This is a genomic window from Streptomyces sp. NPDC013157, from assembly GCF_042899865.1.
Classification (GTDB): domain Bacteria; phylum Actinomycetota; class Actinomycetes; order Streptomycetales; family Streptomycetaceae; genus Streptomyces.
In genome coordinates this window covers 112,665-296,924 of sequence record NZ_JBIBAK010000018.1, presented here as the reverse complement: position 1 = coordinate 296,924, position 184,260 = coordinate 112,665, and the positions used below count along the sequence as shown (strand labels likewise).

Below are 184,260 nucleotides of genomic sequence, written 5' to 3'. Positions count from 1 at the left end.
GTCCGGCGTTTGAGGACGAGGCCGTTCAGGCCGAAGCGGGGGTCCGGGGGCGGCAGCCCCCGAAACGGGCGGTCGAAGGGGGCCCACCCCCTGGAAGGACGGGACGGGTAGGGGCGGCGGGGGCGAGAACCCGCCCTCAGATCCGCCGCCGAGCCTTCCGCGCCCGCCGCACCACAGCCGCCGCCCCCAGCAACGCCACCGTCGCCCCCGCCGCACCCGCGGCCGTCGCATCCTTCCGCCCCAGCCGCCGCCCCACCACCGTGTGCCGCCCGGCCACCTCCTCCAGCAACTCGGCCAGCACCTCCTCGTTCGTCCACCCCGGCCGCCACCCGGCGTCATGCAGCCGGCTCCCGCTCACCACCCACGGATACATCGTGTACGCGAGATCCCCGGCCGGCGACGGCGTGAGGCCGATCCGGTGCAGCCGGGCCGCCGCCCCCAGCGCCACCGCCGACGGCAGCTCCATCCGACGGATCCCGCTGAGCTCCTCGACCTCCTCCTGCTCCAGCCACCCGTCGCACCCGACGGCGAGTTCCCCCTCGACCTTCTCCAGGACGGCGTACTCCAGCGCACTGCACAGATCCTCGACGTGACAGAACTGCCAGGCAGGCCGCGACCCCGCGACGACAAGCAGCCGAGGAGACTCGAAATACCTGGTCAGCGCGGTATCGGTACCCCCGACCAGCACCGCGGGGCGCACGACGGTGACGTTGAGTCCCGGATGCGCCCGGGGCGCCCGGCGCGCGAGCCGCTCGATCTCCAGCAGGTCGCCGACCCCGGTGGCCTCCGCGGTGGCGCGCAACTCCGCGTCCTCCGACAGCGGCAGCTCGTTGTCCGGCAGCGCGCCGTAGACCATCGCGGAGGTGCACAGCACCACGCGGTGCACTCCGGCCGCGGCCGCCGCGGTCAGCACGGTCTGCGTCCCGCGCACGTTGTAGGCCGTACGAGCGGCCGGGTCGGTCTCCAGGTCCAGGTCGAGCGCGAGGTGCACCACCACGTCGGCCCCGCGCAGCTTGTCCGCGATGGCCGGATCCCGTACGTCGAGGATGTGCCACTGGGCGGCCGCGCACTCCCCGCGCCGCTCGTCGATGGCGATGACCTGCCTGACCTCCTCGGACGCGGCCAGCCGCTCGGTGAGCAGCGCGCCGACCCCGGTCGCGGCGCCGGTGACGGCGACGACGGGCCCGCGCACCGCGGGAGGGGTTGAGTGGTTTCGCGCTGCGCGAACCTGCGGATCTGGGGAACTCACCGGGCGTCTCCAGCGGTTGTCTTCAGTACGAGCGTGAGTGACGCGTACGTACCAGGTGGCAACCATCCTGCCGCAGGCCGACTGTCGGCGAAGCACCGAGGCCCGATCGGGTCGGGGTGTCTACGCTGGGTGGTGTTGTCGGGCAGCCGCGCCGCCGGAGAGAACCGGTGGCCTTACCAGCCGAGGATTCCCGTGAGTGACACCCCATTCGGTTTCGGCCTTCCGCCGGAGGAGCCGGAAGACGGCGACGAGGGCAAGAAGAAGGACCAGCAGAGCGGCGGTGGGCAGGGACCGGCCAACCCGTTCGGTTTCGGCACACCCGGAGCCGGCGGCTTCGGCGGCCCCGGCGCCGACAATCCGTTCGCTGCCATGTTCGGTTCGCTGAACCCCACCGACCTGGGCGCGGCCTTCCAGCAGCTGGGCCAGATGCTCTCGTACGAGGGCGGCCCGGTGAACTGGGACATGGCCAAGCAGATCGCCCGCCAGACGGTCTCCCAGGGCACCTCGGACGGCGTCAAGGACGCGAGCGTCGGCCCCGCAGAGCGCACCGCGGTCCAGGAGGCCGTCCGGCTGGCCGACCTGTGGCTGGACGACGCGACGTCGCTGCCGTCCGGTTCCGGTTCGGCCGTGGCGTGGTCGCGTGCGGAGTGGGTCGAGGCGACGCTGCCGGCCTGGCAGGAGCTTGTCGACCCGGTCGCCGAGCGGGTCGGCGCCGCGATGGGCGACGTCCTGCCGGAGGAGATGCAGGCCATGGCGGGCCCGCTGATCGGGATGATGCGCTCGATGGGCGGCGCCATGTTCGGCACCCAGATCGGGCAGGCCGTGGGCGTGCTCGCGGGCGAGGTCGTCGGTTCGACCGACATCGGCCTGCCGCTGAGCCCGGCCGGCAAGGCCGCGCTGCTGCCGGCGAACATCGAGGCGTTCGGCAAGGACCTCGGTGTGCCGAAGGAGGAGGTGCGGCTGTATCTCGCGCTGCGCGAGGCGGCCCACCAGCGCCTGTTCGCGCACGTGCCGTGGCTGCGCTCGCACCTGTTCGGCGCGGTCGACGGGTACGCGCGCGGCATCAAGGTCGACACGGCCAAGCTGGAGGACGTGGTCGGCCAGTTCGACCCGCAGAACCCCGAGCAGCTCCAGGACGCGCTCCAGCAGGGCATGTTCCAGCCGGAGGACACGCCCGAGCAGAAGGCCGCCCTGGCCCGTCTGGAGACGGCTCTGGCCCTGGTCGAGGGCTGGGTCGACGCGGTGGTCCACGCGGCCGCGAAGCCGCGTCTGTCGTCGGCGGACGCGCTGCGCGAGACCCTGCGCCGCCGCCGTGCCACGGGCGGCCCCGCGGAGCAGACCTTCGCCACCCTGATCGGCCTGGAGCTGCGTCCGCGCCGGCTGCGCGACGCCTCCCGGCTGTGGGCCTCGCTCACGGACGCGCGCGGTGTCGACGGCCGGGACGCCCTCTGGGCGCACCCGGACATGCTGCCGACGGCGTCCGACCTGGACGACCCGGACGGCTTCGTGCACCGCGAGCAGCTGGACTTCTCCGAGCTGGACAAGATGCTCGGAGAGGCCGCGCAGAAGCCCGACCTGCGCAAGAAGGACGCCCAGGAGCAGGGCGACCAGGACAAGGGCGAGCAGGACAGGGGCGACGACACCGAGTGAGCCTGTACGACGACGCGGTCCTCGTCCTCAAGGGGTACGAGGGCCAGGACGAGCTGCGCCAGGCCTACCTGGACCACCTCGCGGCACACCCGGACGGCATGTGGAAGGCGTGTCACGCCGGCCATGTCACGGCGAGTGCGCTGGTCGTCGACCCCGAGCAGGGGCGGGTGCTGCTGACCCTGCACAGGAAGCTGCGGATGTGGCTGCAGATGGGTGGCCACTGCGAGCCGGGCGACGCCACGCTGGCGGCCGCGGCCCTGCGGGAGGCGACCGAGGAGTCCGGCATCCCCGGGCTGACACTGCTGCCGGGCGGCCCGGTCCGCCTGGACCGGCACCCGATCCCGGCGCCGTGCCACTGGCACTTCGACGTCCAGTACGCGGCCCTCGCCCCGCGGGGTGCCGCCCACACGATCAGCGACGAGTCCCTCGACCTGCGCTGGTTCGCCTACGACGAGGTGCCGGACGTCGCCGACGACTCGGTCGTACGGCTGCTGGAAAGGACCCGCGCGCGGCTCTGACCCGGGATTTCAGAGAGTTCGACGCAGATGTAAGGGGCGCCCGCCATGGCGGGCGCCCCTTACTTTGCGAGTCTGCGCGGCCCTCAGCTCCAGACGTTGCCCTGGTTCATCCCGCGCGCTCCCTGCTGGCCCATGCCGAACTGGGCGGCGACGCCCTGGCCGATCTGCGCGTGCTGCGGCGGCAGCAGTTCACTCGGCTGGACCAACGCGAAGCCACTTCCCATGAAGCTCAGCTCCCAGCCCTCCCCGGTGTTGCCGCGGCGCCGCCACACGCCCGAGGAATGCGTCTGGGCCTGCATCTGGACGCGCAGCCCGGTGGACCAGGCGACGATCGCGTCGGCGTCGCAGTTGACGTACTTGTCGGGCGTGACCTGCATCAGCAGCGGCGCGCCCGAGGTCATCAGGGCGACCTTGCCGCGTCCGGTGATGTTGAGCTGGTACTTCCCGGACCCGGAGATGCCGTAGAGGCTGTCGACGGCGACGACCTCGTAGTGCAGCGAGGAGTCCATGGCGAGGACGTAGCCGCTGTCCACGGTCAGACCGTCCTGCTCGACGTCCAGGACGTGGATGTGCTGGGCGAGGTTGGCGAAGTAGACGGTGCCCTGCCCGTGGCAGCGCATCAGGTCCAGGCCCTCGCCGGTGTACGCACGCGCGCGTGCCTGGTTGTGGCCCTGGTACTCGGCGTCGAACTCCACGAGCCCCTGGTAGGCGACCATGGTGCCCTTGCGGGCGAGGATGTCGTCGTGGCCCTCCAGGACGACCCGCAGCATCTGCTTGTTCTGCAGGCTGTAGCGGTCCCGGGCCTGGGAGTCGTTGAAGGCGAAAAGCGGGCTCTGCATGGTTTCCTGACTCCCCCTCAGCCCCGGAACCGGAGGCGGTCGGTGCTGTCCTCGCTGGGCTGGACGACGACGATGCCCTGGCCGGAGAAGGCCATCTGGTAGGCCTCGCCGCTGCCCCGGCCGATCAGCGACTGCGCCTTGAAGCTGCGCTTGCCCTTCACCTTGAGGTTCGGGGACCAGGCGACCAGTGCGTCCGGGTCGACGTACGTCTCGTCCTCGCCGCCGCCGCAGTCGACGACGATCGGCTTGCCCCGGGAGGTCAGCGCGACCCAGCCCTGCCCGGAGATCTTGGTGTTCCACAGCCCCTGACCGGCGAACTTCGCGAGCCCCTTGACCCGCTCCACGCCCCACGTCAGATGGGCGTCGAAGGCGAGCAGGTTGGTGGCGTTGACGGAGATGCCGTCGCCGTTGAGGTTGATGACGACGACGTTCGCGCCGTAGTCGGCGAGGTAGAGCAGGCCGTCGCCGGAGCACTTCATCAGGGGCGCGCCTTCGCCGGTCATCCAGTCCCGGGCGATCTGGCGCACGGCCGGCGGGTTGGGCTCGTACTGGACGAAGCCCTCGTAGGCGACCATCGACCCCACGCGCGCGAGGAGGTCGTTGCCGGTCTGCATGGCGACCTTGAGCATGTGGTCGCCGTGGTTCTCCATGCGGGCGGTGACGGGTGCGGGGGCGTAGCCCGCGAGCGGCTGGTTCATGACGGGCTCCCTCAGACCTCGTACGGCTGGACGACGATGAAGTTCCCGGGCGCGCCCCGGAACTGCAGGTTGACGCTCTCCCCGGTGTCGCCCGGATAGGCGTTGCGGCGCATCCGGACCTGGCTGGAGACGATCACCTGCGACGCCGCCGACCAGGCGACGATCGCGTTGCAGTCGGCGAAGGTCGTCGGCGTGACGGGCAGCACGACGGGCGTGCCGTGCGTCTTGACGACGATCGTGCCGGTGCCCTGGAACTGCATCGTGAACAGCGCGCCGCCGGGGATGCCGTGTCCCTCGATGCGGCGGACCTCGTACTGGAGGCTCTCGTCGAAGGCGAGGACGCTCTCGGCGGAGACGCAGATGGCGTCGCCCTGGAGCTCGATCGGGTGCAGATGGGCTGAGTTCTCGGCGAAGAACACCTGGCCGTTGCCGGTGCAGCGCATCAGCTGCATCTCCTGGCCGGTGGCGTTGCCGACGATCCGGCCGGCGAACCCGGCGCCCTTGTAGCTGAAGTCGACCTTGCCCTGGTACAGCACCATGCTGCCCTGCCGGGCCAGCACCGGCTGCCCGCCCATCCCGAGGTCGGCGCGGATGAGCTTGCTGTTCTGCGGGGTCCAGCGCTGCCCGGTGGGCGTCTCCTTGAACTTCTGGAGCGCGGCACCGACACCGGCACCGCCCTGGGGAGCGCCCTGCGGGACCGCGTAGCTCTGCTGCCCGGGGACCTGGCCGAACGGCGGCTGCTGTCCGTAGCCCGGGGGCGGGGTCGGAGCCTGGGGCGCCTGCGGGTAACCGGGCGGCGGGCCAGGAGTCTGCGGGGGCGCCGGGGGCTGGCCGTAGCCGGGCGGGGCGGGCGGCTGGCCGTAGGGCGCGGGCGCCGGGGGCGGGGGCGGCACCGTGCCGGGCGCCGGCGGGGTCAACGGGGCGATAACGGTGGGCGCATGGTGCACATTCGAAGCCGGCGCCGGACCGGGGGCCGGCGGCGGGGTGAAGCCCTGGGGGGCGGGCGCGGGCGGCGGGGTGGGCGCGGGGGCCGGCGCGGGCGCGGAGGGAACCCCGAACGCGGGCGGCGCGAAGCCGGGCGCGGATCCGGTCTGCGGCTGCTGCGGCTCCGGCGCGGCGGGCGCCTCCTCCTCCAGCACCTCGCCGCCGAAGTTCTTCAGCAGCGCCTCCAGACCGCCGTCGAAGCCCTGGCCGACGGCGGCGAACCGCCACACGTCCTTCAGGTAGAAGTCGCCGAGCATCACAGCGCGCTCGGTGGAGAACTCCGAGCCGTTGAAGGAGTACCGGGCCACTTCCTCGCCGCCCGCGACGATCCGGATGTACCCGGGGGCGACCTGCGACATCTGCCCGGCGCCGTCGATGGTCGCCGTGAACGCCAGCTTCTGGATCTGCGGCGGGATCCGGTCCAGCGTGACCCGGAAGGACTCCGTGTCGCCCGCCTGCGTGCCGAGCAGCTGGATGGACTCCTCGGGCGACTTCGGCTGGTTGAAGAAGACGAAGTAGCGGTCGTCCGACAGCCGTTCGTCGGCGTCGAGGCCGAAGCAGCTGATGTCGAAGGTCAGCCCGGGGCCGGAGATCTGCACGCCTACGTACAGATCCGTGCCGGCCGTGAGGTCACTGATCCTGGCCTTGTGGCCGCGTTGGAATTCCCTGGCCATGCGTTACGACCGTCCCCCATCCCGAATGTGAGTGCGTCGCGCCAGGCTAACGGCTAACTCGGACATCGGAAGAAGTCGGTACAGACCCGGTACACAACCGCGCTCAGCGGCCCCGAAGGGAGCGCTCCCGGGGTGCGTCACTCATCGCGCGCGCCGGGCACGTGGGGCAGCCGGTCGGCCGCGACCACCCCTTCGAGGTAGCCGCGGGCACGCTCGGTCCGCGGATACGCCTCGAGCAGCCGCCAGAACCGGGGGCCGTGACCCGGCACCAGCAGATGCGCCAGTTCATGGCAGAGCACGTAGTCGACAACGTATTCGGGCATGCCCTGGAGCCGGTGCGAGAGGCGGATACTGCCCTCGGAGGGGGTGCACGAGCCCCAGCGGGTGTTCTGGTTGGTGACCCAGCGCACCGAGGCCGGGCGGGCCCGGCCGCCGAAGTACTGCGCCGACAGCCGCGCGGCGCGCTCGGCCAGTTCGGCGTCGCCCAGCACTCGCTTGCTCTCCTGGGCAGCGAGTTTGTTGAGCATGACGGTCACCCAGCGTTTCTCCTCCGCCTCGGACATCCGGGCGGGGATCAGCACGACGGTGCGATCGCCCTCGCGGTACGCAGAAACGGTCCGGCGGCGCCGGGTGCTCCTGCGAACCTCGATCGCGCTCGCCCCCAAGCCGCTGGGCGGCTGGCTCGTCGTGCTGCGCTGTGGCTTTCCGGCGCGGTGCAGTGGGTCGGCGGGCACGCCCCGACGTTACCCGCTGCATACGGGGGAAGTCCCGGGTCCGGGACGGTTCGGTGCCGATCCCCCACCATGCGTCTGATTTGTACGACGAATACCCACCGCCTGTGGACAACTTTCGGCGCCCGCCGGGCGGCCGGGGCATGCTGGCACTCGTCGGCGGAGCAGGACCGGCTCCACCGGCACACGGGGACGTTCTGTGACTTTTCGACGGCTACGGGGGCCTGTCATGCATCCGTTGGTGAAGCCCGCGCTGCGGCGCGGCTGGCGCGACCTCAACACCGTGCAGTTCGGGATGACTCCCGCGCACGCGATGACACTGGGGCCGATGGACACGGCGACCGGGAGCTTCCTGGACCTGCTCAACGGCGCCCGGGGACTTGAGCTGCTGCGCGAGGAGGGGCGCCGCATGGACATGCCGGACGGCCATGTCGACGCGCTGGTGGACCGGCTGTCGCGGGCCGGACTGGTCGACGACGCACAGGGCGGCGGGCCCGCGGCACAAGCGTTGCGTGAGAAGCAGGAGGTGCTGGAGCGGCTGCGCCCCGATCTCGCCTCGCTCTCCCTGACCACCCCGGAGCCGGGCGGCGCGATCGGCCGGCTGGCGGCCCGGCGGGCGCTGCGGGTGCGGGTGGACGGCGCGGGCCGGGTCGGTGTGACGCTGGCCGCGCTGCTGTCGGGCGCGGGTGTCGGCGAGGTCGATGTGCGGGACGTGGGCCGGGTCCAGCCGTGGGACGTGGCGCCGGGCGGACTGCCGGCGGAGGCGGTCGGCGAGCGCCGTGCCGAGGCCGCACGCAGAGTGGTCCGCCGGTCCGCCCCGGACCGCCCGCCGCGCCGCCCGGACCCGGCCGTGGAGGAGCCCGGCCTGGCACTGGTGATCATCGCCCCGCGCGACGACGTCCTGGTGCACGCCCCGGACGCCCGCGCCGCCGAGCCGCTCATGGCCTCGGGGACCCCTCATCTCTACACGGGTGTCGTGGAGGGCACGGGTGTGGTCGGCCCCCTCGTCCTGCCCGGTGGTTCGGGCTGCGCGCGCTGTCTGCACGAGCACCGCACGGACCGGGATCCGGCCTGGCCGCGCCTGGTCGCCCAGTGGCGGTCCGGGCGGGCCCGCCGGGTGGGCGCCTGCGATCTGACACTGGCGGCGGCCGTGGCCGGGCTGGCCGCCGCACACGCCCTGGCCTTCCTCGACGGGGAGCCGCCGGTCGGCGCGGGGGCCCGATGGGAGGCCTCCGTGCCGGTTCTGCACTGGCACGCACGGCCGGTCTGGCCGCACCCCGCATGCCCGTGCGGAGCGGCGGAGAAAGCTAAGGGGGAACACTCCTCAACCAACGGGGATCCACACGCGACAATGGTGGTGCAACGGCCGTCGGCGAAGCGACGAGAGCACGCGGACGCGGCACGGCCGACTGGGACTTGGAGGGCGCATGTCTGATCTTCCTCGGAAGGCGGTCACCCGGACCGCCAAGCTCGCCGCGCTCCCGCTCGGCTTCGCCGGCCGGGCGACCTGGGGTCTGGGCAAGCGCATCGTGGGCGAGTCCGCGGAGATCGTCGGGCGGGAGCTCCAGCAGCGCACCGCGGAGCAACTGTTCAAGGTTCTGGGCGAGTTGAAGGGAGGGGCGATGAAGTTCGGGCAGGCGCTGTCCGTCTTCGAGTCGGCCCTCCCGGAGGAGGTCGCCGGCCCCTACCGGGCGGCCCTCACCAAACTCCAGGACGCCGCGCCGCCGATGCCGACCCGCACCGTGCACGCGGTGCTCACCGAACGCCTCGGGGAGGACTGGCGCGAGTTGTTCCTGGAGTTCGAGGACAAGCCCTCTGCGGCGGCCTCGATCGGCCAGGTGCACCGGGCCGTGTGGCAGGACGGCCGGGCGGTGGCGGTCAAGGTGCAGTACCCGGGAGCCGGTGAGGCCCTCCTCTCCGACCTGGGACAACTGAGCCGGTTCGCCCGCCTGTTGGGGCCGCTGATCCCAGGTATGGACATCAAGCCGCTGATCGCGGAGCTGCGCGACCGGGTCTCCGAGGAACTGGACTACTCCCTGGAGGCACAGGCCCAGGCCGCGCACGCGGAGGAGTTCGCGGGCGACACCGACGTGGTGGTGCCGGCGGTGGTGCACCAGTGCGACCAGGTGCTGGTCACGGAGTGGATCGACGGGATACCGCTCTCCGAGATCATCTCTCAGGGTACGCAGGAGCAGCGCGACCGGGCCGGTCAGCTTCTGGCCCGCTTCCTGTTCTCGGGCCCGGCCCGCACCGGCCTGCTGCACGCCGACCCGCACCCCGGCAACTTCCGCCTGCTGCCCGGTGCGCCGGAGGACGAGGAGGAGTGGCGCCTCGGCGTGCTGGACTTCGGCACCGTCGACCGTCTCTCCGGCGGCCTGCCCAGCCCGATCGGCGACTCCCTGCGGATGACGCTGGACGGTGACGCCGAGGCGGTCTACGAGCTGCTGTGCGCGGAGGGGTTCGTCAAGGAGTCCATAGAGCTGGACCCCGACGCCGTCCTGGACTATCTGCTGCCGATCATCGAACCGGCCCAGGTCGACGAGTTCACCTTCACCCGCAACTGGATGCGCAGCCAGGCGGCCCGGATCGCGGACCCTCGCAACCCGGCCCACCAGTTGGGCAAGCAGCTCAACCTGCCGCCGGCCTACCTCCTGATACACCGGGTGACCCTGAGCACCATCGGCGTGCTGTGCCAGCTGGGCGCGACGGTGCGGCTGCGGGAGGAACTGCAGGCATGGCTGCCCGGGTTCGTACCCGAGGAACTCGAAGGGGCCGAGGAACTCGAAGGGGCCGAGGAAGCGGGGGAAGCCGAAGTGGCCGAGGCAGCCGTGGAGGCGCAGTAGGGGGCCCGGTTCACCACCAGGACGAGTCGAGCCGGCCCTCGATCGCTCTGAGGTTGTCCCTGGAGCAGGCGTCGCAGAAGAACTGGCGGACGCCGTTCTCCACGGAGCAGGTCCAGGTGACGGGCGGGGGGCCGTCGGCCGGGGTGCCGCAGCGGGCGCACACGAGAGGGTGGGGCTCCGTGGCGGAGCCGCCGTGATCACTGCCTCCGGGAAGACTCGTCACCCGCTGACGATAACTCCGCCGTGGGTGGATCAGCGGGCACAACGCACCGCGGGGGCCGGTCCGTTCGGCCGGACCGGCCCCCGCGGGGAGCTTTCGCCTCCCGGGGTCGGGAGGCAACCGCTTCAGGTGTACTGGGTTACTGCATCACGGCGATGGCGAGCGCACGGCGGGCACGCATCGAGGCGCGCTCGGCCCGGCGCTGCATCCGGCGAGCGGTCGCCAGGCGCACGGCCCGGCGTTCCTGCTCGGCCTCGTGCAGTCGCTCGTGCATATGCGCACGAGCCAGAGCTTCTGGGATGAGTTGCATCTCTCGGGTCCTGTTCTGACGCGAGCCGGTGTCGGTACCGGCAGTGGTGAAGTCTGGGGTCGCGGAGCCTGCGGGCTCGCTGGTGGACGGCTTCATCGGGGCCTGCTTCTTGGGATCGTGCGTGAGGGGACGGTCGATCGTTCCGTGGATGTTCATGCCGTGACCGGGTTCTTGCGCGGGCGGCCACGCGGCCGCTTCCGGGCGACGACGACACCCTGGACGAACAGCTCGCCACCCCAGACGCCCCAGGGCTCACGCCGCTCCTTGGCCCCGGCGAGGCAGGCCTCGATCAGCGGGCAGGTGCGGCAGAGGGACTTGGCGTACTCGACGTCCGCCGGCGACTCGGCGAAGAAGACCTCCGGGTCGTAGGAGCGGCAGGGGACGGGTACGCCGAGGTTCTCGATGGCGTCGTCGAGCGCGGTGAGCGCGGTGAGCGGGATCAAGGTGGAGTCCTCCGTGAGGCCGGGCGGGGGGATCGTTTCGGAAGGCGGTACGGACGGGGCGTGCGCTTCGAGTTGCACGGCTGTTCTTCCTCGTCTGGTCGTGCCGGTCGGGTTCGACCGGTTGGCGGCTGGTACCGGGTTCTGCTCTTGCCCCGAGGCCCCTTCGGTCCGCTCTCCCCGTTCGGGGAAAACAGAAGGGCCGCGGATCCCGGATGGGGTTCCGCGGCCCTGAAGGCGCCGGCCTGATCGATCAGGCTGGATCACTCCAGGGTTCTGGCCCACGGAAGGCCCACATCAGGTGGTGCTGCGTCGTCTGCTTCCGGCTACCGGCACCGGCCGCCGTAAAGGCATAGGCCTTCGCCTGTGCCGCTACTGCTTCCAGTGCCTTCGTCGGTCGCTCATTGCGCTCACGGACGGGAAGACCCGCGAGAGAAACGGAGGACGCCGGACGCACGGCAGGAATGCCGGACAGACCGGTGCCCAGGTTCGAGACGCCGAGCATGCACACGGAGACGGCCGAGAGATCGGTCATTTTGGCCGCGCTGATGATGCTGGTCTTGATGCTGATCACTGGACTCGCCTCCTCTCGGCGTCTAGGGGACCGGTGTTGAGCCGATCCGCTCGGATATGCAAGTACAACACGGAACCGGGCCTTCGAGAAGGCCGCCGTTTCCGTGCCTAGAACCTATGGGGATTGCCGGGGCATGCGCAAACTATTTTTTCGACGAGTTCGCATCAGTCCCCCACTTCTTCTCCCTCGGGCTCCTGGCCTGCGCAGATGGCCAGAACATCGGCGCCGTAACGGTTGAGCTTGCGCATGCCGACACCGGGGATGCGGGCCAGCTCGCGGTCGTCGTCCGGAGCGCTCTCGGCGATGGCCATCAGCGTCCTGTCGGTGAAGACGCAGAAGGCGGGCTGGCCGCTGAGCCGGGCCTGGTCGGCACGCCATTCGCGCAGCCGCTCGTAGAGGCCCTCGTCCATGTCGGACGGGCAGCCGTCGCAGCGCATCAGTTTCATCTCGCCGGCATCGGTCAGCGTGCGTCCGCAGACCCGGCACCGGGCGGGACTGCGCTGGGTGCGCCGGGGCGTGGCCGCGGGGCCGCCGGTGAAGCCGCGTTCGACACCGGCGCCACCGGCGCCGCCCGCGCGGCCGACGGTGCCGGTGGAGCCGGGGCGCAGACCGTCCAGGAAGTGACTGGGCCTGCGGCCGGGTCTGCCGCCGGGGGTCCGGGAGAGGGACCAGGAGACATGGAGCCGTTCCCTGGCGCGGGTCACGCCGACGTAGAGGAGGCGGCGTTCCTCCTCGATCTGTTCGTCGGTCTTCGCATAGGTGATCGGCATCATGCCCTCGGCGACGCCGACCAGGAAGACGACGTCCCACTCCAGGCCCTTCGCCGAGTGCAGGGAGGCGAGGGTGACGCCCTGGACGGTCGGGGCGTGCTGGGCACCCGCGCGCTCGTCGAGTTCGGCGACGAAGTCGGCGAGGGTGGCTCCGGGCCGGGCGGCGGCGACGTCGTGGGCGAGGTTGACCAGGGCGGCCAGCGACTCCCAGCGCTCCCGGACCGCGCCGGAGCCGGCCGGGGGCTCGGTGGTCCAGCCCTCCCCGGACAGAACGGCACGCACCTGGGAAGGCAGGTCGACGGTGTCGTCGAGCAGCGCGTCGTTACCGCCGAAGCGGGCCGCGGCGCGCAGGGCCACGCCCGCCTTGCGCACCTCGGGCCGGTCGAAGAACCGCTCGGCACCGCGCAGCTGGTAGGGCACTCCGGCGTCGGCGAGAGCCTGCTCGTAGGTCTCGGACTGGGAGTTCGTCCGGAAGAGGATGGCGATCTCGGCGGCCGGGACGCCGGCGTCGACGAGTTCCCGGATGCGGCGGGCGGCCCCCTCGGCCTCGGCCGGCTCGTCGGTGTACTCGGTGTAGACGGGCTCGGGTCCGGCGGGGCGCTGCGAGATCAGCTCCAGGCGGTGGTCGGCGGCCCGGCCGCGGGCCTGGGCCAGCAGGCCGTTGGCGAGGTGGACGACCTGGGGTGTGGAGCGGTAGTCACGGACCAGCTTGACGACGGTCGCCCCGGGGTGGCGGGTGCGGAAGTCGAGCAGGTGGTCGGGGGTTGCTCCCGTGAACGAGTAGATGGTCTGGCTGGCGTCGCCGACGACGCACAGGCTGTCGCGGTCGCCGAGCCACAGTTCCAGCAGCCGCTGCTGGAGCGGGCTGACGTCCTGGTACTCGTCGACGACGAAGTGCTGGTACTGGGCGCGGACCTGGTCTGCGATGTCGTGCCGGTCCTGCAGGATGCCGACGGTCAGCAGCAGGACGTCCTCGAAGTCGATGACCGTGCGGTCGCGCTTGAGGTCCTCGTAGACCGAGTAGACCTGGGCGATCTCGGCGGGGTCGCGGGGGGCCTCCCGGCCGGCCTTCACGGCTGCAAGGGCGTAGTCGGCGGGGACGGTCTGGGTGACCTTGGACCACTCGATCTCGGCGGTGACGTCCCGCAGCTCACCCCGGTCCAGGCGGATGCGGCAGGCGGCGGCCGCGTCGGCGACGAGCTGGATCTTGCGGTCGACGAGCCGGGGCAGGGAGCCACCGATCACTTTCGGCCAGAAGAACTGGAGCTGGCGCAGCGCGGCCGAGTGGAAGGTGCGGGCCTGCACTCCCTGGGCGCCGAGCTGGCGCAGCCGGCCGCGCATCTCCCCGGCGGCGCGGTTGGTGAAGGTGACGGCGAGCACGCTGGACGGCTGGAGGATGCCGGCCCGCACCCCGTAGGCGATCCGGTGGGTGATCGCCCGGGTCTTGCCGGTACCGGCCCCGGCCAGCACGCACACCGGACCGTGCAGGGCGGTCGCCACCGCGCGCTGCTCGGGGTCGAGCCCGTCGAGCACCGCGTCGGCAGAGTCCGGTACCGGCGGGAAGAGGGAGGAGTGCGTTGCTGCTGTCACATGGCCATGCTGCCAGGTCGCCGGAGACGGCAGTGCCGGTTGTCCACAGGCAGCCCCGCGCAGTCGTACTAATGCGGCAGGCGTCACTCACGCCCTTGCGGCAGGCGTCGCTCGGCGCCCGTGTCACGGGAATGGCGGGCGGGTCGCGTACGTTCCCTCCCTGGACGACCTTCCCCGACCTGCCGAAGGAGTGCGAGCGAGATGCAGGGCACTGTGACGATGTACAGCACCACGTGGTGCGGCTACTGCCGCCGGCTGAAGAGCCAGCTGGACCGCGAGGGCATCGCGTACACCGAGATCAACATCGAGCAGGACCCGGAGTCGGCCGCGTTCGTGGAGAAGGCGAATGGCGGAAACCAGACGGTCCCCACGGTGCTCTTCGCGGACGGCTCGACGCTGACGAACCCGTCGCTGGCCCAGGTGAAGCAGAAGATCAGCGCGTAGCTCTCCCGGTACGTCGCCGCACGAAGCGGCCCCTGACTCGCTTCAGGGGCCGCTTTCGTATGTTCAGACCGGCTTGTCCCACACCAGCGTGTAGCGCCACAGCAAGCGGCGCCGGAAGCGGCGCCCGGGAAGCAGATGTGCGGTGGACCGCCGGACTTCTCGCCAGGTCATGATCGGGTCCTCGACGGGCATGCCGGCGGGGCCCCGTTTGCCGCCGCGCCGGCGCGCGGTCAGCAGGCTGGCGGGGGCCCCGCAGCCGCTGATGACCCGGTCCAGCAGGGTGTGGTCGTGCGCCAGGCCGACGACGACCAGGCGGCCACCGGGCGCGAGCAGCCCCACCAGCCGTTCGATCGCGTCGTCGAAGGGGGCGTGGTGGATGACGGCGACCGCGCTGACGAAGTCGTAGCCCTCCTCGTCGAGAGCGGCGGCGCCGAGGTAGTCGCCTTCCAGGAAGGTGACGTTCCCGGCCTCCCGCTTGCGTGCCTGGCTGATCATCTCCGCCGACCGGTCCACGCCGGTCACCGACTCCGCCCTGGTCGCGAGCCTGGCGGCGAGCAGACCGTCGCCGCAGCCGACGTCCAGGGCGGCTCGGCAGCCGTCCGGCACCGCGTCCAGCACCACGGGGTGGTAGTGGACGTTGTGGTTCCAGTACTCCTCTGCGGTCATGACGGCCGTCTCAGACGAAGCTCCTCGTCGGCAGCGGCTTGCCGTACCACATCTCGATCAGGCGGGCCGCGATCGAGATGCCGTACGGCGGCAGGACGTCGCCGGAGTCGAAGGCGGCGCCCAGTTCGTCGCGGGAGAACCAGCGGGCCTCGTGGATCTCGTCGCCGTCGACGTTGATCTCGGTCGAGGTCGCCCGGGCCATGAAGCCGAGCATGAGGCTGGACGGGAACGGCCAGGGCTGGCTGGCGACGTACTCGACCGGGCCGACGGTGACGCCGACCTCCTCGAAGACCTCGCGGCGCACCGCCTGCTCGATGGACTCGCCGGGCTCCACGAAGCCGGCGAGCGTGGAGAAGCGGCCCTCGGGCCAGTGGACCTGGCGGCCGAGCAGGATGCGGTCCTCCTCGTCGGTGACGGCCATGATCACGGCGGGGTCGGTGCGCGGGTAGTGCTCGGCGCCGCAGGCGGGGCAGCGGCGGATGTGACCGGCGGCGGCGATGACCGTGCGCTCGCCGCAGCGGGAGCAGAAGCGGTGGGTTCGCTGCCAGTTCTCCAGGCCGACCGCGTGCACCATCAGGCCGGTGTCCCGGGGGGACAGCAGCAGTCCGGCCTCGCGCAGGCCGGCGGGGCGTGCGGACTGGTCGATACGGCCGGGCAGGGCGTCCTTCTGGAGGGCGAAGTAGCTGACGCCGTCCTCGTCGGTGCCCAGGAAGTAGCGGTGTGCCTCGGTGAGGGGGGCCTCGAAGGAGGGTGTCATGACGAGTTCGGTGCGGCCGTCGGGCGTCTCGTCGATGAGGACCTGGCCGCCGGAGACCACGAAACAGCGGGTGTCGGGGTGGCTCCACGCCGCCGCGAGCCAGGCTTCGTCGAGCCGGTGGTGGGCGGCGCGGTCGATGCCGCTCGGGGCGGTGAGCGAGATGGGTCGGTCGGCGGTGTGGTCGGTCCAGGTGGTCACGGGTGCTTCCAACTCCCCCAGTGCAACGGATGTTTCAGCGGGCGGTTCAGCGGGACGAAGGTCGGGAGGAGAACAGGTGGGGCGGGGGCGGGGCGGGCGGGGCGGCCCTTCCAGTGTGCCCCGCCCGCGGTGCCGCTCCGGACGGCGTCGGTGGCTCAGGGGGCATGGCGCCAGTTATCGGCGAGGTCGCCCCACAGGTAGGCACTGGTCTCGACGCCCTTGAGGAGGAGGTCCAGCTCGACCTTCTCGTTCGGGGCGTGCCAGCCGTCGGAGGGGACGGAGATGCCCAGGAAGAGGACGGGTGCGCCGAGCACGTCCTGAAGGTCCGCGGCCGGTCCCGAGCCACCCGATCGGGTGAACCGGATCGGTCCCTCGAAGGCCCGGCCCATGGCGCGGGCGAGTGACTGGAGGCCGGGGTGGTCGAGCGGCGTCAGGCACGGGCGTGTGGCCGGCAGGAAGGTGATCTCGGCGCGGATCCCGGCGGGGATCCGCTCGGTGGCCCAGGCCCGGACGATCTTCTCGATGTGCTCGGGTTCCTGTCCGGCGACCAGCCGGAACGAGAGCTTCAGCAGGGCCGAGGACGGGATGATCGTCTTGCTGCCGGGGCCCTGGTAACCGCCGCCGATGCCGTTGACCTCGGCGGTGGGCCGGGCCCAGACGCGCTCCAGGGTGGTGTGCCCGGCCTCGCCCTCGGTGGCGTACGAATGCGCCTCGCGCAGCCAGCTCTCCTCGTCGAACGGCAGCTCGGCCCAGAGCTGCCGTTCGCGGTCGCTGAGCTCGACGATGCCGTCGTAGAAGCCGGGGATCGCCACGCGCGCGTGCTCGTCGTGCAGGGCGGCGACCAGGCGGCCCGCGACGGTGGCGGGGTTGGGGACGGCGCCGCCGAAGGCGCCGGAGTGGATGTCCTGGTCGGGGCCGTGCAGGACGATCTGGCACTCGGCGAGCCCACGCATGCCCGTGCACACGGTGGGGGTGTCCTCGGACCACATGCCGGTGTCGGAGACGATCACGGCGTCGGCGGCGAGCCGCTCGGCGTGCTGCTCGACCAGGGCCCGGAAGTGCGGCGAGCCGGACTCCTCCTCGCCCTCGATCAGCAGCTTGAGGTGCACGGCGGGTGCGGTGCGGCCGGTGGCGGCGAGGTGGGCGCGGACGCCGAGTGTGTGGAAGAACACCTGGCCCTTGTCGTCGGCCGCCCCGCGCGCGTAGAGCCGGTCGTCCCGGACGACCGGCTCGAAGGGATCGCTGTCCCAGCCGTCCTCGCGGGCGGCGGGCTGGACGTCGTGGTGGCCGTAGACCAGGACCGTGGGCGCCGCCGGGTCGCCGGCGGGCCACTCGGCGAAGACCGCCGGGGCGCCCGGTGTCTCCCAGACCTCGGCGGTCGGGAAGCCGGTCTCCGTCAGTCTGGCGGCGAGCCAGTCGGCGCTGCGGCGTACATCGGGGGCGTGGTCGGGCTGGGCCGACACGGAGGGGATGCGCAGCCATTCGGCGAGGTCGGCGAGGAAGGCGGCGCGGTGCTCCTCGATGTACGTGCGGACGGCGCTGTCCGGGGTCTGGCTCATGGTCACGAGCCTATCGGCCCGGACCGACATCCTCGGCGGGCGGTTCGTCACACTCAGCTTGCCCGATGATCAGTCTTTCCAGGGCGGCCCGGTCCGGCAGACCTTCCGGTCGTTCGACCTCGCCGGTGCGTACGTGCACGAACGCGGCCGTGACCGACTCGGGCGGCACACCCTGCTGCTCGGCCCAGCCGATCCGGTAGATCGCCAGCTGGAGCGGGTCGGCGGGGCGGGTACGGCTGGTCTTCCAGTCGACGATCTCGTACGTCGTCCCGTACGCCGCGCCGTCGGCGTGGTCCGTCCGGTAGACGGCGTCGATGCGGCCCCTGACGACCCGGCCCGCGAGGGAGAGCTGGAAAGGGGCTTCGACTCGGTACGGCGTTCGGTGCGCGTACTCGGTGCGTTCGAAGGCCTCCTTGAGGGCTTCGAGGTCGCGTTCGTCGGCGATCTCGGCGTCGCTGCCGGGCAGCTCGTCGGGCTCCAGCATGGGCAGCGTGAGCTCCTCGAAGCGCGCCTCGACCCAGGCGTGGAACCGGGTGCCCCGGCGTGCGGCCGGCTGCGGGGGGCGCGGCATGGGGCGCGCGAGTTCCTGTGCGAGCCCGTCCGGGTCCTCGGCCAGCCGCATCAGCTGGGTCGCGGAGAGAGCGGCGGGGAGGGGAACGTCGGTGACGTTCCGCCGGGCGCGCAGCAGCTCTCCGGTGAGCGCGTCGAGGTCACGGTCCCAGGATGCGATGGTGCGGGCTTCCTCGGGGGTGAGGAGGGCTTCCTCCGCAGCGGGGAGGGTGCGCGCGGGTTCCAGGGTGCTGTCAGGTGCCGGCGTGCGCCCGGCGGGCCCGGCCTGGTGCGGGACCGTGGGGCGGTCGGTGCTCCAGGAGTCCCAGTCGGCGGAGTCCGCATCCGGGAGGTCGTCCTCGTAGGGGTCGGGTTCCTCGTCCTCGGGCGGCGGGGGCCAGTCCGGGTCCTCGACGGCGGCCGCAACGTGGTCGGCGGGAGCGCCTCCGCCGGTTTCGGCCGTGAGGGCGTCCAGGTGGGCGAGGACGGTCTCGGCGGCCGCGCGGCGGCGGGCCAGGGCGGCCGTGTCCAGCGGCAGCGGCCAGACCTGGTCGGCGCTCGCCGTGTGCAGGGCGGGGTTCTCCTCGTCCTCCTCGGGTTCGTCGGCCCAGGCCTCGATCTCGCCGTGCCCGGTGGCGCAGTGGTCGTGGAGGGCCCGGAGGAAGTCGGAGGGGCCGCGCGGCTTCTTCTGGCTGGGGCCCCACCAGTGGCCGGAGCCGAGGAGCAGGGAGCGGGGGCGGGTGAAGGTGACGTAGCCGAGGCGCAGTTCCTCGGTGTGCTGGTGCTCCTTCATGGCCTCGTGGAAGGCCTTCATGCCCCGCGAGTCCCAGGCCTCGACGTCGGGCAGGGTGGCGGTGTCGCCGCGCAGGGCGTGCGGGAGCACCTTGGCCTGGGCGGTCCACTTCTCGCGGCCCTGGCTGCTCGGGAAGGTGCCCTTGACCAGTCCGGGGACGGCGACGACGTCCCACTCCAGGCCCTTGGACTTGTGCGCGGTGAGCACCTTGACGGTGTTCTCGCCGCCGGGCAGGGCGTTGTCGAGGCCCTTCTCGTACTGGGCGGCGGTGCGCAGGAAGCCGAGGAAGGCGAGCAGGGTCGCCTCCTGGTCGCCGGCCGCGAAGGAGGCGGCGACGTCCAGGAAGTTGGAGAGCGTCTCGCGGCGGCGGGCGGCCAGCGCGTGCGGGGACGCGGACAGCTCCACCTCCAGGCCGGTGACGGCGAGGACGCGGTGCAGGACGTCCATCAGCGGGTCGGACAGGGAGCGGCGCAGCTCGCGCAGCTCGGTGGCGAGCCGGGCGAAACGCACGCGCGCGTCCGGTGAGAACGGCAGCCCGTCGTCCCCCTGCCCGGCCCGGTCGCCGTCGAACGGCAGCTCCAGGAACGTGTCCAGGGCATCCGCGAGGGATATCACCTCGGCGGGGTCGACCCCCTCGACGGCCTCGGCGAGCCTGCGGTCCGGGTCGTCGGCATCGCCCACGCGCGCGTGGGTCACGAGCAGCCGGGCGCGTCGGCCGAGGAGGGCCAGGTCGCGGGGGCCGATGCGCCAGCGCGGGCCGGTCAGCAGCCGGACCAGGGAGGCGTTGGCTGCCGGGTCCTGGAGCACCTCGCAGACGGCGACGAGGTCGGCCACCTCGGGCAGGTGCAGCAGCCCGGAGAGGCCGACGACCTCGACGGGGACGTCACGGGCGACGAGGGCGCCCTGGATCTCCGCGAAGTCGGTCGCGGTGCGGCACAGGACCGCGATCTCGCCGGGTGCGGTACCGGTGCGGACGAGGTGGGCGACCGAGTCGGCGATCCAGTTCATCTCCTCGGCGTGGGTGCGCAGCAGGGCGCAGCGGACCGTGCCGTCCCGCTCGGCACCCGGGGCGGGGCGCAGGGCCTCCACGCCCGCGTGCAGGGCGCGCAGCGGCTCGGCGAGGCCGTTGGCGAGGTCGAGGAGGCGGCCGCCGCTGCGGCGGTTCTCGCTGAGCGCCTGGCGGGTGGCGGGGCGGCCGTCGGCGTGCGCGAAGTGCTCGGGGAAGTCGTCCAGGTTGGCGACGGAGGCGCCGCGCCAGCCGTAGATGGCCTGGCAGGGGTCGCCGACCGCGGTCACGGGGTGGCCGGTGCCGCCGCCGAACAGGCCCGCCAGCAGGACGCGTTGGGCGACCGAGGTGTCCTGGTACTCGTCGAGGAGGACGACCCGGAACTCGTCGCGCAGCAGTCGGCCCACCTCGGCGATGCCGGACAGCGCCGCGGACAGCGCGATCTGGTCGCCGAAGTCGAGCAGGTCCCGCTCCCGCTTTGCGGCCCGGTAGCGGACGACCAGCTCGGCCAGTTCGCGGCGTGCGGCGGCCGCATCGGGGACCTTGCGCAGGTCGGCGTTGCCGAGCTTCACGCCTGCCAGGGTGTTCAGCAGTCCGGCGTCCCAGGCCCGCAGGTCCTCGGGGCGTACCAGGTGTTCGGCGAGCTCGGAGTCGAGGGTGAGCAGGTCGCTGACCAGGTCGGCGAAGGAGCGGGTGAGGGCGGGGTAGGGGCCGGGGGCCTCGCGCAGGACGCGTGCGGCGAGCTGGTAGCGGGTGGCGTCGGCGAGCAGCCGGGAGCTCGGCTCCAGGCCGATGCGCAGGCCGTGGTCGGTCAGCAGCCGTCCCGCGAAGGCGTGGTACGTGGAGATGACCGGCTCGCCCGGCGGGTGGTCGGGGTCGATGACGTCGGGGTCGGTGACGCCGGCCCTGACGAGTGCCTTGCGGACGCGTTCGGCGAGCTCGCCGGCCGCCTTGTTGGTGAAGGTCAGACCGAGGACCTGCTCCGGGGCCACCTGTCCGGTGCCGACCAGCCAGACCACCCGGGCCGCCATCACCGTCGTCTTGCCCGACCCGGCCCCGGCCACGATCACCTGCGGGGCGGGCGGCGCGGTGATGCAGGCCGTCTGCTCCGGGGTGAACGGGATGCCGAGGAGCTCCTTGAGCTGCTCGGGGTCGGTGATACGGGCGGGCATGAGGAAAGAGGCTAGCGGCGGGCACTGACAATCGGTAAATGCACTGACACTCGGTGAAACAGCGCCATCGATGGCACACCGCTCACTCCACCACGTGCCGCCCCTCCGGCCGCGCGCTGCACGAGGCGCGGAACGCGCAGTGGGTGCAGTACTGGCCGGTGGTCGGCGCGAACCGTTCGTCGAGGACCTTGCCGGCGGCGGAGGCCAGCAGTTCTCCGACCCACTCCCCCTCCAGCGGTTCCTGCGCCTGCACCTTGGGCAGGCTCTCGCCGCCGTCGCGCTGGGCGGCACCCTGTCTGAGGTGGACCAGTTCGGCGCCGCCGGGCTCAGGCCGTACGCCGTCGAAGACGTCGTCGACGGCGCCCTCGCGGACCGCGAGCTGGTAGACGGCGAGCTGCGGGTGCCGGGCCACCTCGGCCGCGCTGGGCGCCTGTTTGCCGGTCTTGAAGTCGACGACGTACGCGCGTCCCTCGCCGTCCGCCTCCACCCGGTCCATCTGGCCGCGGATGCGCACCTCGTAGTCGCCCGCTCCGAGGGTGACGTCGAAGTCCTGCTCACTGGCGACCGGGGTGCGTGCGGTGCGGTCCAGGACGTGCCACTTCAGGAAGCGTTCGAGCGCCACGCGCGCGTTGTCCTTCTCCTGCGCCGACTTCCAGGGCGCGTCGAAGGCGAGCGCGTTCCACACCGAGTCCAGCCGCTCCATGAGGACGGCGAGGTCGGCGGGGGTGCGTCCGGAGGCGACCTCGTCGGCGAGGACGTGCACGACGTTGCCGAAGCCCTGGGCGGTGGTGGCGGGCGCGTCGGCCTTCACCTCGCGGCCCAGGAACCACTGGAGGGAGCAGGTGTTGGCGAGCTGGTCGAGGGCGCTGCCGGAGAGCACCACGGGCTGGTCGCGGTCGCGCAGCGGCACCTTGCTCTCGGTCGGCTCGAACATGCCCCACCAGCGGTAGGGGTGTGCGGACGGCACCAGGGGGCGGCCGTCCTCGTCGGCGAGGGCGGCCAGGCGGGCCAGGCGGCGGGCGGCGGCCTCTCGCAGGGTGTCGGACGCGCGCGGGTCGACGGTGGTCGCGCGCAGTTCGGCGACCAGGGCGGCCACGGCGAGCGGGCGACGGGGGCGTCCGGTGACGTCCTGGGGTTCGGCGCCCAGTTCGGTGAGGAACCGGGAGGGCTGGTCACCGTCGTCCGCGGGGGCCTTCACGGCGGTGACGACGAGGCGTTCACGCGCGCGCGTGGCGGCCACGTAGAACAGGCGGCGCTCCTCGGCGAGCAGCGCGCCCGGGGTGAGCGGTTCGGCGAGTCCGTCGCGGCCGATGCGGTCGGCCTCCAGGAGCGAGCCGCGGCGGCGCAGGTCCGGCCACAGGCCCTCCTGGACGCCGGCCACCACGACCAGGCGCCACTCCAGGCCCTTGGCGCGGTGCGCGGTCATCAAGCGTACGGCGTCGGGGCGTACCGCGCGGCCGGCGAGGGTGTCGGCGGCGATGTCCTCGGCCTCGATCTCCGCGAGGAAGTTCAGCGCGCCCCGGCCGCCGCTGCGCTCCTCCGCGCGGGCGGCGGTGGCGAACAGGGCGCACACGGCGTCCAGGTCACGGTCGGCGTTGCGGCCGGCCGCGCCGCCGCGCCGGGCGGAGCGCTCCAGGCGGGAGGGCCAGGGCGTGCCGTTCCACAGGACCCACAGCGCCTCCTCGGCCGTACCGCCGCTCGTCAGGCGCTCCCTGGCCCGGCTGAGCAGCGCACCGAGCCGCTGCGCCCCACGCGCGTACCCGGGATCGTGCACGGCCAGGCGCTCGGGCTCGGCGAGCGCCCGTGCGAGCAGTTCGTCCGACGGGGGCGGGAACGCGTTGCCGGCCGCCCGCTCCTCGTCGCGCAGGGCACGGCCGAGGCGCCGCAGGTCGGCCGCGTCCATGCCGGCGAGGGGGGAGGTGAGCAGGGTGAGCGCGGTCTCGGTGTCGAGCCAGCAGGGGGGCGCTTCCTCCTGAGTGCTCGCGGCCCCCTCCCGGTCGCTCCCGACCTCCTCGCGGGCGCTCGCGGCATCCGCGGCCGCCACCGCCCGCAGCGCCGTCAGCAGGGGCGCCACCGCCGGTTCGTGGCGCAGCGGGACGTCGTCGCCGTCGATGTCCAGGGGCACGCCGGCCGCGGTGAGGGCGCGGCGGACCGTCGGGATGGTGTGGGACCCGGCGCGCACCAGGACGGCCATGTCGCTCCAGCGCACGCCGTCCTCCAGGTGCGCCCGGCGCAGGATGTCGGCGATGTTGTCCAGCTCGGTCCCGGACGTCGGGTACGTGTAGACCTCGACACGGCCGCCGTCCCGCGCGGCGGTCAGCTCGCGGTGCGCGCGCACCTTGTCGGCGGGCAGCCGGGTCAGCGGCATCCGCTGGGTCAGCAGCCGGGTCGCGGCCAGCAGACCGGCCCCGGAGCGGCGGGACGTGCGCAGCACCTGCACCGGGGCGGGGCGGCCGTCCACGCGTGCGAAGGCCGACGGGAAGTCCAGGATGCCGTTCACGTCGCCGCCGCGGAACGTGTAGATCGACTGGTCCGGGTCGCCGAACGCGACCAGGGTGCGGCCGCCGCCGGCCAGGGCGTGCAGCAGGCGCACCTGGGCCGGGTCGGTGTCCTGGTACTCGTCGACGTACACGGCGTCGTAACGCCCTGCGAGGTCCAGGGCGACCTCGGGGCGGTGGGCGATCAGCACCGCGCGGTGGACGAGTTCGGCGTAGTCGAGGACGCCCTGGAGGTCGAGGACGTCGAGGTACTCGGCGAGGAAGGCGGCCGCGGCCCGCCAGTCGGGGCGCCCGATTCGGCGGGCGAAGGCGTCCAGGGCGGCCGGGTCCAGGCCCAGTTCGCGGCTGCGGGCGAGGACCGCGCGGACCTCGTCGGCGAAGCCCCGGGTGGTGAGGCAGGCGCGCAGTTCGTCGGGCCAGCGCACATGGTCCAGCCCGAGCCGCTCCAGGTCGGGCTGGCCGGCGAGCAGTTCACGGACGGCGACATCCTGCTCGGGGCCGGACAGCAGCCGCAGCGGGTCCGCGAACAGACCGCTGTCCTGGTGGGCGCGGACCAGGGCGTAGCAGTACGAGTGGAAGGTGGTCGCCCGGGGCGCGCGGGCCGCGCCCACCCGCAGGGCCATGCGGTCGCGCAGCTCGACGGCGGCCTTGCGGCTGAACGTCAGCACCAGGATCCGCTCGGGGTCCGCGCCGCGGGCGATGCGCGCGGCCACGGACTCCACCAGGGTCGTGGTCTTGCCGGTGCCGGGACCGGCGAGGACGAGCAGCGGACCGGACCCGTGGTCAACCACGGCGCGCTGTGCGGCGTCCAGACGAGGGGGATCCACGTCGGCCGGCGGGGTACGGACCAGTCGGTAAGCGCCACGGTTCCCCTGCCGCACCTGGAGGTGCGGCAGGCGCCTGGTGGAGGAAGAGGAGCTCACGTGGTTCGCCGGTCCTGGTGGGTGTGCTGGTCGGTTCGCGGTCGCGCGTGCGCAGGGGTGGCCGCGGGGTGAGCGGGACACGCGCAGCCGACGCTACGCCGACGAACCGGACGGAAGCAGAGCTTCCGCTTCTTCCCATCCGCCTCGGGCGACACTCACGGCACGCGCGCCCCACATCTCACGAACGTACGTCATGCCACGGACGTCCCCCGCGTCCCCCGCAAGGGTCACGCATTCCCCCCGAAGGCCTCCGATGGCGGAAGCTGTCAGGTGTGAGCCCCCGCGTCCGCGCCGCCGTCCCACCGCGCCCGCTTCATGTCGAGCCGTGGCAGATGGCCCTCCGCGGCCCTGTTCGCCTCCTTCAGCGGAGTGCCCTCGGCGCGGTAGTGGTCCAGCGCGCCCAGCTCGTGCCCCGGGAGCAGGACCCCGTCGGCGCGCACCACCCGCCACCAGGGGACGGCACCTCCGTAGAGGGACATCACCCGCCCGACCTGGCGCGGCCCGCCCTCGTCCAGCCATTCCGCGACGTCGCCGTACGTCATCACGCGCCCGGGCGGGATCCGCTCGGCGACCTCCAGGACCCGCTCGGCGTACTCGGGCAGCTCGCCCGCGTACCCCTCTCGGGTGTCCTCGGGAAGGCTCTGCTCGCTCATTCGCCCCATCCTGCCGCACCCCACCGACAACCGGTGCGGTCCGCGGCGGGGCTTCGTCTCGCCCTCTCGCGGCGCTTGGGGCAGACTGTGCGCCCCCGCATCTGCACCCTGATGCCCCCGGGTGTCGGTGGAGCATGCCACCATCGTGCGGGCGGTGACTGGTGATACGAGACCAAGAAGAGACGACCGAGCAGCAGGGTGTGCCTCCCGAGGGCGGGGCGAGCACCTCTGACGCTGCCGCACGCCCGGACGCGCCCGGATCCGACACCGCGCACCCGGACACCGCTCGGCCGGGCACCGTGGACCAGGACGCCTCGGGCCCGGACGCCGCCGAGGCGGAACACGGGTGCGACGAGGCACACGCCGACGAGGTGGAGGGCGACGAACCGCTGCTCCCCGCGCGCGTGCACCGCCCCTCCGACCTCATGCGGCTCCTGGTCGGCGTGCTCGCCATCGCCGTGCTGCTCGGCATCGCCGCGTTCGCGCACGGCACCACCTCCGGGCTCGAACAGGACATCAACAAGGGCACCGGACAGGCCCCGGACCTGCTGATCAGGTTCGCGGGGCTGGCCTCCAGCATCGCGATCCTGCTGGTGCCGGTCGCGTTCGCGATCGAGCGGCTGATCAAGCGGGACGGGCTGCGCATCGCCGACGGCGTGCTCGCGGCCGTCCTCGCCCACGGCGTGACTCTCGCCACGGACCTGTGGGTGGCCAGGGCCGCCCCGGACTCCATCCAGGAGGCGCTCACCCAGCCCTCCCCCGGTGACATCCACGCCCTCACCGACCCGGTGCACGGCTATCTCGCGCCCGTCATCGCCTACATGACGGCCGTCGGCATGTCCCGGCGGCCGAGATGGCGCGCGGTGCTGTGGATCGTGCTGCTGCTCGACGCGTTCTCCATGCTCGTCACCGGCTACACGACACCGTTCTCGATCATCCTCACGGTGCTGATCGGCTGGACCGTCGCCTACGGCACGCTGTACGCCGTCGGCTCCCCCAACGTCCGCCCCACCGGACGGACCCTGCTGGCGGGCCTCAGGCACGTCGGCTTCCACCCGGTCGGCGCGGCCCGCGAGGAGGCCCTGGACACCGAGAACGGCGACCGGGGCCGGCGCTACTTCGTCACCCTGGAGGACGGCCCGCCGCTGGACGTCACGGTCGTCGACCGGGAGCAGCAGGCCCAGGGCTTCTTCTACCGCGCCTGGCGCAACCTGACCCTGCGCGGCTTCGCCACCCGCTCCAGCCTCCAGTCACTGCGCCAGGCCCTGGAGCAGGAGGCCCTCCTGGCGTACGCGGCGATCGCGGCCGGCGCCAACGCGCCCAAGCTGATCGCCACCTCCGAGCTGGGGCCCGACGCCGTGATGCTCGTCTACGAGCACACCGGCGGCCGCACCCTCGACTCGCTGGCCGACGAGGAGATCACCGACGAACTCCTGCGTCACACCTGGCACCAGGTGCAGGCTTTGCAGTCGCGCCGGATCGCGCACCGCAGGCTCGCGGGCGACGCCATCCTGGTGGATCGTTCCGGCACGGTGATCCTCACCGACCTGCGCGGCGGCGAGATCGCCGCCGGCGAACTGCTGCTGCGCATGGACGTCGCCCAGCTGGTCACCACGCTCGGGCTGCGGGTGGGTGCCGAGCGGGCGGTGGCCTCGGCGGTCGGCGTGCTCGGCCCCGACGCCGTCGCCGACTGCCTGCCGATGCTCCAGCCGATCGCGCTGACGCGCTCCACGCGCGCGACGCTGCGCAGACTTGCCAGGGAGCGCGCCCAGCGCGAACGGGACGCGGTCCTGGAGGCGTCCCGGCAGGCCAAGCAGGCCCGCGCCGAGGAGGCCGAGAAACCCGACAAGAAGACGGTGCGTGCCGAGCAGCGGGCCGAGAAGCGGGCCCTGGACGACGCGCTGGAAGAGGCCCGCGAGGAGGACCTGCTCACCCAGATCCGGCATCAGGTGCTGAAGATCCGGCCGCAGGCACCCGTGGAGCCGGCCCGCCTGGAGCGGGTAAGGCCGCGCACGCTGATCAGCGTCATCGCCGGCGCGATCGGCGGGTACTACCTGCTGACCCAGCTCACCCACATCGAGTTCGGCCCCCTGGTCGCGAACGCCCAGTGGGGCTGGGTGATCGCCGCCGTGCTGTTCTCGGCGCTCAGCTACGTCGCCGCCGCGATGTCGCTGCTCGGGTTCGTGCCGGAGCGGGTGCCGTTCGTGCGGACCGTGGCGGCACAGGTCGCCGGGTCGTTCGTGAAGATCGTCGCGCCCGCCGCGGTCGGCGGGGTCGCCCTCAACACGCGCTTCCTGCAGCGCGCGGGCGTGCGCCCCGGGGGCGCGGTGGCGAGCGTCGGCGCCTCGCAGCTGTTCGGGCTGGGCTGTCACATCCTGATGCTGCTGTCCTTCGGTTATCTGACCGGCACCGAGAAGACCCCTTCGCTCTCCCCGTCCCGCACGGTCATCGCGGGCCTGCTGACCGTCGCGGTGCTGGTCCTCGTGGTGACCTCGGTGCCGTTCCTGCGGAAGTTCGTCAGCACGCGCGTGCGGTCGCTCTTCGCGGGTGTCGTGCCGCGCATGCTGGACGTGCTGCAGCGGCCGCAGAAGCTCGTCACCGGCATCGGCGGCATGCTGCTGCTGACCGCCTGCTTCGTGATGTGCCTGGACGCCTCCATCCGCGCGTTCGGCGACGACTCGACCTCGCTGAGCATCGCCAGCGTCGCCGTCGTCTTCCTCGCCGGCAACGCGCTCGGCTCGGCGGCGCCGACCCCGGGCGGTGTCGGCGCGGTCGAGGCGACCCTGACCGTCGGCCTGATCGCCGTCGGCCTGCCCAAGGAGGTCGCGGCGCCCGCCGTCCTGCTGTACCGGCTGCTGACCCTGTGGCTGCCGGTCCTGCCGGGCTGGCTGGCCTTCAACCACCTCTCCCGCAAGGGCGCGCTCTAGGGGCGTACCTCGGACGGCTCGCGCCCCGCGCGCGTGGCCGTGCGCGACCCCAGGATGGGAGCATGCCCAACCCCTTCCGGATCCGTGTCACCGCCCTGACTGCCGCCCTGGTCCTGGCCTGCCTGCCGACCGGGTGCAGCGACGGTTCCAAGGACGGGGATCTGGCGGCGCAGAAACTGGACTGGAAGAACTGCCCCGCGCCCGACGAGGCCGAGGGCGGCGGCGACGCGCCGTCACCGCTGCCCGGCGGCGGCACCTGGCAGTGCGCCACCATGAAGGCGCCCCTGGACTGGTCGAAACCGAAGGGCGCCACCATCGGCCTCGCGCTGATCCGGGCCAGGGCCAGCGGCGACGCAAGCAAGCGGATCGGCTCCCTGATCTTCAACTTCGGCGGGCCCGGCGGCAGCGGCGTCACCACGCTTCCCGCGTTCGGCACGGACTACGCCGCCCTGCGCACCCGCTACGACCTCGTCAGCTTCGACCCGCGCGGAGTCGGCCGCAGCGACCCCGTCGAGTGCGAGAACGACGCCCAGCTCGACAACTACTTCCAGCAGGACGCGACGCCCGACACCAGCGCCGAGCGCACCCAGCTGATCAACCGCACCAAGCAGTTCAACGCCGCCTGCGAGAAGAACTCCAGGGCGATCCTGCCGCACGTCCGCACCACCGACGCGGCCCGCGACATGGACCTGATGCGCCAGGTCCTCGGCGACACGAAGATGCACTACTTCGGCATCTCCTACGGCACCGAACTCGGCGGCGTCTACGCCCACCTGTTCCCGAAGAACGTGGGCCGGGCCGTCTTCGACGGCGTCGTCGACCCCACCCAGGACCCGGAGCAGAGCTCGCTCGGGCAGGCGAAGGGCTTCCAGCTCGCGCTCGACAACTTCGCCGCGGACTGCACGTCGAAGCAGACGGAGTGCCCGATCGGCGACACCCCGCAGGACGTGAAGGACCGTATCGCCAAGCTCCTCGCGGACCTCGACAGGAAGCCGATCCCCGGCATCCTGCCCCGCGAGCTCACCCAGTCCGCCGCCACCAACGGCATCGCGCAGTCCCTGTACTCCAAGGATTTCTGGGAGTACCTCACCGAGGGGCTCGAAGAGGCCTACGACGGCGACGGGAAGATCCTGATGCTGCTGTCCGACTCGATGAACGGCCGCAGCGAGAACGGCGAGTACAGCAACATCACGGCGGCGAACATCGCCATCAACTGCGCCGACGAGAAGCAGCGGTACACCGCCGACTACGTCCAGCAGAAACTGCCCGAGTTCCGCGCCGCCTCCCCGCTGTTCGGCGACTACCTCGCCTGGGGCATGGTCAGCTGCACCGACTGGGCGGTGCCGGGGGCCGCCGACCACCCCGACGTCAGTGCGCCCGGGGCCGCGCCGATCCTGGTCGTGGGCAACACGGGGGATCCGGCGACGCCGTACGAGGGCGCGCAGAAGATGGTGGACGCGCTCGGGAAGGGCGTCGGGGTCGAGCTGACCTACCGGGGGCAGGGGCACGGGGCGTACGACAGCAAGGACAAGTGCGTGCAGGGGGCCGTGAACGGCTATCTGCTGGAGGGGACGGTACCGAAGGCCGGAACGGTCTGCACCTAGCAGAACCGCAGGTCAGACGGCTATCCACAGGTTTCAACGGCCTTCGTCTGCGCCGCCTACTATGGCCTGACCGCTCTCCCGCAACGAATGCGCGGAGAGCCTGTGTGGGGGGTGTGCGCGCATGTTGCGATATGTACGGTGGGCGGCCGCTGTCGCCGCGGGGCTGCTCGTGGCCGGGTGCAGCGGCGGGGCGTCCGGCGGGGGCGGGGACGAAGGGAAGGCCGCGTCCCGGCAGCCGTCGGCCTCCGCCGGCGGCTCGGCCGCCCTGCCGGCTTCCCTCACCTCCCAGAAGCTCGACTGGAGCCGCTGCAAGGCCACTTCGGACTCGGCCGCGCCCGGGGACGAATGGCGGTGTGCGACGCTCAAGGTGCCGTTGGACTGGGCGAAGCCGGACGGGGAGACGATCGGGCTGGCGCTGATCCGGGAGCAGGCGAGCGGGGGCTCCGGGAAGCGGATCGGCTCGCTGCTGTTCAACTTCGGCGGACCGGGCGGCTCCGGCGTCTCGACGATGACGTACTACGCCTCCACCGTCTCCGCGCTGCGCGAGCGGTACGACCTGGTGAGCTGGGACCCGCGCGGGGTGGGGGCCAGTGAGGGGATCCGCTGCCGCAGCGACAAGGACATCCAGAGCGCCGAGTCGATCGACGCGACACCGGACACCGCGGCGGAGGAGACGGCGTACTTCCAGGACGCCGCCGACTTCGGCAAGGGATGCGAGAAGGCCGCCGGCAAGCTGATCGCGCATGTCTCGACGACCGACACGGCCCGCGACATGGACCTGATGCGCCAGGTCCTCGGCGACGCGAAGATGCACTACTTCGGCATCTCCTACGGCACCGAGCTGGGTGGTGTGTACGCCCACCTGTTCCCGAAGAACGTGGGACGGCTGATCCTGGACGCGGTGGTGGACCCGACGGCCGACTCGGTCGGCCAGGAGAAGAACCAGGCCGCCGGCTTCCAGCGGGCCCTGGACGACTACCTCAAGTCCACCGGCCAGGACCCGGCCGAGGGCTCCCAGAAGATCGCCGATCTGCTGAAGCGGCTGGACGCCGCACCACTGCCCACGTCCTCCGGGCGGAAGCTGACCCAGAGCCTCGCGGTCACCGGCATCGTGCTGCCGCTGTACAGCCAGGACAGCTGGCCGACGCTGACCAGCGCACTCAAGGCGGCCGAGGAGGGCGACGGCTCGGAGCTGCTGTCGCTCGCGGACCAGTACAACGAGCGTGACTCCTCGGGGCACTACGGCACGACCACGCACTCGCAACGGGTCATATCGTGCCTGGACGACAAGGAGCGGCCGACGCTCGCCGAGACGAAGAAGCGGCTGGCGGAGTTCGAGAAGGTGTCACCCGTCTTCGGGGACTTCCTCGGTTGGGACTCGGCAGGCTGGTGCCACGACTGGCCGGTGGCGGGCCAGTGGGACACACCGGAGGTGAGCGCACCGGGCGCGGCGCCGATCCTGCTGGTCGGCAACACCGGCGACCCGGCCACCCCGTACGAGGGCGCCCGGAGGATGGCCGACGAGCTGGGCAAGGGTGTCGGGGTCGAGCTGACCTGGAAGGGCGGCGAGGGCCACGGCGCGTACGGCAGTGGCAGCGACTGCGTGGACTCGGCGGTGAACGCCTACCTGGTCAGCGGCACGGTTCCGAAGGACGGCACGGTCTGCTCATGACGAAGGCGGGGGCTCCGGGCACCTGTCGTGCCCGGAGCCCCCGCCCACCGCGGAGCCTGTGCTCAGTAGACCGGCTTCGACGGCTCGATCTGGTTGACCCAGCCGATCACGCCGCCGCCGACGTGGACGGCGTCCGCGAAGCCCGCGGACTTCAGGACGGCGAGCACCTCCGCACTGCGGACACCCGTCTTGCAGTGCAGGACGATCTTCTTGTCCTGGGGCAGGCCCTCCAGGGCGGTGCCGAGGAGGAACTCGTTCTTCGGGATCAGCTTGGCGCCCGGGATGGAGACGATCTCGTACTCGTTCGGCTCGCGGACGTCGATGATCTCGATGTTCTCGCCGTCGTCGATCCACTCCTTGAGCTGCTTCGGAGTGATCGTCGAGCCGGCGGCCGCCTGCTGGGCCTCCTCGGAGACGACGCCGCAGAAGGCCTCGTAGTCGATGAGCTCGGTGACGGTGGGGTTCTCGCCGCAGACCGCGCAGTTCGGGTCCTTGCGGACCTTGACCTGGCGGTACTGCATCTCCAGGGCGTCGTAGATCATCAGGCGGCCGACGAGGGGCTCACCGGTGCCGGTGAGGACCTTGATGGCCTCGGTGACCTGGATGGAGCCGATGGACGCGCAGAGCACGCCCAGGACGCCGCCCTCGGCGCAGGACGGGACCATGCCCGGCGGCGGGGGCTCCGGGTAGAGGCAGCGGTAGCAGGGGCCGTACTCGGACCAGAAGACCGAGGCCTGGCCGTCGAAGCGGTAGATGGAGCCCCAGACGTACGGCTTGTTCAGCAGCACGCAGGCGTCGTTCACCAGGTAGCGGGTGGCGAAGTTGTCGGTGCCGTCGACGATCAGGTCGTACTGGCTGAAGATGTCCATCACGTTCTCGGCCTCGAGCCGCTCTTCGTGAAGGATCACGTCCACGTACGGGTTGATGCCCTTGACCGTGTCACGGGCGGACTCCGCCTTGGAGCGGCCGATGTCGGCCTGGCTGTGGATGATCTGGCGCTGCAGGTTCGACTCGTCGACCTCGTCGAACTCCACGATGCCCAGAGTGCCGACGCCCGCGGCGGCCAGGTACATCAGCGCCGGCGAGCCCAGGCCGCCGGCGCCCACACAGAGCACCTTGGCGTTCTTCAGCCGCTTCTGCCCGTCCATCCCCACGTCCGGGATGATCAGGTGGCGGGAGTACCTGCGGACCTCGTCTACGGTGAGCTCAGAGGCTGGCTCGACCAGGGGTGGCAGCGACACGGGGACTCCGTTGATCGGTCAATCACTACAGTTGTTCTCCCTGTAACACTGCCACGGGCTTCTTCATTCCGAGACACCCGTTCCGATCCGCGAGACGAATTCGTCCCAGTAGCCGGGCATGGCCTCCCAGGGATCGGCCCGGCCCCAGCGATCGGTCCGGTCGGTGAAGTAGATCGTGGCGGCGCCTTGCCAGCGGGCTATGCGCAGCGCCTCGTCGAGGTGGCCGAGGGGCACTCCGTGCACGAAGTGGCAGAAGCGGTCGGGTGGGTAGTCGGCGGTCCACTCGGCGACCTGGGACCAGCGGTAGTCGCTCCAGGGCCCGGCGAAGGTCACCAGCTGGTCGGCGTTCTCGGCGTAGCCCGGGTGGGGGTGGGTGCCGTGGCCGAGGACTATGTGGGGGCCGTCACCGGTGGTGCGGAGCGCGGCGACCGCGCGGCGGATCTCGGGGAGCGCGGTGCGCTCGGTGGGGCAGCGGTCGAGCAGGAAGCCGTCGACGCGGTACCAGTCGTGGAAGTGGCGGGCGTCGGTGAGCAGGTCGCCGTGGGAGCGGGCGCCGTAGGTGGTGTCCAGGTGGCCGAGGACGCGGACGCCCGCGTTGCGGAGCCGACCGGCCGCCTCCAGGCAGTGCGGGTCGGGGCGGCTGCCGGGGCCGTTCGCCACGTCGAGGACGACCCAGTGCAGGGGTGTGCCCGGGCGGGTGAGTTCGGCCCACTGGGCGGGGGCGAGGAGCGGGTGGGCGTAGCCGGGGACGCCGACGGCGGTGCGGACGCCGGTGGTCGCGGCGCCCGCCCTGGTGCTGCTCAGATGCGGCACGCCGCCTCCATCCAGATGTCCGCGAGGGACTCCTCGAGGTTGATGCGGGGGCGCCAGCCGAGGCGGTCGCGGGCGCAGCGCACGTCGGCCTGCTGCCAGCTGCCGCAGCCGTCCGGGTACGGGTACGCGACCGGGCCCGTGTGCTCGCCGTCCATCCGGGGGTGGCCGATGGCACCGCGCAGCGGGCCGGGCGGGCCGTCCAGTTCGTGCAGGGCGCCGCCGTATCCGGCCACCCGGGCGAGGACGGCGGCGGCGTCGCGGAGCCGGACGGCGCGGCCGGAGCCGATGTTGATGACGCCCTGGGCGGCGGAGAGCGAGGCCGCGTGGACGGCGCGGGCGACGTCGCGTACGTCGACGAAGTCGCGCTGGGCGCCGAGGCCGCCGAGTTTGAGCTCGCCGTCGCCGGACTGCATGGCGCGGCGCATCGCCTCGGCGAGGCGGCCGAGTGGTGAGCCGGCCGGCGTGCCGGGTCCGGCAGGCGAGAAGACGCGCAGGACGACGGCGTCGAGGCCGGAGCCGAGGACGAGTTCGGTGGCGGCGAGCTTGCTGACGCCGTACGGGCCGCCGGGGCGCGGCACGGCGTCCTCGGCGGTGGAGGAGCCGGGCTGGCTCGGGCCGTACTCGGAGCTGCAGCCGACCTGCACCAGGCGGGCGCCGCAGCCGCTGCGGCGCAGGGCCTCGCAGACGGTGGCGACGGCGACGGTGTTGTGCCGGGTGAGTTCCCGGGCACCGCCGCGGGTGGCGCCGGCGCAGTTCACGATGACGCCCGGGTGGACCGCGTCGAGGAAGCGGGTGAGCGCGCCGGGGCTGCCGGTGGCGAGGTCGAAGCGGACGTCGGCGTCGTCGCCGCGGCCGAGCGCGGTGAGCTGGACGGCCGGGTCGGCGAGCAGCCGGTCGGCGACGAAGCGGCCGAGGTATCCGTTGGCTCCGATCAGCAGAACCCTCATCGCGCGGCTCCCGGGGTGTGCGCTCCGGCGACTCCGGTGGTTCCGGACGCTCCGGGTCCGGGTCGGGAGGTGGTCATCTGGTGGTCTCCTTCAAGAGGTGGTGCGGTTGCCTCCGGCGGGATGCCGGGCACCGGCCGCCGGGACGGCTCGGCGAGGCGTGCGAGGTCATCGGCGGCTCTGCTCACTCCGGGTCTCCCGTCGGCGCGTGGGCCGAGGCCCGGGTGAGGGTGCCGGTCGCCCGGAACAGCAACGCCAGGGCGGCGGCGCCGCAGACGAGTGCCGGGACGCTGCCCGCTCCCCAGGCGTCGACCAGGGTGTCGACGGGGGCGGCCAGGAAGGCGCAGCCGGGCAGTCGGCCGGCCAGGACGAGGGCCACGGCCGCCGCTTCCGTGGCGGCCGCGACGGCGAGGGTGGGCCCCTGCGGGACGTTGTGGACGGCGAGGAGGCGGGCGAGCAGGAGGAGGGCGCCGAGGGTGAGGGCCGCCGCATAGCCGGCGGGTTCGCCGAGGGCGGCGCCGCACAGGGCGAGCAGGGCGGTGAGGACGCCGAGGAAGAGGGCGAAGACGCCCAGCAGCAACGGCCGTACGGCCCCGGTGAACTCCTCCAGGCCCCGGCTGGCCGCGAGCCTGCGGCGGGCGCCCGCCGTGAAGAGGTGGGCGCTCCAGGCCGCCGGTGCGCAGGCCAGGGTGAGGGCCAGGACGGGGGCCGTGGTCACTGGCCAGGGGCCGTCGGCCGCGCCGGTCGGGAGGCCGTCGGGGCCGCCGTCCAGGACCGCCCGGAGCAGGCCGTCGCCGAGCAGGGCGTAGGCGAGCAGCCAGCAGGTCCAGGCGCGGGTGCCGGTGACGGTGCGCCAGGCGGGGGTTCGGGCCGGTGCGGCCAGGGGGCCGCGGCGCAGGGCCGGGCGTACGGCCAGGGCGACGGCGAGCACGCCGACGGCTGCCGCGAGGAGGCGGGGACGGCCCTCGGTGAGCCGTACGCCGGTCACGGCCGCCGCGCACACGGCGCCCGGGAGGAGCGTGAGCAGCGCCCAGTCGGCGCGCACGCGGGGCGCGGGTGCCGGTTCGGGGTACGGGCGCGGGCCGTCGTCGCGGGGCACGCGCGCGTAGAGCTCTTCCGCGAGGGAGAAGACGTCACGGTGCCGGAAGCGGGCGGCGGTGCGGTCGGTGACGCCGTGCGCTTCGAGGCCGGCCGCGATCTCCAGCGGGTCCACGGCCCGCTCGCAGAGTGCGCGGTGCCGGTGCATCAGCGCCTTCACCGGGTCTGCGGCGGCGCCTCGGCGGCGTGTGGTCCTGCGGCTGCCGACGGTGCCCTCGGCAGCAGCCGGGCCGCCCGGGGGGACCCCGCCGGACGCCGGCGTCCCGCCCATGGGGAAGGCGTGCTCCGGGCCCGCCTCGTCCGCTCCCAGCAGCCACCCTTCCGATCGCGCGTCCCAGGCGTCGGCCGCGCCGGGCCGCCCGGGCCGGTCCAGCTCTCCTGGACCGCCGTTCAGCGGGCCGCCTTCGTCGCCGTTCACAGCGCCCCCTCGGTGGCCGTGCGCGGGGCGGCCCGTACCGGGGTGGGCCGCAGTGCGGTGCCCAGGGCCCAGCCCGGTACGGCGCGATGTGCGACGCGGGCCGTGGGGCGGGTCCAGCGGCCCGGCACGTGGGCCTCGGCCGGGACGGCGAACGGCAGGGGCTCGCCCGCCTGGCCCAGGACGACCCGGCGTACCGGGCAGTGCGAGACGATCTCCAGGTAAATGCTGTGAAATGCCGCGATGTTCTGCTCGACGGTGAACAGTTCGAGCGCACGGGCGCGGGCGGCGGCCCCGAGGCGCTCACGGCGCTCGGGGTCGCGCAGCAGGGCCACGCACGCCTCGGCGAGCGCCCGCGGATTGCGTGGGGGTACGACCAGCCCGGTGCCGCCGATGGCCTCCACCACGGCGCCGACGTCCGTGGAGACGGTCGCCCGGCCGCAGAACATCGCTTCGACGAGTCCCACCGGGAAGCCCTCGACGACGCTGGACAGGACGACGACCGCGGCGGACGCGTAGGCGTCGGCGAGGGTCGGTGCCTCCGGTCCGCCTACCTCCTCGAAGGAGACCGGGTTGTCGCCGACGGCGTGCACGCCCTCGGCCTCGTCGGGGAAGAGCTGTGCGGCGAGCGCCCTGCAGTGCCCCAGGTAGGCCTCTCCCTCCGGCCCCGCCGGGGCGCCCACGACGCGCAGCCGCGCCTTGGGCTCCTCCTTGCGGACCTCGGCGAAGGCGTGCAGCAGTGACACCAGGTCCTTGGCCGGCTCGATCCGGCCGACCCACACGAGCGTGTCCGGTTCCGCGCGGTCCGGGGCCTCGCCCACCTCGGTGAAGCGGGCGGCCTCCATGCCGGGATGCACGGTTCGGATGCGGGCGCGCTCGGCGCCGCAGCGCTCCTGCCAGCGGCGGGCGTGCGCGTTGCCCGGGGTGATGATCGCGGCGCGGCGGTAGACCTCGGCGGCGAGCCGGCCGTGGAAGGCGGCGAGCAGCGCGCGTACGGCGGGGGCGGCGGCGTCGGGGCCGGTGGCGAGGTAGTGCGAGCGCAGCTGCACGCCGTACTCGGTGACCAGCAGCGGCACCCCGGAGAAGTGCCCGGCGAGCAGGCCGGCCAGGGCGGCCGGGCCGCCGGCGGTGGCGTGGCAGAGGTCGGCCGCGCCGAGGCCGTCGTCGCCGTACCAGTCCAGGGAGAGGGGGCGCAGGGCGCGTTCGAGGTGTGCGGCGACGGCGAGCAGGTCGGGCACGCGTGCCTCGCGCGCCGTACCGAGGGCGCCGGGCGCGCGGCAGGCGCGCTCCAGTGCGCGCAGGGCGGTGTCGGAGCGGAGCGCCCCGGCCAGACCGCCCTCGTCACGGGCGAGTTCGGCGAGTCCGCGGAGCGCGTTGCCGAAACGGTCCGCCAGAGAGTCGGGCACGACCCGGGGGCCGCCCGCGTCGCCCGGCCCGGTCGCGCCGTCCCCGCCGTACGTGCCGCCTGCGCCATCCGTGCCGTCCGCGGCCGTACCGGCGCACAGCACCCCCACGAACTCGCCGTAGCTCTCGGCGAAGCGCCGGCGCGCGCGCCGTCCGTACGTGACGCCGTCCTCGTCGGCGGTCCACAGAGGAGCCGTCCGGACCCGGCTGACGTGCGGGGGCAGCGGCAGCCAGCCCTCGTCCTCCTGGTGCCGGGTGCGGCTGAGCGCGTAGAGGTCGAACTCGTGCCGCCCGAGCCCGCGCACGAGCCGGTCGCACCAGAGTCTGGCGTCACCGCTCACATACGGATAGCCACCCTCCGTAATCAGTCCGATGCGCACGCGTGCACCCCCGATCGATCTCCCGTATGGGGAGCCACCGTGGCTCGGCGGCTCGCAGCGGGACGAAGGTATGCGGACAAGACGGTGGCGCGACGGACGGTTGTCCATCGCGCCACCAAAAGGGGTGAACGGTCGTAACTTTCCCGTGCGGGTCGCGTTTGGTCGCGCTAGGCGACCGATCTGCGGCGGAACGTCACGTTCGGGTTCACGTCCAGATCTGCGGAAACGTCACGCCGCCGCCAGTTCCCGGCGCGCCGCCCGCCGCCGGGCCGCGGCCTCGGGGTCGAGGGCGGGCACGGCGGCCAGCAGCTGCCTTGTGTACGGGTCCTGGGGGTTGTCGTAGACCTCGTCGGCGGGCCCGGTCTCGACGATCCGGCCGCGGCGCATGACCGCGACCCGGTCGCTGACCTGGCGCACGACGGCGAGGTCGTGGGCGACGAAGACGAGCGCGAGTCCGAGTTCGCGCTGGAGTTCGCCGAGCAGGGCGACGACCTGGGCCTGGGTGGTGACGTCCAGCGCGGAGACCGGCTCGTCGCAGACGATGACCCGCGGGTCGGCCGCGAGCGCCCGCGCGATGCCCACGCGCTGGCGCTGACCGCCGCTAAACTCGTGCGGATAACGCTGGTAGTGCGCCCCTTCGAGCCCCACACGCTCCAGCAGTTCGATCACCCGCCCCCGGATGCGCCCCTCGTCCCGTTCGCCCCGCGCCCGCAGCGGGTCGGCGATGGACTCGCCGACGCTGCGCCGCGGGTTGAGGGAGGACACCGGGTCCTGGAAGACCATCTGGACGGCCGGGTTCACGCCCACGCGCGCGTGCCCGTCGTAACGGACCTCCCCCGCCGTCGGCTCCAGCAGCCCGACCAGCATCCGGCCGAGGGTGGTCTTGCCGCTGCCGCTCTCGCCGACGACGCCGAGGGTCTCGCCCCGGTGCACGGTCAGGTTGACGTCGTCCACGGCGGCGAACGCCCGCTTCCCGCGCCCGAACTCGCGGCGCAGACCTGCTGCCTCCAGGACGACCTCCTCGGACGCCTGTGAGGGCGCGCGCACCGCGTCCACGCGCGGGACGGCGGAGAGCAGTTCCCGGGTGTACGGCTCGGCGGGCGAGCCGAGCACGGCGGCGACCGGACCCTGCTCGACCATGCGCCCGTGCCGCATGACGAGCACCTGGTCGACGCTCTCGGCGGCGACGCCCACGTCGTGGGTGACGAGCAGCAGGCCCATGCCGGTCTCCTCGCGCAGGGTGTGCAGCAGGTCGAGGATCTGGGCCTGGACGGTCACGTCGAGAGCGGTGGTGGGCTCGTCCGCGATGAGCAGCTCGGGCTCGCAGGCGAGCGCCATGGCGATCAGCGCGCGCTGGCGCATGCCGCCGCTGAACTCGTGCGGGCGGGACCGGGACCGGCGCGGGGCGTCCGGGATGCCGACCCGGTCGAGCACCTCCACCGCACGCGCGCGTGCGGATCGCCGTGACGCGCGCGTGTGCACGCGGTACACCTCGGCGATCTGGTCGCCTATCGCGTAGTACGGGTCGAGGGACGACAGCGGGTCCTGGAAGACCATCGCCGCCTTCGCACCGCGCAGCTTGCGCAGTTCGCCGTCGGAGGCGGCCTGTACGTCGGTACCGGCGACCTCGATCGAGCCGCCGAGCCGCGCTCCCGTGCCGTGGTGCAGGCCCAGCAGGGCCGAAGCGACCGTGGACTTGCCGGAGCCGGACTCGCCGACCAGGGCGAGGGCGGCGCCGCGCTCCAGGGTGAACGACAGCCCGTCCACGGCCCGCAGGTCGCCGAACTCGACGGTCAGATCAGTGACTTGGACGAGACTCACGTCAGTACCACCCGTCGGTCGGCCACCGCGTACAGCACGTCCGCGACGGCGTTGGCGAGCACCACGAAGAAGCCGACGACGAGGACCATGCCGACGACGACGGGCAGGTCGACCACGCTGACGGCGTGGACGAGCTCCTGGCCGAGGCCGGGCAGGCCGAACAGCGTCTCGGTGAGCACGGCTCCGCCGACGGCCGAGCCGAAGTTGTTGGCGTTCAGCGCGATGACCGGCGCGAGCGCCCCGCGCAGGGCGTGCCGCCCGACGATCGACCGCTCACCGACGCCGTACGCGCGGAAGGTGCGGATGTGGTCCTCGGCGAGGGTCTCCAGCATCGACGCCCGGGTCATCCGGGCGAACGCGGCGGACTCGATGAGGGCGAGGGAGAGCCAGGGCAGCAGCAGGTTCCACGCCCACTGTTCGGGGTCGTCGGTGAACTTCACGTACTGCGGGAAGGGCAGCAGCTGCAGTTCGCCGCAGACGACGATCATCAGGACCAGGCCGATGACGAAAACCGGCGTGGCCCAGCCCGCGAGCGTCAGGCCGGTCAGCACCCGCTCGGTGAGCCGGCCGCGCCGCCAGACGGAGAGCACGCCCGTGCCGACGCCCAGGAGCAGCCACAGCACCATCGCGCCGAACACCAGCGAGAGGCTGACCGGGAGCCTGGTCAGGATGATGCTCAGGACCTGCTGGTCGGTCTGGTAGGAGAGGCCGAGGCAGGGCGCGGAGCAGTGTTCCACGGAGGTGCCGGTGGAGTAGTCCTGGCCGACGGCCAGGCCCTCCAGGAAGTGCCAGTAGCGCACGTACAGGGGGTCGTCGAGGTGCAGTTGCTGGGCCACCTGGTGCACCTGCTCCGGGGAGCAGCGCGGGCCGCAGGTGATCTGGGCGACGTTGCCCGGGGTGACGTAGAAGACGACGTAGACGATCACCGAGATGGCGAGCAGGGTCGCCAGGGTGCCGATGGTGCGGCGGAGCAGGAAGCCGCCGAAGCCGTTCACGCGGACTCCTCCTTCGCCGACGCCGTCGCCGTCGCCGTCGCCGTCGCGTTCGCCGTCGTCCCGGCCGCGCGCCTGCGACCGGTGCCGACGCCGAGCCGGGAGGCGGCGCGCGGGTCCAGGGCGGTGCGGACGCCGTCGCCGAGGACGGTCATCGCGAGGACGGTCACGAACAGCGCGCCGGCCGGCAGCAGCAGGTACTGCGGGGCCGCCTGGTACCAGACGTCGGCGGCGGTGAGCATCTGGCCCCAGGAGGGCGTCGGCGGCTTCACGCCGACGCCGAGGAAGGACAGGGCCGCCTCGGCGCTGATGTTGACCGGGATGAGGATCGAGGCGTACGTGATGACCGGCGCGGCCAGGCCGGGCAGCAGCTCGCGGCGGGCGATGCGCCAGGCACCCCAGCCGCTGAGCCGTGCGGCGGCGACGTAGTCGAGCCCCTTCAGGGTGAGCGTCTGGGCGCGCACGATCTTCGCGATGGTGCCCCAGGAGATGAGCCCGATGACGAGGGTGACCAGGACGGGCCGGGGGAAGCTCTGCGGCACGATCGCGAGCAGCGCCAGCGACATGACCATCAGGGGCAGCGCGACGAAGATGTCCGTGATCCGGCTCAGCAGTTGATCAACCCATCCACCGCCGAGCGCGGCCGCCACGCCGACGACCAGCCCGAGGAGGACCTGGATCACGGTCGCCGCGAACGCGACGCCCAGGGACACCCGCGCCCCGTACACCAGCCGTGCGAACAGGTCCCGCCCGGTCTGCGGCTCCACGCCCAGCCAGTGGTCGGCGGAGATGCCGCCGAGGGAGCCGATCGGCACGCCGCCGCGCGCGGAGTCGATGAGGGAGGGGTGGTAGGTGGTCGGGTCCTGGCCCTCCAGTGCGGTGAGCAGCGGCGCGGCGAGCGCGACCAGGACGAGCAGCGCGACGACGCCCGCCGCGACCGCGGCGGCCCGCTGCGTACGCAGCCGCCGCCAGAACTGACGAGCCCCCGAAGCCCCCGAAGCGGACGCCTCGGGGGCCTGGGTGGCGACAAGTGCCTCGCTCACGGTGCTACTTCACCGCGACCTGGGAGATGTCCAGGACGCCGGTCCAGTCGCTGATCACGACGTTCTTGATGTCCTTGCCGACGAGCCGCTTGTAGACGGGGTGGAACAGCGGGACGGTCAGCGCCTGCGTGCCGATCTTCTTGTCCAGTGCACCCCACCGCTTGGCGGCCGCGTCAAGATCGGTCAACTTGTTGATCGCGTCAATCTCGGCGTTGACCGAAGCATCGTTGAGCTGGGAAGCGTTGAAGTTCGCGCCGTCCTTGACGATCTGCCGGCCGTCGAAGATCGGGGCGAGGAAGGGACCGCCGGAGGGCCAGTCGGCACCCCACGCGGCGAGGAAGAAGCCCGGCTCGGTCTTCACGCTGTGGACCGTGTCGGAGTAGTTGTTGTCCTCCAGGCCCTGGAGCTTGACCGTGATGCCGGCCTTCTTGAGGGCGTCCTGGATCGCGGTCGCGATCTCGGGGCTCGTCTTGAAGTTGTCGGCGTTGTCGTGGGTCAGCGTGACGGTGAGCCCGTTCGGATAACCCGCCTCCTTCAGCAGCTCCTTGGCCTTGGCCGCGTTGCCGGTGTCGCCCGCCGGGAAGAGGTCGTACGGCGTGTAGCCGAAGGACTTCTGGTCGGGGAGGAAGGTGGTCGCGGGCTCGGCGAGGGCGCTGCCGCCCGCCGCGTTGATCACGGACGACCGGTCGACGGCGTACGAGATCGCCTGCCGCACCTTGGGGTTGTCGAACGGCTTGACCTTCGGGTTGAACGCTATGTAGTTCGTGTAGCCGAAGTGCCCGGTGCCGACGCGAGCGGCGAGTTCCTTGTCCCCGGTGACCTTGGCGAGTTCGGCCGGACCGAGGTTGGTGTCCGTCGTCACGGCGGCCGCGTCCGTCCCCTGGGACGCCGACAGCCGCTGGTTGATCACGGACGAGTCGAGCCCGGACTGCACGTCGATCTTGTCCGGGTACGCCTTGCGCTGGTCGTCGACGGCCGCGGACCAGTACGTGTTCCGCTCAAGCACCAGGTGCTCGCCGTCGTTCTCGTTCTTCACGACCTTGTAGGGGCCGGACGAGACCGGGTGCTCCTCGTACTTGGTGCCCGTGTCCTTGGCCTGCGGGACCGGCGTGAACTGCGTCTGCGTGGCCAGGAACGGGAACTCGCCCTCGGGCTTGTTCAGGTGGAAGACGATCGTCCGGCTGTCCGGCGTCTCGATCGCCGAGAGTCCCTTCTTGTCCTTGTACGGCCCCTGGTAGTCGGCCGCGCCGACCAGCCAGTCCCGCAGGTAGGGCGCACCGCCGGAGAGCTCGGGGGCGAAGGAGCGCTCGATGCCGTACTTGATGTCGGCGGACGTGATCGCGGTGCCGTCCTCGTACTTGAGGCCCGTCTTCAGCGTGTACGTCCACACGGTCGCGTTCTTGCTGGGGCGTCCGGTGTCGGTGGCCAGGTCGGGGACGACCTTGGTGCCGGCGGCGCCGTCCGCGCGGTTGCGGGTGGTGAGCGTACGGAAGACCAGGGAGGGCACGTTGCCGCCGCCGGAGGTGTACAGGCGGGCCGGGTCGAAGTCCGTCTGGGGGTCGGAGTTCAGGACGGTCAGCGTGCCGCCCTTGTGCGGCGTGGAGTCGCCACTGGAGCCGTTGGCATCGTTGTCCTTCGGCCCGCAGGCGGCGGCGCCCGCTGCCACGACCAGGGCAAGCGAAACGTACGCCGCACGGGCGCTGGTTAGGGACGGATGACGCATCGGAATGACGACCTCTCGGAAGGCGAGTCTCGATGGGCGAGACAGATTGACGAGGAGTGAGACGAAAGTGAACAGACGTCTGCCCGGGCGTCAGGTCGTCGAAAGAGCCGTGACCCAGGTCACGGCAAGAGCGAAAAGTCGCGACGCGAACGCCAGAAGGCAGGCGTCAGCGACAGTGGATGTCGGCCACGCAGAGCGCGGTCACGCCGATGAGCGCCAGCTCGATGGCGGCGCGCGCGGAGGCGTGAAGGGACGACATGCCCAGAAATATGTACGAACTTTCTGCGCATGTCAATGTGATGTATGAGCCACCTGTCAACTCTTGGGATAGGGCCAGGGGTTGGGCAGGCAGTGGATTCCGTCGTGGTCGAGGAACTTGGTCTGCTGCTGCATGACCGGCGCCAGCTCACCGTCCTTGTCGCAGGTCACATGGCCGTAGCCAAGCCGGTGGCCGACCTCGTGGTTGATCAGCATCTGCCGGTAGGCGTGGATCTTGTCGCCGTACGTCTTGCTGCCCTGGGCCCACCTGTACGCGTTGATCATGACGCGTTCTGTGGAGGCCGAGTCGCAGGACACGTTGTCCTCGGTCGTGTCGAGGCCGGACTTGGCGCACCACTTGGCGGTGGTGCCGGGGCTGGCGAGCGTGATCACGAAGTCGGGCTTGCCGGTGGACACGCGCGCGAAGGTTCGGGCGCCGTCGTGGGCCCAGCTCCGGTCGTCGTTGAGCGTCTTCTGCACGGCCTCGGCGAACAGTTTCCCGTCCAGGCCCAGGCCCTGCTCCACGTCGACGCGGTAGGTGTACTTCCGCCCCTGGCCCGGCGCCTTCGCGCTCCCGGGCACGGTGCTGAACTTCCCGGACCCGGCCAGTTCGGCGCTGAGCGGGTACTTCTCGCCCATCGCCTGCTCGTACGACAGCGTCACCACGCCCGGCGAGGCGGAGGCCGACGCGGACGGCGTCGTACGGCTGTCCCCGCGCGAGGCGGCGCCGTCGGTGGCCCGCGTCCCGTCCGCGGCCGACTGCGACCGTGCGCCGTTGCCGTCCCGGCCGTCGATCACCTGCCCGGCGACGATCACCGCGAGCACGGTGGTGACGGCGGCGGCCGCGACACCCGCGAAGGCCCGGCTCTTGCCGCCCTTGGGCCGACCGGACTCGCCGGTGGGCGGCGCGTCGCTGTCGCCCGCACCGCCGTCGATGCCGGACGGGAGCGGGGACGTGTCCGGACCCGCGCCGGGCGGATACGTTTCCGCGCGCTGGGCGCCGATGCCGGGACGGGGCGTGAAGACGTCGGCGTCCTCGCCGAAGGCGTCGACGTAGTCCTGCCGCGGACCGCCGGGCGCCCTCCGCTGCCGCGGTATCGACACACCGGTCGCCCCGAAGGCGGCACCGGCAGGCCCGGAAGCGGCACCGGCAGGCCCGGAAACGGCACCGGCGGACCCTGAAGCGGCACCGCCGGGCCCGGAGGGAGCACCGGCCGCCCCGCCCAACCGACCCCAGCCACCGCCCGCTTCACGCTGCTGCGGGTGACCGCCACGGACGCGGGGGACGCCATGCGCCGGGGTTCCGTCGGCGAACCGCGGCACACCCCGAGCAGGTGTGCCGTCGGGCAGCCGCGGGACGCCCTGCGCGGGCGTACCGTCCGCGAACCGCGGCGCCCCGCCCACGGGTGTCCCGTCGGCCGGACGCGGCACCGCAGGCCCCGCGGAACCGCGCTCGCCGTCTCCCGGGCCCTGTTTCCGGGCCCCGCGCACGTTCGCTATGTCCGCCGCGTCATCCTTGGGTGCCGGCCCGCGGCGGCTGTGGCGTCCCACTCGCCCCTCAGCTCCCCGCGCCCGGCGCGGCCGGACCGCCGCCGACGGCCCCGGAAGCCGGTCCGTCGCCCAGCCTGTCGGCGGAGGCGAGGAGTTCACGGAACGCCCCGGCCACCGCCCCCGGGTACTCCATCATCGCCACGTGCCCGGCGTCCGGCATGGAGAGCAGCCGGGAGTGGCGGAAGCTGCGCGCGGCCTTGTGGGCCATGCGGTAGCCGACGAGCTGGTCGCGGCCGCCGTAGATCAGCAGGGTCGGGGCGAGGACGCGCTCGGCCTGGCGCCAGAGCCCGTGCTGGCCGCCCAGCGTGTACGCGTTGACGATCCCGCGCGCCGACCGCGCCATCGCGTCCCAGAAGTACGGCAGCCGCAGCCGCCGTTCCAGCTCCTCCACCGCGTGCTCGAACGCCTCCGGTGTCACTCGGCTGGGGTCGCCGTAGCAGAGGGCCAGCACGCCCCGTACCCGCTGCTCGGCGGTCCACTTGCCGGTCGTACGGGTGAGGAGCCCGGCGATGCCGGGGAGGCCGAGCAGGACCGTCGGCATCGCGGTGCGCTGTACGCGCAGCTCGGGCAGGGCCGGCGAGACGAGCGTGAGGGTACGGACGAGGTCCGGGCGGACGGCGGCGACGCGGGTGGAGACCGCGCCGCCGAGGGAGTTGCCGAAGAGGTGGACCGGACCGCGGCCGGCCGCGTCGAGATATCGGATGACCGCGCGCGCGTGCCCGGTGACGGAGTAGTCGCCGTCGTCCGGCGGCGGCGAGTCGCCGAAGCCCGGCAGGTCCACCGCCTCGCCGTCCACGACCCCTTCGAGCTGCTCCATCAGCTGCGACCAGTTCTGCGAGGAGCCGCCGAGCCCGTGGATGTACAGCGCGGGCGGCAGCCCCTCGCGCGCGGGCGGCCGCGCACGGACCGAGAGGGTGACGCCGGGCAGTCGGACCGACCGCAGTCGCTCGCCCTCCGCAACTCTGACTGCCGCCGCCTCGGGGAGCACGCTGGTGGGCGGCACGGAGGGCAGTTCGGTCGAAGACATGGGCCAATGTTACGAGACGATCACACAGTGGTTCGTGTGTTCGCCGTCACAGAGCCACCCGGCGAGCTGCCCCCGGACCGCACACGAGTCGCACACGAGTCGCGCAAGGCTCGGGGTGAAGGGCCCACTGCCATACGGAGCGAACGGCCGCTGATGGCATAGCGTCCGCATCCGGTGTCTCCTACGCTCGTAAACAGGGCACCCGTTTGTGGCCCCTGCTTCCGCCAGGGATCTTCCGAGGAAGGGAGCCCACCATGGCCCATGACCCCACCGACCCCGACGTGCTCGACGATCTGGAGGCGGAGGACGCCCCGGAGATCGATGTCGAGGCCCCTGAGAGCGACGCAGCCGAGCAGCACACGGACGTCACGCCGTCCCACGACGACCCGCTCACCGGCGTGGAGCCGGACCGCGCGAACGAGGCCGATCTCATCGAACAGGCGCGGGTGGTCTCCATCGACGAGGAGGAGTACCGCTGACCGCGACCGGCTGCGGCGGGCCCACCTGGGCTGTCCGCATGTCCCGGTATTTCCCGGTGCGGCTTTCGCCGTCGTCCGGTACGTGAAATTCTGCGCTCGCACCGCGCACAGCACGGTTACCGAAAAGTACGATGGCCGCGCGGAGCGATCCGCACGTGGACGACATTGGGAGGCGGCGTGACAGCCATCGAGCAGACAGAGGCGGCACGCCCGCGGGGCACTCGCCTGCCGCGCCGTGCCCGACGGAACCAGCTGCTGGGCGCCGCCCAGGAAGTATTCGTCGCACAGGGGTACCACGCAGCCGCGATGGACGACATCGCCGAACGCGCCGGGGTCAGCAAGCCGGTGCTCTACCAGCACTTCCCGGGCAAGCTCGATCTCTACCTGGCCCTGCTGGACCAGCACTGCGAGGCCCTGATCCAGGCGGTGCGCGGCGCGCTCGCGTCGACGACCGACAACAAGCAGCGGGTCCGGGCGACCATGGACGCGTACTTCGCGTACGTCGAGGACGACGGCGGGGCCTTCCGCCTGGTCTTCGAGTCCGACCTGACGAACGAGCCCGCGGTACGCGAACGCGTCGACAAGGTCACCACCGAGTGCGCCGAGGCGATCTGCGAGGTCATCGCCGAGGACACCGGTCTGCCGCGCGCCGAGTCGATGCTGCTCGCCTCCGGCCTCGGCGGTCTCGCCCAGGTGGTGGCCCGTTCCTGGCTGCACAGCGACCGCACCGTCCCGCGCGACCAGGCGGTCCAGCTGCTGACCTCGCTGGCCTGGCGGGGCATCGCGGGTTTCCCGATGCACGGCATCGACGCGCACCACTGACACGCCCCTGACGCCGCCGCCGACACCGTTGCCGACAGCACCGCTGACACCGTTGCCGACAGAACGGCTGTCAGCGCTGCCGACGGCACCGCCGGGAGGAATTCCCGTTCGCTGTTCGCTCCTGGCGTGGACGTGCGCAGCGTGTACGTCCCCTCACCGGGCTAATGTGTGCTGCGTACGGCGCGGAAGGTCGCGCACTTCACTGACCGTCGGAGGGACATAGCCGTGGAGGTCAAGATCGGCGTGCAGCACGCGCCCCGCGAGATCGTTCTGGAGAGCGGTCTGAACGCCGAGGAGGTCGAGCGCCTCGTCGCCGACGCGCTGGCCGGCAAGTCACAGGTGCTGTCCCTGGAGGACGAGCGCGGCCGCAAGGTCCTGGTCCCGACGGACCGCCTGGCGTACATCGAGCTCGGCGAGCCGACGGTGCGCAAGGTCGGCTTCAGCGCGGTCTGACCGCAGCAGCACGGAGGGGCCGGGCGGACGTGTGTCCGCCCGGCCCCTCCGTCATGTCCGCCTTCCACACACGGCCCACAAGTCGTCCACAGAGGAGGATTGCATTCCGCAGGTCACGGGTATGACGGGCTACGACCGTGAAGCGCCGGCCGGCCGTGGGAGGGACCCCTCGTGATGCTCCTGGAAGTCCTTGGATCCGCCCTGCTCGGCCTGGCCCTGTCGTGGGCCGCGACCAGTCGGCTGTCCCACCGGCTCCCGGCCCGTCCCCTGGTGTTCTGCACGGGTGTCGCGGGAGCCCTCTTCGGCGACTTCGTCACGCACAGCGCGCTCGGCCCCGGCACGGTCCTGGTCAGTCTTCTGGGCGCGGCGATCGTCTCGGCGGCGTCCCTGTCGCTACTGCTCCGCCCGGCGGGCCGCCACCTGCGCCGACGATCGATCCCGGCCTAGCGCCCCTTCGGGGCGCTGGGGGTACCCCCAGCCTTCGGCTGGGGGAGGAACTGCGCGACCAGCCCCACCGGCCAAGGCCGCGCAACCCCGGAACCGCCCCCCGCGGAGCGCTACGCCGCCAGCCCCAGCGCAGCCATCCGCTTCGTGTGCGCCTCGGTGATCCGCGAGAACATCCGCCCCACCTCGGCGAGGTCGAACCCGTCGGCCACGCCCCCGACCAGCATGGTCGACAGTGCGTCCCGGTCGGCGACCACCCGCTGGGACTGCGACAGCGCCTCCCCCATCAACCGCCGTGCCCACAGGGCCAGTCGGCCCCCCACTCGCGGGTCGACGTCGATCGCCGCGCGCACCTTCTCCACCGCGAACCCGGCGTGCCCGGTGTCGTCGAGGACGGCCAGCACCAGTTCGCGGGTGTCGGAGTCGAGGCGGGCCGCGACCTCCCGGTAGAAGTCACTGGCGATCGAGTCGCCGACGTACGCCTTGACCAGGCCCTCCAGCCAGTCGGACGGCGCCGTCTGCCGGTGGAAGCCGTCGAGGGCCGCGACGAACGGCTCCATCGCCTGCGTGGCGTCCTCGCCGATCTCCGTCAGCCGGTCACGCAGCCGCTCGAAGTGGTGGAACTCGGCCGACGCCATCTTCGCCAGCTCGGCCTTGTCCCCCAGCGAGGGTGCCAGCTTGGCGTCCTCCGCGAGCCGCTCGAACGCCGCGAGCTCGCCGTACGCGAGGGCACCGAGCAGGTCCACGACCGCGGCACGGTAGTGCGGGTCGGCGGCCGCCTGCGCCCAGTCCTGGGCGGCGACACCGGTCGGTTCGGCGGAGGCGGTCTCAGGCTTGTCAGAGCTCGTCATGAAGCGCACAATAGCCCGCCCGCGACCCCGGGGAAGCCCTGGGGAAGCTCCGGGCCAGACCCGGAAAGTCCCACGGGACCCTGAGAAGTCCCGGGGAAGCCCCTGGTCAACCACTGTGACTACCACGACGTGACCAAATCGGCCATCGCATGTGCACGATTCCGGGGTATGGTGGTAATGCGCCTGCTGGTACGCCGTCGATTTCCGACGTACCTCGACAGGCCGCACGTATGAGGATGCCCGGTCGGTGGCCCGATCGGCTCCGACCCGACAGCCCTCCCGTGTCGTACGGCACTGTGCGTACGACGACCGGAGGGACACACCCTCAGCGGTACGAGCGCTAGAGCGTCGGCAGAGGTCCCGTGCACTACGGCGTGCCCCCCACGGCCCGCCCGTAAGGCAGCCGACGTCCCCGGCACGGTCCGTCAAAGACCCCCGCGCTCGCCTCGCGCCGCGCCACACAGAAGAGGCAGCACCCTGACTACGACGTTTCGTGAGCTCGGAATCCTTCCCGAGACCGCCGAGGCCCTGGAAGCCGTCGGCATCATCAACCCCTTCCCCATCCAGGAGATGACGCTCCCGGTCGCCCTGTCCGGCACCGACGTCATCGGCCAGGCCAAGACCGGCACCGGCAAGACCCTCGGTTTCGGTCTGCCGCTCCTGGAGCGCGTCACCGTCCCCGCCGACGTGGAGGCCGGCCGCGCCGCCCCCGAGGCCCTCACCGACGCCCCGCAGGCGCTCGTCGTCGTCCCCACGCGCGAGCTCTGCACCCAGGTCACCAACGACCTCCTGACCGCCGGCAAGGTCCGTAACGTACGCGTGATGGCGATCTACGGCGGCCGGGCCTACGAGCCGCAGGTCGAGGCCCTGAAGAAGGGCGTCGACGTGGTCGTCGGCACCCCGGGCCGCCTGCTCGACCTCGCCGGGCAGAAGAAACTCGACCTCAAGCACATCAAGTCGCTCGTCCTCGACGAGGCCGACGAGATGCTCGACCTGGGCTTCCTGCCGGACGTCGAGAAGATCATCGACATGCTTCCGGCGAAGCGCCAGACCATGCTGTTCTCGGCGACCATGCCGGGCGCGGTCATCGGCCTCGCGCGCCGGTACATGAGCCAGCCCACCCACATCCGCGCCACCGCGCCGGACGACGAGGGCGCGACCGTCGCGAACATCGCGCAGTTCGTCTACCGCGCGCACTCCATGGACAAGCCGGAGATGATCGCGCGCATACTGCAGGCCGAGGGCCGCGGGCTCGCGATGATCTTCTGCCGCACCAAGCGCACCGCCGCCGACATCGCCGAGCAGCTCCAGCGCCGCGGCTTCGCCTCCGGCGCCGTCCACGGCGACCTGGGCCAGGGCGCCCGCGAGCAGGCGCTGCGCGCGTTCCGCAACGGCAAGGTGGACGTCCTCGTCTGCACCGACGTCGCCGCGCGCGGCATCGACGTCGAGGGCGTGACGCACGTCATCAACTACCAGTCCCCCGAGGACGAGAAGACGTACCTGCACCGGGTCGGCCGTACCGGCCGCGCGGGCGCCTCGGGTACGGCGATCACGTTCGTCGACTGGGACGACATCCCGCGCTGGCAGCTCATCAACAAGGCGCTGGAGCTGAAGTTCCACGACCCGGTGGAGACGTACTCGACCTCCCCGCACTTCTTCGAGGACCTGAAGATCCCCGCGGGCACCAAGGGTGTCCTGCCGCGCTCGGAGCGCACCCGCGCCGGGCTCGACGCGGAGGAGCTGGAGGACCTGGGCGAGACCGGTGGCCGCGGAGGCCGCGGTCGCGGTGGCCGGGGCGGCCGGAGCGAGGCGCGCGGCGAGGCGCGCGGCGAGGCGCGCGGCGAGGCTCGTACCGAGGAGCGCGAGCGCCCGGCCCGCACCCCGCGCCGTCGCCGTCGCACGCGCGGCGGTTCGGCCCTGGACCAGACGTCCGGTACGGCGTCCACGGCGCCGTCCGCCGAGGCCGCGCCGCCCGCCTCCGCCGACGACGTCCTCGCGGCGTCGGAGCCGACGGGCACCCGGACCCCGCGCCGCCGTCGCCGTACCCGCAACGGGGCGTCGCAGGAGCCGGTGGCGGCCGCCGCCCCGGTGACCGTGACGCCGGAGGCCGTCGTCGAGACGGTCGAGGCCGTCGTGGAGCCGGCCGCGGCGGAGAAGCCGCGCCGCCGTCGCACCCGCCGGTCCGCGGAGGCCGCGCCGGTGGCGGAGGCGACGACGCCGGTGGCGACCGAGGCACCGGTGGTGACCGAGGCACCGGTGGCCGAAGAGGCCCCGGCGGCCCCCGTACGCCGCCGCACCCGCAAGACGGCCGAGGCACCCGAGGTGGCAGCCGTCGAGGCGGTCGTCGAGGCGATCGAGGCCGTGGTGGAGCCGAAGCCGCGCCGGACCCGGAAGACGGCAGCTGCCGCCGCCGAGGCCGCGGTGGACACCGCGGAGGCCGTCGAGGCCACGCCGCGCCGCCGTGCGCGTAAGGCCGCCGAGCCCGTGACCGAGGTCGCGCAGGCTCCGGCGGAGGCCGTCGAGGCCCCGGTGGCCCCGGCCCGGCGCCGTACCCGCAAGGCCGCGGAGCCGGTCGAGCCTGCGGTGGCCGCCGAGGCGGAGGCCGAGGCCGCGCCCAAGCCGCGCCGGACCCGGAAGACGGCAGCTGCCGCCGCCGAGGCCGCTGTGGACACCGCCGAGGCCACCGAGGCCAAGCCCCGCCGCACCCGCAAGACGGCGGCGGCAGCCACCCCGGAGACGGCCGAGGCCGAAGCCGCGCCCAAGCCGCGCCGAACCCGGAAGACGGCCGCGGCCGCCGAAGCCGCGGTGGACACCGCCGAGGCCGTCGAGGCCACGCCGCGCCGCACCCGCAAGGCGACGGCGACCGCCGCCGAGACGGAGACGGTCGAGGCGGCGGCAGTCGCCGAGGCGAAGCCCCGTCGGACCCGCAAGACGGCAGCCGCCGCCCCGGAGACCGCCGAGGCGGAGGCGGCGCCCAAGCCGCGCCGCACCCGCAAGACGGCAGCCGCCGCCACCGCGGAGATCCCGGCGCAGGCCACCGAGGAGCCGGAGGCGAAGCCGAGGCGGCGCGCCACCCGCAAGGCGGCCGAGTCCGCCGAGACCGCCGGATCCGTCGAGGCGGCCGACGCGGAGGCGAAGCCGAAGGCCCGCCGGACCCGCAAGGCGACCGCCGCGGCCCCGGAGGCCTGAGCACGCGCGTGACGACGGCCCGGACCACCCCGTGTGGTCCGGGCCGTCGGCGTCTCCGCAACGCCGGGCGGTGCCCGGTGCCGGGATTCGCCCACCGGCTCCCGGCCGGTCACCCCGCTCCGGATACCCTCTCCCCCATGAGCAGGCCTCGTACCTTCGTCCCGCCCGCCGGTGCCCGTGCGTACGCGCTCGCCACCGATCGGGGGGAGTTCGCCGTCGTCGACGCGCCCGTGGCCGCCGGGGTCGAACCCAGGGGGGTCGCGGTGCTGCTGCCCGGGTTCACCGGGAGCAAGGAGGACTTCAACCGGCTGCACGAGGCACTGGGGCGGCGCGGGTACCGGACGGTCGCCGTGGACGGGCGCGGGCAGTTCGAGTCGGACGGGCCGGCGGACGACGAATCGGCGTACGCCCAGGAGGAGCTGGCGCGGGACGTGCTCGCGCAGGCAGCGGCGGTCGGCGCGGGCCGGCCGGTGCATCTGCTGGGGCACTCGCTCGGCGGGCAGATCGCCCGCGCGGCCGTGCTCCTCGACCACACGCCGTTCCGCTCGCTGACCCTGATGGCCTCGGGTCCGGCGCAGATCTCCTCCTCCCAGCAGCAGCGCGTGAAGCTCCTGCGGGACGCGCTCGCCGTGATGTCGATGGCCGAGGTGTGGGAGGCCATGCAGGCCATGGAGGCACCGGAGGAGCTGGAGGAACCGGACGCGCCCGAGGAGGGCCTGGAGGACGGCGAGGATCTGCGGCGCCGCTGGCTGGGCAACAAGCCGGCCCAACTGCTCGCCACCGGCCGCCAGTTGTGCACCGAGCCGGACCGCGTCGCGGAACTCGCCACCGTACCGCTGCCCTTCCACGTCCTGTCGGGCGCGCGGGACGACACCTGGCCGGTACCGCTGCTGGACGACATGGCGCTGCGGCTGCGGGCGCGCCGGACGGTGATCGAGGGGGCGGAGCACTCGCCCAACACCGAGCGGTCTGCCGCCACCGCCGAGGCGCTCGCGGACTTCTGGGACGGCGCCGGCCCCCCGGGCCGGGACGAGGGCTAGTACTGCGTCCGGATGTGCTCCCAGAAGCCGTCCCGCAGGGCGCGGCGCAGGTCGGCCTGGCCGCGCAGGGAGTACTGGAGCATCCCCTCGGCCTCGACGAGGAGGTCCTGGTCCACGGAGCCCGGCAGGTAGGGGTGGCCGGGCAGCAGTTCGACGAGCGCCTCACGGCCTCGCGAGGAGAGCCACTTCGCGGCGATCTGCGCGCCGATGAACCGGACGTCCTCGCGGGTGGGTCTGGTCGCGCCCGCCTCATAGGCGGGCGCGGCGCGTCTGGAGACGTACGGCTTGAAGAACTCGAGGTCGAGGGTGCGCTGGCTGTCGACCTCCCAGAGCAGCGGCTCGGCCTGGTTGCGGCCCTCGGGGGCCTCGATGCCCCACAGGTGGACGCGGGCGCCGTACCCCTGGGCGGCCTCGACCGCGGAGACCAGGTCCTCGTCGCCGCCGAGCAGGGCCGCGTCGCTGATGGCGCGGTGCCGGGCCAGTGACTCCAGGTCCGTGCGGATCAGGGAGTCCACGCCCTTCTGCTGGTTGTTGGCGTTGAGGTTGCCGAGGCGGACCTTGACGTCGGGGAGTTCGGCGATGCCCTGCTGCTCCGCGGTGTGGATGCGACGGCGGGCGCCGTCGTACCAGTAGACGCGCAGCAGCCGGCTGTCAGCGAAGATCTGGCGCGCCTTGTCGATGAGCGCTTCGATCAGTCCTTCGGCGTCGAGGTCGAAGGCGCGGCGGTCCTCCGTCCCGGCGACGAGCCGGCCCGTGGCCGCGTAGAGGTAGCCCGCGTCCACGAAGATGGCGTGCGTCGAGGGCGTCTTGGCCACTTCGGCGAGCATGCGGGTGAGCAGCTCGTTCGTGCGGTCGATACGGGCCTGGAGGGCGGCGAGGTCGTCGTTCATCACCTCCATTGTCCCGGCGGTCACGCTGCGAACACAACCGGTCCCGGTCAGTCTCCCGCACACTCTTACCCGTCAGTAATTAGACGTTCGAAAAATTTCTTTAGCGTAGGGAATGTTTGTAACACGCAAGCCGTTGACTGCTACGGAACAGGACGACGAAGGGAGAGGCCATGCGCTTCGAAATCATGCGACTCGACGAGGTCGACGGCACCACCGTGGACAGCACTGTCGTGGACGCCGCCTCCGTCAGCAGGATCGTTCAGCAGGCCGCCGCCGTGGGGCAGCGCCTGTGGATCCGACCGGCCGAGACCCAGGCTTCGTAACAGACGACGCGACAACGACAGACGAGAACAGCCACACCGACGACACGCGGAGCACCGCACAGTCTTCAGAGCCCCCGTACGGCACACGCCGTACGGGGGCTCTGCGTTTGCAGGGCTGCTGCGCCGCACTACGCGCCCTTGATCACCTGGGTGACACCGTTGATGATCTGCTGCACGGCGATCGCCGAGAGCATCATGCCCGCGAGCCGCGTCACCAGGACCACACCGCCGTCCTTGATGACCCGGATGATCAGCAGCGAGTACCGCATCACCAGCCAGAGCACGGCATGGATGGCGAGGATGGCGGCCCACACGGACACCTGCATGGCCACGCTGTCGGCCTTCTGCACGGCGAGGATGACCGACACGATGGCACCGGGGCCGGCCAGCAGCGGCATGCCCAGCGGCACCAGCGCCACGTTGACGTCCTTGGTCTGCTTCGGCTCGTCGTTCTTGCCGGTGAGCAGGTCCAGGGCGATGAGCAGGAGCAGCAGGCCGCCCGCGATCATCAGCGCGGGCACGGAGACGTGCAGGTAGTCCAGGATCTGGTGCCCCAGCAGCCCGAAGACCGTGATCACACCGCCCGCCACGCACACGGCCTGGAAGGCCATCCGCTTCTGCACCTTGCCGGGCCGGCCGGCGGTGAGGGCGAGGAAGATCGGGGTGATCCCCGGGGGATCCATGATGACGAAGAGGGTCAGGAAGAGAGAGCCGAAGACGGCGAGATCGAACATGGGGGTGCTACAGGCCTTGCGGGAGGAGGGTCTTGGACGGGCGAGGGCCGGGCCTCAGGCTCCGCCGGTCCCCGGGACGGGAAACGCACCGGTCGCCCGGCGGGTGATCTCGCCGTACACCTCGGGGTCGGTGGTGTACTCGCCCAGCGTCACCGTCTTGCGGCTGCCGTGGTAGTCGGACGACCCCGTGACCAGCAGCCCCAGCTCCCCGGCGAGCCCCCGCAGCCGTGCGCGGGTGTCCTCGTCGTGGTCCATGTGGTCGACCTCGATGCCGTCGAGACCGGCCGCGGCCATCTCGGCGATCGCCGACTCGGGGACCGTACGTCCGCGCTTGGCGGCGGCAGGGTGCGCGAACACGCACACTCCGCCGGCGCCCTTGACCAGCCGGATCGCCTCGAAGGGGTCGGTCTCGTGCTTCTCCACGAAGGCCCGGCCGCCGTCGGCCAGCCACTCCTCGGTGAAGGCGTCGCTCACGGTCGGCACGACGCCGAGCTCGACGAGCGCGGAGGCGACGTGCGGCCGCCCGACCGAACCGTCCCCGGCGATCCGCTTCACCTGCTCCCAGGTGACCGGCACGCCCAGCGCGTTCAGCTTGGCGATCATGCCCTGCGCGCGCGGCACCCGGTCGTCCCGGACCAGCTCGCGCTCGGCGAGCAGATCGGGCTCCTCGGGGTCGAAGAGGTAGGCCAGCATGTGCATGGAGACGCCGTCGACACGGCAGGACAGCTCGGCCCCGGTGACCAGGGTGAGCCCCTCGGGCAGCGCGGCGATGGCCTCGGCGTACCCGCGGGTGGTGTCGTGATCGGTCAGTGCGACGACGTCAAGACCGGCAGCGGCAGCGTTGCGCACCAGCTCGGCCGGGGTGTCCGTACCGTCGGAGGCGGTGGAGTGGCAGTGCAGATCGATGCGCACGACACAGACTCCAGCGGGACGGTACGGATGGGACGCGTCAAGGATAGCGGCCGGTGGCGGGTGCCCTGTCACACCCGCAACCTGTGAGCACCCTTTACCTGCCCTACCCAGGGGCGCTGGGGGTACCCCCGGCCGAAGGCTGGGGAGGATCTGCGCGACAAGCCACAACGGCGCCGCAGCCGCCCACGTACGGCACCCGCCTAGGGCTCCAGCAACCGCGGCGACAACGCCCCGCACGGCACCAGGTCCACCTCGGCCCCCGCGTCCCGTAGATCGGTCAGCACCAGCTCGTCGTACATCAGCAGACCCGTCTGCTCGGGCCACACCACGGCCCACAGCCACAGCCCGCGGGCCTCGCCCGCGAAGACGGCCCGGTCGTCCGGCGCGCCGGTGACGTGCCACAACGGCGTCGGCCGCCCCGCCGCCAGCACCTTCGCCTGCGGCGGCTTCTCCACGTTCAGGTACGGCCCCGGATCCGGCCCGTCGATCCCCGCGTACCGGGCCCCGAGACCGACCCCCAGCTCCTCGGCGACCAGGATCATCTCCCCTATGCCGCCGAGCGGCGCGGGTCCGGAGCAGGCGACGGCGGTCGCGCGCCCCCCGCTGCGGTCGTCACCGGCACACGCCACACCCGTGAACAGCCATCCGACCGGCAGCGGCCAGGGCATCCACACCGGAACCTGGGTGCGGTGCACCACCACACCGAGGGCCTCGACGCTGGGCGGGATCACGGGCTGTACCGGATGCACGGTCCCGTGGACATCGCACTGCCAGGTGTCGGCGAAGAGTCCGGGAGCCCTGACCCGGCCACCACACTTCGGGCAACTGGGTTCGCCCCTCATAGAGCCCCACGGTCCTACCCAGGATCCCCCACGTCAAGGACGATCACCCGTCCAGCGCACGCGACCGTGTGGACGAGCGGCTCCCGCCGGGCGGCACGCCGCCGGCGACAGGATCACCCTGCCTGCCGGCCGGCTTGCCAACTGACCGACGGTGAATGCCGCTTGGTGAGCTTGCTCACCCCTGTGTCAGTCCAGCGGGACGGATTTCCGGTGCGGGTCCCGGAGATCGGCCCCGTTGGCGAGCCAGCGCTCCTGGAGGGCGCCGGCGCCGTGCACGCGCTTCCAGGCGGCCTCGTTCGGCGTCATCGGCAGCAGCGGCAGGAACCGTACGGGGTCGAGGGGCTCGTCCAGCTCCAGATCCTCGACGAGACCGCCCGGCTCGCCGACCAGGACGGAGGTGAAGGGCGCGCCCGGCCACAGCGGGTCACCCACGTCCAGCGACGCGCCGGGCGTCACGACCAGGCCCTCCACCTGCGGGGAAGCCGCGAGTACGGCGAGCGCGCGGAGCACCTTGTCGGTCTCGGCGAGCCCGGCCCGGACCGACAGGACCAGCTCGGCGCGCGGCCCCTTGACGGGGTCCGCGACCATCGCGGTGGGGTCGGTCATGGGGTGCGCGGACATGCCGAGCGTGGCGTAGCGGACGACGTTCTCGCCCTGGAGGTCCTCGTGGAAACGGAGCACCTCGATGCGGTCCGTACCGAGGAAGGTGACCGCCGCGCGCGCGTCCGGTTCGCCCAGTGCGGTGGTCAACCGGGCCTCGACCAGAGGAAGAACTTCAGCCATGTCGCGAGCATAGAACTCGTCAGTACCGGGCAAAGCGGCGCCTTGACACTGAGGGCTGCTGCTACTCTGACCGCGGTGGTTCGGGGCAGCACGCAGCGCGTCGCGGTCAGACCCCGACGCCGACAGGACTCCCTTACGAGGGACCGGCTGGAGGAGGTGGGGCTGTCATGGATCGAAGTCACCCGTGCAGTACCACTCGCTCTTCCGGCCTCTGAATCTCTTTCTCTGGCTGGCTGCCGCCTTTTCGTGCGCGTTGTCGTTCGGAAGAGCACTTCGTTTCGCTTGCCTGATCCCTCTGACCGGTCCGTTCCGGATCTGTCTGGATCCGTTCGTCCGATCTGAATCAGTAGCGAAGTCGCCACCGCAACGGTGCGGTGCTCCCCGCTTTGTGGACGTGCCAAACATCCGAAGCCAGGACGTCCTCATTCCGGGTAGTTCCACCCGTTCCTCGGCGGTCTTCCGCTGCCTGTCGCGAAGGAGCCTGCCCATGTCGATGATCCGCGACCTCCGAGCCGTGGTCCGCCCGTCCCGCCCCTCGCTGCGCAAGAGCCCGCGGCCGGAGAACGGCGCGTACGACACCACCCGCGACCCCGGTACGCCCTCGGCCGTCGTCGACTGCGCCGTCTACCGTGACGGCGCCCGCGTCGAGACCGGCAAGCCGCTGACCCCGCACGAGGCGATGCGGCTGGTGCGCCGCGACGGCGGGTTCGTCTGGATCGGCCTGCACGAGCCGACCGAGGCCGAATTCGCCGGCATCGCGAGCGAGTTCGGGCTCCACCCGCTGGCCGTGGAGGACGCCGTGCAGGCCCACCAGCGCCCGAAGCTGGAGCGGTACGACGACTCCCTCTTCACGGTCTTCAAGACCATCCACTACGTCGAGCACGACCAACTCACCGCCAACAGCGAGGTCGTGGAGACCGGCGAGGTCATGTGCTTCACCGGCCGGGACTTCTTCATCACCGTCCGGCACGGCGGGCAGGGCTCGCTGCGGGCGCTGCGGCACCGGCTCCAGGACGACCCCGAGCTGCTCGTCAAGGGCCCCTCGGCGGTGCTGCACGCCATCGCCGACCACGTCGTGGACGGTTACGTCGCCGTCGCCGACGCGGTGCAGGACGACATCGACGAGGTGGAGACGGAGGTCTTCACCCCGGGCCGCAGGGGCGGCGTCTCCCGCGGTGTCGACTCGGCGCGGATCTACCAGCTCAAGCGCGAGGTCCTGGAGTTCAAGCGCGCGGTCTCGCCCCTGCTGCGCCCCATGCAGCTGCTGAGCGAGCGGCCGATGCGGCTCGTCGACCCCGACATCCAGAAGTACTTCCGGGACGTCGCCGACCACCTCGCCCGCGTCCAGGAGCAGGTCGTCGGCTTCGACGAACTCCTCAACTCCATCCTCCAGGCCAATCTCGCCCAGGCGTCCGTCGCCCAGAACGAGGACATGCGCAAGATCACGTCCTGGGCCGCGATCATCGCCGTGCCGACGATGGTGTGCGGTGTGTACGGCATGAACTTCAAGTACATGCCGGAGCTGCACTGGCGGTACGGCTACCCGGTGATCATGGCCATCACCGGGGTGATCTGTCTCGGCATCCACCGCACGCTGAAGCGCAACGGCTGGCTCTAGGGTGGTCGCCATGACAAGCGAGCTGCTCGACCAGGCCCTCGTCGAGGAGGCCACGAAGAAGTCCGGCCTCATCTGGGTGCGGGGCGCCGGGGCGGCGACGGCGCGTGCGGTGTGGCACGCGTGGGCCGACGGGGGCGTGTGCCTGGTCGGCGACGGAGCCGAGCAGCCGTTGGGCGAGCTGGCCGACGGGGGGTCGGCGGAGGTGACCGTCCGCAGCAAGGACAAGGGGGGCCGGCTGGTCACCTGGACGGCGACGGTCACGGAACTCGCGGCCGGCACCCCGGAGTGGGACGCGGCGGTGGCGGAGCTGAAGGGCAAACGCCTCAACGCCCCCGACGGCGAGGCGATGACCGACCGCTGGGCGAGGGAGTGCAGGGTGCTGCGCCTGACCCCGACCGGGACGACATCGCCCCTGCCGGAGGGGAACCTGGCAGCGCCCCCGCTCTCCTCCCCCGCGACGACCCGGCGCCCGGTCCCGGCCGCCCTGCCACGGCTGCTTTCGAGGCGCCGGAAGTCCAAGCAGCCGACACCTGAGCCGGGTTCAGAGCCCGCCGCGGGGTCGCGGTGACCGGCTACGACGCCGGCAGCTGCTTGCCGTAGTCGACCGTCTCACCCTTCTCCGGTTCGACCACGCTGAGGTCCTTACCCCAGTCGGAGAAGGTGAGGGTGCCGGCGCCGCCGCCGCGTTCCAGCCGGAGGGGGTACGGCTTGCCGTCCAGGGAGACGTCGAGGGTGCCGCCGGAGCCGCCGTCGCCGGTGATGCGGATCGTACGGGTACCCGACTGCTCGTGGTGACCGGCCGTCGAGAGCGAGCCGTGCAGGGTCAGCAGGCCCGAGAGGAGGACGTCCTTGTCCGTGAAGCCGCTGAACTTCTTGTACGCGGGATCCGTCCGCGGCACCTTGACGTACTTGCCGTCGAGCTTGGTCGCCGCGGTCGTGTCGCTGCCGTCGGCGTGGTTCCAGAACTTGTCGTCGGCCTGCAGATACAGCGTGTCGCCGACCCTGAGGAGCTGGAACGTCGAGCCCTTCGAGGTGACGGACCCGGTCCCGCCGTCCTCGTTCAGGCGCATGTCCAGCTCGTACGTACGCCCGCTCGTGACCACCGTCCCCGCCATCCGCACCGTCGCCACGGACGATGCCGCCGCCCGCGTCTTCGACTGGATGACGTCCGGCGCCAGCTTGCCCACCCCGTTCGTGCCCGCATCCGGGTCTTCGCTGCATCCGGTGAGGACGGCCAGTGCGCACACGGCGGTGACCAGTGCGGCGTGGCGGGTACGGCCCGGAGCGATCGAGGTCACAGACAGGGCCACCTTTCTGAGCGGTCCGGCAGGGCGTACCGCAGCGTACCGGTGCCCCAGCCGCCCGGCGGAGCCGGTCCGTCCGGACCGCCCACCAGGGCGTATCCGATCGGTACGGGCTAGCCTGAAGCCCACCGAGCGGGCAGAAGGGACCGAAAACCACGCAAGCAGTACCCCGGTAGGTAAAGGAAGCAACCCCATGGCAGCCGGCGCTCCCCGCATCTTCGTCTCGCACCTCGCCGGTGTCCCCGCCTTCGATCCCGCCGGCGACCAGGTGGGCCGGGTCCGGGACCTCGTCGTCATGCTGCGCGTCGGCCGCCGCCCGCCCCGGCTGCTCGGCCTGGTCGTCGAACTGTCCACCCGGCGCCGCGTCTTCCTGCCCATGACCCGGGTGACCGGCATCGAGTCCGGCCAGGTCATCACCACCGGCGTCGTCAACGTCCGCCGCTTCGAGCAGCGTCCCACCGAACGCCTGGTCTTCGGCGAACTCCTCGACCGCCGCGTCCGGCTGGTCGACACCGGCGAGGAGGTCACCGTCCTCGACCTGGCCGTGCAGCAGCTGCCGGCCCGCCGGGACTGGGAGATCGACCGGGTCTTCGTCCGCAAGGGCCGCACGGGCGCCTTCCGGCGGGCCAGAGGAGAGACGCTCACCGTCGAGTGGTCGCAGGTCACCGGGTTCTCCCTGGAGGAGCACGGCCAGGGCGCCGAGAGCCTGCTCGCCACCTTCGAGCAGCTGCGCCCCGCCGACCTCGCCAACGTGCTGCACCACCTCTCCCCCAAACGCCGCGCCGAGGTGGCCGCGGCCCTCGACGACGACCGTCTGGCCGACGTACTCGAAGAGCTCCCCGAGGACGACCAGATCGAGATCCTCGGCAAGTTGAAGGAGGAGCGGGCCGCGGACGTCCTGGAGGCCATGGACCCGGACGACGCGGCCGACCTGCTCGCCGAGCTCCCCGAACCGGACAAGGAACGGCTGCTGAGCCTGATGCAGCCGGCGGACGCCGCCGAGATGCGGCGCCTGATGTCGTACGAGGAGCACACTGCGGGCGGTCTGATGACCACCGAGCCGATCGTCCTGCGACCCGACGCGACCGTCGCCGACGCCCTCGCCCGGGTCCGCAACCCCGACCTCTCCCCGGCCCTCGCCGCCCAGGTCTACGTCTGCCGGCCGCCCGACGAGACCCCCACCGGCAAGTACCTGGGCACCGTGCACTTCCAGCGGCTGCTGCGCGATCCCCCGTACACCCTGGTCAGTTCGCTGGTCGCCGACGACGACCTGCAACCCCTCGACCCCGACGCCACGCTCCCGGTCATCGCCGGGTTCTTCGCCACGTACGACATGGTCGCGGCGCCCGTGGTGGACGAAGCGGGGTCGCTCCTCGGCGCGGTGACCGTGGACGACGTCCTCGACCACATGCTGCCGGAGGACTGGCGGGAGACCGAGTTCCATCTGGACGAGGGGGACGAGGGAGACCAGAAGGAGCGGACGGCGGAGAAGGGGGCGGGGATCCATGGCGCCTGAGCGTGAAAGCAGCCGTGAGCGGACGCCGTCCGGCGCCACCGCCGCCGGCCGGTCGCGCGGTCACCGCCTGGACCAGCCGCGCGCGCCGCGGCGCAGGCTGCTGCCCGAGTGGGACCCGGAGGCCTTCGGACGGCTCTCCGAGCGCATCGCCCGCTTCCTGGGCACCGGGCGGTTCATCGTCTGGATGACGTTCGTGATCATCCTCTGGGTGCTGTGGAACATCGCGGCACCCGGACGGTTCCGCTTCGACGAGTACCCGTTCATCTTCCTGACCCTGGCCCTGTCCCTGCAGGCCTCCTACGCGGCCCCGCTGATCCTGCTCGCGCAGAACAGGCAGGACGACCGCGACCGGGTCAACCTCGAACAGGACCGCAAGCAGAACGAGCGGTCCATCGCCGACACCGAGTACCTCACCCGGGAGATCGCCGCCCTGCGCATGGGCCTGGGCGAGGTGGCGACCCGGGACTGGATCCGCTCCGAGCTCCAGGACCTGCTGAAGGATATGGACGAGCGGCGGGACGGGCATCACGAACATGCCGTATTCCCGGCAGAACGGTCGGCGAGGCGTGACGTAGACGACCGCTGAGGGGCGTTATAGGGCCCCTGCGCCGCGCCGTACCATCGGGGGTATGGCTAGCGAAGACGCGGTGCGCGAGGCACTGGCGACGGTGAACGACCCGGAGATCAACCGACCCATCACCGAACTGGGGATGGTCAAATCGGTGGTGATCGGGGAGGACGGCGCGGTCGCGGTCACCGTGTACCTGACGGTCTCCGGCTGCCCCATGCGGGACACGATCACCCAGCGCGTCACCGAGGCGGTCTCCCGGGTCGAGGGCGTCACCCGCGTCGACGTCACCCTGGACGTGATGAGCGACGAGCAGCGCAAGGAGCTGGCCTCCGCCCTGCGCGGCGGCCAGGCCGAGCGCGAGGTCCCCTTCGCCAAGCCCGGCAGCCTCACCCGTGTCTACGCGGTCGCCTCCGGCAAGGGCGGCGTCGGCAAGTCGTCGGTCACGGTCAACCTGGCCGCCGCGATGGCCGCCGACGGCCTGAAGGTGGGCGTCGTCGACGCGGACATCTACGGCCACTCCGTCCCTCGCATGCTCGGCGCGGACGGCCGCCCGACCCAGGTCGAGAACATGATCATGCCGCCGTCGGCGAACGGCGTGAAGGTCATCTCCATCGGCATGTTCACCCCGGGCAACGCGCCGGTCGTCTGGCGCGGCCCGATGCTGCACCGCGCCCTCCAGCAGTTCCTCGCGGACGTCTACTGGGGCGACCTCGACGTCCTCCTCCTCGACCTCCCGCCCGGCACCGGCGACATCGCCATCTCGGTCGCCCAGCTGGTCCCGAACGCCGAGATCCTGGTCGTGACGACGCCTCAGCAGGCCGCTGCGGAGGTCGCCGAGCGGGCCGGCTCCATCGCGGTCCAGACCCATCAGAAGATCGTCGGCGTCGTCGAGAACATGTCCGGCCTGCCCTGCCCGCACTGCGGCGAGATGGTCGACGTCTTCGGCACGGGCGGCGGCCAGACCGTCGCCGACGGCCTGACCCGTACGACGGGTGCGACGGTCCCCGTCCTCGGCTCCATCCCCATCGACGTCCGCCTCCGCGAGGGCGGCGACGAGGGCAAGCCGGTGGTCCTGACGGACCCGGACAGCCCCGCGGGCGCGGCCCTGCGCGGCATCGCCGGCAAGCTCGGAGGCAGGCAGCGAGGCCTCTCGGGCATGTCCCTGGGCATCACGCCGCGCAACAAGTTCTAGGCAGCATCCGCAGCGCCCCGTCAGGGGCGCTGGGGGGGGGACCCCCGGCCGAAGGCCGGGGGAGGAACCGCGCGAGCAACCACCACGCATCCGCAGTCGCGAACCCACCGCACCCCCTACGGCGAAGGGGCGCCAAACCACCGGCGCCCCTTTTCTCATGCGTACGCGGCAACGTCCTTGATCACCGCGAACCCCAGCCCATAGGCCGACATCCCCCGCCCGTACGCCCCGAGGTGCACCCCCTCCGCCGTGGACCCGGCGAGCACCCACCCGAACTCCGACTCCCGGTAGTGGAACGGTGTCGCCACCCCGTCCACCGGCAGCGACAGCGTCGACCACTCCGGCCCGGACAGCTCGTCGGCCAGCTCCCACGCCGTCTCGGTCTGCTGCTCCAGCCAGTCGTCCCGCAGGCTGTGGTCCATCTGCCCCGGCCAGGTGAAGGAGAGCAGCCCGACCCCGGCCAGCCACGCGGCGGACGACACCGACGTGGCCTCCAGCAGCCCCGTCCCGTCGGCGCTCCGCCGGGACGGACTCGCCGCGACGGTCACGACGACCGCGAACTTCTCCCGCGGCTCACCGACGGACGCGGCGAGGTGCTCGTTCCGCACCGACGGCTCGTCGCCGTGCCCGATCGACCCGTGCTCCACCGCACCGTCGGCCGCCGTACCCACCTGCATCAGCCAGCGCGGCCCCGTGAACGCCTCGTCGAGGCCGTACCAGGGGAAGGGCGCCTCCAGGTAGCCGTCGACCGTGCGGCGGGCGGAGGGGGCCTGCTGCACGCCCTCCGCGACCGGCGTCTGTCCGTCCACCCGACTTGTCGTCTCCATCTGCCCGGACGCCTCCTAGCTCTCGTCGGTCCGGGGCGGCCCGCCCCCCTTCGGGCGCACTCGTCCGGTCCGCACAACAACTCGGCAGCATATCGACACCGCTGGGACCAGCCGCGAAACCGCCCGGTGCGTGGGTCGCACGGGCGGTTGGTTCGGGCCCTAAGAGACGAATGAGCGGCGCACACGCGATATGAAACGCGTCACGTGCGCCGCTCATGCGCGGGTCGGTGATCCGGACTCAGGTGGCGTCCGCGTCGTAGGGCGGACGGTCGTCCGTGCCCGGATCCTCCGGCTTCTTGTTCATGTCGATCCGGCCGCTCCCCGACGAACCGCTCCCGGCGGACGACGCCGAGGAGTCGGTGTCGCGGCTGTGCACCGCGTCCGTGACCTCGGCCATCTCCTTCTTCAGGTCGAAGCCGTTGCGGATCTCCTTCAGCCCCAGCTCGTCGCTGTCCAGGTGCTTGCGGATGAAGGTCTTCGGGTTGAGGTCCTCCAGCTCGAAGTCCTTGAACTCCGGGCCGAGTTCCTGCCGGATGTCCTCTTTGGCGCTCTCCGAGAACTCCCGGATCTTGCGGATGGTCCGCATGACGTCCTGGATGACCTTCGGGAGCTTGTCCGGACCGAAGACGAGCACGGCGAGCACAATGATCGTCACCAGCTCGAGTGGTCCTATGTCATTGAACACCTGAAGCTCCTTGCGATGTCCTCGGTCCTCGGCCCTCCGGTCGCTGTTGCGGGTGTTCCGTGGTCCGGGCCGGGTCCACGGTACCCGGCGGACCTGTCCGACCGGTACTGCCCCGAGGTGTCCGACTGCGTGTGTACGACCGGTTTTCCGGGTTGTTTGCCTAGTCGGGGCACGAGTGGGGCCCTGCCTGTGACGTTTCTGTCAGTTCCTGTCCGCGGAGTCGGGACGGTCGCGGGGATTGTCGAGCGGCAGCGGGATGAGGTCCTGCACGCCGTGCACCTGGACGACGGCGAGGTCGTAGCCGGTGTCCCGGCCGACGACGGTCGCCCGGGCGGTGGCTCCGCTGCTGAACGTCACGGTGATCCGGCCGCCCGCGGTGGCCGCGGGGGCGACGACGTGGTTGTTGGTGAGGATGTGCCCGCGGGTGTCGAGGACGAAGCCGGTGCCGGTGGCCTGCTCGCCGGTGCCGGTGACATGCAGGGTGACGACGCTCGGCAGCGCCCGCGCGGCGATCCCGGCGGCATTGCCCGGCGACCGTCCGGGCGGCGGTCCCGGAGGGGGCGGACCGGGCTGGGCCAGCTGTACGGCCTCCAGGCCGCCGGTGCGCTCCAGGTAGCCGCCGATCAGCCCGCCGGCCGCGGCGGAGACCACGGAGAGCACCAGTGCCCCCACGGCGAACGTCCGCCGGCTCCGCGACCGCCGCCGCGCCGTCGGTATCCCCTCGTCCATGTTCTCCTCGCGGGCTCACCGCGGCCCCGTGCACGGGCGGGCTCGCGGAAGGTCGGCTCCGTGCCCGCAGCGGTGCCACGGACATGGCTGGTTCACAGGATTCAACCAGGTTCGCGAGTCGGCGCGCAGGGCCGTTCAGCAGGTGGGCCGCGACCGGAAGCGCCGGTCAGTGGGCCGCGCGGGTGGAGCGGGACGTGGACGGGGAGGGTGCGGAGGTGGTGTCGGGGACGGGGGCGGCGAGCAGGCTGGTGCCGGTCGCCTCGGGGCCGGTGGTCCACGAGGTGAGGGCGAACGGCGGGTTGGTGCTCAGCGGTCGTATCAGCGGGGAGACCGCGGCCGCGCCGGCCATCACCGGTGCGGTCAGTTCCCGCAGCTTCTGCTGCGCGGTGGCCGGGGAGGGCACTCCGGGCAGCAGCGGTGCGGACACCGAGGTGGGCATCGCGGGGGCGGAGCCGAGCAGGGTGCCGGACGACAGCAGCGGGGTGAGCAGGCGGCGCCGCTGCGTGTCGGCGGCCCCGGTCGTGCCCGAGCCCGCCGTGCCGGCCGGGGCGACGCTGCCGCCGCCGGTGCCGCTGCGGGCGTCGGCGGCCGGGGTGCCGGGGAGGCCCGCGGTGACCCCGCCGAGGGCGACGGCGGCGAGCGAGACCGCGCCGGCGGCGACGAACGCGAACCGCATGCCGCGCGAGGCGGAGCGGTCGTTGTCCGGGCGGCCGACGGGGTGGATGCGGAAGCCCGGGCCGGCGGCCGCGGCCGGGTCGTGCGGGCGGGCCGGGACATAACCGAACTCGAAGCGGTCGTCCCGGCCCATGCCGAAGCCCCCGCTGCCGGATCCGCGTCCCGACGGGTCTCCCCCGCCGAACGGCGAACCGCCGCCGTCCTGGTCGCCGCCCGCGGGCAGCCCCTGGAGACGGGCGAGGAAACTCTCGGAGGGCGGGGGCGGGGCCGCCGCCGCGAAGACGTTCTTCAGGGCGCGCTGGGCGTCGGCCTCGGCCTTGCACCGGGCGCAGGTCGCCAGGTGGGCCAGGACACGCTCACGCGTCTCATGACCGAGCTCTCCGTCCACCAGGGCGGAGAGTCGGTCTCCCAGGTGCTGTTCGGCGAGCTGTCGCTCGGCCGGTTTCGGTCGTGATCCACTCACGCGGTCGCGCCCCCTCCTCCCAGTGCGGGAACACGGGGCACGAAGGAGCGGCGCTCGGCCTTGCGGGCCTCCGGGGAGCGGTGCGCGAGGGCCTTGCGCAGCTGGGAGCGGCCACGGTGGATACGGGAGCGGACCGTGCCGAGCTTGACGCCGAGGGTCGCGGCGATCTCCTCGTACGACAGCCCCTCGATGTCACAGAGCACGACGGCCGCGCGGAACTCGGGCGCGAGGGTGTCCAGGGCCTGCTGGACGTCCGCGTCGAAGTGCGCGTCGTTGAAGGCCTGCGAGGGGGTGGGCTCGCGGCTGGGCAGGCGCTCGGCCGCGTCCTCGCCGAGGGCGTCGAAGCGGATGCGCTGCTTGCGGCGGACCATGTCGAGGAACAGGTTGGTGGTGATGCGGTGCAGCCAGCCCTCGAAGGTGCCCGGGGAGTAGGTCGACAGGGAGCGGAAGACGCGGACGAAGACCTCCTGGGTGAGGTCCTCGGCGTCGTGCTGGTTACCGGTCAGGCGGTAGGCCAGCCGGTAGACGCGGCCGCTGTGCGTGCTGACGATCTCCTCCCACGTGGGCGGAGTCCATGCCTGCCCGTCCGCGTCGGTGGAGAAGGTCGCGGTCCGGTCCTCGCCCATGGCGAGCGCGGCGGCGTGGCTGGGGTCAGCAGCGGTGTCGTTCACGGATTTCGGCCTGCCTGCCGACCCGAGAAAGCGCCGCAGCACTCCTCCCCGGTCCCCAGGCGCAGCCGCACCTCCCCTGTCGGCTCTGGTGGTGTCCAGTGGAGCCCCTACCATAGCCACCTCGCCCGTTAGCACCGGATAAGCGGTTTTACAAGAATTTGATCTGTGCTGGTACGGCTCGTCCAGCTGCGACAGCAGGTCGTCGACTGCCGTCTCGTCACCGTGATCCATTCGTGTCCCCCCGCCCTGTCTTCCACCCCTCTAAACGCCCGGTCCCATCTGCGGGTTCCCGACGCCAACGGATACAGTCACGCCCAGGCAACCACGGGGACAGGAGAGGGTCATTACCGGCAACCGGCAGACGAGCTGGGCGTTCGCCGACGCCTTTGTCGCCGAGGACGAAGCACTGCGGTGGGCCCGTGACCGGGCCCGCGAGGCAGGACTGCGCTCGGTGTCGCCCGGCACGGGCGCCGCGCTGCGCATGCTCGCCGCCTCCGTGGACGCCAAGGCGGTCGCCGAGATCGGTACGGGGTGCGGGGTCTCCGGGATGTACCTGCTGCACGGCATGCGCCCGGACGGCGTGCTGACCACCGTGGACCCGGAGCCGGAGCACCAGCAGTTCGCCCGGCAGGCCTTCCGCGCCTGCGGCTTCGCCAGCAACCGGGCCCGCTTCATCCCCGGCCGGGCCCTGGACGTGCTGCCCCGCCTCGCGGACGCCGGCTACGACCTCGTCTTCTGCGACGGGGACCGCCAGGAGTACTCCGACTATCTCGCTGAATCGTTGCGCCTGCTGCGTCCGGGTGGACTGGTGGTCTTCGAGGGCGTCTTCGCCAACGGCCGCACCGTCGACTCGGGTCCGCAGCCGACCGAGGTGCTGCGGCTGCGCGAGCTGCTGCGCACGGTCCGGGAGAGCCCGGAGCTGGTGCCGTCGCTGCTGCCGGTGGGCGACGGGCTGCTGTGCGCCGTCAAGCGGTAGCCCTCGCGGGGGCGGCCCGCGCGGGCTGGGGACGGGTCCGGGTGAACGCCGGGGGCCCGGAAGAACGGCAGCGCCCCGGCACCGCTCAGGGTGCCGGGGCGGCCGAAAGGGTGTGGTCGCTGACGCCTCAGACGACGACGTTCTTGAGGGCGTCGGCAAGCGCCGCGGCCTCGTCAGGGGTCAGCTCGACGACGAGCCGACCGCCGCCTTCGAGCGGAACGCGCATGACGATGCCCCGCCCCTCCTTGGTCACCTCGAGCGGGCCATCACCCGTCCGCGGCTTCATGGCCGCCATGCTGGTTCCCCTTCCTGAAAACAGCTCATCGTCTGCCGACGGCCCCCGAGGGCACGCGCGGTCTCTGGCGGGACACGCGACTCCGGCATCGAACACATTGCTTCCAAGCCATTATCCCGCATCTCAGGACCCGATGACCAACATCAGTCGGCATCGCTTGGGCAACGCACGCGAGCAAAACCACTCAATTCGGCGATGTGGCTGCGATACTTCGCCCCCTCGAGTCCTTACGCCGACCGAGTCGGCTCCGGAATTCTTTGACGCAGGTCACACGGCCGCTTTGGTCCCCCGACGGCGATCTCCGCCATGCTGTCCTTCGGACATGGACGTACTGAGCGGTACGTCAGCCGCGACGACGCGGACGAACGAAGACCGACGAAGACGACGGAGGGGACGCACCATGACCGACACCGTGCTCTACGAGGTGGGCGACGGACTCGCGACGATCACGCTGAACCGCCCCGAGGCGATGAACGCGCTGAACATCGCGACGAAGGTGGCCCTCCGGGAGGCCGCGCAGGAAGCGGCGGCGGACACGGCCGTCCGGGCGATCCTGCTGACCGCCGCCGGAGACCGGGCGTTCTGCGTGGGCCAGGACCTCAAGGAGCACATCACGCTGCTCGCGTCCGACCGGGAGACCGGGGCGGGACAGACGATGACGACGGTACGGGAGCACTACAACCCGATCGTGCGGGCGCTGGTGTCGGCGCCGAAGCCGGTCGTCGCCGCCGTGAACGGGGTGGCCGCCGGCGCCGGTTTCGGGTTCGCCCTCGCGGCGGACTACCGGGTGGTCGCCGACACGGCCGCCTTCAACACGTCGTTCGCGGGGGTGGCGCTGACCGCGGACTCCGGCGTCTCGTGGACGCTGCCGCGGGTGGTGGGGCCCGGCCGCGCCGCCGACCTGTTGCTCTTCCCCCGGAGCATCAGTGCGCAGGACGCGTACGAGCTGGGCATCGCGAACAAGGTGGTGCCTTCGGCCGAGCTGCGGGCCGAGGCCGAGAAGGCGGCCCGGAAACTGGCCGAAGGGCCGACTGTGGCGTACGCGGCGCTGAAGGAGGCCGTCGCCTACGGGCTCACGCACTCCCTCGACGAGACGCTGGACAAGGAGGACGAGCTGCAGGCCCGGGCCGGGGCGTCCGAGGATCACGGGATCGCCGTGCAGGCCTTTGTGAACAAGGAGAAGCCCAAGTACTTGGGGCGTTGAGAGAGGGGGCGGGGAGCACCGTCGCGGGCCGCGGGTGCGTGGGGGCCGAGCGCGCAGTTCCTCCCCCGGCCTCCGGCCGGGGGTACCCCGAGCGCCCCTCACGGGGCGCTGTCCCCTACGGGGTTTTTCGCGCCACGCACGTTTCCAGGTGGTCGTTGACCAGCCCGCATGCCTGCATGAGGGCGTACGCCGTCGTCGGGCCGATAAAGCGCAGGCCGCGCTTCTTCAGGGCCTTGGACAGGGCCGTCGACTCCGGGGTCACCGGCGGGACGTCGGCGATGGTCTTCGGGGCCGGGTAGGTGCCCGGTTCCGGGGCGTGCGACCAGATCAGGTCGTCCAACTCGCCCTGCCCCCACTCCGCCAGGACCTTCGCGTTCGCCATCGTCGCGTCGATCTTCGATCTGTTGCGGATGATGCCGGGGTCGGCCAGCAGCCGTTCGCGGTCCTCGTCGGTGAACGCGGCCACCTTCTCGATGTGGAAGTCGGCGAAGGCGGCGCGGAAGCCGGGGCGGCGGCGCAGGATCGTGATCCAGGAGAGACCGGACTGGAAGGCCTCCAGGCTGAGGCGTTCGTAGAGGGCGTCGTCGCCGTGGACCGGGCGGCCCCACTCCTCGTCGTGGTACGACACGTAGTCCTCGGTGGACAGCGCCCAGGGGCAGCGCAGCCTGCCGTCCGGCCCGGGAACCGCCGCCCCTTCGATCAGGTCGGTCATCTCGCTCACGGCCGGTCCTCCGGCTCGGGCCTGTCCAGCGAGGTGTGCGGGCCGTGCGGTGCGGCCTGGGCGCCGGCCAGCGCGGACTCCAGGTCGGCGATCCGGGCGTCGCGCTCCGCGAGCTCGGCGCCGAGGCGGCTGAGCGCGTCGTCGACGTCCGCCATGCGGTAGCCGCGCGGGACGAGCGGGAAGCGGATGCTCTCCACGTCCGCGCGGTTGACCGGACGGTCCGGGGGCAGCGGGTCCTGGAACCGCTCGGGCGCCACCTCGGGCAGCGGTCCGCTCTCGCCGCCGCTCACCACGGAGAGGGTGACCGCGGCGACCACGACCGCGAGCGCGACGACGAGGAACAGGAACATAACCATCGCGGTGGGCCCCCAGGCTCGATGAAGCTCGGTGCAGCAGCACTCGTGGTGCTCAGTGTGCTCAGCGTGCTCGGTGTCGAATGTGTCTGTGTCCGATCGTGCCATGCGAGTCTGACAGTTAGGGTCGCAGGCGGTCGCACCGAGGGAATTACTACGGGAGGTCACAGGCGATGCTCAGGCTGGGCAGGCGGGAATTCGGGCCGAACGAACCGGTGATCATGGCGATCGTGAACCGGACGCCGGACTCCTTCTACGACCAGGGGGCGACCTTCCGCGACGAGCCGGCCCTCGCGCGCGTGGAGCAGGCGGTCGCCGAAGGTGCCGCGATCATCGACATCGGCGGGGTGAAGGCGGGGCCGGGCGAGGAGGTCACCCCCGATGAGGAGGCGCGGCGCATCGTCGGGTTCGTCACGGAGGTGCGCAGGCGCTTCCCGGACGTCGTGATCAGCGTGGACACCTGGCGGGCCTCGGTCGGGGAGGCCGCCTGCGAGGCCGGGGCGGATCTGCTGAACGACGCGTGGGGCGGGGTCGACCCGGGGCTGGCGGAGGTCGCGGCGCGGTACCGGGTGGGGCTGGTGTGCACGCATGCGGGCGGGGCCGAGCCACGGACGCGGCCGCACCGGGTGACCTACGACGACGTCGTGGCCGACATCCTGCGGGTGACCCTGGGGCTGGCCGAGCGGGCCGTCGCGCTGGGGGTGCCGCGGGAGTCGGTGCTGATCGATCCCGGGCACGACTTCGGCAAGAACACCCGGCACAGCCTGGAGGCGACGCGGCGGCTGGGCGAGATGGTGGAGACGGGGTGGCCGGTGCTGGTCTCCCTGTCCAACAAGGACTTCGTGGGCGAGACCCTGGACCGGCCGCTGAAGGAGCGGGTGATCGGGACGCTGGCGACGACGGCGGTGTCGGCGTGGCTGGGGGCCCAGGTGTACCGGGTGCACGAGGTCGCCGAGACGCGCCAGGTGCTGGACATGGTGGCATCCATCGCCGGCCACCGGCCTCCGGCGGTGGCCCGGCGGGGGCTGGCGTAGCGCCCTGGGGCTCCGCCCCCGGACCCCCGAAACCTTCGCCCACCCGCCACCCACCCGCCACCCGACTCGGTCGGTCGAAAAGCCGAGGAGGAAAGACCCTTCGACGTCCCTTCCTTGAGAAACCGAGTCGGACGGGAGGGTGGCAGAGCGGTCGGGGGGCTCAGCGGGCCGCTTCCTTCGAGACGAGGCCGACTGCCTCCTCCACGTCGTCGGTGACATGGAAGAGCAGGAGGTCCTTCTCGGCCGCCTTGCCCTGGGCCACCAACGTGTTCTTGAGCCAGTCGACCAGGCCGCCCCAGTAGCCGCTGCCGAAGAGGACGATCGGGAAGCGGGTGACCTTCTGGGTCTGGACGAGGGTGAGGGCCTCGAAGAACTCGTCGAGGGTGCCGAGGCCGCCGGGCAGTACCACGAAGCCCTGTGCGTACTTGACGAACATCATCTTCCGCACGAAGAAGTAGCGGAAGTTGAGGCCGATGTCGACGTACGGGTTGAGGCCCTGCTCGAAGGGGAGCTCGATGCCGAGGCCGACCGAGACGCCGCCCGCTTCGAGGGCGCCCTTGTTCGCCGCCTCCATGGCGCCGGGCCCGCCGCCCGTGATGACCGCCCAGCCCGCCTCGACCAGGCCGCGGCCCAGCTTCACGCCCGCGTCGTACTCCGCCGAGTCGACCGGTGTCCGCGCCGAGCCGAACACGCTGATCGCGGGCGGCAGTTCGGCGAGTGTGCCGAAGCCCTCGATGAACTCCGACTGGATGCGCAGCACCCGCCAGGGGTCCGTGTGGACCCAGTCGGAGGGGCCGCCCGCGTCCAGCAGGCGCTGGTCCGTCGTGCTCGCGGTCACCTGGCCGCGCCGTCGGAGGACCGGTCCCAGGCGCTGCTCGTCCGGCGGCACCTTCTTCCCCTCAGGGTTCCCGGTAGGCATATAAGCGCTCCCTCCGCTTGCAGGTGTATCTGCTTCAGCGTAGATCGGAGCGGGTTACAGGCGCGGGACGTCGGCATGTCGGGCCCGCAGCGCCGCCGTGTGGCTCAGCTGGTCAGCCAGGTGCGCAGGCGCTCCTCGCCCGCCAGGATCTTGACGGTTTCCACCCTTTCGTCCCGCTTGTGGGCCAAGTGCGGGTTGCCGGGGCCGTAGTTGACTGCGGGGACGCCGAGGGACGAGAAGCGGGAGACGTCGGTCCAGCCGTACTTCGGCATCGGCGTACCGCCGACCGCCTCGATGAAGGCGGCCGCGGCCGGGTGGGAGAGGCCGGGCAGCGCGCCGGGGCTGTGGTCGTCGACCACGAACTCCTCGACCCCGCAGTCGGCGAAGACCTCGCGGACGTGGGCGACGGCCTCGGCCTCGGAACGGTCCGGGGCGTACCGGAAGTTCACGGTGACCACGCACGCGTCGGGGATGACGTTGCCCGCCACCCCGCCGGAGATGCCGACCGCGTTCAGGCCCTCGCGGTACTCCAGGCCGTCGATGACCGGGTAGCGCGGTTCGTAGGCGGCCAGGCGGGCCAGGATCGGGGCTGCCGCGTGGATCGCGTTGGAGCCCATCCAGGAGCGCGCCGAGTGGGCCCGCTCGCCCGAGGTCTTCAGGAGGACGCGCAGGGTGCCCTGGCAGCCGCCCTCGACCTCGCCGTCCGAGGGCTCCAGCAGGACCGCGAAGTCGCCGGCCAGCCACTCGGGGTGGGCCTCGGCCACGTGCTTGAGCCCGTTGAGGTCGGCGGCGACCTCCTCGTTGTCGTAGAAGACGAAGGTCAGGTCGCGGTTGGGGGCCGGGACGGTGGCCGCGATGCGCAGCTGGACCGCGACGCCCGACTTCATGTCGCAGGTGCCGCAGCCCCACAGCACGCCGTCCGCGTCGAGGCGGGAGGGCACGTTCTCGGCGATCGGGACGGTGTCGATGTGGCCTGCCAGGATCACGCGTTCGGGTCGGCCGAGGCTCGTCCGGGCGATCACGTTGTTGCCGTACCGGCCGACCGTCAGGTGCGGCAGAGCGCGCAGCGAGCTCTCGATCGCGTCCGCGAGCGGCTTCTCGGTGCCGCTCTCGGAGGGGAAGTCGACGAGCTGCGCGGTGAGCGCGGCGGCGTCCAGCGTGAGGTCAAGCGAGGTGTCGGCCATGGCCCCGACCCTAGCGCGCACGATCCCGCGGGCGGCTTCACAGGCTTCCGGACCCGAGGGTGAGCGGCTCGTACTCTCCAGTATGTTGTACGCGTGCCAGAGCCGTCCCCCATCCGTCCCAAGCGTCGCGGCCGTGTCCTGCGTTTCGTGTCGGGCTTGCTGATCCTGTGCGCCGTCGCGGCCTACCTGGTCGTCCAGTACGTCACCGGCGGCGGTGGCGCCGAGGGCTGCAAGGTCGTCTCGGGCCGAAGCGACGACGAGTCGTACCAGTTCACGCCCGAGCAGGCGGTGAACGCGGCGACGATCGCCGCCGTCGGCACCGGCCGCGGCATGCCCGAGCGCGCCGTGGCCATCGCCCTGGCGACCGCGATCCAGGAGTCGGGGCTGCTCAACATCAAGCACGGCGACCGGGATTCCCTCGGCCTGTTCCAGCAGCGGTCCTCGCAGGGCTGGGGCACCCCGAAGCAGATCCTGGACCCGGCGTACGCGGCGGGCATGTTCTACGCCCACCTGGCCAAGGTGCGCGACTACGAGACCCTGCCGCTGACGGTGGCCGCGCAGCGCGTGCAGCGCAGCGGTTACCCGGAGGCGTACGCCAAGCACGAGACCGACGCCACGCTGCTCGCGGCGGCCCTGACCGGGCAGGCCGCGGCCACCCTGACCTGCGACGGGCGCCCGGCGGCCACCACCGCGGCGACGGCGACGGGTCCGGACGCGGTACGGACCGCGCTCGTGCGGGACTTCGGGCGGGACGCGGTCGAGGAGGCCGGTGCCGAGGTGAGCCGGTCGGCCACGCCGACCCCCACCCCCACCGTGACCGCCACGGCGCACGGGCGGACCGTGACGGTGCCGGTGCCGGAGGGGAAGAAGACCGACAAGTCGGGGCGCACCGAGAGCGAGCGCGGCTGGCAGCTGGCGCACTGGGCGGTGGCCAATTCGTCGGCGCTGCACATCCAGCGGGTGTCGTACGCGGGCCGGGAGTGGGCCGCCGGGAGCACGGACAGCCAGTGGCAGCCGGCGTCCGGTTCGCAGAGCACGGGCGGTGCGGAGAAGTCCGCGGGCTCGGTGCGGATCGTGACCGGGCAGTAGTTCGGGGCTTCCCTCCGGCGGGTCAGCCGGGACACGCCGGACGCGTGGTGTGCTCACGTTTTCGCACGGTCACTCGCGCATGCGTGAAACCCCTTGGGAGCGCTGGGCGGTAAGGATTCTGCGAGGCGCCCGCGGCGCGCCGTTCGCCCGCTTTTCTCCACACCCGATAATGCGATGCGTTATCAACTCTTTACCTTGGGCCTCCGCAACCTTCGCGGGCTTCGAGCGGTAGTCACGGCGATCACGTTCCCTCCCGTCGAATGGAGCATCATGTCCCTCCCTCTGACCCGCCGGATCGCCCGTGCCGCGCTGCTCGTCGCAGCGGGAGCGGCTGCCGGGGTCGGTGCGGCCGGCTCCGCCGGCGCGGCCCCGAGCCTGCCGGCCGGCACCCCGAACCTCGGTGGTCTGACCGCCCTGGACGGGGCGAGCGTCGGCAACACCGCCGACGCGGCGGCGCAGACCGTCACCGGGACCGTCGGCCGCGCCGGCGGTGCGGCGGTCGAGTCGGCGGTCCCGGCCGCGGGCCAGACCGGCGGCAAGGCCGTCAAGAAGGCGGCGCCGGTGGTGCAGCACACCGCGGGCCAGGCGGCCGGCTCCGCCGGTGGGCTGCTGGGTGAAGCGGCGTCCACCGCGACGAAGGGTGGGCTGCCGACGAGTGGGCTCACGAAGGGCGGGCTGCCGGTGCAGGGCCTGCCGATCGGGGGCTGACCCGGTGACGTCGGCGCTTCGGCGCCGGTGAGTTCGGGGAAGGGGCCCGGGGTTTCCCGGGTCCCTTCTCGTTGTGCTTCGGGTGCGGGCCGGTGGGGGCTGGTCGCGCAGTTCCTCCCCCGGCCTTCGGCCGGGGGGTACCCCCAGCGCCCCTGACGGGGCGCTTCGCCGAGGCTCGCTTCAAGGAGCCGCCGGCTCAGGAGAGCCGTTCGACCGCTGCCCGAATGCGTTCGTCCGTCGCCGTCAGGGCCACACGTACGAAGTTCTCGCCCGCCTCGCCGTAGAAGTCGCCCGGTGCGACGAGGATGCCCAGGTCCGCCAGGTGGGAGACGGTCTGCCAGCAGGACTCGTCCCTCGTCGCCCACAGGTAGAGGCTCGCCTCGCTGTGTTCGATGCGGAAGCCGTGGGACAGGAGGGCCTCACGGAGGGCCGTGCGGCGGGCCGCGTAGCGCTCGCGCTGTTCCTGGACGTGGGTGTCGTCGGAGAGGGCCGCCACCACCGCCGCCTGCGTCGGGGCCGACGTCATCATGCCGCCGTGCTTGCGGATCTCCAGGAGCGGGCCGAGGACCGCCGGGTCGCCGGCCAGGAAGGCCGCCCGGTAACCGGCGAGGTTGGAGCGCTTGGAGAGGGAGTGGACGGCCACGATGCCGTCGTACGAGCCGCCGTTGACGTCCGGGTGCAGGACCGAGACCGGGTCGGCCTCCCAGCCCAGTTCGAGGTAGCACTCGTCGGAGAAGAGCAGGATGCCGTGGGTGCGGGCCCAGGCGACGATCTCCGTGAGTTCCTGCTTCGAGAGGACCTTGCCCGTCGGGTTGGACGGGGAGTTCAGCCAGAGGAGCTTCAGGTTCGCCGGGTCCAGGTCGCGCGGGTCGTCGTAGACCTCGTGCTCGGCGCGGGCGAGGCGGGCGCCGACCTCGTAGGTGGGGTACGCGAGGCGCGGGTAGGCCACCCGGTCACCGGGGCCGAGGCCCAGCTGGGTGGGGAGCCAGGCGACGAGTTCCTTGGAGCCGACGATCGGGAGGACGTGGCGATGGGTGACGTCGCGGGCGCCCAGGCGGCGCTCGACCCAGCCGGTGATCGCGTCGCGGAGCGCCGGGGTGCCCCAGACCGTGGGGTAGCCGGGCGAGTCGGCCGCGTCGATCAGGGCCTTCTGGATCAGGTCGGGGACCGGGTCCACCGGGGTGCCGACCGACAGGTCGACGATGCCGTCCGGGTGCGCCGCTGCCGTCTTCTTGTACGGTTCCAGCTTGTCCCAGGGGAAGGTGGGCAGACGGTCGGAGACTGCGGACACGGTTGCTTGCTCACTTTCTTCGGTACGACCGGTACGGCAAACGCCTCGGCCCCGTACGGCGCCGATCGGGCGTGATCAGGCCGTACGGGACCGAGGCGGCACGGTGTTGCGGCGGGCCGCCGGTGCGGACTACTCGGCCTGCGGGGGCAGCGCGGCGATGAACGGGTGATCGCGCTCGATCAGGCCCAGCTTGCTGGCGCCGCCCGGGGAGCCGAGGTCGTCGAAGAACTCGACGTTGGCCTTGTAGTAGTCCTTCCACTCCTCCGGGGTGTCGTCCTCGTAGAAGATCGCCTCGACCGGGCAGACCGGCTCACAGGCTCCGCAGTCGACGCATTCGTCCGGGTGGATGTACAAGGACCGCTGGCCCTCGTAGATGCAGTCGACCGGGCACTCCTCGATGCACGCCTTGTCCTTCACGTCGACACAAGGCTGCGCGATGACGTAGGTCACGCTGTCGTTCCTCCTCGATTGGGCGCTGGCGGGCCTCCGTAGGCTCCGCCGCCTGGCGCGCGGGAGCGCGGCGTCGTCGATGCCCGCCTCTAGTATCTCCGTTCCTGGGCATGATCCGAACAGGAGGGGTGAACTGACCAGTGGAAATCTCTGCCGCAGGACGCTTCGAGGTCCGTATCACCGCTGCTGACGTGGGCAAACGGGTATCTGTGCGCCGTTTGACCGGAAATGTCGACACCGGGGAGAAGTTCACCGACACGGTGGGTGTTCTCACATCATGGGACGACGACGGCATGCTGACGATCACACGGCGGGACGGCGGGACCGTCCGGATACCGGAGTCCGCGCTGGTCGCCGCGAAGGTGGTTCCCGCCCGCCACCCGACCGCCGCCCCTCAAGGAGGCGCTTCGCGCCACGTGACAACTGCTCCGGCACGCCGCCGGGGGCCCGCGGCGACCTACCGGGAACTCGCGCGTGTCGCCTCGCGCAGCTGGCGGCCGGTGGAGAGCGAGCGGCTCGGCGAGTGGGAGCTGCGGGCCGCCGCGGGGTTCACACGGCGGGCGAACAGCGTGCTGCCGCTCGGTGACCCCGGGATGCCGCTGGACGCAGCGCTGGCGGCCGTACGGCGGTGGTACGGCGAGCGGGGGCTGCCCGCGTACGTGCAGACCGCGACCGGTGCCGAGGGTACCCAGGAGCTGCTCTGCGCGGAGCTGGAGCGCCGCGGATGGCTGCGTGAGGTGAGCGCCGGGCTGTGGACCGGGGAGCTGGCGCCGGTGGCGGACCGGGCGGAGGGCGCCGGGGTGCTGCTCTCCCGGGCGGCCGGCGAGGACTGGCTGGCGCGCTACCAGCGCAAGGGCGTGAGCGAGGTTGCGTTGAAGGTGCTGGGGAGCGGGCCGTCGGTGTGGTTCGCGACCGTGCCGGCGGCCGGGGAAGGTGCCCCGGCGGCGATCGGCCGGCTGGTGGTGGACGGCCGGTGGGCCGGGTTCGCCGCCGTCGAGGTGGATCCGGGGCTGCGGCGGCGGGGGCTGGCCACCGAGGTCATGGCCGCGCTCGCGCGCCGGGCGCTGGCGGAGGGCGCGTCGGCGGCCTGGCTGCAGGTGGAGACGGACAACGCGGGAGCGCGGGCGCTGTACGGGCGGCTGGGCTTCGCGGCGCATCACACGTACCACCACTACCGGGCGCCGGGGGCGGACGGCTCCTGAATCCGGGAGGCGAGGCGGTACCGATCATTCCGAAGGGGCACGAAACAGCTATGGCTTCCGGTCAGCCGCATCCATGTCCGCCGTCACCGGCGCGGGCCGCCGAGGTACGACGGCGGTTCGCCGAGGAGGCACGGTCCGAGCGGCCCGATCTGGCCGCGCTGTGCCTGCTGCTGGGCGCGGCGGCCGACGGCTCGCTGGACGAGGCCGGGATCGACGCGGCGCAGATGGAACTGGACCGGCTGGCCGGGCAGCTGCCGTACCGGCCGGGCGGGCCGCACGCGTGGGCCACGGCGGCGCACCGGGTGCTGGGCGAACGGTTCGGTTTCCGGGGCACCGCCCCGGACTACCAGCGGCTGGAGTCCTCGCTGCTGCACGAGGTGCTGCGGCGCCGGCGCGGGCTGCCGATCCTGCTGTCCGTCGTGTGGCTGGAGGTCACGCGGCGGGCCGGGGCGCCGGTGTACGGGGTCGCGCTGCCGGGACACTTCGTGGTCGGGTTCGGGGCGGCCGAGGAGCAGGTGCTGGCCGATCCGTTCGACGGCGGGCGGGTGCTGACCGGCGCGGACGCGGAGCTGCTGGTGGTGGGGGCGGCGGGAGTGCCGCTGGAACCGGCGATGCTGGAGCCGGCCGACCCCCTCGACGTCGTACGGCGGATCCTCAACAACGTACGGGCGTGGGCCGCGGCCCGCCCGGAGCGGTCGGACGTGGGCCTGTGGGCGGTCGACCTGTCCCTGCTGCTGCCGTCGCATCCGGCGCGGCTGCGGTACGAGCGGGCGCGGTTGCTGGTGGAGCGGGGCGAGTTCGTCGACGGGGCCGAGGAGTTGGAGAAGTACGCCGGGTTGATCGACGTGGTCGACGAGGGGGCGGCGGAGAAGGTACGGGGGGAGGCGCGGGCGGCGCGGGCCCGGCTGAACTGAGGAGACTTCCAGGGGGAGGGCTCCCCCTACAGCCAGCCCTTCTCCCGCGCGATCCGCACCGCTTCCGCCCTGTTCCGTACCGCGAGCTTCTGGATCGCCGTCGAGAGGTAGTTCCGCACCGTGCCCTGGGAGAGGTGCAGCGCTGTCGCCAGTTCCGCGTTGGTGGAGCCGTCGGCCGCCGCGCGGAGGACCTCGCGTTCGCGGTCGGTCAGGGGGTTGGCGCCCTCGGCGAGGGCCGCTGCCGCGAGGGTGGGGTCGATGACGCGTTCGCCGGCGAGGACCTTGCGGACGGCCTCGGCGAGCTGGGCGGCGGGGGCGTCCTTGACGAGGAACGCGTCGGCACCCGCCTCCATCGCGCTGCGCAGGTAGCCGGGGCGCCCGAAGGTGGTGAGGACGACCAGTTTCACGGTCGGCAGCGCCTTGTGGAGCTGGGCCGCCGCCTCGATGCCGGTGCAGCCCGGCATCTCGATGTCGAGCAGGGCCACATCGATGTCGTTCGCCTTCGCCGCGGCCAGCACCTCGTCGCCGCGGGCCACTTGAGCGACGACCTCGATGTCGTCCTCCAGGCCCAGCAGGGCGGCGAGCGCCTCGCGGACCATCGACTGGTCCTCGGCGAGGAGGACCTTGATCGTGCTGCTCATGCCCCGGATCCTACGGCCCTGCCGGAGTCGAGCGGGACCCGGGCGACCAGCCGGAAGCCATGCTTCAGGCGGCCCGCCTCCAGCGTGCCGCCCGCCTTCTCCAGGCGCTCGGTGAGCCCGGTGAGCCCGTTGCCCGGGCCCTTGCCCGAACCGCCCGAACCGTTGTCCTCCACGGCGAGTTCGAGGACCGGACCGTCCAGGGTCTGACGGCGCAGCAGCTCCACCGTGCAGGCGCTCGCGCCGCTGTGCCGTACGACGTTGGTGATCGCCTCGCGCAGCGCCCAGGCGAGGGCCGCCTCGCCCTCGTCGGGCACGCCGGCGAGGTCGGGGTCGGCCGGGACCTCGGCGGTGACCGCGGCGGCGGTCAGGGCGACCTGGGCGCCGGCCAGTTCGGCGGCGAGCCGGGGCCGCCGGTAGCCGGTGACCGCCTCCCGGACGTCCACCAGGGCCTGCCGGCTGACCTGTTCGATGTCGGAGACCTGCTGGGCCGCCTTGTCGGGGTGGTCGGGGAGCATCCGGCCGGCCAGCTCGCTCTTCAGGGTGATCAGGGAGAGAGAGTGGCCCAGCAGGTCGTGCAGGTCGCGGGCGAGGCGCAACCGCTCCTCGTTGGCGGCCAGTTGGGCGACGGTGGCGCGGGCCTTGCGCAACTCGATGGTGGTGGCGACGAGTTGCCGGATGCCGGTCATGGAGTAGCCGACCAGGAGGACCACCAGGAACAGGCCCCAGGCCTCGTCCATGTCGTGGGCGTGCCAGCCCGCGAGCATCATCGCGGCGGTGGTCAGCGGGATCGTCCAGTACGCGACCCGCAGCGGGAAGGTGACTCCGCACATCACGGAGACGTACACGAACAGTCCGAGCCAGGAGCTGCCGAAGCCGAACGCGAGGACGACCGCGAGCGTCCACTCCACGGCGACCGCGGCGGCGACGGCCCCGCCGCGGAAGGGCCGGCCCATCTGGCGGAAGACGATGGTCAGGTAGATCCCGACGAAGGCCGTCAGGCCCGCCCAGCCGACCGCCGTCGCCCCGATGGTGTGGTGGCCGGAGGCCAGATCCTGCGCCGGGGAGGCGAGGAAGACCAGCCAGGGCAGGACCCACACCAGCTTGCGCATCGCCTCGCCCCGGCTGCGGGGCGGCTGGCCGATCCGCACCAGCCGGTCCGCCCTGGCCTCGTCGCCGGGCCGCAGGTCTTCCGTCATCGTGCTCACGCCTTCAGCGTGTCCTTCCGGTACAGCCAGGCCGCGCCGCCGACGAACAGGGCGAAGAAGACGACGAGGATGGCGATGTCCTGGGCGTGCGGGGCCTGGCTCTGCTCGATGGCCCGTCCCAGTGCAGCGTACGCGTGCGTGGGCAGCCACTTCGCGATGTCCTGGAGCCAGGTCGGGAAGGAGGAGGACGGCCACCACAGGCCGCCGAGGATCGACAGGCCGAAGTAGGTGATCATCGTGATCGGGCGGACCGCGTCGCCGCTCGCCAGGTACCCGATGGCGACGCCGAGCGCGGCGAAGACCAGGCTGCCGGCCCAGATCGCGCCGGTGAGCGCGAACCACTGCCAGGCCTCGAGGCGTACGTGCTTCACGGAAGCGGCGATCAGGAAGACGACCACGATGGACGGCAGGCTCACCACGGCCGCGCCGGCGGTCTTGGCGAGGACGTAGCCGCGGCCGGGCAGCGTGGTCAGCCGCAGCTGCCGTACCCAGCCGCTCTCGCGCTCCTTGGCGATGCGCTCGCTGTTGCCCATCAGGACGGCGGTGAGGGCGCCGAAGGAGGCCATGGAGACCATGACGTAGGCGGCGACGGACAGGCCGGAGTTGTCGACGGTGTCGCCGGTGCCGCCCTGGCTGGCGACCAGCAGGAAGATGATCGAGGGGTAGATCACCGAGAAGAACAGGAACTTGCGGTTGCGCAGGGCGCGGGCGAGCTCCAGCTTGATCAGGGCGTTCATGACTGCGTGACCTCCTTGGCCTCCTCGGCCTCCGTGATGGCGACGAAGGCCTGCTCCAGACCGAGCCCGGCGACTTCGAGGTTGCGGGGGTAGACACCGAGGCCGTACAGGGCGTGGACGGTGGCGTCGGCGTCGGACGACTGCATGCGGATGGTCTGGCCGCTCACGTCGACGGCGGTGAGGAAGGGCAGGGCCCGCAGCGGGGCCTCGTCGATCTCGCCCTCCAGGTCGAAGGAGATCCTCCTCGCCCCCGCCTTCGCCTTGATCTCGGCGGCCGTCCCGTCGGCCAGCAGCCGTCCCCGGTGCAGTACCAGCACCCGGTCGGCGATGGCGTCGGCCTCTTCGAGGTAGTGGGTGGCGAACAGGACCGTACGGCCCTGGTCGGCCTGTTCGCGCATGGTGGCCCAGAACGCCTGGCGGGCGGAGACGTCCATGCCGGTGGTCGGCTCGTCCAGGACGATCAGGTCACTGTCGCCGGCGGTGGCGAGGGCGAAGCGGACGCGCTGGGACTGGCCGCCGGAGAGCTTGTTGACCTTGCGGTCGGCGATCTGCGAGATGCCCGCGCGGGCGAGGACGTCGGTGACCTTGTAGGGCTTGGGGTGCAGCTGGCAGGCGAGCTTGACGAGCTCGGCGACCGTGACCTCGTCCATCAGGCCGCCGCTCTGCAGCATCGCGCCCACGCGTCCGGCGACGATGGCCTCCCGCGGGCTCAGGCCGAAGACGCTGACCGTGCCGGCGTCGGCCTGCTTGAGGCCGAGCAGCAGGTCGAGCGTGGTCGACTTGCCCGCGCCGTTCGGCCCGAGCAGGGCCACGGTCTCCCCCGGGTGCAGCCGCAGCGAGAGCCCGTCGACGGCCCGCACGTTCCCGTAGGTCTTGCTCACTTGGTCGAACCCGACGACCACCGGGGTCCCGGTGTCCGTCGTCGCCGCTGTCGTTGTCATGCCTCCATGCTGTCGGCGGGTCCCTGGCCGGGGGCAGTGCCGGTCGTCCGGAGAGCCGCATGACAGATGTCATGAGCAGCACCTGACATGCGCGAAGGGGCGCCCGGTGAGCACCGGGCGCCCCGTTGGCCGCATTCCTCAGGACACGCTGATCAGCATCCTCGCGTGCCGCTCTCGATGTAGGACTCCGTACCGCCCCACCAGATTCCGCCGACAGCCGCGACACAGTAGTTCGCCGTGCCGGTCACGCCGACAGGACCCGCCTGGTACGAGTAGGATCCGCTGTCCACAGGGGAGTTTTGGGTCGGGGTGCAGACCTTCCCCGTGCCCGACGTCTGCGAGCAGCGAAGGATCTGGACGTCGGTGGGAGCGGCAACGCCGTAGGACACTCCACGATGGTAGAAGCAGGCGCTGTTGGTGCCGCCGTTGCTGCTGTTGTAGTAGATGACCAGCTCACCTATGACGCTCCCGCTACGGGAGACGGTCGCGTCGTAGGTGATGGTACCGGAGCACGAGGTGGCGGCCTGCGCCGGAGACGCGAGGAACAGACCGGCTCCGGCGAGCATGAGCAGACTGGAAAGGAAGACCATGGTGCGACGGATCATGCGCATGCAGATTCCTGTCCGAGTCGAATGCCGACGAGATGGATCTTGCAGCGAGCCGGGACCCCGTATCACCGCCCATAAGCTCAACTCTCGTTAATTAAGCGGCAGTTGGCACCAGCCCTCGACCATGACACACAACGAGAGAGGGCACCCGGTGATCACCGGGTGCCCTCTCTCGTTGTTGTTCGACTAGCTCGGGTTCGTCTTGATGACACCCACCCGGTTCGTCTTGCTCAGCAACGCCTGGCGCAGGGCGACGTAGACGTCCTGCGGGGTGACGGCCGTCTTCTCGCCGCTGGCGCGGGTGATCTTGACGCCGTCGAAGGTGCTGCCGTAGAGCTCCTTGAGCGCGTTCAGGTCGGGGCTGTCGACGAGCTTGCCGTTGACGGCCTTGACCCGGAGGAACTTCCACAGGGAGTTCTGCGGGCTCATCGGCAGCGGGACGCCGGTGTCCGTCTTGACCGTGACCAGCCCCGACATCGCCGGCTCCGCGAACGCCTTCATCTCGCGGTCGACCTCCGCCTTGGAGACCGTCGGCTGCACGGTGGTCGTCGGGACGGTCACCGTGGAGGAGGTGTTGGTCTCCACCATGGTCTGGTAGGCCTGCTCGACCGCCTTCATCGAGGCGGCCGCGTCGATGCCCTTGCCCGCCTTGCCGTAGACCGCGACGGCCTTGCCGGAGGTGAACTTGATCGTGCCCTCGGTGACCGAGCCGGAGCTGCCGCCGAGGTCCTTGAGGGCGGCCTGGAGCTTCTCCTCGTCGACCGGCATGACCGGGTCGACGACCCGCTTCTGGCCGAACAGGGAGCCGATCACGGAGACCGGGTTGTAGTCGCTCTTGGCGGCCGCCTCGACGGTGTTCTGCATGTCGAACTGGAGGCCCGCCTGGTCCGGCGGCAGCGAGACGGTCTTGCCGCCGACGGACAGCTTCAGCGGCTGGTTCACCCGCTTGCCGAACACGTCGTCGAGCTTCTTGACGGCGTCATCACGGGTGCCGCCGCCGATGTCGACGCCGAGCACGGTGGTGCCCTTGGGCACGTCGGAGTGGTTCATGAGCAGCCCGGCGCCGTAGACGCCGAGGCCGGCCACCACCACGACGCCGCCGAGCAGGGGCAGCTTGCCGCGCTTCTTCTTGGCCTTCGCCTTGCCCTTGCCCTTGGCCTCGGCCGGGGGCGGCGAGACCGGCTCGGGCAGCTTCGGGGGCGTGTGCGGCAGCGGCCCGGTGCCGGGGGCGCCCGGCGCGAAGGGGGAGTCGGCGCCCGGCGGCACGACCGGGATGCCGCTGGTGACGGTGTGTCCGGAGACGTTGCCCGCCGGGGCGCCGTAGCCGGGCGTGCCCGGTTCGGGGGCGGGCTTCTGCGGGGTGAGGATCGCGGTGTCGTCGCTCAGGCCGCCGCCGGGGACGGCGAGTCCGGGACCGGCGGGTGCGGTGCGCGCGCCGGGCCGGGCCTGGGCGCTGCGGGCGCGAGGCCCGCCGCCGGGGCCCGCGGGACCGCTCGGGCCGCCGAAGGGCTCGCCGCCGTTGACCGGCGGGACGAACGGGCCGTCGCCGGTGACCGGGCCGCCGGTGGGGCCCGCCGGGCCCTGCGGGCCGCCGAGACCGCCGGGACCGCCCGGGCCGCTGAAGCCGCTGGGGCCGCCGGGACCCGCCGGGCCGCCGCCGGGCACACCGGGGCCGCCCTGGGCGCCGTTCTGGCCGCCGTTGTCGGAGAAGTACGGCAGGTCGTCGCGGCGGGCGTCGCCGCCACCCGTCGCGCCGCCCCGGGAGCCGCCGAGCGGACCCGCGGCAAGCGCCTCGGTCACGTCGAAGGAACCGGTGCCGCCGCCGTGGCCGGGGGCCACCGGGCCGCCGGTCGCGCCCGCGGGCAGCCCCGCGCCGTTGGTCCCGCCGGGCCGGGACGCGCCCGGCACGCTCATGGAGCCGACGACACCGCCGGGGCGGCCGCCGTTCGCGGCGCCGGAGCGGGGGGCACCGCCGCCGTTCGGACGCGCCGCACCCGGAGCGTTCGGTGAAGCAGCGGGCGAACCGCCGGGTGTACCCGCCCCGTTGGCGGCGCCGGCGCGCTGTCCGCCCTTGGCGGGGCCGGACTTGCGTGGCGCGAACCAGTCGGTGGTGGGCGCCGGTTCGGCGGCGGGCGGCTCGGCGTTGCCGGTGGGCGTGGCGGCACCCGCCGGGCGCGCGTGCGTGCCCGTCTCCTCGCCCGTACCGCTCTTGCCGCCCCCGACGGCCGTGCCGCCCTCGACGTCCGCGACGGGGGTACGGACGACCACGGGCGGAATCGGCCGGGAGCCCGGGATGTTGATCCGGATCCGGGTCGTCAGCGTGGTCTCGGTCTTGCGTTCCTCCGGCTGCGCGGCCGAACGGGCCGCGTCCGTACCGTCGTCGGAAGCCATGGGGGTCCCGTACGGCGGCGTGCCCGAGGGGTATGCGGATCCACCGCGCCCGTCGGGCCCGGAGGACGGAGTGTCAGTTTCACGACTCAAGGCAGGTTCTCCCGGTTGGCTCCACCGCCCGTGACGACCTCGCTGGGACGGCTCGGCGGCGCGCACCACCATACTGGCCACTTCTGACGCTTATCCCATGACCGCTGGGGAAACCCACACCGGACTCGCACGGGCGCCCCACGGCGAAGTGGTACGTCACTTGCCAAGTCGGGCGCCGCCCGCTTCGGGTTGCCGCCCCAAACCTGTTGTGGCGCAGATCACAGCCAGCGCCATGCCGCCGAGCAGGAAGAGGTACGACCCGCCGCCCGCGCCGAACAGGAAGTCACCTTCCGGTCTGCTGGCGGTGAGGAAGATGACGGCGACGACCCAGCCGAACGCGGGTGCGACGGCTCCGGAGCGGCTCGCCACGGCCCGGGCCCCGCCGAGGAAGAGCCCGGCGGCGCCGGCCAGGGCGAGCAGCAGCCCGCCCGGGAACCAGCCGGCCTGGACGAGGGCGCCCGCGGCGCCGACCACGGCCCCGAGCAGGACCAGCCCGACGAGGGCCGCGGTCCGCCCGGCCGAGGGCGCCCGCAACGGTTGCGCGAGCATCGATCCGCGTTCGCCGGAACTCATGACGCCTCCCCGAGGCCCGCGAAGAGATCGGTCTCGCGCGCCGCGCCCGGCTCGCCGCCCGCCAACTCGTAGAACTCCGTGGTGAACAAGGGCTGGGCCAGCTCGTTGGAGAGCACGAAGTAGCGGGCGCCGTCCGGTGCCACCTCGACCTGGGTGGCGTGGGCGGCCATCGCGGCGGCCTTCGCGCCGGCGTACGAGGTGCCGTCGATCTCCGTGGTGACCCGGCGGTCGTCGACCACGCCCGGTACGTCGTCGACGGCGGCGGACTTGGCGAAGGGCAGCCCCGGCAGGTCGTCCTGGAGCCTGGCGAAGGCGGCCTCGGCGACCGTGCGCGGGACGCGGTTCCAGTAGACCTTGGGGATGCGGTGACCGGCCTCGGCGGCCAGTTCGACGGCTCTCATGGCGACGCGGTGCGCCTGGATGTGGTCCGGGTGGCCGTACCCGCCGTTGTCGTCGTACGTGACGACGACCTGCGGGCGGGTCTCCAGGATGACCTCGGCCAGGTGTCCGGCGGCCTCGTCGACGTCGGCCTGCCAGAAGCAGTCGGGCGCGTCGTTGTCGGGCGTGCCCATCATTCCGGAGTCGCGGTAGCGGCCGGGGCCGCCGAGCAGCCGGAAGTCGGCCACGCCGACCTCGCGCATGGCCGCGGCGAGCTCCCCCAGCCGGTACTCGCCCAGCGCGGGGCCGGTGAGATGCCGCAGCTCGGGCGGGATGACCTCGCCACCCTCGCCCAGGGTGCAGGTGACCAGCGTCACATGGGCACCCTGGGCCGCATAGCGGGCCATGGTGACGCCGTTGTTGATCGACTCGTCGTCCGGGTGCGCATGCACGAGCAACAGACGCCGGGAGGGCAGTTCCGTCATGTGCCCACCCTACGAAACGACACCGACAGTGCCGCGCAGCCCGGGTCGACCGGTGCGAAAAGTGACCGGGGTCAGAACTTGATGCTGCCGATCATGCTGGCGACGTTGGTCGTCAGATCGCTGATCGTCGGCGCGATGGTCGAGGAGGCGAGATAGAAACCGAGCAGCATGCAGACGACCGCATGACCGCCTTTCAGGCCTGACTTCTTGATCAACAAGAAGACGATGATCGCCAGCAGCACCACCGCCGAAATCGAGAGTGCCACGGCGGCTCACCTCCAAAGATCCCAGGGATGCGGGGGGTTCGGACTATGGGGGTTGTAGATCACGTTGTAGATCGGTACAGCAAATCCATGCGCACGCCAGCAGGTTCATACCCACTCAGCGGTAGTGATCATAACTATGCGTGCTCGCGCATCGCTCGGCGCACGGCCGCACAAGGGGGCGCATGGCCAATATGGTCGGGGGATGACGACCGAGGCTGTCTCATTCCCCCGCCGGCACGCCCGCACCCAGCGTTTCACGCTCGGCGCGCCGCGCGCGTTCACCGTGGCCCCCGACGGCTCCCGCGTGGCGTTTCTGCGCTCCGGTTCCGGCACCGACCGCGCCAACTCCCTCTGGGTCCTCGACGTACCGAGCGGCGAGGAGCACCTCGCTGCGGACCCGCGCACCCTGCTCGGCGGCGCCGAGGAGCATCTGTCGCCCCAGGAGCGGGCACGTCGCGAACGCAGCCGGGAGGGCGGTGCCGGCATCGTCGGCTACGCCACCGACGCGGCCCTGGAGTTGGCGTCTTTCGCCTTGTCAGGACGGCTTTTCACGGCCGAGCTCAGGGCCGGTACGACACGTGAACTCACCGTCCCCGGGCCGGTGATCGACCCGCGCCCGTCCCCCGACGGCCGTCATGTCGCGTACGTCGCGGCGGGCGCCCTGCGGGTAGTGGGCGCCGAGAACGAGGGCGACCGGGCGCTCGCGGAGCCGGAGTCGGAACAGGTCACCTACGGATTGGCCGAGTTCATCGCGGCCGAGGAGATGGGGCGTTCACGGGGCTTCTGGTGGTCGCCGGAGTCCGACCGGCTGCTCGTGGCGCGCGTGGACGACACGCCGGTACAGCGGTGGTGGATCGCCGACCCCGCCCACCCGGAGCGTGAGCCACATCATGTCGCCTACCCGGCGGCGGGCACCGGGAACGCGGACGTACGCCTGTTCGTCCACGGCCTCGACGGGGAGCACACGGAGGTCTCCTGGGACCGGGCACGCTATCCGTACGTGGCGCATGTGCACTGGTCAGAGGCAGGCGCCCCGCTCCTGCTCGTACAGGCGCGCGACCAGCGCAGCCAGCTGTTCCTGGCCGTGGACCCGAGGTCGGGGGCGACCCGGATGGTGCACGCCGACGAAGATCCAACATGGCTTGAACTGTTCGGCGGGGTGCCCTGCTGGAGCCCCTCTGGACAGCTGGTCCGGATCGCCGACGAGGGCGGCGCCCGGGTGCTCGCGGTGGGTGAACGGCCGCTCACGGGACCCCAGTTGCACATCCGTGCGGTTCTCGACGTGACCGCCGATGACGTGCTGGTTTCCGCGTCCGCCGGCGAGGGGGCCGAGTCCCCCGAGATCGGCGAGGTTCACGTCTACCGTGTGAACGAGCTCGGCGTGGAGCGCGTGTCGCAGGAGCCGGGCGTGCATACGGCGGTGCGCGCCGGGGGCGTGACCGTACTGGTCTCCGCCACCCTGGACCGCCCGGGCGCCCGCACCCAGGTCCTGCATGACGGAAAGCATCTGGCGACTGTCACGTCGTACGCCGAAGACCCCGGTTTGTCCCCGCGTGTGACGCTCACCGAGGGGGGCGCACGCCGAATTCCGTGCGCCGTGCTTATGCCACAGGACTACCACGGGGACACACCCCTTCCGGTTTTGCTCGACCCGTACGGGGGTCCGCACGGCCAGCGGGTGGTCGCCGCGCACAACGCCCACCTGACCTCCCAGTGGTTCGCCGACCAGGGCTTCGCGGTGATCGTCGCCGACGGCCGGGGCACCCCGGGCCGCTCCCCCGCCTGGGAGAAGGCCATCAAGGACGACGTCGCGGCGATCGTCCTCCAGGACCAGGTCGACGCCCTCCAGGCACTCGCCGCCGACTTCCCCCTCGACCTGACCAAGGTGGCGATCCGCGGCTGGTCCTTCGGCGGCTACCTCGCCGCCCTCGCGGCCCTGCGCCGCCCGGACGTCTTCCACGCTGCGGTGGTGGGCGCCCCGGTGACCGACCTGCGCCTGTACGACACCCACTACCAGGAGCGCTACCTCGGCCACCCCGGCGAGCAGCCGGAGGTCTACCGCCGGAACTCGGTGATCGACGACGCCGGCCTGGTCGACGCCGCCGAGCCGCACCGCCCGATGATGATCATCCACGGCCTGGCGGACGACAACGTGGTCGTGGCCCACTCCCTCCGCCTCTCCAGCGCCCTGCTGGCAGCGGGCCGCCCGCACGAGGTGCTCCCGCTGTCGGGCGTCACGCACATGACCCCACAGGAACAGGTGGCGGAGAACCTGCTGCTGCTCCAGCTGGACTTCCTGAGGAGGTCTCTGGGCCTGGCGGCCCGTTAGGGGCGCGGCGAACTGCGCGACCAGCCACACACAACCGGCACACGGCAACGGGCCGGAGCGACATGGCGCGCTCCGGCCCGTTTACGGCACCCGCACGGCCGTACGCTGAAAAGCGTGCCGCGTCCGTATATCGAGACCGGGTCGGCGAAGTTGCCTGCGTGTTAACGCGATTGATACACATTCACCCCGTTACGCACCCGGGTTACCAAGATCGTTCGGCGGCACGACCTGCTTCTCCTCCGCAAAGTGGCAGGCGGAGTCATGCGCGGCCGGCCCCGACGCGAGCCGAAAAGCGGCGGGCACCGCGAGCAACGGCACCTCCACCGCACACCGCTCCTCGGCCTTCCAGCACCTCGTGCGGAACCGGCACCCCGACGGAATGTTCGTCGGCGACGGCACGTCCCCGCTCAGGATGATCCGCTCCCGGTGCTCCCGCGCCTCCGGGTCCGGTACCGGCACCGCGGAGAGCAGGGCCTGCGTGTAGGGGTGGGTCGGATGGTCGTAGATCTCCTCGTCCTTGCCGATCTCCACGATCCGCCCGAGGTACATCACCCCGACCCGGTCCGAGATGTGCCGCACGATCGACAGGTCGTGGGCGATGAAGACGTACGACAGGTCGAAGTCGTTCTGCAGCCGGTCGAGCAGGTTGATCACCTGGGCCTGCACGGAGACGTCGAGCGCGGACACCGGTTCGTCGGCGACGATCACCTCGGGGCGCAGCGCCAGCCCCCGGGCGATGCCGATGCGCTGCCGCTGGCCGCCGGAGAACTGGTGCGGATAGCGGTTGATGTACTCCGGGTTGAGCCCCACGACGTCCAGCAGCTCCTGGACCCGTCTGCGCCGGTCGCCCTTGGGAGCCGCCTCGGGATGGATCTCGTACGGCTCCCCGATGATGTCGCCGACGGTCATGCGGGGGTTGAGTGAGGTGTACGGGTCCTGGAAGACCATCTGGATGTTGCGGCGGACGGCCTTGAGCGCCCGCCCGCTCAACCTGGTGATGTCCTCGCCCTTGTACTTGATCAACCCCGCCGTCGGCCGCTCGAGGTTGACGAGCATCTTGGCGACCGTCGACTTGCCGCAGCCGGACTCCCCGACGATGCCGAGCGTCTCTCCCTTGTTGAGCACGAAGTCGACACCGTCGACGGCCTTGACGGCCCCGATCTGCTTCTTGAACAGGATGCCCTGGGTCAAGGGGTAGTACTTGACCAGTCCACTCACTTCCAGGATCGGCTCAACCACCCTCTCAACCATTGAGGCACTCCCTCCAGAAGTGACAGGCACTGCCCCGGTGTTGATCCACGTCGTACAGCGGCGGCTCGTCGGTACGGCACACGTCCTGGGCCATCGGGCAGCGCGGGTTGAAGGCGCACCCCGGCGGGATGCTCATCAGGTTGGGCGGCAGGCCCTTGATGGCGTAGAGCTCCTGGCCCTTCTGGTCGAGGCGCGGGATCGAGTCCAGAAGTCCGCGGGTATAGGGGTGGGCCGGCGCCTTGTAGATGTCGTGCACGGGCGCGGACTCGACGATCCGCCCCGCGTACATCACGGCGATCCGGTCGGCGACGTCGGCGACCACCCCCAGGTCGTGGGTGATGAGGATCAGCCCCATGTGGTACTCGCGCTGCAACTCCGCGAGCAGGTCCATGACCTGGGCCTGCACGGTCACGTCCAGGGCGGTGGTCGGCTCGTCGGCGATGATGAGCGCCGGTTCCAGGGCCAGCGCCATGGCGATCATGATGCGCTGGCGCATGCCTCCGGAGAACTGGTGCGGATAGTCCCGCACCCGCTGGGCGGCGCCCGGGATCCGCACCCGGTCCATCAGCTCGACGGCCCTGGCCCGGGCGTCCTTCCTGGACATCCCCCGGTGCACGACGAACATCTCGCCGAGCTGGTCGCCCACGCTCAGCACCGGGTTGAGCGCCGACAGCGCGTCCTGGAAGATCATCGCCATCTCGGCGCCCCGGATCTTCCGCCGCTCCTCTTCCTTCAGCTTCAGCAGGTCGCGGCCCCGGAAGAGGATCTCGCCCCCGCCGATCCGCCCGGGCGGCACGTCCAGGATCCCCATCACGGCCTGGGCGGTCACCGACTTCCCCGACCCCGACTCGCCCAGCACGGCCAGCGTCTCCCCGGCGTCGACGGCGTACGAGACGCCGTTGACCGCCTTGGCGACCCCGTCTCGCGTCCGGAACTCCACGTGCAGATCGCGCACTTCGAGCAGCACGGCGGCGCTCACCTCAGCTTCGGGTCGAGGGCGTCGCGCACCGCGTCGCCGAGCATGATGAAGGCCAGGACGGTGAGCGCGAGGGCCCCGGAGGGCCACAGCAGGGCGTGCGGGGCGTTGCGGATGTAGGGGGAGGCGGCGGAGATGTCGATGCCCCAGGAGACGCTGGGCGGCTTCAGACCGACGCCGAGGTACGACAGGGTCGCCTCCAGGGCGATGTAGGTGCCGAGGGCGATGGTCGCGACGACGATCACGGGGGCCACCGCGTTGGGCGCGATGTGCCGCAGCAGGATCCGCGAGTTGGAGGCGCCGAGGGCGCGGGCGGCCTGGACGTAGTCGTTCTGCCTGGCGGTGATCACCGAGCCGCGGGCGATCCGGGAGATCTGCGGCCAGCCGAGCAGCACCATGAACCCGATGACCGGCCAGACCGTATTGCTCGTCACCACCGAGAGGAGGACGAGACCGCCGAGGACGACCGGGATCGCGAAGAAGACGTCGGTGATCCGGGACAGCACCGAGTCCCAGATGCCGCCGAAGAACCCGGCGAGCCCGCCGAGCACCGACCCGAGCAGCGCGACCCCGAGCGTGGCGCAGACGCCCACCGTGACGGACGTACGGGCGCCGTAGACGGTCCGCGTGTAGACGTTGCAGCCCTGCCCGTCGTAGCCGAAGGGAGCGCCCGGCTGGGAGCCCTCCTGGGCCTTGGCGAGGTCGCACTTGAGGGGGGAGCCGGAGGCGATCAGGGACGGCCACAGGGAGATGACGACGAGGAAGAGGATGACGAGGGCGGAGACGAGGAAGACGGGGTTGCGCCGCAGGTCCCGCCAGGCGTCCGACCAGAGCGAGCGGGGCTTGGCCGCGGGCCCGGTGCCGAGCGGTCCGCCCGGCGTCCGCTCCAGCGTCTCGGCCTCGCTCGCCGCCAGGTCCATCGCACCGCCCATGCCCGTCCCGGCGATGGCCCGGTCCTGCTCGAACGGCTGCTCAGGCATAGCGGATCCTCGGGTCGAGTACGGCGTAGAGCAGGTCCACCAGGAGATTGGCCACCAGGAACACCAGGACCAGCACGGTCACGAAACCCACCACCGTCTGGGTGTTCTGCCGCAGGATGCCCTGGTAGAGCTGGTAGCCGACACCGTGGATGTTGAAGATCCGCTCGGTGACGATCGCGCCGCCCATCAGCGCGCCGATGTCGGTGCCGATGAAGGTGACGACGGGGATGAGCGAGTTGCGCAGCAGGTGCCGTGCGACGACCCGGCGCCGGGGCAGCCCTTTGGCGACAGCCGTACGGACGTAGTCGCTCCGCCTGTTCTCGGCGATGGAGGTGCGGGTCAGCCGGGTGACATAGGCCAGCGACACGGAGGCGAGCACCAGCCCCGGCACGATCAGCTCGCCGAAGGTGGCCTCCGGGGAGACGGAGGGTTTGATCCATCCCCACTCCACCCCCAGCAGCAGCTGGAGCAGCAGACCGGTGACGAAGGTCGGCACGGAGATGACGACCAGGGTGGCCAGCAGCACTCCGGTGTCGACGGGCCGCCCGCGCCGCAGTCCGGTCAGCACGCCCAGCGTGATGCCGATGACGATCTCGAAGACGATGGCCACGATCGTCAGCCGGATGGTGACGGGGAACGCGGTGGACATCAGCTCGGTGACCGGCTGCCCGTTGAACGCCGTACCGAAGTCGCCGGTGAAGACGTTCCCCATATAGGTGAGGTATTGCTGCCACACCGGCTTGTCGAGTCCGAACTCCTTCTTCAGCTGGGCGGCGGTCGCCGGATCGCAGGCCCGCTCACCGCACAGCCCCGCGATCGGGTCGCCCATGACGTTGACCATGAGGAAGATCAGCAGCGTGGCCCCGACGAACACCGGGATCATCTGGAGCAGCCGCCGGACGACGTAGCGTCCCATGCCGGTTCAGCTGACCTTGATCTCGTTGTAGACGGGGACGCTGAACGGGTTGAGAGCCACGTTCGACAGCCGCTCGGAATAGCCGGCGCTGCCGTTCTGGTACCAGAGCGGAATGGCGGCCATGTTGTCGCGGACGACTTCCTCGGCCTGCTGGAAGGTGGACACGGCCTTGGCGGTGTCGGTCTGGGCGTTCGCCTGGTCGACGAGTCTGTCGAAGTCCTTGTTGGACCACTTGCCGTCGTTGGAGGAGGCGTTGGTGTAGTAGAGCGGCTGCAGGAAGTTCTGGATGAGCGGGTAGTCCATCTGCCAGCCCGCGCGGAACGGTCCGGTCATCTTGTGCTGACCGATCTGGTTCCGGAAGTCGGCGAACGTACCGACCGGGTTTCCCACACACGCCTTGTCGTTGCCCAGCGCGTTGTTGATCGAGTTGCACACGGCGTCCACCCACATCCTGTGCGAGCCGGTGTCGGCGTTGTACGTGATCTTGAGTTGACCGCCGGGCAGCCCCCCGCCCTCCTGGATGAGCCTCTTGGCCTGGGCGGGGTCGTAGTCGCAGGCGCTTCCGCACAGCCCTTCCTTGAAGCCGCCGTCCGCGCCGAGCACCGGCGAGGTCCAGTCGGTGGCGGGGGTCCGGGTGTTCTGGAAGATGGTGTCGGTGATCTGCTTGCGGTTGATCGCCATGGAGAGGCCGGTGCGGACCTTCTCCGCTCCGCTCTTGCTCCAGGCGCTGTCGTAGTAGGGGAAGGCGAGCGTCTGGATGATGCCGGCCGGAGTGTTGATGTAACGGCTGCCGAGATCGCTCTTGACGTTCTTCAGCTGCGACGCGGGAACGTCGTCGACGAGGTCGAGGTTGCCGGCGATGAGATCGGTGTAGGCGGTGTCGCTGTCCGTGTACACCTTGAGGGTCACTCCGCCGTTCTGCGCCTTGTCGGCGCCGGGGTAGCCGTCCCACTTCTTCAGGGACATCTGCGAGCCCTTGGTGTAGGACTCGATGCGGTACGGCCCGTCGCCGACCGGCTGCGCCAGCCAGCCGGCGTGGTCGGTGAAGAAGGACTGCGGCAGCGGGGCGAAGGCCGCGTAGCCGAGGGTGTCGGGGAAGCTGGAGAACTTCTGGTTGAGCGCGACGGTGAAGGTCTTGTCGTCGACGACCTTCAGACCGGAGAGCGTGTCGGCGCTCTGTGAGCCGGTGTCCGGGTGGATCTTGTCGTAGCCCTGGATGTAGCCGAAGAAGTAGGCGTTCTTCTGGTTGTTCTTGAGGCTCGCTCCGTAGTTCCAGGCGTCGACGAACGACTTGGCGGTCACCTTCTCGCCGTTGCTGAACGTCCAGCCGTCCTTGAGGGTGATCGTGAAGTTCTGCGAGTCGCTCGTGTCGATCTTCTGGGCGAGCATGTCCTCGGCCTTGCCGGTCTTCGGGTCGTACTTCTTCAGACCCCGGAAGATCATGTCCAGGACCTTGCCGCCCTGGACTTCGTTGGTGTTGGCCGGCTCCAGGGGGTTCTGCGGGTCGCCCCAGGAGGAGCTGAGCACGCCGCTCTCGCCCCCGCCGCCCCCGCTGCCGCCGCCGCCCCCGCAGGCCGTGGCGGCGAGCGCCACCACGACCGCGCAGGCCGCCCCTCGGGCGTGCGTGGCTGAACGCATGGCCTGCCTCCTCCGTGAAGGGTGATCGGTGGACCGGCGGATCCACAGATGACCCGCTATCGGTCAATATCGACCAAACAGGTCGATACCGCTCACTCACTGCCCCGAACGGAGGCCCCTCGGGGCCCCATGGCGACCTTTAGAGGGACACGTCACCCGATTGCAGGCACCCCTCCGGGACCCCTTTGAGGATCTTGTGGCGGCGACGCAACGGATCTCCGCGCAACGATGCCGAAACGTTGGATTACGACCCACCGATGTACGCATTTCGGCACCCTCGCGTCCGCATAACGAACTCATTGCCCGTTTCGCGCAGTTCGCCCGAACTAAAGCACGGTGCGATTACGACGCGCTACCCGCGTAGCTACGGAACGGTCAAGGCCAGGCAAAGAAAGTAAAGAGAAACCCAAGCCGCCCGAGAATTTATTGACCTTGAATGAATTGCGTTGAAAAAGTCCGGCGTAGCCCGTAGGGGAGTGTGCCCTGCGGAGTCATCAGACCCTCCCTTGGGCCAGGAGCACCATGACCCCCCCAACTCCATCCGCGGCTGCCCCGCTCGAGGTGACCGACGAGACCGCGAAGAAGTCGACCACTTCGGACGGTTCGAAGGGCAGCGAGAGCAGGTCGCCGGGCCGCCTGGCCTGGAAGCGCTTCAAGCGCGACCGGACGGGCGTTATATCCGCTTACGTCGTGATCTTCTTCTTCGTGATCGGCATCGCGGCACCGTTGATCGCGAAGCTGTACGGGAAGAACCCGTACACCACGTACACCACCCAGCACCCTGAGCTGCTCAACGCCTTCTCGTACCCCGCAGGGCCCAACGGAGGTATGAGCTCGGACTTCTGGTTCGGCATCGAACCCCAGCTCGGCCGGGACGTCTTCACGTTCCTGCTGTACGCGATCCGCAACTCGCTCGGCATCGCGACGGCCGCCGCCCTGCTCACCACGGTCCTCGGCGTCGTGATCGGTGTCACGGCGGGCTACCTGGGCGGCAAGACGGACTACCTCGTCGGCCGGATCATCGACATCCTGCTGTCGTTCCCGTCCACGCTGTTCTTCATCGCGTTCATGCCTGTCGTCTTCGGGTTCTTCGTCGCCCCCGACGACAACATCCCGACCTGGCTGCGCGCCACCGCTCTGATCCTGGTCCTTTCCGCCTTCGGCTGGGCCTCCATCGCCCGACTGCTGCGTGGCCAGGTGCTCGGTCTGCGCGAGCGGGAGTTCGTCGAGGCGGCGAAGGTCACGGGCGCGTCACCGATGCGTGTCGTGTTCAAGGAACTGCTGCCCAACCTCTGGACTCCGATCATCATCCAGTCCACGCTGCTCCTCCCCGCCTACGTGACTGCGGAAGCGGGTTTGGCCTTCCTCGGCGTAGGCATGATCGACCCGACCCCCGACTGGGGCGTGATGATCGGTCGTGGCGCGCAGTTCTACACCGAGGACATCACCTTCATGCTCTTCCCGGGCATCTCCATGGTGATCTTCGTCCTCGCCTTCAACCTGCTCGGCGACTCCGTGCGCGACGCGCTCGACCCGAAGTCCAAGCGGTAGCACTCCCTGCACCATCCGGCCCGGTTCGATGACGTCCGGCTGGTTCCGACCATCCGAATTGACCCCTATAGGCAGGCTCAGCATGTCCTTTTCTCGCAGAAACTTCCTGATCGCCACCGGTGTGGCGGCGGCTTCCACGACCGTGCTGAGCGCGTGCAGCAGCGGTGACGACAGCAAGGGCTCGTCCAAGGTCCCGTCCGTCTCCGACGCGAAGACCATGAACATCCCGGTCGGCACCAAGGCGGACTCCACGGGCCCGGCGCCCGAGGTCGCCGGTGCGGTCAAGGGCGGCACGATCTACTCGCTCGACCAGTTCGACATGGACCACCTGGACCCGGCGCAGATCTACGTCTCCACCGAGGGCGCCATCACCCGCCCGATCCTGCGTGGTCTGACCGGCTACAAGGTCGACGACAAGGGTGGCGCCACGCTCGTCGGCGACGTCGCGACCGACGCCGGCACCATGAAGGACGGCGGCAAGACCTGGTCGTTCACGATCAAGGACGGCATCAAGTGGGAGGACGGCACCGACCTCTCCATGGACGACGTCCGCCACACCTTCGAGCGCCTCTTCGCCTCGTTCGTCACCGAGGGTCCCCGCTACGTCCAGCAGTGGCTGGTCGGCGGCGACAAGTACAAGGGCCCCTACGACGGCAAGAGCCTGTCCTCGATCGAGATCTCCGGCAAGACGATCACGTTCACCCTCAACGAGGCCCGCACCGACTTCAACTACACGCTGGGCATGCCCGGCTACGGCCTGGTCAACAAGAAGAAGGACACCAAGGAGAAGTACGACAAGCGTCCGTACTCCCTTGGCCCCTACAAGATCGACAGCCGGAGCATCGGCAAGTCGATGACCTACGTGCGCAACGAGCACTGGGACGCCGCCACGGACTCGATCCGCAACGCGTACCCGGACAAGTACATCTTCCAGTTCGGCTTCCAGCCGGTCGCCTCCACCGACCGCTACATCGCGGACAAGGGCAACGACCAGTACGCGATGTCGATCTTCAACGAGGTGGCGGCCGAGCGCACCGCGCAGGTCCTCACCAACGCCACGCTGAAGAAGCGTGTGCTGACCCAGGTCGACACGGTCACCTACTACTGGCCGATCAACATGACCCGGATCAAGGACCTGAAGGTCCGCCAGGCGATCAACTGGGCGTGGCCGCACCAGCAGCTGCAGACCATCCGCGGCGGTGCGTCCACCAGCGAGCTGGCCAGCACCATCCTCAGCCCGGTGACCCCCGGCTACAAGAAGTTCGACCTGTACGGCGTGACCACGAAGCCCGGCGGCGACCCGGCCAAGGCCAAGGCGCTGCTGAAGGAGGCCGGCAAGGTCGGCCAGAAGCTGGTCATCGCCTACCAGCAGTCGGACAACGCGGTGAAGCAGGCCGTGGCCATCAAGAACGCCCTTGAGGCGGCCGGCTTCCAGGTCGTCAACCAGCAGGTCGACAAGACGACCTTCTACACCCAGATCGGCAAGATCGACAACGGCTACGACCTGTTCGCGGCCGGCTGGAGCCCCGACTGGCCGAACGGCTACTCGGTCTTCTTCCCCTGCTGGAGCGGCAAGAACATCGGCGACGGCCGCAGCAACTACGCCCAGCTGAACGACCCGAGCGTGAACAAGGCGATCGACGCGGCCGCCAAGATCGCCGACGTCGACGAGGCCAACAAGGCCTGGGGCGCCATCGACAAGCAGATCATGGAGCTGGCGGCGGTCGTCCCGGACTACCACTCCATCCGCAACTGGATGTACGGATCCAAGGTCGGCAACGTCGTCTACGACGCCGGCAACACCTGCGTCGCGCTCTGCAAGCTGTACGTCAAGAAGTAAGCGCGCAAGACCCTCCGGGGGCGGCCACGACCTGGCCGCCCCCTCCGGCCCACCCCCACCCCCCGGCGACGGCGCCCCGTCCGGAAAGTCACGCCCCATGTTCCGCTTCCTTGTCCGCCGAGTCTTCGGCGCGCTGGTCATCCTCTTGATCATCAGCGCCGTCACCTTCTGGCTCTTCTACGCCATCCCGCGTGACCCCGCCACGATGTCCTGCGGCAAGAACTGCACGCCCGACATGCTCAAGCAGGTCCGGCACAACCTGGGCATCGACCACCCCGTTCCGGTCCAGTACTGGTACTGGCTCAAGGGCATCTTCGTCGGGCGCAGCTACGGCGACTTCGGCAACTGCAACGCGCCGTGCCTCGGGTACTCGTTCGCCAACCGCGAGCCCGTCCTCGGCACGATCATGGACCGGCTCCCGCTGACCCTGTCGCTCGCCTTCGGCTCGGCCGTCGTCTTCCTCTTCTTCGGTATCGGCGCCGGCATGCTCGCCGCCGTGAAGCAGGGCAAGTGGCAGGACAAGGTCGCCAGCTCGGCGTCGCTGGTCGCCTCCTCGATGCAGATCTACTTCGTCGGCTACATCGCGATGTACTTCTTCGTCGCCAAGCTCGGCATCCTGGACAACCCGTCGTACACCCCCCTCACCCAGAACCCGGTCGAGTGGGCCTCCGGTCTCCTGCTGCCATGGCTGGTGCTGGCCCTGATCTGGACCGCCAACTACACCCGTATGACGCGCTCCCAGCTGGTCGAGACGCTGAGCGAGGACTACGTCCGCACGGCCCGTGCCAAGGGCCTCTCCCGTCGGAACGTCTTCTTCCGGTTCGCCTGGCGCGGCGCGATGGGTCCGATCGTCACGATCTTCGGCATCGACCTCGCCACGCTCATCGGCGGCGCGATCATCACCGAGACCGTCTTCAGCCTCCAGGGCGTGGGCCAGCTCGCCCTGAAGTCCGTGGACCAGAGCGACCTGCCCATGGTGCTCGGCGTGACCCTGCTGTCCGCCGGCGCGATCGTGATCTTCAACATCATCGTGGACGCCGTCTACGCCCTCATCGACCCGCGGATCCGGCTCGCCTGACCTCCGCCCCACCCCCAACCTCGCATCACCCCCCAGGAGCGTCCCCGTGACGAGCACCGATCAGCAGCCGTTCCTCTCCGTCAAGGACCTCAAAGTCCACTTCTCCACCGAGGACGGCATCGTCAAGGCCGTCGACGGGCTCAGCTTCGACATCGCCAAGGGCCAGACGCTCGGCATCGTCGGTGAGTCGGGCTCCGGCAAGTCCGTGACCAACCTGACGATCCTGGGTCTGCACGACCCGGCCCGCACTCAGATCGACGGCGAGATCCTGCTCGACGGCCAGGAACTCCTCACGTCGTCCGAGCGGGAGCTGGAGAAGCTCCGCGGCAACAAGATGTCGATGATCTTCCAGGACGCGCTGGCCTCGCTGTCGCCGTACCACACCATCGGGGCCCAGATCGCCGAGGTGTACCGCAAGCACACCGGCGCCTCCAAGAAGGAGGCCCGGGCGCGGGCGATCGAGATGCTGAGGCGGGTCGGGATCCCCCAGCCGGACGTCCGGGTCGACGACTACCCCCACCAGTTCTCCGGCGGTATGCGCCAGCGCGCGATGATCGCGATGGCTCTGGTCTGCGACCCCGAACTGCTGATCGCCGACGAGCCGACCACCGCGCTCGACGTGACGGTCCAGGCCCAGATCATGGACCTGCTCAAGGACCTCCAGCAGGAGTTCGGCACGGCGATCATCTTCATCACCCACGACCTCGGAGTCATCGCCGACATCGCGGACGACGTCCTGGTGATGTACGGCGGCCGGTGCGTGGAGCGGGGCACCAAGAAGCAGGTCCTGGGCTCGCCGCAGCACCCGTACACGCTGGGCCTGCTCAACTCCATGCCGAGCCTCGACGGACCGGTCGACATCCCGCTGTCGCCGATCCCCGGCTCGCCGCCCTCGCTGCTCAACCCGCCGTCCGGCTGCCGTTTCCACCCGCGATGCGCGTTTGCGGAAAAGGTCGCGGGCGGCAGGTGCTCCAGCGAGCAGCCGCCGCTCGAACTGGTCGAGGGCCGCGGCTCCGCCTGCCACCTGGAACTGAGCAAGCGCGACGAGCTCTTCGCCGACTACGCGGCCACCGCCGGCCACAACTGACGGACACGAGACGGGACTTCACGACCATGAGCAACACCAACCCCCTCCTGGACGTCTCCGGGCTGGCCAAGCACTTCCCGATCAAGGGCGGTTTCCCGATCCGGCGGACGGTCGGCGCGGTGCAGGCGGTGGACGGCCTCGACTTCCAGGTCGCCGAGGGCGAGAGCCTGGGCCTGGTCGGCGAGTCCGGCTGCGGCAAGTCGACCACCGGACGCCTGATCACCCGCCTGCTTGAGCCGACCGGCGGCAAGATCACTTACCGCGGCCAGGACATCACGCACGCCAACCGCCGGCAGCTGGCGCCGATCCGGTCCGAGATCCAGATGATCTTCCAGGACCCGTACGCCTCGCTGAACCCCCGCCAGACGGTCGGCAAGATCGTCGCGGGTCCGATGGAGATCAACGGCATCAACCCGGCGGGCGGGCGCGAGAACCGGGTCCGCGAGCTCCTGGAGATCGTCGGCCTGAACCCGGAGCACTTCAACCGCTTCCCGCACGAGTTCTCCGGCGGCCAGCGCCAGCGCATCGGCGTGGCCCGCGCCCTGGCCCTGGAACCGAAGCTGATCGTCGCCGACGAGCCGGTCTCCGCGCTCGACGTCTCCATCCAGGCGCAGGTGGTGAACCTTCTCCAGAAGGTCCAGAAGGAACTGGGCATCGCCTTCGTCTTCATCGCCCACGACCTCGCGATCGTGCGGCACTTCTCACAGCGCGTCGCGGTCATGTACCTCGGTAAGATCGTGGAGATCGCCGACCGCGAGGACCTGTACGACAACCCGCGCCACCCCTACACGCGGGCCCTGCTGTCCGCCGTGCCCGAGGCGACGGTGGACGTGGAGCCGCGCGAGCGGATCCGCCTGGTCGGCGACGTCCCGTCCCCGATCAACCCGCCGTCCGGCTGCCGTTTCCGCACCCGCTGCTGGAAGGCGACGGAGAAGTGCGCGACGGAGGCCCCGCCGCTGGTCCAGGCCGACGGCAACAAGCCCGGCCACCTCACCGCGTGCCACTACCCTGAGGTGCAGGACGTGATTCCCGCCCCGCGTCTCTCCAAGGACCCCGAGGCCGCGGCCTGACACACCCCTTTTCCGTCAGCCGCCGCCTGCGGAACGGACTTTCATTGGCCCATTGACCCGAGCCCTGAACGTCCGCTCCAGGGGAGCAAGGGCCCGCACCTCCCCAGGTGCGGGCCCTTCTCATTGCCGTACGTCAGGAAGCGGTGGTGGCTTCGAGGAGCTCGGGCCGGTCCGCACCCGGTGTGGCCCGCAGGGACCGCACCCCGGGCGACAGGAGCGCGGCCAGGGTGGCCGCGACGATCAGGGTCGCGCAGACGATCAGCATCCGGTCGGTGCCGAAGGCGTCGGCGGCGGGGCCTGCCAGCGCGAGGCCGAGGGGAGCGAGGGTGAGCGAGCCGAACAAGTCGTAGGAGCTGACCCGGGACAGAGCTTCCTCGGGGACTTCGCGCTGCAGGGTGGTGGCCCACAGCACGCCGAAGAAGTCCAGGCTGACGCCGGCGGTGAAGGCGCCCGCGGCGACGGCCCACAGCGGTGCTCCGGCCCCGAGGAGGGCCGGTGGCAGGGCGGACGGGAGGGTGAACAGGACCGCCGCCAGGATCGGCCGGGTGACGCGCGCCCGGGCCGCGATCCCGGCGCCCGCCACGGCCCCGAGCGCCTGCGCGGCCACCACCAGCGACCAGGCGCGGGCGCCGCCGAAGTGGGCCCGCGTGGCCAGCGGCCCCAGTACGCCGGCGTTGGCGTTCGTGGCGGCCACCACCAGCGAGAACTGGACGACGACCACCCACAGCCACTGCCGGGAGGCGAACTCCCGCCAGCCCTCGCGCAGATCGGCCCAGCCCGAGGCGGACTTCCGTCGCCGACGCGACAGCCGCAGGGAGGCGGTGAGCGCGGCGCTGACCACGAAGGAAAGTCCGTTGATGGCCAGCGCCCAGCCCGCGCCGACCCATGCCACCGTCACACCCGACAGGGCCAACCCCAGCAGGAGGGAGGTGTTGGTGCCGACCCGCAACAGACCGTTGGCTCGCTGGAGCGCCTCGGACGGCACCAGCCGCGGGATGACCCCCTCCATCGCCGGCGAGAAGAGAGCGGTCGCGGTGCCCGCCGTGACCGCGAGCGCGCACAGCGCGGCGACAGGGGCATGGCCGGTGAGCACCATGGCCGCGAGTCCGCCGTAGGACAGGGCACCCAGCACGTCCGCCACCGCCATCAGCGCGGAGCGAGAGACCCGGTCCGCGATCACCCCGCCGACCAGGACCAGCGCGAGCTGCGGGACCGCCTGGCAGGCGACGACGAGCGAGAGGTCACCCGGGGTGGTGCCCGGCAGCGAGAGCACCGCGAAGGCCAGCGCGATGCGGGCGAACCCGTTGCCGAGGACGGAGATGATCCGGGCGAACGCGAGGCGCACGAAACCGGGGTTGCGCAGCAGGGAAGGGGGATGCTCAGCGGCAGACATGGACGGGCACCTTACGCCCTGGCCGCCTCGGACGGGTCACCGTCACGCCCCCTTCCCGCCAAGTACGGATCACGGGTCGAGCCGCCCCGCTCTTCAGGCCTCGACGAACAACTCCGCAGCGTCCGTGACGTGCACCGCCCGCTGGGCCCAGACTTCGAGCTGGTCCAGATCGGTACAGGCGCCCACCCGCTCGCGGACCGCATCACTCACCGGGACACCACGCCACTCCAGGACACGCAGCACCATCTCGGCGCACTGCTGAACCCGCCCCTCCTCGCGCCCCTCCGCCCGCACCTGCTCCGCCAGCGGGTGCCGCCAGAAGTACTGCATCGCCGTCATCAGGTCCCTCCACATCTGCTTCGCCCGGGGATCGACCAGGCACGAATCGACGAACTGCACAAACACCGCGGCACTGTCGCGGTCGATGGTCTTCAGGGCGGCTGCCAGCGATTCCGGTATGGCCGCAGCATTCCGGCCCCGCCCGTGTGTCATGGCCGAAAGCACCGCAAGGGGTACGTCCCGTACCGCCTCCCGCTCATCCGCGATCACCGGCACGTTCTCCGGCCCCAGCACCAGCGGCCGCACCGTCAGCGACTCCCACCCCCGCAGGCCAAGCTGGATCGGCTGCGCCGCCCACTTCGCCGTCGCGGCGCTCTGCGTGATCACGATGAGCACCGGCTCACACCGATACTTCTCATACAGATACGACAAGTAGTACGGCCAGCTCCCCCGCTTACGGCCGTCCACCTCCCCCTGCGACTCGACCACCAGGAGATACGTCCCCTCGTCCGTCTCCGCCCGCAACAACGTGTCCACCCGACGCTCGACCGGCTCGATCTCCGTCAGGTCCACGTTCATCGCCGCGAACTCCCGCGTCTCGGGAAACGGCACCCCCAGCACCCGCTGCAACGCATGCGTCAGCAACCCCGGATCCTTCTGGAAGATCCGGTGCAACGCCTCGTGCGACGACCCCACCATCACGCCACCCCCAACTCACACCACACGAACTTGCCCCCGCTCCCCGAACCGGGACGACGGCTGCCAGCCCCAGCCGTCCGCACACGCCACCACCAGCCCCAACCCCCGCCCTGCCTCTTCGAGCTCCGTCACCACCCCCAACGACCCCGGCGGCTCCGGAGGCACGGGATCCGCATCCCACGCCCCGATCCACACGATGCCCTCCGGGGAGCGCCGGACCGTGAGGGCGGCCGGCCCCTTCGTGTGCCGCACGGCATTGGAGACCAGCTCGGCGGCAAGCAGTTCCGCGGTGTCCGTGAGGCCGATCAGACCGTGCATCGTCAGAATCAGACGCAGGGTGCGACGGCAGATGGTGACCGATCTGAGGTCGTTGGGGACGTAGAGCGTGTAGTCCCAGGTCTCGGGCATGCGTCATCAACTCCGGTCGAATGAAGGGGATTTCACGCACGGTGGCATCGCCGCACGACAGAGGCGCGGTGCACTTCCACAGCGTGTCCGTTACGTCACCGACAGTAGGGGTCAATTTTGGCACCGCGCAAGTCGTTGCCGTAATCTAGCGCTCGAACGAGTCACTGCCCCGGTGCGGTTGGGGGCGGAGGAGGAAGCCATGCCACGCCGACAGCAGGCGACCGCACGTCAACAGCGGCTGGGTGCTGAGCTGCGGAAACTGCGTGAGGCGGCGGGGCTCAAAGGACGTGACGCCGCTGACCTGTTGGGAACCGACTCTGCTCAGGTGAGCCAGTTCGAGGCCGGTCTCGCAGGCGTCAGCGAGGCGCGCGTACGCAGGATCGCGGCCCACTACGCCTGCACGGACCAGGAACTGGTGGACGCTCTCGCGGCGATGGCCGCCGATCGAACTCGCGGATGGTGGGAGGAATATCGAGGGCGTCTACCCTCGCCGTTCCTCGATCTGTCGGAGCTGGAGTACCACGCCACCTACCAGTGGAACGTTGAGTTCCTTTTCGTTCCCGGGCTCCTTCAGACCGAGGACTACGCAAGGGCGCTCTTCTCGTCACGCGTTCCCCAACTTCCGGAAGAAGAGAGGGAACTGCGCGTCCGGCACCGGATGCAGAGGCGCGCCGTTCTGGAGAAGGCACCGCTCGTACCGTACGAGGCCGTGATCCACGAAGCGGCGCTCCGGATAATGGTGGGCAGCCGCGCCGCCGCCCGGGTTCAGCTCACCCGGGTGCTGGAGCTCTCCGAAGCCGAGGGCACCTCGGTACGTGTGATCCCCTTCGCCCTGGAGCACTTCATCGATGTGGGCGCCGCCATGGTGTACGCCGGAGGCACCGTCCCCAAGCTGGACACCGTCGTACGCGACGGACCTCACGGAACGGGCTTCGTCGACTCCGAAGCACAGCTGGGCGTGTTCCGAACACACTTCCGTAGATTGGAGTCGGTGTCACTCGACCCTGGCCGGTCGCGTGACTTCATCCACAGTCTGGCGAAGGAGCTGTGAGGCGCTCATGACCGACCTCGACAACTGGCGCAAGTCGTCCTACTCCGGCGGCGGCGACGGCAACGCCTGCGTCGAAGTCGCCCACCGGGGGACCCACATATCCGTCCGCGACTCCAAAGCCCCGACCAGAGCCACCCTCACCTTCCGCCCCCACGCCTTCGCCGCCTTCCTCGGCGCCCTGGGGGCCGCTCATCCCCGAGCCACCAGCTCCACCTCGAAGCCGTCCTCGTTCTCGAGGTACGCCGCGTAGTGGTCCGGGCCCCCGGCGTACGGGTGGCGGTCCGGGAACAGCGGCGTCCACCCGTGTGCCGGTGCCGTCCGGGTCAGCGCGTCGACCGTCGCCCGGTCCGGTGCGTGGAACGCCAGGTGGTTCAGGCCCGGCCGCATACGGTCGTGCCCGGCGCCGCCGCCCCGCATCGCGGGTGAACGCTCGACCACGACGTACGTCTCCCCCAGCCGCCAGCTCCGCCCGTCCGGCCAGTTCTGGTACGGCGCCCAGTCCAGGCTTTCCAGCAGCCAGCCCCAGGACTCCGTCGCCCGGTCCAGGTCCGGCACCCACAGCTCTACGTGATGAAGCACCCACACCCCAAAGGAACTTGAGAGAAGTTCAAGAAGAGGGCCGTTCCTGACCCTGTGTTCAACATCATGTGGCACACTGCCGCGGTGGTCGATCATTCGTACGCGGATCTCTCGCTCGCCGCGCTCTACGACAGCCTCAACCCGTGGGGGCCGGGTGACGACTTCTACCTGGACCGGGTGATGTCCGCATCGTCCGTGCTCGATGTCGGCTGCGGTACCGGGCGGTTGCTGCGCGGGGCGCGGGCCGAAGGGCACGGTGGGCGGCTGATGGGGCTCGAGCCGGCCGCGGCGATGCTCGTGCAGGCGCGTCGGGCCGAACCCGGTGTGGAGTGGGTGCTCGGGGATCTGCGGGCCCGCCGCTGGGAGGGCCACGACTTCGAGCTCGTCGTGATGACCGGTCACGCCTTCCAGGAGCTGCTCGGCGACGATGACCTGCGGGCCGCGCTGACCGCCGTACGCGCCGCCCTCTCCCCCACCGGCCGGTTCGTCTTCGAGACCCGTAACCCCACGGCGCGCGCCTGGGAGACCTGGACACCGGACCGCGTGCACCACGCCACCGACCCGGACGGCCGTCAGGTCCGCGTCTGGCACGAGGTCGACGGTTCCCCGGTCGGGGACCGGGTGACCTTCACGGAGACGTACGAGGGTGGAGCCTTCGCGCACCCCCAGGTATGCCGCTCCACCCTCCGCTTCCTCGCTCCCGACGCCCTCGCCGGATTCCTGGGCGCCGCCGGTCTGGAGGTCGTCGAACAGTACGGCGACTGGGCGCGCGGGCCGGTCACCTCCGGGAGCCCGGAGATCATCACCGTCGCGCGGCACCGGTAGGACGGTCACGGCGGTCCCGCGGCCGCCGCGGTGAAGCGTGCCCCGAGTGCCGCGACCGCGGCGCGGAGCTCCTCCCCGCCCTCGACCCGGAAGGTGAACGGCACCCTCGCCAGCCACTCCTGTGCGTACATGTCGGGGTTGCGGGTGCTGCCGACCAGCACACACCGGTCCTCCCCGAGGGGCTCGACCCGTCCCATGGGCGGCCGGATCCACGGGGCCACCTCGGCCAGGGGGGCGTCGAAGACCACGCGGGTGGAGAGCTCCCAGCCCAGGCCGAGGTTCTCCTCCAGCACCGCGACCGGGTCGAGGCCCTCGGGTGGATCGAATCCGTGTGGGGTCGGCCGGACCTCGCGGACCCGGTCGACCCGGTAGGTGCGGACCGCGTTCGCGCGATGGGAGTGGCACAGCAGGTACCAGCGGCCGTGGCGGACGACGAGGGACCAGGGATCCACCTCCTCCTCCCACTCGTCGCCGGCCTCGCTGCGGTACCCGACCGAGATCCGGCGCCGGGCCGCGACGGCGTCGACGAGTTCGCTGGTGACGACCGGGTCCGGGCGCGTCGCAAACGGGTCGGGCGCGGCCGACGCGTGCTCCCGCAGCATGGCCGCCTGGCGGCCGACGCTCTCCGGCAGCGCCTTGACCACCTTGCCCAGGGCGGTGCCGACCAGGTCGTCGGCGTCGTCGCCGTCGGTCCCGGCCGGCCGGCGGCCGAGCACCGCCATCACCAGGCCGAGCGCCTCGGCCTGTGTGAAGTGCACCGGCGGCAGTCGTGTCCCGCGCCCCAGCCGGTACCCGCCGTGCGGCCCGCGGGCCGACTCCACGGGGATGCCGGCCTCCCTCAGGATCCCGACATACCTGCGCGCGGCCCGCTCCGTGACGCCCAGCCGCACGGCGAGTTCACCGGCCGTCGTACCGGGGCGAGCCTGGAGTATCTCCAGAGTGCGGATCGCCCGCGCGGTGGGGCTGAGATCGTTCGGCACGGAAGCAGGCTAAGCGCTCCGCCGGAAGTACCGCGATGTGCCACCGCAGTTCGCCGGCGGGTCCGTCGGGGCTGGTCGCGCAGTTCCTCCCCCAGCCTTCGGCCGGGGGTACCCCCAGCGCCCCTTCGGGGGCGCTGCCCAGACCGCGGCAGCCGGACAATCCGGCAGTGGATCGTCCGGATCTCCCTCTACGGTGGGGGCCTTGCAGCCGGAGAAGGGGAACTGACCATGGACATTCTGCTCGTCGGCGGCCTGTGGCTGGACGCATCCGTGTGGGGCGGCGTCGCGTCCGCGCTGGAGGCGCTGGGCCACCGTCCCGTGGCGCTCACCCTCCCGGGCCAGGGGGACGGCTCCCCGTCCGCCACGCTCGACGATCAGGTGGCGGCGGTGCTCGCCGCCGTGGACGCGGCGCCCGGAAGACCCGTGGTGGTGGGGCACTCCGCCGCCTGCACCCTGGCCTGGCTGGCCGCCGACCGGCGGCCGGAACAGCTGGCGAAGGTCGTCCTCATCGGTGGCTTCCCGTCCGCCGGCGGTCAGCCGTACGCCGACTTCTTCGAGGTACGCGACGGGGTCATGCCGTTCCCGGGCTGGGAGCCGTTCGAGGGGCCGGACGCCGCGGACCTCGACGCAGCCGCCCGTCGCGAGTTCGCGGCTGCCGCGATCCCGGTGCCCGTGGGCGTGTCCCGGGGCGTGGTGCGGCTGACCGACGAACGGCGGTTCGACGTCCCGGTGGTCGTCGTGTGCCCGGAGTTCACGCCCGCGCAGGCCCAGGAGTGGATCAAGGACGGCGACGTCCCGGAGCTCGCCCGGGCCAGACACGTCGACTTCGCGGACATCGACTCGGGTCACTGGCCCATGGTCACCCGGCCCGCCGAGCTGGCCCGGATCCTGGCCACGGCGGCGGGCACGGACTGACCGGCCCGCCGCCGTCCGGCAGGAGAGGGCTACTCCTCCTCCAGCGCCGCCAGCGCCGGATCCAGCACGATGTCCTCGTCCCGGGCCTCGGTCGTCGGGTCCTCCGGGAAGTGGCAGGCCGTGAGGTGGCCCTCGTGGTTGCCGGAGATCCGGACCAGCGGGGGTTCCTCCGTCGCGCACTTGTCCTGGGCCTTCCAGCAGCGCGTGCGGAAGCGGCAGCCGGAGGGCGGGGAGATCGGGGACGGGACGTCGCCGGCCAGGCGGATGCGTTCGCGGCCGACCGCGTCCGGCTCGTCCGTGAGGCTGACCTCCGGTACCGCCGAGAGCAGGGCGTGGGTGTAGGGGTGGCGGGGGCGGCTGTAGATCGCCTCCCGGTCGCCCACCTCGATGATCTTGCCTAGGTACATCACCGCGACGCGCTGCGAGAAGTGCCGCACGATCGCGAGGTCGTGGGCGATGAAGAGGAACGCGATGCCCAGTTCCTTCTGGACCTGCTGGAGGAGGTTGACCACCTGGGCCTGGATGGAGACGTCCAGGGCGGAGACCGGTTCGTCGGCGACGATCAGCTTCGGTTCCAGGGCCAGCGCGCGGGCCACGCCGATGCGCTGGCGCTGACCGCCGGAGAACTCGTGCGGGAAGCGGTTGAAGTGCTCCGGGTTGAGACCGACGATCTCCAGCAGCTCCCGTACCCGCTTCTCGCGGCCGCCCTCCGGTTCTATGCCGTTGATCTCCATCGGGCCCGAGATGATCTTGCCGACCGTCTGCCGGGGGTTCAGCGACGAGTACGGGTCCTGGAAGATCATCTGGATCTCGGAGCGGATCGGCGCCAGCTGCCGGCGGGAGGCGTGGCCGATCTCCTGGCCGCGGTACTTGATCGTGCCGTCCGTCGGCTCCAGCAGGCGGGTGATCAGGCGGCCCGTCGTGGACTTGCCGCAGCCCGACTCGCCGACCAGGCCGAAGCTCTCGCCCACCCGTACGGTCAGGTCGATGCCGTCCACGGCCTGGACGTGCCCGACCGTGCGCCGGATCGGGAAGCCGCCCTTGACCGGGAAGTACTTGGTCAGGCCGGAGACCTCCAACAGCGGTTCACCGGCAGTCGCCTCGCGCGGGGCGGGAAGGACCGTGTCCTGGGTCATGACGTGTCGTCTCCTAGCCCAGACGGGGCTTGATCTCTTCGATGAAGATGGTGCGTTTCTGGTCCGCCGTGAGGTGGCAGGCCGCGGAGCGGTCGGGGCCCAGCAGCGGGCGTTCGGTGACGCAGCGGGTGCCGCCGACCCGGTCCTGGAAGGTGCAGCGGGGGTGGAAGCGGCAGCCGGAGGGCGGGGTCAGCAGGGAGGGCGGGGTGCCGGGGATCGGGTTCAGCGGCGCGGCCAGGTCGGAGTCGAGGCGCGGCATCGAGTTCAGCAGGCCCCAGGTGTACGGGTGCTGGGGCGCGCGCAGGACCTCGTCCGTGGTGCCGCGCTCCACCGCGCTGCCCGCGTACATCACCATGATGTCGTCGGCCATGTCGGCGATCACCCCCAGGTCGTGGGTGATGAAGATGATGCCCGATCCGAACTCCTGTTGCAGGTCCTTGAGCAGGTCCAGGATCTGCGCCTGCACGGTCACGTCCAGGGCGGTGGTCGGCTCGTCGGCGATGAGCAGGTCGGGGTCGCAGACCAGGGCCATCGCGATCATCGCGCGCTGGCGCATACCGCCGGAGAACTGGTGCGGGTAGTCCTTCGCCCGCTCCTTCGGGTTGGGGATGCCGACCTTGGCGAGCATCTCGACCGCCCGGTCCCAGGCCGCCCGCTTGGAGGCGCCCCGGTGTTTCATGAACGGTTCGGCGATCTGCCGGCCCACCGTGTAGTACGGCGACAGCGCGGTGAGCGGGTCCTGGAAGATCATGGCGGCCTTGTTGCCGCGCACCTTCTCCAGTTCGGACTCGCGGGCGGTGATCAGCTCCTGGCCGTCCAGGAGGATCTCGCCCTCGACCGTGGTGAACTGGGGGTTGTGCAGCCCGAGGATGGTCAGGTTGGTGACCGACTTCCCGGAGCCCGACTCGCCGACGATCCCGAGGGTCTTGCCCCGCTCCACGTCGAACGACAGCCCGTCCACGGCCCGTACCACGCCGTCCTCGGTCTTGAAGCTGACGTGCAGGTCCCGCACCGAGAGGAAGGCACCCGCGTCGGCCGGTGCGGGGGTGCCGGCGCCCTTGGTCAGAGTGGTCACGACGGTTCTCCTCTTGCCCGGCCTAGGACAGCCGGACGCGCGGGTCGATGAACGCGTAGGCCGCGTCGACGATGATGTTGAACAGCAGGATCATGGAGGCGGAGAACAGCATGACGCCCAGCAGCAACGGCAGATCGCTGAACTGCACGGACTCCACTGCGAGTCGCCCGAGGCCGGGCAGTCCGAAGGTGTACTCCGTGATGATGGCACCGCCGAGCAGCGAGCCGAGGTCGATGCCGAAGATGGTGACGATCGGGATGAGCGAGCCGCGCCAGGCGTAGCGGAAGAAGACGTACTGGCGGGACATGCCCTTGGCGCGGGCGGTGCGCACGTGGTCCTCCTGGAGCTGCTCGATCATCGACGAGCGCGCCATACGGGTGTATTGGGAGGCGAAGATCGTGGACAGCACCACCCACGGGATGATCAGTCCGGTGAACCAGGTGATCGGGTTCGCGGTGAAGTTGTTGTAGGCGGGCTTGTCGAAGATGTGGGACTGGTAGACCAGCGCGGCGAGCGCCAGCGGGCCCAGGAAGTAGATCTGCATCGAACTGAGCACCATCGAGCCGGCCGTGACCGTCTTGTCGAGCAGGGTTCCCCGCTTCCAAGCCGCGATCATGCCGGTGCCCAGGCCGACGGTCAGGAAGACCACCGCGGCACCCAGGGTGAGCGAGACGGTGGTGGGCAGCCGGTCCATCATGGTCGACCAGACCGGGTCGTTGGTGTGGTACGAGTACCCGAAGCAGGGGGCGGGGCAGGGGCCCTGGGCGAACTTGTCGCTGCCCAGGATCAGGTTGTGCAGGAAGATCCAGTACTGCTCGGGGATGGACTTGTCGAGGCCGAGCACGTGGTGGATGTTGGCCAGGCTGGTCGGATTGCACGTCTTGCCGCACATCAGCAGGGCCGGGTCGCGCGGCATCCCGAAGAACAGCAGGAACGTCACGATGCTCAGCAAGAAGAGGATGACCACGGCACCGAGGATCCGGCGGACGAGGAAGCGCAGCATGCGAGGGGCTTTCTGACGTCGGCGGGCCGGGCGGTACCCGGTGCGGTGTCGCCCCGAGGGGCGCACGCACCGGGTACCGGCGGGCGGGCGGGGTTACTTGATGTAGAGGCGACGCGGGTCGATGCCGCCGATCACGTTGTCGTAGACGAGGCCCCCGACCTTGGAACCGGCGATCTGGACCTGCTTGTAGTCGATGGTGGGAACAGCGTTGATGACGTCCGTGACCAGGTACTGGTCGATCTTCTCCCAGGCGGCGGCCGACTTGACCGGGTCGCTGATCTTGTTCGCGGCGTCGATGTCGGCGTTGACCTTGGCGTCGTTGACGTGCGAGTAGTTCGGCGAGCCGTCGGCGATCGCGCGGCCGTCGAACAGCGGCGGGATCACGGTCGAGGCGGACGGCCAGTCGGCGCCCCAGGCGGAGGCGTAGATGTCGTAGTTGTTGTCGACCTTGCCGACCTGGTCGTAGTAGGTCTCGGCGGGGATGTCCTGCCGCTGCACGTTGAAGCCGGCCTTCTCCAGGGCCGCGGCGATGGCGGTGGAGTACTGCTGGCCCTCAGGCGTGTTCTGGTAGCCGTAGGTCAGCTTGAGACCGACCTTGCCGGCCTTCTTCAGCAGCGCCTTGGCCTTGGCCGCGTCACCGCCCGGGTTCTTCTTCTTGCCCCACGGGTCGAAGGAGGCGTCGTAGCCGCTGACGGTCGGGCTGATGTAGCCGCCGGCGACCTCTGCGGCCGAACTGCCGCCGAAGGCCCGGATGATCGGGGTGATCGGCAGGGCGTAGGCGATGGCCTGGCGGACCGTCTTGTCCTGCAGCGCCGAGTGCTTCATGTTGATGTTGATCTGGCCTACGTAGGGCTGGTAGCCGGCGACCGTACGGGCCTTGAGGGCCGCGTCGCCGCCGAGGACCTGGGAGATGTTGCCCGCGTCCACCGAGTTGTTGAAGCTGATGCCGGTCTGGTCGGCGCCGCTGTTCGCGAGCAGCGCCTTGGTGGAGTCCTCGTACTGGACGTTGAACTGGAAGTTCATCTGGTCCACGTACTGGTTGCGGATCGGGTCCGTCTTCGGGTCCCAGTTGGGGTTCTTGACCAGCACCATCGACTTGCCGGACTTGAACGACTGGATCTTGTACGGGCCGCTCGTCAGCGGGGCCTTGTCGTACTTCTCCTTCGTGTCGCCCTTCTTGGAGACGACCGCGTAGCCCGCCATGGCGAGCGCGTACGGCAGGTCCGGGTGGGCCGTCTTGAAGTGGAAGATGATCGTCTTGGAGTCGGGCGTCTCCAGGATGCTGTTGGGCAGGTGCTTGCCCTTGTAGGGGCCGTCCGGGAGCAGCTTGCGGTAGTCGGCACCGTTGGTGTCGGCCAGCCACTGCTGGAGGTACGTGGGGCCCTGGTTGATGAAGGACGCGAAGAGCCGCTCGTAGGTCTGGCGGAAGTCCGCGGACGTGATCGGCGTCCCGTCCGAGAACTTGATGCCGTCCTTGAGCGTGTACTTCCAGGTCTTGCCGCCGTCCGTGGTGGTACCGGAGTCGGTGGCCAGGTCGCCGACGACCTCGTGGCCGACGCCCTTGTTGTCGGTCGACTTGTAGCCGGTGAGGCCTCTGTGGATCAGCGTGGCGAGGGAGCCCTCGTCGGAGACGTAGATCTGCCCCGGGTCGAGGTGCGCGTACGAGTCGCGCTGCAGCACTTCCAGGGTGCCGCCGGTCTTCGCGCCCGGCACGGCGGCCGCGGGTCCGGTCGAGTCGGCCGCGTCGCCGAACTTGATCGAGGCCTGCTGCTGCTTGGCGTTCTGCTGGTCCTTCTTGTTGTTGTCGCTGGCGCTGCTGCCGCCTTTGCTGCAGCCGCTGAGCACGAGTGCCCCGGCCGCAAATATCGACAAAGTGGCGTATGCATGGCGTCCGCCCCTACTCATCACTGAAGTCTCCACCCATCTGTGTGTACGCCGGTGCGAAGGAAATGGCCGTGCGGTATCCGGGCGAGGACGCCCACAAGCTCCCGGTCAGCGCGCCGTCTTGGGATCGAAGGCGTCCCGGACCGAGTCCCCGAGCAGGTTGAAGGCGACGATGAAGACGACCATCGAGACGCCGGGGAAGAACATGTACGTGATGTCGTTCTGCAGCACGAGCTCGGTCGACGCCTTGGAGAACATCTGACCCCAGTCGGGCGTGGGCTCGACGATGCCGACACCGAGGAACGACAGGCCCGCCTCGCTCGTGACCAGGTACGGAAGCGTGTACGTGGTCTGCACCAGCAAGGGCGTCACCACGTTCGGCAGGACCTCCCTGCGGATGATCCGCCAGGGCGAGGCGCCGCTCACCTTGGCCGCCTCGATGAACTCCCGTTCCCGCAGGGCGAGTGTGGTGCCGCGCAGGATGCGCGCGAGGCTCATCCAGCCGAGCACCCACTGGACCGCGATCAGCGCGACGACGCGCACGTAGGTCGGCGTCTGGTCGCGCGGGCTCACGAACAGCGAGACCACGACCGGCATGCTGGCGATGAAGAACAACTGCGCGGGGAAGGCGAGCAGGAAGTCGATGATCCGGCCGATGAAGAAGTCGGTCTTGCCGCCGAGGTATCCCGCGGTGACACCGAGGAGGATTCCGGTGAGGACGACCGCGACGGTGACCGCCACGGAGATCGTCAGCGAGGTCCGGATGCCGTAGATCAGCTTGGTGAACACGTCGTAGCCGTTGCCCGGTTCGAGGCCGAACCAGAACTCGCTGCTGATGCCGCCGTTGGGCTGCACCGGCACACCCGCGCTGTCGAAGAGTTCCGGGCGTTCGTCGGCGTAGATGGTGTACGGGTTCTTGCCGTACAGCTTCGAGATCAGCGGGGCCGCCGCTGCGACGAGGAAGAAGAACGCCACGACGAACGCCGAGATGACGCCGGTGCGGTCGCGCTTGAAGCGGATCCACATCAGCTGGCCGGGCGAGCGGCCTTCGAGTTTCACCGTCCCGGTCTTCGTGTCGGGCTCCGGTCCGCCGTCCACGACGACCGACCGTCCGCCGCCCTCAATGTCCGTAGGACTTGTCACAGTTCGTCCAATTCACAGGTATGGGTGTGCCGCATCGGCGGCCGGGGCACGGGTGCGCGACCGCTGTGGCATGATCCGATGAGGCGTGATCCGTTGAAGCGTCAAGGCATCCCCGCATGGACGGGAACACCCCAGCCGGACGCGCGTAGGCGAGCGACGGCGCTACGCTGCCGGCAGTTGCCTCAGAACCAACCGCCGGACGAACAAGGACAGTCGGACGCGACGGCCGGCATGGCCGACGACGGAACCCACCTAGTGCCTGTGACACTGCACATGGGACTTCTCCTCATGACTTCACGTGTTCACCGACAGGAGGTTTCCGTCCATACCCTCCGACACCCCTGACGGAGGGCCAGACACCCCCTGGTGCTCGTGAGTCGGGCGCTGTCCCCACAGCGCGAGACCCATTGACCCGAGCGCTACGCGGCTAACTATCTGCCATGAGCCAGGTGCCGACCACTGTCTTTAAATCTCAATTCAGTCACAGCTGGCGCGTAGTTCTTCCGAAAAATGGACAAAGCGTTCGACGGGAGAAGGCCGCGAAACGGACTTGTTACATGGCTATCGGGCGAAGATCTCCGCATTTCGGACAGCGGCCTGAAGTTGGCCGAGTCCCGCCCACTCGAAAACGGGTTGCAAAAAACCCGGGCACCCCCATCATGGGGGCACCCGGGCTCAAGTGTCCTGCGATCAGCCGTGCTTGGCGCGGCTGGCGGCACGGGCCCGCTCGCGGGCGTCCAGGTTCACCTTGCGGATGCGAACGGCCTCCGGGGTCACCTCGACGCACTCGTCGTCACGGCAGAACTCCAGCGACTGCTCCAGCGACAGCTTGCGCGGCGGCACGATCGCCTCGAACGAGTCGGCCGAGGAAGACCGCATGTTCGTGAGCTTCTTCTCCTTGGTGATGTTGACGTCCATGTCGTCGGAGCGCGAGTTCTCACCGACGATCATGCCCTCGTACACCTCGGTGCCGGGCTCCACGAACAGCACACCGCGCTCCTGGAGGTTCGTCATCGCGAACGCGGTGACGGCACCGGAGCGGTCGGCGACCAGCGAGCCGTTGTTACGGGTCTGCAGGGTGCCGAACCAGGGCTCGTGGCCCTCGTGGATGGAGTGCCCGATACCCGTGCCGCGCGTCTGCGTCAGGAACTCGGTACGGAAGCCGATGAGACCGCGGGACGGCACCACGAACTCCATGCGGACCCAGCCGGAGCCGTGGTTGGACATGTTGTCCATCCGGCCCTTGCGGACACCCATGAGCTGCGTGACCGCACCCATGTGCTCCTCGGGCACGTCGATCGTCATACGCTCGACCGGCTCGTAGGTCTTGCCGTCGACCTGCTTCGTGACGACCTGCGGCTTGCCGATGGTCAGCTCGAAGCCCTCGCGGCGCATCTGCTCGACCAGGATGGCGAGCGCCAGCTCACCACGGCCCTGGACCTCCCAGGCGTCCGGGCGCTCGGTGTCGAGCACGCGGAGGGAGACGTTACCGATCAGCTCGCGGTCGAGACGGTCCTTGACCTGTCGGGCCGTGACCTTGCGGTCCTTGACCGCGGCCTTGTTGTCGGCGCCCTTGCCGGTACCGCCACGGCCGACCAGCGGCGAGGTGTTGGTGCCGATGGTCATCGAGATCGCCGGCTCGTCGACCGTGATCAGCGGCAGCGGGATCGGATTCTCGGTGTCGGCGAGGGTCTCGCCGATCATGATGTCCGCGATACCGGCGACGGCACAGATGTCACCCGGACCGGCCATCTCGGCGGGCTTGCGGGTGAGCGCCTCGGTCATCAGCAGCTCGGTGATGCGCACGTTGGACATCGTGCCGTCACGCTTGATCCACGTGACGGTCTGGCCCTTGCGCAGTTCGCCCTGCTCGACACGGAGCAGGGCGATACGGCCGAGGAAGTTGTCGGCGTCCAGGTTGGTGACGTGCGCCTGGAGGGGGGCCTCCGCGTCGAACTCCGGAGCCGGGACGTGGGCCAGGATCGTGGAGAAGAACGGCTCCAGGCTGTCGCTGTCGGCCGGGACGGTGCCGTCCTCCGGCTTGGTCAGCGAGGCCACACCGTCACGCGCACACGCGTAGACGATCGGGAACTCGATCTGGTCCTCGTCGGCGTCCAGGTCGAGGAAGAGGTCGTAGGTCTCGTTGACCACCTCGTCGATCCGGGAGTCCGGGCGGTCCGTCTTGTTGATGCACAGGATGACGGGCAGGCGCTGCTGGAGGGCCTTGCGCAGCACGAAGCGGGTCTGCGGCAGCGGGCCCTCGGAGGCGTCGACCAGCAGGACGACCGCGTCCACCATCGACAGACCGCGCTCGACCTCGCCTCCGAAGTCGGCGTGGCCCGGGGTGTCGATGATGTTGATGGTGATGACGTCGCCGCCATCCTTGGGGTGGTACTTCACGGCCGTGTTCTTGGCCAGGATCGTGATGCCCTTCTCACGTTCCAGGTCGTTCGAGTCCATCATTCGGTCGTCGAGCGACTCGGCGGCGTGCGCAGCGAAGGCACCGGCCTGCTTCAGCATGGCGTCGACGAGGGTCGTCTTGCCGTGGTCGACGTGGGCGACGATGGCGACGTTGCGGATGTCGTGGCGCGTGGCCATAGTGCGGCGTACTCCCGGAGTGTGAGGAAGGGGTCTGCGCGTACGTCTGTGTTACGCGGACCCTGCCGGGCTGAACACGCCACGGCCTCACCCCATGGTACGGGGCCGATCGACCGGCGGCTCGCGGGGATACGAATATGCAGCTCAGGGTGCTCATCAAGGAGCGATCGGCGGAGAACCCAGGGGCGCTGGGGGTACCCCCGGCCGAAGGCTGGGGGAGGAACTGCGCGACCAGCCCCCGCACACCCGGCACCCGACGACGGCCCCGAACGCCCTACCCCTTGCCGGGGCTGGGCGACGCCTTCGCCCCCTTCTTCAGGAACCCCATGTCCTGGTACACCGGCGTCTGGAAGCCGAAGGCGCCCACGTTCACCAGGTCCTTCCGGGCGCCCACGAGCTGCGGCCGCTGGTACAGCGGCAGCGACCCCGCCGACGCCCAGATCCTGGAGTCCGCCTTGCGCAGCAGCCCGTCCGCCTCGTCCTCGTCCAGCGTGCCCAGCGCCTGGTCGAAGAGCTGGTCCACCTGGTCGGTGCCGACCCGCGTGTAGTTCTGCTCGACGTTCAGCGACCCGTCGGCCGCCACCACCGGCTTCGCGTAGATCGGCCGCGCGTCCGTCGCCGGGAACGCGGACGACGGCCACGAGTAGAGCGCGAGGTCGTACTGCCCGGCCGCGATGTGGTCCTTGAAGTAGCTGTCGTCGGAGACCTTCTGGATCTCGGTCGCGATCCCCACCCTGTCCAGCATCTGCGAGATCTGGCCGGCGACCGTCTGGAGGGTCTCCGAGCCCGGTCCCGACGGCAGCACGAACCGCAGCGAGAGCGCCTTCCCGTCCTTGGCCAGCGGCCCGGCCGGCGCCCCCGCGCCCCTGGGCGCCGCCGTGCCCTTGGGCGCGTACGCCCCGGGCGCCCCGTGGGCGTGGTCCTTCTGGTGGTCGCGGGTGTCCCTGTCGTCCGTGCCCTTGTCGTCCGGGCCCTTGTCGTCCGTGCCCTTGTCGTCCTCGCCGACGATGTACTGCCCGTCGTGCCCGCCGTCCGACTCGTCGCCCTGCTCGCTGTCGTCCTTCTTCTTGTCGCCCTTCTTCTCGTCCTCCGCGCCGGCCGCCTTGCCCGGGTTCCTGACCGGGCCGCCGGCCACCCAGCCCGCGTCGGCGAGCAGGGCCTGCGCCTCGTGGGTGTCGAGACCGCCGATCGCCCCGCTGCCGTCGGTGTAGGCGGCCTGCCCGGAGAGGGCGACGTGGCTGCCGACCGGCACCGCGGGCAGCCCCAGCGGGGTGAGGACCAGCTTGGCGAGCGCCTGCCGGTCGAGGGCGCGGGCGACGGCCCGGCGCACCCGCTCGTCGGCGAGCGGGCCCTCGGAGCCGTTGAGGGCGAGCTGGGTGTAGGCGGGCTCCAGCGACTTGCGGACGGCGAAGTCACGCAGCTCGTGCTGCTGCTCCAGCCACTTGGCGATGCTCCTGCGGAGCTTCTTCGGCCCCTTCGGCAGCTTCTCCTCGTCCATGCCGAGGGTCAGCGCCCAGGACCGCAGCTTCTTGGCGGAGGTCTTCCCGGCGCCCTGCAAGGGCAGGCCGGTGCCCTTCTCCCGGCCGGCGACGGTGATCCGGTCGGCGTCGGCGGCGTCGATGTCGGCGACGTCGACGGTGCCGGCGGCGAGCGCGGCGGCCCGCTTCGCGCGGTCCACGGCGTGCAGGTCGATCTCGTCCAGCTTGGCCGGACGCCCCCACCAGCGCGGGTTGCGGGTGAGGATCACGTCCTTCTTGGCGGTGTCGACCTTGTCGACCCGGAAGGGGCCCGCGGTGACGGTGAGCTTGCGGCGGGCGCCGTCGTTGAAGGTGTCCGGGGTGCCCATGACGTCCTTCGGGTACAGCGGCGAGAACAGCGACCTCCAGTCGGCGTACGGCCGGTCGAAGGTGACCCGGACCTCCAGGTCGTTGGCGCCGCGCTCGATCTGGGCGATGCGGTCGTAGCCGGCGTTGCGGGCGGTCCAGTAGGCGGAGTCCTTGCCGGACAGGGCGCGCCACTGGGCGGCGAAGTCGGCGGCGCCGATCTCCCGGCCGTCGCTCCAGACGGCCTGCTGGTTGAGCTTGTAGAGGACGACCTGGCGGGGCTCGGTCTCGATGACCTTCGCGGACTCCAGGTAGTCCGGGTTGCGGACCGGCTTCCCGGTGGCGTCGATGGTGAACATCGACGGCAGGACGGCCTGGGCGACCCGGGTGGTGCCCGCGTCGGCGTCGGCCTGGAAGGTGTTGAGCGTCTCGGGTACGGCGTCCACGGCCATCTTCAGGGTGCCGCCCTCGGCGACCGCGTCCCGGGCGACCGGCACGATGTCCTGCCCGGCCAGCGGCTTGCTGCCCTCGTCGTCGGAGCCGCAGCCGGCGAGCAGGGGGAGGGCGAGGGCGCCGGCGGCGAGGAAGGCGAGGGCGCTTCGCTGGTGGTGCCGCGATGGGCCGTCCTTCGGCTGCGGCGCCGTTGTGGCTGGTCGCGCAGTTCCCCGCGCCCCTGAAGGGGCGCTGTGGCCGACGCCGTGGTGAGACATCTCTGCTTACCTCCGGGAGGCCCCGTGAACACGGGTGCGGTCTGTTCACATTTGGGGGTATTTTGGAGTTGATCACATGTACGTCAGAAGTACGGACCCCACTGAAATGGACGGGGTCCGTCGGCCCGGGACGACACGGCGGCGGAGGCCGCCAAACGCCACCCGTGCGGCGCAATGCCGTGCTCATCCCGGCGCACACAGAGCGCGTGCGGGCGTGCGACGGAGGCGCGCAATCCGCCAATCGCTGCACATGGCTTCACATCGGCAGGTGTGACGCGCAACACTCGCAGGCGCATGAACGTTGCCGCCTTGGACCACGAAGTCCGCGGAAGTGAGGTCACGTCATGTCCGTGCACGACGACCTGACGTCAGTCCAGCGTTGCCTAGAGGACCTGAACCGGTCCGTCGGCCGCCTGGAGCAGCAGCTCGGGAGCGGCGGACTGGAGATGCGCCGCGTCCGTTCCGACGCCGATCACCTGCGCGAGAGCGTGGCACTGCTGCGTGAGGCGGCCAACACCGGCGCCCCGGGCAAGCGGCCCGAACTCGTCACCATCTCCGACGACCCGTACGACATCAACCTGTGGACGGACACGGACGACGAGGGTCTCGGCGCCCGCGACCGGCACGCCCCCTAGGAGCGCCCGCCCGCAGGCCCCGACCCCCGACCCGACCGGAGTCATCCCCTTGGCCACTGGTACGGAACCACATCCGAACAGCGGCGGCGTACACACCGGTACGCGCGCCGCGATCTCCGCCCCGCACCTGCGGACCGACCGCTGGTGGCTGGCGCCCGCCGTCACCGCGGCCGGTCTGTTCGCGTTCGTCGTCTACTCGACGTGGCGGGCCTTCTCGAACGCGCACTACTACTCGGCGCCGTACGTCTCGCCGTTCTACTCGCCGTGTCTGGCCGAGAACTGCAAGACCATGCCGTCCGGCCCGAACGCCGACCTCTTCGGCAGCTGGTGGGCGATCTCCCCGGCGATCATCATCCTGATCTTCCCGCTGGGCTTCCGCCTGACCTGCTACTACTACCGCAAGGCGTACTACCGCAGCTTCTGGGCGTCCCCGCCCGCCTGCGCGGTGGCCGAGCCGCACGCGAAGTACACCGGTGAGACCCGCTTCCCGCTCATCCTGCAGAACGTCCACCGGTACTTCTTCTACTTCGCCCTGCTGGTCGCCTGCGTGCTGACCTACGACACGGTGCTCTCCTTCCGGGACACGCACGAGCACTGGGGCCACATGGGCCTCGGCACCCTGGTCTTCCTGGTCAACATCGTGCTGATCTGGGCGTACACGCTGTCCTGCCACTCCTGCCGGCACATCGTCGGCGGCAAGCTGAAGCACTTCTCCAAACACCCCGTGCGCTACAAGGCGTGGCAGTTCGTCGGCCGGCTCAACAACCGGCACATGCTGCTCGCCTGGGCGTCGTTGGTGAGCGTGGCGCTCGCCGACTTCTACGTCTATCTGCTCGCGTCCGGTGTCTTCGACGATCCGCGATTCTTTTAGGACAGGGGCTTCTGATGTCAGCGGTGGAGCGGCAGCAGTGGGACGTCGTGGTCGTCGGCGCCGGCGGGGCCGGACTGCGCGCCGCGATCGAGGCGCGCGAGCGGGGCGCCCGTACGGCGGTGATCTGCAAGTCGCTGTTCGGCAAGGCGCACACGGTGATGGCCGAGGGCGGCATCGCGGCGGCCATGGCCAACGTCAACGAGCACGACAACTGGCAGGTCCACTTCCGCGACACCCTGCGCGGCGGCAAGTTCCTCAACCAGTGGCGGATGGCCGAACTGCACGCCAAGGAGGCCCCGGACCGGGTCTGGGAGCTGGAGACCTGGGGCGCCCTCTTCGACCGCACGAAGGACGGGAAGATCTCCCAGCGCAACTTCGGCGGCCACGAGTACCCGCGCCTCGCCCACGTCGGCGACCGCACGGGCCTTGAGCTGATCCGGACCCTGCAGCAGAAGATCGTCTCGCTCCAGCAGGAGGACGAGAAGGAGACCGGTGACTACGAGTCCCGGCTCAAGGTCTTCCAGGAGTGCACGGTCACCCGGATCCTCAAAGACGGCACACGGGTCTCCGGGGTCTTCGCGTACGAGCGGGAGACCGGCCGTTTCTTCGTCCTCGAAGCGCCCTCCGTGGTGATCGCGACCGGGGGCATCGGCAAGTCCTTCAAGGTGACGTCGAACTCCTGGGAGTACACCGGGGACGGGCACGCGCTCGCCCTGCTGGCCGGGGCGCCGCTGCTCAACATGGAGTTCGTGCAGTTCCACCCGACCGGCATGGTCTGGCCGCCGTCGGTGAAGGGGATCCTGGTCACCGAGTCGGTGCGTGGCGACGGCGGGGTGCTGCGCAACTCCGAGGGCAAGCGGTTCATGTTCGACTACATCCCGGACGTCTTCAAGGAGAAGTACGCCGAGTCCGAGGAGGAGGGCGACCGCTGGTACGAGGACCCGGACCACAACCGGCGTCCCCCGGAACTGCTCCCCCGCGACGAGGTGGCCCGCGCCATCAACTCCGAGGTGAAGGCGGGCCGCGGCTCCCCGCACGGCGGCGTCTTCCTGGACGTGTCGACGCGGATGCCCGCCGAGGTCATCCGGCGCCGGCTGCCGTCCATGTACCACCAGTTCAAGGAGCTGGCGGACGTCGACATCACGGCGGAGGCGATGGAGGTCGGGCCGACCTGCCACTACGTGATGGGCGGGGTCGCGGTGGACTCCGACACCGCCGCCGCCCGCGGGGTACCGGGGCTGTTCGCGGCCGGCGAGGTGGCGGGCGGCATGCACGGCTCCAACCGGCTCGGCGGCAACTCGCTCTCCGACCTGCTGGTGTTCGGGCGCCGGGCGGGCTGGCACGCCGCCGACCACGCGGCGGACCTCGACGAGCGCCCGGCGGTGGACGACGAGCAGATCGACGCGGCGGCGGCCGAGGCGCTGCGGCCCTTCTCCGCCGAGGGCCAGGAACCCGGCTCCGGTCCGCCGGAGAACCCGTACACCCTCCACCAGGCGCTCCAGCAGTCCATGAACGACCTGGTCGGCATCATCCGCCGGGAGGGCGAGATGGAGCAGGCCCTGGAGAAGCTCGCCGAGCTGCGGGTGCGGGCGCGCCGGGCCGGGGTGGAGGGGCACCGCCAGTTCAACCCCGGCTGGCATCTCGCCCTGGACCTCAGGAACATGCTGCTGGTCAGCGAGTGCGTGGCCCGGGCGGCGCTGGAGCGCACCGAGTCGCGCGGCGGGCACACCCGCGAGGACCATCCGACGATGGACCGCCGCTGGCGCCCGGTCAACCTGCTCTGCCGGCTGGCCGAACCCACGGGCGGGTTGGCGGCCACCGACCCGGAGCGCGGCCAGATCGACCTCACCCGCGAGACCACCGACCCCATCCGAGCCGACCTGCTCGCCCTCTTCGAGAAGGAAGAGCTGGTCAAGTACCTCGCCGAAGAGGAGCTGTACGAATGAGCGGCTACACGGCCCACTTCCGGGTGTGGCGGGGCGACGTCGAGGGCGGCGGCCTGGAGGACTTCAAGGTCGAGGTGAACGACGGCGAGGTGGTCCTGGACATCATCCACCGCATCCAGGCCACCCAGGCCGCGGACCTGGCCGTCCGCTGGAACTGCAAGGCGGGCAAGTGCGGTTCGTGCTCGGCGGAGATCAACGGCCGCCCGCGCCTGATGTGCATGACCCGCATGTCCGTCTTCGAGCAGGACGAGACCGTCACGGTCACCCCGCTGCGCGCCTTCCCGGTCATCCGCGACCTGGTCACCGACGTCGGCTTCAACTACCAGAAGGCCAGGGAGGTCCCGGCCTTCGTGCCGCCCGCCGGGGTCGGCCCCGGCGAGTACCGGATGTTCCAGGAGGACGTGGACCGCTCCCAGGAGTTCCGCAAGTGCATCGAGTGCTTCCTGTGCCAGGACACCTGCCACGTCGTCCGCGACCACGAGGAGAACAAGACGGCCTTCGCCGGCCCGCGTTTCCTCATGCGCGTCGCCGAACTGGACATGCACCCGCTGGACGCGGCGGAAGCCACCGGCCTGGACCGCAAGCGCACGGCCCAGGACGAACACGGCCTCGGCTACTGCAACATCACCAAGTGCTGCACGGAGGTGTGCCCGGAGGGCATCCACATCACCGACAACGCGCTGATCCCCCTGAAGGAGCGGGCCGTCGACCGCAAGTACGACCCGCTGGTGTGGCTCGGCTCGAAGATCAGGAGGCGCCCCGCAGGAGGCTGAGCACCTGCCGCAGGTTGGACTCGGCGATGTCCCGCATCGTTTCGCGCTCCGGGAAGTCGCCGTCCAGCAGCCTGAGCGGCCCGGCGACGAGGTTGAGGTGCATCGCCAGCCGGTACAGGGCCATCCGGTCCTCGTCGAGGTCGGCGGTGCGCAGCACGTCGTAGGCGGGCCCGAAGCGGAGCTGCACGAAGACGTGCTCCCATTCGGCGTCGAAGTACATCAGGCCTTCGATGTCGATGAGTGCGGGATCGCCCTCCTCGGTCACCAGGACGTGGTCCGGGCCGAGTTCGCCGTGCACCAGGGAGGCGTGCTCGCGCGGTTCGACCGCGTCGTAGAGCTCGTGCACGCGCTCGGCCAGCGCCCACCGCGCCTCGCGCAGCCGGGGATCCCGCTCGGCCACCTCCGCGATGTCGCGCATCGCGCGGTCCGCGACGACCTGTTCGCAGGAGCTGCCGAGCGGCTTCCCGCCCTCCTCCACCAGGGCGGCCTTCCCGTACCCGGCGGAGACGTGCTCGCGGAGCACGCCGAGCGTCCCCGCCAGCCGGGCCAGCGGCACCCGTGCGGCGCCCGGGTCGCTGCGCAGCAGCACCTCCAGGCTGCCGCCGCGGACGTCCTCGACGACCGCGGCGAAGGCGGGCAGGTGCCGGGCGTCCTCGTCGGCGAACAGCAGGCGCGGGGTGCGCACGCCGAGTTCGGTCAGCAGGTCGTGGGCGGACAGGAACAGGCCGAGGCCGGAGGCGTGCGCGAAGGGGTCGCGGATGTCGGCGTCGACGGGCCCCCAGTAGTCCTCCTCCGGGGACCAGACGTACGCGATCGCGCTCCGGCCGTTGTCGAGGGCGAGCCGGTAGACGCCTTTCTTGCTCCCGCCGCGCAGCCGGGTGACGGCTGCGGGAGCACGGCCGAGGGCCTCGCGGGAGAGCGACGCGAGGTCGTCACGGGTGAGGTGGGCACGAGCGGTTGTCATGACGTACGGACCCAGTCCTTCCGATAGGAGGTCCAGTCATCCTCGGTGGCGGCGAAGTCGACGTACAGGGCGACGCCGAAGGTAGCGCGATCCGGGTCCGTCCGTGACAGTCCCAGCCGAACCCCGCGCACGGCCGCCGGCACGGTCTCCGCGTGCGCCCAGTGCCCGAACCGGTTCTCGTGGTAGAAGGGCAGCCCCATGAGGAGATCGGTGTCCGCCGGTGTGACCTCCAGCGCAAGGCTGGTCTGCTGCGCGACGTACCCGCCGTACAGGCTCTGCAGCGGCTGCATGGTGTCGTACGACATCACCGCGATCTGGTCCACCCGACGGGCGACTTGCCCGAAATACTCCCGCGACCACCATTTCGGATGACCGGTGACGGTACCCCAGAAGGAGTGAAAGGCCGGGAGCGGATCGATCTGGTGTGCGGCGACGGACAGCAGCGGGGTCGCCGGGCGCAGGGCGTCGAGGAGGGCGAGGTAGTTCCGGTCGCCGGAGTGCAGGGGCTCCAGGTCGAAGTGGACCCCGTCGAACCCGGCACCGACGACCTGCCGGGCCGACGCGACGACGGCGTCGCGCGTCGCCTTCTTCTCCAGATGCATCGCATCCGGCTTCTCGGGCGCGAGCTCGTCCCCGAGCCAGGCCTGCACCCGGACGCCGGGGAGTTTTCGATGCACGGCTGTTATCAGCCAACGGGCCTTGGGATAGGCCGATTTGGGCAGCGTGCCGTTGTGCTCCAGTGGTCCGGCATGGACGTAGAGGTCGCGAATGCCGGTGCCCGCGAGCCGGGCGGCGAGGGCGGTGACGTCGGCGTCGGTCCTACGGCCGTCGACCCACGCGTGACCGAGCCAGAGGGCGTCCCGGTTCCGGCTGTACGTACCGGCCTTCGGGTCGCCGGCGTAGTTGATGCGGAGGGCGGTCTCGGCGATGAGGAGGGGGAGCAGGAGGACGAAGAGGACGAGGAGGACGCGTAGCGTCCATCTGCCGGCTTTCGCTTTACCACCCGGCCGACCCGTGCGGCTCTCGTCGTCGGGTGCGGGTGGCCCCTGCGGGGGTGCGGGCGCGTCGGCGGGTGCGGGTGGTGCCGGCGTGGGGGGCGGGTTGTCGGAGGGAGCGGCCGGGACCGGCGCGGAGGCCGGATCGCCGGAGGGGGCGGGTGATGCCGACGGGGAGTCCGGTTCGCCGGTGGGCCGGGCCGGGTCCGGGGCGGTGGTGGGTTTCGGGTTGTTCTCCTGGTTCGGGCTCCGTTTCATGTTCCGCTCCCCATTTCTCCTCGTCCCCCGGCTGTCTCCGCCCCGGTCGCGAAGCCGACTGGCTGCCCATACGCTCCGAAATGTGACGTCATCCTTGATCCGGGGTCGGCCGAGGCATGCCACGGGGCACATAGCCGTGCGGGTGGGGCATGCGGTGCTGGGCGGGGTGGCCGGGGCGGTCTGGCTGGTGTTGCCGGTGATGACGAGCGTCACTCAAGATCCGGTTCCCGTGGCGGGCGGCGGAACGGTGGCCGCGGCCCAGGCGGCGGACGGGGCGTCGGCGACCGACTACGTCCTGCCGCTCGTCGCCGTGGCGGCGGCCGGCGCACTGGGCGGCTACGGATACGTGCGCCGGATACGGCGGGCCCGCTCGCGCACCACGCCGGGCGTCCTCTCCCCCGCCCCGCCGGCTCCGACGCCCGCCGACGTCGAGCGGCAGGCCCGGACCTCCCTGGTCCTCGCCGACGACTGCGTCCGCACCAGCCGGGAGGCTCTCGGGTACGTCCACGGGGCCACGTCCGCCGAACGGGCCCTGCGGGCCGCCGAGACGGAGTTGACGGCCGCGTTCGCGATATGGCGGCGGTACGAGGAGGGGGTGCCGGGGGACGACGCCGGCCGGCGCCAGGCACTGGTGGGCGTGGTCGGGCGGTGCGCGGAGGCGGATCGGCAACTGGACGCGGAGGCGGCGGGGTTCGACGCCGTGTGGGACGCGGGGGATGCGCTGGCCGAGGCCGAGAGGCGGTTCCGGCAGCTGGCGGGGCGGACCGGCGGGGTGGCGGCGGCGCTGGCCGGGGCGGGTGAGCGGTACGGTGCGGCCGCGGTCGGCCCCGTCGTCGGACACGTCGAACAGGCCAAGGACCGGCTGGTGTTCGCCACCTCACGGCTCAACCAGGCCCGCCAGGCCGCCGATTCGGGCGACGACGACGGGTTCCGGCGGGGGGTGCGGGCCGCCGAGGGGGCCGTGGCGCAGGCCGGGGTGCTGCTGGGCGGGGTGGAGCGGCTGGCGGAAGAGCTGCGGACGGCGGCGGCGCTGGTGCCGGCCGCCCTCACCGGCGCCGAGGCGGAGCTGGCGGGTCTGCGGGGGACGGCGTTGCCGCCGCGGCTGGCGCATGCCGACGCCGTGCTGGCCGGTGTGCGGGGGCAGGTGGCCGGCGGGCCGTACGACCCGTTGGACGCGCTGCGCCGGGTCGTGCGGGCGGTGGAGGGGATGGGGGGCGGGCGGGCCGGGGTGATCGCGGCGGGGGCTGGGTTGGTGGCGCGCAGTGCGCTGGGGGTGGCGGACGACTTCGTGGGAACGCATCGGGCGGCGGTGGGGGCGGAGGCGCGGGCGCTGCTGGCCGCTGCGGGGCGGGCTGCGCCCGCGGACGCCGACCGGCTGGCGCGGCGGGCGTGGGAGTTGGCGGAGCGGGATGTGCGGGCGCACGGGAACCCGTTCACCGGGGAGGGCGGCCACGGGAGTGGGGTGGCGGGGGCGGTGCTCGGGGGCGTGCTGCTGGGTGAGGAGGGGGACGGGGGGCCGGTGGTGGCCTTCGGGGGGCCCGAGAGCAGGGGGCGGTTGGGGTAGCGCGTCAAGGGGTGCCGCGGAGGGTCGTCGGGCGGCCGCGGGTCCGCGGGGGCTTGTCGCGCAGTTCCCCGCGCCCCTAAAAGCAGGGGGTTGCGCGAGCGCCCTTCCGAAGCGCGGGGCCGTATCGGTATGCGCTCACCAGAGCGCCCCAAAGGGGCGCGGGGAACTGCGCGACCAGCCCCCGCGGCGTCGCGCCATGACCACGGCCTCCTCAGAACAGACTGAGCAGCGCCTCCGCAGGGTCGGTCAGGCCCGTCTCGCCGTCCGGGAGCGGGAGTTCGAACCACACCGTCTTGCCCCGCGGCGTCCGGCGTGAGCCCCACGCCGCGCTCAGGAGGCCGACCAGCTGGAGGCCGCGGCCACCCTCGTCGGTGTCCCGGGCGCGTCGGCGCCTCGGCTGGACCAGGCCGGAGTCCCAGACCTCGCAGACCAGGGTCCGGTCGAGGAGGAGGCGGAGTCTTATGTCGCCCTCGCCGTACCGCAGCGCGTTGGTGACGAGTTCGCTGACCAGGAGTTCCGTCGTGTCGACCAGCGGCTCCAGGTCCCAGGTGAGCAGCTGGCCGCGGGCGTACTCGCGGGCGCGGCCGACGCTGCGGGGCTCGCGTGGGAGCGTCCAGTCGCCGACGGAGTCGGCCGGCAGCCCCTGTACCCGTGCCATCAGCAGCGCGATGTCGTCCTCGCCGTGGTGCGTGTCGAGGGTGTTGAGGACGTGGTCGCAGACGTCCTCCAGGGGCTGGGCGGGGTCCGTGAGGGCCCCTACGAACGCCTGGAGGCCCTCGTCGAGGGGGTGGTCGCGGGATTCGACCAGGCCGTCGGTGTAGAGCGCGAGCAGGGCACCCTCGGGGAGTTCGACCTCGACCTCCTCGAAGGGCTCGCCGCCGACGCCGAGCGGCATGCCGGGCGGCACGTCGAGCATCAGGGCGGCCTCGCCCGGTTCCACGAGGACGGGTGGCAGGTGGCCGGCGTTGGCGAACGTACAGCGTCTCGTGACGGAGTCGTAGACGGCGTACACACACGTGGCGAGGTAGACCTCGGAGAGGTCGGCGTCGCGGGGCTGGCGGGCCGTGCGGGTGGCCTGCTGGACCCCGCCGGGGGTGCCGAGACCGCGGGCGATCTCGTCCAGCGCGGAGAGCACCTCGGCCGGTTCGAGGTCGAGCAGGGCCAGCGTGCGGACCGCGGTGCGCAGTTCGCCCATCGCGACAGCCGCGCGCAGCCCCCGGCCCATCACGTCTCCCACCACCAGCGCCGTGCGGTGGCCGGGGAGTTCTATGACGTCGAACCAGTCGCCGCCGACCTCGGTGGCCGCGTTGCCGGGCAGGTAGCGGCAGGCGATGTCCAGACCGGAGGCCTCCGGGTCGCCGGGCGGGAGCAGGGACCGTTGCAGTATCAGCGCGCGTTCGTGCTCGCGCCGGTAGAGCCGGGCGTTGTCGATGCAGACGGCGGCGCGGGCGGCCAGCTCCACCGCGAGCTCCCGGTCGCGGTCGCCGAACGGCTCGCTGCCCTTGGTGCGGGCGAACTGGGCGAGGCCGACGACCGTGTCGTGGGCGACCATCGGCACGGCCAGCGTGGACTGGACGAGGCCGCCCTCCGCCGCCGGCACGTGCTGCGGGCGGGCCGTGCGCAGGGCGTCCGCGCACGGGGAGTTGAAGGGGTAGTGGTGGACGGCGCCGACGGCGACCGGGGCGCCGCCGCCTACGAAGGGGGCGTCGGAGACCGCGCTGGCGAAGGCGACCCGGCGCAGTTCGGCGCTGCCGTCGGCGAGTCCGGGCGGGGTCTCGTCGCCGGCCAGCAGACCCTGGTAGAGGTCGACGGTGGCGAGGTCGCAGAAGCCGGGGACGACCACGTCGAGGAGTTCGCGGGCGGTGGTCTCCAGGTCCAGGGAGTTGCCGATGCGGGCGCCGGCCTCGTTGAGGAGGGCGAGGTTGCGCCGGGCGGCGGCGGCCTCGCGGGCGGCGGCGCGGCGGGCGGTGATGTCGAGACCGAGCCAGGCGATGCCGATGGGGCGGCCGGTGCCGCTGTGCACCCGGTAGAGGTTGATGGACCAGTGCCGGCGCTCCTCGGAGCCCGGCACGAAGCCCGTGACGTGCATGTCCGTGATGGAGTTGCCGGTCTCCAGGACCCGGCGCAGGGTGGCCGCGACCCGCTCGGCCTCGGAGCGCGGGAGGTAGTCGTGGACGCCCTTGCCGCGGTGGTCCTCGGGGGTGCCGCCGAAGATGGAGGAGAACCGTACGTTGGCGCGGCGGATCCGCAGGTCGGTGTCGATCAGCAGGAAGCCGAAAGGAGATTGACCGAATATCGACTGCGAGGCCGCGAGGTCGGTCTCGATGCTGCGCAGGGTGCGGACGTCGACCACGATGCACACGGCCGCGTTCTCGCCCTCGGCGGTGCGGGTGGGCATGACGTAGACCTCGGCGATGCCCTCCTCGCCGCGCTCGCCGTCCGCCGTGTCGGGCATCCGGAACGGGACCACGCCGGTCCACTCCCGCCCGTCGAGGATCTCGGCCATCTTCCGCTGGCCGCGCTCGCGCAGGTCCGGGGCGACGAACGCCTCGATGGGGTCCATGCCGACGGCGCGCTCGGCGGGGATGCCGAAGATCTGCTCGGCGCGCAGACTCCACTGGTCGACCAGGCCGCCGGCGCCGATGGAGAACGAGGCGACCTTGATGTAGTCGTAGATCGAGCCGGGCGGGCTGCTCTGCCACACGGCGTCGCCAGGGGCCGCGGCTGTCTCCGCGGTCCCCGCCCTCGCGCCGTCCGACGGGTCCTCGGACTCCGTGGCCTTAGCTGGTATCTCGCTCACGCGAACCGTCCCCTCCAGCTCACCGCGTCCGGCACCGGTCACCGGGTGCGGCTGCCCGCAGTATCCAGCACTACGGTGCCGCCTGACACGGTGTTCACGATCACAGCACGGTCCCGACGATTTCCGGACCGGACCGTGACAACACTTCCAGTCTTCTAACCAGGGAACACGCCGTCGAACCACGCACTCCGGCACGCGTTGACCGGCCACTCTCGCGGGTGGACGACGTAGCACTGCGTGTACATCCCGTTCACCCCGTTCACCCCGGTACGGCCAGCTCGAACCAGACCGTCTTGCCGTTGTCTCCCCGACGGGTACCCCAGCTGCGCGAGGAGCCCGCCACGAGCTGGAGGCCGCGGCCGCTCTCGTCGTCGGGGCCGGCGGCGCGCTCGCGCGGCGGGTCCGGGAGGGGGTCGGAGACCTCCACGCGCAGGGTGTCGCCGAGCTCCGGGGGGCGGACGAGGCGTACGCCGATGGGGCCGGTGGCGTGTCGCAGCGAGTTGGTGACCAGCTCGCTGACCAGCAGGGCGGCGAGGTCGGCGAGGCCGTCCAGGCCCCAGCCCCGCAGCTGGTCTCGGACCGCGGTCCGGGCGGTGCGCACGGCGCCCGGTTCCGCGGGAAAGGTCCACTCGGCGGTGTCACCTTCGGTGTCGATCACACCGATCACTTCCCAGTCGCTTCCCCCGGCTGCGAGCCCGGCACTGTCCGGTTTCGTGGGGTTAATGGGCACATACCCGATTACCGGAGGGCAGTACCGCGAGAGAGGGCGCACTGTGGTGCGAACGGCTTACGCCGGGAGGGCCGAGCGCCTAGGAGCTCGGGGGGGCGCGGGTGTCGGGCGGGTGCGGCACGGCGGGGGCTTGTCGCGCAGTTCCTCCCCCAGCCTTCGGCCGGGGGTGCCCCCAGCGCCCCTGTTCGTCGGGGCTGCGCCCCGGACTCGATCCGCCTGTCGCGCCCACGCGGCGGGAGCCGCAAGTCCAATGCGGCCCGCGCCCCTGTTCGTCGGGGCTACGCCCCGCGTCCCAGCATGGCGGTGACCGCGCGTACCGCCGGCACGTCCTGGTCCAGCCAGTTCACGTCCCAGATCTCCTCCGGGGTCAGCCAGCGCAGCTCGTCGTGGTCCTGGAGGGGCTTGGGGTCCGGGGAGCCGGGGTGGAGGCGGGCGGTCCACACCTGGAGGACGTACGGGGGCCGCAGGGGCCACTCTCCCGGTACGCGCGTCAGCGTCTGCGCCTCGATGCCCAACTCCTCGCGCAGCTCGCGCACGAGGGCGTGCTCGGGGGTCTCGCCGGGCTCGACCTTGCCGCCGGGAAGCTCCCAGCGGCCGGCCAGCTCGGGGGGTGCGCTGCGGCGGGCCGCGAGGAGGCGGCCGGTGTCGAGCAGGGCGGCTCCGACCACCACGATCCGTTCGCTCATGGGCCGGAGCCTACGGGAGGGTCAGTTCCGGCTGGCCCCGTCCCCGTTGGCGTGACCGATGCGCTCGACCCAGTAGAGCTGCTTGTGTCCGCGGTCGTCGAGACTGTCGGCGATCTTCTGCGCCTCGGCCCGGGTCGCGTACCGGCCGACGCGGTAGCGATTGCCGTTGTCGTCCTGCCGTATGACGAGCCAGGGGAGAGAGACCGTGCCTTCCGTCATCGCGCCCCTCCGCATCTCCCGGCTCCCGTCCATCCCCACCCCACTAAGGAAACCGCACTCCGCATATGCCCGAGCGTACGCCTAACCTTTACGCAGCGAATACGCCTTTTCACAAAGAGGTACGCAACCAGCCAGAACGGTGGGGGCGCACGACAACGAATGCGCCGCTCGCGCGCCCCGTACTTCGGGTCGCGAGCATGGCGAGGACAGCCGGTTCACCTGGGAGAACGGCCGGATTCCAGCGGCGGGCACAGGTTCGTGCCCGAGTCGTGAAGGCGTCAACCATCGCAAGGGTGTGCGCTACTTCACGGTGAGGTGGTAGGTCCGACTACCTCACCGGCAGATGGTAGGAGGCCCGGTAGCGGTCCGCGGGGATGACGACGTCCGCGGTCTCCACCGGGCGGCCGGAGGCGTAGTACGTCCGCTGGATCACCAGGACGACATGGCCGGGGACCCCGCCCAGGGTGAGCAGTTCCTCGGCGAGGCCGGGGCGGGCGCCGACCTCCTCCGTGACGTTGTCCACGACGACGTCGATGGCGCGCATCCGCTCGACCACGCCCATCCCGCCGAGCGGGCCCTCCTCGGGCAGCATCACGGGGGTGCGGCCGGTGACGGCGAGGGGCTCCCAGGAGGTGGAGAGCATCATCGGCTCCCCGGCGTCCCGGAACAGGTACCGGGTGCACATCACGCGGTCGCCGACGTGGATGCCGAGCCGGTCGGCGATCGCGGCGCCCGCCCCGGTCTGCTCGCTGCTGGACTCCCAGGTGCCGCGCGCCGCCGCGTCGGACTGCTCCTGGCGGAACGGGGTGGCGCCGCCGGCCGGACGGTACCCGGAGCGGGCCACCCGCCGGGGCACGGGCCGCTCGCGCACATAGGTCCCGGAGCCGGACCGGCCCTCGACCAGCCCCTCGGCCATCAGCACCTTGCGGGCCTCCAGGGCGACCGTGTCCGAGACGCCGTACTCCTCGCGGATGCGGGCCTGGGAGGGCAGCCGGGTGTGGGGCGGCAGCGAACCGTCGACGATCTTCTTGCGGAGATCACCCGCGACACGCAGATACGCCGGCTGCTCACCGAAAGTCACTGGCCGCTCCCATCAGGTTGTACAGACAGCAACAGCGTGGCAACCGTGGGTTGAGCCATGCAAGCAAAGGCCAGAGAATCACTCGATGTGATGACATGTGGCCCGGGGAGGCTTTGCGCAGGCACTTTCTCCCCGTTATAGCCGCGATCACACCTCCATGCCGGAGCCACTTCCTCCGCTGCCGGAGCCGCCGCCCCCGTCGTCGTACGAGGGCGGGGTCGTGGCGAGGCCCAGAGCCTTGCGGGCGGTGACGGTCCGCTTCGGGTCGAGGAGCGCCGAGCCCTTGTCGTAATGGGCGTAGTACGTGTCCGCGTCCGTGGCCTTCGCGGCCTTCGCCCACTCCGTCCGCGCCTTGTCGAGGTCCGCGATCAGGTCGTCCACCGGCTTCTTTCCGTCCGGGCCCCAGTCGTGCGCGCGCAGCATCGCGGTCTGCTTGCCGAGGGCCGTGGTCACCCGGTCCGCCCACTGCCGGTAGCCGGGCAGGTCGTCCTCGACGTACTCGGCCTCGGGGACGCCGGCGAGGGCGGTGTTGAGGACGTGCGCGGCGTCGAGGTAGGCGACCTGGTCGTTGTCCAGCACGCTCTCGTCGTTGCGCAGCGAGCCGGACAGGGTGCGGCCCTCGGTCGTGTTGCCGAAGACGCAGGCGACCTCCCGGTCGCCGTACTCCCAACTGTCCGCGCTGGGCGTGAAGTAGTACACGTCGACGTCGCCGGGGATCGCCCAGCCGTCCATCGCGTAGCCGTCCTCCAGGCCGTAGCAGCGCCGGTCGGCGGAGTCGCCGACGCTGTCGTCGCCCGGGTAGTCCGAGCCCTTGAGCCGGTAGGTGGCGAAGACCTCGCCGTCGTGCGCCTTCTCGCAGTCCACGACGGTGACGTCGGAGACCAGGTCGCCGGTGAGCGTGCCGTCGGGGGTGTCGAAGCAGTCGCCGGTGGACAGGGAGAGGCTGGAGCTGTCGTTCGCGCCCTCCTTGACGCCCTCCCAGAACTCCGCCGCCCCGCCGGTGGCCAGCACCAGCACCCACAGGGCCAGCCCGAGTGCGGAGAGCACCGACCCGATGACCGCCATCGCCCTGCCGCGCTCACCCCGCCTGCGGATCTGCCCCAGCCCGACCAGCCCCAGCACCAGCCCCACCCCCGGCAGACAGCACAGCAGCCCGAGCACGAGGGAGGCGATGGCGAGCCCGTTGACGGGCGGCTGCGGCGCGTAGGGGCCGTAGCCCTGGCCCCAGGGCTGGTACGGCCCCGGGTACGGCGGCTGCTGCCCGTACGGCGCCTGCGGGTACTGCGGGTACTGCGGCTGGCCCGACTGGGGCGGTGGGTAGGGCCCTTGTGGCTGGTGGGGGCCGGGGGGCGGAGGTATGGACACCGGTACCGTGCTCCTGAGGGGGCGTCGGGCCGCGCGGAAACGGACGGCTGAACTGACGTACGACTGCGCGCATCGTAAGCGCGCCGTGAACGGGGGCGGAATGAGGGTGGGGACGGCGGCCGCGCGCGGTGAACGGGCCGACCGCACCCCGGCTTCCCGGTGGACCACCGCCCCTTCGGCTTCCTCGCCCCGCACCGGGACTCCCGGCTCGCCCTCGCGGCGGGCCGGGTCACGGACCCCCTGCCCTTCCCCGAGTACCCCTGGGAGGACGACGAATGAACGAGACCGTCAGCGCCGTCAACGCGCTCACCGCACGCTGGGCGCGGCAGACCAGACAGGGCACGGTCTTCTCGGCCGCCGGTGTCTGGCCGCTGCTGGCCTTCCTCGCCGACGGCGCCGCCGGCCCGGCCCGGGACGAGCTGACCCGGGCCGTGGGCAGGCAAGCCGATCAAGCTGCCGCCGGTGCCCGGGAGTTACTCACGGGGCTGGACTCGATGCCGGGCGTCGGGTCCGCTCTGGGGCTGTGGACCGACCGGGCGCTGGAACTGCGTGAGCCGTGGGCGGCGGGGCTGCCGGCCGACGCGCACGGGGTGCTCGGCGCCGATCTCGCGGCCTCCCGTCAGGCGCTGGACGCGTGGGCGGCGAAGCGCACGCAGGGGCTGGTCGAGCGGCTGCCGGTGCGGCTCGCCGAGGGCGCCCGGCTGGTGCTGGCGACCGCGCTGGCGCTGCGCACGGACTGGCAGCACCCGTTCCGGGAGACGGTGCTGCGGCCCGGCTCCGGGCCCTGGCAGGGGCGGGTCCTGGCCGGTCTGCATCGCAGCAGCGTCCGGCCCGACCGGATCGGGGTGACCGCGGGTCCGGACGGCCACGTCACCACGCTGAGGATCCCCGGCGACAACGGTCTCGACGTGCATCTGGTGCTCGGCGCCGAGGGGATGGCCCCGGGGCAGGTGCTGCACACGGGCATCGGCGTAGTGGAGCGGGCCCTGCCGGTGACCACCGGCGGACAGCTCCCCTACGGGCCCGCGGGGCCGGGTGTGGTCGTGGAGCGGCAGCCGTCCGTCGCCCCGGACCCCATCCGGCTCGACGTGACCACCCCGGGCTTCACGGTCCGCGCCGACCACGACCTGCTCCAGCTGCACGGGCTGTTCGGGCTCTCCACGGCCGCCGACGCCCGCGGGGGGCACTTCCCCGGGATCAGTGCCGCGCCGCTCGCCGTCGGGGCGGCCGGGCAGTCCGCGGTCGCGGAGTTCGGGCCGCTGGGCTTCCGGGCCGCCGCGGTCACGGCGGTGGTGGCGGCGCCGGGCGGCGGCCCGCCGCAGTACCGGTACGAGTCGACGGTGGTCCGGGTCACCGTCGACCGGCCGTTCGGCTTCCTCGCCGTGCACCGGGAGAGCCGGCTGGTGCTGGTGGCGGGGTGGGTGACGGAGCCGGCGGAGGCCGGCTAGCCCGAGGGCCGCGATGCGTTGTCGTTCGTGCGCGGCGCCGTCGTGGCCGGTCGCGCCCGGATTTCACGTCCCATGGGTTTCCGGGGCGGGGTCGCCTCACCGGCGTGCGCCGGGCACAGCGGCAGCCGTACGGTGAACACCGTGCGGCCCGGTTCGCTGCTGACCTCGGCGGATCCCCCGTGCGCGGCGGACACGGCGGCGACGATGGCGAGGCCGAGGCCGCTGCTGCCGGTGGCCCGGGAGCGGGAGGCGTCGCCGCGGGCGAAGCGTTCGAAGACGCGGGGCAGCAGGTCGGGCGGGATGCCGGGGCCGTCGTCGGCGACCCGGACCGCCGCCTGGCCGCCGGCGGTCCGGACGGTCACGGTGACCTTGGTGCCGGGCGGGATGTGGGTACGGGCGTTGGCGAGGAGGTTGGCGACGACCTGGTGGAGGCGGTCCGGGTCGCCCTCGACCAGTACCAGGTCGCCGGGCATGAGGAACTCCCAGCGGTGGTCGGGGCCGGCCGCGCGGGCGTCGGCCACCGCCTCGGCGAGCAGCGGGCCGAGACCCACCTCCTCGCGGGCCGGCGGGCGCCCGGTGTCCAGGCGGGCGAGGAGCAGCAGGTCCTCGACGAGGGTGCGCATCCGTGCCGGTCGGCCTCCTCCGCCCAGACGTTGTCGAGGAGTTCCGCCCGGCCGCGGACCCGGCCGGTGTGCCGCATCAGGTAGCGCAGCAGCTCGAACTCCCGGGCGGTGAGCCGGACCCGGGTGCCGGCCCGGTGGACCTGCCGGGTCTCCTCGTCGAGGGTCAGGTCGTCGACGACGAGCAGCGAGCCGCCCGGCCCGGCGGCGTCGCAGCGGCGCAGGAGGGCGCGCAGCCGGACCACCGGCTCGTCGAGGTCGAACGGCTTGGGCACGTAGTCGTCGGCGCCCGCGCACAGGCCGGCGACCCGGTCCTCGACGCTCTCCCGGGCGGTGAGGAACAGGACGGGGAGGTCCGGCCGCCAGGCCCGGAGGCGCCGCAGCACCTCCAGGCCCTCCAGGTCGGGCAGCCCGCGGTCCAGGACCACCGCGTCCGGCCGGAAGCCGCGGGCCGCCCGCAGCGCCGTGGTGCCGTCCGGCGCCGGCTCGGTCCGCCAGCCCTCGGCCCGCAGCACCGTCACCAGCAGGTCGGTCAGGTCCTTCTCGTCGTCCACGACCAGGATCCGTGGGGTACCGGTGGATAACTTCATGGCCGGTGACCGTCCACCGCCCGGCCGTGGACCGCGTGGGCGCGGACCGTGAAAGAGCTGTCGGGTCCTGCTGTTCAGGCTCCTGCCGTGATCCGCAGCCTGATCGTGCGGGCCTCGGGGCGCAGCGCGAACTCCGGCCACACGTCCGGTCCGCAGGCGCGGGAGCCGAGGCCGTGCTGGGCCGCGTCGATGATGAGGTGGCTGGTGGCGGACTCCGGGAGTTCGCAGGGGTGGGCGGCCCGGGCGATCTGCTGCGGTGTGTGGCGGGCGAGGGTGAAGCCGGGGCGCCGTCCACGGGTGTCGGGGAGGGCGTCGATGCGCAGCACCTCGGCGTCGCCGCTGGTCAGCGTGAGCCGGCGCAACCGGGAGCGGTGGCCGGTCTCCTGGGGGCGCGCGTAGTCCACCGAGAGGTCCCGGACGGTGGCCGAGAACCGGCCGGTGCGGGCCGCGCGGAGGCTGTCGGGGTAGGACTCCAGCGGGCCCAGGCCGAACCACTCGGCGCCGTCCACGGGGGCCGTGCCGTCGGGCAGTTCGAAGCGGACCCCGATCCGCGGCCACACCGTCGTCCAGCCGCGCCCGGGCTCGATCTCCACCCGCAGTTCCAGTTCACCGTCCTCGACCGACCAGACCGACTCCACCGTCACCGAGAGCGTCGAGTCCGCGGCGGAGACCCGGTCGACGGTGCGCAGGGCGTCCCTGGCGTGCTCCACGCCGATCCGGCGTGCGGTCAGGCGGTCGAGGCCGTCGCGGCGCCACAGGTCGGCGCTGGACACGTCGGCCGTGCTGTTGTCGCTGCCCTCCAGCCGGTCGGCGGTGCCCTCGTCGTTGTCGGTCGGGGCGCGGAACAGCTCCAGCCGCGGCCCGGTCACGGCCCGCCCGGCGAGCCGGGTGAGGGATCCGCCGGTGAACTCGGCGATGCCGAGCGTGCGCGTTCCCTCGCCGGGCCGCCAGCCGGTCCGGCGCCGGACGGCGGGCACCGGCCGCGGCAGCGAGCGGTCCAGCTGGGCGGTGGCGACCTCGTGCCCGGCCGGGGCCCAGGCCGTCTCCGTCGCCAGCACCGCCTCGACCGTCAGCCAGGTCTCGGCGTCCGCGGCCACCTCGACCGGCGGCAGCGGCACCCGCTCCGACGCGCCCGCCGCCACCGCGGGGACCTCCAGCTCCCCCGCTGCCGCGGGCGTTCCGTCGTGTTCGACGCGCCAGCGGAACCGCAGGTCGGAGGTGTCGGCCGAGTGCCGCAGGTTGGTGACGGCGAGCTGGTCGCCGTCGAGGGCGAACCGGATCGGCTGGACGACCGCCTTGAACTCGTGGAGGCCGGGCGTCGGCACGTCGTCGCTGAGCACCATCCCGTCCATCACGAAGTTGCCGTCGTGCACGACCTCCCCGAAGTCGCCGCCGTAGGCGTAGTACGGCGTCCCGTCGGGGGCGGTGGCCAGGATGCCGTGGTCGCGCCACTCCCAGACGAAGCCGCCGTGCAGCCGCGGGTGGCGGTGGACCAGTTCCTCGTACTGGTCGAGGGCGCCCGGCCCGTTGCCCATCGCGTGGGCGTACTCGCAGAGCAGGAACGGCTTGGTGCGCTGCCGGGCACCCTGGGCCGGGGTGCAGCCGAGCAGCGGCGCCTGCGAGCCGTCGGTGCCGATCTGCTCGGTCTCCGGCACGGTCGAGTACATCCGGGAGTAGACGTCGGTGTAGTCCCCGGTGTAGTCGCCCTCGTAGTGCACGGGGCGCTCGGGGTCGCGGGCGTGCACCCAGGCGGACATGGCGGCGAGGTTGGCTCCGGTGCCGGCCTCGTTGCCGAGCGACCACATCACGACGCCGGGGTGGTTCTTGTCCCGCTCGACGGTGCGCTCGATACGGTCCAGGCAGGCCGCGCGCCAGGCCGGGTCGTCGGTCGGGTTGCCGGTCCAGCCGGCCTTTTCGAAGCCGTGGGTCTCCAGGTCGCACTCCAGGACGACCCAGAAGCCGAGTTCGTCGGCGAGGTCGAGCAGCCGGGGGTGCGGCGGGTAGTGGCTGGTGCGGATGGCGTTCACGTTGAACCGCTTCATCCGCGCCAGGTCGGCGCGGGCGTGCGCCTCGTCGAAGACCCGGCCGCGCTCGGGGTGGGCCTCGTGCCGGTTCATGCCGTGGAAGACGACCTTGCGGCCGTTGACCAGGAACCGGTCGCCGCGGATCTCGACCGTGCGGAAGCCGGCCCGCAGGGCGATGCTCTCGGCGGCCGAGGACACGGTCACGTCGTACAGCCGGGGCAGTTCGGCCGACCAGGGCTCCACCTCCGGGACGTCGACGGGCGCCACGTCGGCCGCCGTCTCCCAGACCTGTTCCACGCCCAGTTCGGGGATGCGCAGGGTGACCGGGAACGCGGCCGCGTCGGCGGTGACCTCCGTCTCGACGCGCCCGCGCCCGTCGTCGTACCCGGTGCGCAGCCAGACGTCCTCGATGCCCCCGGCCGGGCGGGCGAGCAGGGTGACGTCCCGGAAGATGCCCGGCAGCCACCACTGGTCCTGGTCCTCCAGGTAACTGGCGGCCGACCACTGGTGCACGCGGACGGCGACGACGTTGTCGCCGGGGCGCACGGCGGAGGTGACGTCGAACTCGTGGGCCAGCCGGCTGCCGCTCGCGCCGCCGATCTCGACGCCGTTCACCCACACCTTGAACAGCGACTCGACCCCGTCGAACCGCAGGACGACCCGCTCGGCGTCCGGCCAGCCGGCGGGGAGGTCGAAGTGGCGGCGGTAGTCGCCGGTGGGGTTCTCGTCCGGGACGTGCGGCGGGTCGATCGGGAACGGGAACTGGATGTTCGTGTACGACGGCCGGCCATGGGCGCCGTCGCCTTCCAGCACCCAGTGCGCGGGCACCGGGATGCTGTCCCAGCCCCGGTCGTCGAACTCCTCGGCGGAGAAGTCCGACGCCACGGCCGCCGTGGGCGACAGCCGGAAGCGCCAGGGGCCGTTCAGGGAGAGGGCCGGTGCGTCGGAGTGCAGCCAGGAACGGGCCGGGCGCAGGGCGCCGTGCCAGGGGGCGGGGTCCGAAAGATACGCGGTGAGCTCGGAGGGCAAGACGTCACAACTTTCCTGAGGATGGGGCGCCCCGAGGGGGCGCTGGGGTACCCCCGGCCGAAGGCTGGGGGAGGAACTGCGCGACCAGCCACAACGGACCCGCAGACGACATACGACACATCGCGGCCCTGCCGGCGGAGCGCTCAGCGGAGGACGACCGTGCGGATCTCCCAGGGGCCGAGGTCGAGTTCGAGCCCGTCCCGGACCGGTTCGGGGGCGAGCGGGCGGCCGAGCAGATCGACGGTGGTCGCCTCGGTGAAGGCGCCGGTCACGCGGACGGCCGTCGGGGTGTCCCGCATCGCGGCCAGCCGGAGCTCGGTGCCGGGTCCGTGTTCGGGGTCGGTGATCCGGCGGATGCCGGACACGTGCACGTCCCGGCCGTCGACCCGGACGCCGGCCGCGTCCGGGGGCAGCGGGGCGCCACCGGGCCCGGTGCCGCGGGTGACCAGGGCGTCGTTGCGGAACTCCTCGGCGAGGGCGACCGCGTTCGCGCCCTGCCAGCCGGCCGCCCAGGGCAGTACGGCGAACCGGTTCTCGATGCGCATGCCCAGGTCCTGGGCGCCCGGGGCGGGGATCTCGCTCGCCGCGGGTTCGTCGCGCAGGGGGTGGATGTTGACGCTGATGGAGCCGATGGCGCGCAGCAGGGTGAGGGCGAGGGCGGAGCCGTCGTCGACGAGTTCGTACTCGGCGGAGTGGTCGAGCAGGACGGTGGCCGGGCCCGCCGACACGAAGGTGCTCGCCGGGAAGGTCGGCAGGGGGTACTCGCCCCAGCCGCCCTCGGCGGTCAGGCCGCGCTCGGTGACGGCGAACTGCCCGGCCGACGCGGAGGTGGTGACGGGCAGCGGCAGCGGGACGTGCAGGCGCAGCCGGTGGTCGGCGGACCGGTTCAGGAACGACGTGGAGATCCGGACGAAGGGCTCGCCCGCGCGGACCTCCACCAGCATGTCCACGGGGGTCGGGACGGTACGCCCGCCGCGCCGGTCGCGGTCGCCGTCGGCGAGCGCCTCCGGCCACTCGTAGACGCGGGTGACGCGCAACCGGGCCCGCAGCGGGCCGCTTTCGAGGAGTTCGACGCCGATCCGGACCGGCTCGGAGACGAGCACGTCGTGGGCCGGAGGGGCGTAGTTGTAGCTGTCGCCGCGGTCGCCGCCGTCCACCAGGCGGCCGACACCGGACAGGACCGTGCCGTCGACGCCGGTCACGTCCAGGGTGCCGTCGGCGGCCACGGCGACCTCGACCAGGCCGTTGGAGAGGGTGTCCGCCGTCGCCGTCGCCGTCGCGGGCCGCGGCGCCGGGGCGGCGGGCCGGTCGTCGGCCGCCCCGACCCGGAAGGCGGCGAGCCCGGCGGCGGGCACGGGGACGGCGACCAGCGCGGTGGCCCGGGCCTGGGCGAGGGTCCGCACCCGCCACTCCCCCGGGTTCGCGGCGGCCGCGGCGGCGACCTCGGCGCGCAGGGTCATCAGGTCGAAGGGGCCGTCCGGGACCTCGGCGAGGTGGAAGACCAGGGAGTTCGGGGTGAGTTCGCAGCCGTTGATCAGGAGGCCGAACAGCTCGCGGCGGTGGATCCGGCGCAGCACGCGTTCGAGCCGGGAGGCGTCGAGCCGCTCGTCGCTGAGGACGGTGGGGGCGTGGGAGACCAGCTGTACGGGGTGGGCCGCGCCGTCGGCGGTGGTCGCGACCAGCGTGCTCCCCTCCGGCGCGGCCACCACGTCGACCTCGACCAGTGCGGTACGGGGCGACGGCAGCGGGTTGGCGACCAGGTGGGCGTCGCCGGGCACCCCGGCGGCGGGCTCGGCGAGGGCCGCGTCCCGGACGGCGCGGGCGGTCTGCGCGGCCTCGGCGAGACGGGCCGCGACCTGGTCGCAGGTCTCGTCGGTGCCGGAGCCGACCACGGAGTCGTGCGCGGTGGACTCGATGATCTTGTGCCAGGCGAGGGCGAGGAAGGCGGAGTCGTCGCGGCCGGACCACAGGGCGTTCATCCGCTCGGCGTGGTCGACCGTCCGCTCGGCGGCGGCCATCCGCTGCTTGAGCCCGAGCCGGACCGACAGCACGCCTGGGAGGATGTTGCCCCGTACGTGACTGCGCAGCTCACCGGTGACGACGGCGGTCACCTCGTCCCGTACATGCCCCCGGATGTACTCGTCGAGGGTGGCGACGGTGAGGGGCCGCTCCTCGCCGGAGGCCTTGCGCAGCCACTCCGCCAGCCGCGGGTCGGGCGCGTTGTGGTCGGTGCCGGCCATGGCGAGCACCGGGTCGCCGCCCCACCGCCCGGCCGTCATCCCGGCGTACTCGGCGAGCGCGCTGCGGATCCGGTCCGGTACCAGCAGGACGTCGAGGCCGTTGTCGTACCCGTCGAAGAGGAACTCGGTGCGCACCTCGGAGCCGTCGGGCGCGCGCCAGCGGAAGGCGTGCCCGTCGACCGTGCCGGGCACCCCGCGCCACAGCGCCGCGTGCTCGATGCCGGCGCGGGCCAGGATCTGCGGCATCTGCGCGATGTGGCCGAACATGTCCGGCAGGTAGCCGACCGGCATCGCGCCGCCGAGCCGTTCGGCGGCCGCCCAGCCCATCTGGAGGTTGCGGACGACGGTCTCGCCGGAGCAGAGGAACTCGTCGAGCAGGATCAGCCACGGCCCGACGGCCAGCCGGCCCTCGCGGACCAGGGCGGCGACCCGGTCGCGGTTCTCTGGCCGCATCTCCAGGTAGTCCTCGACGGCGGCCATCTGCCCGTCGACGGTGAACCGGAAGTCCGGGTCGGCCTCGGCCGTCTCCAGCACGGTGTCGAGGGCGGTGACGAGCCGGTGCCGGAACACCTGGAACGGCTCGTACCACTCGCGGTCCCAGTGGAAGTGGGGCACGAAGACTGCCGGGTTGGGCATCGCGGGGAACACCTTCTGTGCGTGGGAGGTCACTTGAGCGAGCCGGCGGCGAGGCCGGTGCGCCAGAACCGCTGGAGGAGGATGAAGACGACGATCACCGGCAGGATCGACACCAGCGAGCCGGTGATGATGGACTCCTGGAGCAGGGGGGAGCGGGCGGTCTGGCCGTTCCACTCGTACAGGCCGAGGGTGATCGGGAAGAGGGACTCCTTCTGGAGCATCACCATCGGCAGGAAGAAGTTGTTCCAGATGGCCACGAACTGGAACAGGAAGATGGTCACCAGGGCCGGGGTCATCAGCCGGAACGCCACCGAGAAGAAGGTGCGGAACTCGCCGGCGCCGTCCAGCCGCGCCGACTCGATCAGCTCCTGCGGCACCGAGGCGTTGGCGAAGATCCGGGCGAGGTAGACGCCGAACGGGCTGACGATGCTGGGCAGGAACACCGCCAGGTAGGTGTTGACGAGCCCGGTCGCCGAGAACAGCAGGAACAGCGGCAGGGCGAGCGCGGTGGTGGGCACCAGGACCCCGCCGAGGATGACGGAGAACAGGAACTCCCGGCCGCGGAAGGTGAACTTGGCGAGGGCGTAGCCGCACAGCGCGGAGATCAGGGTCCCCACGGCCGCGCCCAGCACCGCGTAGAGGACGGTGTTGAGGGCCCAGCGGCCGAAGATGCCGTCGCTGCGGGTGAACAGGGTGTGCAGGTTGTCGAACAGGTTGAAGTGCGAGAACGCCAGCCCGTTGGTGGCGGCCAGGTCGCCCTGCGGCTTGGTCGCCGCGACGACCAGGAAGTACACCGGCAGCAGGAAGTAGACGGCCAGCAGCAGCATCAGCCCCATGGCGGCCGTACGGCTGACCCGGCTCTCGCGGTCGATGGTCGAGTTGCTCACAGTCCGGCCTTCTTCGAGGTCAGTCGCATGAACCCGAAGCTCAAGACGAAGGTGATGACGGCGATGACCACGGAGATGGCCGCGGCCTGCTGGTAGTTGTTCCCGGAGGCCACCGTGTAGGCGAGCATGTTCGGCGTGAACGTGCTGGAGATGTTCGAGGAGATCTGCCGCAGCACGGCCGGCTCGGCGTACAGCTGGAGGGTGCCGATGATCGAGAAGACGGTGGTCAGCACGATCGACGGCGCGATGATCGGCACCTTGACCCGCCAGGCGATCGTCCAGTTGGAGGCGCCGTCGAGCTTCGCGGCCTCGTAGAGCTCCTGCGGGATCGACTGCAGCGCCGAGAACATGATCAGCATGTTGTAGCCGGTCCACAGCCAGGTGGAGACGTTCGCGGCCGACCAGAGCACGGCGCCCGGGCCGAGGAAGTCGGGGTGCAGCCCGATGCCGTTCAGCAGGTCGACGACCGGGCTGAGCTGGGGCGAGTACAGGTACGACCACATGATGGCGGCGATCACGCCGGGCACCGCGTACGGCATGAACGCGACGATGCGGAAGAACCCCTTGGCCCGCAGCAGGGGCGTGTCGAGCAGCAGCGCGATGATCAGGGCCACGAACAGCATGACCGGCACCTGCACGACGCCGAACAGCCCGATGCGGCCGATGCTGGACCAGAACTCGTGGTTCTGGAGCACCTGCCCGTACTGCTCGAAGCCGCCGAAGGTCGTGTACGAGGTCCCGTACTGGCCGCCGGAGCGGCGCACGACGCGGAAGCTCTGCCAGAGGGCGTAGCCGACCGGCACCAGGTAGAACAGCAGGAACGGCAGGAAGAACGGGGTCACGAAGGCGGCGACGGTGCCCGCCCGGGGGCCGCCGCCGTTCGGGCGACGGCGGCTCCCGGACGTGGTCCGCCCCGCGGCCGGACGGGTTGCGAGGTCGGTCATACCGCGGTCACTTGCCCGCCGTCGCCGGGATCGCCTGGTCCTTCATCGACTTCAGAGCGGCCGCCTGGGCGGTCGCGAGCGCGTCGTCGAGGGTGCCGCTGCCGGCCGCGGCCTTGGCCATCGCGTCCTGGAGGGCCAGGTTCACGGTCTTCTGCGTGGGGCCCCAGGCGAAGCTGGTGTCGATCTTCTTGGAGGCGTCGGCGAAGACGTCGAAGATCTTCTCGTTGTTGTAGTACGGCACGCCCTGCTTCAGCGCGGGCAGGTCCAGGCCCGCGGTGGCCGCCGGGTAGAGGCCGCCCAGCTTGTTCTCCATCGCCAGGGCGTCCGGGTCGGTGTTCAGCCAGGTGTTGAACTCCACCGATTCGTAGAGGTGCTTGCTGCCCTTCATGAACGCGACGGTCGAGCCGCCCCAGTCACCGGAGGAGCCGTTCGCGCCCCACGTCGGCATCGGGACGATGGTCCACTTCCCGGCCTGCTTGGGCAGGTTGTCGCGGAACATGCTGTAGCCCCAGGCGGCGCCCACGTAGGTGGCGAGCTGGTCCTTCTGGTACGCCGCGTACATCTGGGTGGAGCCGTGGGCGAGGTCGGTGCGCACGACCTTCTCGGAGATCAGCTTCTGCCAGTAGTCCGCGACCTGCCTGCTCTGCGCCGAGTCGACGGAGACCTGCCACTTGTCGCCGGAGTAGCCGTACATCCTGGCGTCGTTCTGCCAGAGGAGCCCGTTGAACCACTCGGCGTTGTTCGGGTCGAAGAACGTCATGTCGAGGTTCGGGTCCGCCTTGTGCAGCTTCTCGGCGGCCGTGGCGTACTCGTCCCAGGTCGTGGGGATGGCAACGTTGTACTTCTTGAAGAGGTCGCTGCGGACGTAGAGCGCCATCGGTCCGGTGTCCTGCGGGATCGCGAAGACGCCGGTGTCACCGAAGCTGGTCTGCGACCAGGTCCACGGCACGAACTTCGACTTGGCCGCGGTGGCCGCCTTGCAGGCCGAGGCGTCCACGAAGGCGCTCTGGGTGCGCAGGTTGGGCAGTTCGTCGTAGCCGACCTGGGCGAGGTCCGGGGCCTTGTCCGCCTTGAGGGCGTTGCCGAGGGTGCCGTACTGGTCGTTGGAGATGTTCTTCGTCTCGACCTGGATGTCCGGGTGCTGCTTGTTCCACAGGTCGACGACCTTGTCCATGCCCGGAACGGTGTTCCAGTACTGGAGGGTGACCTTGCCCTTCGCGGGGTCGCAGGAGGACGCGGACGCCTTGTCCGACGAACCGGACGAGGAACACCCGGCGAGTACGACGATGCCTGCGGTCGCGGCTGCTGCGGCGAGGCGGGTGCGCGTGGCTGTGCTTCTCATGTCTTCCGTTCCAGAGAACGCCTGGCCACGGGGCACAGGCGGGTCGACGTTGACACCTGGAGGCGGATGCCTTCTGGTTGGAATTGGGTTCCGGGAGCGGTAACGTGAGCGCTCACGGGAGCGGTAACGGGAAGTGATTGGGAGTGTGGGCTTACGGACGCCGGAGTGTCAAGGTTTCTACCCACCGGGGCATACTCGGTGTCCCTGCGACGCTGGCGCGTCGGCAATTACGCGGAGGTGAGTGATGGCGTCGTCGGGGACCGGACCCCGTAGGGTCACGATCGACGATGTGGCCCAGGCCGCGGGCGTGTCCCGGCAGACCGTGTCACGGGCGCTCAACGACAAGGGCGAGATCGGTGTCTCCACCAAGCAGCGTGTTCTCGACACCGCCCTGGCGCTCGGCTACCGCCCGAGCCGGTTCGCCCGGGGGCTCGTCCGGCAGGACACCATAAGTGTCGGCCTCGTCATCCCCGACCTGCTCAACCCGTTCTTCACCGAGGTCGCCGCGGCCGCGCTGGAGGCGGCCCGGGACCGTGGCTGGCACGTCGTCGTGTACGACACCGGCGACCGGCCCGAGGAGGAGCGGGGCACGCTGGAGGTGATCGCCTCCCAGGTCGACGCCGTCGTGGGCTATCTCAGCCTGCCCGAGGACGAGATCGACAAGCTGACCCGCGGACTCCCCGTGGTGCTCATCGACCGCGAGCACCGCACCCAGCGGTTCAGCTCGATCCGGATCGACGGCGAGAGCGGCGTGCACGCGGCGATCAGGCATCTGACCGCCGCGGGACACCGGCGCATCGGCATGCTCGAACACGCCGAACGGTCCGAACCGAGCATCCGGCACCAGTGGTTCGACGCCGCGATGTCCGCGTGCGGGCTGGACCCGGGCTCCGTGGCCCGCGCCGACCAGAGCGTCGAGGGCGGGGAGAGCGCGCTCCAGGAACTCCTCGCCGGGCACCCGGACCTGACCGCCGTGTTCACGTTCAACGACATCATCGCCATCGGCGCGCTGCGCGCAGCGCGCCGGCTCGGCCGGCAGGTCCCCCGGGACCTCGCCCTGGTCGGCTTCGACGGCCTGCGGCTCGGCACGCTGGTCGAGCCGCAGCTGACCACGGTGGCCCTGGACACCCGCCGCCTCGGCGCCCTCGCGGTCGAACAGGCGGCCCGGCTGCTGACCGGCGGCGACCCCCTGCCCGCCGAACAGCTGACGGTGGGGGCGGAGTTGCGGGTGCGCGAGTCGGCGTAGGGGCGACCGGGCGGACCGGGCTCAGGGCCGGGGGGGGGTGACGGAGCCGTCGGATCTCCGGACGTGGTTCCCGTCCGTCATACGCGGACGGCCTGTTCCTCCTCCACGATCCGCCGCCGAAGGTGAACCACGGATGACTGTGGGCGGTACGGGAGTTGTCCGCATGCGCATCGCGAGAGGCTGCGCGAGAGAGAAGGTGCGACCAGGTCACATGGGGTGGATTGTGTGGTTTGATGCGCGGGCCGCGACCGCGCGCCGCGTCCTTCCGCAGTGAGGAGGCCGCCTGAGGCGCCGGGCGGCTCGGGGGAAGGCGGTCGCGCGGGGAGCGCGGTCGCGGGGGCTGCATGGACCGGGCATCGGAGGGGGTTCTCGTCGTGGGTGCTGACAGACGCGGCGGCATACGGAAGAGACGTACCGGTTGGCGCGGGCTGGTGCTCGCGGTGACGGGCGCGCTGACGGCGGGGCTGATCGGCGTGGGAGTCCCGCAGGCGCGGGCCAGCGAGACCACCGGGTCGGTGGACTCGCTGCGGACCGGCTGGGACCAGGGTGAGGGAGGCCTGAGCGCGGCGGACGTGCGGTCGTCCTCGTTCGGGCAGTTGTGGAAGGCCCCGGCCCAGCTGGACGGGCAGATCTACGCGCAGCCGATCGTGGTCGGCGCCACGGTGGTGGCGGTCACCGAGAACAACATGGCCTACGGCCTGGACCGGACCACCGGCGCCGTGCTGTGGCACCGGAGCTTCGGGCCCGCGTGGCCGGCCGCGACGCTCAGCTGTGGCGACCTGGCGCCGAACGTCGGCAGCACCGGCACGCCGGTGTACGACCCGGCGTCCGGCGCGGTCTACCTGACGACCAAGGTCGACGACGGCCCGAACGCGCTCAACCCGCACTGGTACATGCACGCGCTCGACCCGGTCACCGGCGCGGAGAAGCAGGGCTTCCCCGTGACGATCCAGGGCTCGGCGTCCAACGACCCGAGCCAGTCGTTCCTGCCCGCGTACGAGATGCAGCGGCCGGGGCTGCTGCTGCTCGACGGGATCGTGTACGCGGGCTTCGGCGGGCACTGCGACGCCAAGCCGTACCGCGGCTACGTGGTCGGCGTCAGCACCACGTCGCCCTCGGTGACGTCGATGTGGGCGACGGAGACCGGCGCCAGCAACAGCGGCGCCGGCATCTGGCAGTCCGGCGGCGGGCTGGTCTCCGACGGTCCCGGCCGGATCTTCGTGGCCACCGGCAACGGCGTCAGCCCGGCGCCCGGCCCGGGCACCTCGCCGCCCGGCACGCTCGCGGAGTCCGTGGTCCGGCTCCAGGTGCAGCCCGACCGGAGCCTGAAGGCCGCGGACTTCTTCAGCCCGTCCAACGCGCCGACGCTCGACCAGCAGGACACCGACCTGGCCTCCGGCGGCCCGGTGGGCCTGCCGGACAGCTTCGGCACCGCCTCCCACCCGCATCTGCTGGTGCAGCAGGGCAAGGACGGCCGGGTGTTCCTGCTGGACCGCGACCACCTCGGCGGGCGCTCGCAGGGCCCCGGCGGCACGGACGCGGTCGTCGGCGTCACCGGGCCGCTGAAGGGCCAGTGGGGCCACCCCGCGGTCTGGGGCGGTGACGGCGGCTACGTGTACGTCGTCGGCAACGGCGGCTCGCTGACGGCGCTGCACCGCGGCGTGACCGCCAAGGGCGACCCGGCGCTGAGCGTCGCGGGCGCGAGCCAGGACTCCTTCCCCTACACCAGCGGCTCGGCGGTGGTCACCTCCGACGGGACGCGCTCGGGCAGCGCCCTGGTGTGGGTCGTGTGGTCGGGCGGCCCGACGGGCGTGGGCGCCCAGCTGCGCGCGTACAACCCGGTGCCGGACGCGAACGGCGTCCTGAAACTGGTGTGGTCCGCGCCGATCGGCACCGCGCCGAAGTTCGCCGTCCCGGCGACCGACGGCAACCAGGTCTTCGTCGGGACGCGGGACGGCAAGGTCTACGCGTACGGCAACCCGGTGGGCAGCCCGCTCAAGGGCGGCCCCGTCGACTTCGGGACGGCGCAGGTCGGCGACACGGCGAGCACCGACGTCGTCCTGACGGAGAACCAGAACCCGTCCAAGGCGCTGGCGATCAGGTCGGTCGGCGTCGACGGCCCGTTCACCGCGGACACCTCGTCGCTGCCGGCCTCGATCCCGGCCGGCGGCCAGCTCACCGTGCCGGTCACGTTCCGGCCGACCGCGGTCCTGGGCGCGAGCGGCACGCTCACCGTCGTCACGGACGCGGGCACCTTCGCGCTGAGCCTGCACGGCGTCGGGACCAGGCCCGGGCTGGCCGCGTTCCCGGGCACGGTGTCCTTCGACAACCAGCCGACGGGGACCGCGGCCACCGCGAACGTCCAGGTGACCAACACCGGTACCGAGCCGGAGACCATCACCTCCGTCACCTCGCCCACCGGGCCCTTCAGCGCGGACAATCTGCCGAGCGCCGACCCGGCGGACCCGACGGTCGTCCCGGCCCAGGGCTCGGTCGTGCTCCGCGTCGGCTACGCGCCCACGGCCACCGGCCGGGACTCCTCGTCGATCACGCTGACGAGCACCAGCGGCACGCTGACCATCCCGGTCGAGGGCAGCGCGATCAGCGGCCAGGGGCACCTGCTGCTCACTCCCCCGTCGCTGGCGTTCGGCGGGGTCACCCGCGGCACGTCGGTCACCAAGTCGTTCACCGTCACCAACTCCGGGAACGTCCCGGTCACGATCACCAAGGCGAAGGCGCCGGCCGGCGTGTTCACCAGCGCGGACCCGCTGCCCGAGGGCCTGGTCATCGGTCCCGAGCAGAGCGTGCGGCAGACCGTGACCTTCTCGCCGACCACCGTCGGCGCCCGGTCGGCGTCGTACGAGATCACCGGCGACGCCGGGCAGGGCGCGATGCTGGAGGCGCTCAGCGGCACGGGCACCCCACCGCCGGCGCAGCTGGGCACGCTGCTGGCGCGGGACGCCTCCGGCGTGCTGTGGCAGTACCACGGCACGGGCGTGCCGGCGGCGCCCCTCGCACGGCGCCTCGGCGTCGGCCCCGGCTGGAACACGTACAACCTGATCACCAGCGTCTCGCGGGTGATGTCGGACGGCAGCGGCTCGGTCGTGGCCCGCGACGGCACGGGCACGCTGTGGCTGTACCAGGGGACCGGCAACGCGGCGGCTCCGCTCGCGGCCCGCAGGAAGGTCGGGCCGGGCTGGGGCGGTTACACCTCGCTGACCGGCACGGGCGACGTGACGGGTGACGGCCGGGCCGACCTGGTCGCCCGCGACGCCAGGGGCGGCCTGTGGCTGTACCGCGGCACCGGCAGCGCCACCGCCCCCTTCGCCGCCCGCACCAGGATCGGCACGGGCTGGAACATCTACAACGCGCTGACCGGCACGGGCGACGTGACGGGTGACGGCCGGGCCGACCTGGTCGCCCGCGACGCCGGGGGCAGCCTGTGGCTGTACCGCGGCACCGGCAAGGCCGCCGCCCCCTTCGCCGCCCGCACCAGGATCGGCACGGGCTGGAACATCTACAACGCGTTCGCCGGACCGCGCGACGTCACCGGCGACGGCAAGGCCGACCTCCTGGCACGCGACACCACGGGCACGCTCTGGCTCTACCGGGGCACCGGCAACGCCGCGGCACCGTACGCGGCGCGCGTCAGCGTCGGGCCCGGCTGGAAGATCTACAACTCCCTCGTCTGAGCCCACGGCGGCCCCGGCGAACGACGGGCGGCGCGACACCCGGGAAGGGTGCCGCGCCGCCCGCGTGGCCGGAGCGGTGCCTCAGGCCTCGCTGCCCGCGAGCAGGGTGAACAGGGGCGCCAGGCCGGAGGCGCGGACCGAACTCGCCAGCGGGGCGAGTTCCGCGCAGATCTTGTCCACGCCCTCCTCGCCCAGCACGGACAGGCCCCCCGACCAGGACAGGTCGTCGGTCTGCCGCTCCACCTTGTCGCGCAGTTCCCGGCCCGCTGTGGTGAGGGCACCGGAATCGGCGTCCAGCAGGCCGCGGGCGACCAGCGCCTCGGCCGCCCCGGACCACTCCTCCGGTGTCCAGCCCCGCAGTTCGCGCATCATCTCGTGCTGACCGAGGTCGGCGACGAGCAGGTGATGGGACTGGAGTCCGGTGACGCCGGCGGCGACCCAGGCGGCCAGATGCCCGTCGCCGCGGTGTTCCCGTACCGTGCTGGCGAGCTGCCACAGTGCCGCGACCGGGTCGTCCGGGAGCGGGAGAGCGGCGTTGGCGGCGCCGAGCGGGCGTCCGGTCGTCTCGAGCGCCGACGGCAGTCCGGCCAGCCGCGCGACCAGTGGCCCGGCGATCTCGTCGGTGACGCCGGCCTCCCGGAGCAGCTCGCCCGCAAGGGCGTTCCGGCGCTCGAGGCACGTCGCCGGCGGCACCAGCGCCCACGCGGCGGGGATGGCCTTGCCCACCATCTCCGGCGCGAAGCCGCCGAACGTGGCGACCACCGTCGCGGTGTCCACCGCGCCGAGCGGAGCCGAGCGGAAGGCGAGCAGGGTCATCCAGAATCCCCGGAGGCCGAGCTCCTTCCCGGCGTCCCGGGTGTGCGCCACGGACAGCGCCGGCTGGTAGAGCGTCTCCAGGCTGTGCCAGAGCCGCCGTGCCGGGTGCGCGCTCATGCGTCCACCGCTTCCGGGACGCGGACGATCAGACCGGAGCCCTGGCCGCCGCCACCGCACAGCCCCGCGGCACCGACGCCGCCACCGCGCCGCCTGAGTTCCAGCGCGAGCGTGAGCACGAGGCGGGCACCGGACATGCCGAGCGGGTGCCCCAGCGCGATCGCGCCGCCGTTGACGTTGACCTTCGCCTCGATGTCCTCGCCACTGAGCCCGAGTTCGCGCGCGGAGTGCAGGCCGACCGCCGCGAACGCCTCGTTGATCTCGATGAGGTCCAGGTCGTCGACCGACAGGTTCTCCTTGCCCAGCGCATGCTTGATCGCGTTGGACGGCTGCGCCAGCAGGGAGTTGTCCGGACCGGCCACGTTGCCGTGGGCGCCGATCTCGGCCAGCCATTCGAGACCCAGCTCCTCGGCCCTGGCCTTGCTCATCACGACCACCGCGCATGCGCCGTCGGAGATCTGCGAGGCCGAAGCGGCGGTGATGGTGCCGTCCGCGCCGAACGCGGGGCGGAGCTTCGCCAGTCCCTCGGCCGTGGTGTCCGGCCGCACGCCCTCGTCGGTGCCGACCACGACCGGATCGCCCTTGCGCTGCGGGACCTCGACCGGCACGACCTCCTCGGCGAAGCGGCCGCTGCTGATCGCGGCGGCGGCGCGCCGGTGCGAGCGCGCGGAGAACGCGTCCTGGTCCTCGCGGGAGATGCCGGCCTTCGCGCTGTGCAGGTCGGTCAGGGCACCCATGAGGACCTGGTCGAAGGGATCGGTGAGACCGTCGTGCGCCGTGACGTCGAGCATCTCGACCGGCCCGTACTTGGTGCCGGAGCGGGAACCGGGCAGCACGTGCGGGGCATTGGTCATCGACTCCATGCCACCCGCGACCACGATGTCGAACTCGCCCAGGCGGATCTGCTGGTCGGCCAGGGCGATCGCGTCCAGACCCGACAGACACACCTTGTTGACGGTCAGGGACGGCACACTCATCGGGATGCCGGCCTGGACCGCGGCCTGACGCGACGGGATCTGCCCCTGACCGGCCTGCAGCGCCTGCCCCATGATCACGTACTGCACGGCCTCCGGCGCGAGGCCCACGCGCTCGAGCGCCCCCCTGATCGCCAGGCCGCCGAGGTCAACCCCGGATAAGTCCTTCAGCGAGCCCAGCAGCCGGCCCATCGGCGTGCGCACCCCACCGACGATGACAGAGCCTGACATGTTTCTCCCACTCGACGACGACTGATGTCCTCTGATTCTCGGACCCGGCGATCAGCTGGTCGACCCCCCGGGAGTGTTGTTCGCGTGGGGCAGGCCCAGCGCGATCACGGCTCCGAGCACGCCTGTGGCGGCCATCAGGAGCGCGGTGACAAAGCCGGCGTGCGGTGCGTCGGAGGGAGCGTGCATGAGGTTCAGGAGCACCGAGCCGAAGACCGCGACGCCGATGACCTGGCCGAGCTGCATCACCGTGGTCAGCACGCCGCTGGCGTCCGCCGCGTTGGCCGGTGGCACCTTCCGGAGCGAGATGGCGAACAGCGGGCTGAACGCCGACCCCATGCCGAGGCCGAAGAGCAGGATGCAGATCTCCATCCAGACGGAGAGGTGACCGGCGTCCATGGCGAGAGCGAGACCGACCAGCGCCGGCATGGTGAGCAGCAGACCTGCCGAGGGCAGCAGACGATGCCATCTCGCGGGCAGCTTGCCCCAGTTCAGGCTGGCGAAGCCAAAGGCGCACGCACTGGGCAGGAACACCAGCCCCGCGGCCAGCGCGCCGTGGCCCAGGCCACGCTGCACGAAGAACGCGATCAGGAAGAGGATGCCGCCGTAGTTCGCGGTGGCGGCGAGCAGAGCCAGCGCGCCCGCGGCCAGGCCGGGCGCGCGCAGCAGCTTGCCAGGGACCAGCGGTGAACCGCCGGCCCGGCCCGACCGGCCTTCGACCAGGGCGAAGGCCAGCGTGAAGAGCACGCTCAGCACCAGGCTCACCCACGTCCACGCGGGCCAGCCCAGCTCGTGCCCGAGGACCAGCGGCAGCACCAGCGCGATCACGGCGAGGGACAGCGTGGCCAGGCCCGGCAGGTCGAGCTTGCGGGACGGATTGCCGGGGTCCTTCGGCAGCGTGCGCGCTCCGGCGATCAGCAGCACCAGACCGATGGGCACGTTGACCAGGAACACCGGCCGCCATTCGCTGCCGAAGATGTCGGCACTGACCAGAACACCACCGGCGATCTGGCCGACGATCGCGCCGCCGGCGATCACCGTGGCGTAGGCGCTGAGCGCCTTGGCCCGAGCGGTGCCCGCGAAGTTCAGCTGGATGAGGCTGAGCACCTGCGGCACCATCAACGCGGCACCGGCACCCTGCACGAACCGGAAGACGATCAGTGCCACAGCCGTCCATGCCACGCCGCAGGCGAGCGACGCCGCCGTGAAGACGGCGGCGCCGGTGAGAAACATCCTCCTGCGGCCGGCGAGGTCGCCGAGCCGCGCTCCGGTGATCAGCAGCACGGCGTAGGTGATGATGTAGCCGGCGACGACGAGCTGCAGCTCGGCGCCGCTGGCGTGCAGGTCGGTGCCGATGCTGGGTGCCGCCACGTTGGCGATGGCGACGTCGAGGATCGCGATGAACACCCCGGTCAGCAGAACGGCGAGCAGTCCGCGCGACGACGTCTCGGCGTCGCGTGCGACCACCGTGTTGTCCGACATGCTGCGTCCCCCTACTGGGCGAGCGCCTGGAGGCGCTGCTTCGCTCGGTCGGGCAGGACGTACTCGCCGTCTCGTTCGATCTTGTCGTACAGCTGCTCCACACGCTCGTAGTGAGCGTCGAGGTTCTGGTCCAGCAGGTGGTACTCGGACTTGTTGTACACACCGAACTGAAGGTCGGTCATCAGCCCGAACGGGTTGATGTGTTCGGTGTTCCGGGTGCCGAACACGAGGTACAGGAACTCGTCGATGCCCTCGTACCCCAGCGTGGTCAGCAGGAAGTCGATGGAGTCCCGTTTGCGGGTGATCTGGTAGTCGCGTTCGTCCGGGTCGACGATGAAGTCGAGGCCGCTGGACATGCCCGGCGGGTAGTGCACCTTGTTGAAGCAGCGGAAGTCGATCGTCAGCCGGTCCTTCGGCGAACCGGGCAGCGTGCCGTCGCCGTGGGCCCGGTAGTTGTCGAAGACCAGCGCGTCGCCGACCCGCGAGTCGCAGTAGTAGCCGGGAGACGGCGTGTCGGCGTACCGCTTCTCCCAGTACTTGGCCATCAGGAAGTCGCGCACGGTCGGCAGGTCGATCTCGGAGAGCTTGCCCTCCAGGAACAGGTAGAGGGCCTTGTCGACGGCGGCCTTCTCCTCCTTGTCCACGCCGTGTTCCATGATCTTCTCGTACGCGAACTGCAGGTTCGGCGCCTCGACCTCGGCCTCTTCGAAGATCACGAAGGGCTGCCGGTCGAGCGGGGTCGGTGTCACCGCGGTGTGGAAGCTGCGGTACTCGGTGGGGAAACCGAGCCGCTTCTTCACCAGCGACGGGATCTGCAGCGCGATGCCGCTGGCCGAGTGGGTGCCGTAGGAGCGCTTGTTCGCGGTGACCACGAAGGCGTTGACCACCGCGGTCTCGACCTCGGGGAAGTGCTTGTGGACGATCTCCTGGTTCAGGTCGTAGAAGCGTTTGGCCGACGGTATGAACAGCACGCAGTTCTCGAACATCGTCGACAGCGGGAAGTAGTTGCCGATCGAGGCCTCGGCGAAGCTCTCCTGGATGACGGCCTGGCACCGCAGCTGCCGGGCCAGGTTGTCGGCGAGGCCGTCGTCGAGGTTCATCTGCTCGACGACGGTGGGGGTCGTGTCCGGATAGAAGCAGCTGGGGTTGAGCACGCGCTTCGGCGGCAGCCGCGACTCCACCTCCCCGGCGTCGACCGGGTACTTGTCCAGAACCGGCATCAACTTCTCGGCGTGCGCGCCGGCGGACGTGTGCAGGAACGTCCCGCTGGGCTGGTAGGTGCCCGTCACGGTGGGTTCCTGCTCGGATTCTGCACTCATAGCCGTTCCACTCTCCTGTCGATCCGGGTGTCGGTCCCAGGGCACGGGTGGAACCGCCCGCGCCGGGGCGGTCCCACCCGTGACCGGTGTCGTCACGCCCCGACGGGGCCGTGTGTCCTGGCGGCCGCCTCGTCGGAGGCGATGATGCGGTGGACGTACCTCTCGACGAACTGTTCGTCGAACGGCGCCGCGGGGTGGTCGTCGCCGCCCAGCACGTGCTCGCCGGCGAGGCCGGCCCCGAACGTGAGCGTCAGGTTGTCCGGCGTCAGTCCGTCCACGAGTGCGGCGATCCGGGCCAGCGCACTCGTGGTGTCCGCGGCCGCGAAGGCCAGGGCCCGCTGCTTCCACTCGTCGAACGGCACCAGTTCACCGGTGCCCGTCACCGCGCCGACCATCTCGAAGAAGCGGTCGAAGCTCGGCGCCCCGGCGTTGACGAAGTCGTAGTCCCGGCCGATGCGGTCCCGCTCCTCGAGCATGATCGCGGTGATGGTCCGGGACAGATGGTCGACCGGCAGGACAGCCGTGAGACTGGCGCCCGTGCTCGGGAAGCACCCCAGGGCCATGCTGCCGGCGACCAGGTTGTGCAGGAAGTCGCCCCGGTCGAGCCGGAAGTGGCCGGTCGCGGCGGACGGCCCCACGAACGGCAGCCGGTACACCGAGGCCTTGGCGCCGCGCCAGCGTGCCGCGGTCACCATCTGCTCCGCCATCCACTTGGAGGTGACGTAGCCGTACTCCATCTCGTCCGGCGTGACCTCGTACCCGAGGTAGCGCGGCAGGGTCCCGAAGGTCGACATGACGTGCACCGCCTTGCCGCGGCCCGTCGACGCCAGCCGCAGGGACTCGTGCACACCGACCACGTTCGGGCCGATGTACTCGCTCAGGGGCCGCACCCAGTCCACGAGGGCGCCGGAGTGGCACACCGCGTCGACCTCGTCGGCGAGCCGGCCGAACGCCTCGCCCGTCAGCCCGAACAGCGGCTGGGACAGGTCGCCCACCACCGGATGCAGCAGCGACGCGAAGCCGTCCTGCCACATGCCGTAGCTCGACAGCACACCGGTCAGCCGCCGCGTGGCGGTCTCCTGGTCGTCGGCCCGCACCAGGCAGTGCGTGGCGACGCCGGCGGCCAGCAGTTCGCGCAGGAGGAAGGCGCCGACGAAGCCCGTGGCGCCGGTGAGGAACACGGACTCCGGACGTCCCAGCTCGCCTCGGCAGTTGTCGAACCGCAGCGTCGGGTCCAGGTAACCCTTGCGTACCGGCGCCATGTCGAGACCGGACGCGTTGTCCGTGTCCGCCGCACCGGCCGGTCCGGCGGTGTCCTCACCGGTGGAGACGGCCGCCTCCGTCGGCGCGTCCAGGCCACGCTCCAGCAGTTTCTCCAGCAGGAACTGGGCCAGCGACTTCAGGTTCGGACGATCGAGCGCGATCTTCGCCGGCAACGCGAGGCCGGTCATGTCCGCGAGCTGGTTGCGCATCAGGACGGCGGTCAGCGAGTCGATGCCGAGGTCCTGCAGCGGCAGGCCGGGGTCCACGTCGTTCATCGAGGCGAAGCCCAGCGTCCTGGCCACGCCCTCGCGGACCATGTCCAGCACGACCGACTCCTGCTCGGCCGGGGCGGTCTGGCCGAGCAGCCTGCGCAGACCCGCACCGCCGTCGCCCTTGGTGCGGGCGCCGCCGCCACCGTGGCTGCTCAGCAGCGAGCGCAGCAGCGGGGGTACGCCGCCCTGGTCCTCGTAGTAGCTCTGGATCCCGGTGAGGTCCAGTGCGGCCGCCACGGTCAGCGGGCGGCCGCTGCGCACCGTCTCCTCCAGCAGTTCCAGGCCGTCCTGGGGCGAGAGCGCGTCCATGCCGGTGCGGCTGATCCGGGCCCGGTCCCGTTCGCTGAGCGTCGCGGCCATGCCCTCGCCCTCCCACGGCCCCCACGCCACCGAGGTGGCCGGCAGGCCCTGGGCCCGGCGCAGGTACGCGAGCGAGTCCAGGAAGGCGTTGGCCGCCGCGTAGTTGCCCTGGCCCGGCGCCCCCAGGATGTCGGAGATCGAGGAGAAGAGCAGGAAGAAGTCCAGGTCGAGATCGCGCGTCAGCCCGTGCAGGTGCCAGGCCCCGTCCACCTTCGGTGAGAAGACGGTGTCCAGCCGTTCGGGCGTCAGCGCCGACAGAGCACCGTCGTCGAGCACACCGGCCGCGTGGACCACACCGCGCAGCGGACGGTCGGCGTCGAACAGGGCCAGCACCGAGGCCATGCCGTCCGCGTCGGCGGAGTCGGCGGCCACCACCGTGGCGGTCGCGCCGAGCTCCTCCAGGCCGGCCACCAGCGCGTCCGCGCCAGGGGTGTCCGGGCCGCGCCGCGAGGTGAGCACGAAGTCGCGCACCCCGTGGGCCTGCGCCAGCCAGGTGGCGACCTGCCGGCCCAGGCCCCCGACGCCACCGGTGACCAGCACCGATCCGCCCGGCCGGATGAACTCCTTCTGCTCGGTGGGTATCAGCACCACCTTGCCCACGTGCCGTGCCTGGGCCATGAAGCGGAGCGCGTCGGACGTGGCCGTGATCGGGAAGGTGCGCACCGGAAGTGGCGTGAGCTTGCCCGCCGCGAACAGTTCGGCCAGCGACACCAGCATCGCGTGCATCCGGTCCGGACTCGCCTCGAGCAGGTGGTAGACGCGGTACGTCACGCCGGGGTGGTTCTCGTCCACCCATGACTGCTCCCGCAGGTCGATCTTGCCGAGTTCCAGGAAGCGTCCGCCCTCGCCCAGCATGCCGAGACTCGCGTCGATGAACTCGTCGGCGAGCGAGTTCAGTACGACGTCGAAGCCGCGTCCGGGCGCGGTGCGGCCGAACGACTCGACGAAGCCCAGATCGCGGGAGGACGCGATGTGGTCGTCGTCCAGCCCCATCTCGCGCAGCGCCGCCCACTTCGGCTCGCTGGCAGTGCCGTACACCTCGGCGCCGTGCAGTCGCGCCAGCTGGACGGCTGCCATGCCGACGCCGCCCGCCGCGGCGTGGACCAGCACCCGCTCGCCCGGCTTCAGCGCGCCCAGGTCGTGCAGGCCGAACCACGCCGACAGGAACGTCATCGGGATGGTCGCGGCCTCCTCGAACGTGAGGTTCTCCGGGACGCGGACCACCCAGCGCGCGTCGGTGACGACCTCCGCGGCGAACGAGCCCTGGCCGAGGCCCAGTACCCGGTCGCCCACCCGGACGTCCTTGACACCGGCCCCGACCTCGGTGACCACACCGGAGAACTCCATCCCGAACACCGGGAGTTCGACCATGCCGAGCGCGTTGAGCACGTCCAGGAAGTTCACCCCGGCGGCCTTCACGTCGGCCCTGATCATGCCCGCCGCCAGCGGCTTCGGGGTCACCCGGCGCACCGACAGCGGCTGGTCCAGACGGCCCTTGGCGGCGATCTCCAGCTGCCAGCGGCCCTCCGGGGGCAGGGTCAGCTCGCCCGAGGCGCCGACCCGCTCGAGATGCGGGACGAGTACCTCGCCGTGCCGCAGCACGCACTCCGGTTCGTCGGAGATCATCAGCGCCGGGGCGAGAGCGGCCAGATCGGCGTCCTCGTCGCCGAGGTCGACCAGGCGCAGCGCGAGGTCGGGGTGCTCGCTGCGGGCGGTGCGCATCAGGCCCCACAGCGGACCCGCGCCGAGCCCGGAGGCCATGTCGTCGGCGTTGACACCCACCGCGCGGCGGGTCAGCCACACCAACGGCGGCGCGAACCCGGTCTCGGCCGCGGTGTGGAGCTGGCCGAGTGCCGCGGCGGACAGCGTGTGCGCCCCGGCCAGGGGGTCCTTGCCGGCGTCCCACAGGCAGATGACGCCGTCGAGCTCCTCGGCGTCCTCCAGGTCGCGCACCTTGAACGCCTGGACACCGGCCCGGCTCAGCGCCCTCTTCACCTCTGCCGCCCAGGGCACGTCACCGCCCGGCGACAGCAGGCCCCAGGAGCCGCCGATCTCCACCTTCTCGGTGTCGGCCGGCCGCCAGTTCACCTCGAACCGGAGCCGGTCCACGCCTTCCGCGGCCAGCCTTCGCAGCACCGCGCGGTCGACCCGCCGGGCGTGCATCCGCTCCAGCCGGCCGACGTTCTCGCCCGCGGAGTCGAAGAGGTCCAGGGACGCGTGGAACTCGCCGTCGCCCATCTCGAACTCGGCGACCCGGACCCATACTTCGGCCAGGCCCTTCTCCCGTATCGACAGGCGTTCCGCCTCGAACGGCACGAGGACGTCCTCGGGGTTCGTGTTCTGCATCCGCATGCTGAAGAGCTGCGACTGCATCGCCGAGTCCAGCAGAGCCGGGTGCAGGACGTAGCTGCGGGCGGTGTGCGCGGCGTCCTCGGGAAGGGCCGCCCGGGCCCACACCACCCCGTCGGCCTGCCACGCCTCCCGTATGCCCCGGAACACCGGGCCGAACTCGTAGCCGACGGCGTCCAGTTCGGCGTAGAGCGCGGAGATGTCGAGCCGCTCGGCGCCGGGCGGCGGCAGCACCACGGCGTCCGCCGTGACGGGCTTCGCGGGCACGATCCGGCCCTCGGCATGCAGCAGCCACTCGCCGTCCCTGCGGTCCGGTGCGCTGTACACCTGGACCGGCCGGGCGCCCTCGGACTCCTCCCCCACGACGACCTGCAGGCGGGCGGGCGCGCCGCCGGCGAACACCATCGGATACAGGAAGTCGACGTCGGCCACGTCCCATTCGCCGGGTGCGGTGGCATCGGCGGCCGAGCGCATCGCCTCGATGTACGCGGTGCCCGGCATCAGGACGGTGCCCATGATCTGGTGGTCCTGCACCCACGCCGGCTCCTCGGGCGCCACCACGGTCGTGAACACCGCCGTCCCGGTGCCGGCGATCCGCACGGCGCCGCCCAGCAGCGGGTGGTCGGTGTCGTCCAGACCGGCGCCGACCGTGCGGGGCGTCGACGGCTCGAACCAGAAGCGCTCACGCTGGAAGGCGTAGGTGGGCAGGGCGACCCGCTCACCGCCGAAGGGCCCGAACCAGCCGCGCCAGTCGACCGGCACGCCCCTCACGTGCAGGTCGGCGAGGCTGCGCCGGACGACGGCGGAGCCGTCCTTGCCCGCGGCCAGCGACGGCAGCCACGCGACGTCGGTCTCGTCGGCCAGGCACGCCACGCCCATGCCGGAGAGCACCGGCTGCGGACCGAGCTCCAGGAAGGTGGTGACGCCCTCGCGGTGCAGGGTCGCGATGCCGTCGCTGAAGCGCACCGCGTGGCGCACCTGGCGCACCCAGTAGGCGGCCTGCTCGAGCTCGCCCGGCGCGGCCAGGGCTCCGGTGAGACTGCTGACCAGCGGGATCGCCGGGGGACGGTACGTCACGGTCTCGGCGACCGCCTGGAAGCCGGACAGCATGGCGTCCATGTGGTGCGAGTGGAACGCGTGCGACACCGTCAGTTCCTTGACCCGGTGTCCCCGGTCGGCGAAGTGCGCCGCCAGGGCCCGCACGGCGTCGGCGTCGCCGGAGACGACGGTCTGTGTCGGGGTGTTGAGGCCGGCCAGATCGATGCTGCCGGTCAGGTCCAGCTCCCGCACCGCGGCCTCGGCCTCGGCGGCACCGGCCTCGATCGAAGCCATCGCGCCGCGGCTGGGCAGCGCCTGCATCAGGCGGCCCCGGGCGGCCACCAGACGGGACGCGTCGGCCAGGTCGAAGACGCCGGCGACGTGCGCGGCGGCGAGTTCACCGATGCTGTGGCCCAGGAGCAGCTGCGGCCGCACGCCCCAGCTCTCCCACAGCCGCCACAGCGCCACCTCCAGCGCGAAGAGGGCCGGCTGGGTGAAGTCGGTCCGGTCGAGCAGCGCGGCGTCGGCGGTCCCCTCCTCGGCCCACATGACATCGAGCAGCGGACGGTCCAGTTCGGTGAAGTGGGCGACGATCTCGTCGAGCGCGGCGCGGAACACCGGATGGGTCTCGTACAGATCCCTGCCCATGCCGACCCGTTGACTGCCCTGCCCGGTGAACAGCAGGGCCAGGCGCTGCTCCTCGGCGCTGTCACCGGTGCGCGCGGCGCCCGGCGGGGTCTCCCCGCTGCGGGCGAAGGAACCGAGTTTGTCCAGCAGCTCGGACCTGTCCTTCGCCATCACCACGAGCCGCTTGCGGAAGTGGCTGCGGGTGGTGGCCAGCGAATGCGCCAGGTCGAGGAGCCGGTCCTGGATGTTCATGCCCACGTACTGGTGCAGCGCCTCGGCCTGCGCGCGCAGGGCGGCGTCGGTGGACCCGGACACCACGAACGGCAGCGTGGACGGCGGCTGCGCCGCGGGCCTGTCCGACGGGAGGGGCGCCGGCGGTTCCTCCACGACGACGTGTGCGTTGGTGCCGCCGATGCCGAACGAGCTCACGCCGGCGCGGCGCGGCCGGTCCTTCGGCAGCCACGGCTGCGGCTCCAGGGCGAGGGCCATGTTCGCGCCTGCCCAGTCCACGTCCGGGGTGGCTTCGGAGACGTGCAGGGTGCGCGGAATCACGTTGTGCCGCATGGACAGGACGACCTTCATCACACCCGCCAGGCCGGCGGCCGCCTGGGTGTGGCTGAGGTTCGACTTGACCGAGCCGACCCACAGCGGTTCATCGGGGTGACTGCCGCCGAAGACCTCGCCGAGGGCGGTGCCCTCGATGGGGTCGCCGAGGCGGGTGCCGGTGCCGTGGGCCTCCAGGTAGTCGATGTCCTTCGGCTGCAGCCCGGACGCGCCGAGAGCGGCGCGGATGACCTTCTGCTGAGCGGGTCCGCTGGGTGTGGTCAGGCTCGCCGCGTGGCCGTCGTGGTTGACGGCGGTGCCGCGCAGGACGGCATGGACGGTGTCGCCGTCGCGTTGCGCGTCGGAGAGCCGCTTCAGGATGACGACGGCGACGCCCTCGCTCCATCCGGTCCCGTCGTTGTCGGCGGAGAACGACCGGCACAGCCCGTCGGGCGACATCCCGCGCAGCCTGCTGAACTCGACGTTCATGTTGGACGTGAGCAGGATGGTCGCGCCGCCGGAAACCGCCAGGTCGCACTCGCCGTCACGCAGCGCGTTGGCCGCGAGGTGAGTGGTCACCAGGGACGACGAACAGGCCGTGTCGATCGTGATGGTGGGGCCTTCGAGGCCGAACACATGGGAGATCCGGCCGGACGCGGTCGCGAGCGCGGAGCCCGTACCCACGTACCCGTCCAGGTCGGCTATGGAACCGCCGGTGGTGATGCCGTACTCCTGGTACGAGGAGTTCTTGCCGACGCCGATGTACGTGGCGGTCTGGCTTCCGCGCAGCTGGTCGAGCGTGTAGCCCGCGCGTTCGAACGCCTCCCACGTCGTCTCCAGCATCAGCCGCTGGAGCGGATCCATCGCGTGCGCCTCCCGCGGTGCGATGCCGTAGAACGACGCGTCGAACATGTCGATCGGCGTGGCGAGGAAGCCCCCGCGGCGGGTCACCGACTTGCCGCGCACGTCCGGGTCGGGATCGTAGATCGCGTCGGCGTCCCATCGGTCGGCGGGCACCTCGGTGATGCCGTCGGCCCCGCGCTCCAGCAGGTCCCACAGCTCCTCCGGGCTGCTCACGTCGCCGGGAAGCCGGCAGGCCATGCCGATGATGGCGATGGGCTCGTCCTCCGCCCGGCGGCTCGACGGGATCTGCGTCGGGCCGGTCCGGGCGCCGGCGAGGTGCGCCGCCAGGGCCTTGACGGTGAAGTGCTCGAAGAGCTTGGCCGAGGAGACCGGCCGGCCCAGCACCTTCTCCAGGCGGGTCTGGACGCGGACCACGCGCAGGGAGTCACCGCCGATCTCGAAGAAGTTCTGGTTGACGCCGATGCGGTCGTGGCCCAGTACGTCCGACCAGATCGCGAGGATGTCCCGCTCCAGCTCGTTGGCGGGCTTGGCCATGGCTCCGGCGTCGGTGACCGGGCTCGGCAGGGCGTTGCGGTCGATCTTGCCGTTGGGGGTGAGCGGGAACTCGTCGAGCTCGACGAAGAACGCCGGCACCATGTACGCGGGCAGCCGCTCGGCCAGCCAGGGGCGAAGGAGGCGGCCCATCGGCTCCTTCGCCGGCTCGCCCGCCGCGGGCACGTTCGCGTACCGGGCCAGGGTGGCGCGGTCGGTGGCGGCGGCCGGGCGCAGGCTCAGGTCCGGCGTCATGCCCGGGCGCCAGAACACCGCGTCGAAGGTCCACTTGTCACCGGAGCGGCTGGGGAGCAGCGCGCACTCCAGTCCGGCCTCCTGGGCGATCTCGGTGAGGTCACGGGGATCCACCGGGAGGCCGTACGGTTCCGTCGCCTCGCCGAGGGCCCCGACGGGATCGGGCACCTCGGCGAGCCGGCCGTTGGACACGTCGGTCAGGCGCAGCGGCCCGCCGTCGAGGCCGGCGAGCAGTTCGGGCAGGGCGGCGATCTCGAGCGACTCGGTCCGCCAGTCGTGCTCGGTGCCGACGGCCTGCGCCTGCGGGCCGCCGCCGATGTGGAGCGTCACGTCGTAGCGGTAGCGAGTCATCTCGTTGACGTACCGGCCGTTGCGCAGCATGACGTCGACGCGGGTGATCTGCGGGAAGAGGGCGGGAAGGTCGGCGAAGTAGTCCTGCGCGACGACCAGTTCGCGCTCGGCCCGCACCGCGCGTTCGACGCGGCGGGCCACCTCCTCGAGCGCGAGGTCGTCGTGGCGGAACTGGATCACGTCGGCATGGAACATGCGCAGCAGCGACAGGTCGCGGATGTCACCGAGGAACACCCGCCCCTCCGTCACCGCGGTGGTCGCCCACTCCAGCACCGAGGTCAGGTAGTCGACGCTCGGGAAGTACTGGGCCACCGAGTTGACGATCACGGTGTCGAAGGAGCCGGCGGCCACAGCCGGCAGGTCGTGCGCCGGGCGGTGCTCGCACGTGACGTTCGGCAGCGACTGCAGGTGGTGCCGGGTGACCTCGACGGCCTGGGCCGAGGCGTCCACCGCGTGGTACGCGGCGCAGTGCGGCGCGACGGCGAACATCATCAGGCCGGTGCCGAAGCCGACCTCGAACACGCGCTGGGGCGCGTAGGACAGGATGCGGTCGACCGAACCGCGCTGCCAGTCACGCATCTCGGCCGCGGAGAACGGCAGGCCGTCGTAGCTGTTGCGCCAGCCGGCCAGGTTGAAGGTGGCGTCGTCGGCGTCGGACTCGTAGGCGCGGTCCCAGGCGCCGGCCCACTCGGCCAGCGCGGCGCGCTGCACCTCCTCGTCGTGGGCGGACCCGGTCGGCGCGGCGGCCTCGCGGACGCAGTAGGCGACCAGCTGGTCGTCGCGGCCGACGACGACTGCGCGGGCGATGTCGTCGTGGGCGGTCAGCGTCGCCTCGATGTCGCCCAGTTCGATGCGGTGGCCGCGGAGCTTCAGCTGGCTGTCGTTGCGGCCGAGCACGCGCAGCGCACCGGGTGCGACGAACCGGGCCAGGTCGCCGGTGCGGTACAGCGTGTTGCCGGCGCGGAACGGGTCGGGGACGAAGCGGGCCCGGGTCTGCTCGGGGGCGGCGTGGTAGCCGTGTGCCACGCCGGCACCGCCGATGCACAGTTCCCCGGGGAAGCCGGGCGGCACCGGCGCGAGGTTCTCGTCCAGGACGTGGAGCTGGGTGTTGGCCACCGGCCGGCCGATGACGACATCGCCCTCCGGCTCCACCCGCCAGATGCTGGACCAGACGGTGGTCTCGGTGGGCCCGTACAGGTTCCAGACGGCGTCGCCGCAGCCGAGCAGACGGTCGGCCAGTGCGCGCGGCAGGGCCTCGCCCCCGCACAGGATCTTGCCCAGGCGCGGGTCGCCCTGCCAGCCCGCGTCCAGCAGCAGCTGCCAGGTCGCCGGCGTGCCCTGCATCATCGTGACCCCGTGCCGCTCCATCAGGCCGATCAGCGCGTTCGCGTCGACCGTCTCGTGGGCCTGGGCGATGACCGTGGCGGCCCCGCTGAGCAGCGGCAGGAACAGTTCCAGCACCGCGATGTCGAAGGAGATGGTGGTGACCGCCAGCAGCCGGTCGGTCTCGGCGCAGCCAGGCTCCCGGCGCATGGACTCCAGCAGGTTGCACAGCGCGCCGTGGCTGATCTCCACGCCCTTGGGCGTGCCGGACGTGCCGGACGTGTAGATGACGTAGGCGAGGTCGTCGGCCCCGACCTCGACGCCCGGGTCGGCGGCGTGGCCGTCGGCACGCCCGTCGGCGGCGCCCGTGATGCTCAGGCAGCGCGTCGACCACTCGGCGAGGTTGGCGGGTGCAGCGGCCGGGGTGAGGACGATCCGGGGGTCGGCGTCGTCGATCATCTGGCGGATGCGTTCCGCCGGGAACGCCGGGTCGACCGGCACATAGGCGGCACCCGTCTTCAGCGCGGCCAGCACGGCCACGACGACGTCGGGCGAGCGGTCCAGCGCTATGCCGACCAGGTCGCCGCGGCCGATGCCGCGCTCGATCAGCGTGTGCGCGACACGGTTCGCCCGGCTGTTGAGGTCACCGTAGGTCAGCCGCGTGTCGGCGCAGATCACTGCGACGTTGTCGGCGTGGCGCTCGGCGGCCCGCTCGAAGAGCGTGTGCAGGCGGTGGCCGAGGACGGTGTTGTCGTCGGTGGCGTTGAAGGCGTCGGTCGACGACGCGCGCTCCGCCGCGGAGAGGATGTCGACGGACGCCAGGGTCTCGTCGGCCAGCCCGGGTACGCGGTCGCACCAGGCGCCGATCTGCGCGGCGAGGCGGGCGACGTCGCCGCGGGCCAGACGCCGGGCGTCGAAGTGGAACTCGACCGTCTCGCCGTCGGGTCGGACGACCAGGTTCAGCGCCGGGCGCCGGCCGTCCGCGGGCTCCGCATCGCCCCACGAGATCATCACGTCGGGCGTCAGGTCGCCGGCGTCCCACAGCCGGCGCAGCGTCTCGTCCCGTCCGATCTGGTCACGGCGCAGCCATCCCTTCTCCTGCCCGAGACGGAACTCCTCGGCGACCGACCGGAGGTTGTCGGCGACCGTCCGGCCGGGGTCGACCGTGGCGCGCAGCGGCAGCCAGGCGGCGAACAGGTCCCGGTAGCCGGGGTCGATCCCGTCGCGGGGCGCGGCGACGGCGAGAGTGACGTCGTTCGCCCTGGCCGCCCGGCTCAGGTACGTGCTCACCAGGCCGACCAGGGCGGACACCCCGCCGGGAGCGGCGCAGCGCGCGACGACGGGAGCGGCGTCCTGCTCGGTGCCGGAGGCCTGTGGCGTGAAGGGCAGGCGGAACGGGTGGGCGTCGGCGCCAAGGCGCTTGCGCCAGTGGGCGGCGGCCTTCGACGCCCGGGTGCCGGTCTCGGTGATGCCGTCCCGGAGCGCGGCGCCGGGAGCCAGGAGGATCAGGCCGGCCCGGACCGCGTTCTCCGTCCGGAGGCTGTCCGTGTCGACCGGCTCGCCCTCCAGCGTGCTCAGCCGGATCAGGCGAACGGCGCCGGTGGCCGTGGCCACGTTCAGGCCGTCCGCGTCGCAGGTCAGCACCTCGCCGGGGGCGGCACCGGGGGACGCCTCGCCGACGCGGGCCTCGCGGACGGCGAGAATGCGCCCGTTGACGTTCGCCTTGGGCCACACGAGCGGGCAGCCGAACAGCCCGTGGTCGGTCGCCCGGACCATGGCGACGATGTCCTCGGCCTCGCGGGCCCAGTCGATCAGGCCCTCGGCGGAGAACTGCGTGTGCCGGGAGAAGTAGCGGCGCGCGGCCAGGTCCTGGGGGACGGCGGTCTCACGGCCTTCGGCGATGTCGCCGATCAGTTCGGCCACGCTCGCGACAGCCGCGTCGTCGCACTTCACGCCCAGCGACAGCGCGGTCTCGTCGGGGTCGACCGGCACCGGTATTCGCTTGAGGATGTCGCCGCCGTCGACCAGCTCGCCGATCCGGTGCCACGTGATGGCGTAGTCGCTCTCACGGTTGGCGACGGCCCAGGAGGGTGCGTTCAGTCCGGCGTACTCGGGCAGCGGCCCGTAGTGGTAGTTGACGCTCGTCCGATGCGCGCATGCCAGCAGCGCCTCGGGGATCAGGGCGTCGTTCCCGATGCTGAGAAGCACGTCGCACGACAGCCGGGCCGGGTCGAGAAGCGCGTCGGCGAGGTCGTGGTGGCCGATTCCCGATTTGACGGCCCAGGCGCGGACCACGGCGTCGCCGGTCACCACCGCCCGGATCCGATGTCCTGCCGACAGCAGCGCCTCACCGCAGCGTGCGAGGACACCACCCTTACCGATCAGAACCACGTTCAGAGTCCGCATCACTGTTCCCCCTTCAGGTCCCCCGTGGCGGAGCTTCAAAGCGATGTTCCCCCGCGGCGGAGTCGCAGAGCGATCAACATCGATGACACGCGGTCATGATGTGTCGCTACTTGATGCCCAGTCAAGAAGATTACGCACCGGGCGAGTTGGGACTTTTGACACCTGACGTAACATCAGTTGACCGGATTCTCGGCAGCCTCACGGCCCCCGGAAACCCCTCGTGCCACGACCGCACCATCGGCAACGGACGATGTCGGTCTTCTCGGCGACCGGGTCGATTTCCCCTCGGGCGTGGACGGCCATGGGGCGCTCCGGTTCGGCAGTTCGGCCGACACATGGGGCTCGGCGGCCGTGAGTGCGATGGTCCGCGGCACCGACGAGATGGCCGCCGTCCGAGCAGCCTTCTGGTTCGATCAGTTCGGATCGGCGACCTGCCCCTCTCCTGAGTTCACGCCGGCAGGTCCTGGCTCTCGGAGGTCTGACACTGGGGGTCGCCGCCGTCACCGTCACCGGCCTCGGAGGCCCGGCGTGGGCCGATTCCGCCGCCGATGTGGTGCTGGTGCCGGTCGGCGCGAGCCCGGTCGCGGTCCTTCCGGGCGTCGGTGTCCAACCGGCGGCGTTCCCGGGACAGTTGGCCGTGCAGGTCCAGCACACGGGCGCGGGTCTTCCGGCCGGGACCGAAGTGGCCGTCACCTACGACCCCCGGCTCTACTCCCCGCTGCCACGCCGCGGTGGCCACCGTCGACGACCGTAGGCCGCGCACGACGAGCACGATCACCACCGCCCCCGAGACGCTCGCGACCTGCACGGTCACCCTGTCCGAAACCGTCGCCGCGGGCAGTGATCCGGTGGTCGTCGCGGGAACCGCGTACCCCGTGTTCTGTCCGCGCGACCTGGTCGTCGGGCCCGCGGACGCGACCGCCGCCATGAGCCGGAAGAACGCGAAGGCGAGCGATTCGAGATCAGCCTGGATCTCGACAAGCTCACCCCGCCGCGCGGCAACTGGAAGTCAGCACCGAATCAGCTCGGGAACACCGAAAGGGCCGGGCCCCCAGAGCCCGGCCTCTTCTGGTCTGCCCACTTGGCGATGCACCTAGCGCGCAGTAACGAACCGATCACACATTGAAGCGGAACTCCACCACGTCCCCGTCCTGCATGACGTAGTCCTTGCCCTCCATGCGGGCCTTGCCCTTGGCGCGGGCCTCGGCCACCGAGCCGGTTTCGACCAGGTCGGCGAAGGAGATGACCTCGGCCTTGATGAAGCCCTTCTGGAAGTCGGTGTGGATCACGCCGGCCGCCTCGGGGGCCGTGGCGCCCTTCTTGATGGTCCAGGCGCGGGATTCCTTGGGGCCGGCCGTGAGGTAGGTCTGGAGGCCGAGGGTGTCGAAGCCGACGCGGGCGAGGGTGGCCAGGCCGGGTTCCTCGGCGCCCACCGACTCCAGGAGCTCCAGGGCGTCCTCCTCGTCGAGCTCGGCGAGGTCCTGCTCCAGCTTGGCGTTGAGGAAGATCGCCTCGGCGGGGGCGACCAGGGCGCGCTGCTCGGTCTTGAAGTCCTCGTCGAGCAGTTCGTCCTCGTCGACGTTGAAGACGTAGAGGAACGGCTTGGTGGTGAGGAGGTGCAGGTCGTGCAGGAGCTCGGCGCGCTCCGAGCCCTGGACGATGCCATGGGCGAAGAGCGTGTCGCCCTTCTCCAGGATCTCCTTGGCCTCCTCCACCGCCTTGACCTTGGGAGCCACGTCCTTCTTGATGCGCGACTCCTTCTGGAGACGCGGCAGGACCTTCTCGATGGTCTGGAGGTCGGCGAGGATCAGCTCGGTGTTGATCGTCTCGATGTCGTCCTTCGGCGAGACCTTGCCGTCGACGTGCACGACGTTCTCGTCCTTGAAGGCCCGGATGACCTGGCAGATCGCGTCGGACTCACGGATGTTCGCGAGGAACTTGTTGCCCAGGCCCTCGCCCTCGGAGGCGCCGCGCACGATGCCCGCGATGTCGACGAAGTCGACCGTGGCCGGAAGGATGCGCTCGGACTTGAAGATCGACGCCAGCTTGGCCAGGCGGGCGTCGGGCACGCCGACGACACCCACGTTGGGCTCGATCGTGGCGAACGGGTAGTTGGCCGCGAGCACGTCGTTCTTGGTCAGGGCGTTGAACAGGGTCGACTTGCCGACATTCGGCAGGCCGACGATTCCGATCGTGAGCGACACGTTGCGACTTCCCGTAGTGAGTGGGTGAGTGAGCCGGGGGGGCTGCCAGTGCCGGCGGGCCGGCCGATCCACCAGTTTACGGGGTTCGGGGCACCCTGCCGGCGGCCGCGTCGAACACCTGGCCACGGGCCGCTCTTCGGCTTGGTTTCGGCGTGTCTGGGCTGCGACTGGGCACATAAACCGACCTAGGTTGGTCCGGTGGAGCATCACAGGACCCGACCCCGACAGCCCGGACCGCGTCGAGGCGGCCCCCGTCCGCCGCTGCCTCCGCAGGGGAGACCGCGGCCGGGGACGGCCGGGCGCAGGCCCGCTCCCGGAAGGCCGCGTCCGGCACCGGTGGCGGGGCCCCCGCGGCTGCCGAATCCACGGCTCACGGGGCTCGGCTGCGGCCTCTTCTGCATGGCCGCGATGATCCTGCTCGGCTTCCTGGACGACCTGCTCTTCGGGGCGTCCCTGACCGTGTACGGCGTACTGTCCCTGCCGGCGTCCGCGCTGACCGCGCTCTGGGTGCGCGGGGGCGATCTGCTGACCGCCCCCGTCGTCATCCCGATCGCCTTCGCCGTCGGTCTGCCGACCGTCGCCGACGACGGTGGCGGCGGTTTCCTGGGCAGCGTGATGGGCCTGGTGACGGCCCTGTCCACGCAGGCCGGCTGGCTCTACGGCGGGACCCTGATCGCCGGGGTGATCGTCCTCGTCCGCCGGATCCGGATGATCCGGACGAACCGAACCGTCCGGCGCCGCAGCCGAGCCTGACCCCGGCCAACATGCCCGGGCCCGGCCGGCGGGCCGGGGTCACGGGGTGCCTGGGTCACAGGGCGCCGGGGAGCCGCCTACTTGGCGTGGTGCGCCGCGCGCATCGCCGCGCCCACGATCCCCGCGTTGTTCTGCAGCTGGGCCGGGACGATCTCGGCCTTGACGCCCTCGATGTACGGCAGGAACTTGTCGGCCTTGCGGCTCACCCCGCCGCCGATGATGAACAGGCTCGGGGAGAAGAGCATCTCGACGTGCGCCAGATACTTGTTGACCCGGCGGGCCCAGTGCTCCCAGCTCAGGTCGCCGTCTTCCTTGGCCTTGCTGGAGGCCTTCTTCTCGGCGTCGTGCCCGTCCAGCTCCAGGTGGCCCAGCTCGGTGTTGGGGACCAGCTCGCCGTCGGTGAACAGCGCGCTGCCGATGCCGGTGCCGAAGGTGAGCAGCATGACGACACCCTTGCGGTCCCGGCCGGCGCCGAACTCCATCTCGGCCACACCCGCCGCGTCCGCGTCGTTGACCACCGTCACCGGGAGTCCGCCGAGCCGCTCGCTGAAGAGCGTGCGCGCGTCGGTGTCGATCCAGCTCTTGTCGACGTTCGCCGCCGTACGGATGTGGGTGCCGTCGGTGATCACCCCGGGGAAGGTGAGCCCGACCGGGCCGCTCCACCCGAAGTGGTCGACGACCTGCTTGACCCCGTCGGCGACGCCGTCCGGGGTCGCCGGGTGCGGGGTGAGTACCTTGCACCGCTCCTGGGCCAGGTCGCCCTTGTCCAGGTCCACGGGAGCGCCCTTGATCCCGGAACCACCGATGTCCACGCCGAAGATCTGCATGGCTATACGTTACGTCGTACGACTGACGGTCACGACGTCGGACGAGCCCGTGGTCACACAGCTGTACGGAGGCCGCTCAGGCGCCGGCGCCGGTGCCGCCGCGCTCGGCGACCAGGGTGGCCGCCTCTTCGCGCAGGTCACGGCGGAGTTCCTTGGGGAGCGAGAAGGTGATGGACTCCTCGGCCGCCTTGACGATCTCGACGTCGCCGTAGCCGCGCTCGGCGAGCCACTCCAGGACCTGCTCGACCAGCACCTCGGGTACGGAGGCGCCGGACGTGACGCCGACGGTGGTCACGCCCTCCAGCCACGCCTCGTCGATCTCGGCGGCGAAGTCGACCAGGTACGCGTCGCGGGAGCCGGCCAGCTTGGCGACCTCGACCAGCCTCTTGGAGTTGGAGGAGTTGCGGGAGCCGACCACGATGACCAGCTCGGCCTCGGCGCCCATCTGCTTCACGGCGAGCTGACGGTTCTGCGTGGCGTAGCAGATGTCGTCGCTGGGCGGCGAGATGAGCTGCGGGAACTTCTCCTTGAGTGCGTCGACGGTCTCCATCGTCTCGTCGACGGAGAGGGTGGTCTGGGAGAGCCAGACGACCTTGGACTCGTCGCGGACCTCGACCTTCGCCACGTCCGCCGGGCCGTCGACCAGCTGGATGTGGTCGGGGGCCTCGCCGGAGGTGCCGATGACCTCCTCGTGGCCCTCGTGGCCGATCAGGAGGATGTCGTAGTCCTCGTTGGCGAAGCGGACGGCTTCCTTGTGGACCTTGGTGACCAGCGGGCAGGTGGCGTCGATGGTGGCGAGGCGGCCGCGCTCGGCCTCCTCGTGGACGACGGGGGCGACGCCGTGCGCGGAGAACATCACGATGTTCCCCGGCGGGACCTCCTCGGTCCGCTCGACGAAGATCGCGCCCTTCTTCTCCAGGGTCTGCACGACGTACTTGTTGTGCACGATCTCGTGCCGGACATAGATCGGGGCCCCGTACTGCTCCAGGGCCTTCTCGACGGCGATCACGGCGCGGTCCACACCCGCGCAGTAGCCACGGGGGGCGGCGAGCAGGACACGGCGGCCAGGCGAAGCAGTCATGGCACCCATCGTAAGGCCGCGTTGGGTTCGCCCCCGCCGCCCTTACCCGTCCCGTCCCTCCAGGGGGTGGGCCCCCTTCGACCGCCCGTTTCGGGGGCTGCCGCCCCCGGACCCCCGCTTCGGCCTGAACGGCCTCGTCCTCAAACGCCGGACGGGCTGGAGGGGGCGCGGACCGGCTCTCCTCCTCAGCCGGACGGACTGGAGGGGGCGCGGACCGGCTCTCCTCCTCAGCCGGACGGACTGGTGGAGGCGCGGACCGGCTCTCCTCCTCAGCCGGACGGACTGGAGGGGGCGCGGACCGGCTCTCCTCCTCAGCCGGACGGACGGGTGGAGGCGCGGACCGGCTCTCCTCCTCGGACGGCGGACGGACTGAGAGGTGGTGGCGACCGGTCTTCGTCCAGGGCTGTCGGTGTGCGCCGTTACGCTCGGCGCATGGCTTTGAACACGTCCGCTGAAGCTCCTGTGCCCGTCGGTGAGGTCTCCCGGCTGATCGGGGGGTGGATCGACCGGCTCGGGGCCGTCTGGGTCGAGGGGCAGATCACGCAGCTGTCGCGGCGGCCGGGGGCCGGGGTCGTGTTTCTGACGTTGCGGGATCCGTCGTACGACATCTCGATCGGCGTGACCTGTTTCCGGCAGGTGTTCGACGCCGTGGCCGACGTGGTCGGTGAGGGGGCCCGGGTCGTCGTGCACGCGAAGCCCGAGTGGTACGCGCCGCGGGGGCAGCTGTCCCTGCGGGCCGTCGAGATAAAGCCGGTCGGGGTCGGGGAGTTGTTGGCGCGGCTGGAGATGCTGAAGAAGGGGCTGGCGGCGGAGGGGCTGTTCGCGGCGGAGCGGAAGAAGCCGTTGCCGTTCCTTCCGCAGTTGATCGGGCTGGTGTGCGGGCGGGCCTCGGCCGCCGAGCGGGACGTGCTGGAGAACGCCCGGCACCGGTGGCCCGCGGTGCGGTTCGAGGTGCGGAACGTGCCGGTGCAGGGCGTGCACGCCGTGCCGCAGGTCGTGCAGGCCGTGAAGGAGCTCGACGCGATGGAGGAGGTGGATGTGATCATCGTCGCGCGTGGGGGCGGCAGCGTGGAGGACCTGCTGCCGTTCTCCGACGAGCAGCTGGTGCGGGCGGTCGCCGGGTGCCGTACGCCGGTCGTCTCCGCCATCGGGCACGAGCCCGACAACCCGCTGCTCGACTACGTCGCCGACCTGCGTGCCTCCACCCCCACCGACGCCGCCAAGAAGGTCGTCCCGGACGTGGGGGAAGAGGTGGAGCGGGTGCGGATGCTGCGGGACCGGGGACGGCGGTGTGTCGAGGCGCTGGTGGCGCGGGAGGAGCGGGGGCTGGCGCACGCGCTCGCGCGGCCGGCCATGGAGGATCCGCACCGGATGGTCGACGAACGGGCCGATCACGTCGCCTCGCTGGTGGACCGTTCGCGGCGCTGCCTCGGGCATCTGCTCGACCGCGCCGACTCGGAGCTGACGCACACGCACGCGCGCGTGGTGGCACTCTCCCCGGCCGCCACGCTGCAGCGGGGGTACGCCGTGCTGCAGAAGGGCGATGGTCACGTGGTGCGGGCCCCCGGGGAGATCGAGCCGGGTGAGGCGTTGCGGGCGCGGGTCGCCGAGGGTGAGTTCACGGTGCGGGTGGACGGCTAGTCCACGTCGTACGGGCATGTCGTACGGACGTATGAGAGAGGTATGTGCATGAGCAGCAAGGCGGAGGAGACGCTCTCCTACGAGCAGGCGCGGGACGAGCTGATCGAGACCGTGCGGCGGCTGGAGGCCGGCGGGACGAGCCTTGAGGAGTCCCTGGCGCTCTGGGAGCGGGGTGAGGAGCTGGCCCAGGTGTGCCGGCGGTGGCTGGAGGGGGCCCGGGCCCGGCTGGACGCGGCGCTGGCCGAGGAAGAGGTGGAGGGGGAAGGGGAAGGGGCCGAAGAGGAGGGCTGAGCGGGGTGCCCTTCGTGTGAGGCGGATCACCGCGGCCCGGTCTTTGTTGAACCTTGAACCTTCCCTCGCGTATGGTCGTGCCTGTCAGGCTATCCGGACCGTGGTCCGGATTTGAACGCGATGCGACCCCCAGGAAGTTCAACCATGTCTCTCGTTCTCGACCCCGCCGCTCAGGACCTGCTGTTCCGTGAGGCCCGCACCGCCAACACCTTCACCGACGAGCCGGTGACCGACGAGCAGGTCCAGGCGATCTACGACCTGGTCAAGTACGGCCCGACCTCCATGAACCAGTCGCCGCTGCGCGTCACGCTGGTCCGCTCCCCCGAGGCCCGCGAGCGCCTGGTGCGGCACCTGTCCGAGGGCAACCAGAAGAAGACCGCGGCCGCCCCGCTGGTCGCGATCCTCTCGGCGGACAACGAGTTCCACGAGGAGCTGCCGCAGCTCTTCCCGCACTTCGAGGGCGCCAAGGCCATGTTCGAGGGCGCCGGCCGCGACGCCCGTGAGAAGAACGCCGCCCTGAACGCCGCCCTCCAGGCCGCCTACTTCATCATCGGCGTCCGTGCCGCCGGCCTCGCCGCCGGCCCGATGACGGGTGTCGACTTCGCGGGCATCCAGAAGGAGTTCCTGGACGACGACCACACCCCGTTCGTGGTCGTCAACATCGGCAAGCCGGGCCCCGACGCCTGGTTCCCGCGCTCCCCGCGTCTGGCGTACGACGACGTCGTCACGACCGTCTGAGCCACCCCGCAGACGTGACAGAGGCCCCCGGCAACGGCGCCGGGGGCCTCTCGCTTTCGTGTCGCGACGCCCGCGTCAGGACAGCTTCAGGGCCGCCGCCATCGTGGTCAGCTGGGCGAAGGAGGCGGTGCCGGCCACCACCGTGGTGGAGCCGGTGGTGCCGTCCAGCACCAGCGCGTCGTAGCGGCCGCCGGTGTAGTGCGTCCAGGTGCGGTCGCCGATCTTCTCGGTCGTCTTCGTGGCCGACGCGCCCTGGCTGGCGTCGTCGATGAAGTCCGTGCGCTTCTGAGTCGACTGCTCGATCTGGACGTACTGACCGTCGGGGGTCTGGTAGCCGAGATGCCAGCGGTCCCCGGCCTCGCCCTGGAAGCGGACCGAGGTCGCCTTCCAGGTGCTGGGCAGGCCCTCCGGCGCGGCCACCGGGTAGGTCGCCGCGCGCCGTGCCGTCAGCAGCTCGACCCGGTAGTCGACCCGCTGGATGTCGGGAGCGTGATCGTCATGCGGGACGAGCAGGTAGATGAAGCCCGCCGCGAGGCCGATCAGGGCCAGGGAGAGAATCATGTCCCGGACCGTCTTCTGCTTGCCGTTCGTGCCTGCCACGCCCCCTATCGTCGCAGGTGCCCGCTGCGCTCATCCGTGGGGTCCCCTGCTCATTTTGTCGGCCTGGCGATAGAGTCGACGGGAAACCCTCATCCGGCCGTCGTCGTATCAGAAAGGTGCGCTCCGATGACCGAGAATCATCATCATCTGCCGTCCGAACTCGATGTTCCCTCCGAGGCCCCCGACCGCAACCTCGCCCTGGAGCTCGTCCGGGTGACCGAGGCCGCGGCGATGGCCGCGGGACGCTGGGTCGGCCGCGGCGACAAGAACGGCGCCGACGGCGCCGCGGTGCGCGCGATGCGGACCCTCGTCTCCACCGTGTCGATGAACGGCGTGGTCGTCATCGGCGAGGGCGAGAAGGACGAGGCCCCGATGCTCTTCAACGGGGAGCGCATCGGTGACGGCACCGGGCCCGAGGTCGACATCGCCGTCGACCCGATCGACGGGACCACGCTGACCGCCAAGGGCATGCCCAACGCGATCGCCGTGCTCGCCGCGGCCGAGCGCGGGGCCATGTTCGACCCGTCCGCCGTGTTCTACATGGACAAGCTGGTCACGGGCCCGGAGGCGGCGGACTTCGTCGACATCGACGCGCCCGTCGCCGTCAACATCCGGCGGGTCGCCAAGGCGAAGCGGGCCACCCCGGAGGACGTGACCGTCGTCATCCTCGACCGGCCGCGGCACGAAGGGATCATCAAGGAGATCCGGGAGGCCGGCGCGCGCATCAAGCTGATCTCCGACGGTGACGTCGCCGGGTCGATCTACGCGCTGCGCGAGGGCACCGGCGTCGACATGCTGCTCGGGGTCGGCGGCACGCCCGAGGGCATCATCTCGGCGTGCGCGGTGAAGTGCCTGGGCGGGACCATCCAGGGCAAACTGTGGCCCAAGGACGACGAGGAGCGGCAGCGGGCGGTCGACGCCGGGCACGACCTGGACCGGGTGCTGACCACCGAGGACCTGGTGACCGGGGAGAACGTGTTCTTCGTCGCGACCGGGATCACCGACGGCGAGCTGCTGCGTGGTGTGCGGTACCGGTCGGAGACCGCGCTGACCGAGTCCATCGTGATGCGGTCGAAGTCGGGGACGGTGCGGCGGATCGACTCCGAGCACCGGCTGCGCAAGCTGCGGGCGTACAGCACGGTGGATTTCGACCGGCCGAAGTGACGCGGTCGGGACAGGGGACTGCGGTGCGCCGGCGACTGCGGGCGCGTCGTGGCTGGTCGCGCCCGCGCGGCGGTAGCCGCACATCAGACACAGCCCCGCGCCCCTGAAAGAAAGGGGCGCTGGCCCCTCGGCAAGTCGAAAGGCGCCCTCTGTGCGGAGAGGGCGCCTTTTTGTCAGCCCGCTTGCGCTATGCGGTTCGCTGCCGTCGCTCGTGCCGCCTTTTTCAGTTCCATGTCGCGGCGCCTGCGGCGGGCCAGGACCACGCGGCGTTCCGCTGCCGTGAGGCCGCCCCAGACGCCGTAGGGCTCGGGCTGGAGCAGCGCGTGTTCGCGGCACTCGACCATCACCGGGCAGCGGGCGCAGACCCGCTTGGCCGCCTCCTCCCGGGACAGCCGGGCCGCGGTGGGCTCCTTGGAGGGTGCGAAGAACAGGCCTGCCTCGTCGCGCCGGCACACCGCCTCGGTGTGCCAGGGGGCGTCTTGGTCCCTGTCCCGCACTGGCACCCGCTGGGCCGGAACGGCAGCTACCTGCAGGGACGAATGCGGCGGTTGCAGCACGGGTCTACTCCTGACGACGGCTTCGCGAGCGAGAGACGATGCAGCAAGGCCTACCCGCTGTGCGCGGGCCTATGCACAGCGTTCTCAACAGCCGTACTACGGCGGCTTGTTCACGACCCCTGAGGCCGGTGGGCAGGGAGTGATTCGCGACCGTCAACGGTCCAGGTGTTTGCGCAACTTCCTGTCGACCTTGTCCTGAACCCGGTCCAGGATGTCCGCGATGAGCTTTCCGCGCTTCGGCCGCGCCTCCACGTTGCCGAGGACGGCCCAGCCGTCGACGTAGACGACCGGCGCGTCGGAGTCGACCGAATCCAGCGTGTCCGCCTCGAAGTTGCCGAGCACACCGCCGCCGGTGCCGCGCAGCGACACGTTCTCCGGGACGCGGATCTGGATGTCTCCGAAGACCGAGATCGCCTTGACGACGACCTGCTGGTACTCGAAGATCGCCTCGGTGAGGTCCAGCTCGATGGAGCCGAAGACCGCGTAGGCGTGCAGCCGGCGGCCGGCCCGCCAGCGGCCTCGGCGGCGGGCGCTGCTGAAGACGGCCACCACGTTGCCGTCCGCCTCGACGGGGATCGCGCCGGGCGTCGGGCGGGGCGGCACCGGCGTGTAGGCCGGGGCGGAGGGGCGGGCGTGGGCCGCCGGCAGGTCCCGTATGAAGACCTCCAGCTCGCCCACCGTCTTGGCGTTCAGCACCCCCTCCACACGCTCGGCGTGCTCGTCGGCGGTCAGGCGCCCCTCGGCGAGGGCCTCCCGCAGGATGTCGGCGATGCGGTCGCGGTCGGCGTCCGAGGCGCGCAGCTCGGCCACCGGCGCTCCGGCGCGCTCCTGAGGGGTCTGCTTCTGAAGGTCCACGGCAGCAGCGTACCGAAACGCGATAGATCGCGACTACCCCTCGTCGCGACCTGTGGAGAACCCGTACGGTTCCCGAACTGAGCCTTACCTCACAGGCTCCCCGTCAGTGGCAGGTTCTACGCTGGACAGCGCCCGCCAGCGTCGGCGGGCGGCCGTCCGTCAGAGTGAGGAATGGGCTGAGATGCCTGAGTTCGCGTATACCGATCTGCTTCCCCAGGGCGAGGACACCACCCCGTACCGGCTGGTGACCTCGGAGGGTGTGTCCACCGTCGAGGGACCGGACGGGCGGACGTTCCTCAAGGTGGAGCCGGAGGCGCTGCGCAAGCTCGCCGAGGAGGCGATCCACGACATCCAGCACTACCTGCGCCCGGCCCACCTCGCCCAGCTCCGCCGGATCATCGACGACCCGGAGGCGTCGAGCAACGACAAGTTCGTGGCGCTGGACCTGCTGAAGAACGCGAACATCGCGGCCGCCGGCGTGCTGCCGATGTGCCAGGACACCGGCACCGCGATCGTCATGGGCAAGCGCGGCCAGAACGTGCTGACCGAGGGCGGCGACGAGGCGGCGCTGAGCCGCGGCATCTACGACGCGTACCTGAACCTCAACCTGCGCTACTCGCAGATGGCTCCGCTCACCATGTGGGAGGAGAAGAACACGGGGTCGAACCTGCCGGCCCAGATCGAGCTCTACGCCACCGACGGCGGCGCCTACAAGTTCCTCTTCATGGCGAAGGGCGGCGGCTCGGCCAACAAGTCGTTCCTCTACCAGGAGACGAAGGCCGTCCTCAACGAGGCCTCCATGATGAAGTTCCTGGAGGAGAAGATCCGTTCGCTCGGCACCGCCGCGTGCCCGCCGTACCACCTGGCGATCGTGGTGGGCGGTACGAGCGCCGAGTACGCGCTGAAGACCGCCAAGTACGCCTCCGCGCACTACCTGGACGAGATCCCGGCCGAGGGCTCGGCGCTCGGGCACGGCTTCCGGGACAAGGACCTGGAGCAGAAGGTCTTCGAGCTGACCCAGAAGATCGGCATCGGCGCGCAGTTCGGCGGCAAGTACTTCTGCCACGACGTGCGCGTGGTCCGGCTGCCGCGGCACGGCGCGTCCTGCCCGGTCGCCATCGCCGTGTCCTGCTCCGCGGACCGCCAGGCCGTCGCGAAGATCACCGCCGAGGGCGTCTTCCTGGAGCAGCTGGAGACGGACCCGGCGCGGTTCCTGCCGGAGACCACCGACGAGCACCTGGACGAGTCCTCGGACGTCGTGAAGATCGACCTCAACCAGCCGATGGACACGATCCTCGCCGAGCTGACCAGGTACCCGGTCAAGACGCGGCTCTCGCTCACCGGGCCGCTGGTCGTGGCGCGCGACATCGCGCACGCCAAGATCAAGGAGCGGCTCGACGCGGGCGAGGAGATGCCGCAGTACCTGAAGGACCATCCGGTGTACTACGCGGGCCCCGCGAAGACCCCCGAGGGCTACGCCTCCGGATCCTTCGGGCCGACGACCGCCGGCCGCATGGACTCCTACGTCGAGCAGTTCCAGGCCGCGGGCGGCTCCAAGGTGATGCTCGCCAAGGGCAACCGCAGCAAGCAGGTCACCGACGCGTGCGAGGCGCACGGCGGCTTCTACCTCGGCTCCATCGGCGGGCCGGCCGCGCGGCTCGCCCAGGACTGCATCAAGAAGGTCGAGGTCGTCGAGTACGAGGAGCTCGGCATGGAGGCCGTCTGGAAGATCGAGGTCGAGGACTTCCCGGCGTTCGTCGTCGTGGACGACAAGGGCAACGACTTCTTCCAGGACCCCGCCCCGGCTCCGACGTTCACCTCGATCCCGGTGCGGGGGCCCGGGCTGGCGTAGTGCGTCCGGTTGCGGCGGGGGCGGATGTCGCCCCCGCCGCCCCTACCCGTCCCGTCCTTCCAGGGGGTGGGCCCCCTTCGACCGCCCCGGTTGCGGCCGTCCGTTTCGGGGGCTGCCGCCCCCGGACCCCCGCTTCGGCCTGAACGGCCTCGTCCTCAAACGCCGGACGGGCTGGTGGGGGTGCGGACCGGCCCCCGTCCTCAAACGCCGGACGGGCTGGAGGGGGCGCGGGCCGGCCCCCGTCCTCAAACGCCGGACGGGCTGGTGGGAGTGCGGACCGGCCCCCGTCCTCAAACGCCGGACGGGCTGGAGGGGGTGCGGACCGGCCCCCGTCCTCAAACGCCGGACGGGCTGGAGGGGGCGCCCGTCCTCGAACGGCGGACGGGCTGGAGGGGGGGCGGACCCGCTCTCGTCACAGGTATCAGTCGGGGATGCAGCCGAACCAGTTCACCGTGTCGCCGTCCTTGGTGTAGCCCATGCACCTGACGGTTTCGTCGTGCAGCTTCTCGGTGTGGTCGACCGGGCCGTTCGCGTAGTCCGTCGTGTGGTGGGGCTGTGCCAGGTTGTCGATCGCGACGCGGTACCAGGGGCGCTCGCTGGACGGCAGGGCGCAGCCGTGGCTGGTCATGTTGCGGCTGGGGTCGCCGCTCCAGACGGGTCGTTCGGCTCGGTCGCAGTGGGCCCGGTGGGCGCCGCCGGCGGCACCGGCGCTGCCGGCTGCCGCGCCCAGCAGGGTCGCCGCGCCTATGGACACCGCCGCGAGGGCGCCGAGCAGACCCTTGGGAGTGAAGTTCATCGAGTGGTCCTCCTGCCAGCCGTGGTGACGGCGGGGAGTCGCCCTGTCACCTTGGGGTGATCGTCACATTTGTTCGTGATGTCCCGCCCGGT

General features: G+C 71.5%; 151 protein-coding genes and 1 pseudogene. 51 read left to right on the top strand and 101 right to left on the bottom strand.

Annotated elements, in window-relative coordinates:
* Nucleotides 1-136: 136 nt before the first annotated feature.
* Complete coding sequence (locus ACFY6U_RS41355) at nt 137-1,249, bottom strand: SDR family oxidoreductase (RefSeq protein WP_390046772.1); 1,113 nt, start codon at nt 1,247-1,249, stop codon at nt 137-139.
* Between the two features lie 192 nt (nt 1,250-1,441).
* Between ACFY6U_RS41355 and ACFY6U_RS41350 the strand changes: the two genes are divergently transcribed.
* A complete protein-coding gene (locus tag ACFY6U_RS41350) occupies nt 1,442-2,899 on the top strand; it encodes a zinc-dependent metalloprotease (RefSeq protein ID WP_390046770.1) in 1,458 nt (485 codons plus the stop codon).
* The gene (locus ACFY6U_RS41345; protein WP_390046768.1) at nt 2,896-3,417 is read left to right on the top strand and encodes an NUDIX hydrolase; all 522 of its coding nucleotides are present in this window, start codon (nt 2,896-2,898) and stop codon (nt 3,415-3,417) included. The genes ACFY6U_RS41350 and ACFY6U_RS41345 overlap by 4 nt, the downstream gene beginning before the upstream one ends.
* 83 nt (nt 3,418-3,500) lie before the next feature.
* Here ACFY6U_RS41345 and ACFY6U_RS41340 read toward each other — a convergent pair whose 3' ends face one another.
* From ACFY6U_RS41340 to ACFY6U_RS41325, 4 genes are all read right to left on the bottom strand, one after another.
* The gene (locus tag ACFY6U_RS41340; RefSeq protein ID WP_390046766.1) at nt 3,501-4,256 is read right to left on the bottom strand and encodes an AIM24 family protein; all 756 of its coding nucleotides are present in this window, start codon (nt 4,254-4,256) and stop codon (nt 3,501-3,503) included.
* 17 nt (nt 4,257-4,273) lie between these two features.
* On the bottom strand, nt 4,274-4,954 hold the full coding sequence (locus tag ACFY6U_RS41335; protein ID WP_351489639.1) for an AIM24 family protein: 681 nt from the start codon (nt 4,952-4,954) through the stop codon (nt 4,274-4,276).
* An 11-nt stretch (nt 4,955-4,965) separates the two neighbouring features.
* Nucleotides 4,966-6,612 (bottom strand): TerD family protein, encoded by a 1,647-nt coding sequence (locus ACFY6U_RS41330; protein ID WP_390046764.1) that lies wholly within the window; start codon nt 6,610-6,612, stop codon nt 4,966-4,968.
* A gap of 137 nt (nt 6,613-6,749) precedes the next feature.
* The gene (locus ACFY6U_RS41325) at nt 6,750-7,346 is read right to left on the bottom strand and encodes a M48 family metallopeptidase (RefSeq protein ID WP_390046762.1); all 597 of its coding nucleotides are present in this window, start codon (nt 7,344-7,346) and stop codon (nt 6,750-6,752) included.
* 226 nt (nt 7,347-7,572) lie between these two features.
* Between ACFY6U_RS41325 and ACFY6U_RS41320 the strand changes: the two genes are divergently transcribed.
* Together ACFY6U_RS41320 and ACFY6U_RS41315 are read left to right on the top strand one after the other, a co-directional pair.
* Entirely contained in the window at nt 7,573-8,778 is a 1,206-nt protein-coding gene (locus ACFY6U_RS41320) for a TOMM precursor leader peptide-binding protein (RefSeq protein WP_390046760.1), read from the top strand.
* Nucleotides 8,771-10,186, top strand: a complete 1,416-nt coding sequence (locus ACFY6U_RS41315) for an ABC1 kinase family protein (protein WP_390046758.1) — start codon at nt 8,771-8,773, stop codon at nt 10,184-10,186. Before ACFY6U_RS41320 ends, ACFY6U_RS41315 begins: the two co-directional genes overlap by 8 nt.
* Before the next feature lie 10 nt (nt 10,187-10,196).
* Here ACFY6U_RS41315 and ACFY6U_RS41310 read toward each other — a convergent pair whose 3' ends face one another.
* The 5 genes from ACFY6U_RS41310 to ACFY6U_RS41290 all read right to left on the bottom strand — a co-directional run bounded on the left by ACFY6U_RS41310 (nt 10,197) and on the right by ACFY6U_RS41290 (nt 14,090).
* A complete protein-coding gene (locus ACFY6U_RS41310; RefSeq protein ID WP_351489652.1) occupies nt 10,197-10,409 on the bottom strand; it encodes a hypothetical protein in 213 nt (70 codons plus the stop codon).
* A gap of 136 nt (nt 10,410-10,545) precedes the next feature.
* A complete protein-coding gene (locus ACFY6U_RS41305) occupies nt 10,546-10,872 on the bottom strand; it encodes a hypothetical protein (protein ID WP_294008740.1) in 327 nt (108 codons plus the stop codon).
* Complete coding sequence (locus tag ACFY6U_RS41300; RefSeq protein WP_010984500.1) at nt 10,869-11,237, bottom strand: WhiB family transcriptional regulator; 369 nt, start codon at nt 11,235-11,237, stop codon at nt 10,869-10,871. The genes ACFY6U_RS41305 and ACFY6U_RS41300 overlap by 4 nt, the downstream gene beginning before the upstream one ends.
* 172 nt (nt 11,238-11,409) lie before the next feature.
* Nucleotides 11,410-11,730 (bottom strand): hypothetical protein, encoded by a 321-nt coding sequence (locus tag ACFY6U_RS41295; RefSeq protein WP_351489658.1) that lies wholly within the window; start codon nt 11,728-11,730, stop codon nt 11,410-11,412.
* 164 nt (nt 11,731-11,894) lie between these two features.
* Nucleotides 11,895-14,090 (bottom strand): ATP-dependent DNA helicase UvrD2, encoded by a 2,196-nt coding sequence (locus ACFY6U_RS41290; RefSeq protein ID WP_390046755.1) that lies wholly within the window; start codon nt 14,088-14,090, stop codon nt 11,895-11,897.
* Nucleotides 14,091-14,291: 201 nt separating this feature from the next.
* On the opposite strand from ACFY6U_RS41290, the gene ACFY6U_RS41285 reads away from it, so the two are divergent.
* Entirely contained in the window at nt 14,292-14,534 is a 243-nt protein-coding gene (locus ACFY6U_RS41285) for a mycoredoxin (protein WP_093499206.1), read from the top strand.
* A 63-nt stretch (nt 14,535-14,597) separates the two neighbouring features.
* Here the strand turns inward: ACFY6U_RS41285 and ACFY6U_RS41280 are convergent, their stop codons facing one another.
* The 6 genes from ACFY6U_RS41280 to ACFY6U_RS41255 all read right to left on the bottom strand — a co-directional run bounded on the left by ACFY6U_RS41280 (nt 14,598) and on the right by ACFY6U_RS41255 (nt 25,308).
* On the bottom strand, nt 14,598-15,200 hold the full coding sequence (locus ACFY6U_RS41280) for a class I SAM-dependent methyltransferase (RefSeq protein WP_390046753.1): 603 nt from the start codon (nt 15,198-15,200) through the stop codon (nt 14,598-14,600).
* Between the two features lie 10 nt (nt 15,201-15,210).
* Complete coding sequence (gene nudC / locus ACFY6U_RS41275; protein WP_351489667.1) at nt 15,211-16,155, bottom strand: NAD(+) diphosphatase; 945 nt, start codon at nt 16,153-16,155, stop codon at nt 15,211-15,213.
* Between the two features lie 155 nt (nt 16,156-16,310).
* Complete coding sequence (locus tag ACFY6U_RS41270; RefSeq protein ID WP_390046751.1) at nt 16,311-17,714, bottom strand: dipeptidase; 1,404 nt, start codon at nt 17,712-17,714, stop codon at nt 16,311-16,313.
* Nucleotides 17,715-17,724: 10 nt separating this feature from the next.
* A complete protein-coding gene (locus tag ACFY6U_RS41265) occupies nt 17,725-21,234 on the bottom strand; it encodes a UvrD-helicase domain-containing protein (protein ID WP_390046749.1) in 3,510 nt (1,169 codons plus the stop codon).
* Between the two features lie 82 nt (nt 21,235-21,316).
* On the bottom strand, nt 21,317-24,655 hold the full coding sequence (locus ACFY6U_RS41260; protein ID WP_390046747.1) for an ATP-dependent helicase: 3,339 nt from the start codon (nt 24,653-24,655) through the stop codon (nt 21,317-21,319).
* A gap of 266 nt (nt 24,656-24,921) precedes the next feature.
* A complete protein-coding gene (locus ACFY6U_RS41255) occupies nt 24,922-25,308 on the bottom strand; it encodes an MGMT family protein (protein ID WP_390046745.1) in 387 nt (128 codons plus the stop codon).
* Nucleotides 25,309-25,469: 161 nt separating this feature from the next.
* Here ACFY6U_RS41255 and ACFY6U_RS41250 point away from each other — a divergent pair, with 161 nt between their 5' ends.
* From ACFY6U_RS41250 to ACFY6U_RS41240, 3 genes are all read left to right on the top strand, one after another.
* Entirely contained in the window at nt 25,470-28,235 is a 2,766-nt protein-coding gene (locus ACFY6U_RS41250) for a lysylphosphatidylglycerol synthase domain-containing protein (RefSeq protein ID WP_390046743.1), read from the top strand.
* 62 nt (nt 28,236-28,297) lie between these two features.
* The gene (locus ACFY6U_RS41245; RefSeq protein WP_390046741.1) at nt 28,298-29,839 is read left to right on the top strand and encodes an alpha/beta hydrolase; all 1,542 of its coding nucleotides are present in this window, start codon (nt 28,298-28,300) and stop codon (nt 29,837-29,839) included.
* Nucleotides 29,840-29,960: 121 nt separating this feature from the next.
* Nucleotides 29,961-31,511 carry an alpha/beta hydrolase gene (locus ACFY6U_RS41240; RefSeq protein WP_390046739.1) on the top strand — a complete coding sequence of 517 codons (1,551 nt, stop codon included), beginning with the start codon at nt 29,961-29,963 and terminating at the stop codon, nt 31,509-31,511.
* A gap of 62 nt (nt 31,512-31,573) precedes the next feature.
* On the opposite strand, the gene moeZ is transcribed toward ACFY6U_RS41240, so the two are convergent.
* The 12 genes from moeZ to ACFY6U_RS41180 all read right to left on the bottom strand — a co-directional run bounded on the left by moeZ (nt 31,574) and on the right by ACFY6U_RS41180 (nt 46,221).
* Nucleotides 31,574-32,752 (bottom strand): adenylyltransferase/sulfurtransferase MoeZ, encoded by a 1,179-nt coding sequence (gene moeZ / locus ACFY6U_RS41235; RefSeq protein WP_351489685.1) that lies wholly within the window; start codon nt 32,750-32,752, stop codon nt 31,574-31,576.
* Between the two features lie 63 nt (nt 32,753-32,815).
* On the bottom strand, nt 32,816-33,565 hold the full coding sequence (locus ACFY6U_RS41230) for a spherulation-specific family 4 protein (RefSeq protein ID WP_390046737.1): 750 nt from the start codon (nt 33,563-33,565) through the stop codon (nt 32,816-32,818).
* Nucleotides 33,553-34,512, bottom strand: coding sequence for an NAD-dependent epimerase/dehydratase family protein (locus ACFY6U_RS41225; RefSeq protein ID WP_388907111.1), 960 nt, complete (start codon nt 34,510-34,512; stop codon nt 33,553-33,555). The genes ACFY6U_RS41230 and ACFY6U_RS41225 overlap by 13 nt, the downstream gene beginning before the upstream one ends.
* A 181-nt stretch (nt 34,513-34,693) precedes the next feature.
* Nucleotides 34,694-36,025, bottom strand: coding sequence for a hypothetical protein (locus ACFY6U_RS41220; protein WP_390046735.1), 1,332 nt, complete (start codon nt 36,023-36,025; stop codon nt 34,694-34,696).
* The gene (locus ACFY6U_RS41215; protein ID WP_390046733.1) at nt 36,022-37,767 is read right to left on the bottom strand and encodes a glycosyltransferase; all 1,746 of its coding nucleotides are present in this window, start codon (nt 37,765-37,767) and stop codon (nt 36,022-36,024) included. Before ACFY6U_RS41215 ends, ACFY6U_RS41220 begins: the two co-directional genes overlap by 4 nt.
* 267 nt (nt 37,768-38,034) lie before the next feature.
* Complete coding sequence (locus ACFY6U_RS41210) at nt 38,035-39,627, bottom strand: dipeptide ABC transporter ATP-binding protein (protein WP_390046731.1); 1,593 nt, start codon at nt 39,625-39,627, stop codon at nt 38,035-38,037.
* Nucleotides 39,624-40,622 (bottom strand): ABC transporter permease, encoded by a 999-nt coding sequence (locus ACFY6U_RS41205; RefSeq protein ID WP_390046730.1) that lies wholly within the window; start codon nt 40,620-40,622, stop codon nt 39,624-39,626. The genes ACFY6U_RS41210 and ACFY6U_RS41205 overlap by 4 nt, the downstream gene beginning before the upstream one ends.
* The gene (locus ACFY6U_RS41200) at nt 40,619-41,662 is read right to left on the bottom strand and encodes an ABC transporter permease (RefSeq protein ID WP_390046728.1); all 1,044 of its coding nucleotides are present in this window, start codon (nt 41,660-41,662) and stop codon (nt 40,619-40,621) included. The genes ACFY6U_RS41205 and ACFY6U_RS41200 overlap by 4 nt, the downstream gene beginning before the upstream one ends.
* Nucleotides 41,663-41,666: 4 nt before the next feature.
* Nucleotides 41,667-43,385 (bottom strand): ABC transporter substrate-binding protein, encoded by a 1,719-nt coding sequence (locus tag ACFY6U_RS41195; protein ID WP_390046727.1) that lies wholly within the window; start codon nt 43,383-43,385, stop codon nt 41,667-41,669.
* 166 nt (nt 43,386-43,551) lie between these two features.
* On the bottom strand, nt 43,552-43,644 hold the full coding sequence (locus tag ACFY6U_RS41190) for an Ms4533A family Cys-rich leader peptide (RefSeq protein WP_351321593.1): 93 nt from the start codon (nt 43,642-43,644) through the stop codon (nt 43,552-43,554).
* A 56-nt stretch (nt 43,645-43,700) separates the two neighbouring features.
* A complete protein-coding gene (locus ACFY6U_RS41185) occupies nt 43,701-45,194 on the bottom strand; it encodes a DUF3152 domain-containing protein (RefSeq protein WP_390046725.1) in 1,494 nt (497 codons plus the stop codon).
* Between the two features lie 7 nt (nt 45,195-45,201).
* The gene (locus tag ACFY6U_RS41180) at nt 45,202-46,221 is read right to left on the bottom strand and encodes an alpha/beta fold hydrolase (protein ID WP_390046723.1); all 1,020 of its coding nucleotides are present in this window, start codon (nt 46,219-46,221) and stop codon (nt 45,202-45,204) included.
* A gap of 254 nt (nt 46,222-46,475) precedes the next feature.
* Between ACFY6U_RS41180 and ACFY6U_RS41175 the strand changes: the two genes are divergently transcribed.
* The 4 genes from ACFY6U_RS41175 (at nt 46,476) to ACFY6U_RS41160 (ending at nt 48,422) form a co-directional block, all read left to right on the top strand.
* A complete protein-coding gene (locus tag ACFY6U_RS41175; protein WP_390046721.1) occupies nt 46,476-46,700 on the top strand; it encodes a hypothetical protein in 225 nt (74 codons plus the stop codon).
* A gap of 177 nt (nt 46,701-46,877) precedes the next feature.
* Nucleotides 46,878-47,522, top strand: a complete 645-nt coding sequence (locus ACFY6U_RS41170; protein WP_351489710.1) for a TetR/AcrR family transcriptional regulator — start codon at nt 46,878-46,880, stop codon at nt 47,520-47,522.
* 225 nt (nt 47,523-47,747) lie between these two features.
* Nucleotides 47,748-47,975: a DUF3107 domain-containing protein gene (locus ACFY6U_RS41165; protein WP_046730492.1), complete on the top strand. Its 228-nt coding sequence runs from the start codon at nt 47,748-47,750 to the stop codon at nt 47,973-47,975.
* A 174-nt stretch (nt 47,976-48,149) separates the two neighbouring features.
* On the top strand, nt 48,150-48,422 hold the full coding sequence (locus ACFY6U_RS41160; protein WP_390046793.1) for a hypothetical protein: 273 nt from the start codon (nt 48,150-48,152) through the stop codon (nt 48,420-48,422).
* Nucleotides 48,423-48,532: 110 nt separating this feature from the next.
* Here ACFY6U_RS41160 and ACFY6U_RS41155 read toward each other — a convergent pair whose 3' ends face one another.
* Nucleotides 48,533-49,279 carry a ferritin-like fold-containing protein gene (locus tag ACFY6U_RS41155; RefSeq protein WP_390046719.1) on the bottom strand — a complete coding sequence of 249 codons (747 nt, stop codon included), beginning with the start codon at nt 49,277-49,279 and terminating at the stop codon, nt 48,533-48,535.
* A gap of 561 nt (nt 49,280-49,840) precedes the next feature.
* Between ACFY6U_RS41155 and ACFY6U_RS41150 the strand changes: the two genes are divergently transcribed.
* A complete protein-coding gene (locus ACFY6U_RS41150; RefSeq protein WP_390046717.1) occupies nt 49,841-52,459 on the top strand; it encodes a DEAD/DEAH box helicase in 2,619 nt (872 codons plus the stop codon).
* 137 nt (nt 52,460-52,596) lie between these two features.
* Nucleotides 52,597-53,499, top strand: a complete 903-nt coding sequence (locus ACFY6U_RS41145) for an alpha/beta fold hydrolase (protein ID WP_390046715.1) — start codon at nt 52,597-52,599, stop codon at nt 53,497-53,499.
* On the opposite strand, the gene ACFY6U_RS41140 is transcribed toward ACFY6U_RS41145, so the two are convergent.
* Complete coding sequence (locus ACFY6U_RS41140) at nt 53,496-54,398, bottom strand: NYN domain-containing protein (RefSeq protein ID WP_390046791.1); 903 nt, start codon at nt 54,396-54,398, stop codon at nt 53,496-53,498. The two genes, ACFY6U_RS41145 and ACFY6U_RS41140, sit on opposite strands and share 4 nt — an antisense overlap.
* A 161-nt stretch (nt 54,399-54,559) precedes the next feature.
* Between ACFY6U_RS41140 and ACFY6U_RS41135 the strand changes: the two genes are divergently transcribed.
* Nucleotides 54,560-54,712: a hypothetical protein gene (locus ACFY6U_RS41135; RefSeq protein ID WP_089098921.1), complete on the top strand. Its 153-nt coding sequence runs from the start codon at nt 54,560-54,562 to the stop codon at nt 54,710-54,712.
* A gap of 128 nt (nt 54,713-54,840) precedes the next feature.
* On the opposite strand, the gene ACFY6U_RS41130 is transcribed toward ACFY6U_RS41135, so the two are convergent.
* From ACFY6U_RS41130 to ACFY6U_RS41115, 4 genes are all read right to left on the bottom strand, one after another.
* Complete coding sequence (locus ACFY6U_RS41130) at nt 54,841-55,446, bottom strand: MarC family protein (protein ID WP_390046713.1); 606 nt, start codon at nt 55,444-55,446, stop codon at nt 54,841-54,843.
* Between the two features lie 54 nt (nt 55,447-55,500).
* On the bottom strand, nt 55,501-56,358 hold the full coding sequence (locus ACFY6U_RS41125; protein WP_390046711.1) for a PHP domain-containing protein: 858 nt from the start codon (nt 56,356-56,358) through the stop codon (nt 55,501-55,503).
* A 200-nt stretch (nt 56,359-56,558) separates the two neighbouring features.
* A complete protein-coding gene (locus tag ACFY6U_RS41120; RefSeq protein WP_351501098.1) occupies nt 56,559-57,200 on the bottom strand; it encodes a DUF6758 family protein in 642 nt (213 codons plus the stop codon).
* A gap of 186 nt (nt 57,201-57,386) precedes the next feature.
* Nucleotides 57,387-57,983 (bottom strand): suppressor of fused domain protein, encoded by a 597-nt coding sequence (locus tag ACFY6U_RS41115; protein ID WP_388907070.1) that lies wholly within the window; start codon nt 57,981-57,983, stop codon nt 57,387-57,389.
* A 487-nt stretch (nt 57,984-58,470) separates the two neighbouring features.
* Here ACFY6U_RS41115 and ACFY6U_RS41110 point away from each other — a divergent pair, with 487 nt between their 5' ends.
* A complete protein-coding gene (locus tag ACFY6U_RS41110; protein ID WP_390046708.1) occupies nt 58,471-59,601 on the top strand; it encodes a magnesium and cobalt transport protein CorA in 1,131 nt (376 codons plus the stop codon).
* 10 nt (nt 59,602-59,611) lie between these two features.
* The gene (locus ACFY6U_RS41105) at nt 59,612-60,169 is read left to right on the top strand and encodes a hypothetical protein (protein ID WP_390046706.1); all 558 of its coding nucleotides are present in this window, start codon (nt 59,612-59,614) and stop codon (nt 60,167-60,169) included.
* A gap of 4 nt (nt 60,170-60,173) precedes the next feature.
* Here ACFY6U_RS41105 and ACFY6U_RS41100 read toward each other — a convergent pair whose 3' ends face one another.
* Nucleotides 60,174-60,899 (bottom strand): hypothetical protein, encoded by a 726-nt coding sequence (locus ACFY6U_RS41100; RefSeq protein ID WP_390046704.1) that lies wholly within the window; start codon nt 60,897-60,899, stop codon nt 60,174-60,176.
* A gap of 199 nt (nt 60,900-61,098) precedes the next feature.
* Between ACFY6U_RS41100 and ACFY6U_RS41095 the strand changes: the two genes are divergently transcribed.
* From ACFY6U_RS41095 to ACFY6U_RS41085, 3 genes are read left to right on the top strand one after another with little or no spacing between them, the layout of a single operon-like run.
* Nucleotides 61,099-62,421 carry a magnesium transporter MgtE N-terminal domain-containing protein gene (locus ACFY6U_RS41095; protein WP_390046702.1) on the top strand — a complete coding sequence of 441 codons (1,323 nt, stop codon included), beginning with the start codon at nt 61,099-61,101 and terminating at the stop codon, nt 62,419-62,421.
* A complete protein-coding gene (locus ACFY6U_RS41090; protein ID WP_390046700.1) occupies nt 62,411-63,007 on the top strand; it encodes a DUF1003 domain-containing protein in 597 nt (198 codons plus the stop codon). Before ACFY6U_RS41095 ends, ACFY6U_RS41090 begins: the two co-directional genes overlap by 11 nt.
* A gap of 43 nt (nt 63,008-63,050) precedes the next feature.
* Entirely contained in the window at nt 63,051-64,184 is a 1,134-nt protein-coding gene (locus tag ACFY6U_RS41085) for an Mrp/NBP35 family ATP-binding protein (RefSeq protein WP_294005406.1), read from the top strand.
* 155 nt (nt 64,185-64,339) lie between these two features.
* On the opposite strand, the gene ACFY6U_RS41080 is transcribed toward ACFY6U_RS41085, so the two are convergent.
* The 5 genes from ACFY6U_RS41080 to sigE form a co-directional block, all read right to left on the bottom strand.
* Complete coding sequence (locus tag ACFY6U_RS41080) at nt 64,340-65,011, bottom strand: hypothetical protein (protein ID WP_390046698.1); 672 nt, start codon at nt 65,009-65,011, stop codon at nt 64,340-64,342.
* Nucleotides 65,012-65,249: 238 nt separating this feature from the next.
* Nucleotides 65,250-65,696 (bottom strand): sec-independent translocase, encoded by a 447-nt coding sequence (locus tag ACFY6U_RS41075; protein WP_390046696.1) that lies wholly within the window; start codon nt 65,694-65,696, stop codon nt 65,250-65,252.
* 201 nt (nt 65,697-65,897) lie between these two features.
* Entirely contained in the window at nt 65,898-66,425 is a 528-nt protein-coding gene (locus tag ACFY6U_RS41070) for a trypsin-like peptidase domain-containing protein (RefSeq protein ID WP_390046694.1), read from the bottom strand.
* 166 nt (nt 66,426-66,591) lie between these two features.
* Nucleotides 66,592-67,563, bottom strand: coding sequence for a zf-HC2 domain-containing protein (locus ACFY6U_RS41065; protein ID WP_390046692.1), 972 nt, complete (start codon nt 67,561-67,563; stop codon nt 66,592-66,594).
* Nucleotides 67,560-68,276 (bottom strand): RNA polymerase sigma factor SigE, encoded by a 717-nt coding sequence (gene sigE, locus ACFY6U_RS41060; RefSeq protein WP_089098938.1) that lies wholly within the window; start codon nt 68,274-68,276, stop codon nt 67,560-67,562. The genes ACFY6U_RS41065 and sigE overlap by 4 nt, the downstream gene beginning before the upstream one ends.
* 235 nt (nt 68,277-68,511) lie before the next feature.
* On the opposite strand from sigE, the gene ACFY6U_RS41055 reads away from it, so the two are divergent.
* Nucleotides 68,512-69,210 carry an O-methyltransferase gene (locus ACFY6U_RS41055; protein ID WP_093499247.1) on the top strand — a complete coding sequence of 233 codons (699 nt, stop codon included), beginning with the start codon at nt 68,512-68,514 and terminating at the stop codon, nt 69,208-69,210.
* Nucleotides 69,211-69,337: 127 nt separating this feature from the next.
* Here the strand turns inward: ACFY6U_RS41055 and ACFY6U_RS41050 are convergent, their stop codons facing one another.
* Nucleotides 69,338-69,505, bottom strand: a complete 168-nt coding sequence (locus tag ACFY6U_RS41050) for a DUF3117 domain-containing protein (protein WP_004950282.1) — start codon at nt 69,503-69,505, stop codon at nt 69,338-69,340.
* Between the two features lie 400 nt (nt 69,506-69,905).
* On the opposite strand from ACFY6U_RS41050, the gene ACFY6U_RS41045 reads away from it, so the two are divergent.
* Nucleotides 69,906-70,709 carry an enoyl-CoA hydratase/isomerase family protein gene (locus ACFY6U_RS41045; RefSeq protein ID WP_390046690.1) on the top strand — a complete coding sequence of 268 codons (804 nt, stop codon included), beginning with the start codon at nt 69,906-69,908 and terminating at the stop codon, nt 70,707-70,709.
* Between the two features lie 115 nt (nt 70,710-70,824).
* Here the strand turns inward: ACFY6U_RS41045 and ACFY6U_RS41040 are convergent, their stop codons facing one another.
* On the bottom strand, nt 70,825-71,421 hold the full coding sequence (locus ACFY6U_RS41040) for a DNA-3-methyladenine glycosylase I (RefSeq protein ID WP_390046788.1): 597 nt from the start codon (nt 71,419-71,421) through the stop codon (nt 70,825-70,827).
* Between the two features lie 5 nt (nt 71,422-71,426).
* Nucleotides 71,427-71,786 carry a DivIVA domain-containing protein gene (locus ACFY6U_RS41035; RefSeq protein ID WP_390046688.1) on the bottom strand — a complete coding sequence of 120 codons (360 nt, stop codon included), beginning with the start codon at nt 71,784-71,786 and terminating at the stop codon, nt 71,427-71,429.
* A gap of 170 nt (nt 71,787-71,956) precedes the next feature.
* On the opposite strand from ACFY6U_RS41035, the gene folP reads away from it, so the two are divergent.
* Nucleotides 71,957-72,817 (top strand): dihydropteroate synthase, encoded by an 861-nt coding sequence (gene folP, locus ACFY6U_RS41030; RefSeq protein ID WP_390046686.1) that lies wholly within the window; start codon nt 71,957-71,959, stop codon nt 72,815-72,817.
* Between the two features lie 160 nt (nt 72,818-72,977).
* On the opposite strand, the gene ACFY6U_RS41025 is transcribed toward folP, so the two are convergent.
* Together ACFY6U_RS41025 and dapE are read right to left on the bottom strand one after the other, a co-directional pair.
* Nucleotides 72,978-73,736, bottom strand: a complete 759-nt coding sequence (locus tag ACFY6U_RS41025) for a TIGR00730 family Rossman fold protein (RefSeq protein WP_390046684.1) — start codon at nt 73,734-73,736, stop codon at nt 72,978-72,980.
* 104 nt (nt 73,737-73,840) lie between these two features.
* Nucleotides 73,841-74,920, bottom strand: coding sequence for a succinyl-diaminopimelate desuccinylase (gene dapE / locus ACFY6U_RS41020; protein WP_390046682.1), 1,080 nt, complete (start codon nt 74,918-74,920; stop codon nt 73,841-73,843).
* 93 nt (nt 74,921-75,013) lie between these two features.
* On the opposite strand from dapE, the gene ACFY6U_RS41015 reads away from it, so the two are divergent.
* Complete coding sequence (locus tag ACFY6U_RS41015; protein ID WP_390046680.1) at nt 75,014-76,009, top strand: heavy metal transporter; 996 nt, start codon at nt 75,014-75,016, stop codon at nt 76,007-76,009.
* A 270-nt stretch (nt 76,010-76,279) separates the two neighbouring features.
* Complete coding sequence (locus ACFY6U_RS41010; RefSeq protein WP_390046678.1) at nt 76,280-76,717, top strand: ATP-binding protein; 438 nt, start codon at nt 76,280-76,282, stop codon at nt 76,715-76,717.
* A gap of 196 nt (nt 76,718-76,913) precedes the next feature.
* On the opposite strand, the gene ACFY6U_RS41005 is transcribed toward ACFY6U_RS41010, so the two are convergent.
* Together ACFY6U_RS41005 and fdxA are read right to left on the bottom strand one after the other, a co-directional pair.
* The gene (locus ACFY6U_RS41005) at nt 76,914-78,008 is read right to left on the bottom strand and encodes a bifunctional succinyldiaminopimelate transaminase/glutamate-prephenate aminotransferase (protein WP_390046677.1); all 1,095 of its coding nucleotides are present in this window, start codon (nt 78,006-78,008) and stop codon (nt 76,914-76,916) included.
* A 129-nt stretch (nt 78,009-78,137) separates the two neighbouring features.
* Nucleotides 78,138-78,458 (bottom strand): ferredoxin, encoded by a 321-nt coding sequence (fdxA, locus tag ACFY6U_RS41000; protein ID WP_089098949.1) that lies wholly within the window; start codon nt 78,456-78,458, stop codon nt 78,138-78,140.
* A 140-nt stretch (nt 78,459-78,598) separates the two neighbouring features.
* Between fdxA and ACFY6U_RS40995 the strand changes: the two genes are divergently transcribed.
* The gene (locus tag ACFY6U_RS40995; RefSeq protein ID WP_390046675.1) at nt 78,599-79,660 is read left to right on the top strand and encodes a GNAT family N-acetyltransferase; all 1,062 of its coding nucleotides are present in this window, start codon (nt 78,599-78,601) and stop codon (nt 79,658-79,660) included.
* 50 nt (nt 79,661-79,710) lie between these two features.
* Nucleotides 79,711-80,574: a transglutaminase-like domain-containing protein gene (locus ACFY6U_RS40990; RefSeq protein ID WP_390046673.1), complete on the top strand. Its 864-nt coding sequence runs from the start codon at nt 79,711-79,713 to the stop codon at nt 80,572-80,574.
* A gap of 26 nt (nt 80,575-80,600) precedes the next feature.
* On the opposite strand, the gene ACFY6U_RS40985 is transcribed toward ACFY6U_RS40990, so the two are convergent.
* The 9 genes from ACFY6U_RS40985 to ACFY6U_RS40945 form a co-directional block, all read right to left on the bottom strand.
* A complete protein-coding gene (locus ACFY6U_RS40985; RefSeq protein ID WP_390046671.1) occupies nt 80,601-81,215 on the bottom strand; it encodes a response regulator in 615 nt (204 codons plus the stop codon).
* A complete protein-coding gene (locus ACFY6U_RS40980) occupies nt 81,212-82,411 on the bottom strand; it encodes a sensor histidine kinase (RefSeq protein ID WP_390046786.1) in 1,200 nt (399 codons plus the stop codon). Before ACFY6U_RS40980 ends, ACFY6U_RS40985 begins: the two co-directional genes overlap by 4 nt.
* 5 nt (nt 82,412-82,416) lie before the next feature.
* Nucleotides 82,417-83,157: an ABC transporter permease gene (locus tag ACFY6U_RS40975; RefSeq protein ID WP_390046669.1), complete on the bottom strand. Its 741-nt coding sequence runs from the start codon at nt 83,155-83,157 to the stop codon at nt 82,417-82,419.
* A complete protein-coding gene (locus tag ACFY6U_RS40970) occupies nt 83,154-84,098 on the bottom strand; it encodes an ABC transporter ATP-binding protein (protein ID WP_390046667.1) in 945 nt (314 codons plus the stop codon). Before ACFY6U_RS40970 ends, ACFY6U_RS40975 begins: the two co-directional genes overlap by 4 nt.
* Before the next feature lie 152 nt (nt 84,099-84,250).
* Entirely contained in the window at nt 84,251-84,709 is a 459-nt protein-coding gene (locus ACFY6U_RS40965) for a hypothetical protein (protein ID WP_390046665.1), read from the bottom strand.
* Nucleotides 84,710-84,892: 183 nt separating this feature from the next.
* Nucleotides 84,893-87,187: a peptidoglycan binding domain-containing protein gene (locus tag ACFY6U_RS40960; protein ID WP_390046663.1), complete on the bottom strand. Its 2,295-nt coding sequence runs from the start codon at nt 87,185-87,187 to the stop codon at nt 84,893-84,895.
* 156 nt (nt 87,188-87,343) lie between these two features.
* Nucleotides 87,344-87,760 carry a DUF6113 family protein gene (locus tag ACFY6U_RS40955; protein ID WP_390046661.1) on the bottom strand — a complete coding sequence of 139 codons (417 nt, stop codon included), beginning with the start codon at nt 87,758-87,760 and terminating at the stop codon, nt 87,344-87,346.
* A complete protein-coding gene (gene mshB, locus ACFY6U_RS40950; protein ID WP_390046659.1) occupies nt 87,757-88,623 on the bottom strand; it encodes an N-acetyl-1-D-myo-inositol-2-amino-2-deoxy-alpha-D-glucopyranoside deacetylase in 867 nt (288 codons plus the stop codon). The genes ACFY6U_RS40955 and mshB overlap by 4 nt, the downstream gene beginning before the upstream one ends.
* A gap of 71 nt (nt 88,624-88,694) precedes the next feature.
* Nucleotides 88,695-88,889 (bottom strand): hypothetical protein, encoded by a 195-nt coding sequence (locus ACFY6U_RS40945; protein WP_089098958.1) that lies wholly within the window; start codon nt 88,887-88,889, stop codon nt 88,695-88,697.
* A gap of 202 nt (nt 88,890-89,091) precedes the next feature.
* Here ACFY6U_RS40945 and ACFY6U_RS40940 point away from each other — a divergent pair, with 202 nt between their 5' ends.
* Nucleotides 89,092-91,218: a prolyl oligopeptidase family serine peptidase gene (locus ACFY6U_RS40940; protein ID WP_390046657.1), complete on the top strand. Its 2,127-nt coding sequence runs from the start codon at nt 89,092-89,094 to the stop codon at nt 91,216-91,218.
* A gap of 189 nt (nt 91,219-91,407) precedes the next feature.
* Here the strand turns inward: ACFY6U_RS40940 and ACFY6U_RS40935 are convergent, their stop codons facing one another.
* The 5 genes from ACFY6U_RS40935 to ACFY6U_RS40915 are packed head-to-tail and all read right to left on the bottom strand — an operon-like array spanning nt 91,408 to nt 96,979.
* The gene (locus tag ACFY6U_RS40935) at nt 91,408-92,469 is read right to left on the bottom strand and encodes an ABC transporter ATP-binding protein (protein WP_390046655.1); all 1,062 of its coding nucleotides are present in this window, start codon (nt 92,467-92,469) and stop codon (nt 91,408-91,410) included.
* Nucleotides 92,462-93,436 carry an ABC transporter ATP-binding protein gene (locus ACFY6U_RS40930; RefSeq protein ID WP_390046653.1) on the bottom strand — a complete coding sequence of 325 codons (975 nt, stop codon included), beginning with the start codon at nt 93,434-93,436 and terminating at the stop codon, nt 92,462-92,464. The genes ACFY6U_RS40935 and ACFY6U_RS40930 overlap by 8 nt, the downstream gene beginning before the upstream one ends.
* An 8-nt stretch (nt 93,437-93,444) precedes the next feature.
* Nucleotides 93,445-94,425: an ABC transporter permease gene (locus ACFY6U_RS40925; protein ID WP_390046651.1), complete on the bottom strand. Its 981-nt coding sequence runs from the start codon at nt 94,423-94,425 to the stop codon at nt 93,445-93,447.
* Entirely contained in the window at nt 94,418-95,341 is a 924-nt protein-coding gene (locus tag ACFY6U_RS40920; RefSeq protein WP_390046649.1) for an ABC transporter permease, read from the bottom strand. The genes ACFY6U_RS40925 and ACFY6U_RS40920 overlap by 8 nt, the downstream gene beginning before the upstream one ends.
* 6 nt (nt 95,342-95,347) lie before the next feature.
* Nucleotides 95,348-96,979, bottom strand: a complete 1,632-nt coding sequence (locus ACFY6U_RS40915) for an ABC transporter substrate-binding protein (protein WP_390046647.1) — start codon at nt 96,977-96,979, stop codon at nt 95,348-95,350.
* Nucleotides 96,980-97,540: 561 nt separating this feature from the next.
* On the opposite strand from ACFY6U_RS40915, the gene ACFY6U_RS40910 reads away from it, so the two are divergent.
* The 5 genes from ACFY6U_RS40910 to ACFY6U_RS40890 all read left to right on the top strand — a co-directional run bounded on the left by ACFY6U_RS40910 (nt 97,541) and on the right by ACFY6U_RS40890 (nt 103,605).
* On the top strand, nt 97,541-98,530 hold the full coding sequence (locus ACFY6U_RS40910) for an ABC transporter permease (RefSeq protein WP_390046645.1): 990 nt from the start codon (nt 97,541-97,543) through the stop codon (nt 98,528-98,530).
* A gap of 82 nt (nt 98,531-98,612) precedes the next feature.
* Nucleotides 98,613-100,370 carry an ABC transporter substrate-binding protein gene (locus ACFY6U_RS40905; RefSeq protein WP_390046643.1) on the top strand — a complete coding sequence of 586 codons (1,758 nt, stop codon included), beginning with the start codon at nt 98,613-98,615 and terminating at the stop codon, nt 100,368-100,370.
* A gap of 97 nt (nt 100,371-100,467) precedes the next feature.
* Nucleotides 100,468-101,448, top strand: coding sequence for an ABC transporter permease (locus ACFY6U_RS40900; protein ID WP_390046641.1), 981 nt, complete (start codon nt 100,468-100,470; stop codon nt 101,446-101,448).
* A gap of 46 nt (nt 101,449-101,494) precedes the next feature.
* Nucleotides 101,495-102,535, top strand: a complete 1,041-nt coding sequence (locus tag ACFY6U_RS40895; protein ID WP_390046639.1) for an ABC transporter ATP-binding protein — start codon at nt 101,495-101,497, stop codon at nt 102,533-102,535.
* 26 nt (nt 102,536-102,561) lie between these two features.
* The gene (locus ACFY6U_RS40890) at nt 102,562-103,605 is read left to right on the top strand and encodes an ABC transporter ATP-binding protein (RefSeq protein ID WP_390046637.1); all 1,044 of its coding nucleotides are present in this window, start codon (nt 102,562-102,564) and stop codon (nt 103,603-103,605) included.
* A 133-nt stretch (nt 103,606-103,738) separates the two neighbouring features.
* Here the strand turns inward: ACFY6U_RS40890 and ACFY6U_RS40885 are convergent, their stop codons facing one another.
* From ACFY6U_RS40885 to ACFY6U_RS40875, 3 genes and pseudogenes are all read right to left on the bottom strand, one after another.
* A complete protein-coding gene (locus tag ACFY6U_RS40885) occupies nt 103,739-104,998 on the bottom strand; it encodes an MFS transporter (RefSeq protein WP_390046635.1) in 1,260 nt (419 codons plus the stop codon).
* A 93-nt stretch (nt 104,999-105,091) separates the two neighbouring features.
* Complete coding sequence (locus tag ACFY6U_RS40880) at nt 105,092-105,976, bottom strand: hypothetical protein (RefSeq protein WP_390046633.1); 885 nt, start codon at nt 105,974-105,976, stop codon at nt 105,092-105,094.
* A pseudogene (locus ACFY6U_RS40875) lies at nt 105,976-106,384 on the bottom strand (ATP-binding protein). Before ACFY6U_RS40875 ends, ACFY6U_RS40880 begins: the two are co-directional and overlap by 1 nt.
* Nucleotides 106,385-106,583: 199 nt before the next feature.
* Here ACFY6U_RS40875 and ACFY6U_RS40870 point away from each other — a divergent pair.
* A complete protein-coding gene (locus ACFY6U_RS40870; protein ID WP_390046631.1) occupies nt 106,584-107,435 on the top strand; it encodes a helix-turn-helix domain-containing protein in 852 nt (283 codons plus the stop codon).
* A 7-nt stretch (nt 107,436-107,442) separates the two neighbouring features.
* Nucleotides 107,443-107,685, top strand: coding sequence for a DUF397 domain-containing protein (locus ACFY6U_RS40865; RefSeq protein WP_390046630.1), 243 nt, complete (start codon nt 107,443-107,445; stop codon nt 107,683-107,685).
* On the opposite strand, the gene ACFY6U_RS40860 is transcribed toward ACFY6U_RS40865, so the two are convergent.
* Nucleotides 107,625-108,014 carry a VOC family protein gene (locus ACFY6U_RS40860; RefSeq protein WP_390046628.1) on the bottom strand — a complete coding sequence of 130 codons (390 nt, stop codon included), beginning with the start codon at nt 108,012-108,014 and terminating at the stop codon, nt 107,625-107,627. The two genes, ACFY6U_RS40865 and ACFY6U_RS40860, sit on opposite strands and share 61 nt — an antisense overlap.
* 84 nt (nt 108,015-108,098) lie before the next feature.
* Between ACFY6U_RS40860 and ACFY6U_RS40855 the strand changes: the two genes are divergently transcribed.
* The gene (locus ACFY6U_RS40855; protein WP_390046626.1) at nt 108,099-108,839 is read left to right on the top strand and encodes a class I SAM-dependent methyltransferase; all 741 of its coding nucleotides are present in this window, start codon (nt 108,099-108,101) and stop codon (nt 108,837-108,839) included.
* A 5-nt stretch (nt 108,840-108,844) separates the two neighbouring features.
* On the opposite strand, the gene ACFY6U_RS40850 is transcribed toward ACFY6U_RS40855, so the two are convergent.
* Entirely contained in the window at nt 108,845-109,819 is a 975-nt protein-coding gene (locus tag ACFY6U_RS40850) for a helix-turn-helix transcriptional regulator (protein ID WP_390046624.1), read from the bottom strand.
* Nucleotides 109,820-110,047: 228 nt separating this feature from the next.
* Here ACFY6U_RS40850 and ACFY6U_RS40845 point away from each other — a divergent pair, with 228 nt between their 5' ends.
* Nucleotides 110,048-110,734, top strand: coding sequence for an alpha/beta fold hydrolase (locus ACFY6U_RS40845; protein WP_390046622.1), 687 nt, complete (start codon nt 110,048-110,050; stop codon nt 110,732-110,734).
* 29 nt (nt 110,735-110,763) lie between these two features.
* On the opposite strand, the gene ACFY6U_RS40840 is transcribed toward ACFY6U_RS40845, so the two are convergent.
* From ACFY6U_RS40840 to ACFY6U_RS40810, 7 genes are all read right to left on the bottom strand, one after another.
* Nucleotides 110,764-111,870: an ABC transporter ATP-binding protein gene (locus ACFY6U_RS40840; RefSeq protein WP_390046620.1), complete on the bottom strand. Its 1,107-nt coding sequence runs from the start codon at nt 111,868-111,870 to the stop codon at nt 110,764-110,766.
* Nucleotides 111,871-111,883: 13 nt separating this feature from the next.
* Nucleotides 111,884-112,945, bottom strand: a complete 1,062-nt coding sequence (locus tag ACFY6U_RS40835; protein ID WP_390046618.1) for an ABC transporter ATP-binding protein — start codon at nt 112,943-112,945, stop codon at nt 111,884-111,886.
* Between the two features lie 22 nt (nt 112,946-112,967).
* On the bottom strand, nt 112,968-113,948 hold the full coding sequence (locus ACFY6U_RS40830; protein ID WP_390046617.1) for an ABC transporter permease: 981 nt from the start codon (nt 113,946-113,948) through the stop codon (nt 112,968-112,970).
* 93 nt (nt 113,949-114,041) lie between these two features.
* Nucleotides 114,042-115,853, bottom strand: coding sequence for an ABC transporter substrate-binding protein (locus ACFY6U_RS40825; RefSeq protein ID WP_390046615.1), 1,812 nt, complete (start codon nt 115,851-115,853; stop codon nt 114,042-114,044).
* 87 nt (nt 115,854-115,940) lie between these two features.
* Nucleotides 115,941-116,975, bottom strand: a complete 1,035-nt coding sequence (locus tag ACFY6U_RS40820; RefSeq protein WP_390046614.1) for an ABC transporter permease — start codon at nt 116,973-116,975, stop codon at nt 115,941-115,943.
* A gap of 690 nt (nt 116,976-117,665) precedes the next feature.
* A complete protein-coding gene (gene typA, locus ACFY6U_RS40815) occupies nt 117,666-119,573 on the bottom strand; it encodes a translational GTPase TypA (protein WP_390046612.1) in 1,908 nt (635 codons plus the stop codon).
* Between the two features lie 274 nt (nt 119,574-119,847).
* On the bottom strand, nt 119,848-122,106 hold the full coding sequence (locus tag ACFY6U_RS40810; protein WP_390046610.1) for an ABC transporter family substrate-binding protein: 2,259 nt from the start codon (nt 122,104-122,106) through the stop codon (nt 119,848-119,850).
* Nucleotides 122,107-122,450: 344 nt separating this feature from the next.
* On the opposite strand from ACFY6U_RS40810, the gene ACFY6U_RS40805 reads away from it, so the two are divergent.
* From ACFY6U_RS40805 to ACFY6U_RS40790, 4 genes are read left to right on the top strand one after another with little or no spacing between them, the layout of a single operon-like run.
* Nucleotides 122,451-122,741: a hypothetical protein gene (locus ACFY6U_RS40805; protein ID WP_351489927.1), complete on the top strand. Its 291-nt coding sequence runs from the start codon at nt 122,451-122,453 to the stop codon at nt 122,739-122,741.
* 49 nt (nt 122,742-122,790) lie between these two features.
* On the top strand, nt 122,791-123,612 hold the full coding sequence (locus ACFY6U_RS40800) for a hypothetical protein (protein ID WP_390046608.1): 822 nt from the start codon (nt 122,791-122,793) through the stop codon (nt 123,610-123,612).
* A gap of 14 nt (nt 123,613-123,626) precedes the next feature.
* Nucleotides 123,627-125,558 carry a fumarate reductase/succinate dehydrogenase flavoprotein subunit gene (locus tag ACFY6U_RS40795; protein WP_390046606.1) on the top strand — a complete coding sequence of 644 codons (1,932 nt, stop codon included), beginning with the start codon at nt 123,627-123,629 and terminating at the stop codon, nt 125,556-125,558.
* Nucleotides 125,555-126,331, top strand: a complete 777-nt coding sequence (locus tag ACFY6U_RS40790) for a succinate dehydrogenase/fumarate reductase iron-sulfur subunit (protein ID WP_390046604.1) — start codon at nt 125,555-125,557, stop codon at nt 126,329-126,331. The genes ACFY6U_RS40795 and ACFY6U_RS40790 overlap by 4 nt, the downstream gene beginning before the upstream one ends.
* Here ACFY6U_RS40790 and ACFY6U_RS40785 read toward each other — a convergent pair.
* A complete protein-coding gene (locus ACFY6U_RS40785) occupies nt 126,306-127,295 on the bottom strand; it encodes a phosphotransferase family protein (RefSeq protein ID WP_390046602.1) in 990 nt (329 codons plus the stop codon). The two genes, ACFY6U_RS40790 and ACFY6U_RS40785, sit on opposite strands and share 26 nt — an antisense overlap.
* On the bottom strand, nt 127,292-128,548 hold the full coding sequence (locus ACFY6U_RS40780; protein ID WP_390046600.1) for a hypothetical protein: 1,257 nt from the start codon (nt 128,546-128,548) through the stop codon (nt 127,292-127,294). The genes ACFY6U_RS40785 and ACFY6U_RS40780 overlap by 4 nt, the downstream gene beginning before the upstream one ends.
* Nucleotides 128,549-128,630: 82 nt before the next feature.
* Here ACFY6U_RS40780 and ACFY6U_RS40775 point away from each other — a divergent pair, with 82 nt between their 5' ends.
* Nucleotides 128,631-130,112, top strand: coding sequence for a hypothetical protein (locus tag ACFY6U_RS40775; RefSeq protein ID WP_390046598.1), 1,482 nt, complete (start codon nt 128,631-128,633; stop codon nt 130,110-130,112).
* Between the two features lie 211 nt (nt 130,113-130,323).
* On the opposite strand, the gene ACFY6U_RS40770 is transcribed toward ACFY6U_RS40775, so the two are convergent.
* The 6 genes from ACFY6U_RS40770 to ACFY6U_RS40745 form a co-directional block, all read right to left on the bottom strand.
* Entirely contained in the window at nt 130,324-132,912 is a 2,589-nt protein-coding gene (locus ACFY6U_RS40770) for a SpoIIE family protein phosphatase (protein WP_390046596.1), read from the bottom strand.
* Nucleotides 132,913-133,171: 259 nt separating this feature from the next.
* Nucleotides 133,172-133,579, bottom strand: a complete 408-nt coding sequence (locus ACFY6U_RS40765) for an ATP-binding protein (protein ID WP_390046594.1) — start codon at nt 133,577-133,579, stop codon at nt 133,172-133,174.
* A 341-nt stretch (nt 133,580-133,920) separates the two neighbouring features.
* A complete protein-coding gene (locus ACFY6U_RS40760) occupies nt 133,921-134,328 on the bottom strand; it encodes a (deoxy)nucleoside triphosphate pyrophosphohydrolase (RefSeq protein WP_390046592.1) in 408 nt (135 codons plus the stop codon).
* Between the two features lie 21 nt (nt 134,329-134,349).
* Nucleotides 134,350-134,547, bottom strand: a complete 198-nt coding sequence (locus tag ACFY6U_RS40755; protein ID WP_351489951.1) for an SPOR domain-containing protein — start codon at nt 134,545-134,547, stop codon at nt 134,350-134,352.
* 328 nt (nt 134,548-134,875) lie between these two features.
* Complete coding sequence (locus ACFY6U_RS40750; RefSeq protein ID WP_294005575.1) at nt 134,876-135,628, bottom strand: GntR family transcriptional regulator; 753 nt, start codon at nt 135,626-135,628, stop codon at nt 134,876-134,878.
* 147 nt (nt 135,629-135,775) lie between these two features.
* Nucleotides 135,776-136,993 carry a DUF4190 domain-containing protein gene (locus tag ACFY6U_RS40745; protein WP_390046590.1) on the bottom strand — a complete coding sequence of 406 codons (1,218 nt, stop codon included), beginning with the start codon at nt 136,991-136,993 and terminating at the stop codon, nt 135,776-135,778.
* Nucleotides 136,994-137,268: 275 nt separating this feature from the next.
* On the opposite strand from ACFY6U_RS40745, the gene ACFY6U_RS40740 reads away from it, so the two are divergent.
* Nucleotides 137,269-138,441 (top strand): serpin family protein, encoded by a 1,173-nt coding sequence (locus ACFY6U_RS40740; protein ID WP_390046588.1) that lies wholly within the window; start codon nt 137,269-137,271, stop codon nt 138,439-138,441.
* On the opposite strand, the gene ACFY6U_RS40735 is transcribed toward ACFY6U_RS40740, so the two are convergent.
* From ACFY6U_RS40735 to ACFY6U_RS40705, 7 genes are all read right to left on the bottom strand, one after another.
* Nucleotides 138,438-138,914, bottom strand: a complete 477-nt coding sequence (locus ACFY6U_RS40735) for a sensor histidine kinase (RefSeq protein ID WP_390046586.1) — start codon at nt 138,912-138,914, stop codon at nt 138,438-138,440. The two genes, ACFY6U_RS40740 and ACFY6U_RS40735, sit on opposite strands and share 4 nt — an antisense overlap.
* Nucleotides 138,800-139,651 carry a response regulator transcription factor gene (locus ACFY6U_RS40730; protein WP_390046584.1) on the bottom strand — a complete coding sequence of 284 codons (852 nt, stop codon included), beginning with the start codon at nt 139,649-139,651 and terminating at the stop codon, nt 138,800-138,802. Before ACFY6U_RS40730 ends, ACFY6U_RS40735 begins: the two co-directional genes overlap by 115 nt.
* A gap of 74 nt (nt 139,652-139,725) precedes the next feature.
* Nucleotides 139,726-142,704 (bottom strand): glycoside hydrolase family 2 TIM barrel-domain containing protein, encoded by a 2,979-nt coding sequence (locus ACFY6U_RS40725; RefSeq protein WP_390046582.1) that lies wholly within the window; start codon nt 142,702-142,704, stop codon nt 139,726-139,728.
* 143 nt (nt 142,705-142,847) lie between these two features.
* Complete coding sequence (locus ACFY6U_RS40720; RefSeq protein WP_390046580.1) at nt 142,848-145,580, bottom strand: alpha-mannosidase; 2,733 nt, start codon at nt 145,578-145,580, stop codon at nt 142,848-142,850.
* A gap of 29 nt (nt 145,581-145,609) precedes the next feature.
* Nucleotides 145,610-146,416 (bottom strand): carbohydrate ABC transporter permease, encoded by an 807-nt coding sequence (locus tag ACFY6U_RS40715; protein ID WP_351489999.1) that lies wholly within the window; start codon nt 146,414-146,416, stop codon nt 145,610-145,612.
* Nucleotides 146,417-146,463: 47 nt separating this feature from the next.
* Nucleotides 146,464-147,411: a carbohydrate ABC transporter permease gene (locus ACFY6U_RS40710; protein ID WP_390046578.1), complete on the bottom strand. Its 948-nt coding sequence runs from the start codon at nt 147,409-147,411 to the stop codon at nt 146,464-146,466.
* Nucleotides 147,412-147,418: 7 nt separating this feature from the next.
* Nucleotides 147,419-148,753: an ABC transporter substrate-binding protein gene (locus tag ACFY6U_RS40705; protein WP_390046576.1), complete on the bottom strand. Its 1,335-nt coding sequence runs from the start codon at nt 148,751-148,753 to the stop codon at nt 147,419-147,421.
* A gap of 244 nt (nt 148,754-148,997) precedes the next feature.
* On the opposite strand from ACFY6U_RS40705, the gene ACFY6U_RS40700 reads away from it, so the two are divergent.
* Nucleotides 148,998-149,999 (top strand): LacI family DNA-binding transcriptional regulator, encoded by a 1,002-nt coding sequence (locus tag ACFY6U_RS40700; RefSeq protein ID WP_390046574.1) that lies wholly within the window; start codon nt 148,998-149,000, stop codon nt 149,997-149,999.
* A gap of 374 nt (nt 150,000-150,373) precedes the next feature.
* Nucleotides 150,374-153,691, top strand: coding sequence for a choice-of-anchor D domain-containing protein (locus ACFY6U_RS40695; protein ID WP_390046572.1), 3,318 nt, complete (start codon nt 150,374-150,376; stop codon nt 153,689-153,691).
* Nucleotides 153,692-153,772: 81 nt separating this feature from the next.
* Here ACFY6U_RS40695 and ACFY6U_RS40690 read toward each other — a convergent pair whose 3' ends face one another.
* The 7 genes from ACFY6U_RS40690 to ychF all read right to left on the bottom strand — a co-directional run bounded on the left by ACFY6U_RS40690 (nt 153,773) and on the right by ychF (nt 173,013).
* Nucleotides 153,773-154,624, bottom strand: coding sequence for a hypothetical protein (locus ACFY6U_RS40690; RefSeq protein ID WP_390046571.1), 852 nt, complete (start codon nt 154,622-154,624; stop codon nt 153,773-153,775).
* The gene (locus ACFY6U_RS40685; RefSeq protein ID WP_390046569.1) at nt 154,621-155,829 is read right to left on the bottom strand and encodes an acetyl-CoA C-acetyltransferase; all 1,209 of its coding nucleotides are present in this window, start codon (nt 155,827-155,829) and stop codon (nt 154,621-154,623) included. Before ACFY6U_RS40685 ends, ACFY6U_RS40690 begins: the two co-directional genes overlap by 4 nt.
* Before the next feature lie 51 nt (nt 155,830-155,880).
* Entirely contained in the window at nt 155,881-157,308 is a 1,428-nt protein-coding gene (locus tag ACFY6U_RS40680; protein WP_390046567.1) for an MFS transporter, read from the bottom strand.
* A gap of 11 nt (nt 157,309-157,319) precedes the next feature.
* Nucleotides 157,320-158,627, bottom strand: coding sequence for a hypothetical protein (locus ACFY6U_RS40675; RefSeq protein ID WP_351489982.1), 1,308 nt, complete (start codon nt 158,625-158,627; stop codon nt 157,320-157,322).
* Nucleotides 158,628-158,719: 92 nt separating this feature from the next.
* A complete protein-coding gene (locus ACFY6U_RS40670) occupies nt 158,720-170,809 on the bottom strand; it encodes an amino acid adenylation domain-containing protein (protein ID WP_390046565.1) in 12,090 nt (4,029 codons plus the stop codon).
* A 448-nt stretch (nt 170,810-171,257) separates the two neighbouring features.
* The gene (locus ACFY6U_RS40665) at nt 171,258-171,623 is read right to left on the bottom strand and encodes a hypothetical protein (protein WP_390046563.1); all 366 of its coding nucleotides are present in this window, start codon (nt 171,621-171,623) and stop codon (nt 171,258-171,260) included.
* A 301-nt stretch (nt 171,624-171,924) separates the two neighbouring features.
* Complete coding sequence (ychF, locus tag ACFY6U_RS40660; protein WP_351489986.1) at nt 171,925-173,013, bottom strand: redox-regulated ATPase YchF; 1,089 nt, start codon at nt 173,011-173,013, stop codon at nt 171,925-171,927.
* Nucleotides 173,014-173,412: 399 nt separating this feature from the next.
* Between ychF and ACFY6U_RS40655 the strand changes: the two genes are divergently transcribed.
* Complete coding sequence (locus ACFY6U_RS40655) at nt 173,413-173,766, top strand: DUF6542 domain-containing protein (RefSeq protein WP_390046561.1); 354 nt, start codon at nt 173,413-173,415, stop codon at nt 173,764-173,766.
* 77 nt (nt 173,767-173,843) lie between these two features.
* Here the strand turns inward: ACFY6U_RS40655 and ppgK are convergent, their stop codons facing one another.
* Together ppgK and ACFY6U_RS40645 are read right to left on the bottom strand one after the other, a co-directional pair.
* A complete protein-coding gene (ppgK, locus tag ACFY6U_RS40650; RefSeq protein WP_390046559.1) occupies nt 173,844-174,593 on the bottom strand; it encodes a polyphosphate--glucose phosphotransferase in 750 nt (249 codons plus the stop codon).
* Between the two features lie 76 nt (nt 174,594-174,669).
* Nucleotides 174,670-175,683, bottom strand: coding sequence for a 4-hydroxy-3-methylbut-2-enyl diphosphate reductase (locus tag ACFY6U_RS40645; RefSeq protein ID WP_351489994.1), 1,014 nt, complete (start codon nt 175,681-175,683; stop codon nt 174,670-174,672).
* Nucleotides 175,684-176,106: 423 nt separating this feature from the next.
* Here ACFY6U_RS40645 and xseA point away from each other — a divergent pair, with 423 nt between their 5' ends.
* The 3 genes from xseA (at nt 176,107) to ACFY6U_RS40630 (ending at nt 178,344) form a co-directional block, all read left to right on the top strand.
* Entirely contained in the window at nt 176,107-177,315 is a 1,209-nt protein-coding gene (xseA, locus tag ACFY6U_RS40640) for an exodeoxyribonuclease VII large subunit (RefSeq protein WP_390046557.1), read from the top strand.
* A 48-nt stretch (nt 177,316-177,363) separates the two neighbouring features.
* The gene (locus ACFY6U_RS40635; protein ID WP_390046555.1) at nt 177,364-177,606 is read left to right on the top strand and encodes an exodeoxyribonuclease VII small subunit; all 243 of its coding nucleotides are present in this window, start codon (nt 177,364-177,366) and stop codon (nt 177,604-177,606) included.
* 144 nt (nt 177,607-177,750) lie between these two features.
* Nucleotides 177,751-178,344 (top strand): malonic semialdehyde reductase, encoded by a 594-nt coding sequence (locus ACFY6U_RS40630; protein ID WP_390046554.1) that lies wholly within the window; start codon nt 177,751-177,753, stop codon nt 178,342-178,344.
* Nucleotides 178,345-178,419: 75 nt separating this feature from the next.
* On the opposite strand, the gene ACFY6U_RS40625 is transcribed toward ACFY6U_RS40630, so the two are convergent.
* A complete protein-coding gene (locus ACFY6U_RS40625) occupies nt 178,420-178,944 on the bottom strand; it encodes a DUF4245 domain-containing protein (protein WP_390046552.1) in 525 nt (174 codons plus the stop codon).
* Between the two features lie 126 nt (nt 178,945-179,070).
* On the opposite strand from ACFY6U_RS40625, the gene glpX reads away from it, so the two are divergent.
* Nucleotides 179,071-180,108 carry a class II fructose-bisphosphatase gene (gene glpX, locus ACFY6U_RS40620; RefSeq protein ID WP_390046550.1) on the top strand — a complete coding sequence of 346 codons (1,038 nt, stop codon included), beginning with the start codon at nt 179,071-179,073 and terminating at the stop codon, nt 180,106-180,108.
* Nucleotides 180,109-180,281: 173 nt separating this feature from the next.
* Here glpX and ACFY6U_RS40615 read toward each other — a convergent pair whose 3' ends face one another.
* Nucleotides 180,282-180,665: a WhiB family transcriptional regulator gene (locus ACFY6U_RS40615; protein ID WP_350781383.1), complete on the bottom strand. Its 384-nt coding sequence runs from the start codon at nt 180,663-180,665 to the stop codon at nt 180,282-180,284.
* A 153-nt stretch (nt 180,666-180,818) separates the two neighbouring features.
* Complete coding sequence (locus tag ACFY6U_RS40610) at nt 180,819-181,520, bottom strand: DUF1707 domain-containing protein (RefSeq protein ID WP_390046547.1); 702 nt, start codon at nt 181,518-181,520, stop codon at nt 180,819-180,821.
* A 181-nt stretch (nt 181,521-181,701) separates the two neighbouring features.
* Here ACFY6U_RS40610 and ACFY6U_RS40605 point away from each other — a divergent pair, with 181 nt between their 5' ends.
* Entirely contained in the window at nt 181,702-183,372 is a 1,671-nt protein-coding gene (locus ACFY6U_RS40605) for a fumarate hydratase (RefSeq protein ID WP_390046545.1), read from the top strand.
* A gap of 421 nt (nt 183,373-183,793) precedes the next feature.
* Here ACFY6U_RS40605 and ACFY6U_RS40600 read toward each other — a convergent pair whose 3' ends face one another.
* A complete protein-coding gene (locus ACFY6U_RS40600) occupies nt 183,794-184,168 on the bottom strand; it encodes a hypothetical protein (protein WP_390046543.1) in 375 nt (124 codons plus the stop codon).
* Nucleotides 184,169-184,260: the final 92 nt, after the last annotated feature.

Excerpts from the sequence above, each read along its gene's own strand:
- ACFY6U_RS41340 (WP_390046766.1), bottom strand. The coding sequence starts at position 4,256 with ATGCAGAGCCCGCTTTTCGCCTTCAACGACTCCCAGGCCCGGGACCGC.
- ACFY6U_RS41335 (WP_351489639.1), bottom strand. The coding sequence starts at position 4,954 with ATGAACCAGCCGCTCGCGGGCTACGCCCCCGCACCCGTCACCGCCCGC.
- ACFY6U_RS41330 (WP_390046764.1), bottom strand. The coding sequence starts at position 6,612 with ATGGCCAGGGAATTCCAACGCGGCCACAAGGCCAGGATCAGTGACCTC.
- ACFY6U_RS41320 (WP_390046760.1), top strand. The coding sequence starts at position 7,573 with ATGCATCCGTTGGTGAAGCCCGCGCTGCGGCGCGGCTGGCGCGACCTC.
- ACFY6U_RS41315 (WP_390046758.1), top strand. The coding sequence starts at position 8,771 with ATGTCTGATCTTCCTCGGAAGGCGGTCACCCGGACCGCCAAGCTCGCC.
- ACFY6U_RS41305 (WP_294008740.1), bottom strand. The coding sequence starts at position 10,872 with ATGAACATCCACGGAACGATCGACCGTCCCCTCACGCACGATCCCAAG.
- ACFY6U_RS41285 (WP_093499206.1), top strand. The coding sequence starts at position 14,292 with ATGCAGGGCACTGTGACGATGTACAGCACCACGTGGTGCGGCTACTGC.
- ACFY6U_RS41280 (WP_390046753.1), bottom strand. The coding sequence starts at position 15,200 with ATGACCGCAGAGGAGTACTGGAACCACAACGTCCACTACCACCCCGTG.
- ACFY6U_RS41270 (WP_390046751.1), bottom strand. The coding sequence starts at position 17,714 with ATGAGCCAGACCCCGGACAGCGCCGTCCGCACGTACATCGAGGAGCAC.
- ACFY6U_RS41265 (WP_390046749.1), bottom strand. The coding sequence starts at position 21,234 with ATGCCCGCCCGTATCACCGACCCCGAGCAGCTCAAGGAGCTCCTCGGC.
- ACFY6U_RS41255 (WP_390046745.1), bottom strand. The coding sequence starts at position 25,308 with ATGAGCGAGCAGAGCCTTCCCGAGGACACCCGAGAGGGGTACGCGGGC.
- ACFY6U_RS41245 (WP_390046741.1), top strand. The coding sequence starts at position 28,298 with ATGCCCAACCCCTTCCGGATCCGTGTCACCGCCCTGACTGCCGCCCTG.
- ACFY6U_RS41240 (WP_390046739.1), top strand. The coding sequence starts at position 29,961 with ATGTTGCGATATGTACGGTGGGCGGCCGCTGTCGCCGCGGGGCTGCTC.
- ACFY6U_RS41225 (WP_388907111.1), bottom strand. The coding sequence starts at position 34,512 with ATGAGGGTTCTGCTGATCGGAGCCAACGGATACCTCGGCCGCTTCGTC.
- ACFY6U_RS41195 (WP_390046727.1), bottom strand. The coding sequence starts at position 43,385 with ATGCGTCATCCGTCCCTAACCAGCGCCCGTGCGGCGTACGTTTCGCTT.
- ACFY6U_RS41190 (WP_351321593.1), bottom strand. The coding sequence starts at position 43,644 with ATGTCGTCCCTTCACGCCTCCGCGCGCGCCGCCATCGAGCTGGCGCTC.
- ACFY6U_RS41180 (WP_390046723.1), bottom strand. The coding sequence starts at position 46,221 with ATGTCTTCGACCGAACTGCCCTCCGTGCCGCCCACCAGCGTGCTCCCC.
- ACFY6U_RS41175 (WP_390046721.1), top strand. The coding sequence starts at position 46,476 with ATGGCCCATGACCCCACCGACCCCGACGTGCTCGACGATCTGGAGGCG.
- ACFY6U_RS41160 (WP_390046793.1), top strand. The coding sequence starts at position 48,150 with ATGCTCCTGGAAGTCCTTGGATCCGCCCTGCTCGGCCTGGCCCTGTCG.
- ACFY6U_RS41150 (WP_390046717.1), top strand. The coding sequence starts at position 49,841 with ATGACGCTCCCGGTCGCCCTGTCCGGCACCGACGTCATCGGCCAGGCC.
- ACFY6U_RS41145 (WP_390046715.1), top strand. The coding sequence starts at position 52,597 with ATGAGCAGGCCTCGTACCTTCGTCCCGCCCGCCGGTGCCCGTGCGTAC.
- ACFY6U_RS41140 (WP_390046791.1), bottom strand. The coding sequence starts at position 54,398 with ATGGAGGTGATGAACGACGACCTCGCCGCCCTCCAGGCCCGTATCGAC.
- ACFY6U_RS41135 (WP_089098921.1), top strand. The coding sequence starts at position 54,560 with ATGCGCTTCGAAATCATGCGACTCGACGAGGTCGACGGCACCACCGTG.
- ACFY6U_RS41130 (WP_390046713.1), bottom strand. The coding sequence starts at position 55,446 with ATGTTCGATCTCGCCGTCTTCGGCTCTCTCTTCCTGACCCTCTTCGTC.
- ACFY6U_RS41120 (WP_351501098.1), bottom strand. The coding sequence starts at position 57,200 with ATGAGGGGCGAACCCAGTTGCCCGAAGTGTGGTGGCCGGGTCAGGGCT.
- ACFY6U_RS41115 (WP_388907070.1), bottom strand. The coding sequence starts at position 57,983 with ATGGCTGAAGTTCTTCCTCTGGTCGAGGCCCGGTTGACCACCGCACTG.
- ACFY6U_RS41110 (WP_390046708.1), top strand. The coding sequence starts at position 58,471 with ATGTCGATGATCCGCGACCTCCGAGCCGTGGTCCGCCCGTCCCGCCCC.
- ACFY6U_RS41105 (WP_390046706.1), top strand. The coding sequence starts at position 59,612 with ATGACAAGCGAGCTGCTCGACCAGGCCCTCGTCGAGGAGGCCACGAAG.
- ACFY6U_RS41095 (WP_390046702.1), top strand. The coding sequence starts at position 61,099 with ATGGCAGCCGGCGCTCCCCGCATCTTCGTCTCGCACCTCGCCGGTGTC.
- ACFY6U_RS41090 (WP_390046700.1), top strand. The coding sequence starts at position 62,411 with ATGGCGCCTGAGCGTGAAAGCAGCCGTGAGCGGACGCCGTCCGGCGCC.
- ACFY6U_RS41085 (WP_294005406.1), top strand. The coding sequence starts at position 63,051 with ATGGCTAGCGAAGACGCGGTGCGCGAGGCACTGGCGACGGTGAACGAC.
- ACFY6U_RS41080 (WP_390046698.1), bottom strand. The coding sequence starts at position 65,011 with ATGGAGACGACAAGTCGGGTGGACGGACAGACGCCGGTCGCGGAGGGC.
- ACFY6U_RS41070 (WP_390046694.1), bottom strand. The coding sequence starts at position 66,425 with ATGGACGAGGGGATACCGACGGCGCGGCGGCGGTCGCGGAGCCGGCGG.
- ACFY6U_RS41050 (WP_004950282.1), bottom strand. The coding sequence starts at position 69,505 with ATGGCGGCCATGAAGCCGCGGACGGGTGATGGCCCGCTCGAGGTGACC.
- ACFY6U_RS41045 (WP_390046690.1), top strand. The coding sequence starts at position 69,906 with ATGACCGACACCGTGCTCTACGAGGTGGGCGACGGACTCGCGACGATC.
- ACFY6U_RS41040 (WP_390046788.1), bottom strand. The coding sequence starts at position 71,421 with ATGACCGACCTGATCGAAGGGGCGGCGGTTCCCGGGCCGGACGGCAGG.
- ACFY6U_RS41035 (WP_390046688.1), bottom strand. The coding sequence starts at position 71,786 with ATGGTTATGTTCCTGTTCCTCGTCGTCGCGCTCGCGGTCGTGGTCGCC.
- folP (WP_390046686.1), top strand. The coding sequence starts at position 71,957 with ATGCTCAGGCTGGGCAGGCGGGAATTCGGGCCGAACGAACCGGTGATC.
- ACFY6U_RS41025 (WP_390046684.1), bottom strand. The coding sequence starts at position 73,736 with ATGCCTACCGGGAACCCTGAGGGGAAGAAGGTGCCGCCGGACGAGCAG.
- dapE (WP_390046682.1), bottom strand. The coding sequence starts at position 74,920 with ATGGCCGACACCTCGCTTGACCTCACGCTGGACGCCGCCGCGCTCACC.
- ACFY6U_RS41010 (WP_390046678.1), top strand. The coding sequence starts at position 76,280 with ATGTCCCTCCCTCTGACCCGCCGGATCGCCCGTGCCGCGCTGCTCGTC.
- ACFY6U_RS40990 (WP_390046673.1), top strand. The coding sequence starts at position 79,711 with ATGGCTTCCGGTCAGCCGCATCCATGTCCGCCGTCACCGGCGCGGGCC.
- ACFY6U_RS40985 (WP_390046671.1), bottom strand. The coding sequence starts at position 81,215 with ATGAGCAGCACGATCAAGGTCCTCCTCGCCGAGGACCAGTCGATGGTC.
- ACFY6U_RS40980 (WP_390046786.1), bottom strand. The coding sequence starts at position 82,411 with ATGACGGAAGACCTGCGGCCCGGCGACGAGGCCAGGGCGGACCGGCTG.
- ACFY6U_RS40975 (WP_390046669.1), bottom strand. The coding sequence starts at position 83,157 with ATGAACGCCCTGATCAAGCTGGAGCTCGCCCGCGCCCTGCGCAACCGC.
- ACFY6U_RS40970 (WP_390046667.1), bottom strand. The coding sequence starts at position 84,098 with ATGACAACGACAGCGGCGACGACGGACACCGGGACCCCGGTGGTCGTC.
- ACFY6U_RS40965 (WP_390046665.1), bottom strand. The coding sequence starts at position 84,709 with ATGCGCATGATCCGTCGCACCATGGTCTTCCTTTCCAGTCTGCTCATG.
- ACFY6U_RS40955 (WP_390046661.1), bottom strand. The coding sequence starts at position 87,760 with ATGAGTTCCGGCGAACGCGGATCGATGCTCGCGCAACCGTTGCGGGCG.
- mshB (WP_390046659.1), bottom strand. The coding sequence starts at position 88,623 with ATGACGGAACTGCCCTCCCGGCGTCTGTTGCTCGTGCATGCGCACCCG.
- ACFY6U_RS40940 (WP_390046657.1), top strand. The coding sequence starts at position 89,092 with ATGACGACCGAGGCTGTCTCATTCCCCCGCCGGCACGCCCGCACCCAG.
- ACFY6U_RS40935 (WP_390046655.1), bottom strand. The coding sequence starts at position 92,469 with ATGGTTGAGAGGGTGGTTGAGCCGATCCTGGAAGTGAGTGGACTGGTC.
- ACFY6U_RS40925 (WP_390046651.1), bottom strand. The coding sequence starts at position 94,425 with ATGCCTGAGCAGCCGTTCGAGCAGGACCGGGCCATCGCCGGGACGGGC.
- ACFY6U_RS40920 (WP_390046649.1), bottom strand. The coding sequence starts at position 95,341 with ATGGGACGCTACGTCGTCCGGCGGCTGCTCCAGATGATCCCGGTGTTC.
- ACFY6U_RS40915 (WP_390046647.1), bottom strand. The coding sequence starts at position 96,979 with ATGCGTTCAGCCACGCACGCCCGAGGGGCGGCCTGCGCGGTCGTGGTG.
- ACFY6U_RS40905 (WP_390046643.1), top strand. The coding sequence starts at position 98,613 with ATGTCCTTTTCTCGCAGAAACTTCCTGATCGCCACCGGTGTGGCGGCG.
- ACFY6U_RS40900 (WP_390046641.1), top strand. The coding sequence starts at position 100,468 with ATGTTCCGCTTCCTTGTCCGCCGAGTCTTCGGCGCGCTGGTCATCCTC.
- ACFY6U_RS40890 (WP_390046637.1), top strand. The coding sequence starts at position 102,562 with ATGAGCAACACCAACCCCCTCCTGGACGTCTCCGGGCTGGCCAAGCAC.
- ACFY6U_RS40885 (WP_390046635.1), bottom strand. The coding sequence starts at position 104,998 with ATGTCTGCCGCTGAGCATCCCCCTTCCCTGCTGCGCAACCCCGGTTTC.
- ACFY6U_RS40880 (WP_390046633.1), bottom strand. The coding sequence starts at position 105,976 with ATGGTGGGGTCGTCGCACGAGGCGTTGCACCGGATCTTCCAGAAGGAT.
- ACFY6U_RS40870 (WP_390046631.1), top strand. The coding sequence starts at position 106,584 with ATGCCACGCCGACAGCAGGCGACCGCACGTCAACAGCGGCTGGGTGCT.
- ACFY6U_RS40865 (WP_390046630.1), top strand. The coding sequence starts at position 107,443 with ATGACCGACCTCGACAACTGGCGCAAGTCGTCCTACTCCGGCGGCGGC.
- ACFY6U_RS40845 (WP_390046622.1), top strand. The coding sequence starts at position 110,048 with ATGGACATTCTGCTCGTCGGCGGCCTGTGGCTGGACGCATCCGTGTGG.
- ACFY6U_RS40840 (WP_390046620.1), bottom strand. The coding sequence starts at position 111,870 with ATGACCCAGGACACGGTCCTTCCCGCCCCGCGCGAGGCGACTGCCGGT.
- ACFY6U_RS40830 (WP_390046617.1), bottom strand. The coding sequence starts at position 113,948 with ATGCTGCGCTTCCTCGTCCGCCGGATCCTCGGTGCCGTGGTCATCCTC.
- ACFY6U_RS40825 (WP_390046615.1), bottom strand. The coding sequence starts at position 115,853 with ATGAGTAGGGGCGGACGCCATGCATACGCCACTTTGTCGATATTTGCG.
- typA (WP_390046612.1), bottom strand. The coding sequence starts at position 119,573 with ATGGCCACGCGCCACGACATCCGCAACGTCGCCATCGTCGCCCACGTC.
- ACFY6U_RS40810 (WP_390046610.1), bottom strand. The coding sequence starts at position 122,106 with ATGTCTCACCACGGCGTCGGCCACAGCGCCCCTTCAGGGGCGCGGGGA.
- ACFY6U_RS40805 (WP_351489927.1), top strand. The coding sequence starts at position 122,451 with ATGTCCGTGCACGACGACCTGACGTCAGTCCAGCGTTGCCTAGAGGAC.
- ACFY6U_RS40795 (WP_390046606.1), top strand. The coding sequence starts at position 123,627 with ATGTCAGCGGTGGAGCGGCAGCAGTGGGACGTCGTGGTCGTCGGCGCC.
- ACFY6U_RS40790 (WP_390046604.1), top strand. The coding sequence starts at position 125,555 with ATGAGCGGCTACACGGCCCACTTCCGGGTGTGGCGGGGCGACGTCGAG.
- ACFY6U_RS40785 (WP_390046602.1), bottom strand. The coding sequence starts at position 127,295 with ATGACAACCGCTCGTGCCCACCTCACCCGTGACGACCTCGCGTCGCTC.
- ACFY6U_RS40780 (WP_390046600.1), bottom strand. The coding sequence starts at position 128,548 with ATGAAACGGAGCCCGAACCAGGAGAACAACCCGAAACCCACCACCGCC.
- ACFY6U_RS40760 (WP_390046592.1), bottom strand. The coding sequence starts at position 134,328 with ATGAGCGAACGGATCGTGGTGGTCGGAGCCGCCCTGCTCGACACCGGC.
- ACFY6U_RS40755 (WP_351489951.1), bottom strand. The coding sequence starts at position 134,547 with ATGACGGAAGGCACGGTCTCTCTCCCCTGGCTCGTCATACGGCAGGAC.
- ACFY6U_RS40740 (WP_390046588.1), top strand. The coding sequence starts at position 137,269 with ATGAACGAGACCGTCAGCGCCGTCAACGCGCTCACCGCACGCTGGGCG.
- ACFY6U_RS40735 (WP_390046586.1), bottom strand. The coding sequence starts at position 138,914 with ATGCCCGGCGACCTGGTACTGGTCGAGGGCGACCCGGACCGCCTCCAC.
- ACFY6U_RS40730 (WP_390046584.1), bottom strand. The coding sequence starts at position 139,651 with ATGAAGTTATCCACCGGTACCCCACGGATCCTGGTCGTGGACGACGAG.
- ACFY6U_RS40720 (WP_390046580.1), bottom strand. The coding sequence starts at position 145,580 with ATGCCCAACCCGGCAGTCTTCGTGCCCCACTTCCACTGGGACCGCGAG.
- ACFY6U_RS40715 (WP_351489999.1), bottom strand. The coding sequence starts at position 146,416 with ATGGGGCTGATGCTGCTGCTGGCCGTCTACTTCCTGCTGCCGGTGTAC.
- ACFY6U_RS40710 (WP_390046578.1), bottom strand. The coding sequence starts at position 147,411 with ATGACCGACCTCGCAACCCGTCCGGCCGCGGGGCGGACCACGTCCGGG.
- ACFY6U_RS40705 (WP_390046576.1), bottom strand. The coding sequence starts at position 148,753 with ATGAGAAGCACAGCCACGCGCACCCGCCTCGCCGCAGCAGCCGCGACC.
- ACFY6U_RS40700 (WP_390046574.1), top strand. The coding sequence starts at position 148,998 with ATGGCGTCGTCGGGGACCGGACCCCGTAGGGTCACGATCGACGATGTG.
- ACFY6U_RS40690 (WP_390046571.1), bottom strand. The coding sequence starts at position 154,624 with ATGAGCGCGCACCCGGCACGGCGGCTCTGGCACAGCCTGGAGACGCTC.
- ACFY6U_RS40685 (WP_390046569.1), bottom strand. The coding sequence starts at position 155,829 with ATGTCAGGCTCTGTCATCGTCGGTGGGGTGCGCACGCCGATGGGCCGG.
- ACFY6U_RS40680 (WP_390046567.1), bottom strand. The coding sequence starts at position 157,308 with ATGTCGGACAACACGGTGGTCGCACGCGACGCCGAGACGTCGTCGCGC.
- ACFY6U_RS40675 (WP_351489982.1), bottom strand. The coding sequence starts at position 158,627 with ATGAGTGCAGAATCCGAGCAGGAACCCACCGTGACGGGCACCTACCAG.
- ACFY6U_RS40670 (WP_390046565.1), bottom strand. The coding sequence starts at position 170,809 with ATGCGGACTCTGAACGTGGTTCTGATCGGTAAGGGTGGTGTCCTCGCA.
- ACFY6U_RS40655 (WP_390046561.1), top strand. The coding sequence starts at position 173,413 with ATGGCCGCGATGATCCTGCTCGGCTTCCTGGACGACCTGCTCTTCGGG.
- ppgK (WP_390046559.1), bottom strand. The coding sequence starts at position 174,593 with ATGCAGATCTTCGGCGTGGACATCGGTGGTTCCGGGATCAAGGGCGCT.
- ACFY6U_RS40645 (WP_351489994.1), bottom strand. The coding sequence starts at position 175,683 with ATGGGTGCCATGACTGCTTCGCCTGGCCGCCGTGTCCTGCTCGCCGCC.
- xseA (WP_390046557.1), top strand. The coding sequence starts at position 176,107 with ATGGCTTTGAACACGTCCGCTGAAGCTCCTGTGCCCGTCGGTGAGGTC.
- ACFY6U_RS40635 (WP_390046555.1), top strand. The coding sequence starts at position 177,364 with ATGAGCAGCAAGGCGGAGGAGACGCTCTCCTACGAGCAGGCGCGGGAC.
- ACFY6U_RS40630 (WP_390046554.1), top strand. The coding sequence starts at position 177,751 with ATGTCTCTCGTTCTCGACCCCGCCGCTCAGGACCTGCTGTTCCGTGAG.
- glpX (WP_390046550.1), top strand. The coding sequence starts at position 179,071 with ATGACCGAGAATCATCATCATCTGCCGTCCGAACTCGATGTTCCCTCC.
- ACFY6U_RS40605 (WP_390046545.1), top strand. The coding sequence starts at position 181,702 with ATGCCTGAGTTCGCGTATACCGATCTGCTTCCCCAGGGCGAGGACACC.
- ACFY6U_RS40600 (WP_390046543.1), bottom strand. The coding sequence starts at position 184,168 with ATGAACTTCACTCCCAAGGGTCTGCTCGGCGCCCTCGCGGCGGTGTCC.